The sequence below is a fragment of the Savagea serpentis genome, assembly GCF_015351395.1.
Taxonomy (GTDB): domain Bacteria; phylum Bacillota; class Bacilli; order Bacillales_A; family Planococcaceae; genus Savagea; species Savagea serpentis.
Genome location: NZ_JADKPV010000002.1, coordinates 1 through 230,686, shown reverse-complemented (window position 1 = coordinate 230,686; position 230,686 = coordinate 1). Strand labels below are relative to the sequence as shown.

Annotated in this window: 244 protein-coding genes, 5 tRNA genes, 1 riboswitch and 2 other annotated features (1 of these 252 cut by a window edge); of the genes, 39 read left to right on the top strand and 210 right to left on the bottom strand. The window is 40.5% G+C overall.

Annotation, left to right across the window (positions count from 1 at the left end; translation table 11 throughout):
- Nucleotides 1–828, top strand: partial view of a response regulator gene (locus IRY55_RS07265; protein WP_194562635.1) — the 3' portion only. It extends 303 nt beyond the left edge of the window; the window shows 828 of its 1,131 coding nt (coding positions 304–1,131); its start codon lies off the left edge, out of view; it ends in the stop codon at nucleotides 826–828.
- Between the two features lie 109 nt (nucleotides 829–937).
- Here IRY55_RS07265 and IRY55_RS07260 read toward each other — a convergent pair whose 3' ends face one another.
- From IRY55_RS07260 to IRY55_RS07235, 6 genes are all read right to left on the bottom strand, one after another.
- Complete coding sequence (locus IRY55_RS07260; protein WP_194562634.1) at nucleotides 938–3,772, bottom strand: hypothetical protein; 2,835 nt, start codon at nucleotides 3,770–3,772, stop codon at nucleotides 938–940.
- 30 nt (nucleotides 3,773–3,802) lie between these two features.
- A complete protein-coding gene (locus IRY55_RS07255) occupies nucleotides 3,803–4,729 on the bottom strand; it encodes a hypothetical protein (RefSeq protein WP_194562633.1) in 927 nt (308 codons plus the stop codon).
- 167 nt (nucleotides 4,730–4,896) lie between these two features.
- Nucleotides 4,897–6,378, bottom strand: coding sequence for a DEAD/DEAH box helicase (locus IRY55_RS07250; RefSeq protein ID WP_194562632.1), 1,482 nt, complete (start codon nucleotides 6,376–6,378; stop codon nucleotides 4,897–4,899).
- 440 nt (nucleotides 6,379–6,818) lie between these two features.
- Nucleotides 6,819–7,532, bottom strand: a complete 714-nt coding sequence (locus IRY55_RS07245) for an alpha/beta hydrolase (protein WP_194562631.1) — start codon at nucleotides 7,530–7,532, stop codon at nucleotides 6,819–6,821.
- Entirely contained in the window at nucleotides 7,529–8,875 is a 1,347-nt protein-coding gene (locus tag IRY55_RS07240) for a UDP-N-acetylmuramoyl-tripeptide--D-alanyl-D-alanine ligase (RefSeq protein WP_194562630.1), read from the bottom strand. The genes IRY55_RS07245 and IRY55_RS07240 overlap by 4 nt, the downstream gene beginning before the upstream one ends.
- A 10-nt stretch (nucleotides 8,876–8,885) precedes the next feature.
- The gene (locus IRY55_RS07235; protein WP_194562629.1) at nucleotides 8,886–9,947 is read right to left on the bottom strand and encodes a D-alanine--D-alanine ligase; all 1,062 of its coding nucleotides are present in this window, start codon (nucleotides 9,945–9,947) and stop codon (nucleotides 8,886–8,888) included.
- 189 nt (nucleotides 9,948–10,136) lie between these two features.
- On the opposite strand from IRY55_RS07235, the gene IRY55_RS07230 reads away from it, so the two are divergent.
- Complete coding sequence (locus IRY55_RS07230) at nucleotides 10,137–11,330, top strand: FtsW/RodA/SpoVE family cell cycle protein (RefSeq protein WP_194562628.1); 1,194 nt, start codon at nucleotides 10,137–10,139, stop codon at nucleotides 11,328–11,330.
- 68 nt (nucleotides 11,331–11,398) lie between these two features.
- On the opposite strand, the gene IRY55_RS07225 is transcribed toward IRY55_RS07230, so the two are convergent.
- Nucleotides 11,399–11,560, bottom strand: a complete 162-nt coding sequence (locus IRY55_RS07225; RefSeq protein ID WP_194562627.1) for an Lmo0850 family protein — start codon at nucleotides 11,558–11,560, stop codon at nucleotides 11,399–11,401.
- A 214-nt stretch (nucleotides 11,561–11,774) separates the two neighbouring features.
- On the opposite strand from IRY55_RS07225, the gene IRY55_RS07220 reads away from it, so the two are divergent.
- The 6 genes from IRY55_RS07220 (at nucleotide 11,775) to cls (ending at nucleotide 19,140) form a co-directional block, all read left to right on the top strand.
- Nucleotides 11,775–12,074, top strand: a complete 300-nt coding sequence (locus tag IRY55_RS07220; RefSeq protein WP_194562626.1) for a metal-sensitive transcriptional regulator — start codon at nucleotides 11,775–11,777, stop codon at nucleotides 12,072–12,074.
- Between the two features lie 8 nt (nucleotides 12,075–12,082).
- Nucleotides 12,083–12,292: a copper ion binding protein gene (locus IRY55_RS07215; RefSeq protein ID WP_194562625.1), complete on the top strand. Its 210-nt coding sequence runs from the start codon at nucleotides 12,083–12,085 to the stop codon at nucleotides 12,290–12,292.
- A 73-nt stretch (nucleotides 12,293–12,365) separates the two neighbouring features.
- A complete protein-coding gene (locus IRY55_RS07210; protein ID WP_194562624.1) occupies nucleotides 12,366–14,735 on the top strand; it encodes a heavy metal translocating P-type ATPase in 2,370 nt (789 codons plus the stop codon).
- Nucleotides 14,736–14,904: 169 nt separating this feature from the next.
- Nucleotides 14,905–16,233 carry a sodium-dependent transporter gene (locus IRY55_RS07205; protein WP_194562623.1) on the top strand — a complete coding sequence of 443 codons (1,329 nt, stop codon included), beginning with the start codon at nucleotides 14,905–14,907 and terminating at the stop codon, nucleotides 16,231–16,233.
- Nucleotides 16,234–16,388: 155 nt separating this feature from the next.
- A complete protein-coding gene (locus IRY55_RS07200; protein ID WP_194562622.1) occupies nucleotides 16,389–17,555 on the top strand; it encodes an MFS transporter in 1,167 nt (388 codons plus the stop codon).
- Nucleotides 17,556–17,688: 133 nt separating this feature from the next.
- Nucleotides 17,689–19,140, top strand: coding sequence for a cardiolipin synthase (gene cls / locus IRY55_RS07195; RefSeq protein WP_194562621.1), 1,452 nt, complete (start codon nucleotides 17,689–17,691; stop codon nucleotides 19,138–19,140).
- A 50-nt stretch (nucleotides 19,141–19,190) separates the two neighbouring features.
- Here the strand turns inward: cls and IRY55_RS07190 are convergent, their stop codons facing one another.
- Nucleotides 19,191–19,991, bottom strand: coding sequence for a M15 family metallopeptidase (locus IRY55_RS07190; RefSeq protein ID WP_235961078.1), 801 nt, complete (start codon nucleotides 19,989–19,991; stop codon nucleotides 19,191–19,193).
- 147 nt (nucleotides 19,992–20,138) lie between these two features.
- On the opposite strand from IRY55_RS07190, the gene IRY55_RS07185 reads away from it, so the two are divergent.
- On the top strand, nucleotides 20,139–21,296 hold the full coding sequence (locus tag IRY55_RS07185; protein ID WP_328799635.1) for an MFS transporter: 1,158 nt from the start codon (nucleotides 20,139–20,141) through the stop codon (nucleotides 21,294–21,296).
- 43 nt (nucleotides 21,297–21,339) lie between these two features.
- On the opposite strand, the gene IRY55_RS07180 is transcribed toward IRY55_RS07185, so the two are convergent.
- The 21 genes from IRY55_RS07180 to murB all read right to left on the bottom strand — a co-directional run bounded on the left by IRY55_RS07180 (nucleotide 21,340) and on the right by murB (nucleotide 42,112).
- A complete protein-coding gene (locus IRY55_RS07180; protein WP_194562619.1) occupies nucleotides 21,340–21,927 on the bottom strand; it encodes a TetR/AcrR family transcriptional regulator in 588 nt (195 codons plus the stop codon).
- A gap of 191 nt (nucleotides 21,928–22,118) precedes the next feature.
- Nucleotides 22,119–22,955, bottom strand: coding sequence for a 3-hydroxyacyl-CoA dehydrogenase family protein (locus IRY55_RS07175; protein ID WP_194562618.1), 837 nt, complete (start codon nucleotides 22,953–22,955; stop codon nucleotides 22,119–22,121).
- 12 nt (nucleotides 22,956–22,967) lie between these two features.
- Nucleotides 22,968–24,149, bottom strand: coding sequence for an acetyl-CoA C-acetyltransferase (locus tag IRY55_RS07170; protein WP_194562617.1), 1,182 nt, complete (start codon nucleotides 24,147–24,149; stop codon nucleotides 22,968–22,970).
- Nucleotides 24,146–24,649, bottom strand: coding sequence for a TRAP transporter small permease (locus tag IRY55_RS07165; RefSeq protein WP_194562616.1), 504 nt, complete (start codon nucleotides 24,647–24,649; stop codon nucleotides 24,146–24,148). Before IRY55_RS07165 ends, IRY55_RS07170 begins: the two co-directional genes overlap by 4 nt.
- Nucleotides 24,650–24,660: 11 nt before the next feature.
- On the bottom strand, nucleotides 24,661–25,968 hold the full coding sequence (locus IRY55_RS07160; RefSeq protein WP_194562615.1) for a TRAP transporter large permease: 1,308 nt from the start codon (nucleotides 25,966–25,968) through the stop codon (nucleotides 24,661–24,663).
- 60 nt (nucleotides 25,969–26,028) lie between these two features.
- Nucleotides 26,029–27,156, bottom strand: a complete 1,128-nt coding sequence (dctP, locus tag IRY55_RS07155; protein WP_194562614.1) for a TRAP transporter substrate-binding protein DctP — start codon at nucleotides 27,154–27,156, stop codon at nucleotides 26,029–26,031.
- 48 nt (nucleotides 27,157–27,204) lie between these two features.
- Complete coding sequence (locus tag IRY55_RS07150; protein ID WP_408015143.1) at nucleotides 27,205–28,689, bottom strand: class I adenylate-forming enzyme family protein; 1,485 nt, start codon at nucleotides 28,687–28,689, stop codon at nucleotides 27,205–27,207.
- Between the two features lie 32 nt (nucleotides 28,690–28,721).
- Nucleotides 28,722–29,870, bottom strand: coding sequence for an acyl-CoA dehydrogenase family protein (locus tag IRY55_RS07145; protein ID WP_194562612.1), 1,149 nt, complete (start codon nucleotides 29,868–29,870; stop codon nucleotides 28,722–28,724).
- Between the two features lie 275 nt (nucleotides 29,871–30,145).
- A complete protein-coding gene (gene yidC, locus IRY55_RS07140; RefSeq protein ID WP_235961077.1) occupies nucleotides 30,146–30,934 on the bottom strand; it encodes a membrane protein insertase YidC in 789 nt (262 codons plus the stop codon).
- A gap of 185 nt (nucleotides 30,935–31,119) precedes the next feature.
- On the bottom strand, nucleotides 31,120–31,902 hold the full coding sequence (locus IRY55_RS07135; RefSeq protein WP_194562610.1) for a helix-turn-helix domain-containing protein: 783 nt from the start codon (nucleotides 31,900–31,902) through the stop codon (nucleotides 31,120–31,122).
- A gap of 38 nt (nucleotides 31,903–31,940) precedes the next feature.
- On the bottom strand, nucleotides 31,941–32,300 hold the full coding sequence (locus tag IRY55_RS07130; RefSeq protein ID WP_194562609.1) for a YtxH domain-containing protein: 360 nt from the start codon (nucleotides 32,298–32,300) through the stop codon (nucleotides 31,941–31,943).
- Nucleotides 32,301–32,527: 227 nt separating this feature from the next.
- On the bottom strand, nucleotides 32,528–33,013 hold the full coding sequence (locus IRY55_RS07125; RefSeq protein WP_194562608.1) for a DUF4064 domain-containing protein: 486 nt from the start codon (nucleotides 33,011–33,013) through the stop codon (nucleotides 32,528–32,530).
- A 65-nt stretch (nucleotides 33,014–33,078) separates the two neighbouring features.
- A complete protein-coding gene (locus IRY55_RS07120) occupies nucleotides 33,079–33,363 on the bottom strand; it encodes a GNAT family N-acetyltransferase (protein ID WP_194562607.1) in 285 nt (94 codons plus the stop codon).
- An 18-nt stretch (nucleotides 33,364–33,381) separates the two neighbouring features.
- The gene (locus tag IRY55_RS07115; protein WP_194562606.1) at nucleotides 33,382–34,275 is read right to left on the bottom strand and encodes a DUF1002 domain-containing protein; all 894 of its coding nucleotides are present in this window, start codon (nucleotides 34,273–34,275) and stop codon (nucleotides 33,382–33,384) included.
- Between the two features lie 60 nt (nucleotides 34,276–34,335).
- Nucleotides 34,336–35,193, bottom strand: a complete 858-nt coding sequence (locus IRY55_RS07110; protein WP_194562605.1) for a CvfB family protein — start codon at nucleotides 35,191–35,193, stop codon at nucleotides 34,336–34,338.
- 5 nt (nucleotides 35,194–35,198) lie between these two features.
- Nucleotides 35,199–35,615, bottom strand: a complete 417-nt coding sequence (mntR, locus tag IRY55_RS07105) for a transcriptional regulator MntR (RefSeq protein ID WP_194562604.1) — start codon at nucleotides 35,613–35,615, stop codon at nucleotides 35,199–35,201.
- A 134-nt stretch (nucleotides 35,616–35,749) separates the two neighbouring features.
- Nucleotides 35,750–36,856, bottom strand: a complete 1,107-nt coding sequence (locus IRY55_RS07100; RefSeq protein ID WP_194562603.1) for a GNAT family N-acetyltransferase — start codon at nucleotides 36,854–36,856, stop codon at nucleotides 35,750–35,752.
- A 24-nt stretch (nucleotides 36,857–36,880) separates the two neighbouring features.
- A complete protein-coding gene (locus IRY55_RS07095) occupies nucleotides 36,881–39,004 on the bottom strand; it encodes a heavy metal translocating P-type ATPase (protein WP_194562602.1) in 2,124 nt (707 codons plus the stop codon).
- Nucleotide 39,005: 1 nt separating this feature from the next.
- Nucleotides 39,006–39,356, bottom strand: coding sequence for an ArsR/SmtB family transcription factor (locus IRY55_RS07090; protein WP_194562601.1), 351 nt, complete (start codon nucleotides 39,354–39,356; stop codon nucleotides 39,006–39,008).
- A 167-nt stretch (nucleotides 39,357–39,523) separates the two neighbouring features.
- The gene (locus IRY55_RS07085; RefSeq protein ID WP_194562600.1) at nucleotides 39,524–40,996 is read right to left on the bottom strand and encodes a potassium/proton antiporter; all 1,473 of its coding nucleotides are present in this window, start codon (nucleotides 40,994–40,996) and stop codon (nucleotides 39,524–39,526) included.
- A gap of 207 nt (nucleotides 40,997–41,203) precedes the next feature.
- Complete coding sequence (murB, locus tag IRY55_RS07080; protein WP_194562599.1) at nucleotides 41,204–42,112, bottom strand: UDP-N-acetylmuramate dehydrogenase; 909 nt, start codon at nucleotides 42,110–42,112, stop codon at nucleotides 41,204–41,206.
- A gap of 256 nt (nucleotides 42,113–42,368) precedes the next feature.
- Between murB and IRY55_RS07075 the strand changes: the two genes are divergently transcribed.
- Nucleotides 42,369–42,890 carry a YceI family protein gene (locus IRY55_RS07075; RefSeq protein ID WP_213086677.1) on the top strand — a complete coding sequence of 174 codons (522 nt, stop codon included), beginning with the start codon at nucleotides 42,369–42,371 and terminating at the stop codon, nucleotides 42,888–42,890.
- A gap of 205 nt (nucleotides 42,891–43,095) precedes the next feature.
- On the opposite strand, the gene IRY55_RS07070 is transcribed toward IRY55_RS07075, so the two are convergent.
- The 17 genes from IRY55_RS07070 to IRY55_RS06990 form a co-directional block, all read right to left on the bottom strand.
- Entirely contained in the window at nucleotides 43,096–43,806 is a 711-nt protein-coding gene (locus IRY55_RS07070) for a DsbA family oxidoreductase (RefSeq protein WP_194562598.1), read from the bottom strand.
- Between the two features lie 66 nt (nucleotides 43,807–43,872).
- Nucleotides 43,873–45,009: a bifunctional cystathionine gamma-lyase/homocysteine desulfhydrase gene (locus IRY55_RS07065; protein ID WP_194562597.1), complete on the bottom strand. Its 1,137-nt coding sequence runs from the start codon at nucleotides 45,007–45,009 to the stop codon at nucleotides 43,873–43,875.
- A 5-nt stretch (nucleotides 45,010–45,014) separates the two neighbouring features.
- Nucleotides 45,015–45,911 carry a PLP-dependent cysteine synthase family protein gene (locus IRY55_RS07060; protein WP_194562596.1) on the bottom strand — a complete coding sequence of 299 codons (897 nt, stop codon included), beginning with the start codon at nucleotides 45,909–45,911 and terminating at the stop codon, nucleotides 45,015–45,017.
- Between the two features lie 16 nt (nucleotides 45,912–45,927).
- Nucleotides 45,928–46,395, bottom strand: coding sequence for an S-ribosylhomocysteine lyase (locus IRY55_RS07055; protein ID WP_194562595.1), 468 nt, complete (start codon nucleotides 46,393–46,395; stop codon nucleotides 45,928–45,930).
- Nucleotides 46,392–47,030, bottom strand: coding sequence for a class I SAM-dependent methyltransferase (locus IRY55_RS07050; protein WP_194562594.1), 639 nt, complete (start codon nucleotides 47,028–47,030; stop codon nucleotides 46,392–46,394). Before IRY55_RS07050 ends, IRY55_RS07055 begins: the two co-directional genes overlap by 4 nt.
- Nucleotides 47,031–47,151: 121 nt before the next feature.
- The gene (locus IRY55_RS07045; RefSeq protein ID WP_194562593.1) at nucleotides 47,152–48,081 is read right to left on the bottom strand and encodes a manganese-dependent inorganic pyrophosphatase; all 930 of its coding nucleotides are present in this window, start codon (nucleotides 48,079–48,081) and stop codon (nucleotides 47,152–47,154) included.
- A 52-nt stretch (nucleotides 48,082–48,133) separates the two neighbouring features.
- The gene (locus IRY55_RS07040; RefSeq protein ID WP_194562592.1) at nucleotides 48,134–48,934 is read right to left on the bottom strand and encodes an alpha/beta fold hydrolase; all 801 of its coding nucleotides are present in this window, start codon (nucleotides 48,932–48,934) and stop codon (nucleotides 48,134–48,136) included.
- A gap of 148 nt (nucleotides 48,935–49,082) precedes the next feature.
- Nucleotides 49,083–50,141 (bottom strand): YkvI family membrane protein, encoded by a 1,059-nt coding sequence (locus tag IRY55_RS07035; protein ID WP_194562591.1) that lies wholly within the window; start codon nucleotides 50,139–50,141, stop codon nucleotides 49,083–49,085.
- 354 nt (nucleotides 50,142–50,495) lie between these two features.
- Nucleotides 50,496–51,698, bottom strand: coding sequence for an MFS transporter (locus IRY55_RS07030; RefSeq protein WP_194562590.1), 1,203 nt, complete (start codon nucleotides 51,696–51,698; stop codon nucleotides 50,496–50,498).
- 72 nt (nucleotides 51,699–51,770) lie between these two features.
- Nucleotides 51,771–52,568: a hypothetical protein gene (locus IRY55_RS07025; protein ID WP_194562589.1), complete on the bottom strand. Its 798-nt coding sequence runs from the start codon at nucleotides 52,566–52,568 to the stop codon at nucleotides 51,771–51,773.
- An 82-nt stretch (nucleotides 52,569–52,650) separates the two neighbouring features.
- A complete protein-coding gene (locus tag IRY55_RS07020; RefSeq protein ID WP_194562588.1) occupies nucleotides 52,651–53,619 on the bottom strand; it encodes a siderophore ABC transporter substrate-binding protein in 969 nt (322 codons plus the stop codon).
- A gap of 20 nt (nucleotides 53,620–53,639) precedes the next feature.
- The gene (locus tag IRY55_RS07015; RefSeq protein ID WP_194562587.1) at nucleotides 53,640–54,401 is read right to left on the bottom strand and encodes an iron ABC transporter ATP-binding protein; all 762 of its coding nucleotides are present in this window, start codon (nucleotides 54,399–54,401) and stop codon (nucleotides 53,640–53,642) included.
- Nucleotides 54,398–55,351, bottom strand: coding sequence for an iron chelate uptake ABC transporter family permease subunit (locus IRY55_RS07010; protein ID WP_194562586.1), 954 nt, complete (start codon nucleotides 55,349–55,351; stop codon nucleotides 54,398–54,400). The genes IRY55_RS07015 and IRY55_RS07010 overlap by 4 nt, the downstream gene beginning before the upstream one ends.
- A complete protein-coding gene (locus tag IRY55_RS07005; RefSeq protein WP_194562585.1) occupies nucleotides 55,344–56,294 on the bottom strand; it encodes an ABC transporter permease in 951 nt (316 codons plus the stop codon). Before IRY55_RS07005 ends, IRY55_RS07010 begins: the two co-directional genes overlap by 8 nt.
- A 320-nt stretch (nucleotides 56,295–56,614) precedes the next feature.
- Complete coding sequence (locus tag IRY55_RS07000; protein WP_194562584.1) at nucleotides 56,615–57,427, bottom strand: DUF6612 family protein; 813 nt, start codon at nucleotides 57,425–57,427, stop codon at nucleotides 56,615–56,617.
- A 147-nt stretch (nucleotides 57,428–57,574) separates the two neighbouring features.
- The gene (gene hflX / locus IRY55_RS06995; protein WP_408015142.1) at nucleotides 57,575–58,840 is read right to left on the bottom strand and encodes a GTPase HflX; all 1,266 of its coding nucleotides are present in this window, start codon (nucleotides 58,838–58,840) and stop codon (nucleotides 57,575–57,577) included.
- 164 nt (nucleotides 58,841–59,004) lie between these two features.
- Nucleotides 59,005–60,564 carry an FMN-binding glutamate synthase family protein gene (locus tag IRY55_RS06990; protein WP_194562583.1) on the bottom strand — a complete coding sequence of 520 codons (1,560 nt, stop codon included), beginning with the start codon at nucleotides 60,562–60,564 and terminating at the stop codon, nucleotides 59,005–59,007.
- 121 nt (nucleotides 60,565–60,685) lie between these two features.
- Between IRY55_RS06990 and nfsA the strand changes: the two genes are divergently transcribed.
- A complete protein-coding gene (gene nfsA, locus IRY55_RS06985) occupies nucleotides 60,686–61,414 on the top strand; it encodes an oxygen-insensitive NADPH nitroreductase (RefSeq protein WP_194562582.1) in 729 nt (242 codons plus the stop codon).
- A 167-nt stretch (nucleotides 61,415–61,581) separates the two neighbouring features.
- On the opposite strand, the gene IRY55_RS06980 is transcribed toward nfsA, so the two are convergent.
- Nucleotides 61,582–62,178, bottom strand: coding sequence for an SAM-dependent methyltransferase (locus IRY55_RS06980; RefSeq protein WP_194562581.1), 597 nt, complete (start codon nucleotides 62,176–62,178; stop codon nucleotides 61,582–61,584).
- A 209-nt stretch (nucleotides 62,179–62,387) separates the two neighbouring features.
- Between IRY55_RS06980 and IRY55_RS06975 the strand changes: the two genes are divergently transcribed.
- The gene (locus IRY55_RS06975; RefSeq protein WP_194562580.1) at nucleotides 62,388–62,891 is read left to right on the top strand and encodes a ferritin; all 504 of its coding nucleotides are present in this window, start codon (nucleotides 62,388–62,390) and stop codon (nucleotides 62,889–62,891) included.
- A gap of 155 nt (nucleotides 62,892–63,046) precedes the next feature.
- Here IRY55_RS06975 and IRY55_RS06970 read toward each other — a convergent pair whose 3' ends face one another.
- Nucleotides 63,047–64,696 carry an N-acetylmuramoyl-L-alanine amidase gene (locus IRY55_RS06970; RefSeq protein ID WP_194562579.1) on the bottom strand — a complete coding sequence of 550 codons (1,650 nt, stop codon included), beginning with the start codon at nucleotides 64,694–64,696 and terminating at the stop codon, nucleotides 63,047–63,049.
- 154 nt (nucleotides 64,697–64,850) lie between these two features.
- Nucleotides 64,851–65,195, bottom strand: coding sequence for a phage holin family protein (locus IRY55_RS06965; protein WP_194562578.1), 345 nt, complete (start codon nucleotides 65,193–65,195; stop codon nucleotides 64,851–64,853).
- A 138-nt stretch (nucleotides 65,196–65,333) separates the two neighbouring features.
- Here IRY55_RS06965 and IRY55_RS06960 point away from each other — a divergent pair, with 138 nt between their 5' ends.
- Nucleotides 65,334–66,497, top strand: a complete 1,164-nt coding sequence (locus IRY55_RS06960; RefSeq protein WP_194562577.1) for a class I SAM-dependent methyltransferase — start codon at nucleotides 65,334–65,336, stop codon at nucleotides 66,495–66,497.
- A gap of 11 nt (nucleotides 66,498–66,508) precedes the next feature.
- A complete protein-coding gene (locus IRY55_RS06955) occupies nucleotides 66,509–66,967 on the top strand; it encodes a YwpF family protein (protein ID WP_194562576.1) in 459 nt (152 codons plus the stop codon).
- A 64-nt stretch (nucleotides 66,968–67,031) separates the two neighbouring features.
- On the opposite strand, the gene IRY55_RS06950 is transcribed toward IRY55_RS06955, so the two are convergent.
- The 26 genes from IRY55_RS06950 to IRY55_RS06825 all read right to left on the bottom strand — a co-directional run bounded on the left by IRY55_RS06950 (nucleotide 67,032) and on the right by IRY55_RS06825 (nucleotide 89,057).
- A complete protein-coding gene (locus tag IRY55_RS06950; RefSeq protein WP_194562575.1) occupies nucleotides 67,032–67,418 on the bottom strand; it encodes a hypothetical protein in 387 nt (128 codons plus the stop codon).
- A gap of 49 nt (nucleotides 67,419–67,467) precedes the next feature.
- Entirely contained in the window at nucleotides 67,468–67,908 is a 441-nt protein-coding gene (gene fabZ / locus IRY55_RS06945; protein WP_194562574.1) for a 3-hydroxyacyl-ACP dehydratase FabZ, read from the bottom strand.
- A 23-nt stretch (nucleotides 67,909–67,931) separates the two neighbouring features.
- Nucleotides 67,932–68,219, bottom strand: coding sequence for a DNA-directed RNA polymerase subunit beta (locus IRY55_RS06940; protein ID WP_194562573.1), 288 nt, complete (start codon nucleotides 68,217–68,219; stop codon nucleotides 67,932–67,934).
- Nucleotides 68,220–68,237: 18 nt separating this feature from the next.
- The gene (locus IRY55_RS06935; RefSeq protein WP_194562572.1) at nucleotides 68,238–69,095 is read right to left on the bottom strand and encodes a flagellar hook-basal body protein; all 858 of its coding nucleotides are present in this window, start codon (nucleotides 69,093–69,095) and stop codon (nucleotides 68,238–68,240) included.
- A 15-nt stretch (nucleotides 69,096–69,110) separates the two neighbouring features.
- Nucleotides 69,111–69,941, bottom strand: a complete 831-nt coding sequence (locus IRY55_RS06930; RefSeq protein ID WP_194562571.1) for a flagellar hook-basal body protein — start codon at nucleotides 69,939–69,941, stop codon at nucleotides 69,111–69,113.
- A 16-nt stretch (nucleotides 69,942–69,957) separates the two neighbouring features.
- Nucleotides 69,958–70,935, bottom strand: coding sequence for a rod shape-determining protein (gene mreB / locus IRY55_RS06925; RefSeq protein WP_194562570.1), 978 nt, complete (start codon nucleotides 70,933–70,935; stop codon nucleotides 69,958–69,960).
- 194 nt (nucleotides 70,936–71,129) lie between these two features.
- Nucleotides 71,130–72,428, bottom strand: a complete 1,299-nt coding sequence (gene murA / locus IRY55_RS06920) for a UDP-N-acetylglucosamine 1-carboxyvinyltransferase (protein ID WP_194562569.1) — start codon at nucleotides 72,426–72,428, stop codon at nucleotides 71,130–71,132.
- Nucleotides 72,429–72,624: 196 nt separating this feature from the next.
- Nucleotides 72,625–72,846: a DUF1146 family protein gene (locus tag IRY55_RS06915; protein ID WP_194562568.1), complete on the bottom strand. Its 222-nt coding sequence runs from the start codon at nucleotides 72,844–72,846 to the stop codon at nucleotides 72,625–72,627.
- Nucleotides 72,847–73,026: 180 nt separating this feature from the next.
- Nucleotides 73,027–73,434 carry a F0F1 ATP synthase subunit epsilon gene (locus tag IRY55_RS06910; protein ID WP_194562567.1) on the bottom strand — a complete coding sequence of 136 codons (408 nt, stop codon included), beginning with the start codon at nucleotides 73,432–73,434 and terminating at the stop codon, nucleotides 73,027–73,029.
- Nucleotides 73,435–73,459: 25 nt separating this feature from the next.
- On the bottom strand, nucleotides 73,460–74,875 hold the full coding sequence (atpD, locus tag IRY55_RS06905) for a F0F1 ATP synthase subunit beta (RefSeq protein WP_194562566.1): 1,416 nt from the start codon (nucleotides 74,873–74,875) through the stop codon (nucleotides 73,460–73,462).
- Nucleotides 74,876–74,908: 33 nt separating this feature from the next.
- Nucleotides 74,909–75,766: an ATP synthase F1 subunit gamma gene (atpG, locus tag IRY55_RS06900; protein ID WP_194562565.1), complete on the bottom strand. Its 858-nt coding sequence runs from the start codon at nucleotides 75,764–75,766 to the stop codon at nucleotides 74,909–74,911.
- Between the two features lie 65 nt (nucleotides 75,767–75,831).
- Nucleotides 75,832–77,349: a F0F1 ATP synthase subunit alpha gene (gene atpA, locus IRY55_RS06895; protein WP_194562564.1), complete on the bottom strand. Its 1,518-nt coding sequence runs from the start codon at nucleotides 77,347–77,349 to the stop codon at nucleotides 75,832–75,834.
- A 26-nt stretch (nucleotides 77,350–77,375) separates the two neighbouring features.
- Nucleotides 77,376–77,912, bottom strand: coding sequence for a F0F1 ATP synthase subunit delta (locus tag IRY55_RS06890; RefSeq protein ID WP_194562563.1), 537 nt, complete (start codon nucleotides 77,910–77,912; stop codon nucleotides 77,376–77,378).
- Complete coding sequence (gene atpF / locus IRY55_RS06885; RefSeq protein ID WP_408015141.1) at nucleotides 77,909–78,460, bottom strand: F0F1 ATP synthase subunit B; 552 nt, start codon at nucleotides 78,458–78,460, stop codon at nucleotides 77,909–77,911. The genes IRY55_RS06890 and atpF overlap by 4 nt, the downstream gene beginning before the upstream one ends.
- 150 nt (nucleotides 78,461–78,610) lie before the next feature.
- On the bottom strand, nucleotides 78,611–78,835 hold the full coding sequence (atpE, locus tag IRY55_RS06880) for a F0F1 ATP synthase subunit C (protein ID WP_194562561.1): 225 nt from the start codon (nucleotides 78,833–78,835) through the stop codon (nucleotides 78,611–78,613).
- Nucleotides 78,836–78,903: 68 nt separating this feature from the next.
- Complete coding sequence (atpB, locus tag IRY55_RS06875) at nucleotides 78,904–79,629, bottom strand: F0F1 ATP synthase subunit A (protein WP_194562560.1); 726 nt, start codon at nucleotides 79,627–79,629, stop codon at nucleotides 78,904–78,906.
- A 29-nt stretch (nucleotides 79,630–79,658) separates the two neighbouring features.
- On the bottom strand, nucleotides 79,659–80,036 hold the full coding sequence (locus tag IRY55_RS06870; RefSeq protein WP_235961076.1) for an ATP synthase subunit I: 378 nt from the start codon (nucleotides 80,034–80,036) through the stop codon (nucleotides 79,659–79,661).
- A 512-nt stretch (nucleotides 80,037–80,548) separates the two neighbouring features.
- Nucleotides 80,549–81,664: a non-hydrolyzing UDP-N-acetylglucosamine 2-epimerase gene (gene wecB, locus IRY55_RS06865; RefSeq protein ID WP_328799634.1), complete on the bottom strand. Its 1,116-nt coding sequence runs from the start codon at nucleotides 81,662–81,664 to the stop codon at nucleotides 80,549–80,551.
- Nucleotides 81,665–81,682: 18 nt separating this feature from the next.
- The gene (gene upp / locus IRY55_RS06860; RefSeq protein ID WP_194562559.1) at nucleotides 81,683–82,312 is read right to left on the bottom strand and encodes a uracil phosphoribosyltransferase; all 630 of its coding nucleotides are present in this window, start codon (nucleotides 82,310–82,312) and stop codon (nucleotides 81,683–81,685) included.
- Between the two features lie 160 nt (nucleotides 82,313–82,472).
- Nucleotides 82,473–83,402: a bile acid:sodium symporter family protein gene (locus IRY55_RS06855; protein WP_194562558.1), complete on the bottom strand. Its 930-nt coding sequence runs from the start codon at nucleotides 83,400–83,402 to the stop codon at nucleotides 82,473–82,475.
- 4 nt (nucleotides 83,403–83,406) lie between these two features.
- Nucleotides 83,407–84,777 (bottom strand): FAD-binding oxidoreductase, encoded by a 1,371-nt coding sequence (locus IRY55_RS06850; protein WP_194562557.1) that lies wholly within the window; start codon nucleotides 84,775–84,777, stop codon nucleotides 83,407–83,409.
- 145 nt (nucleotides 84,778–84,922) lie between these two features.
- Nucleotides 84,923–86,164, bottom strand: a complete 1,242-nt coding sequence (gene glyA / locus IRY55_RS06845; protein ID WP_194562556.1) for a serine hydroxymethyltransferase — start codon at nucleotides 86,162–86,164, stop codon at nucleotides 84,923–84,925.
- 109 nt (nucleotides 86,165–86,273) lie between these two features.
- Nucleotides 86,274–86,822, bottom strand: coding sequence for a TIGR01440 family protein (locus IRY55_RS06840; RefSeq protein WP_194562555.1), 549 nt, complete (start codon nucleotides 86,820–86,822; stop codon nucleotides 86,274–86,276).
- An 11-nt stretch (nucleotides 86,823–86,833) separates the two neighbouring features.
- Complete coding sequence (gene rpiB, locus IRY55_RS06835; protein WP_194562554.1) at nucleotides 86,834–87,274, bottom strand: ribose 5-phosphate isomerase B; 441 nt, start codon at nucleotides 87,272–87,274, stop codon at nucleotides 86,834–86,836.
- 65 nt (nucleotides 87,275–87,339) lie between these two features.
- Complete coding sequence (locus IRY55_RS06830; protein ID WP_194562553.1) at nucleotides 87,340–88,617, bottom strand: methyl-accepting chemotaxis protein; 1,278 nt, start codon at nucleotides 88,615–88,617, stop codon at nucleotides 87,340–87,342.
- 2 nt (nucleotides 88,618–88,619) lie between these two features.
- The gene (locus tag IRY55_RS06825) at nucleotides 88,620–89,057 is read right to left on the bottom strand and encodes a low molecular weight protein arginine phosphatase (RefSeq protein ID WP_194562552.1); all 438 of its coding nucleotides are present in this window, start codon (nucleotides 89,055–89,057) and stop codon (nucleotides 88,620–88,622) included.
- Nucleotides 89,058–89,186: 129 nt separating this feature from the next.
- Between IRY55_RS06825 and IRY55_RS06820 the strand changes: the two genes are divergently transcribed.
- The 4 genes from IRY55_RS06820 (at nucleotide 89,187) to IRY55_RS06805 (ending at nucleotide 93,473) form a co-directional block, all read left to right on the top strand.
- Nucleotides 89,187–89,513, top strand: a complete 327-nt coding sequence (locus tag IRY55_RS06820) for a nucleoside triphosphate pyrophosphohydrolase (protein WP_194562551.1) — start codon at nucleotides 89,187–89,189, stop codon at nucleotides 89,511–89,513.
- Entirely contained in the window at nucleotides 89,506–91,902 is a 2,397-nt protein-coding gene (locus IRY55_RS06815) for a DEAD/DEAH box helicase family protein (RefSeq protein WP_194562550.1), read from the top strand. Before IRY55_RS06820 ends, IRY55_RS06815 begins: the two co-directional genes overlap by 8 nt.
- Nucleotides 91,903–92,123: 221 nt before the next feature.
- Entirely contained in the window at nucleotides 92,124–92,618 is a 495-nt protein-coding gene (locus tag IRY55_RS06810) for an RNA polymerase sigma factor (protein WP_194562667.1), read from the top strand.
- A 3-nt stretch (nucleotides 92,619–92,621) separates the two neighbouring features.
- On the top strand, nucleotides 92,622–93,473 hold the full coding sequence (locus tag IRY55_RS06805) for an RsiV family protein (RefSeq protein ID WP_194562549.1): 852 nt from the start codon (nucleotides 92,622–92,624) through the stop codon (nucleotides 93,471–93,473).
- Nucleotides 93,474–93,531: 58 nt separating this feature from the next.
- Here IRY55_RS06805 and nadX read toward each other — a convergent pair whose 3' ends face one another.
- The 5 genes from nadX to IRY55_RS06780 all read right to left on the bottom strand — a co-directional run bounded on the left by nadX (nucleotide 93,532) and on the right by IRY55_RS06780 (nucleotide 99,227).
- Nucleotides 93,532–94,308, bottom strand: coding sequence for an aspartate dehydrogenase (gene nadX, locus IRY55_RS06800; RefSeq protein ID WP_194562548.1), 777 nt, complete (start codon nucleotides 94,306–94,308; stop codon nucleotides 93,532–93,534).
- 101 nt (nucleotides 94,309–94,409) lie between these two features.
- Nucleotides 94,410–95,798: a class II fumarate hydratase gene (gene fumC, locus IRY55_RS06795; RefSeq protein ID WP_194562547.1), complete on the bottom strand. Its 1,389-nt coding sequence runs from the start codon at nucleotides 95,796–95,798 to the stop codon at nucleotides 94,410–94,412.
- A 152-nt stretch (nucleotides 95,799–95,950) separates the two neighbouring features.
- Entirely contained in the window at nucleotides 95,951–97,165 is a 1,215-nt protein-coding gene (locus IRY55_RS06790; protein WP_194562546.1) for a multidrug effflux MFS transporter, read from the bottom strand.
- A 128-nt stretch (nucleotides 97,166–97,293) separates the two neighbouring features.
- Nucleotides 97,294–98,541, bottom strand: coding sequence for an ABC transporter permease (locus IRY55_RS06785; RefSeq protein ID WP_194562545.1), 1,248 nt, complete (start codon nucleotides 98,539–98,541; stop codon nucleotides 97,294–97,296).
- Nucleotides 98,538–99,227 (bottom strand): ABC transporter ATP-binding protein, encoded by a 690-nt coding sequence (locus tag IRY55_RS06780; protein WP_194562666.1) that lies wholly within the window; start codon nucleotides 99,225–99,227, stop codon nucleotides 98,538–98,540. The genes IRY55_RS06785 and IRY55_RS06780 overlap by 4 nt, the downstream gene beginning before the upstream one ends.
- A 510-nt stretch (nucleotides 99,228–99,737) precedes the next feature.
- Here IRY55_RS06780 and IRY55_RS06775 point away from each other — a divergent pair.
- Nucleotides 99,738–99,938: a cold-shock protein gene (locus tag IRY55_RS06775; protein WP_194562544.1), complete on the top strand. Its 201-nt coding sequence runs from the start codon at nucleotides 99,738–99,740 to the stop codon at nucleotides 99,936–99,938.
- A 93-nt stretch (nucleotides 99,939–100,031) separates the two neighbouring features.
- A complete protein-coding gene (locus tag IRY55_RS06770; protein ID WP_213086675.1) occupies nucleotides 100,032–101,093 on the top strand; it encodes a YdcF family protein in 1,062 nt (353 codons plus the stop codon).
- A gap of 40 nt (nucleotides 101,094–101,133) precedes the next feature.
- On the opposite strand, the gene IRY55_RS06765 is transcribed toward IRY55_RS06770, so the two are convergent.
- Together IRY55_RS06765 and IRY55_RS06760 are read right to left on the bottom strand one after the other, a co-directional pair.
- On the bottom strand, nucleotides 101,134–101,313 hold the full coding sequence (locus IRY55_RS06765) for a hypothetical protein (protein WP_194562543.1): 180 nt from the start codon (nucleotides 101,311–101,313) through the stop codon (nucleotides 101,134–101,136).
- A 7-nt stretch (nucleotides 101,314–101,320) separates the two neighbouring features.
- Nucleotides 101,321–101,770, bottom strand: a complete 450-nt coding sequence (locus tag IRY55_RS06760; RefSeq protein WP_194562664.1) for a hypothetical protein — start codon at nucleotides 101,768–101,770, stop codon at nucleotides 101,321–101,323.
- Nucleotides 101,771–101,955: 185 nt separating this feature from the next.
- Here IRY55_RS06760 and IRY55_RS06755 point away from each other — a divergent pair, with 185 nt between their 5' ends.
- A complete protein-coding gene (locus tag IRY55_RS06755; protein ID WP_194562542.1) occupies nucleotides 101,956–103,092 on the top strand; it encodes a CAP domain-containing protein in 1,137 nt (378 codons plus the stop codon).
- Nucleotides 103,093–103,160: 68 nt separating this feature from the next.
- On the opposite strand, the gene IRY55_RS06750 is transcribed toward IRY55_RS06755, so the two are convergent.
- Nucleotides 103,161–103,841: a phosphoribosylaminoimidazolesuccinocarboxamide synthase gene (locus IRY55_RS06750; RefSeq protein ID WP_194562541.1), complete on the bottom strand. Its 681-nt coding sequence runs from the start codon at nucleotides 103,839–103,841 to the stop codon at nucleotides 103,161–103,163.
- A gap of 197 nt (nucleotides 103,842–104,038) precedes the next feature.
- A riboswitch (TPP riboswitch) is annotated at nucleotides 104,039–104,148 on the top strand.
- Between the two features lie 74 nt (nucleotides 104,149–104,222).
- Here IRY55_RS06750 and thiS point away from each other — a divergent pair.
- Genes thiS through IRY55_RS06735 form a run of 3 tightly spaced genes read left to right on the top strand, consistent with a single transcriptional unit; the run spans nucleotide 104,223 to nucleotide 106,808 of the window.
- On the top strand, nucleotides 104,223–105,029 hold the full coding sequence (gene thiS, locus IRY55_RS06745; protein WP_194562540.1) for a sulfur carrier protein ThiS: 807 nt from the start codon (nucleotides 104,223–104,225) through the stop codon (nucleotides 105,027–105,029).
- A gap of 1 nt (nucleotide 105,030) precedes the next feature.
- Nucleotides 105,031–105,798, top strand: coding sequence for a thiazole synthase (locus tag IRY55_RS06740; RefSeq protein WP_194562539.1), 768 nt, complete (start codon nucleotides 105,031–105,033; stop codon nucleotides 105,796–105,798).
- A complete protein-coding gene (locus tag IRY55_RS06735; protein ID WP_194562538.1) occupies nucleotides 105,795–106,808 on the top strand; it encodes a ThiF family adenylyltransferase in 1,014 nt (337 codons plus the stop codon). The genes IRY55_RS06740 and IRY55_RS06735 overlap by 4 nt, the downstream gene beginning before the upstream one ends.
- Before the next feature lie 41 nt (nucleotides 106,809–106,849).
- Here IRY55_RS06735 and IRY55_RS06730 read toward each other — a convergent pair whose 3' ends face one another.
- From IRY55_RS06730 to IRY55_RS06720, 3 genes are all read right to left on the bottom strand, one after another.
- A complete protein-coding gene (locus tag IRY55_RS06730) occupies nucleotides 106,850–108,040 on the bottom strand; it encodes a class I SAM-dependent rRNA methyltransferase (protein ID WP_194562537.1) in 1,191 nt (396 codons plus the stop codon).
- Nucleotides 108,041–108,053: 13 nt separating this feature from the next.
- Nucleotides 108,054–108,614: a C40 family peptidase gene (locus IRY55_RS06725; RefSeq protein ID WP_213086674.1), complete on the bottom strand. Its 561-nt coding sequence runs from the start codon at nucleotides 108,612–108,614 to the stop codon at nucleotides 108,054–108,056.
- Nucleotides 108,615–108,721: 107 nt separating this feature from the next.
- Nucleotides 108,722–108,919 carry a hypothetical protein gene (locus IRY55_RS06720; RefSeq protein ID WP_194562536.1) on the bottom strand — a complete coding sequence of 66 codons (198 nt, stop codon included), beginning with the start codon at nucleotides 108,917–108,919 and terminating at the stop codon, nucleotides 108,722–108,724.
- 147 nt (nucleotides 108,920–109,066) lie between these two features.
- On the opposite strand from IRY55_RS06720, the gene IRY55_RS06715 reads away from it, so the two are divergent.
- Nucleotides 109,067–109,615 carry a hypothetical protein gene (locus tag IRY55_RS06715; protein ID WP_194562535.1) on the top strand — a complete coding sequence of 183 codons (549 nt, stop codon included), beginning with the start codon at nucleotides 109,067–109,069 and terminating at the stop codon, nucleotides 109,613–109,615.
- 58 nt (nucleotides 109,616–109,673) lie between these two features.
- Here the strand turns inward: IRY55_RS06715 and IRY55_RS06710 are convergent, their stop codons facing one another.
- From IRY55_RS06710 to IRY55_RS06685, 6 genes are all read right to left on the bottom strand, one after another.
- Nucleotides 109,674–110,648: a proline dehydrogenase family protein gene (locus IRY55_RS06710; RefSeq protein WP_194562534.1), complete on the bottom strand. Its 975-nt coding sequence runs from the start codon at nucleotides 110,646–110,648 to the stop codon at nucleotides 109,674–109,676.
- A 154-nt stretch (nucleotides 110,649–110,802) separates the two neighbouring features.
- Nucleotides 110,803–111,138 (bottom strand): antibiotic biosynthesis monooxygenase, encoded by a 336-nt coding sequence (locus tag IRY55_RS06705; protein ID WP_194562533.1) that lies wholly within the window; start codon nucleotides 111,136–111,138, stop codon nucleotides 110,803–110,805.
- A 64-nt stretch (nucleotides 111,139–111,202) separates the two neighbouring features.
- Nucleotides 111,203–111,991 (bottom strand): ABC transporter ATP-binding protein, encoded by a 789-nt coding sequence (locus tag IRY55_RS06700; protein ID WP_213086673.1) that lies wholly within the window; start codon nucleotides 111,989–111,991, stop codon nucleotides 111,203–111,205.
- Nucleotides 111,975–113,021, bottom strand: coding sequence for a FecCD family ABC transporter permease (locus IRY55_RS06695; protein WP_194562532.1), 1,047 nt, complete (start codon nucleotides 113,019–113,021; stop codon nucleotides 111,975–111,977). The genes IRY55_RS06700 and IRY55_RS06695 overlap by 17 nt, the downstream gene beginning before the upstream one ends.
- A 1-nt stretch (nucleotide 113,022) precedes the next feature.
- Nucleotides 113,023–113,976, bottom strand: coding sequence for an ABC transporter substrate-binding protein (locus tag IRY55_RS06690; protein ID WP_194562531.1), 954 nt, complete (start codon nucleotides 113,974–113,976; stop codon nucleotides 113,023–113,025).
- 150 nt (nucleotides 113,977–114,126) lie between these two features.
- Nucleotides 114,127–114,837, bottom strand: a complete 711-nt coding sequence (locus IRY55_RS06685; protein WP_194562530.1) for a MerR family transcriptional regulator — start codon at nucleotides 114,835–114,837, stop codon at nucleotides 114,127–114,129.
- A 196-nt stretch (nucleotides 114,838–115,033) separates the two neighbouring features.
- Here IRY55_RS06685 and IRY55_RS06680 point away from each other — a divergent pair, with 196 nt between their 5' ends.
- The 3 genes from IRY55_RS06680 to IRY55_RS06670 all read left to right on the top strand — a co-directional run bounded on the left by IRY55_RS06680 (nucleotide 115,034) and on the right by IRY55_RS06670 (nucleotide 117,264).
- Nucleotides 115,034–115,633: an IS607 family transposase gene (locus IRY55_RS06680; RefSeq protein ID WP_194562529.1), complete on the top strand. Its 600-nt coding sequence runs from the start codon at nucleotides 115,034–115,036 to the stop codon at nucleotides 115,631–115,633.
- Nucleotides 115,630–116,784 (top strand): RNA-guided endonuclease InsQ/TnpB family protein, encoded by a 1,155-nt coding sequence (locus tag IRY55_RS06675; protein ID WP_194562528.1) that lies wholly within the window; start codon nucleotides 115,630–115,632, stop codon nucleotides 116,782–116,784. Before IRY55_RS06680 ends, IRY55_RS06675 begins: the two co-directional genes overlap by 4 nt.
- A 165-nt stretch (nucleotides 116,785–116,949) precedes the next feature.
- Complete coding sequence (locus IRY55_RS06670) at nucleotides 116,950–117,264, top strand: YbjQ family protein (protein ID WP_194562527.1); 315 nt, start codon at nucleotides 116,950–116,952, stop codon at nucleotides 117,262–117,264.
- Between the two features lie 55 nt (nucleotides 117,265–117,319).
- On the opposite strand, the gene IRY55_RS06665 is transcribed toward IRY55_RS06670, so the two are convergent.
- From IRY55_RS06665 to IRY55_RS06570, 20 genes are all read right to left on the bottom strand, one after another.
- Nucleotides 117,320–118,780, bottom strand: coding sequence for a carbon starvation CstA family protein (locus IRY55_RS06665; protein ID WP_194562526.1), 1,461 nt, complete (start codon nucleotides 118,778–118,780; stop codon nucleotides 117,320–117,322).
- A gap of 120 nt (nucleotides 118,781–118,900) precedes the next feature.
- Nucleotides 118,901–119,626 (bottom strand): LytR/AlgR family response regulator transcription factor, encoded by a 726-nt coding sequence (locus tag IRY55_RS06660; RefSeq protein WP_194562525.1) that lies wholly within the window; start codon nucleotides 119,624–119,626, stop codon nucleotides 118,901–118,903.
- A gap of 10 nt (nucleotides 119,627–119,636) precedes the next feature.
- Nucleotides 119,637–121,361 (bottom strand): sensor histidine kinase, encoded by a 1,725-nt coding sequence (locus tag IRY55_RS06655; protein WP_194562524.1) that lies wholly within the window; start codon nucleotides 121,359–121,361, stop codon nucleotides 119,637–119,639.
- A gap of 70 nt (nucleotides 121,362–121,431) precedes the next feature.
- Nucleotides 121,432–122,265: a phosphate ABC transporter permease PstA gene (pstA, locus tag IRY55_RS06650; protein ID WP_408015144.1), complete on the bottom strand. Its 834-nt coding sequence runs from the start codon at nucleotides 122,263–122,265 to the stop codon at nucleotides 121,432–121,434.
- Between the two features lie 55 nt (nucleotides 122,266–122,320).
- A complete protein-coding gene (gene pstC / locus IRY55_RS06645) occupies nucleotides 122,321–123,259 on the bottom strand; it encodes a phosphate ABC transporter permease subunit PstC (protein ID WP_235961075.1) in 939 nt (312 codons plus the stop codon).
- A gap of 68 nt (nucleotides 123,260–123,327) precedes the next feature.
- Complete coding sequence (locus IRY55_RS06640) at nucleotides 123,328–124,311, bottom strand: PstS family phosphate ABC transporter substrate-binding protein (protein ID WP_194562522.1); 984 nt, start codon at nucleotides 124,309–124,311, stop codon at nucleotides 123,328–123,330.
- A 178-nt stretch (nucleotides 124,312–124,489) separates the two neighbouring features.
- Entirely contained in the window at nucleotides 124,490–125,263 is a 774-nt protein-coding gene (gene pstB / locus IRY55_RS06635) for a phosphate ABC transporter ATP-binding protein PstB (protein WP_235961083.1), read from the bottom strand.
- Nucleotides 125,264–125,445: 182 nt separating this feature from the next.
- Nucleotides 125,446–126,795, bottom strand: a complete 1,350-nt coding sequence (glmM, locus tag IRY55_RS06630) for a phosphoglucosamine mutase (RefSeq protein WP_194562520.1) — start codon at nucleotides 126,793–126,795, stop codon at nucleotides 125,446–125,448.
- 34 nt (nucleotides 126,796–126,829) lie between these two features.
- Complete coding sequence (locus tag IRY55_RS06625) at nucleotides 126,830–128,143, bottom strand: CdaR family protein (RefSeq protein ID WP_194562519.1); 1,314 nt, start codon at nucleotides 128,141–128,143, stop codon at nucleotides 126,830–126,832.
- Nucleotides 128,136–128,975 (bottom strand): diadenylate cyclase CdaA, encoded by an 840-nt coding sequence (gene cdaA, locus IRY55_RS06620; protein WP_194562518.1) that lies wholly within the window; start codon nucleotides 128,973–128,975, stop codon nucleotides 128,136–128,138. The genes IRY55_RS06625 and cdaA overlap by 8 nt, the downstream gene beginning before the upstream one ends.
- 195 nt (nucleotides 128,976–129,170) lie before the next feature.
- Entirely contained in the window at nucleotides 129,171–129,788 is a 618-nt protein-coding gene (locus tag IRY55_RS06615) for an anti-sigma factor family protein (RefSeq protein ID WP_194562517.1), read from the bottom strand.
- A gap of 13 nt (nucleotides 129,789–129,801) precedes the next feature.
- Entirely contained in the window at nucleotides 129,802–130,368 is a 567-nt protein-coding gene (gene sigW, locus IRY55_RS06610) for an RNA polymerase sigma factor SigW (protein ID WP_194562516.1), read from the bottom strand.
- A 139-nt stretch (nucleotides 130,369–130,507) separates the two neighbouring features.
- Complete coding sequence (rocF, locus tag IRY55_RS06605; RefSeq protein WP_194562515.1) at nucleotides 130,508–131,413, bottom strand: arginase; 906 nt, start codon at nucleotides 131,411–131,413, stop codon at nucleotides 130,508–130,510.
- 97 nt (nucleotides 131,414–131,510) lie between these two features.
- Nucleotides 131,511–133,619, bottom strand: coding sequence for a sensor domain-containing protein (locus tag IRY55_RS06600; protein ID WP_194562514.1), 2,109 nt, complete (start codon nucleotides 133,617–133,619; stop codon nucleotides 131,511–131,513).
- A 418-nt stretch (nucleotides 133,620–134,037) separates the two neighbouring features.
- On the bottom strand, nucleotides 134,038–135,516 hold the full coding sequence (locus IRY55_RS06595) for an aldehyde dehydrogenase family protein (RefSeq protein WP_194562513.1): 1,479 nt from the start codon (nucleotides 135,514–135,516) through the stop codon (nucleotides 134,038–134,040).
- A 24-nt stretch (nucleotides 135,517–135,540) separates the two neighbouring features.
- Complete coding sequence (gene dapA, locus IRY55_RS06590; protein ID WP_194562512.1) at nucleotides 135,541–136,431, bottom strand: 4-hydroxy-tetrahydrodipicolinate synthase; 891 nt, start codon at nucleotides 136,429–136,431, stop codon at nucleotides 135,541–135,543.
- Entirely contained in the window at nucleotides 136,432–137,853 is a 1,422-nt protein-coding gene (nhaC, locus tag IRY55_RS06585; RefSeq protein ID WP_194562511.1) for a Na+/H+ antiporter NhaC, read from the bottom strand.
- Between the two features lie 40 nt (nucleotides 137,854–137,893).
- Entirely contained in the window at nucleotides 137,894–138,742 is an 849-nt protein-coding gene (locus IRY55_RS06580) for a proline racemase family protein (protein WP_194562510.1), read from the bottom strand.
- 12 nt (nucleotides 138,743–138,754) lie between these two features.
- Complete coding sequence (locus IRY55_RS06575; protein WP_194562509.1) at nucleotides 138,755–139,774, bottom strand: proline racemase family protein; 1,020 nt, start codon at nucleotides 139,772–139,774, stop codon at nucleotides 138,755–138,757.
- Entirely contained in the window at nucleotides 139,775–140,947 is a 1,173-nt protein-coding gene (locus tag IRY55_RS06570; protein ID WP_194562508.1) for an NAD(P)/FAD-dependent oxidoreductase, read from the bottom strand.
- Between the two features lie 183 nt (nucleotides 140,948–141,130).
- Here IRY55_RS06570 and IRY55_RS06565 point away from each other — a divergent pair, with 183 nt between their 5' ends.
- The 5 genes from IRY55_RS06565 (at nucleotide 141,131) to IRY55_RS06545 (ending at nucleotide 145,616) form a co-directional block, all read left to right on the top strand.
- Entirely contained in the window at nucleotides 141,131–142,786 is a 1,656-nt protein-coding gene (locus tag IRY55_RS06565) for a sigma-54 interaction domain-containing protein (protein ID WP_235961074.1), read from the top strand.
- 66 nt (nucleotides 142,787–142,852) lie between these two features.
- Nucleotides 142,853–143,128 carry a (2Fe-2S)-binding protein gene (locus IRY55_RS06560; protein WP_194562506.1) on the top strand — a complete coding sequence of 92 codons (276 nt, stop codon included), beginning with the start codon at nucleotides 142,853–142,855 and terminating at the stop codon, nucleotides 143,126–143,128.
- Entirely contained in the window at nucleotides 143,125–143,463 is a 339-nt protein-coding gene (locus IRY55_RS06555) for a (2Fe-2S)-binding protein (protein WP_194562505.1), read from the top strand. The genes IRY55_RS06560 and IRY55_RS06555 overlap by 4 nt, the downstream gene beginning before the upstream one ends.
- Nucleotides 143,447–144,664 carry an NAD(P)/FAD-dependent oxidoreductase gene (locus tag IRY55_RS06550; protein WP_194562504.1) on the top strand — a complete coding sequence of 406 codons (1,218 nt, stop codon included), beginning with the start codon at nucleotides 143,447–143,449 and terminating at the stop codon, nucleotides 144,662–144,664. The genes IRY55_RS06555 and IRY55_RS06550 overlap by 17 nt, the downstream gene beginning before the upstream one ends.
- 262 nt (nucleotides 144,665–144,926) lie before the next feature.
- Entirely contained in the window at nucleotides 144,927–145,616 is a 690-nt protein-coding gene (locus tag IRY55_RS06545; protein WP_194562503.1) for a FadR/GntR family transcriptional regulator, read from the top strand.
- A gap of 159 nt (nucleotides 145,617–145,775) precedes the next feature.
- On the opposite strand, the gene IRY55_RS06540 is transcribed toward IRY55_RS06545, so the two are convergent.
- From IRY55_RS06540 to IRY55_RS06445, 20 genes are all read right to left on the bottom strand, one after another.
- Nucleotides 145,776–145,847: transfer RNA gene (locus IRY55_RS06540), tRNA-Gln, on the bottom strand.
- Between the two features lie 3 nt (nucleotides 145,848–145,850).
- A tRNA-Tyr gene (locus tag IRY55_RS06535) sits at nucleotides 145,851–145,935 on the bottom strand.
- 31 nt (nucleotides 145,936–145,966) lie between these two features.
- Nucleotides 145,967–146,041 (bottom strand) — tRNA-Glu (locus IRY55_RS06530).
- Between the two features lie 82 nt (nucleotides 146,042–146,123).
- Nucleotides 146,124–146,196, bottom strand: a tRNA-Thr gene (locus IRY55_RS06525).
- Nucleotides 146,197–146,212: 16 nt separating this feature from the next.
- Nucleotides 146,213–146,287, bottom strand: a tRNA-Asn gene (locus tag IRY55_RS06520).
- Between the two features lie 144 nt (nucleotides 146,288–146,431).
- On the bottom strand, nucleotides 146,432–147,121 hold the full coding sequence (locus IRY55_RS06515) for a KinB-signaling pathway activation protein (protein WP_194562502.1): 690 nt from the start codon (nucleotides 147,119–147,121) through the stop codon (nucleotides 146,432–146,434).
- Nucleotides 147,122–147,289: 168 nt separating this feature from the next.
- Nucleotides 147,290–148,348, bottom strand: coding sequence for a P-loop NTPase (locus IRY55_RS06510; RefSeq protein ID WP_194562501.1), 1,059 nt, complete (start codon nucleotides 148,346–148,348; stop codon nucleotides 147,290–147,292).
- 128 nt (nucleotides 148,349–148,476) lie between these two features.
- Nucleotides 148,477–148,803 carry a rhodanese-like domain-containing protein gene (locus IRY55_RS06505; protein ID WP_194562500.1) on the bottom strand — a complete coding sequence of 109 codons (327 nt, stop codon included), beginning with the start codon at nucleotides 148,801–148,803 and terminating at the stop codon, nucleotides 148,477–148,479.
- Nucleotides 148,804–148,929: 126 nt separating this feature from the next.
- Nucleotides 148,930–149,502 carry a hypothetical protein gene (locus tag IRY55_RS06500; protein WP_194562499.1) on the bottom strand — a complete coding sequence of 191 codons (573 nt, stop codon included), beginning with the start codon at nucleotides 149,500–149,502 and terminating at the stop codon, nucleotides 148,930–148,932.
- Between the two features lie 11 nt (nucleotides 149,503–149,513).
- Nucleotides 149,514–150,695, bottom strand: a complete 1,182-nt coding sequence (locus IRY55_RS06495) for an ABC transporter permease (protein WP_194562498.1) — start codon at nucleotides 150,693–150,695, stop codon at nucleotides 149,514–149,516.
- Complete coding sequence (locus tag IRY55_RS06490) at nucleotides 150,696–151,343, bottom strand: ABC transporter ATP-binding protein (protein WP_194562497.1); 648 nt, start codon at nucleotides 151,341–151,343, stop codon at nucleotides 150,696–150,698.
- 11 nt (nucleotides 151,344–151,354) lie between these two features.
- The gene (locus tag IRY55_RS06485) at nucleotides 151,355–153,079 is read right to left on the bottom strand and encodes an alkaline phosphatase (protein WP_194562496.1); all 1,725 of its coding nucleotides are present in this window, start codon (nucleotides 153,077–153,079) and stop codon (nucleotides 151,355–151,357) included.
- A gap of 132 nt (nucleotides 153,080–153,211) precedes the next feature.
- Nucleotides 153,212–154,063: a 3-hydroxybutyryl-CoA dehydrogenase gene (locus tag IRY55_RS06480; RefSeq protein ID WP_194562495.1), complete on the bottom strand. Its 852-nt coding sequence runs from the start codon at nucleotides 154,061–154,063 to the stop codon at nucleotides 153,212–153,214.
- A 163-nt stretch (nucleotides 154,064–154,226) separates the two neighbouring features.
- Nucleotides 154,227–154,964, bottom strand: a complete 738-nt coding sequence (locus IRY55_RS06475) for a cyclase family protein (protein WP_194562494.1) — start codon at nucleotides 154,962–154,964, stop codon at nucleotides 154,227–154,229.
- A gap of 56 nt (nucleotides 154,965–155,020) precedes the next feature.
- On the bottom strand, nucleotides 155,021–156,220 hold the full coding sequence (locus tag IRY55_RS06470; protein WP_194562493.1) for an acetyl-CoA C-acyltransferase: 1,200 nt from the start codon (nucleotides 156,218–156,220) through the stop codon (nucleotides 155,021–155,023).
- Nucleotides 156,221–156,225: 5 nt separating this feature from the next.
- The gene (locus IRY55_RS06465; protein ID WP_194562492.1) at nucleotides 156,226–156,864 is read right to left on the bottom strand and encodes a 3-oxoacid CoA-transferase subunit B; all 639 of its coding nucleotides are present in this window, start codon (nucleotides 156,862–156,864) and stop codon (nucleotides 156,226–156,228) included.
- Nucleotides 156,854–157,546 carry a CoA transferase subunit A gene (locus IRY55_RS06460; RefSeq protein ID WP_194562491.1) on the bottom strand — a complete coding sequence of 231 codons (693 nt, stop codon included), beginning with the start codon at nucleotides 157,544–157,546 and terminating at the stop codon, nucleotides 156,854–156,856. Before IRY55_RS06460 ends, IRY55_RS06465 begins: the two co-directional genes overlap by 11 nt.
- Entirely contained in the window at nucleotides 157,546–158,379 is an 834-nt protein-coding gene (locus IRY55_RS06455; protein WP_194562490.1) for an alpha/beta hydrolase, read from the bottom strand. The genes IRY55_RS06460 and IRY55_RS06455 overlap by 1 nt, the downstream gene beginning before the upstream one ends.
- Nucleotides 158,380–158,391: 12 nt before the next feature.
- Nucleotides 158,392–158,865 (bottom strand): DUF3237 domain-containing protein, encoded by a 474-nt coding sequence (locus IRY55_RS06450; RefSeq protein ID WP_194562489.1) that lies wholly within the window; start codon nucleotides 158,863–158,865, stop codon nucleotides 158,392–158,394.
- A gap of 134 nt (nucleotides 158,866–158,999) precedes the next feature.
- The gene (locus IRY55_RS06445; protein WP_235961073.1) at nucleotides 159,000–159,329 is read right to left on the bottom strand and encodes a DUF3870 domain-containing protein; all 330 of its coding nucleotides are present in this window, start codon (nucleotides 159,327–159,329) and stop codon (nucleotides 159,000–159,002) included.
- Between the two features lie 373 nt (nucleotides 159,330–159,702).
- Here IRY55_RS06445 and IRY55_RS06440 point away from each other — a divergent pair, with 373 nt between their 5' ends.
- Together IRY55_RS06440 and IRY55_RS06435 are read left to right on the top strand one after the other, a co-directional pair.
- Nucleotides 159,703–161,304 (top strand): SLC13 family permease, encoded by a 1,602-nt coding sequence (locus IRY55_RS06440; protein WP_194562488.1) that lies wholly within the window; start codon nucleotides 159,703–159,705, stop codon nucleotides 161,302–161,304.
- A 20-nt stretch (nucleotides 161,305–161,324) separates the two neighbouring features.
- The gene (locus IRY55_RS06435; RefSeq protein ID WP_194562487.1) at nucleotides 161,325–162,434 is read left to right on the top strand and encodes a muconate cycloisomerase family protein; all 1,110 of its coding nucleotides are present in this window, start codon (nucleotides 161,325–161,327) and stop codon (nucleotides 162,432–162,434) included.
- A gap of 142 nt (nucleotides 162,435–162,576) precedes the next feature.
- Here the strand turns inward: IRY55_RS06435 and IRY55_RS06430 are convergent, their stop codons facing one another.
- The 72 genes from IRY55_RS06430 to IRY55_RS06075 form a co-directional block, all read right to left on the bottom strand.
- Nucleotides 162,577–163,041 carry a flavin reductase family protein gene (locus IRY55_RS06430; protein ID WP_194562486.1) on the bottom strand — a complete coding sequence of 155 codons (465 nt, stop codon included), beginning with the start codon at nucleotides 163,039–163,041 and terminating at the stop codon, nucleotides 162,577–162,579.
- A gap of 1 nt (nucleotide 163,042) precedes the next feature.
- Nucleotides 163,043–163,594: an adenylyltransferase/cytidyltransferase family protein gene (locus tag IRY55_RS06425; RefSeq protein WP_194562485.1), complete on the bottom strand. Its 552-nt coding sequence runs from the start codon at nucleotides 163,592–163,594 to the stop codon at nucleotides 163,043–163,045.
- 69 nt (nucleotides 163,595–163,663) lie between these two features.
- The gene (locus IRY55_RS06420) at nucleotides 163,664–164,434 is read right to left on the bottom strand and encodes a dioxygenase family protein (protein ID WP_194562484.1); all 771 of its coding nucleotides are present in this window, start codon (nucleotides 164,432–164,434) and stop codon (nucleotides 163,664–163,666) included.
- Nucleotides 164,435–164,458: 24 nt separating this feature from the next.
- Entirely contained in the window at nucleotides 164,459–166,006 is a 1,548-nt protein-coding gene (locus IRY55_RS06415) for a 4-hydroxyphenylacetate 3-hydroxylase family protein (protein ID WP_194562483.1), read from the bottom strand.
- Between the two features lie 148 nt (nucleotides 166,007–166,154).
- The gene (locus IRY55_RS06410; RefSeq protein WP_194562482.1) at nucleotides 166,155–167,888 is read right to left on the bottom strand and encodes a XylR N-terminal domain-containing protein; all 1,734 of its coding nucleotides are present in this window, start codon (nucleotides 167,886–167,888) and stop codon (nucleotides 166,155–166,157) included.
- 498 nt (nucleotides 167,889–168,386) lie between these two features.
- Nucleotides 168,387–168,779 (bottom strand): 30S ribosomal protein S9, encoded by a 393-nt coding sequence (rpsI, locus tag IRY55_RS06405; protein WP_194562481.1) that lies wholly within the window; start codon nucleotides 168,777–168,779, stop codon nucleotides 168,387–168,389.
- Nucleotides 168,780–168,798: 19 nt separating this feature from the next.
- Entirely contained in the window at nucleotides 168,799–169,236 is a 438-nt protein-coding gene (rplM, locus tag IRY55_RS06400; protein ID WP_194562480.1) for a 50S ribosomal protein L13, read from the bottom strand.
- Between the two features lie 165 nt (nucleotides 169,237–169,401).
- Nucleotides 169,402–170,148, bottom strand: a complete 747-nt coding sequence (truA, locus tag IRY55_RS06395; RefSeq protein ID WP_194562479.1) for a tRNA pseudouridine(38-40) synthase TruA — start codon at nucleotides 170,146–170,148, stop codon at nucleotides 169,402–169,404.
- A 6-nt stretch (nucleotides 170,149–170,154) separates the two neighbouring features.
- Complete coding sequence (locus IRY55_RS06390) at nucleotides 170,155–170,958, bottom strand: energy-coupling factor transporter transmembrane component T family protein (RefSeq protein WP_194562478.1); 804 nt, start codon at nucleotides 170,956–170,958, stop codon at nucleotides 170,155–170,157.
- A complete protein-coding gene (locus tag IRY55_RS06385; RefSeq protein ID WP_194562477.1) occupies nucleotides 170,951–171,820 on the bottom strand; it encodes an energy-coupling factor ABC transporter ATP-binding protein in 870 nt (289 codons plus the stop codon). Before IRY55_RS06385 ends, IRY55_RS06390 begins: the two co-directional genes overlap by 8 nt.
- Complete coding sequence (locus IRY55_RS06380) at nucleotides 171,796–172,626, bottom strand: energy-coupling factor ABC transporter ATP-binding protein (RefSeq protein WP_194562476.1); 831 nt, start codon at nucleotides 172,624–172,626, stop codon at nucleotides 171,796–171,798. Before IRY55_RS06380 ends, IRY55_RS06385 begins: the two co-directional genes overlap by 25 nt.
- Before the next feature lie 279 nt (nucleotides 172,627–172,905).
- The gene (gene rplQ / locus IRY55_RS06375; protein ID WP_194562475.1) at nucleotides 172,906–173,286 is read right to left on the bottom strand and encodes a 50S ribosomal protein L17; all 381 of its coding nucleotides are present in this window, start codon (nucleotides 173,284–173,286) and stop codon (nucleotides 172,906–172,908) included.
- A gap of 33 nt (nucleotides 173,287–173,319) precedes the next feature.
- Complete coding sequence (locus IRY55_RS06370; RefSeq protein WP_194562474.1) at nucleotides 173,320–174,264, bottom strand: DNA-directed RNA polymerase subunit alpha; 945 nt, start codon at nucleotides 174,262–174,264, stop codon at nucleotides 173,320–173,322.
- A gap of 93 nt (nucleotides 174,265–174,357) precedes the next feature.
- Complete coding sequence (gene rpsK / locus IRY55_RS06365) at nucleotides 174,358–174,747, bottom strand: 30S ribosomal protein S11 (RefSeq protein ID WP_194562473.1); 390 nt, start codon at nucleotides 174,745–174,747, stop codon at nucleotides 174,358–174,360.
- Nucleotides 174,748–174,777: 30 nt separating this feature from the next.
- Nucleotides 174,778–175,143, bottom strand: coding sequence for a 30S ribosomal protein S13 (gene rpsM / locus IRY55_RS06360; protein WP_194562472.1), 366 nt, complete (start codon nucleotides 175,141–175,143; stop codon nucleotides 174,778–174,780).
- Between the two features lie 23 nt (nucleotides 175,144–175,166).
- Nucleotides 175,167–175,280, bottom strand: coding sequence for a 50S ribosomal protein L36 (gene rpmJ, locus IRY55_RS06355; RefSeq protein ID WP_084212378.1), 114 nt, complete (start codon nucleotides 175,278–175,280; stop codon nucleotides 175,167–175,169).
- Nucleotides 175,281–175,319: 39 nt separating this feature from the next.
- Entirely contained in the window at nucleotides 175,320–175,538 is a 219-nt protein-coding gene (gene infA, locus IRY55_RS06350) for a translation initiation factor IF-1 (protein WP_194562471.1), read from the bottom strand.
- A gap of 349 nt (nucleotides 175,539–175,887) precedes the next feature.
- Entirely contained in the window at nucleotides 175,888–176,538 is a 651-nt protein-coding gene (locus IRY55_RS06345; protein WP_194562470.1) for an adenylate kinase, read from the bottom strand.
- 50 nt (nucleotides 176,539–176,588) lie between these two features.
- A complete protein-coding gene (gene secY, locus IRY55_RS06340; protein ID WP_194562469.1) occupies nucleotides 176,589–177,881 on the bottom strand; it encodes a preprotein translocase subunit SecY in 1,293 nt (430 codons plus the stop codon).
- Nucleotides 177,881–178,321: a 50S ribosomal protein L15 gene (rplO, locus tag IRY55_RS06335; RefSeq protein ID WP_194562468.1), complete on the bottom strand. Its 441-nt coding sequence runs from the start codon at nucleotides 178,319–178,321 to the stop codon at nucleotides 177,881–177,883. The genes secY and rplO overlap by 1 nt, the downstream gene beginning before the upstream one ends.
- 29 nt (nucleotides 178,322–178,350) lie before the next feature.
- Complete coding sequence (gene rpmD, locus IRY55_RS06330) at nucleotides 178,351–178,533, bottom strand: 50S ribosomal protein L30 (protein WP_194562467.1); 183 nt, start codon at nucleotides 178,531–178,533, stop codon at nucleotides 178,351–178,353.
- 15 nt (nucleotides 178,534–178,548) lie between these two features.
- Nucleotides 178,549–179,049, bottom strand: a complete 501-nt coding sequence (gene rpsE / locus IRY55_RS06325; protein WP_194562466.1) for a 30S ribosomal protein S5 — start codon at nucleotides 179,047–179,049, stop codon at nucleotides 178,549–178,551.
- A gap of 20 nt (nucleotides 179,050–179,069) precedes the next feature.
- Nucleotides 179,070–179,432, bottom strand: coding sequence for a 50S ribosomal protein L18 (rplR, locus tag IRY55_RS06320; RefSeq protein ID WP_194562465.1), 363 nt, complete (start codon nucleotides 179,430–179,432; stop codon nucleotides 179,070–179,072).
- Between the two features lie 34 nt (nucleotides 179,433–179,466).
- Complete coding sequence (rplF, locus tag IRY55_RS06315; RefSeq protein WP_194562464.1) at nucleotides 179,467–180,006, bottom strand: 50S ribosomal protein L6; 540 nt, start codon at nucleotides 180,004–180,006, stop codon at nucleotides 179,467–179,469.
- Nucleotides 180,007–180,036: 30 nt separating this feature from the next.
- On the bottom strand, nucleotides 180,037–180,435 hold the full coding sequence (gene rpsH / locus IRY55_RS06310) for a 30S ribosomal protein S8 (RefSeq protein ID WP_194562463.1): 399 nt from the start codon (nucleotides 180,433–180,435) through the stop codon (nucleotides 180,037–180,039).
- A 31-nt stretch (nucleotides 180,436–180,466) separates the two neighbouring features.
- Nucleotides 180,467–180,652 (bottom strand): type Z 30S ribosomal protein S14, encoded by a 186-nt coding sequence (locus IRY55_RS06305; protein ID WP_194562462.1) that lies wholly within the window; start codon nucleotides 180,650–180,652, stop codon nucleotides 180,467–180,469.
- Nucleotides 180,653–180,672: 20 nt separating this feature from the next.
- Nucleotides 180,673–181,212, bottom strand: coding sequence for a 50S ribosomal protein L5 (gene rplE / locus IRY55_RS06300; protein WP_194562461.1), 540 nt, complete (start codon nucleotides 181,210–181,212; stop codon nucleotides 180,673–180,675).
- Between the two features lie 29 nt (nucleotides 181,213–181,241).
- The gene (gene rplX, locus IRY55_RS06295; RefSeq protein ID WP_194562460.1) at nucleotides 181,242–181,553 is read right to left on the bottom strand and encodes a 50S ribosomal protein L24; all 312 of its coding nucleotides are present in this window, start codon (nucleotides 181,551–181,553) and stop codon (nucleotides 181,242–181,244) included.
- A 35-nt stretch (nucleotides 181,554–181,588) separates the two neighbouring features.
- Nucleotides 181,589–181,957, bottom strand: coding sequence for a 50S ribosomal protein L14 (gene rplN, locus IRY55_RS06290; protein WP_194562459.1), 369 nt, complete (start codon nucleotides 181,955–181,957; stop codon nucleotides 181,589–181,591).
- A gap of 41 nt (nucleotides 181,958–181,998) precedes the next feature.
- Entirely contained in the window at nucleotides 181,999–182,262 is a 264-nt protein-coding gene (gene rpsQ, locus IRY55_RS06285; protein ID WP_194562458.1) for a 30S ribosomal protein S17, read from the bottom strand.
- Between the two features lie 17 nt (nucleotides 182,263–182,279).
- Nucleotides 182,280–182,480 (bottom strand): 50S ribosomal protein L29, encoded by a 201-nt coding sequence (gene rpmC, locus IRY55_RS06280; RefSeq protein WP_194562457.1) that lies wholly within the window; start codon nucleotides 182,478–182,480, stop codon nucleotides 182,280–182,282.
- A complete protein-coding gene (gene rplP, locus IRY55_RS06275) occupies nucleotides 182,470–182,904 on the bottom strand; it encodes a 50S ribosomal protein L16 (protein WP_194562456.1) in 435 nt (144 codons plus the stop codon). Before rplP ends, rpmC begins: the two co-directional genes overlap by 11 nt.
- A gap of 1 nt (nucleotide 182,905) precedes the next feature.
- Nucleotides 182,906–183,562: a 30S ribosomal protein S3 gene (gene rpsC / locus IRY55_RS06270; protein ID WP_194562455.1), complete on the bottom strand. Its 657-nt coding sequence runs from the start codon at nucleotides 183,560–183,562 to the stop codon at nucleotides 182,906–182,908.
- A 3-nt stretch (nucleotides 183,563–183,565) separates the two neighbouring features.
- Nucleotides 183,566–183,910, bottom strand: a complete 345-nt coding sequence (gene rplV, locus IRY55_RS06265; RefSeq protein WP_194562454.1) for a 50S ribosomal protein L22 — start codon at nucleotides 183,908–183,910, stop codon at nucleotides 183,566–183,568.
- A gap of 19 nt (nucleotides 183,911–183,929) precedes the next feature.
- The gene (gene rpsS, locus IRY55_RS06260) at nucleotides 183,930–184,205 is read right to left on the bottom strand and encodes a 30S ribosomal protein S19 (RefSeq protein WP_194562453.1); all 276 of its coding nucleotides are present in this window, start codon (nucleotides 184,203–184,205) and stop codon (nucleotides 183,930–183,932) included.
- Nucleotides 184,206–184,265: 60 nt separating this feature from the next.
- On the bottom strand, nucleotides 184,266–185,096 hold the full coding sequence (rplB, locus tag IRY55_RS06255; RefSeq protein ID WP_194562452.1) for a 50S ribosomal protein L2: 831 nt from the start codon (nucleotides 185,094–185,096) through the stop codon (nucleotides 184,266–184,268).
- Nucleotides 185,097–185,135: 39 nt separating this feature from the next.
- Nucleotides 185,136–185,414, bottom strand: coding sequence for a 50S ribosomal protein L23 (gene rplW, locus IRY55_RS06250; protein WP_194562451.1), 279 nt, complete (start codon nucleotides 185,412–185,414; stop codon nucleotides 185,136–185,138).
- The gene (rplD, locus tag IRY55_RS06245; RefSeq protein ID WP_194562450.1) at nucleotides 185,414–186,037 is read right to left on the bottom strand and encodes a 50S ribosomal protein L4; all 624 of its coding nucleotides are present in this window, start codon (nucleotides 186,035–186,037) and stop codon (nucleotides 185,414–185,416) included. Before rplD ends, rplW begins: the two co-directional genes overlap by 1 nt.
- Nucleotides 186,038–186,060: 23 nt before the next feature.
- Nucleotides 186,061–186,690, bottom strand: coding sequence for a 50S ribosomal protein L3 (rplC, locus tag IRY55_RS06240; RefSeq protein WP_194562449.1), 630 nt, complete (start codon nucleotides 186,688–186,690; stop codon nucleotides 186,061–186,063).
- 34 nt (nucleotides 186,691–186,724) lie between these two features.
- Nucleotides 186,725–187,033 carry a 30S ribosomal protein S10 gene (gene rpsJ / locus IRY55_RS06235; RefSeq protein WP_194562448.1) on the bottom strand — a complete coding sequence of 103 codons (309 nt, stop codon included), beginning with the start codon at nucleotides 187,031–187,033 and terminating at the stop codon, nucleotides 186,725–186,727.
- Between the two features lie 460 nt (nucleotides 187,034–187,493).
- Nucleotides 187,494–188,681, bottom strand: coding sequence for an elongation factor Tu (tuf, locus tag IRY55_RS06230; protein ID WP_194562447.1), 1,188 nt, complete (start codon nucleotides 188,679–188,681; stop codon nucleotides 187,494–187,496).
- 139 nt (nucleotides 188,682–188,820) lie between these two features.
- Nucleotides 188,821–190,917 carry an elongation factor G gene (gene fusA / locus IRY55_RS06225; protein ID WP_194562446.1) on the bottom strand — a complete coding sequence of 699 codons (2,097 nt, stop codon included), beginning with the start codon at nucleotides 190,915–190,917 and terminating at the stop codon, nucleotides 188,821–188,823.
- A 54-nt stretch (nucleotides 190,918–190,971) separates the two neighbouring features.
- Nucleotides 190,972–191,442, bottom strand: coding sequence for a 30S ribosomal protein S7 (rpsG, locus tag IRY55_RS06220; protein ID WP_194562445.1), 471 nt, complete (start codon nucleotides 191,440–191,442; stop codon nucleotides 190,972–190,974).
- Nucleotides 191,443–191,499: 57 nt separating this feature from the next.
- Nucleotides 191,500–191,913 carry a 30S ribosomal protein S12 gene (gene rpsL, locus IRY55_RS06215; RefSeq protein WP_194562444.1) on the bottom strand — a complete coding sequence of 138 codons (414 nt, stop codon included), beginning with the start codon at nucleotides 191,911–191,913 and terminating at the stop codon, nucleotides 191,500–191,502.
- Between the two features lie 94 nt (nucleotides 191,914–192,007).
- The gene (locus tag IRY55_RS06210; RefSeq protein WP_194562443.1) at nucleotides 192,008–192,256 is read right to left on the bottom strand and encodes a ribosomal L7Ae/L30e/S12e/Gadd45 family protein; all 249 of its coding nucleotides are present in this window, start codon (nucleotides 192,254–192,256) and stop codon (nucleotides 192,008–192,010) included.
- 117 nt (nucleotides 192,257–192,373) lie between these two features.
- Nucleotides 192,374–195,991 carry a DNA-directed RNA polymerase subunit beta' gene (gene rpoC / locus IRY55_RS06205; RefSeq protein ID WP_194562442.1) on the bottom strand — a complete coding sequence of 1,206 codons (3,618 nt, stop codon included), beginning with the start codon at nucleotides 195,989–195,991 and terminating at the stop codon, nucleotides 192,374–192,376.
- Between the two features lie 99 nt (nucleotides 195,992–196,090).
- Nucleotides 196,091–199,621, bottom strand: coding sequence for a DNA-directed RNA polymerase subunit beta (rpoB, locus tag IRY55_RS06200; RefSeq protein WP_213086671.1), 3,531 nt, complete (start codon nucleotides 199,619–199,621; stop codon nucleotides 196,091–196,093).
- A 280-nt stretch (nucleotides 199,622–199,901) separates the two neighbouring features.
- A complete protein-coding gene (rplL, locus tag IRY55_RS06195) occupies nucleotides 199,902–200,264 on the bottom strand; it encodes a 50S ribosomal protein L7/L12 (protein WP_194562440.1) in 363 nt (120 codons plus the stop codon).
- A 67-nt stretch (nucleotides 200,265–200,331) separates the two neighbouring features.
- A complete protein-coding gene (gene rplJ, locus IRY55_RS06190) occupies nucleotides 200,332–200,835 on the bottom strand; it encodes a 50S ribosomal protein L10 (RefSeq protein ID WP_194562439.1) in 504 nt (167 codons plus the stop codon).
- Nucleotides 200,836–200,872: 37 nt separating this feature from the next.
- Nucleotides 200,873–201,009 (bottom strand) — a sequence feature (ribosomal protein L10 leader region).
- A 44-nt stretch (nucleotides 201,010–201,053) separates the two neighbouring features.
- Nucleotides 201,054–201,758, bottom strand: a complete 705-nt coding sequence (gene rplA / locus IRY55_RS06185; protein ID WP_194562438.1) for a 50S ribosomal protein L1 — start codon at nucleotides 201,756–201,758, stop codon at nucleotides 201,054–201,056.
- A 108-nt stretch (nucleotides 201,759–201,866) separates the two neighbouring features.
- Complete coding sequence (gene rplK, locus IRY55_RS06180) at nucleotides 201,867–202,292, bottom strand: 50S ribosomal protein L11 (RefSeq protein WP_194562437.1); 426 nt, start codon at nucleotides 202,290–202,292, stop codon at nucleotides 201,867–201,869.
- A gap of 133 nt (nucleotides 202,293–202,425) precedes the next feature.
- Nucleotides 202,426–202,962: a transcription termination/antitermination protein NusG gene (nusG, locus tag IRY55_RS06175; protein WP_194562659.1), complete on the bottom strand. Its 537-nt coding sequence runs from the start codon at nucleotides 202,960–202,962 to the stop codon at nucleotides 202,426–202,428.
- A 125-nt stretch (nucleotides 202,963–203,087) separates the two neighbouring features.
- Nucleotides 203,088–203,276, bottom strand: a complete 189-nt coding sequence (gene secE / locus IRY55_RS06170; RefSeq protein WP_194562436.1) for a preprotein translocase subunit SecE — start codon at nucleotides 203,274–203,276, stop codon at nucleotides 203,088–203,090.
- 35 nt (nucleotides 203,277–203,311) lie between these two features.
- Nucleotides 203,312–203,464, bottom strand: coding sequence for a 50S ribosomal protein L33 (rpmG, locus tag IRY55_RS06165; RefSeq protein WP_194562435.1), 153 nt, complete (start codon nucleotides 203,462–203,464; stop codon nucleotides 203,312–203,314).
- Between the two features lie 87 nt (nucleotides 203,465–203,551).
- On the bottom strand, nucleotides 203,552–204,148 hold the full coding sequence (gene sigH / locus IRY55_RS06160) for an RNA polymerase sporulation sigma factor SigH (RefSeq protein WP_194562434.1): 597 nt from the start codon (nucleotides 204,146–204,148) through the stop codon (nucleotides 203,552–203,554).
- Nucleotides 204,149–204,167: 19 nt separating this feature from the next.
- Complete coding sequence (locus tag IRY55_RS06155; protein WP_194562433.1) at nucleotides 204,168–204,704, bottom strand: NYN domain-containing protein; 537 nt, start codon at nucleotides 204,702–204,704, stop codon at nucleotides 204,168–204,170.
- On the bottom strand, nucleotides 204,701–205,453 hold the full coding sequence (rlmB, locus tag IRY55_RS06150; protein WP_194562432.1) for a 23S rRNA (guanosine(2251)-2'-O)-methyltransferase RlmB: 753 nt from the start codon (nucleotides 205,451–205,453) through the stop codon (nucleotides 204,701–204,703). Before rlmB ends, IRY55_RS06155 begins: the two co-directional genes overlap by 4 nt.
- Complete coding sequence (locus IRY55_RS06145; protein ID WP_328799632.1) at nucleotides 205,453–205,866, bottom strand: Mini-ribonuclease 3; 414 nt, start codon at nucleotides 205,864–205,866, stop codon at nucleotides 205,453–205,455. The genes rlmB and IRY55_RS06145 overlap by 1 nt, the downstream gene beginning before the upstream one ends.
- Nucleotides 205,867–205,874: 8 nt before the next feature.
- Nucleotides 205,875–207,275 (bottom strand): cysteine--tRNA ligase, encoded by a 1,401-nt coding sequence (gene cysS / locus IRY55_RS06140; protein ID WP_194562431.1) that lies wholly within the window; start codon nucleotides 207,273–207,275, stop codon nucleotides 205,875–205,877.
- Nucleotides 207,276–207,995 (bottom strand): serine O-acetyltransferase EpsC, encoded by a 720-nt coding sequence (gene epsC / locus IRY55_RS06135; protein WP_194562430.1) that lies wholly within the window; start codon nucleotides 207,993–207,995, stop codon nucleotides 207,276–207,278.
- Between the two features lie 57 nt (nucleotides 207,996–208,052).
- Nucleotides 208,053–208,277 (bottom strand) — a binding site (T-box leader).
- Nucleotides 208,273–209,733 carry a glutamate--tRNA ligase gene (gene gltX, locus IRY55_RS06130; protein WP_194562429.1) on the bottom strand — a complete coding sequence of 487 codons (1,461 nt, stop codon included), beginning with the start codon at nucleotides 209,731–209,733 and terminating at the stop codon, nucleotides 208,273–208,275. It overlaps the preceding feature by 5 nt.
- Nucleotides 209,734–209,807: 74 nt before the next feature.
- Entirely contained in the window at nucleotides 209,808–210,284 is a 477-nt protein-coding gene (ispF, locus tag IRY55_RS06125) for a 2-C-methyl-D-erythritol 2,4-cyclodiphosphate synthase (RefSeq protein ID WP_194562428.1), read from the bottom strand.
- Nucleotides 210,281–210,976, bottom strand: a complete 696-nt coding sequence (gene ispD / locus IRY55_RS06120; protein WP_194562427.1) for a 2-C-methyl-D-erythritol 4-phosphate cytidylyltransferase — start codon at nucleotides 210,974–210,976, stop codon at nucleotides 210,281–210,283. Before ispD ends, ispF begins: the two co-directional genes overlap by 4 nt.
- Before the next feature lie 18 nt (nucleotides 210,977–210,994).
- Nucleotides 210,995–212,089, bottom strand: coding sequence for a PIN/TRAM domain-containing protein (locus IRY55_RS06115; RefSeq protein WP_194562657.1), 1,095 nt, complete (start codon nucleotides 212,087–212,089; stop codon nucleotides 210,995–210,997).
- A 158-nt stretch (nucleotides 212,090–212,247) separates the two neighbouring features.
- Nucleotides 212,248–213,615 (bottom strand): DNA repair protein RadA, encoded by a 1,368-nt coding sequence (gene radA / locus IRY55_RS06110; protein WP_194562426.1) that lies wholly within the window; start codon nucleotides 213,613–213,615, stop codon nucleotides 212,248–212,250.
- A gap of 123 nt (nucleotides 213,616–213,738) precedes the next feature.
- Nucleotides 213,739–216,186, bottom strand: a complete 2,448-nt coding sequence (locus tag IRY55_RS06105; RefSeq protein WP_194562425.1) for an ATP-dependent Clp protease ATP-binding subunit — start codon at nucleotides 216,184–216,186, stop codon at nucleotides 213,739–213,741.
- Nucleotides 216,187–216,270: 84 nt separating this feature from the next.
- Nucleotides 216,271–217,317 (bottom strand): protein arginine kinase, encoded by a 1,047-nt coding sequence (locus tag IRY55_RS06100; protein ID WP_194562424.1) that lies wholly within the window; start codon nucleotides 217,315–217,317, stop codon nucleotides 216,271–216,273.
- Nucleotides 217,307–217,849, bottom strand: a complete 543-nt coding sequence (locus IRY55_RS06095; RefSeq protein WP_194562423.1) for a UvrB/UvrC motif-containing protein — start codon at nucleotides 217,847–217,849, stop codon at nucleotides 217,307–217,309. The genes IRY55_RS06100 and IRY55_RS06095 overlap by 11 nt, the downstream gene beginning before the upstream one ends.
- A gap of 100 nt (nucleotides 217,850–217,949) precedes the next feature.
- Entirely contained in the window at nucleotides 217,950–218,408 is a 459-nt protein-coding gene (locus IRY55_RS06090) for a CtsR family transcriptional regulator (RefSeq protein ID WP_194562422.1), read from the bottom strand.
- A gap of 131 nt (nucleotides 218,409–218,539) precedes the next feature.
- Nucleotides 218,540–220,243 (bottom strand): hypothetical protein, encoded by a 1,704-nt coding sequence (locus IRY55_RS06085; RefSeq protein ID WP_194562421.1) that lies wholly within the window; start codon nucleotides 220,241–220,243, stop codon nucleotides 218,540–218,542.
- A 143-nt stretch (nucleotides 220,244–220,386) separates the two neighbouring features.
- Nucleotides 220,387–221,379 (bottom strand): biotin synthase BioB, encoded by a 993-nt coding sequence (gene bioB / locus IRY55_RS06080; RefSeq protein WP_194562420.1) that lies wholly within the window; start codon nucleotides 221,377–221,379, stop codon nucleotides 220,387–220,389.
- 5 nt (nucleotides 221,380–221,384) lie between these two features.
- Nucleotides 221,385–221,990 carry a biotin transporter BioY gene (locus IRY55_RS06075; protein WP_408015136.1) on the bottom strand — a complete coding sequence of 202 codons (606 nt, stop codon included), beginning with the start codon at nucleotides 221,988–221,990 and terminating at the stop codon, nucleotides 221,385–221,387.
- A 157-nt stretch (nucleotides 221,991–222,147) separates the two neighbouring features.
- Between IRY55_RS06075 and IRY55_RS06070 the strand changes: the two genes are divergently transcribed.
- Both IRY55_RS06070 and IRY55_RS06065 read left to right on the top strand, forming a co-directional pair.
- Nucleotides 222,148–222,681, top strand: coding sequence for a sigma-70 family RNA polymerase sigma factor (locus tag IRY55_RS06070; RefSeq protein WP_194562419.1), 534 nt, complete (start codon nucleotides 222,148–222,150; stop codon nucleotides 222,679–222,681).
- Nucleotides 222,674–223,672, top strand: coding sequence for a DUF4179 domain-containing protein (locus IRY55_RS06065; protein ID WP_194562418.1), 999 nt, complete (start codon nucleotides 222,674–222,676; stop codon nucleotides 223,670–223,672). The genes IRY55_RS06070 and IRY55_RS06065 overlap by 8 nt, the downstream gene beginning before the upstream one ends.
- Nucleotides 223,673–223,712: 40 nt before the next feature.
- Here the strand turns inward: IRY55_RS06065 and IRY55_RS06060 are convergent, their stop codons facing one another.
- Nucleotides 223,713–223,901 carry a histidine kinase gene (locus tag IRY55_RS06060; protein ID WP_194562417.1) on the bottom strand — a complete coding sequence of 63 codons (189 nt, stop codon included), beginning with the start codon at nucleotides 223,899–223,901 and terminating at the stop codon, nucleotides 223,713–223,715.
- A gap of 114 nt (nucleotides 223,902–224,015) precedes the next feature.
- On the opposite strand from IRY55_RS06060, the gene IRY55_RS06055 reads away from it, so the two are divergent.
- Nucleotides 224,016–224,429, top strand: coding sequence for a thiol-disulfide oxidoreductase DCC family protein (locus IRY55_RS06055; protein WP_194562416.1), 414 nt, complete (start codon nucleotides 224,016–224,018; stop codon nucleotides 224,427–224,429).
- On the opposite strand, the gene IRY55_RS06050 is transcribed toward IRY55_RS06055, so the two are convergent.
- The 5 genes from IRY55_RS06050 to IRY55_RS06030 form a co-directional block, all read right to left on the bottom strand.
- Nucleotides 224,426–225,040: an NAD(P)-dependent oxidoreductase gene (locus tag IRY55_RS06050; protein ID WP_194562415.1), complete on the bottom strand. Its 615-nt coding sequence runs from the start codon at nucleotides 225,038–225,040 to the stop codon at nucleotides 224,426–224,428. The two genes, IRY55_RS06055 and IRY55_RS06050, sit on opposite strands and share 4 nt — an antisense overlap.
- Before the next feature lie 98 nt (nucleotides 225,041–225,138).
- Nucleotides 225,139–225,315 carry a hypothetical protein gene (locus tag IRY55_RS06045; RefSeq protein WP_194562414.1) on the bottom strand — a complete coding sequence of 59 codons (177 nt, stop codon included), beginning with the start codon at nucleotides 225,313–225,315 and terminating at the stop codon, nucleotides 225,139–225,141.
- 106 nt (nucleotides 225,316–225,421) lie between these two features.
- The gene (locus IRY55_RS06040; RefSeq protein WP_194562413.1) at nucleotides 225,422–225,787 is read right to left on the bottom strand and encodes a DUF779 domain-containing protein; all 366 of its coding nucleotides are present in this window, start codon (nucleotides 225,785–225,787) and stop codon (nucleotides 225,422–225,424) included.
- 15 nt (nucleotides 225,788–225,802) lie between these two features.
- Entirely contained in the window at nucleotides 225,803–227,335 is a 1,533-nt protein-coding gene (adh, locus tag IRY55_RS06035) for an aldehyde dehydrogenase (RefSeq protein WP_194562412.1), read from the bottom strand.
- Nucleotides 227,336–227,512: 177 nt separating this feature from the next.
- A complete protein-coding gene (locus IRY55_RS06030) occupies nucleotides 227,513–229,180 on the bottom strand; it encodes an SLC13 family permease (protein WP_194562411.1) in 1,668 nt (555 codons plus the stop codon).
- Between the two features lie 286 nt (nucleotides 229,181–229,466).
- Between IRY55_RS06030 and IRY55_RS06025 the strand changes: the two genes are divergently transcribed.
- Nucleotides 229,467–230,686, top strand: a 1,220-nt coding sequence (locus IRY55_RS06025; RefSeq protein WP_194562410.1) for a M20 family metallo-hydrolase, incomplete at its 3' end; no start/stop codon positions are given.

Here is a 230,686-nt window from a genome sequence, read left to right as displayed (position 1 = left end):
CTAAAGCCCGTCACCGCGGCTCGTCTTACTAAAACGATATCGAGACTCATTCCTAAAAATAATGACACCTTGCCGATTGTGAATCCGCCGATGGATACTCCAGAAAAACAATTAGAAGGCGTTCATTTAAAAGTATTCGGGCATGCGCAATTTCTTGATTCTACTTTACAACCTATTAAAGTCCGCACGAAAAAAGTGGAAGAATTATTTTATTTTTTATGGCATACAAAAGAAGAGCCTCCTACGCGGGACGCTATCTTATTCGCGCTATGGGGAGATTTGCCTGAAGAGAAGGCTGCTGCGTTAATGCATTCTACTTTTTATCAGCTTAGAAAGACTTTACATCAATTACATTTCGAAAATCCGATTCTTTTACAAAATAAAGTGTATCACTTAAATCTTGACGTCTATACGGATTTTGAAGAATGGCAAACTATCGTAGAAAATAATCACACCGATGAAGCTTCTATTCTTCGCGCGCTCGATTTGTACCGGGGAGACTATTTTGCAGTTCAAGCTTTTGAATGGGCTCAGACGAAGCGTGAAAAAATGAGGACGCTTTGGACGCACTATTTATTGAGAGTTATGCAGGCTCGTCTCGTCTCTCCTTCTACTCTCGAAATGGTTTTAATCCATGTGGAAAATTTAGATATTTTACAAGAAGATTGGATTGTGGAAACGATACAGTTTCTCGGGGAGAGTAATCAATTCCATAATTTATCTCGTTATTATAGTAAAGTGCAAAATCGCTGGAAAGATGAATTAGGAATCCCTTTACCGCGAACGATTTCCGATTTGTATTCTCATTATTTAATGCAAAATAAATAACAATATTTTATAATTCCAACTCTATGATAGCTGCTTAAAATTTCAAGCGGTTCATTCCAAAGCAAAAAGCACACGAAAGGTCAACTTTTCATGTGCTTTTGCTTTTATGCTATTCTTGCTCTATAGGGACTACTCGAAATATCGCTTGTTTATGATGATTCGGCGGAAATTCCAAACCTTCAAATGCTGCTTCTATAAAGCGATCGCGCATCACAACGCCTGAATACGCAGGTACTTGAAAACGATAAGTCATCGTCTTCTTTTCCCCAGGTCGCAATGGTTGGTCAACATCATATTTCCAACGGACAGCAGCTCCTCGAGATACTTCATACGGTCTCCAATTATACTCGGCAAAATTGTAAGTTGGGTAACGGCGCAAATTAGCATTTAAATATTCTTCATTAGAAACGTGAAATGCTTCTAAAATTACAGCATACGTATTTTGATAGAACCCATCAATCCATCGAAGTTGATCAATTGGGGTTACACCATTATTTTGCAACGTCACTTGATATTCCACGAACTGTTTCGGTTGGAATGTCGTATGTTCGCCGAGCTCTTGCCACTGGTCTTCACCGACTACGCGAATTTTTTCGTCCCATTTTAAAGACGTATCCGCCATATATTTCATCGTGTGTAGGGTTGTGACATGAGGACGCAATTCTTTCGTCTCTCGGTTTTGTAAGAGTGAGTGTCGAGACGATTGAAGTTCCGCTTGCATATGTGCAACACCGCCAAGTAACTCTTCTTGTGTTTTCACTTTAAATGTGATGACGAATGATTCCCCTACTTCTAAATAAAGAGGTGCATTTTCATCCCAATGCCAAGATAATCGTTTCGTTCGCTCTTCAGGAAGCCCTTGAACCTCATAATGCGGTTGAATGATGCGGTCTTTTCCGTCGATTTTCCAAGACCATTCTACTGGCTCTACTTCAGCAGGGAGTGTAACTGCTAAATGAGGGTTTTCAAAAGTTTTTCCGCTTTCCGCATCATTTTTTACTTCAATGAAATATTGATAATACCCATCCGTCGTGACGACAGGTTGACTACTCGCTAATTCCATTTCAATGATCGGATGAGGATGTACAAGCTCAACCGTTTCTGAAGCTGTATAAGCCCATGCTTCTTCATGTAAATAAGCGACAAGTGAAGACTCATTTTGAATTCGTTGCGGTTGACTTCCTTGTACCGTATACGTCATCTGCAAAGGTTCGCGCATTTCAAATACAGGGAGCACTTCTTTCCAAACTGCTTTCACTTTAGTGATTTTATCTTTTTTGTCTAGAGAGGCAGGATTGGAATCCATTGCCCAAGGACGCCAATTTTGCTCGTTATTCAATTGAACATAAAGTTGTTCAAATGTCGCGCCTTCTATTTTAGGTAATTGAATCGATTCCACTTGAAAGGCTTCTGGTACTTCTTCGACCCATTCCATTCGATCTAATATCATATTCGAACCATTATTCCAATAAGAGTTCATCGTTAACTGTTGACCTTTAAAACGATGGGTGTTTTGCTCGTCGTTTTGTTTATGGAATGTAATACTTTCCGGGAGTCCTACAATCTCTTCTGTAAAAGAATGTGTTAAATTGGCATGCTTTTGAACTTCCTCTTCTCCTTTAGGTGTGTAAGTTAACATCGTTTCGATATTCGCTTCAGATAATGAAGGGTCATTGTATTCTACGTAAATATCAAATTGGTAATCACGTTCTGGTGATACGTGACGTTCTAATGTTTGCGTATCTTTTTGTTCGAGTAATGTCCACTCTTGATTTTCTGCGTCTCGCACTTTCACAATCTTCGCTCCTTCAGGAACGACAAACGACCATAGTAAATCGTCTGTTTGTAGCCGACCGACTTCTTCTCGTTTTTGGTCTTTTAATTGCACGCGATAAATCGCTTTCGTTTCATGTCGGGGTGTTGATTGGGGTTTGAAACGTACAACTTCTACCTCCCAATTCGCTTCTGCTTGAGCGATGACTGTTGACGTAGCCATTGATTGTTTCCCTCGCTCTTTTGATTCATAAAAAAATTGAATCGTCGCTTCTTCCCCATTCTCCGTCACTTCTTTTAAAAAAGATAAATTATTAATTTTTAATGTTCCTTTTACCTCATTCACATTGGCATGAAAATAAAAAATAAAAGCATGCGATTTTTCATCATAACGATATGTACGGAAATCTCCTGTTAACTGAACGTGCTTATCAAATTGAATATTTTCTGGTAACGATACGATTAATTTTGCATCGGTCTCTGCTTCAGGAAGATTCAATGAATAATGGACATCGTATGTAAATGCCTCTCCTGTCGCAATCGTGTTTTCACCTCCGTCCGCTCGTTCTCCGTTAAAAAAAATCCCAGAAGGAACCTCTTCAACAGGATTTTCAAATGAGTGATTTAACGTCGTTGGACGTGTGCGTTGTTGCTCTCCTTCTTTAGCTGTATATGTCGCATATGAAGTAATGCTTGCTTGTTCTGTCGACTCTGGATAACGCACAATTAAGTTCACGCGTCTCGGTGTCTCTGGATTGAAGTTGGCATGAGTCGTTGGAATACCTCCCGGGTTTTGCCAAATGACGCGGTGCTGCTCTTCATCATAAACACCTCCGAATGTAGCAGATACAAACTCTACATCCTCGGCTAATTCCGTATAAAATGTCGCTTGTTCTAAATCAACTGGCTCTTGACCATCAATCGGATCGTGGCGGAATGCCATTTCATATTCCACATGTCCATCTGTTTGCGCTTTTAATAATTGTTGTTCATATGTCCAACGGGATTTAAAATATATTTCCGTTGATGAATCTTCTTCAACGATGTTCGATTCAATCACTTTGCGCGCTTGATTTGTTAATTCGGTCGTTTGGTTAGCGCTCGCTACAGTCGGAAATAAAATTTGGCCCGCTAGTAAGGCAGATAATAAAGATGCTTTATATTTTTTCATTCTTGCTCTTCCTTTCAAATTAAAAGACATTTAATGTTTTTCGCTATTATTCATATACTTTTCAATGAAGTGCTTTGCCTCCGTTGATACTATTTCATCTCTGAACATTTTTTCATTTTTAAGACCGAGTTGGATATACTGAATGACTTGTTCATGTATGTTTTGACGGAATTCTTCCGCCCATATGTAATCTTCTCGCTCCAAATATCGCCCCTTATAATAGTTCATCACTTGTTTTATATTTTGGGGAGACGGTTGTTCTTTCAAACATTGTTGTACGATGTCTACATCTGTTTTAAACGGAATGCGTAATTCATATTTACCATGCTTATATCGGATGGAATAATTATAATTGAATAACTTTAACAATTTTCGGAGATGATAAATTGACGTATGCAATAAATTTTTCGCATTCTTTTCAGGTAACCCCGGCCAAAGTGCTTCTAATATATAGCTAGTCTCTAAATACTTCGTATCTTTAAAGTGAATTAAATACGCAAATAACTCTTTTACTTTACGTGTTCTCCATTTAACGTCCACCGGTTCCATCGTATCAATCATTATGTCAGAGAACATTTTTATACGTAATTCTGCATGAACTTTCAATTGTTCAGTTTGTTCAGATTCAGATAAAATTTTGCGTAATGCCCTTTCTGTTTTAGATAATGTCACTGGTTTTTCTATGTATGCTTCAGTATCTTTCACGATATCTGCTTCTGTTTTTTCAACTAGAGGGATTACTTTTATATGAGTTTGTTCTTTTAATTCTTCTAATGTTTGTTGAAAGTGTTGGTCGTTTTCTACAGAAATAAAAAGCACATCAATTTGATTCAGCATATAATGGGAGCCCGATAACGTTTCACCAAAGTACACATGTTTAAACAATTTGAAATACTTTACGATTTCAACATTTACCGATCTTCTTAAAAAATCTCGTTCAATAATCAATGCTCTCATTTCGTTCCACCTTCATTCTATTTATACTCATTATTATAAAGTAGTCGCTCTAAACATATTCCAAACATTTAACGACTAAGTCGCCATATTAGAGTCCCTTCGATATTCATTATTTACAAAAAATACACCATCATCCATTTTCATGAACGATGGTGTATCGATTTTATTTATTGTTGTTTTGTTGAACGGTTACCGCGACTACCTTCGCGACGACGTGATCCGCCACCGCCGCCTGAACGACGGTTACGGTCTCCACCGCGGAAGTTATTGCTGCGACGGCGTCCGCCACCTCCACGGTTGCGATCGCCTCCACGGCTGCCTCCACGTGATGGTAATGGACGTTCTTCTGTAATTTTAACAGGTGTCTCATTCGGCTCACGCGTCAAGTTTTTCAATGCAGCAGCGATTAAGTCGACTGCTTCGTGTGTTTCCATTAATTTTTCAGCCATTTCACGGTAGTCGTTTAATTCGTTTTTCGCAACGATTTCAACGAGTTGCTCTACTGCTAATTTTTGCTGACCGAGTAATGCTTCGTTTTCAGTAGGTGGACGAAGTGGTGTCATACGTTTTTTCGTCGTTTCTTCTACGACACGTAAATAACCCATTTCACGTGGTGTTACAAATGTTACAGCGACCCCACTTTTACCAGCACGGCCTGTACGTCCGATACGGTGTACGTAGCTTTCTGGATCTTGTGGAATGTCAAAGTTATATACATGTGTAACGCCTGAAATATCAAGTCCACGTGCTGCAACGTCTGTTGCAACGAGAACGTCGATTTTATTTTCTTTAAATTGACGTAAGACAGACATACGTTTTGATTGTGTTAAGTCACCGTGAATACCTTCTGCAAGATATCCGCGTAAGCTCAATGCTTCTGCTAATTCGTCAACACGGCGTTTCGTACGTCCAAATACGATTGCGAGCTCTGGTTGGTGCACGTTTAATAAACGAGATAACACTTCAAATTTTTCACGCTCTTGCGCTTTTACGAAAAATTGTTCAATGTTTTCAACTGTCATCTCTTTTGATTTAATTTTAACCATTTGTGGGTCTTTCATGAATGTTTCTGCAATTTTGCGAATTGGTCCGGGCATCGTCGCCGAGAACAACAATGTCTGACGCGTATCTGGAACATTTGATAAAATCGCATTAATGTCTTCGATGAAGCCCATGTTTAACATTTCATCCGCTTCGTCAAGAACTAATGTCTCCACTCCGTCTAATTTCAATGTTTTACGTTTAATATGGTCTAAAATTCTTCCTGGTGTTCCAACAACAATTTGTGGATTGTTGCGTAATGCGCGAATTTGACGACCAATGTCTTGACCGCCAAATACAGAAAGGACGCGAGCGCGTTTTCCGTGACCGATACGATAAATCTCTTCCGAAACTTGAATCGCAAGTTCACGCGTTGGCGCGATGATTAATGCTTGAACTGCTTTGTTTGAAGTGTCCACTTTCTCAATAATCGGGATACCAAACGCTGCTGTTTTTCCTGTTCCTGTTTGTGCTTGTCCAATGACATCTTCACCTGCAAGACCGTACTTTACTGTACCTTCTTGAATTGGTGTCGCTTCTTCAAAACCCATTCTTTTTAATGAGTCTTGTGTTGATTCGCTAATATTCAGTTCTGAAAATTTCGTCAAACTTCTCAATCTCCTTTTGTTTCTTTCATTTGATCATTGGTTACATTTCAAATGAAAACGCGGCAAAATTCGAGCCTTTTACTCATTTTAGAATTCTAAAATGCTTCGAATCGGGATGGTGAATGAGTGAGTGAACGAAATCATCAGTTCCTTAAATTCGTTCACATTTTAATTCCGATTTGTAGTTCTCTGACGTGGGGAGTTATGTTGCTTCCAAGCATTGCAGAGGCTGTTAGAAAAGCTCGGGTTTTACCGAGCGAGACGATAAACATCTCGTTTTATTCAAAAAAAAGTACTCTTCATCAAATAGGCTGAAGAGTCTCTCGTGTAAATGTATCCAATCCTAGTTGTCAGTGTACCACGGGAATTCGCAGTATGCAATCATTGTGAATTAATCATAATTATCTGTTAACAAATAACGCTCTCTAAACAACGAATACCTAGAGAAGATGGTGTTTCATAAATCGTAATAACGCTTCAAACCATCCTTCCGCGTCCGCACTATAACAAATGTGATGCTTCCCTCGATCAGAAATAATTAACTGCTTATGTTTACTGCGCACACGGCGATACAAATATAAACTCGATGAAAAAGGGACGATACCATCTCTTTTTCCATGTACGAAGCAGACAGGGGTATGTACAAATTTAGCACAATGCTTTCCGTATCGTAACACGTCTAGAAAATGAAGTGCCGCCCGAATGGGTGTGTTGCGTAATTTGTAATCATACAGGTGATAAAATGTTTGACTTGGTAAAGGACGCTTCAATAAATCCGCACCGAGTTTTGTCCAAATATCCCCTAGTAGATAACGCCATTCTCCGTATTTCGCCGCGGGACTGAGGAGAATGAGCACATCTACTTTCCGCTGAGCGGCGAGTTGAAGCGCTAGCAAGCCCCCCATCGAAAATCCGATGACAATCACTTTATCCACTTGCTTTGCTAAAGCATCGTATGCTTGATTCACTTCGAAAATCCAAGTCGATGCATTCGCATAAGGATGAGACAATTGAAGCGGAATACCATGCCCTGTTAATGTAGGAGAATGTAGCACCCAATTCGTGCGTGCACTTAAATAATTATAGAGGGGCCGCGTTTCAATCGGCCCTCCGGTAAAACCGTGCAAAAAAAGAACGCCTACTTCTTTTTTCATGGAAGTAATGTCTCCAGCGCCATGCCACGTGACCCTTTTAATAAAATGACATGTTCTCGTGTACTCTCTGAAAATAGCCCCTTCAAAGAATCCTTTTCTAGTGTATGCACGATTTCGGCATCACACATTTTAAGTAACGCTTCTGCTAAAGCTTTCATGCGTTCTCCGACTAAATACACTCGCTCTGGCTTCACCATTTTCACCGCTTCTTGTAAATCCGCATGATAGGTGAGTTCCTCTTCTCCAAGCTCTAACATATCTCCGAGAATGAGCCATTTCTTTTCACGATGATGATAATTCGCAAAAAAATTCAATGCCGCTTTCATTGATGTTGGAGCCGCATTATACGCATCGTTAAGCACGAGTGCCCCCGTCTCTAAATAAACGGGTTCCATGCGCATCGCTGTTAATTTTGCTGTTTTTAATGCGCTTTGCATTTGCTCGATAGATAAACCTAAGGCATGCCCAATCGCTAAAGCAGGGAGCGCATTTTTCGCTTGATATTCCCCGTAAATATTCATTTCAAAATCCCCATGAATCGTTCCTTCTACGCGAAAAGCAGTACCACCTTCAAGCTGTTCCACAGCGACGAGATGATGGCGGTTGCGCTCTCGATAACCGAATGACTCCGCACGAACATCCGTCTGGTCTACGAGCGGTTGCAACAAAGGTTCATCCCCATCATAGAAGAGGACCCCATCTTGTAAACCATCAATAATTTCAAATTTTGCTCGCGCGATCCCTTCGCGTGAACCGAGCGCTTCCATATGTGCTTCTCCGATATTCGTAATGACCGTAAATCGTGGCTTTGCCATTTTCGATAAAAACGAAATCTCACCGAAACCGCTCATCCCCATTTCGAGTACAGCCACTTCTACATCTTCATCCAAGTTTAAAATCGTTAAAGGTAAACCTAGCTCGTTGTTGAAATTGCCTTCTGTTTTTTGCACTTTAAAGTATGGTTGAAGCGTGGCAGTAATAAGGTCTTTCGTCGACGTCTTCCCATTCGACCCCGTCACACCGATGACGACAGGATTAATTTCTTCTCGGTAAGCACGCGCTAACTGCTGTAAGGCAAGTTCGCTGTCTTCCACAAAAATTAAAGGTAAGTCAGTTGGCGGATTCGGTTCATCCTTCAACCATAAAGACGCAACCGCTCCGTCTTCAATCGCTTGACGGACGTATTGATGCCCATTCGAATGCTCACCGCGAAATGGGATGAATAAATCGCCTTCTTGGACGATGCGTGAGTCAATTACGACACGCTTCGCTATTTGTTCATCATGCAAATATTGTGAATCTGCTTGTAACCATTGTTGTAATTGTGTCGTTGTACGTTTCATCTATTATCACTCAATCCATCGTATATTGAATTTTTTGTTTTGCATCATGACGCTCGATTGCTAGTTCAATCAAGCGCTCGATAATTTCAGGGTACGTCATCCCTGTATTTTGCCATAGTAATGGGAACATCGATGTTTTCGTAAAACCTGGCATCGTATTCACTTCGTTAATGTACACTTCGTCATTTGCTGTGACGAAAAAGTCAGCGCGCACGAGTCCGGCACAATCGAGCACACGGTAAGCTCCGCGAGCCATTTCTGTCATTTTCGCTTTTACTTCTTCTGTAATTTGCGCTGGAATGACGAGCTCTGTCGAATCGTCTTGATACTTTGCTTCATAGTCATAAAATGCAGCGATCGGCTTAATTTCTCCAGGTACCGAAAATTCAGGATAGTCATTTCCGAGCACACCCATTTCGATTTCACGAGCAGTTACCCCTTGTTCGATGACAATTTTACGATCGAAGCGAAGCGCAAGTTCAATAGCTTCTTCTAATTGTGCACGGTCATCTGCTTTACTAATTCCTACACTAGACCCTAAGTTAGCTGGTTTTACAAACATCGGATATGGCAGTACTTTCTCTGCTTGTTCAATCACTTCTGTACGGTTTTTTTCCCAATCAGGACGAACGAAATGGACGTATGGAACTTGAGCTAATCCTGCAATTTCAAACAATTGTTTCATCGATACTTTATCCATTCCAGCCGATGAAGCGAGAACGCCATTACCGACATATGGAATGTTCAATACTTCAAACAATCCTTGTACCGTCCCATCTTCTCCATTCGTCCCATGAAGGACAGGGAATGCAAGATCAAACGCTACGCCATTTGCGATAATTTGTTGAATCGAATCCGCTTTTCCTTCGCTATTAAAACGGAGCGACTCTTTATCCCGAAAAGGAGCTGTGCGCTTTTCTCCTTGGCACCATTCTCCTTGAATCGTAATATAAATCGGTAACACGTCAAATTTTGCATAGTCAATCGCTTGCATCACTTCATAAGCTGTCGATAATGACACCTCATGCTCTGCAGATTTTCCTCCATATATTAAACCGATGATTGTTTTCATATCGTTCCCTCACATTCTATTAAAATCATTCTTTTTAGTTTACCATGAATATGAATAGAACGAAAAGCGAATTACGTGAAGCAACTTTAATTATATGAAGAACGTCATTGAAAAGTATGCACATTTAAAACATATCCGTTATAATTTAGGAATGGATATCGAATTTACGAAAAAGAAAAGGTGGATGTTGTGAGCCTACAAGATAAAAAAGATACATTTTTTAACCGGTTTGACTGGAAATTAGCCCTCATCATTATCGCTCTCGCTATTGTCAGTGTCATTGCAATCTCATCTGCCCAAACGTCTGGTCAATATTTAACGAACTTCGCTTTAAAACAAGTCGTTTGGTTCGTCGTCGGCTTTATTTTAATCGGGATGACCCTCGTCTTGGAGCCAGAACAATATAAAAAAATCGCTTGGTTCACATTACTGTTCGGACTTGTTTTATTAGCGCTCGTCAAATGGGGCCCAGGTGGACCAGGTACGGGACTCGCTCCGATTTACAATGGTGCGAAACGATGGTTAAACTTACCCGTAATCGGACGCATTCAACCATCCGAATTTGTGAAGATTTTTTACATTTTGGTCATCGCTCGAGTCGTCAGTAAACATCATGAAAATACAAGTATCAAGACGATCCAAACAGACTTTATTTTACTCTTAAAAATTTTAGGAATACTTGCGTTGCCTTTATTTTTCATCATCAATCAAGACTTAGGGACATCGCTCGTCTTCCTTGCCATCACTTTAGGAGTCATTGTTGTTTCAGGAATCTCTTGGAAATTGCTCGCCCCTCTCTTCGTTGGAGGTGCCGCTCTCGGTGCAACCGTTCTTTGGATGAGCGTTTATGCACAAGATTTTTTACGAGAAAAAGTAGGGCTGGATGAATTCCGAATGAAACGAGTATATTCCTGGTTAGATCCATACTCTTATCCGAGTAATGAAGGATTCAACTTAATTCAAACGATGACGGGCATCGGTTCTGGAGAATTGTTCGGAAAAGGATATAAAGGACGGGAAGTATATGTACCTGAAAACCATACTGACTTCATCTTCAGTATTATCGGTGAAGAATACGGTTTTATCGGTTCAAGCCTCGTCATTATTTTATTTTTCATTTTAATTTATCATCTAACAAAAATTTCACTTAGTTTAAATGATCCATTCAGTATTTATATTACGACAGGTGTTATTTCAATGATTGCCTTCCATGTCATCGAAAATATCGGGATGAACATTCAACTTTTACCGATTACCGGTATCCCGCTTCCATTCATTAGCTTTGGAGGAAGTTCTATTTTCAGTATGTCTATTGCTGTCGGGCTCGTTTTCAGTATTCGTTATCATCAACGAACTTACATGTTCTCAGACGAAGACCATTAAAATAAAAAAGCACATCACCTTTGCGTACCTTCTGTTCAAGGTAGAGCAAATGGCGATGTGCTTTTTTATTAATTGCAACTATTCGGTTCAACTGTAGTTGCATTCGATGATTCTTGTGCAGGAGGGGCAATTGCTTTCAACATTTCTAATCGAGATTTCGTTAATGATGCAGATACGCCTAAATTGGCTAATTGTAACAAAATCGTTTTTAAGTTATTTTTTTCTTTCATTTCTTTGCCACGACCTTCCTTCTGTTTGCAAATGAGAAATTTTTCACATTCACTCCGTACATTTTAGTAGCACTCTTATCATACCACGATTTCAGTCGTTCAAACGTTTCATTTCTGTTACAATATTGTTTTTCTGTAAAAAATACTTCTTCTTTGACATACCCTAACGGGGTACATTACAATAAATATAAATCATGAAAGGGGCGCTTGCTCTATGGCTGAAGTTGAAACGTGTCGAAAAAGTCACCACCCTGAACATGTAAAGACGAACTTAACACATCGACTGAACCGCATCGAAGGACAAATTCGAGGCATTAAGCGCATGGTTGATGAAGACGTCTATTGCGATGATATTATTACGCAATTATCGGCGACACAATCCGCTTTAAATAGTGTTGCTGCGATTTTACTCGATGGTCATTTAAAAGGCTGTGTGAAAAATCGACTCGCAGAAGGTGATGAAACAATTTTAGATGAACTCGTCACGACAATGACGAAATTAATGAGAAAGTAGGGATACAAATGGAACATATTCAATTTCAAGTAGAAGGAATGTCTTGCGGACACTGTGTGAACGCAATTGAAACAGCACTCTCAAAAGAGGTCGGTGTACAGTCTGTACAAGTGAATCTAGACGCTGGCACTGTCATGATTGATTACAATGCCGATCAAGTTTCCGAGTCAACACTCTCGCTAACGATTGAAAATCAAGGGTTCGACGTCGTCGAATAATGTTACTGCGGTATTACCCGCAGTTTCTTTCTCACAAAAATATACCCCTATAGGGTACTTAGGAAGTGATACAATGATTCAACAATTTCAAGTGAAAGGGATGACGTGCGCTGCATGTTCTAATCGTGTTGAAAAAGGATTAAATGACTTAACCGATGTGAAAGCAACCGTCAATTTTGCGACAGAAAAAGCGCATGTCGAGTACGACCCGAAAAAAATATCGTTCGCACAAATTGAACAAAAAATTCAATCGCTCGGCTATGACATCATTTTAGATGAAGCACAATTAGATATTATCGGCATGACGTGTGCCGCTTGTTCTGGACGGATTGAACGTGTATTAAACCGAGATCCCCGTATCGAATCGGCGACAGTAAACTTAGCGCTCGAAACAGGAACGATCCGCTACAACCCAGAAGAGATTTCAATTGAAGAAATTACAGAAAAAATTCGCAATATCGGATTTGACGCCGTACCGAAAGAAACGAATGCTCCTCGTGAAAAAGATGATGAAACAGAGAAGAAGAAACGACAACTCTTATTGTCTATCATGTTAACCTTCCCTTTATTGTGGACGATGTTTAGTCATTTCTCTTTTACTTCATTCATCTACGTACCCCCTATTTTATTAAACCCGTATGTTCAATGGGCAATTGCGACACCCGTTCAATTTATTATCGGAGCGAATTTTTATAAAGGCGCCTATTACTCACTAAAAAATAAAAGTGCCAATATGGATGTGCTCGTCGCGCTCGGTACGTCTGCTGCTTATTTTTATTCGGTTTATCTCGTATTTCAAGATCCAAGTCACGGACTCTACTTCGAAACGAGCGCCATGTTAATTACACTCATTTTACTCGGGAAATATTTTGAAGCGAAAGCGAAAGGTCGTTCGTCGGATGCGATTCGTTCGCTCATTCAAATGCAACCGACAACTGCGACACTCATTCGGAACGGCAAACATATCGAAGTGCCGATTCAAGAGGTCGTACTCGATGATATTTTGCTTATTCGTGCAGGAGAAGCGATTCCTGTCGATGGAGTCATCGTCGAAGGAGAAACGACGATTGATGAATCGATGTTGACAGGAGAAAGCATGCCTGTGCATAAGTCTAGAGGTGCGGAAACATTCACCGCAACGATTAATACAGGAAATCCGATTCGCATTCGAACGAACAAAATCGGCAAGGATACGATGCTCTCTCAAATTATTAAAATCGTCGAAGAAGCACAAGGCTCGAAAGCGCCGATTCAACGTTTAGCGGACCAAATTTCCAATGTTTTTGTACCGATTGTTGTCGGAATTGCATTGCTTACCTTCGTTATTTGGTATATCATAGTCAGTCCTGGCGATTTTGCCACAGCTTTAAAAAGTACGATTGCCGTTCTCGTCATCGCTTGCCCTTGTGCGCTCGGACTTGCGACCCCAACATCGATTATGGCGGGGTCTGGACGCGCCGCAGAGTACGGCATTTTGTTTAAAACAGCGGAAGCGATGGAACGTGCGAAAGACGTTGATACGATCGTTTTTGATAAAACGGGAACGATTACAGAAGGTCGCCCAACAGTCACTCATTTTGAAACGACTCGCGATCAAGCGAAACTTCTTTCTGCTATCGTCTCCATTGAACGAGAATCTGAGCATCCTTTAGCGACAGCAATCGTTCGTTACGGAGAAGAACAAAACATTCCATTCGTTCCAATCGAACAATTTCAAACGATTATGGGGAAAGGTGTTTCTGCAACTGTCAATCAAGAAACAATCCATATCGGAAATAAAACATTAATGGATGAATACCATATCGCATTGCCTAACGACTTATCCACAGTGGATAAGTATCGGACACAAGGTGAAACCGTCATGTATATCGCAGCAGACGGGAAATATTGTGGGTTCTTGACAGTCGCCGATCCAATTAAAGAGGGAGCTGTTGAAGCGATTCAACAATTGCATGAAGCTGGTTATTCAACGATGATGCTCACAGGAGATAATGAAAAGACCGCTGAAGCTATTGCAAAGAAAGTCGGGATTAAAGAAGTCATTGCCGATGTTCTCCCAACAAATAAAGCAGAAACGATCGACTTATTAGAATCGAGCGGATTGCGTGTTGCGATGATCGGAGATGGTATTAACGATGCTCCAGCGCTCGCCCGTGCTTCTATCGGGATCGCGATGGGAACAGGGACAGACATCGCCATTGAAGCGGCTGACATTACGTTAATGCAAGGGAATATTTCACTCGTTCCGAAAACATTCCGTATGAGTGCGGCTAGTGTGCGCAATATTAAGCAAAACTTGTTTTGGGCACTCGCCTATAACTCACTCGGTATCCCGATTGCAGCAATGGGATTACTTGCTCCGTGGGTAGCGGGTGCAGCGATGGCATTCAGTTCCGTATCCGTTGTGTTAAACGCCTTACGATTACAAAAAATAAAATTATAAACATGTGTACAACTTAATAAAACATACAAAATAGCATGTGTGAAACACTCACATGCTATTTTGTATGTTTATACACTTTCACTCTTTACGAAATTTTCATACTTTTCCGTTTCAATTTTGTTATAATATTCAACGCGTCAAAATTTATTCAATTGAAAGGAGAATTCTTTTGGCACAACGTGAACACTTTTCCAATAAGCTCGGATTTATGCTCGCTGCTGCAGGTAGCGCAGTCGGACTCGGTGCTATTTGGAAGTTTCCTTATATGGCCGGTAGCAATGGTGGCAGTGCTTTTATTATTTTATTTATTCTTTGTATGATCCTCATTAGCTTACCCGTTTTAATCGCAGAATTTATGATCGGCCGCCGTGGACAAGCCGATGCGATTACTTCATTTAAACAACAGGCACCTGGAACTCCTTGGTACCTCGTCGGTTATTTAGGAACGATTACATCCGCTCTCATCTTATCTTTTTACAGTGTGGTCGGTGGGTGGATTTTAAGCTATTTAGTACGTGCTTTATTATTCCAACTAAAATCAACGGAATCTACTTCTTACGACACATTGTTTCAATCGATCATTCAAAATCCTTGGGAGATGATCATCGCACAAGGAGCTTTTTTCCTCATTACGATTTTCATCGTACAAGCGGGAATTAAAAGTGGCATTGAAAAAGCGAGTAAAATCATTATGCCTGCCCTTTTCATTTTCTTCGTTATCTTGGCAATTCGCTCTTTAACATTGCCTGGCGCAATGGAAGGGGTACGCTTCATGTTCGTTCCCGATTTTTCGAAAATTACGGGAGAAACGGTATTACTTGCACTCGGACAAGCCTTCTTTACTTTAAGTGTCGGAATTTCAATCATGATTACGTACGCTTCTTACTTAGGGAAAAATGAAAATATTGCAGGAACTGGCGTGAACGTCGCTTTAATGAACGTCTTCATTTCAATTTTAGCGGGACTCGTCATCTTCCCAGCAGTATTCGCCTTAGGATTTAAAACAGATGAAGGACCTGGACTCGTCTTCGTCATTTTACCGGCCGTTTTTGAGCAGATTCCACTCGGAAATTTCTTCTTAATTATTTTCTTTATTTTATTATTGTTCGCAACATTAACATCCGCCATGTCATTACTCGAAATGGTCGTTTCTGTCGTTGTGAAAGATCGACCGAAACGTCGCGTGCGCGTCACATGGTTACTCGGATTGTTCATCTTTATGATCGGAATTCCGAGCGCCTTGTCAGAAGGGGTACTTTCTCATATTCGAATCGGTTCTCAATCGATTTTCGGATTTATGGAATTTTTAACGAACAATATTGGAATGCCGATCGGCGCTTTACTCATTTCTTTATTCGTTGGGTATTACTATACGACGAACGAATCGAAAACAGAGCTACAGACAAAGCCATTTTTCTACACGATGTGGATTGTTTCTATCCGCTTTTTAGCACCGATCGCAATCCTCATTATTTTTATCGCCGGAATTTTCTTTTAATACTAGAAAGTTTTGATAAAATGACATACAGTATGGAATTTTTTCCGTCTGTATGTCATTTTTTGTTATTTTCACTTCATGTAGTGAGCGTATGTTTATAAGAAATAGGGTATTCATCTTATATTGATTTATTTTGAGAGAAAGTAGGAGATTATATGAAAAAATCGATTTTACTTCTGATGTCTGTTCAATTTTTCGTTTATCTCGGATTCGGCATTATCATTCCTATTTTGCCTGAAGTCGTTGTAGCGGAAAATTATTCTGAAGTACATGTTGGAGGCTTGTTGACAATTTACGCACTCGCTTCCTTCTTCACGGCTCCATTATGGGGAAAGTTATCGGATAATACGGGACGAAAAAAGCTTATTTTAACTGGACTCGTCGGCTTTAGTGCAAGCTTCTTTTTATTCGCACTCTTCATGGACAATTTAACTTTACTTTACGTATCGCGCATCGTCGGCGGAGTATTCTCGGGAGCGCTCTACACAGCTGTCACAGGCTTCGTTGCGGATTTAACGGATGAAGAGAACCGCAATAAATATATGGGCTTACTCGGAATGTCCATCGGATTAGGATTTATTTTTGGCCCAGCAATCGGCGGAGTACTCGGCGATTATAGTTTCAAACTTCCCTTTATCGCGTCAGGAATTTTAACACTCGTCTTATTCGTTTACGCTTCTATCGTGCTAAAAGAACCGACGCGACGCGGAGATGCCACAAAACGTGCCATCGTTCCAGAAGGTGCAAGCAAGCTTTGGAAATATCGCATTCGCTATTTATTTTTACTCTCTTTCTTCATCACATTTTTACTCGCTGGAATCGAAGCAACATTCCAACTGTTCCAAATGTCTAAAATCGACATTACGCCAAAACAGGTCGGCTACTTGTTTATGGCGAGTGGGTTCGTCGATGCATTCATTCAAGGTGGCGTCGTGCGTCGTGTAAAAAACGGAACCGAAACGAAGTGGATCTTCGGTGCCCAAATTATTACCGCAATTGGACTATTGCTCATTCCGTTTACGAACAGCCTCTTCTTCGCTGGATTTGCATTAAGTGTCTTCACTGCTGGAAATGCGCTCGGGCGTACTGTTCTCGTTTCACTCACTTCCAAAGAGTCAGGAGGACGTTACGGCACGGCTGCAGGGATGTCCTATTCAATGGACAATATGGGACGAATTTTTGGTCCCCTCTTATTTGTTTTCTTATTTACGAAATTAAATGGCCAAATTTATTATATTTCAGCAACAATCGCTATACTTTCGCTCGTGTTACTTCTATTATTCAATCGCTCTTCTCAATCTTTAAAAGAAATAGCAAAATAATGATTTGATATCCATTGAAACCGTCCTTTTTGGATGGTTTCTTTCGGTTCATTAAGTAAAAACTACTTTTTCCTATAAATTTCGCTATACTAAAGAGAAGGAAGTGAAGTTTTAAAGGAGGAATGGCATTTAAATGACTAGCTTAATTAGTTTAACCGTCGCAAGCGTACTCATCATCAACATTTTCCTAGCGATTGCGCTCATTTTTTTAGAGCGACGGGACCCGGCTGCTACATGGGCATGGTTGCTCGTGTTATTTTTTATTCCGATTTTAGGTTTTATTATTTATTTATTGCTCGGTCGACGTTTACGCAAAAAGCATTTATTTCGCTGGGAAGGTCAAAGTAAAATTGGGATTGAAAAGCTCATCGATTATCAAATGGCAGCGATTGAAAAAGGTTCTTTCGAATTTCGCAATCCCGAAACGAAATATTATGATGATATGATTTTTATGCATTTACGCAATAATCATGCTGTACTCACACAAGATAATGCCATCGAAATTTTTGATGATGGAAAAGAGAAATTCGAAAAGCTTTTGAAAGATATGGAACAAGCAAAAGACCATATTCATGTTCAATATTATATTTTCCGTCTCGATGACCTCGGTCAACGAATTGTCGATGTTTTAATTCGCAAGGCGAAACAAGGGGTAAAAGTACGTGTCTTATACGATGACATCGGTTCAAGAGGTGTTCGCAAAAAAGATTTTAATGAACTATTAGCGCATGGTGGAGAAGTTGGAGTCTTCTTCCCTTCGATTCTCCCTTTAATTAATCCGCGACTCAACTATCGAAATCACCGGAAAATTGTCATTGTTGATGGACGCATCGGATATATCGGAGGCTTTAACGTAGGGGATGAATATTTAGGTCTCTCTCAAAAATTTGGTTATTGGCGAGATACGCATCTTCGCATTGAAGGAAGTGCAGTACATCCGCTCCAAACTCGTTTTATTTTAGATTGGACTCAAGCATCGGAAGCGCATGAGATTCAATATGCTGACCGTTACTTCCCAGTCATACCTCAAAAAGGCGATGTTGCCGTTCAAATTGTATCGAGCGGACCAGATTCAGAATGGGAACAAATTAAAGATGGCTACTTAAAAATGATTTATCAAGCGCGAGATTATATTTATATTCAAACGCCTTACTTTATTCCAGATGCTAGCTTTATCGACGCGGTACGCATCGCTTGTCTCTCTGGTGTCGACGTACGCATTATGATTCCGAACAAGCCAGACCATATGTTTGTCTATTGGGCAACGTATTCCAATGTCGGAAAGTTATTAAAAGCAGGCGCACGTGTATATATCTATGAGAAAGGTTTCTTACACACGAAACAAATTGTAGTCGATGATCGTGTATCCACTGTTGGGACAGCGAATATTGATATGCGTAGTTTTAAACTAAACTTTGAAGTGAATGCTTTTATTTATGACAAATCAGACTCTCACCGTCTCGCTGAACTATTTGAGAAAGATATGCTAGACAGTTCTGAATTAACATATGAGATGTACTTACAACGGACGAATATGATTAAAATTAAAGAATCGATTTCGCGACTCATTTCACCAATTTTATAAAAAAGCTGCGTCTACAAGAAAGTCTTTTCACTTTGTGTAGACACAGCTTTCTATTCGCTTAAACCTAAATATTGTTCTAACGTAATGCCTCGCTTATAAATCTCTGTTGCAATCCCTTCTCCTACATAACGGAAATGCCAAGATTCATACATATATCCTGTAATGTGTTCCTTTCCTTCAGGATAACGCATAATAAATCCGTAGTGATGCGCATTGTCTCGCACCCACACACCTGCTTTCGTCGTAGCAAAACTGTTGCGCGCATAATGTCCTTCTTCGCCAACTGCCCCGATATCAAAAGCGAGTCCCGTTTGGTGTTCCGAGTATCCTGGACGTGCGCTATACGTATCAGCTGCTTCTTGTCCGTCTCTTTTCACGTAACGATCGTATAAATCTACTTGATAGTCGTACGAGCGAAATGTACTGAATGCATGTAAAGAAATCCCTTCTTTTTTCGCATCCGTCGCCATCTGTTCAAACGCAGCGCGCGCTTCTTTACTTTCTCCCGGATTGTATGTTTTAGGCAAAGGGAATACTTTACTTGCAATAAGCACCCCATCAATGACAGTCGGTTCTTCTGGAAGTCCTTTATCCACAAGTGGATAACCGTTCGAATCCACTTCAACTGTATCTAAAAAATATGGCTCTTCATCAGCCTCGACTACTTCTTTCTCTTCGTTTACTTTCTTTTCATCCTGTTTCACATTATTCACTACTTCGCCATTTGAATGCTCTTCTGACGTTTCGTCTTCTTTTAAAGAACATGCATAAAAAGTCAATCCAATTGTAAGAAGTGTCAGTAAAAGCAATAGTAGTTTCTTTGTAACATTCGATTTCATTCTTCTCGCCATTGTGTCGACTCACTTTCTCTAAATTATTTTCGTTCATTGAGATTCTTTTTATTTTAACATGCTTTTTTCCTATTTGTGCTATTTAGCCGAACTATTGTATCTAAATACGCTCTTTTCCGTTATACTAAAATTAATTTTTATGAAAGGGTGACGCTTTTGAATAGCCAGCGTTGGTTATCATTTGGATTCTTTTTCTTCTTTATTACGTGGGGGATTTTCCTTCCTTTTTGGACGGGCTGGTTAACGACTGACAAAGGCTTAACCGTAACCGCTGCGAGTATTGTCATGGGCGTTGGAATGATTTTACGTTCGTTCTCTACTTTTTTATTTTTCCCAATGATGACGCGAAAGGCACCTCTTGTTTCCGTGATTCGATGGATGGGAATTGCATCAATTATCGCACTCATTTTATACATTCCCGCCTCCTCTTTCACAGCTTTACTCATCATTACAGCTTTATTTAGCATGTTTTACCCAACTTTATTACCTGCGATTGAAAGCAGTGCGACCGTGTTGATGCAACGCGAACACATTCATTACGGAAAAAGTCGCTCGTACGGATCAATCGGTTATACGGTATCTGTTTTCATCATCGGCGCATTCATTGGATTTTGGGGAGAAGGAGTCATTCTATACGGAATGATTGCAGGACTCGGCATTTTAGTTTTCTATTTCTTTCAACGAGCGCCTATCGCCCTTACCTCTTTCGATACGTCTCAACCACATAAAAGGACTTCTTTAAAACAGTTGTTCCAATCGAAAACATTTATCGTCATTGCCATTTTAGCTGTCTTATTGCAAGGCGCACATACCGCTTACTACAACTACGGTTTCATTTATTTAAATGATTTACAAGTGAATGGGGTCTACATCGGACTCATCTTAAATATTGCGGTCTTATTTGAAATTATTTTCTTTACACAAGCCGATCGCTATTTTGCGAACGTTAAAATTTCAACTTTGTATATTATCGCGAGTGCGGGGTCATCTTTACGTTGGTTGCTTATTTTTCTTTTCCCAACAGCACCTATCTTTATCCTCTCACAAGGACTCCACGCCCTCTCTTTTGGATTTGCGCATTACGCATTCATTCAATATATTTCGAAACACTTAGACGCTTCGTTAATTGCGCCTGCTCAAGGTTTTTATGCAGCCTTTGCGATGAGTTTAAGCATCGCCATTTTAACGTTCCCAGCCGGATTTTTATATGATCTTCAACCGTCTTATGCATTTGCGAGTATGATGATTTGTTCTGTTCCTGCATTCATTCTCGTTCTGATGACTCGAAAAAAACTTCAATTTTAAAAAACGAAGCCTCCTCCTTTACTTTATGGAGATGGCTTCGTTTTTATTTTTTCAATAATTTTAAAACATAATCTGCATATTCTTCGATTAATTGTTCTTGATTGAAGCGTCCTTCCTCATTGAACCATTGCTGTACCCAGTTCATCGCACCTAATATGAACATGCGCACGAGCACGACTTCACTACGCTCAAATTGTTGAGAAGCAATCCCTCGACGAATGACTTCATCAAAGAGGGCTGCATATTTTTTTCGAAGCAGTAAAACCGACTCTAACTGTCCGTCATCAAAAGTGCGTTTTGGGTCAATCATCATGCTGAAAATCTCACGTTCATTAATCGCAAAACTAATATGGGTACTGACCATTTTCCGCAACAATTGTTCTGGTGATAAGTTTTCAAGTAAGTGATCTTCATGCTCAGCAATCGCTCGTGAAAGGACGAGATGATGGCATTGGTAAAGTAAATCATTTTTATTTTTAAAATAATAATAGAGCGAGCCTTTTGTCATTTGAAGCTCCGCTGCGATTTCTTCCATCGTCGCACCTTCATGGCCACGTTCATTGACGATTTTAATCGCTGACATTAAAATTTGATCTTTTTTACGTCGAACTTTTTGATTCGTTACGGTCACATGAACTCCTCTCCTTCTGTTGTTTATCTCATGCATTATAGCATAATTTATAGACGACTCGATGAGAAAAAGACCGAAGTGCGGTTAGGTTACCCGCGCCTCAGCCTATTCGTATAGATTGGGGTAATTCTTATAAAATCGTCATTTGGGGAAAGCAGATTTTAAATAAGAATGCGTATATGACAAACGATTTAATATTGATAAAACCCACGGCCTGTTTTACGTCCATAGTGGCCTGCTCGGACGAGTTTTTTTAAGATAAAAGGAATGCGGTATTTCGAGTCGCCCGTTTCGTCTAATAATGATTGTTGAACCGCTAATAGCGTGTCCAAACCAATCATATCGGCCAAGCGAAGCGGTCCAATCGGTTGATTCGTTCCGAGCTTCATCCCTTGATCGATATCTTCCGCAGAAGCGATTCCTTCTTCATACACGAACATCGCTTCGCTCAACATCGGAATTAAAATACGATTGACGACGAACAGTGGCGCGTCATTAACGAGTATGCTTTGCTTATTCATCGCTTCCGTTAAACGTTGTAGAACGGCCATTGTCTCATCCGACGTGTCAGCACCTTTCACTAATTCAACGAGCTCCATGACAGGAACAGGGTTGAAGAAATGCATGCCCGCTACTTTATCTGGACGTTTCGTCGCTGCGCCCATTTCTGTCACTGATAAACTTGACGTGTTCGATGCGAAAATGGTTTTCGGTTCGCACACTTCATCTAATTGTTGCAGCAGTGCTTTTTTGGCTTCCATCTTTTCTACAATCGCTTCCACAACGACTTCTGCGTTCGAAACATGTTGAATGTCTGTCGTCAATTGCACACGTTGCATCACCTCTTCTACAGTCGTCTCCAGTCCTTGCTTATCAACAACACGACCGATATTTTTTTCCATCGTCGTTTTAGCGCGATCGAGCGCTTCTTGTTGGACGTCGACGAGCACTGTTTCATATCCTGACATCGCCATCACTTGTGCGATTCCATTGCCCATAATACCTGAGCCGATAACAGCTACTTTCATTTTCGTTCCTCCTTACACTTTCTCGATGACGACCGCGATGCCTTGTCCGCCACCGATACATAAACTTGCGACAGCATATTGTAAATTTTCACGTTGTAATTCCATCGCAGCACTCAATAAAATACGGGCTCCACTCGCGCCAACCGGGTGACCAAGCGCGATCGCTCCACCGTGAACATTCGTTTTTTCTCGGTCTAATCCGAGCTCTTTTTCTACCGCTAAATATTGAGAAGCGAACGCTTCGTTAATTTCAACGCGATCCATATCTTCAATCGTCAACTGTGCACGCTCTAACGCTTGACGAATTGCAGGTACGGGACCGATTCCCATAATTGTTGGATCGACTCCAACGGTACCGGATGAAACGATGCGAGCGATCGGTTTTAAACCGTATTTCTGTACCGCTTCTTCGCTTGCGATAATGAGTGAAGCTGCCCCGTCATTGATTCCTGATGCGTTGCCCGCTGTGACAGAACCGTCTTTTTTGAAAGCTGGACGCAATTTCGCCAGCCCTTCTACTGTCGCTTCTGGTTTAATATGTTCGTCTTCTGAAACGACGACTGTATCGCGACGTTTTTTCACTTCGACTGGCACGATTTCTTCCGCGTAAATGCCAGCTTCACGCGCTTTCGCTGCACGTTCATTCGACAAGACTGCAAATTCATCTTGTTCTGCACGCGAAATATCGTACTGATCGGCTAACTTCTCCGCTGTCATGCCCATGCCGCTTCCTGTATATTGATCCGTCAATGTCGCCTGGAGCATATCTTCAAATTGCAAGTTGCCCATTTTCGAACCGCCAAAGCGTTGTTCAAAATTCGAGTACGGCGCTTGCGACATATTTTCTGCTCCTCCTGCTAATACGATGTCCGCTTCACCGAGCATAATCATATGAGCTCCTGATACGACCGACTGCATGCCTGAACCGCAAAGACGATTCACTGTCAATGCGGGTACTTCGACAGGAACTCCAGCGTGTAAAGCGATATGACGCGCTAAATAAGATGCGTTCACTCCCGTGTGGATGACACCACCATAAATAACGTGATCAATTTGCTCTGGTTGAACGTTCGCACGCTTCATCGCTTCTACCGCAGTGGCTGTTCCTAGAGCGTCCGCTGACACATTCGCAAACGATCCACCGAAATTCGTAAATGCAGTACGAGCACCTGCGACAATATATACATTTTTCATACATTAACCTCTCCTTTTGCACTTGATTGTTTCATCAATCTAAAAATCACTTCAACTAATACGAAGAAAAATCCAATCGGTACTAAAAAATATACGGGCCAAACGAGGAGTAATTTTCCTCCTACAGGAATCGCCATACTTTCTTGTAAACCGGATAAAGCAAATAAAAATCCATAATAGGTCATTAACGTAAAAACTAATAGTTCGACTAGTAAAATGAGCCAGCGATGAAAACGTTGAACGCCTTCTGGCAATTTGGAAATCAATTCCGATAATCTCGGCAAGACTCCCGACCAATAAGCGAAAGCGAGCGCCGGGAAAATCGCTAAAGGCATTAAATAATATTGAACAATTTCATACGTGCCGACAAGCGGCTTATTAAATATATTTCTCATCAATACATCGATCACGATAATCCACATCATCGCAAAAATCGCTAGCCCACTAATGTAAACGCCAAATGTTCGAAAAAAGTCATTCACTTTTATAATCGTTTTCATCATATTCACCTCTACTTCATTTGATTAGGAAGCCACGTTACAAGTTCGGGATAAATAATCAATAGCCCGATCACAACAACCGAAGCACCGAGTGCAAAGACGGTTGAAGTACGGAACAATGATTCAATTGAAATATTCGATACACTTCCTACTGCATAGACACTAATACCGACCGGTGGTGTAATCATGCCAATCGTACAAACGACGGTCAACATAATCCCAAACCATAACGGATCTGCATGAATCGTATCGAGAATAGGTGTAATGATTGGCACTGTCATTAAAATAACCGCTACTCCTTCGATGAACATAAATAAGAAGAAATAGAAAATCATAATAATTAAAATAACGAGTGTCGGTGTATCGAGTAATGGTCCTAGTAAATCAATAATTTTTCGAGGAACGAGTGACAATGAAATAAAGCGTCCAAAAAGTGAAGCACCAATGACGATGAACATTGCCATCACTGTAATTTTCGTCGTTTCGACTAATGATGATTTAATAAATTCCAAATTCACTTTTTTCAGCAATAATGCAATTAACAATGCGATAAATGCGCCGACGGCTCCAGCTTCTGTCGGTGAGAATACACCTGTGTAAATTCCACCGAAAATCGAAATCCCCATCGCTGAACCTAAAATCGTCACGATTAAATAACGAGAAACAGGCACATGATCTGGCACAAATTCTTTTGATACTTCTTTCATTTCATGACGATTTAAATGTAAGTAAATCAACGTCATAATAGAGAAACTTACCATTAATAAAATCCCTGGAATTAAAGCTGCAGTGAATAACTTTCCGATTGAAATTTGCGCGACGACACCGTATAAGATTAAAACGACACTCGGCGGAATAATTGCAGATAGAGAGCCTGCTGAGGCCGCAATTGTTCCTGCTAAGTGATCCGGATATCCACGCTTTTTTAATTCAGGTACTGCGATTTGACCGAGTGCGGCAGATGTAGCAGTTCCTGAACCAGAAACACCACCAAGTAAGCCTCCTAATAAAATCGTCATAATCCCAAGAGCACCCGGCTTCCCCCTTGAAAGCGTATACATTAAACTATACAAGTCTTTTACGATTCCTGCTTGCATAATGAATTGCGCCATTAAAATATAGAGTGGGATCGTCGTTAAAGAATAACTCGCAGTTCTTGTGAAAGCTTCACTGCGTAAGAAGCCATTTAATAAATCTATACCGCCGAGCCAAAAAATACCGATAATGCCAACGAACAACATCGCAGAACTAATGTATTGACCCATGACGAGAAAGTACAAGAAAATAATTAAAGAGACGATAATAATCACATTTTCCATCTGTCCCACACCCCTATTATAGAAACTTTTTTAGAAAAAATGGAGCGTAAACGCTCCATTTTACTTTAACTCTAAAATTTCTGTCGGCAATTGCGCCCCCGCTTCAACGAGTAAATCTCTCCACAATAGAGCGATTTCTTTTCCAGCATGACCTTGTGATTCTAAATCATCAATCCACACTTTCCACACGTTGACAATTGCTGTTTCTAAATGTTTTTGTACTTCTGGGTTCAGTTGGTCGAATGGTAACATTTCGCCACCTTTTGCCTCATTCGCTGCAATATTTTCTTCTGTTTCACTATTTGTCAATTGTGATCCTGTCATTAAATATTCATCTGCTTTTTCTGTGAATATGTTTTGTTGTTCTTCTGTCATCTTATTCCACGTCGATTCTTTCATCGCTGTTGCTCCAGCAAAATGCCCGAAGTTTACACCTGTAATCGAATATTTGATTAACTCATCCAAACCGAAGGCAATCCAATCAGGCGAGTTGTAAATGATGCCATCCAAGGCATTTCGACTTAAAGCATCATAAGCATCGGTAATCGGCATCGATTGTCCTGTAATCCCTAACTCTTTTGCAAGCATTTCGTGCACACGTGATGCGGTACGTACTCGAATTGCTTTATTAAATTCTCCGACATTATCGAATTTATGTTTCGTTGTTGAAAATAAATATGGTTCTGTAACAGGCGTCGAAAAAGCGACGAGCCCTTTATCCGTGTATTCTAATTCGTAATACGTCTTCCCATCTTTAATTTCTTGATCACTTTTCATTAACTTTCCCATCGCTTCCGCTGCAATAATTGCATCAGATTCAAGAAGTGGTAACATCACGACTTCTGAATATGGGAAGCGCTGTGGATCATATGGTGGCATTAATGTTAATGCGACATCAATCGATCCAGAAGTTAATGCATCCATCTCATTGCCCAAGCCGACGAGCTCTCCTGCTGTAAATACTTCAAATTGAACTTGTCCATCTGTCTCTTCTGAAACAGTTGTCGTTAACGGTTCAAACATACCACGATGCCAGAAATGCTTGTCTGGCACACCAGAAGAAGCCCGAAGTTTTAAAGCTTTGCCACCATTACCGCTTGTAGAACCCTCCGATTCACTTTTTCCTCCACAAGCTACTAACATGAGCAAACTAGCGAGCAATAACGTAATCCAACGAAAACCTTTCATCACATGTCCCCCTTTATAATGTCCCTTTGTATTTGAATATTGCACACGTTAGCTTCTCAATGTATGTTTCAACACTTTACCTGAAGCATTACGTGGTAATTCCTCCATAAATTCGACTTCTGCTGGAATTTTATATTTGGCGAGTTGTTCACCGCAATAATTTAAAATTGCTTCTTCTGTCGATTGTTTGCCTTCTTTCAATACGACGAACGCTTTCGGCACTTCTCCGTATACGGGATGTGGCACGCCCACTACTGCCGCTTCCAACACTTCTGGAATTTGATAGAGCACTTCTTCTACTTCAATCGGATAGACATTTTCGCCCCCACGAATTAACATGTCTTTTTTCCGATCGACGATATAAAGGAAGCCCTCTTCATCAAATCGCCCTAAATCCCCCGAATAGAGCCACCCGTCTCGAATTGCCATATGTGTCTCACGCTCATTGCGCAAATACCCTTTCATAATTTGCGGGCCTCGTACGACAATTTCTCCGACGAGTCCTGGCGGTAATGACTCACCATGTTCACCGACGACACGCACCTCTGTCTGTGGTAAAGCTTGTCCAACGGAACCGATTTTATCGAGCGCGTACTCGTCTTTTAACGTTGTGGCAGCGGGTGAGTTTTCCGTCTGGCCGTACATATTTTGAACGCGTACGTTCGGGAAAGCTTTTTTCAATTGCTTTAACACTTCATACGGCATCGGTGCTGCACCATATGCGAAAAGACGCAATGTCGATAAATCGAGTTTTTCGATATTTGGCATATTTAAAATAATCGTATACATCGCCGGCACACCGAAGAAGATGGTCGGTTCCGTACGTTGTAATAAATCGATTGTCGACGTTTTTGAAAAACCTTCTTCTACAATCGTCGTTCCCCCTTTATAAATGACAGGTGCGACGAATACGTGACTCGCTGCACAGTGGAAGAGTGGCGTTGAAATTAATAAACGGTCTTCTTTTACGATATCCATCGCTTCTGCCCAAATTTCAGAGACGGATAAAATGTTTTGATTCGTCAACATGACGCCTTTCGGTTTCCCTGTCGTTCCTGACGTATACATGACGACTGCTACATCGTCTCCTTGTAGTTCAACAGGTTCGAGCTTCAACGACTCATCTTCCATCACGCGACCGAGCTCATCGCTTCCACCGATGTACAACGTATCGCGAAATTCGTTCGGTAATGAGGCAATTGTCTCTTTAATTTTGTCATCACAAATGAGTGCAACTGCTTCTGAATGGTCAAAAATGTACTGTACTTCTGGAGCAGCTAACTTCGTATTAATCGGCATAACTGTAAATCCTGCGAGCTGTAAACCGTAATATGTCGCTAAGAAAAAGTCTGAATTTAACGCATATAAAGCGATAATGTCCCCTTTTTTATATCCCTTTTGTTGAAAATAAGCGCCGACTCTTTCCATTCTTGTATAAAATGAAGCGTAATCCCACTCTCTTTCATCGCACCAAGTTGCTGGATATGTCGGTTGTTCTTTCGCATGTTTTCCAATTAACTGTGGCATGTACATACTCATTTCCCCCTTATTTTTCATTCCCTTTTTTAAGCGAGTACTTCTTTGGCGATAATCATTTTCATCACTTCTGTTGTTCCAGCATAAATCGCAGGTACAGGAATGTCTCGGTAACGTCGTGCAATCTCATATTCCTCCATATAACCGTAACCTCCGTGAAGTTGGAGGCAGTCTCCTGCGACACGCTTCGCCATCTCACTAATCCACCATTTCGCCATCGATACTTCTTTTACAATCGCTTCCCCATTTAAATGACGCTCAATGACACGGTCTAAATAAACGCGCCCCATATCGATTTCTGTCGCCATTTCCGCTAATTTGAATTGTGTATTTTGGAAGTCCGCAATACGGCTACCGAATGCTTTGCGTTCTTTCACATAATTAATCGTCAACTCAAGCATTACTTCTGCTTCTACTTGTACTTCTAATGCGACGACGAGTCGCTCTTGTTGAAGTTTTTCCATCAAGTAGTAAAAGCCTCTCCCTTCTTCCCCGAGCAAGTTCTCCACAGGTACTTTCACATCTTCGAAAATGAGTTCCGCTGTATCCGCAGAATGCATGCCGATTTTATTTAGCTTTTTACCGCGTTTAAATCCTGGCATTCCGTCTTCCACAACGAGCAAACTAATTCCACGATAAGCGGGCTCTACTTGTGAATCTGTTTTACAAACGACAACGACGTAGTCTGCGTGCATTCCATTTGTAATAAAGGTCTTTTCGCCATTTAGAATGTAGTGATCTCCTTCACGACGTGCTGTCGTACGAACGGCAGCAAGGTCAGATCCTGTTCCTGGCTCCGTCATCGCGACTGCTGAAATAAGTTCTCCCGTAACACTTTTCGGCAACCAACGCTGTTTTTGTTCTTCCGTTCCGTACGTCGAGATGTAAGGGCTTACAATATCGGAGTGCAAACTAATTCCACTCGCAAGCCCTGCTCCGACGCGCTCAAGTTCTTCTGTTAAAATGACCGAATAAGAAAAATCAAGACCTAAACCCCCGTACTGTTCTTCCACCCAAGGGAGTAAAAAACCATTTTCCCCTAATTTCAACCAAAATTCTCTCGGAATATCACGATTCGCTTCCCATTGTTCAAAATAAGGATAGGCTTCTTTTTCTAACATTTTGCGCAACGATTCTCGAAACATTTCATGTTCATCTGTTAAATAACTTGCTCTCATTTATTCCAACCCCTTTTCATCACTTGTTCAAAATTGAATTGTTCTCATTTTAGCAAACGCTTACATAGAAATCAACATAATTTGAACGTTGTTTAAATTATGTTTAATCATATATTATATCTATAACTTAATTTATCTTCCCTAAAGCATTAAAAATCATAGTTTTACAGTCATTTCTTAAAAATTGTTTATTGGCTACCATAATTTTTTGACCATTGTTTAAAAAATACAATAAAAAAACTTGCATAAAAACATATGCAAGTTCCTTCGATTATTTATTTTTGAACGTTTGTTACATCCGCATTTTCTTCTACTACTTCTTTGTAATAAAATTTGCGACCTAAATACGTTTGGAAGATGAGGATAATACCACCAATCGTCCAGTATAACGGTAGTGCCGCCATCACTTGACTCGAGATGACCATAATCATGATCGGCGACATGTATACCATAAACTTCATCTGTTGCTTCTGTTGTTCGGGCATCGTCCATAACGAAACGCGAGCTTGGACGAAATAGACAATTCCCGCAAGTGCCATCATAATGTAGTCGACATCACCGAGAGTAAACCATAAAAACTCATGTGCTTGAACGTCTTTTGAATACAAAATCGCAAAGTAAAGCCCCATAATGATTGGCATTTGAATGAGTAATGGTAAACATCCCATATTGAGTGGGTTGACACCATGCTTCGAATATAAGCCCATCATTTCTTGTTGAAGCTTCATCATCTCTTCTTGATTACCTTCTGCTTTCGCTTCCTTCAATTTCTTTTGAATCTCTTCCATTTCAGGACGAAGCTTATCCATCTTCACTTTCATCTCTTGTTGTGATTTATAGTTTTTCAACATGAGTGGCATGAGGAGGAAACGAATGATCAATGTAATAACGATGATTGCTAATCCGTAATCATTAAACTGTGTACCGAAAAATGTAAGCAAACCTTCCATTGGTTTAACAAACACTTTATAGAAAAATCCGGTCTTCTGCTCGACACTTTGACATCCTGCGAGTACAAATGTCAGCATGGACAACATAAATAATAAATTAAATTTTTTCTTCAATCTATTCACCTTCATCATTTTGAACTACTGAAAAGTATACCTTATGTTCAACACCAATTACAAACGTTCTCTCCATTTCTTCTACTTTTCTTTCGACATCTTCAATATTTTTAACAACTTTTATTGTGCGCTTTCAAATGATCACATAAAAAAACTGAAAATCCGAAGACTTTCAGCTCGTTTGTTTATAAAAGTTGTGGTTTAATTTCATATTTAAAGAAATTGCGATTTAAACTATTTCTAAAACGACGTGGCGTTTCGCCTGTATACTTTTTGAAAATACGTGTGAAATAACTTTGGTTACAGAAATGAAATTCATCTGAAATTTCTGAAATGCGTTTCGTTGAAAATCGTAAATAGTATTGAGCTTCCTCCACTTTGCGAATATTAATATATTCCACGAGTGTTACGCCAGTATGTTCGCGGAAAATGCGTGATAGGTGACTCGTGCTCACTTTAAAGCGGTCGGCAATACCTTCCACTGTTAAAAATTCCAATAAATTGCTATCAATATAATTAATAACTGCATTTACAGTCTCATGTAATAGCTGAGCAGGCTCACGTTCACGTAAGACATACATATAAAATTCAATCAATTCACCAGCGACATCATAGGCATTATCCTCAACTAACTTTTGTTCAATGATAGAATCACATACTACATTGAATGAAAATGCTTCAGAAGGTTCTAAGCGCTTATGTACTAATTGACGCGTGACAAGACCCGATATAGAAATCAAATAGTTTTTAACGCAGAGATTTCCTTCCTGATGATTTTGAATGAAATTAATCAATTGTCCTAATTGATCATGCGCTACATGCTCATTAAAACGTTCTAAGTTAGAAATAAATGATTCTTCCACACGGTAAAATTGTTGCCAATTCATAAATGTATTCATTTTTTCATAGGATGGTGTTGGCGGTAATAATTCCATCCACTTCACATCTCTCTCTACACGTTCATTCATGTTACTCACCCCTCAACCTCTTAACTCTACCCACTTCATTAACGCTCTTCTTCTAAGTGCTTATGGTATAAGCCGTCTTCCTTTTTATTGGAATCATCTTCCACTTCTTGACCGTAATATTGAACACTCGTTTGAGCGCCTTCACTTACCATCTCATTATCTGGTGTATCATATGGATCTGGATTTCCAGCCTTTTCTTCTAAGTCTTCTGTTGATGTTTGACTTGTTTCTGTCGCTTCTGTATATTCTTCTTTCTTCTGTTCGATGAACGATTCTACTTTCTCTTTCGTTTCTTGAACAAATTGCTGTGCTTTTTCACGATTTGCTGGATCTTTGAAATATGCGTACGCTCCTGCTGCAATTGCTGTCACTGCTAAACCTTTTAACTTCTTACCCATATATATCGACCTCCGTTGAATTTTGTACAGTATGTATTACCTTTTTTTTCGTTTTTAAACCTTTTTTGATGAATTTCTTTTATTTTTTTCAATATTTTGTTATATTGTGCATTATATCAATGAAGTATAATTCAATCTTAACAATTATTCAGTCTTCAATTATTGTATATTCCTTTCTTGAAACATAAAAACCACCTTCCTCATTTGTAGGAAAAGTGGTTTTTAAATTAGTCATTATTCATTTTGTTTAAATCATCCGACATAGCGTTCAATGGTCGAAATGGTTGATCGGGAAGAGGCGGTTTTCGAATGAAAGCCATCCCTGCTGCAATGTAAAGCAAAATTGAAGGAAGTGTGACAACTCCAGCCATAATTCCACTTAAAATAAACATTACTCCTGCCGCTTTCACTTTCATCGGATTACCGACTTGAACCGCTCCGACAATCGCTAATATAAGTGCAATCATACCGATAATGAAGAAAACCCATCCGAATGCTGTGAAGCTTTCAAACAATTGTAAAACAGCTATAATTTCTTCTCGATTTAAATTCAAATTCGGATCTTGCATTAAATCATTGACAAGTTCAGTTTTAAATTCGTCAATTTTAAATAAAGCACCCATGCTGATTGTAATAAATGCAATAAAAAGAAGTCCAAGACCAATTAAAATAGAACTAACGATTGCCAGTACTCTTTCTCCTGTACGTTTCATTATTTCACCTCTCATAGAAAAAGCTACAAGCTAAAAAAATAGGCTTGTAGCTTTTAAATTTCAAGTTATGATGTTTTCACATCATCATACTCTGTATAACGTTCAAACGCCGTCACGACATAAGAACAAACAGGTTCCATTTTATACTCTTGTTCACGTGCATACTCCGCTGCACGATCTAACAATTGTTTCGCAACCCCTTGACCACGAAGTTTTTCTGACACGAATGTGTGGTCCATTACCATCACATCGCCCAACATCGTCCACGTAATTTTTGCAAGTTCTTCGCCATCTTGTTTATTTACAAAAGCGTAAGATTCCCCACCTAAATCAACAAATTCAAATTCCATTTCTGCCACCCTCTTTCGTTAAGATTTAAACCATGATTTTATTTTATCAAAAATATCAGCAAAAAACTGTTTTACGCTCTCCCAAAAGCCAGGATCGATGCTACCGATTTTATCTTTTAACTTATTCGCAAGGTCTGTCATTTGATCAGAAAGCTTTGAAAAGTCGATATCGAGACCACGAATACGGTCCATTAAATCAATTAACAATTGACGATCTTCTTCGCTCAATTCAATTTTAAATTTACTTAATTGTTCATTGACGATTCGTTCCACATCTTCTTTCGACGCAGGTGCTTGTTCAGCAATTTGTTTTTTTATTTCTGTTAACAATTGCGCTACTTCGTCTTTATCGACATTCGATTGCTCGGCAAGCTTTGTCGCTACAGATAGTTCATCATTGGCAACATTTGTGCGTTCTGTATCAAGTGTACCCCCTGCATCTTCATACGCTTTGTAAATACCGACGAGCGCTGAATGACCTGTCACAGCCTTTGGTGCAGCAACTTCAACTCTCGCATCTTCCACCCCTGCTGTTAAAATAGCTGTCGCATACATGTCACGCGTCACTTGTGTAATATTTTCAGGCGTCACAATTTCAACCGTCAAACCTTTTCCTTCATCGAGACGCGTAATTTTCGCTGATGAAAACATACGCGCATTGCCATTACCGTTTGGAATATATTTAATTAAATCTTGACCCGTCACAGAAACTTGTTCATAGTCGTCGCCTGCTGACACATTGAGCTTGTTTAAAACATTTGCCTTCTCATCTTCCGACAAATTCGCTCCGAGCGCGACGATTGGCACTCCTAATTTTTCATCAATTACTTCAACCGCTTGTGCTGTTTGCGGTAACCAGACAGATACTAATAAAACAGATATAAAGCTAAGTAACACGAATTTTTTATGCATTGTTTTCTTCCTCCTCATTATCGTTAAAACGTTTGTCCGATAAGAAAAGTTGCAAATTCGTTATTTTTTCTTCGTCCAGCCATCGGATTGTTCAACTAATCCTTTTTTCATAAGACGACCGAGCGCACGTTTAAAAGCACCTTTACTCATATCAAATCGCTCTTGAATTTCTTCAGGTGTTGAGCGATCCGTAAAAGGCATTTCGCCACCTACGCTCGTCAAATACGTATAAATTTGATCGGCATCATCGTCTAAGCGCTCTTCTTTACGTGGAAGTAATGAACCGTTCATCGTGCCATCTTCTTTTACTTTAATGATGCGCACATCAACAAGTTCTCCAAGACGCGGTTCTTTTTCACGCTCTGTTTCGTGTACGAAAATACGATACATCGGATCTTCTGTAAGAAGGAATGTTCCGACAGGTAATAAGCGATAAGGACGCGCTTTTAAATCCGCATTAAACAGTTCCTCTGGCGCTAAGTCAATTTGTTCTTGGACGCGATCTTCCGTCGCTAAACGTCCATAAATTGTACCGCCTTTATCCGTTCGTAAAGTCATGTACAACTCGTCACCTTTTTTTGGCCATAACGCTTCAAACTTCGGTAAATCTGTACGGTCGATGAGCACTTCAATCGTTGAGCCGATATCGACAAATACACCTTCTGAACGTTCAGAGCGTAATACTGTCGCATACCCGTACGTATCGATGGACATATTCGGTAAAATGGTCGTCGCAATCAATTGTTCTCGACGGTTTAAATAAACGAATACGTCTACTTCCTGACCTACTTCAACAGGCTCTAAAGCATCCGATTCGTTCATTAAAATCTCTTCATTATTCACTTCGATGACCCATCGTGATCCTTCTTGGGCACTGACTGTTCCTTTAACGATTGTCCCTGCTTGTACTGTTGTCATACTTCTCATCCTTCTTCTTCTCGAATTTGTTCGAGTTTATCTGTAAAGCTTGGTGTCTCTTCAATTGCACGTACTAAGTCTGTAATACGATCAATCGCATTCCAACTTAAATGATGTTCAATTCCTTCCACATCATTATAAATATACTCTTCATTGACACCGATAATTCTTAAAAATTGTTCAAGTAATTCGTGACGTTTCACTAGCTTCTTTCCGAACACTTTGCCTTTTTCGGTTAATTCCAAACCACGGTATCGTTCATAAATGACATAACCTTCTTTATCTAATCGTTGTGCCATCTTCGTTACAGAAGAGGGGAGTACGTCTAAAGCATCTGCTACGTCCGAGACTCGAGCTTCTCCGCGCATTTCCAATTGTAAATAAATTTGTTCAAGGTAATCTTCCATACCTGGTGTTGCCATCTGCCATCCACCTCCAGTATGCCTAACGTTCGACATTCTATTATTATTATGCCAACTATCTAGCCAATTGACAACTTGCAATTACCAAATAGAAAACGCTCACGGGAGTAGAAGACTCACATGAGCGTTTCAAATCATTCAACTTTTGCGTAAATGCACGTATTTCTTAAATGCGTACCGTCCGCTGTTAAATCATCCTGTTTTAAAACACCTTCTAATTCAAAACCAAGACGTTCTGCAATTTTTCGACTTGGGCTATTGTTTTCATCACAACGAATTTCCACACGTCGTGCATACAATTTCTCGAAAGCGAAACGAGTGATTCGTTCAACTGCCTCCGTCATATAACCGAAACCTTGAAAACGTTGATCCAGCCAATAACCAATTTCAAAACTTGGAATCTCCCAACGAATGCGATGTAACCCTGAGCTTCCGATAAACTCTCCCGTTTCTTTCAAGAAAATGTGAAGGCGTAAATCTTCACGTGTCGTAAATTTCGCGATCGCTTGACGTATGCTATCTTCTGTACTTTCACGCGTTGGACGTGTTTGCGCCCATGGCATCCATTGTTTCAAATCATCATAAGAGGAAAAGGTCGATTCAAATACTGCATCGATATCTTCTAAACGAGGCGCACGAATCACTAATCGTTCCGATTCAAATTGTTCTGGAATACAGAGGGGGATGCCTGTTTTTCCAGTCTTTTGATTGTCCGCCCCCCAAATGACAGCGGGTGTTTGATTCGATTTATAATCTTCACGCGTCATCCCATACGTAACTGCATCATAATAACGATTTTCTTTCGGAGAAAACCATGAATTACGCAAATGAGCTTCTTTTACAAACCCTGCTCGTTCGAATGTTTTTCGCATCGCTAAGTTATCTTGTCGCGTGTGGCCTTCTAGTCTAATTTTTTTAGTCGGTAATTCAAACACATATTTCGTCAAGAGACGCAATGCTTCGGGACCGTAGCCTTTGCGACGATGTTCGTCAGCAATACGTAAATCGAAAAACGGCATGTCATCTAACAAGTCGTAAAGTTTCACGATGCCGACCTTTTGTTCATCATCATTGACGACCCAAAATGTTTTCACATCATCTGATTCGTAACCGCCTTCTTGTACCGTCTTTTCAATCAACTTACGTTCAGGGGCACTTTCCGCATGATATGGCCATGTATTCGTCGTCATAAAATGTATAAGTTGTTCTACTTCTTCTATTGTCCATTCGTCTAAACGCATACGAACACTCCTTTTGCGCTTCTGTTAATCTTGCACTTTTAACAATCGTAACGAATTTAGAACGACAAGTAAAGTAGCACCCATGTCTGCAAAAATGGCGATCCATAATGTTAACCAACCTGGAATGACAAGCAATAAAGCGATGACTTTCAAACCGAGCGCGAAGCCGATATTTTCTTTAATAATACGCAATGTTTTGCGACTTAATTTAATTGTATACGGTAATTTCTCAAGATCATCTGCCATGAGTGCAACATCTGCTGTTTCAAGAGCTGTATCTGTTCCTGCTCCACCCATCGCAATGCCAACATCTGCTGTCGCAAGTGCTGGTGCATCGTTAATGCCGTCACCAATCATTGCGACTTTTCCATACTTTTGTTGCAATTCTTTAATCGCTGTCAATTTATCTTCTGGCATTAAGCTCGCACGCACATCCGTCATTCCGATATTCGCTGCAATCGCTTGGGCTGTCACTTGGTGATCACCTGTTAACATCACTGTGTGAGCGATACCGATATCTTTCAATTTGTGCATGACTTCCGCACTTTCTTCTCGTACGGGATCCGCTACTGCAATCAATCCTTTAAATACGTCATCGATGATGATTGCCATTACGGACTTTCCTTCTGCCTGAAGCGTTGTGGCACGTTCTAAATAGTCAACTGGAACATGTGTTAATTCCGTCGCCCATTGAATGCTTCCAATAGCAACTGATTGATTTTTATACGTCGCATAAGCGCCTTTACCTGTAACCGATTGGAACTGTTGGGCTTCTTCACGATGCACGTCTCGCTCTCCGCCGTAAGTGACGATTGCACGAGCTAATGGATGCTGTGACATCCCTTCTACTGCAACGACCGCTTCTAAAACAGGTAATGCTTCATCTTCTTCCACAACGACGAAATCCGTCACTTCTGGGTACCCTTTCGTGAGCGTCCCTGTTTTATCAAATGCGATCGCTTGAATATGTCCTGTCTCTTCTAAATGTACGCCACCTTTAATTAAAACGCCTTGACGTGCTGCGTTACCAATTGCTGTCACAATCGCCACAGGAGTTGAAATGACGAGAGCACAAGGACAACCGACGACGAGAACTGCTAATCCAAGATAAATCCATTCCACCCATGGTGCACCTGTCACTAATGGTGGTACAACCATCACAAGTAAAGCGATAATAATAATGGCTGGTGTATAATATTTTGCAAAACGATCCACAAATTTTTGACTTGGCGCTTTTTCAGCCTGCGCTTCTTCTACGAGGTGGACAATTTTAGCGATTGTCGTATCATTGACGAGTTTCGTTACCGTCACTTCCAGTGCGCCTTCTTCGTTCAACGTTCCTGCGAATACTTCAGAACCTTGTCCTTTCATCGCTGGAACTGATTCTCCTGTAATTGCCGCTTCATTCACAGTCGACCCCCCTTTTAAGACGACACCATCCATCGCTATCTTTTGACCTGGTTTCACAATCAATATATCACCGACAACGATATCTTCTGTATTTAGTTCAACGAATTCAGTACCGCGACGCACGACTGCTGTAGCAGGTGCGATATCCATTAACTGTTGAATTGATTGGCGAGATTTATTCATCGAATAAGCTTCGAGCGCCTCACTAATTGCGAACAGTACGACGACGACCGCTGCCTCTTTCCACTCTTGAATAATCGCAGCACCGATTACTGCAATCGTCATCAATGTTTTAATATCAAATTCAAAACGGGTTAGATTTTTAAATCCGACTTTAAAAATCTTCCAACCACCGATCACAATGGCCGCTGCAAATAAACCGACTGCAGCAGGTGCTGTTTGTGATTGTTGACTCGCTACCATCCACCCTGCTGCGACGAGTACAGCAGAAATAATGGTCACGATATTTTCTTTTCGCTTATACCAAGGGGTTGGTGGGGTAAATACTCGCTTTTCCGACGCTTTGCGAACCTTAATTCCATCGAAAGCGCCTGCTTCTTCTAACTCTTCGATCGTCACATCGCCCTCGATAGACAATTTAGAAGCTCCGAAGTTCACTTGTACATCTTTAGCATTTGGCAAGTTTTTTACATTTTCTTCGAATTGAATCGCACAACTCGCACAATTTAAGTTTTCGAGTCGAAACTCTTCTTTTTTTCCTTCTTTTGCGACGACCATGTTAGTCCTCCTCTATTGAATGTTCATATGCTATTTTCACTAAGTCATGAATGTGATCATCCGCTAATGTGTAATACACCATTTTTCCTTTTTTCTCGGACTTGGCAAGAGATTTATCTCGCAAGTAGCGTAAATGATGAGATGCTGTCGCATTCGATGCCCCGATTACTGCCGCTAAATCACATACACACATCTCTTCTGTAATCGTTAACGCATAGGCAATTTTCAAACGCGTTTCATCTGCGAGTGCTTTAAAAATCTCGACCATCCCGAACATATTGTCTGGTAATTGTTGTTGAACTTCACGAACTGCTTCTTCGTGAACAATCGTAATATCACAAGTATCTTTCATCTATATTCTCCCCCTTCATTCAAACATTCATTTGATTGTATTGTATCGATTTTTTATAGAAATAGCAATACATTCAAACATACATTTGAATAAGAGTTCTTTCCTCCTAATATTTCACATTTTCCACACAAAAAAATCGATTACTCCGAAAAGTAATCGATTTTTCATTATACATATACTTCTTCGCCCATCGCTTCTTTCAATGCTTTCACTTGCTTTTTATCCGTTAAAATATAAAGGACATCTCGCTCTAATAATTCGGTTTGTCCCGTCGGCATGACGAGTTCTCCTTGACGGATAATCGCTGAGATTACCGTATCATCAGGTAGATCCATGTCTTGTACGAGACTATTTAAATACGGTGAATCGTTTGAAATTTCAACTTCCAACATTTCTGCATTCGCTTTATCCATGGAAACGAGTTCAAGTTGATGAATCCGTTTCGGTGATGGTGGTGCCTCAAGTCCGAGCCAACGGGCAACGTTCGAAATCGTTGAGCCTTGTAATAAAGCGGATGTAATGACGATGAAGAAGACCATGTTGAAGTAAAGATATGCATTTTCTACCCCTGCAAGTAATGGGAATGTGGCGAGTACGATCGGTACTGCTCCGCGTAAACCTGCCCAGGATAGGAAGAGCTTCTCTTTAAATGTGTAATCGAAGAAAATAGTACCGACGAAAACAGCAATCGGTCTTGCGACAAACATTAAAATAAATGATAAAATTAAACCTTTTGAAATTAAGTCCCAATTCGCTAATTCGCTCGGGAAGACGAGCAAACCTAAAATGACGAACATGACGAGCTGCATAAGCCATGCGAACCCTTCGTGGAAACGTAAAATGGAGTGGCTATGATTCAGTTCACGATTACCAATCATAATTCCTGCAACATATACCGCTAAAATTCCACTCCCACCAACGAGAGCTGTCAAACTAAATATTGCCATCGCAAATCCGATTGACAATACCGCATATAGACCACTCGCATCGAGTTTTATTTTGTTCATCCATTGAGACGTGAGCCAGCCGAAGAGAAGTCCAAGTAATAAGCCGAGGCCCATTTGTAAGAAGAAACTAATAATTAAATTACCGAATGCAAAATCATCTAATGTTAACCATTGAATGAAAGCGACAGTTAAAAACATCGCCATCGGGTCGTTGGATCCTGATTCCATTTCAAGTGTCGCTGACATTTTCGGTTTAATATTTTGACCGCTCATGACAGAAAATACTGCCGCTGCATCGGTTGATCCGACAATAGAACCGAGTAAAAATGATTCAATCCAACCAAGACCTAAAACGTAATGAATCGCTACTGCCAAAACAGCGGTCGTTAAGACGACCCCTAATGTCGCTAAAACGGCCGCTCCTTTAATGACAGGTCTGACATTTCGCCACTCGGTTTGAAGTCCCCCTTCAAACAAAATAACGACGAGAGCAAACATCCCGATCGTCTGAGCTAATCCAGCGTCCGAGAAATAAATTAACCCCGATATGTCACTCCCGAGCACCATCCCTAAAATCATAAAAAGTACGAGGGCAGGAACACCTGCCTTCGATGTGAGCTTCGTCATTAAGACACCACTTAATAAGAAAAAACCAATTAATAAAACTACTACTTCTACCGTAAATTCATTCATCTTGTTTCGCAATGACATTCGTTGATTTAGAGCTGATAGACACGATCTGCAAATTGTAAAACATCAGTAAATCAAACAAATTCATCACTCCCTCCTTCGTCTAGTTTTTTTGAGAAAACAGTTTGTCTTCTCCACCTATTCGTGAGGTTACACTCGTGATGAAATCGCGGGTCACACCGCGCAATTTATCTCTTCGTCCATCAGAGCCTACTCTTCACCAACAATTCGTACTTCCAATTCTAATTCAATACCGTAGCGACGCTTCACCTCTTCGCGCACCATGCGAATCGTATTGACATAATCTGTCGCGGTCGCATTGTTTTTGTTGACGATGAACCCAGCGTGTTTCGTTGATACTTCCGCACCACCGAATCCTTTTCCTTGTAAACCACTGTCTTGAATTAACTTCCCTGCGAAGTGGCCCGGAGGACGCTTAAACACACTTCCTGCTGACGGATATTCTAAAGGTTGTTTAGATTCACGTTGATATGTTAAATCCGCTATTTTCTCATCGATTTCTGCTTGGACGCCTACTTCTAATGAAAACAGTGCCGACATAACGTAGTACCCTTCCGTTTGAATGATGCTCGTACGGTAGCCAAGTTGTAGCTCATCTTTCGTCAAAGTGAGCAGTTCTCCTGATTTCGTCAATACTTGTACAGACACGACGATATCTTTCATTTCGCCACCATATGCCCCAGCGTTCATCATCATGCCACCACCAATAGATCCCGGAATACCACAAGCAAATTCAAATCCTGTTAAACTATGAGTCGCTGCCGTTTTAGAAACATCAATCAAATGCGCTCCAGCCTCTGCATAAATGTCTGTCCCTTTCACCTCAATCGCATTGAGCTTTGCAAGATGTAAAACGATGCCTCGCACGCCTCCATCGCGAACGACCATATTCGAACCATTTCCTAGTAGCAATAAAGGAATGTCATTTTCAAAAGCATATTTGACAACCGCTTGACATTCTTCAATCGTTTGGGGCATGACAAATAAATCCGCCGCTCCTCCGAGGGCAGTTTTCGTATATTTATGTAAGTGCTCATCTTGCAAAACAATCCCTTCGGAAACGAGCTCTCTCAATTCTTCTACTTTACTTTGATACATAGTTAGCCAAATCCTTTCACCTTCAATAACTTTTGTTTATGCGCGCGCAAAAAAAGAAACAGTAATCATAGAAAAAAGCATGCTGTTTCTTCAAAAGGCGTAAGTGCAATATGATTCATCCTATTCTTAATTATGGATTGTCGTCAAACTTTTTACAAGAAATATTCATCGGAATTCGAGAGATATTTTTGTTTAATGCTTTATGAAAAGGGTAATAATTATATAGAAAGAAATTTTCAAAACGGGAGGAATCACAATGACAAAATGGGTAATCGATCCAGCGCATACGTCTGTAGACTTTTCAGTACGCCATTTAATGATTTCGAAAGTGAGAGGTCAGTTCAACGAGTTCCAAGGGGAAATTGATGGTGACGTTGAAGATTTCGAAAATGCAACGATTCATTTTACAATCGAAACGGATTCAATTAATACGAACCAAGAACAACGAGATGGTCACTTAAAGAGCGCCGATTTCTTCGATGTTGAAAAATATCCACAAATTACGTTCAAATCAACAACAATCGAGCAAACAAAATCGAATCACTTTAACATTATCGGAGAAATGACGATAAAAGATGTGACAGGGAAAGTTACCTTCCACGCTGTGCGAGAAGGTGTTGCACAAGGAGAAAATGGCCGAATTGCAGGTTTCCATGCTTCCACTGAAATCAATCGGCAAGATTACGGTTTAACATGGCAACAAGCACTCGAAACAGGGGGCGTCATGGTCGGCAATACCGTTTCCATCTCCGTTGACTTCGAAGCACAAGAACAATAATGCAAACGCCGAATCATCGTAAACTTTGAATGACTAAACGCTCTTGTGAATAGACATTCTACAATTCGATTCATTCTAGCGAATGCAAACGTAAGCTTACGTCATAAAATTTCCAAAATAGAAAACGCATGAAATCAAAGAGCTAACTTTTGATTTCATGCGTTTTTTGAGGTAATCCGAGGTTTTATCCTAGTCTCTTTTCGTTTTAAATTTCACATTTCCCATCCGCACACATACCACCAGCGTCTTCATCTCCTAGAACTTGGAGTGCTGGTTGAAGACCTGCTTCTTGCGCTACTTTTTCAATTGCTTGTACAAATACTTCCGCTGGCTGTCCACCTGACATCGCGTATTTACGATCCATGACGAAGAATGGAACACCGCGCACACCGACTTGCGAAGCCTCTGCGATATCCGTACGCACTTCTTCTTCGAATGCGTTTGAGCTTAACACTTCTTTCACTTCCGCTTCGTCGAGACCGACTTCTGTCGCAAGTGGAATGAGCACTTCATCCAGTCCAATTTTTTGACCTTCGATGAAATACGCACGAAGTACACGCTCTGTAAATTCGATATCGAGCCCTTTCGTTTTCGCGAATTTCGCTAAACGATGTGCTTTAAATGTATTCGCTGGTGTTAAAGCATCTAAGTTGTAGTCAAGACCAACTGTTTTCGCTTGCGCTGCCATATTTTCCATCATGCCGAGTGCTTCTTCTTCACTTTTACCGTATTTACGCGCTAAACTTTCATGATATTTCTCATCTGTGCTCGCTGGCGCTGTCGGGTCAAGCTCATACGCTTTATATTCGACCGTTACTTGATCTCCATAAGGTGACATTTTTAATGCTTCTTCAAGACGTCGCTTTCCGATATAGCAAAATGGACATACGAAATCTGACCATACTTCAATTTTCATAAAAAAACACTTCCTCTCTATTGTCCATCATAAAGAGGAAGTGTTTAAGAAACAACTTTTCTGCTTTTAGGCAAATTGCAATGCATGTGCTAAGTCTTCAAGCAAATCTTCCACATCTTCTAGACCGACAGATAGACGCACTAAACCATCTGCAATTCCGATTTCATGACGGCGCTCTTTCGGAATTGAAGCGTGAGTCATTTTTGCGGGTACTGAAATTAAACTTTCAACCGCTCCTAAACTTTCCGCTAATGTAAAATAACGAACGTTTTCCACAACTGCTTTCGCTTCTTCTTCTCCTTTAACAACGAAAGAAATCATTCCCCCGTATCCGGAAGCTTGCGCTTGATGAGTTAAATGCCCAGGGTGTGTCGAAAATCCAGGATAGTACACTTTTTCCACTCGCTCGTGATGATGCAAGTATTGCGCAATTTTTTGAGCGGAACGTTCAATCTCTTCCATACGCACGCCGAGTGTTTTCATACCGCGGATGAGCAACCAACTATCATGAGGAGCGAGAACGCCGCCTGTCGCGTTTTGAATGTAATGCAATCTTTCCCCTAGTGCACGCCCTTTCGTGACGACTAAACCTGCTACGACGTCGCTATGTCCCCCTAAATATTTCGTCGCACTATGCACGACAATGTCCGCACCATGCTCGATCGGGTTTTGGAAGTAAGGTGTGCTAAATGTGTTATCGACAATCAGTAATAAATTCGCCTTTTTCGCAATCTCTGCAATCGTCGGTAACGAGGTAATTTTCAATAAAGGATTCGTCGGCGTTTCAATGAAAATCGCTTTCGTGCTCTCTTGAATGGCGCTTTCCACTTCTTCTTTATTCGTCGTATCGACGAAGCTTACACCGATTTGATGGCGGCTTAAAATTTGAGTCATCAGACGATACGTCCCACCATAAACGTCTTCAGAAAGTAATAGATGATCTCCCGCTTCAAATAAATCCATCACTGCTGTAATAGCAGCCATTCCTGAAGCGAAAGCAAACCCTCTATCCCCTTGCTCAAGTTCGGCGATTAATAATTCCACTCCCTCACGCGTCGGATTCCCTGTACGCGCATATTCATATTCAAAATCACCGATGGAACGTTGGCGAAATGTACTCGCTTGAACGATCGGTAATGATAAGGCACCTGTCGCTTCATCGAAGGCACGTCCCCCGTGAATTAAAGCTGTCTTTTTTCTCATGTTGTTCACTCCAATACATTTGATTGTAAATAACGTTCGATTCGGTCTGGAAAAATCGTTACGATATTCAAATTACCCTCTGCTTGCTCGGCTTCTCTTTGCATCGCTACATAGGCAGCTCCCGATGAACTTCCAAGCAATAAACTATGATGACGCGCAAGATGACGAGTCGCTTGAAAAGCTTCTTCATCACTTACCCAACTAATCCTATTAATTTCATCAGGATTAATAAATGTAGAATAGCGAGACATGCCAATCCCCTCAATGGCGTAAGGAGCTTCCGGATGTCCCTCCAATGTCGCTCCTACTGGTTGCACGAGCACCGTTTCAAGATGAGGATTATATTCTCTCAAGCGACGAGCTACTCCGACGAGTGTACCGCCTGAACCGCCCCCCGCAATGAGGACATCAATATTGCCATTAATATCACGCATAAGTTCATCCGCTAATCCAACGTAAGCTTCTGGATTCCATTCATTATCAAATTGATTCGGCATATATTGTGCGATTCCTTTTGAGACGAGTTTCTTTGCTCTTGTAATCGCCCCGTCCATTCCTTCATCTTCGCTCGTTTCAATTACTTTAGCACCGAGCGCGCGCACGAGCTGTTGTTTTTCAATGCTGAATTTCGCTGGCACTGTCACGATTAATTCCACTCCGAAATGCTGCGCTGCGATCGCAAGCCCAATCCCTGTATTTCCTGCAGTTGGCTCTACAACCGTATCTCCTTGTTGAATAAGGCCTTCTTGTAAAGCACGTTCAATTAAGTGATACCCGAGGCGATCTTTCACGCTTCCTCCGATGTTTTGATTTTCTAACTTCGCATAAAGTTGAACATTCGGATGCTTAAATTGATAGAGTGGCGTATCGCCGATCAATTGTATCGCTGATTGATAAATCATACACTCATCCCTCTACTTAAAATATTTCATGCCACTCGTTGCGATGTGCTAACATATCTTCCGCTAACTCTTTCGCTCCTTCTAAACTATGGCTCGCTGCCCATCCGCACTGCACTTCATTACAAGCAGGCACTGCTGTCGCTTTCAATACATCTTGCAATACATTTTCGACAAGTTGAAACACAGCTTCTTCATCCGATTCATTCAAAACGGATAAATAATAACCCGTTTGACAACCCATCGGACTTAAGTCAACGATTTGCTCGCTATAATTACGACTCAATTCCGCCATTAAATGCTCGAGTGAATGGACGGCAGGCATGTCCATATGTTCTTTATTCGGCTGTTTAAAGCGCAAATCATATTTATAAATGACGTCACCATGTGTCCCGTCAATAACACTCGCTAATCGAATGTACGGAGCTTTCACTTTCGTATGATCCAAATTAAAACTTTCGACATTCATTTTTTTCGTCATATTCATTCTCCTTTTGTCGCTTCTACTACCCAAACATAATGATTCATTTGTGTAAATCTCGTCGTAAATCCACCTTTTTCAAATAATACTTGAAGGACGGGAATCGTTGGATAAAACTCGCTTTTTAAATCTGCTGAAAGACGGTCATAGCCACGTTGTTCTGCGCGTTCAATCGTTTTCGCGAATGCCTCATCCGCTACGAACATCGTATCTGCAAAAATAACTTTCCCACCTGGACGTAAGTTGCGGGCAAATTTATAAATTGCGCGTTCTTTTTCTTCATCTGTTAAATGATGGAATGCGTATGTGCTCACAATTGAATCAACTTGTTCAGACAATTCATAGTTTAAAAAATGACCATCTTGTATCGTTAAACTAGGCATTTTTCGTTCGGCGATTGCTCTCATTTCTTGAGATGGCTCGATTCCTACTAATAATTGACCGGATTGTTGTAAGCGAACGGATAAATTACCCGTTCCAACACCAAACTCCACGATTTTTCCAAAGGCGCGCTCCGCTACAAAATCTAAAATCTCTTCATATCGTTCAAATACTTCTCGATATTGTTCGTCTTCTCCAAAAACAGTTGCATCATAATTTGCCGACCACTCATCGAAAAGTGTTGTAAAATCAACTTCCATTCTTTATCCCTCTATTCCTACTTGTTTAATATGAATTAAACTATAACATGGCTTTTTCAAAAAGACAATGAAAAGAAAAAACCTACCATCCTTGATAGGACAGTAGGTTCGATTTTAAATTTTATGCTTTCATCGCATCTGTTAATTGTGGGATGATTTGTTTTTTACGTGATACGACACCTTCTAAGAGAGCGCGATTGTTTTCAAGTGTGACATTGAAAGCACGCTCTATAGCTGAAGCTTGTTCTCCGACTGCAATTGCCACTGAATTACTATTTAAAATGTCTGTCGTTACGAAAACGAATAAGTCGAGTTGTTTATTTTCTAAAACAGCGCGCATCGCTTCTTCAATTTCAGCTTGACGCTCTAAAATATCATTTAAATCCACTGCATTCACTTGCGCCACTTCTACTTGATAGTCACCCATCCCGAATTCTTTCGAGTCGAGCCCTACGAGTTGAGTCGCTGTTTTATCGCTTAAGTTCGCTCCTGCTTTCAACATTTCTAAGCCGTATTCTTCGATATCAATCCCTGCAATTTCTGCAAGTTCCATCGCTGCTGTACGATCTTCCTCTGTAAATGTCGGTGATTTAAATAGTAAAGAATCTGAAATGATTGCAGAAACCATTAACCCTGCAATATTTTGTGGAATCTCCACATTATTTTCAGCGTATATTTTTTTAATAATTGTCGCTGAACAGCCAACAGGTTCTGCGCGGTAGTAGAGTGGACCAGCTGTTTCGAAGTTTGCAATTCGGTGATGGTCAATCACTTCAATAATTTGAACATCGTCAATATCATCGACGGATTGTTGGCGTTCGTTATGGTCTACTAAAATGACTTTCTCTACTTCTGGCTTCGCTTTTTCAATGAGACGTGGCGCCTCTACTTTGAAATAATCTAAACCGTATTGTGTTTCTTTCGACACTTCACCTAAGCGAACTGCTTCTGCATTCATGCCAAGTTCACGCTTTAAATGTGCATAAGCAAGCGCTGACATAATTGAATCTGTATCCGGGTTTTTATGCCCGATGACGAGTACTTTCTCCATTCTGTATTTCCTCCTTGTTATTCATGCCATCATTTTAGCACAAATTTGAGATTTATATCGCTTCTTTTTCTTTATATTGTTGTTCAATTTTTGCAATGTAATTAATTGAGTGCTCATTGAATTGTTCCGGTTGGTCGATATTGCAGACGTGACCAGACTTTTCAATCGGAATAAATTCAAATGTGTCATATCGACGCACGACTTCTTCAACTGGCGGAATGAATAAATAGTCTTCGTCACCCATCAAAAACAGTGTTGGTATATGAGTTGTGGATGCTTGTAAATTAGATAAATATGGATTGATAACTCGCGTTAAAGAGAGCCATTTCACAAATTCTTTTTGACACATTTTTTTCGCCTCATTGACGAAAACGAGACGGGAATGTTCATGTTCTTTTTTCGGCATAATGATATAGGCGAATAACTTATACAAGGTCATATAAGGAATAATTCGTTTCGACGCTCGACCGATCCATAATAACACTTTCGTCCGTATATCGAGTCGGATAATTGCGCCTCCTAAAATGAGAGATTTTATTCGTTCAGGATGGTGATCGGCCATCGTTTGCGCAATGATTGTTCCGAGTGACATACCGATAATATGTGTCGACTCGATATTTAATTCATCCAAAACTTCCACTACTTCGTTGGATACGTCTAAAAAAGTATCCCCTTTCTGCCATTGGCCTTGCTCGGACTTGCCATGGCCTCGTAAGTCTACGAGTAAGACATTATGTTCTTTTCGAAATTCACGTATTTGTTTATGCCATATTGAGGAACTGCCCCCTGCTCCGTGGACAAATGTTACCCATGGCGCGTCTGGACCCGCTTCATATGTACGATAGTGTAGCAAAACGTTCACCCTTCCTTTTTGTTTCCTATACCCATTTTTGTAACGTGCTACGCTTTTTTAATATAGTAAAAAAATAAAAAGAGGTATGCATGTCATTTTACGATGCACCTCTTTTTATTATACTAAAAAATAACAGATAGTTTCAACTTTATTCTCTTTCCACTTTTTCTGGCATACGAAACGACGTGAAAATTAACACGACGACGAGTAAGAGTCCCATATTTCCGATGAGCGGGTAGAAATGTGCCACGAGGTCTTTAAACCCGACAAAACTTAAGCCAAACCCGACGAATAAAGTACCGATTAAAAAGTATACGAACTTTTTCGTTCCGATATCGAAGAAACGTGCACCGAATGCGTAAAACATTCCGAGACCAGTATTGAAGATCATCGCGAATAAAATAATTGACATGAAAATACCGAGAATTGGCGAAATGTTGTTCACAATTAACAACATCGGCATATCCGATTCTCCAACATATTCAATTTGAGAGAAAATCGCAAGGTGACTTAAAATGATCAACACACCTAGTCCGATTCCTCCGACGATACCGCCCCACGCTGCTGCGCGTTCATCTTCTTCTACACCGCCCATTACGATAGACATGGACGCACCGACGGCAATGTTGAACGATACGTAGTTAATTCCTGAATAAAGCCAGTTCGGCAACGTCGTTGGAATCGCTTTCGCAATTGGGTCTAATTGAGCAAATGTAGAATCCATCGACAAGAGTGAATAAATCGATGCCCCGATGACGGTTAATAATAAAAACGGTGTCATAAATCCGATAACGTGAATGACGCGATCTACGTTCATTAATGATGCGCCTAAAATTAATAAAACGATTAACGTATTTCCAACTGCTGGATGTAACCCGAACTGTTGCTGTAAATTCGATCCCGCTCCGGCAATCATGACCGTTCCGACACCGAATAATGTCAAAATAATGACCCAGTCAATCGCTAACCCTAACCAACGGCCACTAATTTTGTAAATGACTTCTTTATGGTTTTTCGCATTGAGACGACTTCCGAGTCGTGTCAACATCATCCCTAAATACATGAACAATGCTGTCGATACGAGTCCTCCGAATATTCCCCACATACCGAAACTCGTAAAATATTGTACAATTTCTCGTCCTGAAGCTGCACCGGCCCCAATAATTATTCCGATGAAAGCGCTTCCTATTTTAAAAATTTTTGACATAAGCATCCTCCCAACTAATGCAAATCTATCTTATTTCGTACTTAACACTATACTACACTGTATATTTTAAACAATATGATTTAATGGGGATTGAATATTTTTTCCTAGTTATTCAAAATATTCCGTTAATTTAAATAGGAGTACGCGGAGTTTTATTGTTACTTTATGACTTCATTTATTTTTCTTATTTCTCCACTTATTATTGCACTATAAATATTCTAGAAAGAGGGATCTTTCCATAATATTCTTTCCTGATGATAGGTATCACGACTTGCGATGGCTCCACTATCTACAGTCAATCACTGAATCGCACATATAAAAAAGAGTTCACCATGTGTGAACTCTTTCGCTCCTTTATTGTAACGGGAGTTGCTTCGTCTCGGTCCCGAGGACGAGAACGACAAACACTCCGATGAAAATAGCCCCACAAAAAATACCGAAAATGATTGGAAAACCGACTCCTTTTGCAACGAGTGATCCGACGAGAAGCGGGCCGAATATACCACCGATGCGTCCAATCGAAGCCGCCATTCCTGATCCTGTTGCACGAATCGCTGTCGGATATTGCTCTGGCGAATACGCATAAAGCGCTCCCCATGCCCCTAAGTTAAAGAATGAAAGAAGTGCACCAAATGTCAGTAACATCGGGCCGCTCACTGCCATTCCAAAAGCGAGCGCACTTAAAGCTGTTCCGATTAAATAAGTAGATAACACAAACTTCCGTCCCGCTCGTTCAATGAGCCAAGCAGCTGTGAAGTACCCTGGAAGTTGTGCAAGTGTCATAAGCAATACGTAACCGAAGCTTTGGATCATGTCGAATCCTTTCAACATCATAACGCTCGGCAACCAAAGAAACATGCCATAATAAGAAAAGACGACTGTAAACCAGACGATCCATAACATCGTTGTCCGTTTCGCATATTGCTTCGACCAAACAAGCTTAATCTTTTCTCCGATCGACTGCTTCGGTTCGCCTGACTGTACGTAAACGGGTGAGTCTGGTAAATTGCGACGTAAGTAAATTGCATAAAAAGCAGGAAGGGCCGTTACAATTAAAGCGATGCGCCAACCATAATCTGGAATGATAAAATAAGCAATTAGTGCAGCGACTAACCATCCCGCTGCCCAAAAGCTCTCTAATAAGACGACCATCTTCCCACGTTCATGTGCTTCTACACTTTCAGATACGAGAGTTGAAGCGACAGGCAACTCTCCACCGAGGCCCGCTCCTACTAAAAAGCGCAGCACTAAAAAAGCACCTAATCCTGTCGTGAAAGCAGATAATCCACTTGCGACTGAAAATAATACTAATGTGATCATAAAAACATTTTTGCGTCCGATACGATCAGCGAGTACACCGAAACCAAATGCACCGACCGCCATCCCAATTGAATTCATACTTCCAATCCAACCAGACTGCTCGGGGGTTAACCCCCAATCTATCGCCACTGCTGCAATGACGAATGATAAAATTCCAACATCCATCGCATCAAACATCCAAGCTGTTCCTGCAATTCCAAGCAATTTTTTATTTGAAACTTTCTCCGTTTGTCCCATTTCATTTCTCCATTCTTTTTAGTGTCTTGACATCTGACTACTCAATAATACTATAAAGAAATAGAGAACGCATTATTTTTTTAAATTTAACGTATGAATTTCCCATCCCCGATGCGAGGCTAGCTTTTGAAAAATATGAAGCGTATAAGCCCCCATTTGTAATGTTAAAAGGGATGTCGTTTCATCATAGTCGACATGGCTAATGATTTCATTTTGTAACGCACGCTTCACTTCTCCGAAGCGATATTCTCCGCTACCTGCCATCACTTCTGAACCTTGTCGTAAATGCCAAGCTCCTGAAATTATGAGACGAAACGGAGTACCTACGATGGTGAATGTCGGATTATTCTCGACTCGTTCAACAACTTCACCCATTAACACTTGGAGAGAAGGGGATAAAAACAACTTCGCATGTAAAGTTGCCAATTGCTCATACAAATACGTAGTAATCTCCCCTTCCGTCCACTCTTCCACATTATCTCCATATACCGCTTCTTCAACTCGTTCTTCAATCGGATATAACTCGTTTTCTAATAGTAAGCATTCATCTCTCGCAATAATAATCATACGTTTCAGAAGATCAAAATCCTCTTTCCACTGTCCAGTCCTTTGTTGAAATAAATAGCGGACATAAGCATATGCTGCTTCTTCTTCAGTTGGAATTTCATACACTTCTGCATCCAAAAGATACGTGAAAGCCTCCAATACTTCGAAATGATTGAGTGGTTGAATAAAATCTAGGCAAGCTAATGCAACGACATTCTCATCGTCAATCCCGCTCTCCATTTCACGAATCGCCCACTCGACATATTGTTCCGATGAAGCTCTATGTCGCTTATGTAAATAATATAAACTCTTCCAATCCAACAACGCACGCCCCTCCCTTTTCTTATTTTCTTACCATATAACAAAAACACTCAGAAAGCCAAATGCTCTCTGAGTGTTTACTCTCTTATTTAAATGCCGCCGCAACTTCATCAATCATAATATTCATTGACTCAAGTCCGCCACCTGCTAAATACCAAACTTCACCATCTAAATAAATCATTTTATCATTTTGGAATGCATTCGTTTTTTGAACGATTTCGTTTTCGAGTGATTCCTTCACTGATGAATCTTGACCAATCGCTGTATCACGGTCAATGATGAACATCATATCTGGATTCGTTTCTAAAATGTATTCAAATGTAATGCTTTGTCCGTGACGTGAATCTTCAATTTTATCATCTGCTGGGTCTACGCCTAACACATCATGAATTAAACCGAAGCGTGAACCTGGACCGTATGCACTCACTTTACCTTCTGTACCGAGTACGATTAATCCTTTATCTTCTGTTTTTGCTGTCGCTTCTTGAACTGATGCTACTTTTTCTTCAATTTCTTTTAATGCTGTTTTTACTTCTTCTTCTTTGTTAAAGATTTTACCGATCGTTTCAACATTCGCTTCGAAAGAATTTAAATAATCTTTGTCATTAATCGCTAAGTAAATTGTCGGTGCAATTTCTTTAAACTGATCATATAGTTCTGCTTGACGTGTCGAAATAATAATTAAATCTGGTTTTGAAGCATGTACTTTTTCAAAGTCTGGCTCTTTTAATGATCCTAAGTTTTCGTAGTCCGCTGATTTATACTGCTCTAAGTAAGTTGGAACTGTCGCTTGTGGAAGACCGACAATTTTGTCTCCTAATCCTAATTCATCCATCGTATCTAAAGCACCTAAATCAAATACGATTACTTTTTCAGGGTTTGCTGGAACTTGAACTGCTTGATCATCAAGTTCATGTTTAACATCGATTACTTGGTCTGTTTTGGAATCTCCTGCTGCATCTGAATCTTTCGTTTGTTCTTCTTTATCGCCACCACATGCTGCTAAAATGAACATGAGTGACATCGTTAAAAATAATGTTAAAAACTTTTTCATAAGTGTATACCATCCTTTTATTATGAATTAAAGTAAACGCAAATATTGCAATTGTTCATCCGTTTAATCGGGATGTCCATATCGTAAATTTCTTTTAATGCTTCCGAGTTAATAATTTCATCTGTCGTACCGTCTCGTACTACTTTACCGTCTTTTAATGCGACAATTCGATCTGAATACACCGACGCAAAGTTAATATCATGCAAAACAATGACGACTGTTTTGCCGAGATCGTCGACGAGGCGACGCAAAATTTTCATAATTTGTACAGAGTGCTTCATATCTAAATTGTTCAGTGGCTCATCAAGCAAAATATAATCTGTATCTTGCGCGATAACCATCGCGATGAATGCCCGTTGACGTTGACCGCCTGATAGCTCATCTAAGTAACGATCTTCCATATCGAGCAAATCCATATATTCCATCGCTTGGTCAACATGCTTCTCGTCTTCCTCTGTCAAATGACCACGTGAATGCGGGAAACGTCCAAATGAAACGAGTTCGCGAATCGTTAGTCGAACATTCATAAAGTTCGACTGTTTTAAAATCGATACACGCTTCGCAAATTCATTCGACTTCATCCCACGCACATCATCTTGATCCAACATTACCTCTCCTGTATCTGCATCGATTAAACGACTAACCATCGAAAGCAATGTCGATTTACCTGCCCCGTTCGGACCGATAAATGATGTAATTTTTTGCGGATGAATATCGACACTCACCTTTTCGACGACCGCTTTTTTCCCATAAAACTTTGACAAATTACGGACTTGAATCATGCCGATCTACTCTCCTTTAATAATAAGTAAATGAAGTAAATTCCACCGACGAAGTTAATGATGACACTCAATGTCGTCGAGAATGAGAAGACACGCTCGACAATCCATTGACCACCGACAAGTGCGATAATGCTCATAAAAGCAGCACCTGTAATTAAAATTTTATGTTTGTACGTATTGAAATATTGATATGACAAGTTCGCTACGATGAGTCCGAAAAATGTAATCGGACCGACGAGCGCTGTCGATACCGCAATTAATACAGAAGATAGAATGAGCATGCGCTTCACAATCGCATCATACGGGACTCCTAAGTTAATTGCGACGTCACGTCCGAGTGACAAAACATCTAACTCTTCCATGTAACGCCATCCGATGATGAGAGCGATAGCGATAATGCCGAACGCCCACCAAACGAGATCGCCGTTAATATTATTGAAACTTGCGAACATTTTATCTTGCACTCTTAAAAATTCATTTGGATCAATGAGTACTTGCAAAAATGTCGTAATGCTTGAGAAAAAGGTTCCGACGATAATCCCGACGAGTAATAAAAAGTAAATCGGACGCTTCCCTGCTTGAAATAGAAATTTATACAGTAAAAGCGCAAATACAATCATCGAAATGACAGAAAGTACAAAGTTGACATGTTGATTGACGACCGTCACATGCATCGAACCTAAAAAGAAGACAAATAATGTTTGAAGCAATATGTAGAGCGAATCTAGCCCCATTATGCTCGGTGTTAAAATTCGATTATGCGTAATCGTTTGGAAAATGACGGTTGAATAAGCAATCGCAATTCCAGTTAAGGCCATTGCAGCGACTTTCACTGCACGACGTGGCAATGCATAATCATAGCTTCCGTTCAATTCGTAAAACAAATACAGTGCACAAGAGACAATCGCTAGTACGATGAGCACAATGAGTCTCGTACGATTTTTACGCATATGCTCGCCCCCTAAACAACAAGAAGAGGAATATACCACTTCCGATAACACCAACCATTAAACTGATCGATATTTCATACGGATAAATGAGCACCCTTCCCAATATGTCTGCGACGAGTAAAAAAATCGCTCCGAGCAATGCCGTATGTGGCAATGTCTTTTGTAAATGGTCTCCATGGAAAATGGAAACGATGTTTGGGATGATCAATCCGAGAAACGGAATCATTCCGACAGTTAACACGACAGTTGTCGTAATTAAAGCAACTAAAATTAATCCGATATTGACGATTCGTTTATACGCGAGTCCTAAATTTTTAGAGAAATCTTCTCCCATTCCGGCTACTGTAAAGCGATTCGCATACATATATGCGATGATGAGCACAGGAATACTAATATAAAGTAACTCGTAACGTCCCTTCATAATCATCGAGAAATCTCCTTGCAACCAAGCGGACATATTTTGAATAACATTCGCACGATAAGCAAAAAATGTCGTAATCGATGATAATATATTCCCGAACATTAATCCTACGAGTGGAATAAAAATCGCATCTTTAAATTTAATGCGGTCTAAAATCTGCATAAACAACAGCGTGCCAGCAAGCGCGAATGCAAAGGCAACGAGCATTTTTTCAATCGTAGAGGCGTTCGCAAACAATAACATCGATACTAAAATACCGAGACGTGTCGCATCGAGTGTTCCTGCAGTCGTTGGAGAGACGAATTTATTTCGGCTCAATTGCTGCATGATTAAACCAGCGATACTCATACCTGCTCCCGCAAGTAAAATCGCAATTAATCGAGGAACTCTACTCAATAAAAATATTTCAGTTTGCTCAGACTTAAAATCTAATAAGTCTAACAGCGAGATCCGACTGACTCCCACGAATAGCGAGAGGAATGAAAGTAAGATGACTGCGATCACTAAGTAACGTTTCTTCAATTTCAAATCTCCGATACCGAATATTTTGCTTCGTGAAGTGATTGTTAATGATAATCGTTATCACTATCACTGCAATTTAATTATAGCAATATTCACCAATTAGTCAACATCTAATTGAAAATGATTATCAATATATATGTAAAAAAAAGAAACTATCTTCTGTTTTCATGAACTATTCTACTAAAAAATAAGGAGAAATGTAAGGGGATTCTTTGTTTTTTCTATTTTATTAAAAAATCTTTTATCATTTTCTCGATTATTCATTTGGATTTTTTTAATAAAAAAACGCCCTTTCTAAAAAAGAGCGTTTCTTTAACCATTTACTTTTGCATTTCTTGTTCAAAGTCAACCGCGTTGTCCAATACTTCTTGCGGAGTTTGAATCGGATGAATTTGATTCATTTCTGTTATTTCTGTTTCTGTATGTTGCACCATATTTAACACGGTATCTTCAAATGTTAAATCGAATTCTAAGTCCAAATTGTACGTATTTAAATCATATGTTTCTTTATCGATGTACAATTCTAAACGAAGTCGATCGACTGTCAATGCATCAAATGCCATCGCTTCTTCCATTTGAAATTGTCCGGCTACACTCGATGCCGCGATGAGTCGCATTAAATTATCATGCTTTTTTTGATCTGTCGTTGAAAAACGTAAAATATATTGTTGTCCGGTCTCTTCTATCTTCATTTCTTTTAACACATCTTTGAACACTTCAAGGTCTATAATTGTATGAAACTCATTTCCATTCCCGATCATCATCTCATGCATTTCAGGTGGAAATTGAATCCATTCTTCTTCACTTTGAACAAACATTCCTTGTTCTGTAATGTAAATTTCTTCATTGCTTACCGCTTCTTCACCTTTTCCAGCATCAACATTAATCGTTTGATGCATGGTGAATGGTTCTCGTGTTAGTGCGATATTCGACAATGTACGTAGTTGACGTTCTTCCAACTCTTCATTTTCTTTCATGTATTGATCCAAATAAATCTTCGTATGCATGCTTTCGTACGTATCAATTTTTTGAAGCATTTTTTCAAATACTTCTTCTTGATTTCCGGTTGACGAACAGGCTGCGAGAAGCAATAGTATACTGCTTAAGATGAGAAAGTGAAACTTTCTTTTCATATTATAAATCTCCTATCTTATTCGTAAATAAAAAACGTTTACTTTATCAAAAACGTGGGTATAGATTAATCCCCTAACCCCTTAACAATATTAAGAGGTCCTTTGAATCGCACGGTGCCACATTCACCGTGCGACTTTTTTTGCATTTTAGAGCGCTTGATAAAACTGTTCTTTTAAACGGCTGGACCATTCAATTGTTAATTGAGTACCTTCTTCTTCATATTCGGTTTCTATCACATGTGCTTCTTCATTTAATAACGAAACGAGATCTCCTCGCTCATATGGTACAGTCACCGTTTCAATTTCATAATCTGCAAAAATATAACGATTCATTAATTGGAGTAGTTGTTCTAGCCCTTTTCCTTCTTTCGCTGACATCCAAATTTCGTTATCTTGGACGTAAGGGTATGGCATCGATGTCGCATCTGCTTTATTGTAAACGAGAATGGTAGGGATATCTTCCACGCCAACGTCTAATAACGTTTCATTCGTCACATCGATCATATAGCGATATTCTTCATGCGAAACGTCAACGACATGAAGCAATAAATCCGCTTCTCGCGCTTCTTCTAAGGTAGAGCGGAATGCTTTTACTAAATGGTGGGGGAGTTTAGATACGAAACCGACCGTATCTGTCAAAATAAACTTGCGATTATTCGGTAGCTCTACTTTCCGCACCGATGTATCTAGTGTCGCAAAAAGCATGTCTTTTTCAAATACTTCTTTCGCTGCTTCTCCATATATATTCGTCAGCAATTGATTCATTAATGTCGATTTACCCGCATTCGTATAGCCGACGATTGATACGACAGGCATACCGCTTCGGTTACGACGTTTGCGCTGCGTTTGACGCTGTTCTTCAGCATGTCTCAAGTTACGGTTTAATTTTGCGATTTGATCTTCAATAACACGGCGATCCAATTCGAGCTTCGTTTCCCCTGCCCCTTTGTTTTGGAAACCTCCCCCGGTTCCTCCACCTTGACGACTTAATGACGAACGTAAGCCGACGAGTCTCGGGAGAAAGTATTGAAGTTGTGCAAGTTCGACTTGCATGCGCGCTTCGTGCGTTTTTGCACGACGAGCGAATATATCTAAAATTAGCATCGTGCGATCGATAATTTTACATTGTAACTCTTCCTCTAAATTACGAATTTGAGAAGGGGATAGCTCATCATTCGTAATGATTAAATTTGCATTAATCGCTTCATACATACGCTTAATTTCATCTAATTTTCCTTTTCCTACATAAGTCGTTGGATGAATTCTCGGCAAATTTTGAGTCACTTCTCCCACGACTTCTACTTGTAAGGCTTCTGTTAAATTGCGCAATTCTTCCATCTCATAATCAAAATGCGAATTGTCGTCCTCATTGACAGCGACGAGAAGAGCAAACTCTTCAATATATTGTTCCATTGTATTCATTCCTTTATCGCTTTTCTCTATCATAACGAATTTCCTAATACATTGCGAAAATGATGATGACTTCTTCACTTTAAACCTCCCTTCATCAACATTTACTGCACAATGATCGTGACAAAAAAACTACGGAAAGCGATAGGCTTCCGTAGTTTCGGGTTTTATTCAATTGGGAAGACACGACCACGTTCGTCTTTGAAGACGACATGCTCTCGTTTTAATTCTTTCGGTGATTTTAAACCTGCTGCTGCTGCGACACGATACAATCCTTCGCGCATCGTTAAAATATAGTTCGTCACACGGTATTGCTTCTCATCGACGACCAGTCCTTGTTGTAGCTTCGCATCTGTCGTCGCAACTCCTGCTGGACAATCATTCGTATGACAGCTTCCCGCCATAATACATCCAACCGAAATCATGAATGAACGTGCTCCTTGTACGAGGTCTGCTCCGAGTGCCATCGCTATCGCTGCTGAGTCAGGTGTCGTAATTTTTCCTGAAGCGATGATTTTCACTTTATGACGAACTCCATATTCTGTTAAAGAATTATCTAAAATCGGTAATGCAGAACGCAATGGAAGTCCTAACGTATCAGCTAAATCTTGATATGTCGCTCCTGATCCACCTTCACCACCATCGAGTGAGATGAAATCAGGATGGCGTCCCGTTTCAGCCATATATTTACTTAATTCATCAGCATCTTGTTTACTACCAATTACGATTTTAATACCGACCGGCTTGCCACCTTCGTTACGAATCAATTCAATGAAGTCAAACATTGAATCGAAGTCATCGAACTGACGGAAGCGGTTCGGACTATTAATTGTCGTGTGAGGTACGACGTTACGAATCGCTGCAATTTCTTCTGTTACTTTACTTCCTTCAACGTGCCCACCACGCATTTTTGAACCTTGTGCGATTTTAATTTCAAATGCTTTAATTTGTTCCATCGCTGCTTTTTCTTTCAACATCTCGACGCTGAATTCGCCTTCTTTTGTGCGGTATCCGTAAAGACCTGAACCGATTTGAGCGATTAGATCCGCGCCACCTTTAATATGATAAGGGGATACTCCACCTTCTCCTGTATTCATCCATGAACCTGGAACGTGTGATATCCCGCTCGATAATGCGAGAATTGCATTTTGTCCAAGTCCACCATAGCTCATCGCTGCTTGTCCAATAAATCCACGAACACGAAACGGTGTTTTACATTCCGGTCCAATGACAATTGCTTCTTCTTCTGGAAGCAACCATGGTAAGGCTTCTACTTCTTCACGGTGCTCTTTTCGTGAAAATAAATTGTCTTCATCAATGACGTATTTCATCGTTTGAACGATATCAGTATTATCGACATGCAATTCCTCTACTTGTGTTGTAAACATCGCGTTACGCAAATAATATCCAGGCTGTGTAAAATCTTTTTTCGAACCGAAGCCGATGACATTACTTAAATATTTTCCTGGCATGACCATATGCAAATATTGTTGACGGCTAAATGGACGCCCTTCATTATCTCCATCAAATAAATATTGTCTAAATTCTGGTCCTGTTTTTTCTAAAATGTAACGTGCCCGTCCAAGTAACGGATAGTTTCTCAAAATCGCATGTTGTTTTTGCTTCCGATCAAAGAAATATAAATAAACAATTGTGACGATCGGAATGATGATGAGAAACAAAATAAGTAAAGCTGTCGTAATTGATATACCTTCCAACCAAGCCATTTCTGCACCTTCTTTAATTATTTTTTATTGGGTAATTCCATTGTATCTCATGTAGTTTATCATGTATTGTAGAGTCATAGTATAGTAATTTTAAATTAAAATTTTTAGGAGGTTTTCGTCGATGATTGACTTACTTACATCCCATACGAGCGTACGAAAATACACAGAGGAAGCGATTCCTTTAGAGACAGTTTATGAACTCGTACGCGCTGGCCAACATGCCGCTAGTTCTCACTTTGTTCAATCGTACTCTATTATTCATGTCACAGATGAAGAACGTAAACAGCAACTAGGTGAACTTTCTAAAAATGCTTTCCAAATTAACGGAGCTGCCGTCGTCTTATTGTTCTGTTCAGACTTTCATCGATTAGAAAAAGCAGCTGCTTTACACGGTGAAACAATCGATTATAGCTATGCTGAAAATACGATTGTCGGTGCAGTTGATGTTGCGCTTTGTGCTCAAAATATCGCCATCGCTGCCGAATCGAAAGGGTATGGCATTTGCTATATCGGCGGTGTACGCAATAATCCAGATGCCATTAGTGATTTATTTGAGCTCCCACAAGGTGTCATGCCTTTATTTGCCATGACGATTGGAGTTCCTACCAAACGGAATGAAGTGAAACCACGTTTACCTTTGCAAGCAATCCTTCATACTAACGTTTATAATGATGAGAAGTATGATGAGCTTTTACTTCAATATGACGAAACGATGAAACAATATTATGCTGAACGTAGCTCTAATAATAAAGTGAGTACTTGGACAGAACAAATGACTGAATTTTTAAAAGAACCGAAGCGTACCTATATGAAACAATCTTTAGAACAGCAAGGTTTCAAACACCGTTAATCGCCCGAAAGACTCATCGCTTGAGCGATGAGTCTTTTTTATATTCAAAATCATTTACTATGATCATGCACTTTTTAAAGTGGTCTTCAATCTTAAAACTAATTACTTCTCGTGATAAGTGTAAAGATTTAATATATATTCTATCTACTTTTCTTACTTTCATAACTTCAATTTGTATAAATAACAAATTTTTCATAAGGATCTGTTACAGATAGCTCAATTTCTTGAATGGGTACGAGCGTCGTGTAACGTTCAAGCCAATCCCGATATTCAACCGTTTCATAAAATAGAATAATATAGATCGGCCTCGTATTTTCATGTACAGAATGTAAAATATTAGCTACGACTTGTGCGAATATTTGTACAGAAAAAGGGTTAAAGAAATAAAATACTGTATCCAATGGCTTAACAACGTAACGCTCTGCCTGCATGCGAACCCAATCGATTTGTTTACCTTTCACATGATGGTGAAGTCGGTATTTTTCCTCGTTCGCTTCCGCTTGTTCAAGCAATTGAAAACTCCGTTCAATTCCACAGACTGGATTCCGAAAATAATGATGAATATAAATCGGAACACGTCCTTTTCCTGAACCAAAATCGATAAAGCGTCCCGCAGATGGCATGTCAAAAAATTGGAATAAAATATCTAATGCTTCATAAGGTGTCGCTTCGTAGCGATTATAATGAGCTGAAGATGCATCCCAATCTTGAATGCCGACAGTTTGAATTGAAAAATAAGCATCTCGTTTTAAATCTGCCGTCATAGATTCCCCCATATTCTACTTTTTTGAACATATTGTTGTTCGTCCCCTCTATTTTAACGCATTCGATTTTCTTTTCAATAGGCTACTTGAAGTCACAATACATTAAATTTTAAGATTATGAGAGAGTGATATAAATTGCATGTACATTCCTCAGTATTAGCTTATACTTAAAGTATAAGGACACTATCAACATAAGGGAGAGGTTTTCCATGTTATCAGAAAAGTTAGCTCATGCATTAAATGAACAAATGAACAATGAATTCGATGCTGCACAATTTTACATGTCCGTCGCTGCTTATTGTGAATACACAAATTACACAGGTTTTGCAAATTTTTATTTAGAACAAGCGCAAGAAGAACGTTTTCATGGTATGAAAATTTATAACTATTTAAACGACCGTGGAGTGCGCACGACATTCCGTGGTATCGCAGCACCGAAAACAGATTTTGATTCATTACTCGACACGTTCGAAACTTCACTCCGCCAAGAAAAAGAAGTGACGAAACAATATTACGAACTCGCAGATCTCGCGATGGAAGAAAGAGAACATGCTACAATCTCATTTTTAAATTGGTTCCTCGATGAGCAGGTAGAAGAAGAATCTTCATTCGATACTCATATCGAATATTTAAAAAGAATCGGCGGCGATCGAAATGCGCTCTTTATTTATGAAAAAGAACTAGGTTCACGCGAATTTTCCGCTACTAAATAAGGTCGGAAAAGTTTCTATGTAAATTTACATCTCTTAAAAAAGGAAACTTGCGTAACGTAATCACTTAATTTTTGAGTAAACTTACTATTTTCCACTTTGCTTTATTACTTAATAATAAAAACGTCGTACGATGAAAATCATCGCACGACGTTTTTTTATTTACCACTATAATATTGAACAATACCTTCATAAATCGCTTGAGCAAACAATTCGGTGTACTCTTCACTCGTCATTTTGTGACGGTCTGAACTGTTTGTAATAAAGCCTAATTCAATTAAAATCGCTGGTATATTATTTTGTCGCAATACTTGGAACGCACTGTCTTTAACACCACGATCTTTCATATTCACCTTTTGTACAATTTTATTTTGCACATATTGAGCGAGCAGACGACTTTCAGCACCATTGGCATTGAACTTCGTATCAATCCATACTTCTGTTCCTGATGCGCTTGCTGATGCAGAGTTTGCATGAATTGAAATAAATGATTCAGCAAATTTACTCTTTGCAAACTGAGTCCGTTGTGTCAATGTTGGATAGGTATCTCCCGTCCGAGTCATATGGACATTCGCACCTGCACGTCTTAACTTATCGGCAACTTTTTTACTCACATTTAATGTGATAGACTTTTCATTAGCTCCACCGCTAATAGCTCCTGGGTCACTTCCTCCATGACCTGGATCGATTACAATAATACGATTTTGAACAGCATTTCCTTTTTTATTCACTAATTTAATATAATATTTATGCACAAAACCTTTGTGCCCTGTTGGTGTTGTCACTTCTGCCCAAAATCCGTTGATTGATGTCACTGCAAGTTCTGTGCCCTTTGTTACTTTTGTAACGATGGCAGAACTATCATTCGCTTGTGAGCGCACATTTAAAGTAGCACTCGTTACATAGCCTACAGTTGCAGCGTTTGTTGTAATAGGTGGTACAGGTGTCGGTTCAACAGGTGCAGGATTAGGTTTTGGTGGTGTAGGTTTTGGGTAAGTGGTACTCAAATAATCCTCTGCCACATAGCCTTCCTTATTCCCATCATATTGGATTTTTGTCCAACCATTCACTGGATAAGCAGCTTTTACTTTTGTTTGGAAAGATAATTGTCCAACTACCGCATAGTTCATGCCACGACCACTTCTAACATTTAAAGGTGACTGCTCTGATGTCACATATACTGTTCTTGTAAATGGGTTAACAGGCTCAGTAGGTGGCTTTACAACGTTCGGACGAAATGAAGGCTCAACTGAACGTGCAATAAATACAGCAAAATCAATACGTAAAATTTTATCCATTCGTCCAAACGTACCATCTGCTTTTCCTTCTGAAATTCCTAAACTCATTAATCTTTTTTCAGCTTCAGCAATGCTGACATTAGGATTGCTTAAAAATGCCCGATTAATAATGATAGCCATTTGACCACGCGTTAATTGGTCATTAGGACGGAATGTGCCATCCGCATATCCCGTAATAATGTTTCGCTTTGAAAGTTCTTGTATATATCCCGAAAAACGATACCCTTTTGGAACATCTTTGAAAGATGTTTCTTGATTCGTTGCTGAAATATTCAATGCTCGACCAATTGTAGCCGCTGCTTCAGCTCTCGTCACATTTTCATTGACGCCAAAGCGCTCCGTCGTTTTTCCGCTCATATACTGACGATCTGCTAGATATTTCACTTCCTTGTAAGCACGCGAGTTTTCCGTAACATCTTTAAAATTCAATCCATTGGCTAAAGCGTCCGATGGCCAAACTATTACCACAGCGAGTAAAGTCAGCAATAATGTCTTTGCTACTTTTAACAAATTTTAAACCTCCATTATTTTAATCTCGTTTAAATCACATCTATTTCTTTATCTTACCATGAATTAGAAGCCTGTGAATATGGAAGTTCAATTTTTTTTAAGTTAACTGTTCTGACTCATGCATTTCGACCTTATTGATAGAGATTTTTACCAATTAATCTTTTAATAATGTTTTGTTTAAAATGACGTTAAAGACGGACATTAAAATTGCAATCGCTAACGCTTGGCCGAAGCCGTCAATGACAAACCCTGTGCCTGTAATTTTATTCACTAAAAGTAACATGAGTGCATTCACTACAAACGAAAAGAGTCCCAGTGTCAAAATTGTCACGGGTAATGTCAAAATGTATAAAAACGGTCTGACTAATATGTTGACGAGCGCTAATACAAAACTTGCAACAAGTGCTGCTCCTAAATCTTCCACATGAAATGTCGGAAGAATACTTGATAAAACTATGAAAAATAAGCCATTTAAAAAAATACCGCCTAACCATCTCATACGATCTCTTCCTTTCCTATTTATTATATTAATATACTACCCATTCCCAGGGAAATCAAACCGCTTCAGCATAGTTTTTCGAAGGTATTTTTGGTATGCTGAACACACAAGTACCGTATCGACAAAGGAGTTTTCACTATGGAATTTTCACAGTTCATTGAAGTTTTAAAAAAACAATTAATGGATGAGTCCTTTTTAACTGGGACCATTAGTCAGCCTCGCCTGCGTTCGAATGACATTCAACGCATTAAACTTAAAAAATTAGAAATTCAAAACGAACTCGCGATTCAATTTGAGTATCAACTTGAACATACAATGTATCATAAAAACTTATCTTTTGAAGAAGCAAAAGACGAGCTTTCGCAACAACTCGAACATTTTAGGCAAGTCCACTTTGATCACACGACGCATGCATCACAAGCTCAAATATCGAAAAAGTTTAAAGTACTTTATAAAACGACACAACACGCTACTCCGAAAGAAGCGAATTTTTCACACAATCGAAAAAAGCAATATATTTTAAGCGAGGAAGTGATTCATCCTTTCCTCGTCGAACTCGGCGTACAAACGAAAGAAGGTAAAATTCGCGCTGCTAAACATGCAAAATTTAAACAAATTAATCGATTTATTGAAATGGTAGAAGATACATTTCCTCACCTCCCAACAGATCGTCCGATTCGTATTATCGACTTTGGCTCGGGGAAATCTTACTTAACTTTTGCTCTTTACTATTACTTAGTTGAAATTAAAAAACGCGATGTCCAAATTACCGGACTCGACTTAAAAAAAGAAGTCATCGAACATTGTGAAATGATCGCTCGCAAATTAAACTATGAGCAGTTACACTTCCAAATTGGGGATATTAGCGATTATGAAGAAGAGACGGTCGATATGGTCATTACTTTACATGCCTGTGATGTGGCGACAGACCTTGCGCTCGCCCGAGCTGTCCATTGGGGCGCAAAAGTGATTATGAGCGTTCCATGTTGTCAGCATGAACTTTTTAATCAACTTCATGCGCCATCCCTCGATGTTTTAACGAAACACGGTATTTTAAAAGAACGTTTCAGCGCATTAGCTACCGATGCCATCCGCGCTCAATTACTTCAACTTGTCGGATACGATGCTCAATTACTGGAATTTGTTGATTTAGAACATACGCCAAAAAACATTTTAATTCGTGCTTACGCAACAAATGCAAAAATAGCGGATCAAGATTATGAAGACTATCAACAATTTAAACAGTTACTTCAAGCTGAACCATTTTTAGAAAAAGAACTGAAAAAATTCGGAAGATTATAAGGAGAGTTATTATGAAAACATTTAAAATGTTATCGATTCAAATTGTAGAAAATGACGAATTTATCAACTTTCCCCTCATCGATGGTATTATCATTAATCAAGAAAATAGCAGAGGCTCTTGGGTACTCGAATTATTTTTAGAACGTCAATACCGTCTGCTCTTTGAAAAGTGGAGTTCAGAAGAAACTTTATTAGAAGCTCGCGTCGTCATTTCTTATCCCGACAATGAGCCTGCTGGATTTATCGTGACCGTTGAAGATATGAAAAATATTGGCGACAATCAAGTATCGATTTTGTTGAAAGGGAAATTAAAGCGAGTACGAGCCAAATATGCAGAACAACTTTTAGAACAACTATTAAATGATGGATTCGACGGGATTGAATTACTCGAACAATTCGAAAAAGATATGAAAGAACGCCCACGTTTAACCATCGATAAACAACTATACCGAGAACAGAAAAAAAACTAAAATAAAAACGCTTAAATCATATCTTTTCTTTAGAATGATTTAAGCGTTTTTCACTTGTGGAATTTTATTTATTTTTCATGCGCATTAATTTATTTTCAACATATGTCGCTTCTGCTTTACACGTATAGTCATAATGCGTACCCAACTCTTCTTGCAACACTTCAATCGTAGCAATTTGTTCTTCCGACGGTGGGTCTGTTAGCATTTTCAAGATAACTTCATTAATTCGCACAGCCATATCCTCATGAAACTGGGGATCTTCTTTTTGTTCAGCAGATAATGTTTCATACCAAAGCGCGCGTTCATTAATATATTCTTTCCACAACATTAAATAATCTTCAATGTCGTAAGCTTCTTCATCCCAATCAATTCGTTCCATATACTGTTCATATGTTTGCGAAATTGATCGTGTAATACTGCTTTTAATATTCGGTGATAATTCTTTAAACATTTAATCGTTTACCTCCCAAAGGTGATTCGAACAAATAGCTCGAATATTATTACATCTCACTTTGTACAGGTCCTAAAGCGAATGTAATTTCGGCTTCACATGCAACTTCTCCATCGACTGTGGCAATTGCCTTCCCTTTTCCAATCGTTCCGCGCAAGCGGGTAATTTCCACTTGCAAATCTAAACGATCTCCAGGAATCACTTGACGCTTAAAGCGACAATTATCGATGCCAGCGAAAAATGCGAGGCGACCTCGATTTTCCTCTTTTTTCAACAAAGCAATAGCTCCCACTTGCGCTAGCGCTTCTACGATAAGAACTCCTGGCATTACAGGGTATTTTGGGAAGTGTCCATTGAAAAACTCTTCATTTACAGATACATTTTTATAACCAACTGCTCGTTTTCCTTCTTCCAATTCTGTTACACGATCGACGAGAAGAAAAGGATAACGATGTGGAATAATTTCTTGAATCTCTGTTGCATTTAGCATACTTTAACACCTGCGCTTTTTCATTATTTAACTCCACGATAAATATCAAAAATATGTTGCCATGTATCCTTTTTGAATACATCGAGAGCTGCTCCGTCACCTAAAACACTATAACCTATCATTGTGCCAACTACTATCGCTAGGAGTGCCAAAATGAGAACGACGCCAACACGAGCTAAAATCGGTATTTTTCGTACTGCTTTCCACTGCTCTCGAATATTTTCGCGTCCATTAGATGAGACTTCATCATATTCTTGTTTGACCGGATGATTTTTTTGACGCACTCGGCGCTCTTTTCTCGTTTCTGTCATCGTTATTCCTCACTTCGTTTAGCGAACATTGTTAATGATGCCTAACATTTGATCTGCTAATGTTACCGTACGTGCATTCATTTGATATGAGCGCTGTGTATTAATGAGCTCTGTCAACTCTTTCTCCAACTGCACGTTAGACATCTCTAAAGCTCCTTGCTGTATTCCAATGGCTCCACGTTCTCCTGGAGTTACTAAATCAGTCAATACCTCGCCTATCGGAAAGTTTAGTGAATCAAAATTATCAGGAACCGTTAAATTACCTGCTGGTAGACGTTTCATTAAATCTGGACGATCAACACGCGTAATTTGTAATTGATGTGTTTCGATTCTACCGTTCCCGAATTGGATTTGCAACTCCCCACCATCTTTAATCGACAGGCTTTGGAAGTCTTCTCCGAAACGAATCAGTTGATCGCCTAATGCGAGAACAGGATGCCCTTCTTCATTTACTAAAAGCATCGTACCATCATTTTCTGGTTGTGCATAGAAATTTCCTTTACGTGTTAAAACAATGTCTTGAACATTTCGACCACCTGCTTGTTCATTCATCGTCCGTATATTAAAATATTGTTTCGGCTCTGTTAAAACAAAATCAAGTGGACGATCTGTCGTTTGAGTTGTTCCTTGTTTCCAATTCACTTTGGAATGTCCAATCATCGCACCAACTCCATATCGAATACCTAAAGCGGATTGCCTCGGAGCCTCGGTATCCCCTTTATCGTTGCGGAATTGTTGATAAAGCATTTCTTGGAATGACGCTTGTTCTGCTTTATATCCATGCGTATTTACATTCGCTACGTTATGCCCGATGATATCAAGTTCTTGCTGAATTTGTCCCATAGTATTAGCAGCGGTCACCATCGTTCTAATCATCGTCATCGCTCCTCATCAATTAATTCTTCCTAATTCGACTGCTTTTTCCATACTGCGATCGTATGCTTGTAATACTTTAGAGTTCGCTTCAAATGTCCGATACGCTGTCATCATATCTGTCATCGTTCGACCTGCATCGACATTCGACCCTTCTACATACCCTTGTTGAATATTGTAATACATATTCACTTCTTCTTGTGAAATGTCTAGTAATCGTTCCCCATCAGGATGAATAAAAATTCCGTTCTCTTGCTTCACTAATCTCGATGGATTTTGGCTAAATGCTATTCCTAACACTTGTCCCGTTTCAGAAATTCGACCGTCTTGATCAATGCTAAAGTCATCGCTTGTCAACTGAATTCGATCCCCATTTGAATCCAATACGTAAGCTCCGTAAGAAGTCATTAATTCACGATTTGGACCGAGTGCAAAGCTACCATTTCGCGTGTATTGTTCTTCTCCATTTGGACCTTCAATGCGAAAGAAAAAAGTCCCTTTTTCTCCTGTCTCTGCATCTGTCGTAGCAAAAATGTCCACAAGTGCAACATCTGTTGGCAATTCTGTTGCTAATAATGAGCCTGGAATAAAGTTTGGTAATGTCTCTTGCATATAAACCCCAGTAGATAATTTTCCTACAGGCGCCAACCCTTTGCGATGTAAAGGATGTTGTGTAGGTAGACTATGCTCATCCATTCGCGCTAAAAACATTTCAGGAAATGAACGAATCGTCGCACGGTCTTCTTTAAATCCCGGTGTTCGCGCATTGGATAAATTATTCGCTAAAAGTTCTGTACGACGTTGCTGTGCAATCATGCCAGATCCCGCTGTATAAAATCCTTTAAACATTGACTTTCACCTTCTTTTACTTCATATTTTCGAGTAAAATTCCTGTGCCTGTCGCAACACAATTCAATGGATTCTCTGAAACAAATACCGGGACGAGAAGTTTTTCTGAAAGAAGCGTATCTAGTCCATCTAACATCGCTCCGCCTCCTGTTAAGAAAATACCCCGATCAATAATATCTGCTGATAATTCTGGTGGTGTTTTTTCCAATACAGATTTTGCTGCTTGAATAATTAATTGGATAGATTCCTCTAAAGCTTCACTCACTTCATCGCTCGACACTTCAATTGTTCGCGGTAAACCTGTTACCATATCACGTCCACGTATTTCCATTGTAGCTTGACGACTTCCTTGCAACACAGTACCAATCTCTAGCTTAATATTTTCAGCTGTACGCTCTCCGATTAATAACTTATATTTATTTTTTATGTAATTTGTAATTTCGCGATCGAATAAATCACCTGCTACTTTAATCGATTCCGATGTGACAATATCGCCCATGGACATCACGGCAACGTCTGTCGTTCCTCCACCAATGTCGATAATCATATTACCGCTCGGCTGAAATATGTCCATACCTGCTCCGATCGCAGCCACTTTCGGCTCTTCTTCTAAATGTATCTTTTTCCCCCCTGATCTCTCTGCAGCTTGGCGAATCGCTTTTTGTTCTACTGTCGTAACATTTGTTGGACAACAAATTAAAATGCGTGGTTTTGAAAAGAATCCTTTTACATTTAACTTATCTAAAAAATGGCTAAGTAAAGCTTCAGTCATATCAAAATCAGCAATAACACCGTCGCGCATCGGACGAATCGCTACAATATTCCCGGGAGTTCGACCTACCATTTGATGTGCTTCTTCTCCAACTGCTAATACTTTATTCGTTGTTTTATCAATCGCTACAACGGCCGGTTCATTTAAAACGACTCCTTGCCCTTTCATATGAATGAGCACGTTTGCTGTTCCGAGGTCAATCCCGATATCTTTGGCAAACATTTTGTTAATTACCCCTTCCACTCATCTTATTCTCTCGTATGTATATTTAGACTTCCTAACTATTAATTGTACCATATTTCACCTCATTTGACAGATGATTCTCGATGTTTTCACGCAATCGATTCAATGATGAAAAAGCTGTTTTGACAAATTACTTTGTTCAAAACAGCTTTAAGTTCACTCTACAGTCTTTATTAGCGTGCGAAATGTACAATTTTTTCATCTTGCGCATCCGTAGTTCTACTAATATTAGCTCCTAAAGCACGTAATTTTTTATGGAAATCTACATAACCTCGATCTAAATGTTCGAGCTCTGTTACGCGTGTAATTCCTTCCGCAACAAGTCCTGCTAAAATGAGGGATGCTGCTGCACGTAAATCAGTTGCAGCTACTTCTGCACCTTGAAGTTTATTCGGGCCTGTCACGATGACAGAACGCCCTTCAATTTTCGCATTGGCATTCATCCGACGAAACTCTTCAACATGCATGAAACGATTTTCAAAAACGGTTTCTGTTAAAATTGCTGTTCCTTCTGCTACGAGCATTAAAGCCATCATTTGTGACTGCATATCTGTCGGGAATCCAGGGTGTGGCATCGTTTTAATATCGACTGCTTTTAATGGATGTATCGCTTTTACACGAACTCCTTCGCCTTCTTCTGTAATTTCAACACCCATTTCACGCAATTTTGATACAAGTGCCGTACTATGTTCAATTAGCGTATTTTCAATTAAAATATTGCCACCTGTAATCGCAGCGGCAACCATAAAAGTACCTGCTTCAATACGGTCTGGAATAATATAATGTGTCGTTCCGTGAAGTGTCTCAACTCCCTCGATACGAATTGTATCTGTTCCTGCGCCGACCACACGGCCCCCCATCTCATTGATGAAGTTTGCTAAATCAACAATTTCAGGTTCTTTTGCAGCGTTTTCGATTGTCGTCGTACCGTCAGCAAGCGCGGCTGCTGTCATAATATTTTCAGTTGCCCCAACACTTGGAAAATCTAAATAAATACGCGCTCCTTTTAAACGTCCTTGTGAGCGTGCTTCTACATAACCATTTCCAAATGTAATCTCAGCTCCCATCGCTTCGAATCCTTTTAAATGTTGATCAATTGGACGTGAACCGATAGCGCAACCTCCCGGCATCGCTACACGAGCAAAGCCAGTGCGTGATAAAATTGGACCCATCACTAAAATAGAGGCTCGCATCTTTCGAACAAATTCAAATTGTGCTTCATTTGCCAGGTTACTTGATGCATCAATATGTAATTCATTTTTCTCAGGATAATGTGTCACTTCCGCACGCAAACTTTTTAAAACTTGGCTAATAGTATGGACGTCAGATAAATTCGGTACATCTTTAATAATTTGCTTGCCTTTTGAAGCGAGTAAAGCGGCTGCTAAAATCGGTAGTACCGCATTTTTAGCACCTTCAACACGTACTGTGCCTTCTAAACGCTGTCCACCTTGAATAATAATTTTGTCCAACAGTAGTCCCTCCGACTCGTTTATTTATCGATATATTTCATTTATTAATCATTTTCAATTTTTCAAAACACATTCTATTTTACAAGGTTCAAAAATGCTTTACAAGTGATGTCTGACCTGTTTTCCTTAATTTGTGAGAATAACCACATATTTAATACTAAGGGTCAAGATTGTTTCAATTTTGCTAAACATCTCATTATGAAACGAAACGATTCGTCCAAGCGGATAAGTCTAAAAACAAATTCGAAACGGTAGCTCCAATGGCTATGCTTAGCAAAATAAACAACAACTGAGCTTGAAACACTTTATTTTTCTGAATAAATACGTCAAATCTTAGTGCTTGCAGTGCATAGAAGCTAATCGAAATAAAAAATAAATGTGAAGCTAACACTAAAAAAGGATTATGTAAAAATAACATACGATCATTCTCCCCTTACTCTACCCTATTTTTAGACATATACACTTCTTTTTATCTATTAAACTATTCATTTTCTCTCTGCAAGTAGAAGGCCCATTTTATATAATGATCGACCGAACTAGAACGGTTGATTCTACAAAAATAGCGAACAGATACATCTGTTCGCCATCTTTTGTCAAATTAACGTCTCATTTCATACACATTAATACGATTAATGGCACGTTTAAGAGCTAATTCAAAAGCTTTGTGATCAACATCTGCTTGCTTCGCTTTGAGCGCTTCTTCCGCACGTTTTGCGGCTTGTTTCGCTCGTGCAATGTCAATCGATTCAGCTTTCTCAGCACTTTCAGCAAGGATTGTTACAACGTCTGGACGCACTTCTATGAAGCCGCCGTGCACTGCAATAACCTCTTCTGAATTTTGATCATGCATAATACGAAGTGGACCGATTTGAAGCGGAGCTACCATTGAGATGTGACCCGGGAGAATCCCGATTTCACCAGACTCAGCAGTTGCGATAATCATCGTTGCATCCGTTTCAACAACTGGGCCATCGGGAGTAACAACATTGACTTTTACTGTCTTCATTTAAATTCCCTCCTGGTCCCTTTTATTAAACTTCTACGCCCATATCTTTCGCCTTTTGAACTACTTCTTCAATACGTCCTACTAAACGGAACGCATCTTCTGGTAAGTGGTCATAACGACCTTCTAAGATTTCTTTAAATCCTGAAATCGTTTCAGCTACTGGAACGTACGATCCTGGCTGTCCAGTGAACTGTTCAGCAACGTGGAAGTTTTGTGATAAGAAGAACTGAATACGACGCGCACGTCCTACTACTAATTTATCTTCTTCACTTAACTCGTCCATACCGAGGATCGCGATAATATCTTGTAATTCACGGTAACGTTGTAAAGTAGATTGTACTTCACGCGCTACGTTGTAGTGCTCTTCTCCAACAATTTCAGGAGAAAGTGCACGTGATGTAGATGCAAGTGGGTCAACCGCTGGGTAAATACCCATCTCTGAAAGTTTACGCTCTAAGTTTGTCGTTGCGTCTAAGTGAGCAAACGTTGTTGCTGGAGCAGGGTCAGTATAGTCATCGGCAGGTACGTAAATCGCTTGAATCGATGTTACAGAACCAACGTTTGTTGATGTAATACGCTCTTGTAATTGACCCATCTCTGTCGCAAGTGTCGGTTGGTAACCAACCGCTGATGGCATACGGCCAAGAAGTGCCGAAACCTCAGAACCTGCTTGAGTGAAACGGAAAATATTATCGATGAAGAGAAGAACGTCTTGTCCTTGCTCATCACGGAAGTATTCCGCCATTGTAAGACCTGTTAATGCTACACGCATACGAGCACCTGGTGGTTCGTTCATTTGACCGAATACCATTGCTGTCTTTTCGATAACACCTGAATCTGTCATCTCAAAGTACAAGTCGTTTCCTTCACGTGTACGCTCACCTACACCAGCGAATACCGAAATACCACCGTGTTCTTGAGCAATGTTGTTAATTAGTTCTTGAATTAAAACTGTTTTACCAACTCCGGCACCACCGAAGAGACCGATTTTACCACCTTTAATGTACGGTGCAAGTAAGTCAACAACTTTAATACCTGTTTCTAAAATTTCAACTTCTGTTGATAAGTTCTCAAATACTGGTGCGCTACGGTGAATTGGGTCACGACGCTCAGATTCAGGGATCGCTTCGCCTAAGTCGATGTGATCTCCTAATACGTTAAATACGCGTCCGAGTGTATTATCTCCAACTGGAACCGAAATTGGCGCTCCCATGTCCTCAACTGGGACACCACGTTTTAAGCCGTCCGTAGATGACATCGCAATCGTACGAACTGTGTCATCACCTAAGTGTAACGCTACTTCTAACGTAAGTGTTTCTGCTTCAGCGTTTGGACGTTCGATTTGGACCTTCAATGCGTTATAGATCTTTGGCAAATTACCGTCTTCAAATTTAACGTCAACTACCGGACCCATAACTTGAAGAATATGTCCTTTACTCATTGTGAGTTCCCCTCCTGTCTTACTATTTCAACGTTATTCTAGTGCAGCTACCCCGCCGACAATCTCTGTAATTTCTTGAGTGATTGCTGCTTGACGTGCACGGTTAAAGAGTAATGTTAAGTCATCAATTAATTCTGTTGCATTATCTGTTGCTGTTTGCATCGCTGTCATACTTGAAGCATGTTCGCTCGCTTTTCCATCTAACACTGCACCGTAAATGAGTGTCTCTGCATATTGTGGTAATAATGTTTCCAAAATTACATCTGCAGATGGCTCAAATTCATAAGCTGAAGCGGCTGAAGCAGTTGAAAGATCTGTAAGCGGAAGCAATTGACGTTCAGTTGCTTCGTTTGAGATGGCAGAAATAAAGTGGTTGTAATACAAATACACTTCATCTACATTGCCGTCCGTGAACATGCCAACAGCTCTTTTTGCGAGATCCTTCACTTCTGAGAACTGAGGATGGTCACTTACTCCGATTACTGAATCGACGACATTGTACTCCAGACGATTGAAGAATTCATATCCTTTACGTCCAATCGCAATAATTTCGACTTCATCTTTTGATGCATGTCTTTCAGCAATCTTTTTAGTTACAGCACGCAAAATGTTACTGTTATAACCACCAACGAGTCCACGGTCTGAAGTTACGACGATGTACGCTGTTTTCTTTACCGGACGTGATGTTAACATCGGATGTCCAGAATCTTTCGTTGCCGAAGCAATCGCTTCTACAACTTCTTCGATTTTTTCCATGTATGGAACGAACGCTTTCGCATTTTGTTCTGCACGCGTTAATTTCGAAGCAGAAACCATCTGCATCGCTTTCGTAATCTGACTCGTTTTCTTCGTAGATCCAATTCGGGTTTCGATATCTCGTAATGATGCCACTGGCTATTCACCACCTTTATTATATCGTCATTCGTTCCGTTCAAATGGAACGGAACGACATGTCATTAATCTTCTTGTTTCGTTGGGACGAAAGTCTTTTTAAATGCTTTCACTGCTGCTTCCATAATGTCTTCAGCAGGAAGGTCTTTCGTAGAACGGATGTGTTCATACACTTCCGTGTGATTAGACTCTAACCAATTTGTGATTTCAGCTTCAAAACGAAGCACATCTTGAACTGGAATATCATCTAAATGACCTTTCGTTAATGCATATAAAATTACGACTTGGTACTCGACGCGGAGTGGTTTGTTAAGATCTTGTTTGAGAACTTCAACAGTACGCTCACCACGAGCAAGTTTTCCTTTTGTCACAGGATCTAAGTCAGAACCGAATTGAGCAAACGCTTCTAATTCACGGTATGCTGCAAGGTCAAGACGTAATGTACCTGCTACTTTTTTCATCGCTTTAATTTGTGCAGAACCACCTACACGTGAAACAGATAACCCTGCGTTAATCGCTGGACGTACACCCGAGAAGAATAAGTCAGATTGTAAGAAAATCTGTCCGTCTGTAATCGAGATAACGTTCGTTGGGATATATGCTGAAATGTCACCAGCTTGAGTTTCAACGAATGGTAATGCAGTGATTGAACCTTCACCAAGTTCTTCGTTCAACTTCGCTGCACGTTCTAATAAACGTGAGTGTAAGTAGAAGACGTCCCCTGGGTAAGCTTCACGGCCTGGTGGGCGTTTCAATAAGAGTGAAAGCTCACGGTAAGCTGCTGCTTGTTTTGATAAGTCATCATAGACAACTAATACGTGTTTCCCTTGGAACATGAACTCTTCACCCATCGTTACTCCCGCATATGGCGCTAAGAATAATAATGGAGCTGGTTGTGATGCAGATGCAGTCACTACGATTGTATAGTCAAGTGCACCGTGCTTACGTAATGTTTCAACAACACCACGAACTGTTGATTCTTTTTGACCAATTGCAACGTAAATACAAATCATATCTTCGTCTTTTTGGTTCAAAATTGTATCGATCGCTACAGATGTTTTACCTGTTTGGCGGTCACCGATAATTAACTCACGCTGTCCACGTCCGATTGGAACGAGTGCGTCAATCGCTTTAATTCCTGTTTGTAATGGTTCATAAACTGATTTACGAGCCATAACACCTTGTGCTGGACTTTCAATTGGGCGTGTTTTCGTTGTATTGATTGGACCTAAACCATCAACTGGTTGTCCTAATGAGTTTACAACGCGTCCAATTAATTCTTCTCCAACTGGTACTTCCATAATACGGCCTGTTCGACGTACTTCATCGCCTTCTTCAATGTCTGTGTATGGGCCGAGGATAACGATACCTACGTTGTTCGCTTCCAAGTTTTGTGCCATACCCATAACACCGTTAGAGAACTCTAATAATTCTCCTGCCATGACGTTGTCGAGGCCATGAGCACGAGCGATACCGTCACCAATTTGGATAACCGTACCAACTTCGCTAACTTCCATCTCTGACTGATAATTCTCAATCTGCTGTTTTATCAGTGCGCTGATCTCTTCAGCTTTGATGCTCATGTATGTCACCCCTGTGCTTTCAATTATTAACCGAGCATTTCGCGCTCTAAACGTTTAAGCTTTGCTTGCACGCTTGAGTCGTAAATGTGGTTGCCGATTTGGAGACGAATGCCTCCAATTAATTTTGGTTCAATTACGTTTTCAATAATTAATGATTGTTTGCCTACTTTTGATGCGAATGCATTCGAAATGCTTATGCGCTCTTCTTCTGTCAATTCGCGTGTCGAGTAGACTGTCGCTTCTGCAACGCCTTGTGCGTCATTCGCTAAAGCATTGAAAGCCTCGACGACATTAGCAAATTCATTCATACGATTGTTATCGAGTAAAACTCCGATTGAATCGATTACTGTTTTATTTGCTCCTTGAAGGATACTGCCGACGATTTCTTTTTTCTTGTCATTTGAAAGCGCTGGGCTTTCGAGTAAATTACGCAAACCTTTGTCTGCATAGAAAGCTTTTTTAACTTCTTTCAACTGTTGTTGAACGAGTTCCGCTTCATTTTTTTGCTGTGCAAGTTGGAACATTGCATTAGCATAACGCTCAGCTACGACAGATTTTGTCATTTAGCTTCGCCTGCCTTCACAATCGTTTCTTCAATTAATGCGCGGTTATCCTCTTCAGAAATTTCTTTCTCAAGAACTTTGCTCGCAGCAAGAACTGAAAGTGAAACGAATTCTTCACGCACTGCAGCGATTGCTTTTTCTTTTGCTGTTGCAATTTCAAGCTCAGCAGAAGATTTCATGCGGTTCACTTCTTCACGTGCACTTTCGATAATTTCTGTCGCTTGTGCTTCGCTTTGTTTACGTGCATTTTCAACAATCGATTGTGCGTTTGCGCCTGCTTCTTGTAAAGCTGCTTTTTGTTCAGCGAGTAACTTCTCTGATTCGAGACGGTTTTTCTCTGCTGTTTCAATTTCATTCGCAATTAACTCAGCACGTTGATCCATAACTCCCATGAGCGGTCCCCATGCAAACTTCTTGAGCAACAAGAGTAAGAGGATGAAGAACGTCACAGTAGCGATGATATCACCAGTGTTAATTTTATTGTTTAAAGCTGCTAAAAATTTAGCGTCTGTGTTAGTCGTTAATAGGATGAAGCTATCCAAAATCACGATTGTTTCACTCCCTTCAAGAGCCATTGTTTAATTGTTGTATTTACATGTTGTTTCATTACATTTAAAAATGGGTATGCCTATAACGGCATAAAGGAATGGCGAAGGACATCGACTTGTGTTGCGTTCTTCGCCATTTGTTTCCAATTATTATTTGTTCATTACCATGAACGCTACAACTGTTGCGAAGATTGGAACAACCTCAACTAATGCAACACCGATGAACATTGTTGTTTGTAAGATACCGCGTGCTTCTGGTTGACGTGCGATCCCTTCAACTGTACGTGATACTACTAAACCTGCACCTAAACCTGCACCAAGTGCACCTAAACCGATAGCAATTGCTGCTGCTAAAAGACCAACTGAACCTACCATAGTATTTTTTCCTCCTAGAGAATTTAAGTTTTTTTGTTTATTTGCCCAACTGAACGGGCATTATATGTTTAATGGTCGTCTGCCACTTTATGCGACATATACACCATCGACAACATAACGAAAATAAATGACTGGATACCCCCGATAAAGATCGAGAATCCTTGCCACGCCATCCCTGGCAAAATCGCTCCGATAAATCCGAGCGGGCCTGAAACCGCAAGTCCTGCGAGTAAGCCGATTAATACTTCCCCTGCGTAAATGTTACCGTAAAGACGAAGACCGAGCGTCAAAGTTGAGGCAAACTCTTCGATAATCTTAAATGGGAACAACAGTGAAATCGGTTTAAAGAAACCTTTTCCGTATCCAAGGAATCCTTTCGTCTTAATACCGTAGTATTGAGTAAGGACGATAATCATAGTAGCTAATGTTAATGTGATGACAGGATCTGCTGTCGGTGATTTCCACCAAAGATCTCCATCGACATACACAGCCATTGGAAGTCCGAGCACGTTCGCTACGAATAAGAACATGATGAGTGTAATTCCGAGTACGTGAAATTTCCCACCTGTCTTCCAGTCCATGTTGCTTTTGATGATTCCTTTTACGAAGTCCATGATCCACTCGAAGAAGTTTTGCATACCTGTAGGTTTCAAAGCTAATTTGCGAGTAGAGGCCACAGCGATGACAAATACGATTAAACAAGTAATAAATAACATTAAAATATTGGATAAGTTAAATGTCATCTCGAACATCGTACCTTGAAACGCCGTGAAATTTGGTTCTCCATGTTCCATCTTTTAGTTCACCTCCCTTTACAAAACGATTATCCTTCATGTTTTGCGTGGTATACGATGCGCTCTATAATGAGAAGCACATACGGTAATGCAAAGCCAATGACCGTACTTATGAGGTCGAATTGATTTGGAAATGCCATTGCGAGTGATACTGCCGCAATCGCAGAAATAAACCGTAAAAGTGTTCCGAGTGGAGCACCCCGCCTTCCTTCTGCCATCGCTTGATCGAACTTCTTATATCTGCGCACTAAAGTCCACAAATTATAAAGCCCGAACAACATCCCTAAGATTAAACCTGCAAAAATCGTCTCCCAAGAGGTGAGCGTATATCCGACTGCAAACAATCCAATGACGGTGAGTCCGATCATAAATTGTTTTTTGACAATTTGACCTAGCTCTTGTTGCATCTTAACAATCCCCTCCACTAAAGAATAGGAAACGTCTTGTCATGGTGAGTATAGAGACTTGCTCCTCTCACAAACTGGCGCAACGCTTGTACTTTTGTACAACACCCGGAACCGTTGTTCTTTCTCAACATAATAAAACAGCTGTTTTGCGAACAATTAGACACGCTTCACAGTTGTTTAATAAGCAAGTAACGATACCTTTATATGTATGTAACGCCATTTTTCCATATCCTTTGTAAGTGTACAATACGAAAAAAATGCTGTCAATTGATTCCCGTGAATTTATTCACAAGCAAATGAATCTGTCAAACATATGACAAATTTAAGAAGTTTGAATGAAGTTTATTTTTATTTTTATCCATTATATGGGCTTCATATAGGATAAAAGGACATTTCATATTTCGAAAAAATTATATTTCTTATACTATCCGTTCTTTCTATTCATTGTAGGCGAATTAAAAAATATCGAAAAAGACGTAAATTACATGTCTTTTTCGATATTTCATTCGTTATTACTTGTCTAAATATTGAATTAACGCTTTCACAATTCTTTCTGAAGCATGCCCATCTCCATATGGATTCGAAGCATGCGCCATCTCATTATAAGCGTCTTGATTGCTCAATAGCTCATCAGTCAATTGATAAATCGTTTCTTCATCTGTACCTGCAAGCTTTAAAGTACCTGCTTCAATTCCTTCCGGGCGCTCTGTCGTATCGCGTAACACGATAACCGGTTTTGCTAAGCTCGGCGCTTCTTCTTGAATGCCGCCTGAATCTGTTAAAATAATATGCGCACGTGCCGCGAAGTTATGGAAATCAAGCACTTCTAATGGTTCGATTAAATGTACGCGTTCGTTATTTCCGAGCAACTCATCTGCCACTTCACGTACAGCAGGGTTCATATGAAGCGGATAGACGATTTGAATATCCTCGTATTTCTCAAGCAAACGATTGATAGCACGGAACATATTACGCATCGGATCTCCGAGGTTTTCACGACGGTGAGCCGTCAATAAAATCATTTTATCATCACCAATTTTTTCTAAAATCGGATGCGTATATTCTTCACGTACCGTCGTTTGCAACGCATCGATTGCTGTATTTCCTGTAACGAAAATACGGCTTGCGTCCTTTCCTTCATTGATCAAGTTTTGCGCTGATTTCTCAGTTGGTGAGAAATGAAGGTCGGCGAGAACTCCTGTCATTTGACGGTTCATCTCTTCTGGATATGGTGAATATTTATCCCACGTACGAAGACCCGCTTCCACATGGCCAATTGCAATTTGATTGTAAAAAGCAGCAAGGCTTCCGATAAATGTTGTCGCTGTATCTCCATGAACGAGAACGATATCTGGTTGCGCTTCTTTCATAATACCGTCCAACCCCTCTAGCCCACGCGTTGCTACGTCAATTAATGTTTGACGGCTTTTCATAATGTTTAAGTCAAAGTCTGGTTCAATTTTAAATGTTTGCAGCACTTGGTCTAACATTTCACGGTGTTGCGCTGTAACGGTAACAATCGATTCAATTCGGTCTGAGTTTCTCTCTAACTCTAGCACGAGCGGTGCCATCTTAATCGCTTCAGGACGCGTTCCAAAAATCGTCATCACTTTCCATTTTTTAACCAATGATTTCACCCTTATACATTATTTAGTACCGAATAAACGGTCTCCTGCATCTCCTAAACCTGGTACGATATAACCTTCTTCATTTAACTTTTCATCCATCGCCGCAATATATACATCGACATCAGGATGAGCCTCTGTCAATACTTCTACCCCTTCAGGAGCTGCGACGAGGCACATGAATGTAATATTTTTCGCCCCGCGCTTTTTAATAGAGTTAATCGCCTCTACTGCAGATCCACCTGTTGCTAACATTGGGTCTACCACAATTAAACGACGCTCTGCTACATCATTCGGGAGCTTCACATAATATTCTACCGGCTTCAATGTTTCCGGGTCACGGTATAAACCGACATGTCCAACACGTGCAGCGGGAATCAATTCTAAAATCCCTTCTACCATACCTAGACCTGCGCGTAAAATCGGAATAATGCCTAGTTTTTTCCCTGCAATCACGTTTGATTTTGCAGGTCCAATCGGTGTTTCAATTTCAATTTCTTGTAATTGTAAATCTCGTGTAATCTCATACGCCATCAATGTCGCTACTTCATCGACGAGTTCACGAAACTCTTTCGTTCCTGTGTTGACGTCTCGAATATACGTTAATTTGTGTTGAATGAGCGGGTGGTCAAATACGTGCACATTACTCATAAATCATCGCTCCTTTAATTTTAAAAATGTTTATCTTAGCCATTATAACAGAACGCACTCTGAACTCATATGAAAATTACGTGGCAAGTTATGCTCAGAATAGAAAAAACGCTCACACTTTTCAGTTAGTTTACTAAAAGTGATGAGCGCTTATATTTATTTAATCTACTTTTCTTTTTGACCAAACTGAAGCGATAATCGGTCCTGAAATATTGTGCCATACCGCTCCGAACGTACTTGGCAATGCAGCGAGTGGTCCGAGGTGAGCTGTAGCGAGTGCAACACCGAGCCCAGAATTTTGCATACCAACCTCAATCGATAATGCACGTTGATCACTTAATGAGAGCCCGAATATCTTCCCGACATAATAGCCTAAAACTAAACCGACACCATTGTGTAAAAAGACGGCGAAGAAAATGAGCAATCCTGCCGTTGCAATCGTCTCTTTATTCCCTGAAACGACCGCCCCTACGATGACGATAATAGCGACCACTGAAATGAGTGGTACGACTGGCAAGCTTTTATGCACAGTTTTCGGGGCTAATTTTCGCACGGTAATCCCTAAAATAATCGGGACGATGATGACTTGAATGATCATTAAAAACATCGACTTCGCATCGACCGGCATCCATTGTCCTGCCAACCATAATAGCAAAAGTGGTGTCATAATCGGCGCTAACAATGTCGAAACAGAGGTCATCGTAATCGATAGTGGCACGTTTCCTTTCGCTAAGTAAACCATGACGTTCGATGCCGTACCACCCGGAACAGAACCTAGTAAGACAAGACCTGCCGCAAGTTCAGGGGGTAATCTTAATAAATAAGCGATTCCTAATGCTGCGAGCGGCATGACTAAAAACTGCGCTGCAACACCTAATAACACAGCGAGTGGACGAGTTAAAACGAGTTTGAAATCCATCGCACTCAATGTGAGCCCCATACCGAACATGACAATTCCTAATAAAATCGAAATGTACGCCCCTAATGGTAAAAATAAAGAAGGGACTAAATAAGCGACCAATGCCATTACAATGACGAGCACCGCAAAATATTTTCCCGCAAACTGACTAATTCTCCCCAATGTGTTCATTCCCTCAGTCCACCTTTACAATTTTCCCTGGATTTAAAATATTGTTTGGATCGAGCGCTTTTTTAATTAATTTCATCGCATGATACGCTTCACCATGCTCCGCTTCTTGATATTTTTGCTTGCCGATTCCAACGCCGTGCTCCCCTGTACATGTACCATTTTTCGATAAAGCATAATGAACGATGCTCTCATTAAATTGATTTGACAATTCCACTTCTTTTGCATCGTTCATATCGACCATGACGAGCGCATGGAAGTTTCCATCTCCTACGTGTCCGAGAATTCCTCCAACGAGACCGACCGCCTCTAATTGTTCACGTGCGTGATGAATCGCGCCTGACAATTCAGAAATCGGCACACAGACGTCTGTCACCATCATTTTCTTTCCAGGATTTGAATGAATGTACGAGTACGCCAGATTATGGCGCGCTTCCCATAAATGGTTACGTGCTGCTGTTTCCGTTTCGAATTGAATGCTTTGACACCCTGCGTCAGTCATCAATTCTGTCGTAAATTCAACGTCTTGTTTCAATCCTGCTTCATTGCCATGGAATTCTAAAAATAATGTTGGCTTCTCTTCGAAATCCATTTCGTCATGACGATTCACTTGACGAATTGATTCTTCATCTACTAACTCCACACGAGCGATTGGAATCCCGACTTGAAGAACTGTCGTCACAGCTTGAACTGCTTCTTCTATCGTATTAAATGTCGCACGAGCCGCCATTACATGTTCTGGAATTCCATAAACACGCAATGTTAACTTCGTAAAACAACCGAGCGTTCCTTCTGAACCTGCAAATAATCCGTTTAAATGATAACCTGATGCAGATTTCGCTGCGAGACTTCCCGTATTCATTACCGTTCCGTCTGCCAAAACGACTTCTAAATCACGTACTTGATCACGCATAACGCCGTAACGAACAGTCGTCGTACCGCTTGCGTTCGTCGCTACCATTCCACCTAATGTCGCGTCCGCTCCTGGGTCAACCGAGAAAAATAATCCGTGCTTCGCCAATGCTTCATTCAATTCTAAACGTGAAACGCCTGGTTCAACAACGACGAGTAAATCTTCTGGACGAATGGATAAAATGCGATTCATCAATGCAAAATCAATCGTGATTCCACCACTATACGGAATGACATGCGCTTCTAAGCTTGACCCTCTCCCATATGGGGTGACTGGAATACAATGTTCATTTGCATAACGAAGGATGGCACTTACTTCTTCTGTACTTTTCGGGAAGACGACCACTTCTGGTTCTGCTACCTCATGATAAGATTCATCCTGCCCGTGTTGATGCAAGACCGTTTCATTCGTACTTACTTGTTCGCTCGATAAGAGCTCTGTTAAATCCTTTACTAATGTCGACATAGAAAATGTCCTCCCTATTTAGATATTTCAGAAAACTATAATAATACAGTATATTGTACATAGTATTTACTTATCGTGCAATGTGAGAATGGACATACAAAAAGCTCCGTTTATTCATGATTGAATAAGCGGAGCTTTTTTTCAATTAAGCGTAAAGTGGGAAACGGTCTGTTAAAGCTTTCACACGCGCACGCGCTTCGTCTTTTACCTTTTCATCATTTACATTTTTAAGAACCATCGCGATAATTTCACCGATTTCTTTCATATCGTCTTCTTTCATGCCACGGCTCGTTACTGCTGGAGTACCGATACGTACACCTGATGTGACGAATGGGCTTTCTGTATCGTATGGAATTGTGTTTTTATTCGTTGTAATGCCTACTTCATCAAGCGCAGCTTCTCCATCTTTACCTGTTACGCCGAGTGAACGTAAGTTGAGGAGAAGTAAATGATTATCCGTACCGCCTGATACGAGATCGATTCCTTCTGCTGTTAATGTTTCGCCTAAAACTTTTGCGTTTTTACGAATTTGTTGAATGTACGTTTTGAATTCTGGTTGCAATGCTTCACCGAAAGCAACTGCTTTTGCTGCGATGACGTGCATTAATGGACCACCTTGAATTCCAGGGAAAATAGACTTGTCAATTTTACGCGCGTTTTCTTCACGGCATAAAATGAGACCGCCACGTGGACCACGTAATGTTTTATGCGTCGTTGAAGTGACGAAATCTGCATACGGAACTGGATTCATATGTTCACCAGCAGCGACTAAACCTGCGATGTGCGCCATGTCTACCATGAAGAGCGCACCTACTTCGTCCGCAATCTCACGGAATTTTACGAAGTCAATTTCCCGCGGGTATGCTGAAGCACCCGCTACGATTAATTTTGGCTTGTGCTCTAATGCTTTTGCACGAACGTCTTCATAATCGATCATTTCAGTTTCTTTATCAACACCGTATTCTACGAAGTTGTACAATTCTCCTGAGAAGTTCACTGGGCTACCGTGTGTTAAGTGACCACCGTGTGATAAATTCATACCGAGCACTGTATCACCTGGCTCGAGAACTGCAAAGTATACAGCCATATTCGCTTGTGCACCTGAGTGTGGTTGAACGTTCGCATGTTCCGCTCCGAAAATTTCTTTCAAACGGTCGCGTGCAATATCTTCTGCTACGTCTACATGCTCACAGCCACCGTAGTAACGTTTTCCAGGGTAACCTTCAGCATATTTATTCGTTAAATATGAACCTTGTGCTTCCATTACCGCTTCTGATACGAAGTTTTCTGATGCGATTAATTCAATGTTTGATTGTTGACGATTTTTCTCCGCCATAATCGCTTCATAAATCGCTGCATCCGTGCGCTTTACATTACTTAAATCCATTCCGTCATTCTCCTTTTTGTTTACATTCTTTTTTTAAAAATGATGAACTTTCGGTTTCTGAGTTGATTGTACCATAATTAAATGAAAAATGTATCTCTTTTTTGTGAATTCACGAACGATACTTCGCTCGAACGCCTCCGATTAATTTAGGTCGTGTCGTTGCCGCTGTCGTCATCGCTTCTCCTACTTGGCGAATCGATGTGCGAATCGGTACCGCAACCGCTTTTAAATGCATGCCGATTAATGTTTGTCCAATATCAATTCCTGCGTGCGCGACAAGTTGTTCTACGACGACTGCATCTTCTAATTGTTCGTAAGCGTAAGCAGACATCGAGCCACCTGCTTTCCTCGTCGGATAAACAGAAAGTGACTCAAGTCCGAAATGTTCCGCCGCGCGACGTTCGACCGTCAAAGCTCGGTTAATATGTTCGCATCCTTGAAAAGCGAGAAAAATTTCATGCTTTTTGGCGAATTGTTGAAGTGGACGGAATAGAGATTCGCCTACTTCTATTACTCCCGCTGTTCCAATTTGTTCTCCGATTACTTCCGATGTTGAACAGCCGACGACGAAAAACGTATTTTTTTGTAACGGTGCTTGCTCAGCGAATTCCGCTAACAATTGTTCCAGTTGTGAAGAATATAATTGTAATGCGTCCACACAATCCCTCCTTACTGTTGTTCAATTGCTGTGATCTTTTCGATGCGACGTTCGTGACGTCCTCCTTCAAACTCTGTCGTCAGCCATGTTTTCACAATATCACGTGCTAACGCGCCACCGATTACACGGCCGCCCATTGCGATAATATTTGAATCGTTATGTTCACGTGTCGCATGCGCTGTATATACGTCATGGACGAGCGCACAACGAATGCCTTCTACCTTGTTCGCTGCGATCGACATTCCGATTCCTGTACCACACACTAAAATACCGCGATCATAAGTACCATTCGCAACGCCTTCCGCTACTGGCTTCGCATAATCTGGGTAATCGACTGAATCATCCGTTTCTGGGCCTAAATCGACATAATCTAATTTCATCTCTTTTAATAATTCGATAAGTTCCTTGCGTAATGCGTTACCACCGTGATCTGATGCGATTGCTACTTTCATGTAAACTGCCTTCTTTCTATAATAGTATTAAATTAATTTTACCATATCTATAACAGCCTTAACAGTTATCTCTCATCCATTTTAAATTGATGAATGAGTGCATCTAATTCCTTCGATTCAGCTTCTAAACGTTCTGCTACATCGCGAATCGCATTCGCATTTTCCTGTTGGTAACGTGTTGAATCTGTAACATGTGCTGTATTTGCCGCGGTCTGTTCAGCGATTGCAACGACCGTTTGAATTTCTGCAGTACTCGATTCGATATGTTCCGTTTGTTCATCGACAATCGATGTGATGGACATCACTCGTTCTGCCATCTCACGCACGTTGTAAGACATCTGTTGCATCGCTTTCTCTGCCTCTTGCGCTCTCTTCGTCTCAACTGTTGCTAAGTTACTTTGTTCACTCATTCGTTGTACAATTTCATTTACCGTCCCTTGCACTTCATTTACAAGTTGAACAATACTCGTTACAGAACGTTGACTTTCATCAGCTAGTTTTCGCACTTCTTCAGCGACGACCGCAAACCCCGCCCCATGCTCTCCAGCTCGAGCTGCTTCAATGGAAGCATTTAAAGCGAGTAAGTTCGTCTGCTCGGCAATTGTACCAACAAGATCGACGATATCGACAATGCGATGCATTTGTTCATCGAGCCGATGTGTCACTTGTTGTGAGGCCTCACTGCTTTTTCCAATGTACGAAATACTTTGAACTAAATGTTCCACAACTTCTCCTGTTTCATTTAATGAACGCAATACTGATTGCACTTCTGAAGCTGTTTCTCTCGCTTCTTCATTCACTGAATTAGCACTCGTGCGAACTTGTTCCAATTGTTCACTCGCTTCTTGAATGGCATGAGCTGTTGCTTCTGCTCCTTTTGCAATTTCTTCTACCATGCGTTCCACTTCATCCGCTTGGCGTAACGATTCATTCGTACCTTCTGTCAAATAACGTGATGTACTAATTGTCGCTTCAGATACTTTCGTAATGCGTTCAATCATCGAGCGTAAATTGATAACGACGCGTTCAAAAGCTCGCGCCACTTGGACAATTTCATCTTCTCCTTTCGGCACCGGAATCCTCGTACCAATTTCATGATTCGCTACACGTTCTGCAGCTTCTGATAAATCAATTAAAGGCTTTGTTAATACTCGACTAAATAATGCCGCTAAAATTGCTGACCAAATCACCCCTAATGAAAAGGTGATACTTTGGAAAACACCGAATGAAACATTAGGAAAATAGTGTGGTCGTAGCCAACTCATACAAATTGCACTCGATGTGTACGTGACAATTGCCAATACTGTTACAAATACAACAAGCTTCATACGTAAACCTTTCATCTTCATTGTCCTCCTATCTTTTGATGTAATCGTTCGATATAAGAAGTCAGTTGCTGAAATGTTGTCTCATATGTATCGTATGTGCCTCCATAAGGATCTTGAATATCTTGTTCTTCACCCCCGACAAAAGCTGCTAATGTTTCAATACGTTCTCTTGCCTCTGGATACAATTGACGTAATTGATTTCGATGGCTTTGCGTCATCGTCAATATGTGATCCGCCCATTGAATAAGCTCTGGACGCACCATTTGAGAATGTTTTGTATACGGATAGTGATGCGCTGTTACAAGTTTATACGCATGTTCTGACATCGGCATTCCATCTTGTGTGAAAATCCCTGCGGACTGTACATTTACTCCTGGCAAATTTTTTGCACGTAAAATCGCTTCTGCCATCGGGCTACGACAAGTATTTCCTGTACAAACGAATAAAATATTCAAATCGCTCACTCCTTTACTACTTGTAAGTATACGTCACTCTCCTCGAAAAGAAAAAGAACAGATTGTTAAAGTTTTTTGAATGTTTTTACATTAAATGCTATTGTATGTACTAAAAAGGATGTGTCTGACATGCCTACTTATAAAAAATTAGTACGTGATCGTATTCCTGAAATTATCGAAGCGACAGGAAAATCGTTCACTATTGAAACGTTAACGAATGAACAATATATTATCGAATTGAAACGAAAACTCCATGAAGAACTGAAGGAATTTGAAGAAGCTGAAACGAATCTAGATGCGTTAGAAGAACTCGCTGATTTGCTAGAGCTTTTACACGCAGCATCTCGAGTTCTCGGCTTCACTCCTGACCATCTCGAAAAAATAAGACAAGAAAAAGAAATAGAGCGCGGGGCTTTTCATCAAAAATTATTTTTAATCGAGGTAGAGGATGACTAAACTTTCCCTCATTACGACACAACTTCAATCACATTTAATTAAAGCGATGAAGGAAGCGGACACCATTTATTTCGTCGTCTCCTTCATTCAAAAAAGCGGCGCACAAATGATTACCTCTCATTTGAAACGAGCGAGTGAACGAGGCGCTGAAATTAAAATTCTCGTTGGAGATTATTTATACATTACGAATCCCGAAGCGCTACGTCAATTACTCAACGAACTTCCAGAAGCTGAGATTCGTCTATTTGAAAGCAAAGGACGGTCTTTCCATCCGAAAGCGTATTTATTTCGGTACGAAACGGCATGCCAAACATTTATCGGTTCTTCCAATTTATCAAAAAGCGCTTTAACGACGGGCATTGAATGGAATGTACATACCGAATTGCGTGTTGATGCACCCTTTTTTGAACATGTAGTCGACCAATTTTTACACTTGTTTTTTCATGAACAGACGGTGCCTTTAAACACCCTGACATTAGAACAATACAAAAGAAAATACGTAGTGGCGAATGCGATATATAATTTAAGCTCAGCAGTGGAAGCTGATGATTTTTCTACTGATATGCCTACAATTATTTCCGAGGAAATGATAACGGATTATCATTTGTCACCGAGACCCGCCCAACAATTAGCACTCGATGCGCTACAAGCGATGCGTGAAGAACAATATGATAAAGCGCTCGTCATTATGGCGACCGGTTTAGGCAAGACATATTTAGCCGCTTTTTTCGCTCGTTCGTTTAAGCGTGTTTTATTTATCGCACATCGTGAACAATTGCTTCACCAAGCGAAACAATCTTTTACAAATGTCTTTCCAAATGATGAAATGAGCATTTTTGATGGCAATCATAAAGAAAAAAATGGACGGTTCGTGTTTGCTTCTATTTTCACTTTATCCGCTCATTATCATTTACAACAATTCGACAAAGATGCTTTCGATTTAATCGTGATCGACGAATTCCATCACGCGACTGCAACGAGCTATGAACGCGTTTTACAATACTTTCAACCAGATTTTTTGCTCGGCATTACCGCAACACCCGATAGACTTGATAATCAAGATGTATATGCCTTATGTGACGGGAATGTTGCCATTTCAATTCACTTTATCGATGCGATTCGACAAGGTTGGCTTTCTCCTTTTCACTATATCGGAGTGCGTGACCCCATTGATTACACGACGATTGAATGGCGCGCGAACCGTTATGACGAAAGCCAATTACTTGCTGCTCAATTGCAGGAAGATTACGCAATGACCGCTTTACATGAATGGGAACACCATAAGCAAAAAAGAACAATCGCTTTCTGTTCTTCCGTCGCCCAAGCGCTCACTATGAGTCAATATTTTAACGAGTCAGGCTACCGGACTGTCGCATTGCATGGCGATTCTACTATTGCGGAACGTAGACAAATGATTGAACGACTCCATCTAGGAAAACTAGATGCCATCTTTACCGTAAATTTATTTAACGAAGGGGTCGATATTCCGCTCGTAGATACATTGCTATTTTTACGACCGACGGAATCTCTCGCCGTATTTACTCAACAAATCGGACGTGGGTTACGCCTCGCCGAAGGTAAAAGTCACTGTGTCATCATTGATTTAATCGGAAATTATCGTAAAGCCGATTTAAAGCTCGCCGTATTTTCTCAAGACGAAACGATTCCGACTTCGTTCGTTGCGAGTGATTTCCATTTACCATCAGACTGTCATATCGAATTCGATACGGAAGTGATTGACTTACTTCAAATGTTGCGGACGAAACGTTCTCCGCGGAAACAACGTGCGCTCGATGCGTTACAACAACTCCGACTCGAACTTGGAGAAACACCAACATATTTACAATTTCATTTAAAAGCAGATGTCGACTCTAAAATTGTGCGAGAACAGTTTAAAACGTATCCGCAATTTTTAGGCTATGCGCAATTGTTAAATGAAATAGAACGACAAACGTTAACAAAATTTGAACAATGGTTTCATACGCTAACGACGACGAAGATGACAAAAAGTTACAAGCTCATCGTTGTACTCGCCATGTTACAAAGAGGAGAAAATAATTGGTACAAGCGGATTACATTGCAAGAAATCGCACCATTTTTCCATCGTTATTTAATGGCAAAAAATTATCGATGGCAAACAGATCTATCCGACAAGCAAGGAAAAGCCCTTCAACATTACAACGAGCAAAAAATAGTCCAACTATTAAAGCAAATGCCAATTCGTGCCTGGACCAACTCTTATCAAAATGCAAAATTAGAAGGGGCATTTTTCTCGTTTTCTCTTCAACCGACTGAAGAAGAAATGAGCATTTTATTTGATTGGACCTACCAAATATGCGAATATCGTCTGCACACATATTTTGAAAGAAAAAGTAAAATATCGTTTTAAACTCCAAAAGATTTAGTTGAATAAACCATTCAGCTAAATCTTTTTTGTATAATGAAAAACCTTTTACTTTCCAATTTCGTTCCATTACAATAGAGTATTGTTACAAGTTTATTGCAAAATGATTTCAATTACATTTCAAACAAACTTTACTTTTTCAATAGACGTCAAATATACGATAGTACCATCGCGTACTATTTTTAGAAGAAGGTGAACCTTTTGTGATGACGAAAGAAGAGAAGTTCGCATTTGTGGAACAATTCGTCATGGATTATCGACACGTGCATTATCGCATCGCGTATAGCTATGTTAAAAACGAACAAAATGCACTCGATATCGTACAAGAAGCTACTTTAAAAGCATTGCGCTCTATTCAAAAATTAGATGAAATCCAATATTTAAAAACTTGGTTTTATCGTATTTTAGTCAATACAGCGCTCGATTTTTTACGAAAACATCAACGGGTTACTGTGATGGAAGAGGATACACTCCACTTTCTTCTTCCTGCTCAAGAAAACGAAGTGACAAATTTCGATTTATTGGCAGCAATTGATCGTCTATCGCCCATCCATCGAACTGTCATTGTCTTACGCTTTCTCGAAGACTTGAAATTAGAAGAAATCGCCGCTATTACAGATACCAATGTGAATACTGTAAAAACTCGCCTCTATGCCGCTTTAAAAAAGCTTCGACTCGATATAGGAGAGGAGTATTTATAAATTATGAATCGGATGAATGATTATCGTCAATCGTATGATGACATCCCTATTCCGCCCGAACTCGACCGACGTTTACGTGAAACGATTGCGCAAGCCGGACGGGAACAACGACGCAATAAGCGAATGAAAAGTTGGCTCTTTTCAATAGTCGCTTTGTTCGTCATTTGGATTAGCTCTTTAAATGTAAGTCCTCAATTTGCTCAAGCAATGGCAAATGTACCTGGATTTCAATCACTCGTTTCTGCTTTAACGATTCATGAAATCGTCGTAGAACAAGAGATGTATGAAGCACATATTGAAACACCAACTATTGCTAACGTAACAAATCCTGAACTCGAACAAGTACTGAACGCTAAATACATTGCGGAAAGTGAAGCACTCTACGAGTCATTCGAACAGAAGTTAGTTGAAATGGACGATGCTGGTGGTGGACATTTAGCTATTGATTCTAAAGTAGAAGTTATTACCGATACCGATATTTTATTTGTTTTATCTCGAAGCTATTCTGAAATTCAAGGTTCCTCGTCATATGAAATAGAATACGATAATGTGGATAAGCAATTGGGCGTCGTTTTAACATTGCCTAGTTTATTCATCAATGACGAGTACATTGATCGAATAAATGAATATATCGTGCACTATTTAGAAGATGAACAAGCCGTTTCCATCAACCCAGAGAAAAAACCTTTGCCACTCATTGATGCAGACCAACCATTTTTTATTTCAAATAAAAAAACATTGCATATTTCATTCGATAAGTACGAAATTACTGCAGGAGCTTATGGGCCGATTACGATTGAAATCCCCACTTCCCTCATCGATGATTTACTAGTAAGCCATCGTTATATTGAATAACGGAAAAAGCGTGAGCGCAAGAAACTTTTCTAGAACGTTTCTTTAATGCTCACGCTTTTTAGGCGATGCGAATCGTATTTTGTTGGTTCATAATAGCGTGCAATACACTGAGTGCCGCTAAATAACTCGTCTTCGGATTCTCAGGCATCGGATTATTTTCAATCATTGTCGTCATTACACCGAATGAACCTTTTACTTCGATTGTATGCGTATTTTTTTCCGCGTGTGGATCTGCCAATACTCTTACTTTCGTACGCTTCGGTCCAATTCCAGCAAGAGATAATGCAATAGCGACATTCATATTGCGTGGAAATTGCGCGATCGCTGCTTCAGCTGATCCTTCAAAAATAACTTCGACTTCCGCAAGCGGCTGTTTACGATTCGGTAAAGCACTCGGTGGTTTACGCGTCGTTAATTGCACTTCTTCTAACTCATCTAATGCTTGTGCCGATTGAATCGCATCTAGTCCTCCGATTGCACCCGATGGAATAAATAACGCGGTGCCATGTCGCCTAGCCAATGTTTCAAACTTATCGCGCACTTCTTTTTTTCCTAAAACGCCAATACTGCTTAAAATTAAAGGTTTTCCAGCACGAATGACCGCTTCTCCATATTTCTCAATCGTTTCAATTGTGCTCGTTTCTACTACATAATCAAAACTTTGTTGGACGAACTGTTCAATGTCATGAACGACTTTGATACCGCCTTGAGCTAATATGTCAATCTGATCTGTTCGACTCGTTAAAACATGTGTAATCGTTATATCTTCTCGCTCTTGAAGGGCTTCTACGAGAAAAGAGCCGATATTCCCGTATCCGATTAAACCTATTTTCATATTGACCACCCTCTCTTCTCTATCGTAACGCATTCACTCGATTTTCACGAATGAAAAAGTGCCACCGACAAAATTGTCGAATGGCACTCGATGAAAACTACTTATTTAATTGTTCCAACCATATCTTTCGCTACTACATACTTATCGAACTCTTCTTCTGTAAGGAGTCCTGTCGCAAGTGCAGCTTCTTTTAAAGTTGAACCATTTTTATGTGCTGTTTTTGCGATTTTTGCTGCGTTTTCATAACCGATGTATGGGTTTAACGCTGTAACGAGCATGAGTGAGTTTTCTACTTTGCTTTCGATTTCTTCGAGGTTTGGCTCGATTCCGACCGCACAGTTGTCGTTAAAGCTCATCATTCCATCTGCTAACAGTTTTACAGACTGTAGGAAATTGTAAATGATCACTGGCTTGTAAACGTTCAACTCAAAGTTACCTTGGCTCGCTGCGAATCCGATCGCTGCGTCATTCCCCATCACTTGAGCAACGACCATCGTCAATGCTTCTGATTGTGTCGGGTTCACTTTACCTGGCATAATTGATGAACCTGGCTCGTTTTCTGGAATTGTAATTTCGCCAATTCCTGAACGCGGACCGCTCGCTAACCAACGAACGTCGTTTGCGATTTTCATTAAGTCACCTGCAAGTGCTTTTAATGCGCCATGAACGTATACTACTTCATCATAGCTCGTTAATGAGTGGAATTTGTTTGGAGCTGAAGCGAACTCAACGCCTGTTGATTTCGAAATTTCTTCCGCTACTTTTTCGCCGAATCCTTCTGGTGCGTTTAAACCAGTTCCGACTGCTGTTCCACCGATTGCGAGGTCTTTTAACATTTCAACCGATTGTGTAATCATTTCTTCTGAACGCTCAACCATACGGCGCCATCCACTAATCTCTTGTCCGAGTGTAAGTGGTGTCGCATCTTGTAAATGTGTACGACCAATTTTTACGATCTCTTTAAAGTCTTCTTCTTTTTGTAACAATGTTTTCTTGAATACTTCAAGCGCTGGGATTAAATCTTCTTGAACAGCAAGCACTGCTGAAACGTGAAGTGCTGTTGGGAATGTATCGTTCGAGCTTTGTGATTTGTTCACATCGTCGTTCGGGTGGAGACGCTCTTCTTCGCCCCACTCTTCTAACAATTGGTTACCGCGATTTGCGAGTACTTCGTTCATGTTCATGTTCGACTGCGTACCGCTACCTGTTTGCCAAACGACAAGTGGGAAATGCTCGTCCCATTTACCTGCAATGACTTCTTCCGCTGCCGTTACAATCGCTTTCGTTTTCGCATCTGATAAATTGCCAAATGCGTTGCTCGCGAGTGCTGCTGATTTTTTCAAATGAGCAAATGCACGGATTACTCCTAACGGAATGCGCTCTCCACCAATTTTGAAGTTTTGTTTACTTCGTTGTGTTTGAGCACCCCATAATTTGTCTGCAGGTACCTTCACTTCTCCAAATGTGTCATGTTCAATACGATATTCCATTTTTTCGTCACCTCTTTATTATAATAAAAAAGACTTATACTACCATCATAAGCTCCATTCCTCTTTTTTGAAATGAAAAGACTTATGCAAATAGTAGATGGCTAGACATTTGCATTATAACATTTATATGATGTCGAGTCGCTCTTTATCTTTTAGAGGACAAGTTTTCGAATACCTGCCATATAAAATGTGATCAATGCAAAAACAGTACAAGCGAGCATAATAATCGCCATTGGAATAGCGCTCATCTCTCCCATAATTCCGACGAGTGGAGAAACAATCGCTCCACCGATATGGGGCAATAATCCGAGAAAAGCGGAAGCGCTCCCGACATCTCGCTCTTGTAAATTCATCGCGATTGAGAATCCCGTCGTCGACACGGAACCGACGCAAGAAATAATGAGAAATAAAGAAAGAGCAAGCAATGCGAGCGAACCTTCCGTCCATACAGTGTAACTGAGTAAAAGTGCGCCTATGAATGCAACATATAAAGACAATTGCAATATTTTAGACTCTGCCATACGAGAAGATAAATACCCCGCTACTTGCGCTGCCAATATAATTCCGACACCATTCAACGCGAAAAATAATGAAAATTGCAATTCCGTTACACCATATATTTTTTGTAAGACAAAAGGCGATCCAGCAATGTAAGCAAACATCGCAGTCATAATGAATCCTTGCGTTAATGAAATACTTAAAAATGTACGATCGCGCATCAACTTGCCAAATGTTTTCACTACACCAAAGATACCACCTGTTGAACGTTTCTCATGATGCAATGTTTCTGGAAGGCCAAAAAAGACACCGACGAGCATGAGTAAACCGATCAATCCTAATACGTGGAAAATCCCTTGCCACGGGATAAACTGCAAAATAAACCCACCGAAAATAGGAGCTAATATCGGAGCAGCTCCATTGACGAGCGATAATAATGCGACAAACTTCGTCAACTCTTTCCCACTATACATATCACGTGCAGAAGCTCGGGCGATGACAATCCCGGCAGCCCCCGTAAACCCTTGAATGAAACGTAAAATAATAAAGACATAAATATTCGGACTAAAAGCGCTTAAAAAAGAAGCGAGTGCGTATCCGATTAACGTAAATAGTAACGGCTTGCGACGGCCATGAACATCACTATACGGACCGAACACAATTTGTCCGAGTCCTAAACCGAGCAAACAAGCAGTTAAACTCATTTGAACGAGTGAGGTAGATGTTCCAAGAGCCGACCTGATTTCAGGAAGAGCTGGTAAATACATATCCATCGATAATGGGCCGAATGCGGTGAGTGACCCTAAAATTAAGATGAGCCATACACGCATCATAGTATTTTTCTCTTCGGGCTTATAAATTTTCTCCATGCCAATCCTCCCTTAATTGAAAATCGTTCTCAAATATAAAATCGATTATACCACGAACTGTTCAATTCACGTATTATGTGCTCACAATATAAAAAACGCCACAGTTTTTCCACTGTGACGTCCGCCTTTTACATATTTGTACGCATCGCTTCAATAATGTCAATCTTCGTCGCTTTTTTTGCTGGACGGAATCCAGAAATAATCGCAACTGCTATACTAATCGTTGATGCGATCAAAATGAGTGGTAAAGTAATCGTTGAAAATGTAATGCCGGCATCTACAACTCCTTCATCTTTCATTGCAAATTCTAAAATAAGTGGAAGCAATTGATTTGCTAAGAAACTCACTCCGTACGAAATGACGATTGCAATCGCTGTACCGAGCACTCCAATCCAAGCACTTTCCATAATGAATAAACGTTGAATTAATTTCGGACTCATTCCGAGTGCTTTCATCACACCAATTTCACGCGTTCGCTCCGTCACGGCCATCGTCATCGTATTAAAAATACCGATCGACGCAATTAAGACTGCGATTGTACCCACAAAGACGAGCCCCATTTTAAACGCTGTAAAAAATAAATCAAATTGTTCAATCTCATCTAATACCGAATACGTATTGTAACCGAGCGCTTCAATTTCTGCTTTTAAATCTTTCACCACTTCTGCACTTTTCGCGTGGATCGCATAGTCATTGTAAAACAGTGAATCTATCATTTCTTCAGCTGGCTCGAATTGTTTATATACGTCCATAATTTGAGGTTGATACGTTCGACTAACGAAAATTGTTGAATCAGAATTCCATTCACGCGCTGGCGCTTCTTTAATCCCGACAATTGTAAACGTATCTTCAAACTGTTCTCCGTCTTCCTCTTCTCCATCTTTCGGAATGACATATTGAATTGCTTTTCCTAATACATCCTTCTTTTCGCCATCTATAAACGACTCTCCGAAATGATACCCGACGACGACTTCACGGTCAGTTTCAGGGAATCGTCCTTCTTTCAATTTAAAATCGAGTTGGCGCTCAATATCGTAATCTATTAACTCTAATTCTCCGTTACTTTCAATCTCGTTAAAATAAACAGAATCTGGAATCGTCACTCGTGACCGTTGTGCAAAAATATGAACACCTGGTAATTGACTTATTGTTCGTATGTCTTTTTCTTCCATCTGGTCTGCCCAAACTTTTACTTCTGTAATATTTGCATTTGATAAAATTTCTCGCTCTGCTGTTTCATGTAAGCCAAAACCAATTGATGCTAAAACGATCAAAAAAGCTGTTCCCATCGTCGTCGCTAAAATCGTCATAAATACACGGAGTCGGTTTTTCTTCATATGGCGACGTATGTACAATACTTGTTCTTTAAATGTCACAGTCTCTCTCCTCCAATCAATTGGCCATCATGCATCGTATACGTGCGATCCGCTGCTTGTGCGACCGCTTCATCGTGAGTAATGATGATGAATGTAATGCCTTCTTTTTGATTTAATGATTGAATGAGCATTAAAATATCTTTCTCCGTTTCGGAATCTAAACTTCCTGTCGGTTCATCCGCCAAAATAATGGCAGGGCGATTAATTAAAGCACGTGCAATTCCGACACGTTGTTGTTGTCCGCCCGATAACTCATTCGGATAATGAGGACCGACAGATGTTAAACCGACCCTTTCCATAATTTCATCCACTCTCACTTTGCGCTCTTGTTCCTCTATACCCATCAAAACTAGTGGGAACTCGACATTTTCATAAGCGGTTAAACCAGGGAGCAATTGAAAGTTTTGAAAAATAAATCCGAGTGATTGGAGACGAAATTGCGCCCTCTGTTCTTCATTCATCGCAGTCAATTCTGTTTTATTCAATAAAATTCTTCCTTCTATAGGTTGCATAAAACCCGCTAACAAATGGAGCAATGTCGATTTTCCAGAACCACTTCGTCCGACAATGGAAACGACTTCTCCTTCTTCTACTTGAAAATTTACATGTTGAACAACAGGTATTTCTTTATACGTATCTTTTTTACCTATCGTAAAGTGATGGCTTAATTCGCTCACTTGAATCATTTCATTCATTCCTTCCGTTTCATTCATTATTTCTATCTTAAATCGTAACAATGAAGAAATATTCATCCTAATTCTTAATTTTCTTTGAAGATGCGAAAATATTTCCTATGCTGCCAGTCTCAGTGATATTTGAATTATTACGGACAACGAGTGAATGCTACATCGCAAGAACTATCTATCATTTCATGAAATAGCAATGGCAGTTTAACTATTAATTGAAACGGCAAAAGAGCTTGAATTTTTAACAAGCATAGTTAAAGCGCGACAGCATGCGAAAAAATGAGATATTTCAGAAAATTTTCTATGTCTATTTCGTTATACTTGAAAGTTATTTTGTCTATTGTCATCATAACTGTTGCTTTATGTAAATTACTTTGATATGATAAAGAAGAATTATTTTTGTTCGAAGCACGACTTTGTCACGTTATACGTTTGACGACTTCTAGGGTAGAGCAAGGATAGTAACATATGTACGATTTGCAAGGTGCAACGTACGAGGAGGAAACAAAGATGGAACAAGGTAAAGTAAAATGGTTTAACGCAGAAAAAGGATTCGGATTTATTGAGCGCGAAGAAGGAGACGACGTATTCGTTCACTTCACTGCTATCCAAGGCGAAGGTTTCAAAACACTCGAAGAAGGTCAAGACGTTAACTTCGAAATCGAAGAAGGCCAACGTGGACTTCAAGCAACTAACGTTAACAAAGCGTAATTAACTTTACACATTCAACCCTCTCGCATTTGCGAGAGGGTTTTTTCGTGTTAAAATAACGATACGATTGAAAAATGGAAGGGGTCTCATTCTTTGGAATTTATTGATTATGCAATATATGGTCCTACCGTTCTCGCTTTTCTTATTTTTCTATTTTCGTATTTACACGATCGGCGCAAAGTGAGTAATGGTTTTCTTTTTTTAATTTTTCTTTTTTTCTCCCTCGTTTCATTAACATATGCAGCGTTCACTTATAACAATGTTATTTTAATGGTCATCGTCGGAATCGTTTTTTTAATCTTTATATTTTTCGCTATTTTTGGAGGCTTTATTATCGCGGGTGCTTCTATATGGAATGCACGCATTTTAATTCGACGTGAAGGATTAAAAAAATCAAATATTTTAACTTTATTACTTGGGATTGGAACACTCTCTTTATTTTTCATACCACTTTTTGATTGGAATCAATTATTATTTCCCGGTGCCCAGCACTTCGTAAACTTTGGACTTTTCATCTGTTTTTATTTCGCCTTCCACTTTGTCATTTATGTGATGTCGTCTTTCCTCTATCATTGGTATCGTCCGCGCTACAATAAAGACTATGTCATCGTACTCGGAAGTGGATTAATTAACGGACATATCGTTTCTCCACTATTGCAAAGTAGAATTTTTAAAGCGATTGAATTTTACGAGAAACAAACAGCCGCGACTGGACAACCTCCTATTTTAGTCTTTTCAGGAGGTCAAGGACCAGATGAAGCATTGTCAGAAGCAGAAGCAATGCGCGATTTTGCAGTCGATCAAGGAATTCCTATTGAACATACTCGAATGGAAGCTCAGTCGACGACTACGTTTGAAAATATGAAGTTTTCAAAAGCTTTAATCGAAGAAGAAGCAGAAGGTAAAACATATCGCGCATTATTTTCAACAAACAACTACCACGTATTTCGCGCAGGAATTTATGCGAAATTAGCGGATTTAAATGCCCAAGGTATCGGTGGGAAAACGGCTCTTTATTATTGGCCAAATGCGATGTTGCGAGAGTTTATCGCTGTCGTGGTCATGTATAAAAGAAATCACTTCATTTTTATTGCGACGACTGCTTTGCTTTATGTAAGCTTTTTATTACTCAGTTATGTGCTACTACAAATTTAAAACGAGAGGCATGTAGTAATGCATATAAAACAACAGCTAGTCAAACGATCGTTTGACTAGCTGTTGTTACTTGAATAGACTCGATAGGAAGATGACTTTGCTCATCTTTTTGTTGCTCTTTTTTCATTCCGTTAATCGTCAACATCATCGCTAAAGTAACCGCTCCGACGATGATGATGACACCGATGATAAGCCCGATGACAAATGGTTTTCCCTTCATAGAAGTCTCACTCCTTTTTCTTACACTGTTGCCCTTTTAAATAATTTGTCGCCTCTTCACGATCACCAAAACTATCTTCTAACTGATCATCAAAATAAACATTCCAAGCGCCTTGTTCTTCTAACAATACGAGTTCATTATCCCGATCATCGACCCACACTTCTTCAACCGGTTCATATGGTGTTGTTAAGAGACGAATCGAGTCAGCAATGACTTGTGTCAGCTCTTCTTCAGAAGCCATACGAATATTGTACAATCCTCGGCTATCCGCTTCATATTGCGGTAAATCACCAACGTATACGAAGCCATTACCATTCGGATGTAAATGTTGTACGACCACTGTTTTATCATATATACTTTCATCTAAATGATAATTTAATCGCTTCAAGGATACTTCTTTCTTCGTAAGATTCGGAAATTCTTCAATCACTTTTTGTTTCTGTTCAAATGTTAACATCATCTACCAACTTTCATTATCGGGTTACCCACTTTATAATAACGATGAGGGCTAAAATTACAGCGATGGCTATGGCAAAAAACCAATCAGGCGTACTGCCTGAACCAAATTCAAACATACGCATCCCCCTTTCTTTACAATTCAGTATACCATGAGACTTGTCATAGTTTCGAGAGGTGAACAATATGTGGAAAACAATTTTTCGAATAACTGTACTCTTATTCATTTTATACTTTACGCGACCTTTGTGGGAAAAGTATACGACAGATTATGTCAATTTAGATTTCTTACACCCTGTCGACGTTAAAGTGGAACAATGGACAGAGCGTGCCAAAACAAGTGAATGGCCTTCTCAAATGTGGGAATCTATTAAACGTAATGCCGGTGATGTGTATGATCGCGTGCGCGGTGTAGTTAAAAAACCTGTATTAGAAGAAGTCGCCACGCCACCAGCAGAGACCCTTCCTGCAAGTATTAATGAAGAAGGAACTTTGTCACTAGGACTCTCTCACGAGACAATCCTAGACGCTTTAGGCGAACCGAAACGTACTTTGCTCAATGAATATCAAACCGTCTGGCACGTATATCATGAAAACTATCATCGTTTTATGCTCATCTCCTACGACCAACAAAATCAAATTGCAGGATTATATACGAACAGCCCAGAGACTCTTTTAAGTGAACCTGTCCATTATGGTGATGCGAGAGAGTCCGTTCGGAAAACATACGGAAAACCATTACATGAAATGACAAAAGGTCGCACTATTTTCGTCTTACAAGAAAATGAGGGATTAGATGTTTTCCAATTAGAAGATCGATACGTCTATGCTTTTTATGATGAGCACCGAAATTATACATTAACCTCCTTGCTTGTCGTAGCGAAAGCTTTAGAAAAACAAAGAGAATCGATGTACGTTTCAAGCAGTCAATCTTTACGCAACAGCTATGAGCAACTATTATTCGAATTAACAAATGCTGTGCGGGTGCGCGAAGGTAAAAGCATTTTACGTTTTCATGACCCTTTAGCTTCTACTGCGAGAAAACATAGTATAGATATGGCGAAAAATAACTACTTTAGCCATACAAATTTACAAGGTGAATCACCGTTTGAAAGAATGCGAAAAGATCGTATTCATTACACACAAGCAGGAGAAAATTTAGCTTATGGACAATTCAGTCCGATTTTCGCTCATGAAGGGTTGATGAATTCTTATGAGCATCGCATGAATACATTAACTCCGAAATATACGACTGCTGGAATCGGTGTTGCCTTTAACGAAGATGAAATCCCCTATTTTACGCAACTATTTTTAAAAGAATGAAAAGACGAGAATTCTTTCTATTCGCTGCTCTGAAAACAGCCTAGAAAGAATTCTCATCTTTTTTATGATTAAGCTAACATTAACTTTTCTAATTCAAGTGGCTCTACGTAACCGTCTTTACCGTAGGCACGCATATTTCCACCAGAAATTTCATCGATGAGCATGAGCGCTCCTGCTGAATCACGACCGAATTCAAGTTTAATATCGTACAACTCGAGTTCACGCTTCGCTAATTCCTCTTTGACGATTCCTGAAATTTGTTTCGTCATTTGTTCTAATTCATCATATTCTTCCGCTGTTAAAAGTCCGAGCATGACGAGTCCGTCTTTTGAAATTGGTGGGTCATTGCGCTCGTCATCTTTTAATGTCACTTCTACGAAAGCATCGAGTGTTTGACCTTCTTCACAATATTGGCCGTAGCGGCGGTAAAAGCTTCCGACTGCACGATAACGACAAATTACTTCGAGTCCATTGCCGAACATCGTCGCTTTTTTTACTGTCATCGTCGACTCTTCAATATTCGAAGATACGAAATGTGTCGCTACTCCGTGTTCCGCCATTTTCTCGAAGAAAAATGTCGTCATACGTAATCCTGATTGACCCATTCCATCGATTGTTAAACCGACTGTGTTCGCTCCCGGATCAAATACACCGTCTGTCCCTGTCACATCATCTTTAAATTTTAAAATGACTGTGTCTCCTTCTCCTTCATACACATCTTTCGTCTTCCCTGCATATAATAAGTTCATCTTCACTCGCGCTCCTTTTTCGACTTTTCTTCAGTATAAGCTATATTTGAAGTGATAAAAAGAGATATCGTTCGGTTTTTATGAACATTTTATAAATTTTAATATGAAATGTGCGTTTTTTCAAAATTAGAAAATTGTCCTCTTTTCAATTTCTCGTAACATGTGCTATGCTGAAATAAGCAAATTGTATAGATTCACACAACCATTAGGGGAATCCTTTATGAAGGACTGAGAGAAAAGTGTAACTTTGATACCCTTATCACCTGAACAAGTTCGAACTTGCGGAGGGAAGTGGCTTATTTTCTGCATGCTTTTTTGAAAATAGACCGTACCTCGATTTTCGAGGTACGGTTTTTTTACGATGAAGTAAAGGAAGGAATTATGATGAAATTAATTGCTGTAACGACAGACACATATAATATTAGTCAATTAGGTGAGACGATTGTCGCCCTTGCACCTTTCGTAGATGAATTTGTCATTCGTGAAAAATCGAAAACTGCCGCCGAGCTTTGTGAGCTGTTTGATTTTATTTTAGAAAATGGAGTAACCTCTGAGCAACTCGTCGTTCATGAACGTGTCGACTTAGCGCATGCTTATCATATTCCGACGGTTCAATTGCCGTATTACAGTATGCCATTACACTATGCGACAACTGCGTTTCCAAACATTCATTTTCGCAAGTCTGTCCATAGTTTAGAAGAAGCGCTCGAAGCGGAACGAGCAGGTGCACATTCCGTCACATTTGGACATCTGTTTGCGACACAAAGTAAACATACACCCCCACGAGGACTAGAAGCGGTAAAAAAAATAAAAAAACAGTTAACGATTCCACTCTATGTCATTGGAGGCATTCAAATACAACATATCGACACATTACGTGACATACAAGTGGACGGCATCGCTGTTATGTCTTCGATCTTCCATGCACCTTCGCCTGTCGACTGTGCAATACAATTTGCGACTACGATTAAAGGAGAGACGAATATGAAATCGATTCAATTAAACGGTCAATTATATGAACTTCCTAAAGCGGTGACAACGATCGAACAACTTATTCAACATTTGCAACTGGAAGAACGTATTTTCGTCGTTGAACATAATGAAGGAATTGTCGATCCAGAAGCTTTTAATACACCTATTTTAGATCGCGACAAAATTGAAATTATTCATTTCGTCGGAGGAGGATAATATGTTAAAAGTCGGAAATCACACATTCCAATCTCGTCTATTTTTAGGTACAGGTAAATATCCATCATTTGAAGTTCAAAAAGAAGCGGTCGCAGTTTCAGAAGCGGAAGTTCTAACATTCGCTGTGCGTCGTATGAATATTTTTGAAGCGAGTCAGCCGAACTTTTTGGAACAACTGGATTTAAAAAAATATACATTACTACCAAACACAGCTGGTGCTAAGACAGCAGAAGAAGCGGTGCGCATTGCAAAACTAGCGAAAGCTTCAGGGCTCTGTGACATGATTAAAGTTGAAATTATCGGGTGCGACCGTTCTCTTTTACCTGACCCAGTAGAGACATTACGCGCAACAGAAATGTTGTTAGCGGAAGGTTTTACTGTTCTTCCTTATACGTCTGACGATGTCGTCTTAGCACGTCGACTAGAAGAACTCGGAGCACATGCCATCATGCCTGGTGCTTCTCCAATTGGCTCAGGTCGGGGCATTTTAAATGAATTGAATTTAAAGTTTATCATCGAACAGTCCCAAGTACCCGTCATTATCGATGCGGGCATCGGTTCACCTGCAGATGCGGCACTCGCAATGGAACTTGGAGCGGACGGTGTTCTTTTAAATACAGCCGTTTCGGGCGCAAAAGATCCTGTAAAAATGGCCGAAGCGATGAAGCTCGCAATCGAAGCAGGACGACTCGGATTTGAAGCAGGACGTATCGAGAAAAAAGATTATGCGGTCGCAAGTAGCCCGATGGAAGGGTTGTTCGTCGAGTGATTCATCGCTATGACCGTCAACAACGATTCGAACCATTCGGTATAATTGGACAAGAAAAATTACGCCGAGCTCGTATTTTCATATTAGGTGCAGGTGCACTCGGATCTGCTTCTAGCGATTTACTCGTACGAGCAGGTGTCGGACACATAACAATTGTCGACCGCGATGTGATCGAGTGGACGAATTTACACCGGCAAACATTGTATACAGAAGACGATGTCATCCAACAAATGCCGAAAGCAATTGCGGCGAAACAACATTTAGAAAAAGTGAATCGCGACGTGACAATCCATGCACATGTTGTGGATATTACGAAACATAATATCGAAGCACTCATCGAAGGACACGACGCTGTCCTCGATGCGACCGATAATTTAGAGACGCGTTTACTTGCGAATGATTGCTGTCATAAGCTCGGTATTCCTTTCTTTATGGGGGCTTGTGTCGGTAGTTATGGACTCACTTTCCCAATCGGTGTGCAAGAAGGAGAACCTTGCCTTCATTGCTTGCTTGAAACACTACCTCCTGAGTCCGCGACTTGTGACACAGTAGGCGTTATCAGTCCGATTGTCACAACTGTCGCTGCAAGGCAGACAGCGCAATTGTTAAAATGGCTGCGAGAAGGAATATTAACACCGAAATTACAATCGACGAACTTATGGACGGATGAACATGCATCGATTCGAGCGACTGCGCTCCGAAAACAAAATTGTCCATGCTGTGGCACACGATCTTATCCATACTTGCATGCAGGACGTGAAACAGACGGTGCGGTATTATGTGGCCGTGAAACGGTACAATTGTTCATGCCTAAACAACGGACGTTAGAACTCAAACAATTACAAACGCTCGGTGAACGACTACAAGCACCAACTGTCGTCAATCCATTTCTCGTTTCGATTGAATGGGAAGAGTATCGAGTCGTCTTTTTTAAAGACCGGCGTATTTTTGTCCACGGGACGAATGATATAGCGAAAGCACGTGCTGTCGTTGCGAATATGATCGGCTAATTTAAAAAACAGCTTGAGCTTATGCTCGAGCTGTTTTTCGTTTAGTTTTTCAATTGTAAAATTAACACTTTTAAATAATCGAATTCACGGAATGAACGAGGCGTTCTAAAATCACTCGGTAAATGAAACTCTTCTACAATTTTATAATTGCGTCCTGCTTTTCGCATACCTTCTTCTACCATCTTTTTAAACTTTTTCATATCTAAGCTCGCCGTGTTTGTTGACGCGATTATTGTCCCTTTACGCGCTGTCACATTCGCTGCGCGTTCGATTAACATGTCATAATCTTTCGACGTGCTGAAACTCATTTTTTTAGAGCGTGCAAAACTCGGTGGATCTAATACGACGACGTCCCATTTCAATTGGTGACGTTCCGCATAATTAAAGTAATTGAACACATCCATGACACGGATTTCTTGCGCTTCAAAATCAATTCCATTAATGCTCATCTGTTCGATTGTTTTCGCTTCACTACGTTTTGCTAAATCGACGCTTGTCGTACTTTTCGCGCCCCCTAACATCGCAGCTACTGAAAATGCTCCAGTGTATGAGAACGTGTTTAAAACGGTTTGCCCTTCCGCAAGCTCGTCGCGTAAATAACGGCGTACTTCTCGTTGATCTAAGAAAACGCCCGTCATCGGTCCGTCATTTAAATCAATCGCATATTGAATGCCATCTTGCTTCACCATTTGAGGGAATGTTGTCGTTTCACCCATGACGAAATCGTCTTGTTCAATATATTCGCCTCCGCGGTCAAAGCGTTTCTTTTCATAAACTGAACGCGGTTGAACGACTTTCATTAACACATCATAGATGACGCGACGGAATGAATAAGCCCCTTCGCTATACCATTGCAACAATAACTGATCGTTATATAAGTCTATCGTTAATCCGCCGAAATGATCGCCTTCGCCATTCATAATGCGATAAGCATTCGTATTCGGATCATCGTGTAAGTCTTGGCGCAACTGATACGATTTTTTTAATAATTTCATAAAATAAGCACGGTCTAATTGAGTGACTGGATCTTTTGATACGATCCAACCAATTCCTTTATTTTGTACTCCATAATAAGCGGTTCCGTAATAAGTGCCTTGCGCACCTACTAAATCGAAGAGTTCCCCTTCTTGTAATTCAGGTAATCTCTCAATATAATCTTGAAGTATGAGCGGATATCCTTTTTGGAATCGCTTCTCTTCTGACATGCGGAGACGTACTTGTTGATTCGTCATCTAACTCTCTCCTTCACGCAATACATTGCGTTTTCTTCACTGCTCGTAATCCTTTTAAGTAAGCTTCTATTGTACCACAATATTCACGTTTAAACGAAGGGACGTGACAAAAGTGTTGCGGTTGTACGAAGAGTGGTTTCACTTCGAATAATCGAGAGCCCCCTTCTTCAAATACTGTGGCGACAAATTGTGAACAAAAATAAGCATTTTTTCGTTCAATCTCAATATTGAATGCAACACCGAACAAGCCGATGAAATTGTAGCGATAATGCGGAGCGTTTTGTTCAAAATAACGAATTTTCTCACGCATTGTATAATATTGTTCTTCAGATACTTCAACAGAATAAATTAAACATTGTGCTCTTTGTAATAGTTTATGTGTTGTATCTTCTTTTACGAAACCACCGATAAAAGGATTATACATTTGCTTACGCCCGAAACTGTACATCTCTTGTAGTTCGGAATCGAAAGCAATCGAAATATGATTGTATGTAGAGCGAGTGTAATAACGAATTGCGCGCGATAACATCGTATTCGTATTCGTGAGCACAATATAAATCGTTCGACTATTCATCCTAATCACTCCTTTATGTTCATGAAAAAAGACATTCTACGAGATTCATAGAATGTCTTCGCTCTTTTCTCGTCTAACTGTATACGTTCCTACGAGAAAAAAGTTTCTTATTTTATTGAAGTTGGTGACAATTTCGCGCGACGATTCCCTTGACTAGCGTAAATGAGTGCATAAGGAAGGACAATTGTCGCAATCGCTGCTAAACCTAATCCGAAGCCTTCTGCTGTTAAATGTCCTGTTGCCCACCCTAAACTCGTGCCGAACAAAATTCCAGTGACAATTGCTAAACTAATTAAACGAATCATGTTGACCACTCCTTATCCGATTTGTTTCCTTACACTCATCTTAATTGATAAGGATTATCAATGTCAACTGTTATTGTAAAAGAAATGTTTGAAACTTTCAATTAATGGATACGTATACAACATATATTCGTTTAAGGAGGAAAAGAGATGACATATTATTCAATTCCGAATGTCATCGTTTTTTCAAACACGAAGGTTGTACCGATAACGAAAGGATCCGATGAAATCGTCGGGCATCTCACTCGCCCAAAACAAACTCCTTTCGAAAGGCATGCTTCTTTTCGCTTCGAACGTTTCGATCAAACGGTGGCTCGAACAATTGGTATTTTGGAGAACGGTTGGAAACGTTTATGGATCACGGAATATGGCATTCAAACTGCGAAACAACAAGTCTATTTAAAAGAAAAAGCAGGTCATCATTTACTTTATTTCTGTATAGAAGGACGACTAGGAAGCGACACGATCCAAATCTCTGAAAATTGGTCTGGACAATTAGATGTCACGTTTAATCAAACGAAAATCGCTTATATTGAACTAAGCCATAATAAACAACATATTATTTTTCATTTTCATCAACTAATTAATGAAAATCATCCATTCTTTGCATTTATTTTATGCGCCCCTTATTTTTATCGCATTTATAAAAAAGAACATGACTTTATGGAAGAATGGGTAGAGGAAATTACTTCCTCTTGATTACTATACAAATAAAACACGTTCACAGTCTCGTAGACGATGAACGTGTTTTATTTAATTATTTTTTCTTTCTTCTTCCGATGAGATTTCCAAGAACAAATGCTCCTGCAACTGTAGCGAGAATCGTATTCGTTTTTTTATTAAATACTTTTTTCGTAATATTTTGTGGACGTTCTGCTAAACGATTCATAAAATAGCTATACCACTCTTCACCATATGGAACATAAACTGAACAAGGATATCCTTCTCCTACAAGCTGCTCTTGAAGTTCTTCATCAAATCCATAAAGAAGTTGGAATTCAAAAGCATCGAAAGGAATCTCTTGTTCCTGTACAAATCGCTTTACCTCTTCAATAATATCCCGATCATGCGTCGCAATTGAAGTGAAGATACCATTTTGTAACTGTTCTAACAATAATTTTTTATAATTATCATGAATTTCTTCTTTCGTTTGATAAGCGACCGAAATCGGTTCATCATATGCCCCTTTAACAAGTCGTATCGGAACATCTTTATACTTTTTAATATCTTCTTCCGCACGATAAAAATATGCTTGAATGACTGTTCCTACATTATCATACGCTTCTTTTAACTGTTCTAACATGCGAAAGGACGGTTGGACATGCCCGTAATCTTCCATTTCAATCGTCACTTGAACATCATAAGCATACGCTTCCGCAACAATTTCTTTTACATTTTCATAACAAAATTCAAAATCGATATCGAGACCGAGCTGTGTTAATTGTAATGTAATCGTGGCATCAAGCGCTTTTTCTTGAATAAGGTGGATGAGCTGAATATATTGTTCTTTCACTTCAAGCGCTCCAGCCTTCTCATACAATCCATCGCCTAAATAAACAATCGATGTACGTACTCCTGCGTAATTTAATTTTTGGATAACTGGTATTAATTCTGTCAGCGTTGTGCCTGCCGTAATAGCACGCGCTCCAATTTTAGTGCCCCAACGTTTCGCATTTTCATTCAGCCATTCATTTTCAGCTAAGTATGTTACAACATCTTTTCCTACACTCATGCATTACTCCTCCATTATTTTTCTTATCGTTCATTCTTATCTCTATTCATAATAACCGATATTCAAAAACTTGTATATGTACGATATTTTAATAAAAAAATAAAAGAGCTAGTTCCAACTCCATTTTTCATGAGCTGAAACTAGCTTTTCCATTCTACTCTTTTGTCGCTGGAGCGTGACGGTGAACGACTTCGAATTTTGTTAACTTCGCACCAAGCATTGGGCTGTCTTCCTCTTGCTTTTTTGCGGTTGGACTTTCATCATGCATTTTGCGTGTCGCACGGCTATTCGCCCAATTTTGAAAAGCGTCCTCACTTTCCCATGTCGTACATACTTTAATTTCGTCATACTCTTCTTCATTTAAACTTTTTAATACTTCCATCCAGACGAACCCTTCATACGTATGAACGGCTTTCGGTTGTGCGAAGCGCGCAAGCACCTCATCTGCACGTCCTTTTTTTATTTTAATTGTGTTTACTGCCATAATCATCATAAATCTCCTCCTTTCTTGTCATTATGCCACAAAATTTCAAACAATCGTTACATTCTGTTTGTTACGTGAACGCACATCGTGCCGTCATTTTAGATGGCGTAAAAAATGTCGTTCCCGCTTCTTCATAAATCGAAGCGTCAATTTCAAAAATGTTTTGGAACATTTCTCGACATAGGACGCATTGAGGCGTACCATCGTATTGAATTTTTCCTTTTTTCATGACGATGAGACGATCGCTGTAACGCGCCGCTTGGTTAATGTCATGCAACACCATCACGATGGTCATGCCGAATTGTTCATTCAATTCTTTCACAAGTTCCATGACTTCTAACTGATGTGAAATATCAAGATACGTCGTCGGTTCATCTAAAAATAACACTTTCGGACGCTGAGCAACCGCCATCGCTATCCAAGCACGTTGACGTTCACCGCCTGATAATGAAGGAAGTACACGATCTCGGTAATGAGTTAAATTCGTCACTTCCAATGCCCATTCAATGATATCGTAATCTTCTTCTCCCATACGCCCATAACTTTTCACGTGAGGACTACGCCCAAACTCAATTAATTCACCGACCGTTAAATCAAGTTGATGGTCATTCATTTGCGGAAGCATCGCTAATTGTTGGGCGAGTTTTTTTCGTTCCATAGAGTGGATCGACTGCCCTTCTAATAAAACTGTCCCTGCATCTGGCTTTAATAGACGAGCTATTAAACGCAATAATGTTGACTTTCCAGAACCATTTGGACCGATTAAACTAATAATTTCACCTTTTTCAATCGTTAAATCAATCGCATCAATTTCAAAACTAGAAGAATGTTGAAATTGTAAATTAGTTGTTTTGAGCAATAGGACCTCTTCCTTTCTGAATGATATATAAGAAAAATGGGCCGCCTAAAAAGGCGAGTAAAATACCGACGGGTAATTCAAGCGGTGCAAATGCTGTTCTTGCGACCATGTCGGCAATGACGACGAGCACTCCCCCACCGAGTGCAGAAGCAGGTAATAAATATCGATAGTCTCCTCCGATCATCATTCGTAAAATATGCGGGGCAACGAGTCCGACAAAACCGATTAAACCTGCCACACTGACTGCTATTCCAGCGAGTAATGTACTTAAGACGATGAGTAAAAAACGGCTTCGTTCGACATTGTGGCCAAGCAATTGAGCCATTTCATCACCAAGGCGTAAAATTCGAATATGTCGAATAAAAAATAGAGATAAAATAAGGGCAATTGTGGCATACGGGGCTATCATTTTAAATTGCACCCAGCCGACGCCTGCGATTCCTCCGCTTAACCATGGAAGTGCCGCTTGAACACGATCGCTATACAACAACATAAGTGCACTTAAAAAAGCACCTAAAATCGCATTAATGGCAACACCGACCAAAATAATACGTACGGGCGATGTTCCTGATTTCCATGACATTGCATAAATAATCATCGCTGTAATAAAGGCTCCCATGAAAGCTGCAAATGGTAATAAAGCGATATAAGCCGGCATCACAATCATAATGAATGTAGCAGCAAGCCCCGCTCCAGATGTAACACCGATAATGCCAGGATCCGCGAGAGGATTACGCATAACTCCTTGTAAAATGGCACCTGCAACAGCTAAACACATCCCGACAATCGCACCGATGAGCATACGTGGCACTCGCAATTCCCATACGATACGACGAGCAAGAGTATCTTCTTCCGAAATTAAACTTTGCCACACTTCTGAAATTGAAAACGAAACAGGACCAATCATTAAACTCATAATTCCACCTGCGATCAGGATGGTGACTAAACTGATTATCGTCCATTTTCTTTTAGTAGCATAAGGATGTTCATGCCTTTTATGCTTCGTTGCAACTGGTACTGAAAGGTCCATCTCACTGAACCTCTTGCAGTTGATTTTTCATTTCTTCTAAAGCGTCGACAATTTTCGTACCTGGATTCGTTCCGAATAAATGAGAAGGTAATACCGTAACATTTCCTGCTTTTACAGCATCTAAGTTTTTCCACGCAGGATTTTTCATCATTTCATTTTCAAAAGCATCACGAACAGCTTCTGGATCTCCATGTGTAATAAGCATAACCGCTTCTGGATTGCGCTCGATAATTTTTTCAACGCTTAAACTTGCATACTGTGGATATTGATCTTCTTTCGTAAAATCAGCAGCGATATTTTCCCCACCTACTTTTTCTAAAATATCTCCAGAAAGGGAGGTTGGCAATGCCGCTAAATACGTACCTGGCGCACCATATACGAGCAAAGTACGAATCGGCTTTGCCTTCTCTATCGCTGCGATATCCGCATCAATTTGATCGATGATTTTTTGTGCCTCTTCCACTTTATTCAACATAACCCCGTAATTTTTTAATGTTGTTTGAATGTCTGCTACACTATTCGCTTCCGTATAGATGACTTTCATCCCTTGATTTTGCAAATTGTTCGCATATTGTTGAAAACTTGGTGGAACGATTAAAACATCTGGATTTGCTTCCGCAATTTTTTCGAAGTTCGGATTGTGTGGATTTCCTAATTCATGTGCTTCTTCCGTACCTGGAATAGCAGGTCCATGAGTTGTCGGCCTTCCGACAACATTCGCTCCTAATGCAATGAGCATTTCGATTTCTCCTGGATTTAAAGCTGCGAATGATTCCGGTGTTTTTTCAAACGTGATTTCGTTTCCTAACGCATCTATTATCGCATTCGTTTGCTCGATTTCTACTGTTGCATCTTCTTTCTCTTGCTTCGATACATCTGAACTTTCAGCACTGCACCCTACGATGATGAATACAGTCAATAAAGCGAACGTTAGCATTAAACGATTCCATTTCATAATTCCCTCTCCTTTGCGAGCTCTTTTCTTTATTGTCCATATTAATTGATAATCGTTATCACTGTACATTACATTTTCCACTGTAATTTTTCTAACATTCGGGAGGAAATACATTTTAAGAATGAAAAAAGACGCCCTACTGGACGCCTTTTACCCTTTATACTGCTGCATTGCATCACGCATAAATTGCGCTACTCCATCTCCTAATTGATCGAGATTCGCTTTAAATCGCTCATCTTGTACATACATCTCTCCGAGTGCATGAAATGTCGAGAGTGGATAATCACCGAGCGTGTTTAATAATTCATACCACTCCTTCGTCACCGCTTGCGCTTCTTCTCCTTGTGGCTCCGTTCCAACGAGGGACGCATAACGTTTAAAAATCGTTTGCATCTGTTCTTTCACTTCTTGTTCGCGTCCTGCCACAGACTGGCGGGCCCAATCGACTGCGCTTTTCCCCCATTTTTGTTCTGCTTCTTCTCGGTACGGGTCGTCATTAAAATTCATTCCTTCAAAACGTTCTTCATTTGTCATCGTATTCTCTCCTTCATATGTTCGAATCGTTTTTTCAATCGTCGCAATTAACTCATCATACGCATCGCGTTGCTTGATTAATTTCTCGCGCTGTTTTTGTAACGTTTCTAACTCATTTTGTTCTTCATTTAACAATCGTTGAATTTGTTCGAGTGGCATGTGAAGCGCTCGGTAAAATAAAATTCTTTGCAGACGTTCGATATGTTTATCATCATAATGGCGATATCCATTCGCTAAACGATTCGGACGAAGCAAACCGATCTCGTCGTAATGATGCAATGTGCGCACGCTCACATTCGCTAATGCCGCTACTTGTTGAATATACATCATGTTCTCCTTTCTATTATACTGTAAAGGATGACGTAGCGTGAACGTCAACCGTTTTGTTCAAAAGTTTTCACGTGAAACATATGCGATGAATCTTTTATCATCGTTCAAACGTATAGAAGATAACGAAGAAAAGGAGGTTGAAACTGCAATCGAAAATGTTATCAAATGTAATCATATATTGTAACATGTATTCATGGAAAAGATTTATAAGCCACAAGAATTTGCTTCTATGCTCGGTGTGGCAGTTGTTACACTTCTGAGATGGGACAGGGAAGGAAAATTAATTGCTTATCGAAACCCTAAAGGAAGGAGATATTATACACATACTCAATATGAAGAGTATATGGGAATTCGTGAAAATAAAGTAGGTAAGACAATTATTTATGCCAGAGTCTCAAATAGAGGGAAAAAAGATGATTTAGAGAATCAAATTGAATTTTTGAAAACATTTGCAAATGCAAGAGGTATGATTGTAGACGAAGTAATGACTGATATTGGCAGTGGTTTGAATTATAACCGAAAAAAATGGAATGAATTGATTGAATTAGCACAACAAAAAGAGGTTCATCAGATTATTATTTCTCATAAAGATCGCTTTGTTCGTTTTGGTTACGAGTGGTTTGAGCAGTTTTTAAAGAAAAATGGTGTGAAAGTCATTGTGGTGAATAACGAAAAACTTTCTCCACAAGAAGAACTTGTTCAAGACTTGATTTCAATTATTCACGTGTTTTCTTCCCGAATTGATGGATTAAGAAAATACAAGAAGAAAATCAAGGACGATGATGAGCTATGAAAAGAGCATTTAAAACAGAAATCATGCTCACAGATACGCAACGTCAAAAACTCAATCAAACAATCGGCACGTGTCGATACGTTTATAATCTATACGTTGCGACAGCACAAAACCACTATAAAGAAACAGGTAGCCACTTATCAGGCTATGATTTTTCAAAATGGTTAAACAATGTGTACGTAAAAGAGAAAGACATTTGGATTAAAGACGTATCGAGTAAAGCGGTAAAGCAAGCGATTATGAATGGTGACCGTGCATTTAAAAACTTTTTCAAAGGCTTGGCGAAATTCCCGCGCTTTAAGAAGAAAAAGGACCAGCACGTCAAAGCGTATTTTCCGAAAAACAACAAAACGGATTTACTGGTCGAGCGCCATCGTATCAAGGTTCCGACGCTCGGCTGGGTGCGTTTAAAAGAATATGGTTATATTCCATATGACGCGGTTGTAAAAAGCTGTACGATTTCACAAAAAGCAGATCGTTACTACATCTCGGTGCTTTGTGAAATGGCATCACGACAAGCTGAACACTTGCCCGAAATGAACGGCATCGGTGTAGATGTTGGATTGAAGCAGTTTGCGGTATGCAGTCATCATAGAGACTATGAAAACATTAATAAAACGTCAAAAATTAAAAAGCTTGAAAAGCGTATGAAACGACAGCAGCGCAAGCTTAGTCGTAGCTATGAACAAAATAAAAATCGAAAGAGAGGTGAATTCTGCGCTAAAAACAGGCAGAAGCAAATCCTACGTTTGCAGAAACTGCATGCTAGATTGACGAATATTCGAAAAGAATACGTTCGCTTCGTTGTGAATCAACTGGTGAAAGCCAAACCAGCGTATATAACAATTGAAGATTTAAACGTCAAAGGCATGATGAAAAATCGCCATTTAGCAAAAGCCATCACACAGCAAAACTTCTTTTATTTTAAAGAATATTTGCTTGTAAAGTGTATCGAATATGGGATCGAGCTGAGACAAGTAAGCCGCTTTTACCCATCCTCGAAATTATGTTCGTGCTGTGGGGCTAAAAAGTCGAATCTCAGCTTATCAGAGCGTACATTTGTATGTGATGAGTGTGGCATCGAAATCGACCGCGACTTTAACGCCAGTTTAAATCTAAAATATGCAACAGAATACAAAGTATTAACATAACTAATCTTTGTATATGTACGGTGGGCTACATCGGAATTGACGCTTGTGGAGTGTTAGACAAACCGTAGTAGCGAGCAAGTGGCGAGGCGGAACACGTAGAAGCAAGAAATAATCTAGCATTATCAGATGAATATATTTGATAATGTTTTTAGTAGCAGTGATTGTATGTTAGTAACAACAACACCAACGATTCAAGGACGCGAAATTACCGATTATCTCGGCGTCGTCTCGGGTGAAACGATTATGGGAGCCAATATCGTACGTGACATTTTCGCGAGCTTTACAGATGTCGTCGGAGGTCGCAGCGGTGCGTATGAAGAAAAATTGACTGAAGCTCGAGAAACAGCGCTCGCTGAAATGGAAGCTCACGCTAAGGCGCTCGGTGCAAATGCGGTCGTCGGAGTCGATCTCGACTTTGAAACATTGCGTGAAGGCATGCTCATGTGTGTCGCAACAGGCACAGCAGTTATTTACCGTTAATTTACACAAAAAGCTATGACTCCTCACAAATGTGAATTGTCATAGCTTTTCATTTTTAAACTTCTGGCACAGGATGTGCTTTTTCGTATTGTGAAATATCCTCTTCTAACGGAATTTCTTTTTGACGCGCTTGTTTCGCTCCGACGAAAAATACTGCCGTTAATGTGATTGTCGTAATAACCGCTCCGATATACGAAATGTTCATCGGTAAGTTAAAGCCGATTTTCGCATTTAAAATATACGTCGTCGTTGCCATTAACATAAATATTCCTGGTATGAGCGCAATCCAGTAGTTTTTCCTACTAATGAATAAATACATCGCGCCGACATACAGTGCAATGACCGCTGTCGATTGGTTCGCCCATGAGAAGTAACGCCATAAAATATTGAAGTCAATTTGTGTTAAAGCGATTGAAATGACGAACATCGGTAAAGCGATCATTAAACGTTTGCTAATTTTCGCTTGTCCAATTTTGAAATAGTCTGCGATGATCATACGCGCACTACGGAATGCTGTATCTCCTGAAGTGATTGGTAAAATGATCACTCCTAAAATCGCAATCGTTCCTCCAACTGCCCCTAACATCGTTGTCGCTACTTCACTAACGACGACAGCTGGTCCACCTGCTGCTAACAATTCATTTAACTTATCTCCTGAGAATAAGCTCATGCCTGCTGCTGCCCAAATCATTGCGATAATCCCTTCTGCAATCATCATGCCGTAGAAAATTTTACGACCTTGTCCTTCTTTTTCAGTCGTACGTGAAATGATCGGTGACTGCGTTGCGTGGAATCCAGAAAGCGCTCCACATGAAATCGTTAAAAATAATAATGGGAAAATCGGAATATTGTCCGGGTGTAAATTTTGAAGCGTTAACTCTGGAATTGGTGCTCCTTTTAAAATGAGTCCGCCTCCAATTCCGATCGCACTAATGACGAGTAACATTCCGAAAACCGGATAAAAACGCCCGATAATTTTATCAATCGGTAACAATGTCGCTAAAATATAATAAGCGAAAATAAGAACTAAAATAAATGTTAAAGCAACTTTACCGTCCATTAAATTGTAAAGTAAATCTGCTGGTGCTGAAACGAATACCGTTCCAACTAATACTAATAATAAAAGTGAAAATACGTTGACGACGTGTTTCATTACATTCCCTAAAAATTTCCCTGCTAATTCTGGTAAGTGAGCACCGCGGTTGCGGATGGAAATCATCCCTGTTAAATAGTCGTGCACACCCCCTGCAAATATAGCCCCCAGTACAATCCAAATGAATGCGACCGGTCCGTAAAGCGCTCCCATAATCGGACCGAAAATAGGACCGACCCCTGCGATATTTAATAATTGAATTAATGAGTTCTTTTTCGTATCCATCGGCACGTAATCGACACCATCGCTACTCGTATAAGCAGGCGTTGGACGATCTTTTGGACCGAAGACACGCTCGACATATTTACCATATGTTAAATAACCTATCACTAATAAAATAATACTCACGATAAATGTAATCATTGTCTCTCTCCCCTTCGAACATGTTTATTTTCCTTATTATAAGAAAAATAAGACCAAAAGAGAGCGTTTTCATTCATCATGTCGTTTCTCCATATTAACATGTCGTTTTAAAGCGTTTACTTACAACGCTAGTCGTTCTTTGAGCTGTTTTACGTAGTTGCGACTGACAGGTAACTGTTCACTGCGCCCGTTTACTTCTAACTGAAACGCTCCGTTAAACCAAGGAGTCAATTTTGTCACTTCATTTAAATTGACGAGGTAGCTTTTATGAATGCGAAAAAAAGGATACGCTTCTAAACGCTCTTCTAATTGCTTCAATGACATTTTCACTTCGTATGTCGCCTGTGATGTTACAATCATTGTCGCTTGCTCTTCTCGAAAGGCATATAAAATGGTCGAAATTGAAATGTATTTAATTTCGCCTTCATTTTCAATCGCTAATTTATGAAGTGCACGTTTCGATTCGGCAGGTGTCATTTTACTTTTCACTTTTGAAATCGCTCGCGTTAATTCTTCAATGTTGTATGGTTTTAATAAATAATCTGTTGCTTGAACCCGAAAAGCGTCGACAGCATATTGCGCGTATGCTGTCGCAAACACAATTTGAGGTGGATTTTTCAATGCTTGAATCGCTTCAGCCGTTTCAATTCCACCCATCTTCCCCATAGAAACATCCAAAAATAAAACATCTGGTTCATGTTGGACAGCTTGCACAATCGCCTCTTCGCCACTGCTCGCTTCAGCGACGACATCGACATGTAATTGTTCCGTTAATAAATAAACTAACTCTTCTCGAGCATATCGTTCATCATCGACGACGATCGCTCGTACTTTCTCTGTTAACATGTTGTTCCCCCTATGCATCAATCACAAATTGTACTTTTGTTCCGATATCAAGTTCACTTTGAAACTGCAATGCAGCAGTCGGACCATACGTCATCATTAAGCGACGATTAACATTGTACAAACCAACGCCTGTACTTTCTGTCTCTTTATCTTTTTGTTGTCCGACTTTTTGTAATTTCTCTTCCGTCATTCCTAAACCATTATCAGACACTGCCACTTTTACTTTGTCATTTATTCGATCAATCCCAATTGTGACGTAGCAATGACCTTCACATCCTTGCATCCCATAGCGAATCGCATTTTCAACGAGCGGTTGAATCGATAGTGGCGGTATTTTCGTTTCCAGCGCCGCTTCGTCAATTTGTTGAATGACGGTCAATTGATCGACGAAACGCGCTTCTTCAATCGCAACATATGCTTGTACGTGGGCAAGTTCTTCTCGTATCGTAATGAATGGCGCTTTCGTTCGCTCGACATTTTGCCTTAAAAAATAAGAGAGCGACGTTAATAAAGACCGCGCTTCATCTGGTCTCGTCCGAATGAGTGAGATGATGACGTTCATCGAGTTAAATAAAAAGTGAGGACTAATTTGAGCTTGCAACGCTTGAATTTCCGCTTCCTTCGCTAACTGATGAAGCCGTTCTGCATCGGCCAGTTCCAATTGATCATTTAATAAGCTCGCAAGTCCACGAATCATTTGAATCGTCACTTCATTAATCTCTTTTTTAGACGGGTAATACAATTTCAACGTTCCTACCGCTTCACCGCGAAGTTTTAACGGCGTGATGACTGCGGCTTGGAGTGGACAGTCAGGACGTTGACAATGAATCCGTGGCCCATCTGCGACAACTAATTCACCTTGCTGCAACACTTCTCGCGTTAAATGCGTTTGAATTTCACTAAGTGGCTGATGGTGATCGCTCGCGATGCCGACATGGGCTAAAATTCGCGACTCATCTGTAATCGCAACAGCGACCGGATTTAATTCTTTATATAAAATGTGACACACTTGCTCTGCCGTATGGGGTGTCATCCCTTGGCGCATGTACCCGATCGTTTGATTGGCAATGCGCAACGTCTTCTCCGCTTGCACCGCACTTGCCTTCTCTTCTTCGTCAAATACACTATAAATGATTAACATGAATAAAGCAGTACCAATTCCATTCGCGATAATCATCGGCAATCCGATAACAGAAACGAGCGCCCACGCTTGATCGAACGGTTTCGAAATGAGTAAGATGAGCGACATTTGAAACGCTTCCGCGAGCGCTCCTACTAAAAAAGCAATAGGTGTTGAAATGCGTTTATTTTTACGGTGTAAACGGCTAGCTACTCCTCCGGAAATAACAGTGGATACACTGCAAGCGACAGCAGTGAACCCGCCGAGCATTAACCGATGCACCCCTGCGATTAACCCTGCCCCAATTCCGAGACGAGAACCTCCCAGCAAACCTGCTACGACTATACCAATCACTCGGGAATTGGCAATCGCTTCTTCTTGCGCTAAGTTATTAGACACACTTTCAAAGTGAGTGGTCGATGTATTAAACGATACCCCGAAATACGTGCCGATAATGCCAAATAATCCGAATAAAATAATCGCTGATACATTTTGTTTACGGCTCAATTTATGATGTTGGGTCATCATTTTAAAAAATCGAAAACGCGTTAAAACGAAAGCCATCGCAACAATAATACTGACACGTTCTAGCATAATAATCAGTAAATCGACCATGCGCTCACCTCTTTCATTGCATTTAAAAAACGTGCTAGTCTCTATTAAGACTAACACGTTTTACGAATGACTAAAATCGTTTTGTAAATTTATTACGGATGATAATCGCGGATGAATTTAACACGAGTAAAGCGACGAGTAAGACGATAATTGTCGCCGCTGCTAAGTTCGCATATTCTGCTACGAGGGATGAATCGAGCGTCCAGTAATAAATTTGCATCGGCAAGACAGTAAACTTATCGAAAATACTTCCTGGGAATGGAATGAGCAATGCTGGAATTCCGATGACGACGAGTGGCGCTGTCTCTCCAATTGCACGAGATAACGCCAAAATAGCCCCTGTTAAAATTCCTGGTAATGCAACAGGTAAAACGACAGCACGAATCGTTTGCCATTTTGTTGCTCCCATACCGAGTGAGCCTTCTTCTAAAAATTTAGGGACCGCTCTCAATGCTTCCTGACTCGCGACGATAACGATTGGTAAAATGAGCAATGACATCGTCAGTCCCCCAGCGAGAACGATATTACCTAAATCCATCGCTCGGACGAACACTGTCAAGCCTAAAATCCCGTAAACGATGGAAGGAACTCCTGCTAAGTTTGCAATATTCGTCTGAATAAATTCAGTGAATTTATTTTTCTTCGCATACATTTCTAAATAAATTGCGGTTGCGACACCGAGAAACATCGTCACAGGCGCTACGACAATCATGAGCCAAAACGTTCCGAGAATGGCTCCCATAATACCTGCACGTTCTGGATTTGTAGACAATTTACCCGTCAAAAAGTTCCAGTTAATGTAGGCGATCCCTTCAGATAAAACACGATAAAGTAAAACAGCCAATACGACAAGTCCGAATAAAGTAGAAAGAAAGAAAATGCCTTTTGACACTTTATTCATCATTAAACGCCCATTTAATTTACGTTCAAATTGCTGAGCTTCTTGAACATGTTCCATCTTAATACACCTCTCTAAACTTGCGTGATACGTAACGCGCTAACACGTTCATCAACAATGTGAAAATGAACAAGGTCATCGCAACAGCGTACAAACTGTAATAAACCGTTGAACCTGCTGGTGCATCTCCACCTGTTACTTCTACAATATACGCTGTCATCGTCTGCATCGATTGGGTCACATCGACTGTGAAGTTTTTCGTACTACCGCTCGCAATTGTCACAATCATCGTTTCTCCAATCGCACGTGAAATCCCGAGTACGAATGAAGCGATAATTCCAGAGAGTGCTGCCGGTATGACGACTTTACGTGTCACTTCCAATTTCGTCGCTCCTAATCCGAGCGCTCCCTCACGCATCGATTGTGGCACAGAGCTCATCGCATCTTCTGATAAAGAAGCGATCATCGGGATAATCATCACTCCCATCACGAGACCCGGACTTAAAATATTCGTCGCTTCTAATCCCGGAATTAAATTTTTTAAAATCGGTGTGACGAATGTGAAAGCGAAAAACCCATAAACGATTGTCGGAATCCCCGCAAGTAGTTCCAACATCGGTTTTAAACGTTTACGCAATTTTTCCGATGCGTATTCACTTAAATAAATCGCCGTCATTAAACCGATTGGCACGGCAACAAACATCGCAATAAGAGAGGATAACATCGTACCCATGACGAGTGGTAGCACACCGAACTCCGGGTTTTGACTCAGTGGTTTCAACACTGTACCTGTTACGAATTCTACAATAGGGACCCGTTTAAAAAATTCTACGGTTTCCGTAAGTAATGTAATCACAATTCCAATTGTCGTTAAAACAGAAATACTTGCAATAACAAAAAGTAAAGACGGAATTGATTTTTCGAAATAATCTCGAAATGATTTTTTCTGCTTACGTTCTTCAATCAATTGCCGTATATTTTTTTCTCGTTGATCTTCCATATGTTCCCCACTCCTCATGGACAAAATGAGATGAGCATAAAGGGCGCTCATCTCACTTTATATCATTCTTATTTTAAGCCTTCTAAAAATGTAATATTTTCTTTCGCTTCAGCTTCTGGAATTGGAGCAAATCCAGTTTCACCAGCAAATGTATTAACATTGTTCATCGCGTAAATTGCGAAGTCTAACACTTGTGGTTTTGCTTTCGCATTGTCGACGTTTAAGTATGTGAATACAGGACGTGTAAAGTCTGCATAGTCACCATCTTCTGCGATAGTTTCTAATTTCGGCTCTACTGGACCGTTACCAAAATCAACATGCACTGCTTGTAATTGATCTGTGTTGTTTACGTAGTAACCGAAACCGAAAAATGCGATACCGTTTTTATCTTCTGATACTAATTTTACTAATGTTGAATATTCTTGTTGTAAGTTCACATTGTCTGCTAAGTCTTGTTTATCGAGAATTTTTTCATAGAAGAACTCGTACGTTCCGTGGTTTTCGTTCGGTCCCATCGGTGCGATATCTTCTGCTGGCCAATCTGGATTAATGTCTGACCATTGTTTTACCTCGCCTTTAAAAATAGAGATTAATTGTTCTGGTGTCATTTCACTTGCCCAATCGTTTTCTTTATTAATCACGAATGTTAAACCGTCTAATGCGACTTTTAATTCTTTTACTTCGATGCCTAATTTATCTGCTTCTTCTTTTTCCTCATCTTTCATTTCACGTGATGCGTCGTTAAAGTCTGTCCCATTTTCTACGAGGAACTTTTTAAATCCAGCACTCGTTCCTGCACGGCTCACTTCAACTGAAACGCCTTCTTGTTCATTTAACATATATTCTTCTGCAACGCGTGACATTAATGGGAATACCGTTCCTGAGCCATCGATGACAACACTACCTTCTAATTCTTCTGCTGAAGGTTTTTCTCCTTCATCTCTACCTGTTGCCTCTTTGTTATCTTTTTCCTTATCATCGCCACCACAAGCAACGAGTACGACTGCTAATGCTGCCATGACAACTGTAAGTAACCATTTCTTAAAATTCATTCAAATTGTCCTCCCTTGAACATTTATCTTCTTTTTGAAGTAAGTATGTATCAACTTCACTTATGAGTATACGAGTGAATTATTAATCCGATTTATGATATTTGTAAATGATAAGTAAATTTGGTTTATTATAGAAATGAAAAAGTTACATCCTATAAAAAGATGTAACTTTTCACCATTAACCGAAACGGCCGTTAATATAGTCATATGTCAGTTGATCTGCTGGTTCATTGAAAATAGTCGATGTACGATCATATTCAATCACTTCTCCATTTAAGAAAAATGCTGTGCGATCTGAAATTCGTGCCGCTTGTTGCATATTATGTGTCACGATAACAATCGTCACATCATTTTTAATTTCTTTAATTAATTCCTCAACTTTATTCGTCGATACAGGGTCTAGCGCCGATGTCGGTTCGTCCATTAAAATGACTTCGGGTTCAACTGCAAGTGCGCGAGCGATACAGAGACGTTGTTGCTGCCCGCCTGATAAACCGTACGCATTTTCGTGAAGACGGTCTTTCACTTCATCCCATAATGCTGCTTTTTTCAAACTGTTTTCAACCACTTGGTCTAAAATCGCCCGGTTTTTAATCCCATGTATTTTCGGACCGAACGCCACATTTTCATAAATCGATTTTGGAAATGGGTTCGGCTTTTGGAATACCATTCCGACTTTCGAGCGCAACATTTCAACAGGCATAGAACGATCTAAAATATTATCTCCTTGGAAAGTCACATTCCCTGAAATCGAAACATTTCCCGCAAGTTCTACCATGCGATTCAACGTTTTTAAATACGTTGACTTCCCACATCCAGATGGTCCGATAATCGCCGTCACTTCTTTTTCGTGAATCGTTAAATCAATATTTTTTAACGCATGTGACGTCCCGTACCATAAATTTAACCCGTTCGTTTCATATACCGGCTTGTTCCATTGAGCATTTTCCATGACGCGCAACTTCACTGCTTCTGTTCTTTCAATGACTTGTGTCATTTGTAAGTCCCCTCTCATCGATTCATCAACCGTTACATTTTGCTTACGGTAAGCGTACCAAATGAATATTGAGGAATTATCAAACTTATGTAAAGAAAACGTAAAAAAGCAGAGCGCTTATAACGCTCCACTTTATATTAGTCTATTCCCATTTCAGCACGGACAACTTCTGCGATGCGTTCGACTTGACGATTGCATTCGTCCTCACTCGGCGCTTCTACCATCACACGGACAAGCGGTTCTGTTCCAGAAGGGCGGACGAGAACACGTCCATTTTTACCGAGCTCTTCCTCCACTGTGCTAATCATAGAAGCTACTGCTGCATTATCTGTCACATGATGTTTATCAGCCACGCGAATATTGATCAGACGTTGTGGATACACCGTCATTTCTGAAGCGAGTTCTGACAATGGTAAACCAGTTTCTTTCATAATATTCACAAGTTGGACAGCGGTAAGTAAGCCGTCTCCTGTCGTATTGTAATCGAGGAATACGATGTGACCTGACTGTTCTCCACCGAAGTTTAACGTTTGTTCACGCATCGCTTCCACGACGTAACGGTCACCTACCGCCGTTTGGACACTTTCAATGCCATGTTGTTCCAACGCTTTGTAGAAACCGATATTACTCATCACTGTTGATACGACAGTCGATTTCGCCAATTTTCCTTTTTCATTCAAGTACTTGGCGATGATGAACATAATTTGGTCACCATCTACAATTTTGCCGTTCTCGTCTACTGCGATTAAACGGTCACCATCTCCATCAAATGCTAACCCGAGAGCCGCTTCTTTTTCAATGACGAATTTTGCAAGTGCTTCCGGATGCGTTGATCCAACACCTTCGTTAATATTTAATCCATCTGGTGACGCACCCATCGTCGATAAATCAGCTTCCAAATCGGCGAATACATGAGTCGCAAGAGATGATGTCGCTCCGTGTGCACAGTCAATCGCAACGTGAATATCCATGAAATCTGAGTCTACCGTTTGTTTCAAATATTGAATATATTTTTGTCCGCCTTCGAAATACTCTGTAATCGTGCCTACATTTCCACCAATAGGGCGTGGTAATTCATCCCGTTCTGCATTCAATAAACGTTCAATTTCCTCTTCTTGTGCATCTGTTAATTTGAAGCCATCGCCAGCGAAAAACTTAATGCCATTGTCTTGAACAGGGTTATGTGATGCCGAAATCATGACACCTGCCTGGGCATTCATCGCACGTGTTAAGTAAGATACTCCTGGTGTGCTAATAACACCTAACGTCATCACTTCGACGCCCACTGATAATAAACCTGCAATGAGGGCACTTTCTAACATCGGCCCTGAAATACGCGTATCGCGACCTACTAGTACTTGTGGTTTGGTCGTCGCATCTTTCGTCAACACATAACCACCTACACGCCCTAGTTGAAATGCTAATTCTGGCGTTAACTCTTTGTTCGCTACACCGCGAACTCCATCGGTTCCGAAATATTTCGTCATATCATTTTCTCCCTTTCAAACTTTTCATCTCGTTTTAAGATACATGTGTTTCTTCTACCGTGATCATAAGCTCTTGCACATCAAGTGCCCACTTCACATCGTTTGGTCCTTGTACTTGGACAGGTAATCGAGATTGTCCAGCTTTTTGGATACTTGACGCATCCACATACAATTTGAAATTTGAATTGTTCAGACGGTCGAGTTTTGATTTCTGACCTGTAATTGTTAAATTTGCAGTAGGCGGAGACACTCCATTCACTTCATATTGATCAGCAAGTCCTTCAATTTGCACAGGTAATTGCGCTAATTTTTTAGACGTTTCTGGATCTACTTCTACTGCTGCCTGTCCTTCTTCTTCTACATCCGGTTCAACTTCCTCATCTACTTCTGGTTCGATGATGACTGTCTCGTCTACATCCACTTGAACATTCACTGGCACTGTTTGAGGATCTACGCGCGATGCTCCTTCAGGTACGATAATCGGCATTTTTACAGAGCCTGATTTTTTCACTTTACCTACATCAACTTCCACTATCAACTCTTTTAAACGGTCCAGTTCATGTTTAGACCCGTAAACGACAGCTGATGTTGCGTCCATTGTCATTGTGCGAATCGTTACACCAGGAACAGCTTCTCCGACTTGCTTTATTTTTAAAGGTAAGCTTTTGCTGAACTGCTCAATTTCGACTTGTACCGATACTTCTTGCGGTTCAATGGATACATCTAACTTATTTAAATCTTTATCTAACACACGAACTCTCGCTTTTTGTTCAAATGACTGCGTGACACCTTTTTCCGCATCGATGCTCACTTTTACATATTCAATCGACTCAATAATACTCTTAGCACCCGTGACTTCCACTTGTTTCGGATTGACATCAATCATCGATACATAATGTTCTTCACCAATCGATTGCTCATTCAACTCCGCTTCTACGGAGAAAGTTTCTGTAATCATCTCTTCAATCTTCACTTTAATACGACTTGGATCTGAACGAACAGATAATTTATCAGAAATATTTTCATATTGAATCATGACATAATGTTCGCCAAGTGGCAAATTCGTCAAATCGACAAGCGCAGTAAAATCTTTTGACAAACGTGTTGATTGAACGATATTTTGCGGTCCTTCAATCTCTACATCGATTGTCTCTGGTACGCCTGTTACAACTAGATTTTGTTGGTCATAAAATACTTCAACAGGAACGTCACGTATAACATCCATCATCTCTCCACTTGCTGAGCGCATCTTTTTCTCTTGCTCTGATTGAACGGAGAAAAATAAAATGAGCGCAAGAATGAGCGCCGTGAGACGAAGAAACCATGGACTATCCATAAACTTATCCATCTTTCTTCTTCCCCCATTTCCATACATTTGACTCAACGAGAGCAGTGTCATCCGCTCCGAACCATAATTCAGTCAAACGCTCTTCAAATTCGTCAATCGTTAAATTACGTAAAATATCTCCCGCTACTGTTAAACTAATTGCGCCTGTCTCTTCTGACACTATAATCGTTACAGCATCTGTTTCTTCGCTAATTCCGAGTGCTGCACGATGTCGTGTACCTAAATCTTTTGAAATAAATGGGCTTTCAGACAAAGGTAAGTAACAACTTGCCGCCGCAATTTTGTTTTTTTGAACGATGACCGCGCCATCGTGTAGTGGGGTGTTTGGGATAAAAATATTGATGAGTAATTCAGAAGTAATCGTCGCATCAAGCGGTGTTCCTGTCTCAATGTACTCGCTTAACCCAGTTTCTTTTTCAATTGAGATGAGCGCCCCGATTCGACGTTTTGCCATATAGCTAACTGACTTCTTCATCGCCTCAATTAAACGCTTTTGCTCCTCATCTTCTTGAAGTGAGGATCGAGCAAAAATCTTTCCACGACCTAGTTGTTCGAGTGCTCGGCGTAATTCTGGTTGGAAAATAATGATGACCGCTAAAAATCCAAAGGTCAACACTTGCTCCATCATCCAGCCAAGCGTACTCAAACCAAAAACTTCCGTTAAGAAACGCACGATTAAAATGACAAAAATCCCTTTTAACAATTGGACAGCTTTTGTTCCCTTAATAATCGTAATTAATTTGTAAAATACGAACCATACGAGCAAGATGTCGACGATGCTTCGAATCCATTCACTCGCCTTCATCGTCATGAAAAAATCTAAATTACTCATGCGCTTCACCTCAATTCCATTCCGAAATAGTATCTATTTATTATAGCATACACTCTAACAGATTCCTTCTCTTTTCAGACGCCTTACCGCTCGAGATGTTTCCAGTTCCAGTAAAAAAATATACGTGATATTTATAAAAAATGAACGCCAACATAAAATGTCGCTACGCAGTTCATTCATGCGTAGCGACATTTTTTATTCTTCAGATGAAGTGAATATATTTTGAACGCTCGTTTTAATTTTATACCAAAGCCAATCAAAAGCACGATCAATCTCTTCCACTTCGCCCGTAATTACAGCTGTCGAAGCCATATACTTCGTTCCTTTAATGACGGTCACATCGCCTTGTACTTCGCCTTCAATTCGGAGATCACCATTTTTCACGACGAGGTTGCCATCAATCACTGTTCCGGCTGGTACAATCACTGTATTACCATCGACGACTAAGTTTGGTTGTTTCGTATAGGACAATTGCTGATCATTTCCATATGATGAAAATAATGTCACACTCATCAATACTAAAAACATCGCTGCAGCTGTTAACATCGGGTATTTTCTTAAAATTCTTCCAACATTCCACTTACGTTTTTGCTTTGGCAATTGTGCCATCACATTTGCTGTAAAGTTCATAGACGGAGCAACCGGTTCTAATTGTGAAAAGAGAAAGACCGTTTCTTTTAACTCGTTCATATGTTCTCGACACTCTTCGCATGATGACAAATGTTCACGTAAATTTGCTTCTTCTTCAATACTAATATCGCCATCTAAGTAGTTATGCATTTGCTCTACGATATGTTCTGGACAACGTTTCATTTGCTTCACCCTCCTACCAATTTCCCATCATTTGTTGTCGAAGAGCTTCTCTTCCTCTATGTAACCTCGTCTTGACAGTTCCGAGAGGTAAGTCTAAAATTTCCGCAATATCTTTCAACGATAATTCTTCGATATATCGTAAAACAATGACTGGTCGATACGTTTCAGATAGTCGGCTAATTTCATATTGAACGCGCTCTTGCGTCTCCATTTTTTCCAATTCTGCTTCCGGTAAATCTTCCGCTGACTCCAACTGTGAATACATATCTAAACCTTCAGTACCTGGTACTTCCGCATCTAATGAGTAGTCAGGTTTTTTCTTTCGTAAACGGTCGATACATAAATTTGTCGCGATTCGAAAAATCCATGTGGAAAACTTTCGTTTTTGATCAAATTTATGTAAATTCGTATAAGCCCGAACGAACGCTTCTTGAGCGATATCCTCAGACTCTTCTCTGCTACCTAATATACGATAACATACGTAGTACACTCGGTTTTGGTACAGCATAACAATTTCTTCAAACGCTTCTTGTTGCCCATCCAGCACTTCATTAATTCGCTTATTTACTAATTCATCCACGTGCGCCTCACCCTCCGCTCTGTGCGGCTGTCTCTACTTTACGTTCGACAATGTGTTAAGTTTCATTTTTAAATAAACTTTTGTCGATTTGTTTAAAATCGCAGTTGTGAATGGAAGCTACGATTTCTCGTTTAGAACATTAAATGAGTGTTTCTCCTAGCAAAGAACCCATTAATGTGACAGCGACATCGGCTGTTTTATTTTTTTCGTCTAAAATCGGATTGACTTCTACAAACTCTGCTGACGTAATGCATTGCGATTGCTGCAACATCTCTAAAGCTAAATGACTTTCTCGATAAGTCATACCGCCATCAACAGGGGTGCCGACACCTGGAGTATAGAGGGGATCTAACCCATCTAAATCCAATGAAAGGTGTACACCGTCGACATCACGCTCTTTCAAATGTGCTATCGTTTGTTCCATTACGACTGCCATCCCATACTTATCAATCTCATGCATGGTGAATACTTTAATTCCTAACTTCTGAATGAAATGACGTTCTCCTGGATCTATAGAACGCGCTCCGATAATGATTAAATTTTCAGGCTTAATAAAGTTTCGTTGCTGAAATAACGCCGTCAAATGTTCATGTCCATACCCCATACTAACAGCGAGTGGCATACCATGAATGTTTCCAGAAGGCGAAGTTTCAGCAGTATTCATATCTGCATGCGCATCAAACCAAATGACACCTAAGTTTTGATACGTTTCAGTTAAACCAGCCAATGTCCCAATTGCGATACTATGATCGCCTCCTAAAACAAGTGGAAATCGCCCTTCTTTTACAATCTCATCCACTTTTTTGGCGAGGGCTTTATTCGCTTTCACGACTTCTTCTAGATTTTTTAAACGCTCTTCTAGATTTGGTTTATTTTCGACGGCACTGACATGAATATCCCCTTCGTCACGTACATGATGGCCGAGTGCTTGCAAACGTTCTACCGCCCCTGCATACCGGATTGCACTTGGCCCCATATCGACCCCACGACGACTTTGTCCATAATCTAATGGAACCCCCACAATTGAAATTTTTAATTCTCCCATCGAACATTTCCCCTTTTCTCTTCATTGTAGCTTGAATGTCGAAACTTTTTCAATATGAAAAGCCGAACTGCCTCATTACAGTTCGACTGGCGTTCATCTATTGAATCCCGACAATGCGATTTTCTAAAAAGAAAATACATTCCGTCGGCTCAATTGGACGACTGTAGTAATACCCTTGCCCTTCATGACAACCGAGCGATGTTAAGATTTCTCCATGTTGTTTCGTCTCTACCCCTTCAGCGACGATATTCAAACCAACTGTATTCGCTAATGTCACAATCGCACTGACAATCGCTTTACTATCTTCATTTTCATCTAAATCACGAATAAAGGCACGATCAATTTTCACCGTATCTACTGGCAGTTCTTTAATGTAGCTAAATGAGCTATAACCTGTTCCAAAATCGTCGATTGCGACAGTCGCACCTAAATCTCGAATTTGTTGGATTTTTTCACTCATCTCATCTTTGTTAACAAATGTACTTTCAGTCAATTCCACTTCTAATTGAGTTGGGGAGATGTGGTGATTTTGCAAAGCTTGGGCAATGGTCTCTACAATATTATCCTCTTCAATTTGAATCGTCGAGAAGTTCACTGCCATACGTAAATTAGTATGTCCCATCTCTTCCCACTCATGCAATTGTGCGAGCGCTTCGTTCAAAATCCATTCCCCTAGAGGAACGATCACTTTTGTCTCTTCTGCCAATGGAATGAACCGGTCTGGTGGAATGCGCCCGAGATCGGGATGATTCCATCGAACGAGTGCTTCAAAACCTGTAAGTTCTAAAGTTTTCAAATCCACTTTCGGTTGATATTCCAATTGGAAATATTCTTGCTCCACACTGCGTTTTAATTCATTTTCCAATAAGATACGTTCTAATGTTTTAGATACCGTTCCTGGTTCATATAGCGCTAACGAACCGCCACCTTCTACTTTTACTTTCTGTAGTGCTTTTTCAGCGCGTGTTACGAGTTCCGCTGCTTTCGTAGCATGCTCTGGGAATAGAGACATTCCGCTACTGATGGAGAGCTCGTATTCCTCGTCGTCAATTCTGATTGGTTCCTGTAAATATAACCGAATTCCTTCCGCTATTTGCAGGGCCTCATCTTCATTTTGAACATGACTTAAAGTGAAAGCAAATTCATCTCCAGAAATTCGTCCAATTATATCTTCTTCTCCAAGCACTTCTTTTAAACGGCTCGCTACCACAGATAATAAATAGTCTCCTGCTTGATGTCCTAAAGAATCATTAACATAACGGAAACGATCAATATTTAAATGAACGAGCGCTAAGCATCGTTCTTTTTCTATCATATGCTCTAACTTTTTATATAATTGGCGACGAAAAGCCGTCCGATTTAATAAAGTCGTTAATTGATCATTTGAAGCCAAGTCTAAAATGCGTTGTTCTGATATTTTCTGTTCAGTAATATCATGCATCACGATAATGTGATCCCCAAAATATTTTCCCTCATCCTGAATTTGATACATATTGGCCCGCATATAAGCTACCGTATGATCACTTTTTAATACACGAAATTGAAGAACGCGCTGAGATTTAGAATAGCGAACAACATTGCGCAACGTATTCGTCCGGTCGCTTTCATAAATTATATCACTGAAATCTGTATGTTCTAAACGTTCCGAAGGGTAACCGAGCAGTTTTCTAAACGAAGGGGAGGCATATTTAAACTTCGATTCATAATCAATTACTGCTATAAATTCTGAAGCGTTTTCTGTAATTAAACGGTATAGTTCTGCATTGTCACGAATTGATTCCTCCATTTGTTTCTTTTCCGTAATATCCCATCGAATCGAAATATATTGAATGGGCTTTCCTTTTGAATTCATAAACGGAACTATGACAGTATCTACCCAGTAATAAGTCCCATCTTTTGCTTTATTTTTAATTTCACCACGCCATATATTTCCACTACCTATCGATTTCCACATATTTTTAAAGAACTCTTTTGAGTGGTGACCCGAGTTAACAACATTATGATTTTTTCCAATCAATTCATGCGCTTCATATTTTGACATACTTAAAAATTGTTCGTTTGCATACATCACTTTCCCCGTAGGGTCAGTGATTGCCAAAATCGCTGATTGATTGACAGCAGAAGCTACATCTTGCGCCATTTTCTCTGGATCTCGATCGCTACTCTTACTTATCATTTCTGTAATCTTCTCTACCAAACTTTTCACGAGACGATCCCTTCCTCTCAACAATCATTCGGAATTTAAGTCATTTGACCTAAATCGAAAATTAAACATCCCTTTATATTGCGTTCCAATTTCCTATTCTAAATGTTAGACTTTACATTTCTTCTTTTATTTTATCATTTTTTTAACATTGTATAAATAGCTTTACTTCATTTATCTTCGGAGAACGCTGTATTTATTCACTATTTCACATGGCTTTCTCGATTATTGCGACATTTAACATTTCCAATCTTCAAATATTATTTAACAACTTAAAAACAAGTAAACTTCTAAAAAAGTTTACTTGTTTTTAAATTACTTTATTTACTTATGGCAATAAACAAAAGAAACTCTCATATACTAATGAAAATATACTCATGTGTATTTGTACTTAAAAATAAATATTTTATTGTCCTAACATTTATACTTCTTTCATGTTAACAAATACACTTTTTATTTCAGTGTAATTCGCTAAACCATATTCACCACCCATTTCACGGCCTATACCAGATTGTTTATAACCACCAAATGGCATCGTTTCCCACTCTAAACCAAAATCATTAATCCATACAGTACCCGCTTCTAATTGGCGCGTGATACGATGCGCTTTTTTCACATTTGTTGTCCAAACACTTGCTGCTAATCCATAGATACTATCGTTAGCACGTCGAACTACTTCTTCTTCTGAATCAAATGGCAGGATAGCCATGACAGGTCCGAATATTTCCTCTTTAACTATCGTCATTTCATCTGTACAATCTGCAAAAATTGTTGGTTCAACAAAATAACCTTTATCATATTTTCTATGACCTCCTGCAACGAGACGTGCACCTTCCGCTTTTCCTTTTTCAATATAGCCTAACACAGTATTCATTTGCTTTTCGGAGACAAGCGGTCCCATATCTGTCTCCGCAAACAAACCATCTCCTACCTTTATTGCTTTTGCCTTTTCAGCTAAACGCTTTACTACTTCATCATAGAGTGAACGGTGAACAAAAATACGAGTGGTCGCACTACAATTTTGTCCGTGATTGTACATTGTTCCCGCTAATGCTCCATCAATCGCCTCATCCAAATCGGCATCTGCTAAAAGAATGGCAGGAGATTTACCTCCTAATTCAAGCGTTACACTCTTCATCTGTTCAGCAGCTTGTTTCATAACTGTTTTCCCGACTGCTGTTGAACCTGTAAATGCTACTTTTCGAACATCAGGATGTTCAATTAGCGCTCCTCCCGCAACCGACCCTTGCCCTGGCACTACATTTACTACACCGTCAGGGAACCCTGCCTCTTTAAAGAGACGTGCTGCATATAATAAAGATAATGGTGTTTCAGAAGCCGGTTTAATAACTACAGTACAACCTACTGCTAGAGCAGATCCTAACTTCCACGCTGCCATGGCCAATGGGAAGTTCCACGGAATAATTTGACCAACGACACCTACTGGTTCATGTGTAATATAATTCAAATAGTCAGGTGAAACATTCACCGTTTGTCCTGTTATTTTTGTCGCCCACCCTGCATAGTAACGGAAATGCTGAATCGTTCCATCGACATCATCTTCTAGAGCTTGTTGATAAGGCTTGCCATTATCTAAGCATTCCAATTGAGCTAATTCTTCCCGATGATCTTCTAATAAATCAGCAAAAGTGTAAATCAGATGTGAACGAGTGGCTGCTTCCATCTTCGTCCATTCTCCTTCATAAAAAGCTGCCGTTGCTGCTTGAACAGCCTTATCGATATCTTGTTCATTCGCTTCAGCAACTGTTGCAATCACTTCTTCTGTAGCAGGATTTAATACGTCAAATGTTGCTCCATTTTGTGCTGAAACTGATTCACCATTAATCCATAAACCTTGTACTTCTTCTAAAAACTTTACAACACGTGGTTTTAATTGCATTTTTAACACCCCTTATTCCCTATTTTATAACACGCCAATAGATTTCATAATCTCCTGTAATGTTGCGTCTTCTTCATCTGTCAAACCGTATCGTGGTTTGCGTGCCGGACCACCTGCTAGTCCTTGTAAATCCATTGCCCGTTTGACAATTTGTACGTACTTTCCATCTGCCTCTAAAAAATTACAAAGAGGTAATAATTGATCATATAGTGCCCATGCTTTTTCTAAATCCCCATTTGCTTGCGCATCAAACATATTTTTCGCTAACTTCGGTGCGATGTTCCCCGCTACTGAAATCCAACCAACAGACCCTACTAAAAATGATTCTAGTACCATGTCATCTGCTCCACAAAATGTTTGAATAAAACCTTTTCCTTTTCGAGAAATATCTCGTACATTACGAATTTCACCGCTTGATTCTTTTATATGTGTGATATTCTCTACATCGCGCCCTGTTCTTAAAATAGTTTCTACGCTAATATCTACCCCCGAAGTGCCTGGATTATTGTAAATCATTACCGGGAAATTAACAGCTTCTGCTGTCGCTTTGAAATGTTGATAAATCTCTTCTTCATTTGGATGCGCATAATAAGAGTTAATAAGTAAAGAAGCATCCGCGCCTGCATCCTCAGCTTGTTTCGTAAATTCAATAGCATCTTTCGTTGTCTCAGCTGCTGTTCCTACAATTAATGGTAAGCGTCCAGCTACAGTTTCAACTGCGATTTCAACGGCTTTAAAACGTTCTTCTTTTGTTAAGCTTACAAATTCTCCAGTACTCCCGTTAATTGCAATTCCATCGACTCCTTGATTAATAAAATGTTCAATGTTTTTCTTGAACCCTTCCCAGTTGATTGACTCATCCTCAAACATTGGTGTTACTAATACAGGAAAAACTCCTCGTAATTTTTTTGACATTTATAATTCCTCCTCTTGAATAGGTGTTAATTTTTTTAATTGTTTTTTTGATTGAAAGGTAAAACGGTTTGTATAAGCATAAAAAAGCGCTATAGCGATTGCTAAAAAATGAAACCATAAGAAAGGTAAATAAGACATCGTCGATACTCCAAGCGCGGTAGCCATAAATACTCCGCCATCTGACCATGGAACCATTGGTGTCGTCAAAGTTCCTCCTACCTCTGTATTCCGCGAAAGAAGACGACGATCTAAATTCATCTTGTCATAATTCGCTTCTGTAATTTTACTAGCAGTAATCAACGAAACATATGCTGCTCCCCCAAATAAGTTACCGAAGAAGCCAGACACCATTGTCGAAGCAGATACACGTCCGACCGTGTTTGCCCATTTTGCCAAAGCGTCACCCAAAGCTTCTAAAATTCCAATTCGTTCCATCAAACCACCGACACCTAAGGCAAAAATGATTAACACGATAACATCTAGCATAAAGACGATACCACCTCGGTTTAATAAATTGTCAATGAAATCCACACCTGAATCAATGGAATTTCCAGCATACAAAATATTAATTGAATCTAAAAATGTATGTCCTTGAAAAAAGAAAGACCAAAGTGACCCGAGTAAAGCTCCAAATAAAATGACTGGAATCGACGGCTTTTTCATAGCAAGTAAACAGATTACTAAAATTGCTGGAATTAACATATACCAACCAATCGTGAAATGTTCTTCTAATGAAGCCATTGTATTGTAAGCAACAGATAGATCTCCATCTTCTGGCGTATATAGAAAACCTGCTCCTGTGAATAGTAATGCCGCAATTATCCAAGCTGGAATTGTGACGGGCAACATCCCCTTAATATGTTCGATTAGTTCTACTTGTGATAAAGACGCTGTCATAACTGTTGTATCCGACAGAGGAGAAACTTTATCACCAACATAAGCTCCAGAAATAACAGCTCCAGCAACGAGCGGTAGCGGAAAGCCGAAGCTCGCACCAATTCCCATCATTGCAATGCCTGCAGTCCCTACTGAACCAAAAGATGTACCAGTCGCAATACTCGTAATCGTTGTAATAACAAACGCTGCAAGTAAGAATACGACCGGATTAATAACCGACAATCCATAATAAATAATAGAGGGAACAATTCCTCCTGCAATCCACGTTCCAATTAGAGCCCCCACTGAAATTAAAACGAGCACTGCTTCGAGCCCATCATTGACTCCCTTTAATAAACCCGTTTGCATTTGTTGATAGCTGTAGCCAATCTTTAAACCGACTAACATAATTAAAAACCAAGCTACCAATAACGCGAGTTGAATGGGAAGCTCAAAAAGCACGATGAATGAAAACATCACAATGATAAAGCTGACTAAGACAAATAAGATTTCTCCAATCGTTGGTAAACGGTACTGCTCTGTCATACATGTTCCTCCTTAATGTTTGCACGCGTCCTCCCATTCCTTAAATGATAAAGCCATTCTTCAACGGATCTTCATCGTCAAATAAGAACTCATGGGTTCCTGTAACGAATCCTTTTAAAGGGATGCGCACATAATCTCCCTCGAAATAAGCCGTCATGCTCGAATTGAAAACGGTTTCATTTTTCACCGTACAACATAATTTTTTAGCTAGTAATGCTGTAACATCTACATTAGGGGAACGGGTAATCGTTCCATCTCGTTCAATATTCACAGTACGATATTTACAATCCCCTATTTTTTCATATAAAACGGTCCCATCAAATGCGACAAATCTTTGTTGCTTATATTGTTCATATGCCCATTTGGTAATTTTGGACAAATGCGCAAGTTTTAAATTCGGAATATTTTCTGGTAATTCCATAAATTGATATGTTCGACCTCCAATTTCTTCGGCGGCAAATTGTTCGTGTAGTAATTTAATAGTTACAAAGGTTAGTGTCTCCGCTTCAAATGTAAGATGAAGGGTGAATATTCCAACCGCCGTTTCAACATTAACAGTTTCTTTCGCTTCAATTAATCCAAAATTATATAAATAAGTAATACTTGCTACTAAAACCTCATATTTAAAAGCGGGCACTCCTTCATGTGGTAAAGTGATCAATTGATAATCAGCTATTTTACTCGATTCGATAAAAGCGGCATAGATATTCCGATGCCCACGTGGTTCATTCAATAAAAGCAATTTCGCTTGTGAAGTCGTAGTATTTATGAGTGCCTGTTTTTCTTTCACATCTTGCGTTTGAAAACGAAAAGGATGGTCCGTCAAAAAACGAAATATTTCTCCCTCCACATGTGTATCTACTGTTCGATACACTTTCGAAACAATCATTATTATCCCTCCCTATTCATCCATTGGCGGTATCATTAAAAAGCCATGGCATAATGGATCATCTTCATTGTAATAAAAGGTATGCATTCCCATAACCCAAGCTGTACCAGATACTTCTGTAAGTACTGCAGGCACTCCTGTTTCTTCTGTTTCTTCTAACACTCTTGCATGAAACAACGTACCGACAATACTTTCATGCACAAATGTTTCATTTTTCTTAATGTCACAATTGCGATAGAGCGTAGCTAGTTTTGCACTCGTGCCTGTGCCACAAGGGGAACGATCAATTCCACCTGGGGGGACAATGACTGTATTTTTGACATCTGCACGTGCATCGACCGGATCTGTATAAAATTCAATATGTGTTAATCCTTTAATAAACGGATACGTCGGGTGAACTACCTCAAAATGCTCGTTGATATGATTACGAATTAAAATTGCTTGGTTAATAATTTCTGTTGCATTACTTTCAACCAGCGGTATATTTAATCGACGTGCATCGACTATACCGTAAAAATTACCGCCATAAGCAATTTCAACAGTTACTTCCCCTACACCTTCAACAGTGACATCTACCGTATCTAGTAAAAAGGCAGGCACGTTTGCGAAGGTTACTTGTTTCGCCCGTCCGCCTTCGACATCTATTTTTACACGAACGAGACCAGCAGGGGTATCTAGCGTCAAATGCATGACAGGTTCTGTCACCGGAACAAGGCCCGCTTCTACTAAAGCGGTACAAACACCGATAGTATCGTGACCACACATGGGTAAATATCCCCCTGTTTCAATGTAAATGACGCCAATATCTGCCTCAGGATGGGTAGGACTTGTCAATAATACTCCTGACATAACACTATGACCCCTTGGCTCATTCATTAAAAATTGTCTGATCCAATCATAATGCTTTTTCACATATAACATTTTTTCACTCATCGTCTCTCCTTCCAGATGTGGAAGTCCACTAATGAGCGTGCGTGTAGGATTACCTCCTGTATGCGTATCGATAGTTTTGAACACACGACTCGCTTTCACTTAATTCACTCCCTCCCTAAAACGTTCAATGCTGACAGGTTCGATTGGGATCGTCGTTTCAATCCCCTCTAATAATTCAGCTACTACTTTTCCTGTAATTGCTGCTAAACTAATTCCATCTCCCTCATGCCCTGCTGCGATATAAAAACCAGGAATTTCCTTTACTTCTGAAATGATTGGCAAATGATCTGCTGTCCACGGTCTTAACCCAGCATATGTGCGAATAACCGTCATATCTTTCATCTTTGGATAAAATCGAAGTGCACGATTAGCGATAGTTTGAGTCACTATTGGATTGACTTTCGTATCAAAACCAACAAACTCTCGGCTACTGCCAATCAAAAAATTTTGACTCTCTGTCGGTTCAAAGACTAAGGCGACTCCATATTTTTCAGTTATTGCATCCACGCGTCGTTCTCCTCCAAATTTTGAAATCAAATAACCGAATTCCATCACTTTTCGTAACCCGACTAACTCTTGACGACTCGCCACAATAATTTGCCCTTTCCTTGGTTCAATCGGAATGTCTACGCCTAGCATTTTTCCAATTTTCGGAGCCCAAATGCCAGCCGCATTCACAACACGGTCTGCAGTCATCTCACCTTTTGTTGTTTCTAAATAGAAGGTACCTTCTATATTTTTTAAGTTCGTCACTTCACAATGTTTAATAATGGTAGCTCCCAGTTTCTCCGCTTGATGAAACATTGAAAAAGTAAGCATATAGGGATTAACCGTTGAGTCTGTTTCGCATTCTAATCCGCCGTACAAATCGTCTGCGAAATAGCGTGATTCATTTTTCAAATCTGCACGATCTAACATATTAAACTTTAAACCTGCCGCTTTCTGTTGCCCGACCCACTTTTGTGCAGCAATCATTTCTTCATCGCTTTCACATACAAGAATGCTCCCTGGATTACGATATTCAAAAGAAACACTTAATTCTCTGCTTAACTCTTCTACTAAACGCTGACTTTGCAAAGACATTTGACTATCAAATCCAGGATCTTTATCGATTGCTAAAATATTTCCATCACATCGTGAACTCGTACCACTCGCTAATTCATTTTTTTCTAGAACAGTAATGTCTATCCCTGCTTTTGCGCTGTAATAGGCAATAGCCGCTCCTATAATACCTCCTCCGATAACAATTACATCTGCATGTCGCTTCTTCAATAGATAACCTCCTTTCCTGACGGACTCACCTGAATTAAATAATGCAATTTTTATGCCAATTTTCAAATGATGCTTCTAGGACAATAATTGATATCTCTACACTTTTTCATGTACAATATTTTATACACTTAATGGATTAATCTAATTTTTTAGACACATTCATTAAAAGAAAGGATGAGTTTGTTGTTATTAAATTACTCTGAAGCTTTATTAACTAATTTTTTAATTTATAAAAAGTCACCAACACATTTATTACCTAACTATCAATCTTTTATTGAAGATAACCAAAAATGGAAGCGGTTACAAAAAAGAGGTGAAAAGATTATCGTTACTGAAATCCCTTGTCTCTTTTGTCCATTAACTGATCAAAATATTGGACAAGCTTTTGAGCAAACAAATTATGTACTCATTTGTAAAGACGAACAAGTCATTGGCTACTTAGAAAAAGAACATTATTTAAAAGTATTTTATCAACAAGCACGTAAGGCACTCGCGTTTTATCAAACACTGCTCGATACGACGCAAGAATCTTGGACAATGATTGATGAACATGCCCATGTCGTTGGGTGGACAAAAGGGGCAGAGAAGATTTTCTCGATTTCTAAAGATGATATTTTAGGGAAACCTATTTCTCAATTTTTCAATCAAAATGAACTTGAAATCTTAAATGCGTTGCAACAAGGCGAATCGGTCACTGAGAAATTACATCGAGCACGTAGAGACAGAACCGTTCTAATTAGCTCTAGTCCTGTACGTTTAGATGAGAAAATTATTGGCGGGGTTGTCACAGAAACTGATATTTCGAATGAGGTCCGATTAAATGAAGAACTTTTTTCAACACATGAAAAACTCTTTCACCTCGAAAATAAAATTGAATCTAGAAATCATAGAGATAGGGCCTTCCTTCCATTAAGAGGGAATAGCCAACTTCTAAAAGATACGATTGAAATGACCAAAAAAGCTTCTCAAACAGCCGCTAACATCTTAATTTACGGAGAGAGTGGAGTTGGAAAAGAGTTATTTGCAAAAGCCATTCACTATTTAAGAGAAGAAGAAGGTGCCCCTTTTATTCCAATTAACTGCGGAGCCATCGCTCATAATTTATTTGAAAGTGAAATTTTTGGATATGAACGAGGAGCTTTTTCTGGCGCTGATAGTCGTGGGAAAGCAGGGAAAGCAGAACTTGCACAAGACGGGACATTGTTTTTAGATGAAGTCGGAGAACTACCACTCGACTTACAAGTAAAGCTTTTACGTGTCTTACAAGAAAAGAAGTTTTTTCGCGTAGGAGGAACAAAAGAAATAAAAGTTAATTTCAGGCTGGTCGCTGCCACCAACAAAGATTTAAAGCAACTAGTTGAAGATGGAACATTTCGCGAAGATTTATACTACAGACTCAATGTGTTTCAAATTGAAGTCCCCCCGCTCCGCGATAGACCTGATGACATTTTGGAATTAGCACATTATTTTGTGTACGAATATTCTTCTAAATATAACAAGCATATTCAGTCAATCCCTCATGAAATTATCCAATGTTTGATTTCGCATGATTGGAAAGGGAATGTACGTGAATTAAAAAATAGCATTGAACGTTTAGTTGTACTATCGGAAGAAGGAACGCTTTCTTTCAATGACCTTCCACCTGAAGTAAAGCGTTCAAACATCAGCAAACCTTCTGTAAATGGACAATCATTAGCTGATCAACTCGAAGTTTATGAAAAAGAAATTATTTTAAATACATTAGAAAAAGTCAATCATCAAAAATCCGAATGTGCTAAACGACTAGGTATATCTCGAGCAACTTTATATAATCGCATGAATAGATTAGGTATTCATTAATTTCGGCACAAATCTTGCATACCCTTATCTAGTGAAAGATTAATCAGAGTAGAAAGGGGTACAAAAATGAATAATCAGTCATCAATCATTTGTCGATGCGAAGAAGTATCGTCTAAAAAATTACACCAAGTCGCAAACGAACAACGTTGTTCCGCACGCGAATTAAAATTACGCACACGGGCAGGTATGGGTTATTGCGGGGGGCGTACTTGTAGAATAGCTATTAATAAAATTGCGACTCATTACCAAGCAACTCAAACTACCAACCTCCCTCTTAAATATCAAGCACCCATTCGACCAGTTTCATTCGAGCAAGTGGGTACTGGAGGTGAACTAAAATGAGAATCCATCACCACCCTGTTCTCCGCCCCCTTCAACGGAAGGAAATCAACTTTACTTTTAACGGTCAAACTTATAAAGGATTAGAAGGAGAGCCTATCGCTGCAGCTTTACTTGCAAATAATATACGAACTTTACGAGTTCATGAAGAATCTGGAACACCGCGAGGAATTTACTGCAATATCGGGCACTGTTATGAATGTCGTGTCACTGTAAACGGTATACAAGGTAAACGAGCTTGCTTAACGCCTCTCACCCATCATATGGATATTAACAGCGGGGAAATCCTTTCAACAGCTGTGAGAGATTGGAGGAAACAACATGACCACTCATTATGATGTACTCATTATCGGTGCTGGTCCTGCTGGTCTCAGTGCGGCCATTGAAATGAAAAGTTTGGCTCCTCATTTAAACATCGGGATAATAGATGAATATTTGTTAGCAGGAGGAAGATTACTCGGGCAACTGTATGAAGAATCTAAAGGTCAGTGGTGGAACGGATTTAGAAAAAGCGAAGAACTACGTCAACAAATTCAACAACTCAATATCGATCTTTTTTTAGAAGTGTCCGTATATGACCTTATAATCAAAGATGAAAGCGTAACTTTCTTCACAGAACGTGGGAGAATGACGAGCAAATACGCTTTAATTGCCACAGGTGCCTCAGAAGTTCCAACTCCCATTGAAGGTTGGACTTTACCTGGGGTAATGTCTGTTGGAGCCGCTCAAGTTATGACGAACGTACATCGCGTGAAGCCTGGAAAACAGGGTGTTATTATTGGGGTAAATATGCTATCGTCTGCAATTGCTATGGAACTAGCACTAGCTGAAGTAAATGTAAAAGCAATGGCTTTGCCACTTTACAGCATCGAAAATGAACAACATGCTATTCCTAAAGTGATTTTCAAACAAGTTATGGCCGCTGCCCATATGGCCCCCTCTTTACTTGCAAAACTTGGAAGCAAAATACTATTCACTGATCATTTAAAAGATTTTGCAATCCAATTTTATCCTAAAAAAGGAATTAAAATGTGGGGAATCCCTATTTATATGCGCTCTGCTATAAAACGAATTGAAGGAGAAGGTAAAGTCGAGCGAGTTATTATGGTCGACATTACAACCGATGGTAAAGAAATTCCTTCCACTGAACGTGCAATTCCTGCTGATTTCGTTTGCTTATCAGGTGGGCTAACTCCTCTTGCAGAACTTGTTTCTTTAGCTGGAGTTCCATTCTATGCTATTGAAGCATTAGGTGGACACGTCCCTTTACACAATGAACAGATGGAAACGCCGATACCTCAAATATTTGTAGCAGGAAATGTGACAGGAATTGAGGGAGCCAAAGTAGCGATGGCACAAGGAAGAGTTGCAGCACAATCTATTTTATTACGATTTAATCAGTCATCCAAAAAACAGCTACAACAAAGAATTGCTCAAGTTCACGAAGAACGGCGACACGCAGCAATTCAATTTCATCCCTTATTGGAACAAGGCAGGGAAGAACTATATGAAAAGTGGAAATTAGAGCAAAGCCAATAAAATAATACTCCAGAAAATCAATAACCCTTATTTTTCTGGAGTTTCTCTCTATCAGCTACATTAAAATTCATTAGAAATGTTTCTAGTTTTTTAACATTTAATATAATTAGTAAAATGGATACTTATTACTACCCATTTTTTATTCAATCGGGACATCATTAAAAAGTGATCAATCAATTATATTTATTCTTAATATAAAAATTGCGGTGTATTTATTTTCAATAAAGAAAGGATTTTATTTAATGAAAGGATTGCATGAGAATTGTCGATTAAAAGACCTGAACGCTTGTCTTTAGTACAACAAGTAACAGTAGAAATTGAACGTCTCATTAAAGAAGGTCATTGGACAGTTGGAGAACGCATCCCTTCTGAAACTACACTTGCTGCTAAATTTGGGGTTAGCCGTAATACAATTCGAGAAGCGGTTCGAGCACTTATTCATACAGGCGTTCTAGAAGCAATACAAGGCAGTGGCACTGTCATTAAAACCACTTCAATTTTTCAAGCAATGATGCAAAAAGAAATTGACCGTAATGCTTTTACGGACACAGTCAATGTACGCTTTGCTTTGGAAATGGAAGCCGCACGACTCGCTAGTTTATATCGGACAAATGAGCAACTGGAACAATTACAGCACCAACTCAACATCTGTCATGCAGCAAGTCAATCCAATAATTATACCTCTTTTTTGGAGGCTGATTTTACTTTTCATCAACTAGTTGTTGAATCATCTAACAATGAATTGCTCATTGCACTTTATGAACAATTGGCTCGCCGTATTAAACAATCCATTGTCCATTTTTTCTTGGAAGATCAGCCATTTCCCTACAAAAAGCACACGCATGAAGAACTAGTAAAAGCAATTAGACTACAACAACCCGAACACGCCGTGCAAGATATTATCAACTACCGTTCCATGAATTTTTCATTCTACCAAATGACGAAAGATTGAGTATAGATTAGAATATTACTAAACACGAACAAGGCTTTCGATGCTTTTTCTACAATGATTTGTAGAAGATTATAATAGAAATCATTTCATTTTAATTAACCACATAAAAAAAGTTGCAGAACATACTTGTTCTGCAACTTTTTTATCGTTTATATCGTACTGGGGTAGCTGGATTCGAACCAACGAATGACGGAGTCAAAGTCCGTTGCCTTACCGCTTGGCTATACCCCAAAATGGTGGTGGGGGACGGATTCGAACCGCCGAACCCTGAGGGAGCGGATTTACAGTCCGCCGCGTTTAGCCACTTCGCTACCCCACCTAATCGGTTATTATTATTTTAAACATAAAAATGGTGACCCCTACGGGACTCGAACCCGTGTTACCGCCGTGAAAGGGCGGTGTCTTAACCGCTTGACCAAGGGGCCACATAAACTATTATTTGACATCCATTTAGTATATTAACAAATCATTTACATCATTGCAAGTTTTTATTAAATATACAAGTAAAGCTTCCAGCCGGGATCGAACCGACGACCTCATCCTTACCATGGATGCACTCTACCTACTGAGCTATGGAAGCAAAGTAGACATAAAAATGGCTCCGCAGGCAAGGCTCGAACTTGCGACCGATCGGTTAACAGCCGATTGCTCTACCACTGAGCTACTGCGGATTCATCCTAATTGTCTTCCTCAAGACAAAATTAATTATAGCATAAGTAAAATAGTTGTCAACGTTATTTATAAAAAATCTTTTAAAAGGGATAAAAGACGCTGAATTCCTAATATATACTAGGTTTTCTAACGTCTTTCTGTAACTAGGCCTTTGATTTTTTAGCTTGTTTTTTTTGTTGTTTTTTCGACTTTCGTTCTTCACGTCTTGCCTCTAACTTTGCTTGATCTTCATCTGATTGACGATTATATTTCGGCAAAATTAATAATTGATAACTGTTCACTGCGACGAGTGGAAAGAGTAAAATCGTTGACCATTGTTCAATATTCCCTGTCTTAACCATTAAAGCAGGTAGCCATTCTAATGTCGTGACAGCAATCATGAAAAAGAGCGCTGGAATAAACGTATGTTTTTTCGTCCATTGTGCTTTTAAATAAGCTGTGACAAATGCTGTACCTAGCAAAACGAGCATCCAGAAAATGTATAGACTAACGTAATCCGAATTGCCTTTCATGAAACGGAAATAAATTAAATCAAAAATAACGAATCCGATAATGACAACTTGCACCCAATTCCACAATGTGAGGGAACGGAACATATTCACACCGAACTGATGAATTGTTAAATAAGCGAAGAAGCCCATCTGTGCGACGACACTCATCGTAAAACCTAAAAAGACCATCCATAAAAACGCGCCTAAAAATTGAAAATATTCGCCGTCTGACCATAGACTCGAGAAAAATTCCCAACGTACGACGAGACCGACGACTGCTGTAATCGCTCCACCGATCAACAGCGCATTAAAGAAAAACTTCACCCAATTTCGTATTGTCACAATGTATTCCTCCATTGTTTATCATTAGTATTAGTCTAACAATTGACCTTCTAAAAATCTATTCATTTTCTCACTGTTCACTGATTGTTCTTGTTTAAACATAGTGAAAATCACAAGCAAACTTGCATATTTATGTGCGAAGTTCACTTGTGATTCAATTAAACTTACTTATGCTTCTGTTTTTTCAATAACTTTTTGAGCAACTTCATGATAAATTTCACCGATTGGATGATTTTTTGCATACACAGAAGGTGCGAAGTCTTCTTCATTCCAGTCTGGTTGTCCGAGTGGAATTTGACCGAGCAATTCAGTGCGTAATTCTTCTGCTAAGCGTGGTCCTCCACCGCTACCGAATACATACTCTTTCTGATTCGATACTTCTGATTGGAACCATGCCATATTTTCAATAACGCCTAAAATTTCATGGTCCGTTTGCAATGCCATCGCTCCTGCACGCGCTGCGACGAATGCCGCTGTCGGGTGCGGTGTTGTAACGACGATTTCTTTCGACGCTGGCAACATTTGATGAATATCTAATGCAACGTCCCCTGTGCCTGGTGGTAAGTCTAGAATTAAGTAATCTAAGTCCCCCCATGCAACGTCTCGGAAAAATTGATCGAGTACTTTTCCGAGCATCGGACCACGCCACACGACAGGCGCATTATCTTCAACAAAGAAGCCCATTGAGATCACTTTTACTCCAAAGCGATCGACTGGTTGAATAATGCCGTCTTCCACTTTCGGTAAATCACGAATGCCCATCATATCTGGAATACTAAATCCGTAAATGTCCGCATCGATTAAACCGACTTTCTTACCCGCACGTGCAAGTGCCACAGCTAAGTTGACCGAAACAGTTGATTTTCCTACGCCACCTTTACCAGATGCAATGGAAATAAATTGCACTTTACTAAGCGGAGATAAAATATCTTGCGCTTCTGATGCTGTCGCAGCTCCGCGGAATTTTTCAAGTGTTTCTTTCGGCAATTCTTGAAATCGAATCCCGACAGTAGACGCTCCTGCTTCTTTTAATACTTCCACAACTTTCATTTGGAAAGCCATTTGTTCTGGCGTATTTAACACAGCTAATGCAACTTTTACACTGACATGTTGTTTTTCTTCCTTAATAGACACTTCAACGAGACCTTCTGTTTCCGCTAAAGTTTTATGTAAGAACGGATCTTCTAAAGCTCCGACAACTTCTCGAACTGTTTGTTCAGTTAACACGATGAAACACTCCCTGTTCGTATATATTTATCAGATTTTAGTATATCATATTCAACTCTTTGTAAACGATGAAAGCGACTCATGAAAAGTAGAGTGAATCGTAAAACTCGATTCTCTCTACTTTTCAATTATTCGTCTAATCCTGTTGGGATAATGACCTCTCCACGCCATTCAAGCATGCCCCCTGTCATATGAGCCACTTTAAATCCTCGCGCTGCCATGAAATCACCTAATGTTCGGGTACGATTTGCTGCACGACAAATGAGTACATATTCTGTTTCAGGATCAAATTCGTCCAAACGGGCAGGAACTGTATTCATTGGGATATGAACAGCACCTGGAATCATCCCCATCGCTACTTCAAAATCTTCTCGAATATCGATTAAATGAAATTGCTCTCCTTCGTCCATACGACGTAATAATTCGTCAGTTGAAATTTCTTGTAAAGTGTTCATTGGCAAAGCTCCTATCTGTAAACATGTTTTGTTCTCAGTATAACGATGAAAGAGCCAATTGACGATGAATTTGTTTCAATTGATTACATTAGAAAATGCGCTAACTATTTTAAGCTAGCGTATTTTTTATGGAATGCTTTCGAAAGTCGCATCGTATAAACGAAACATCGTTTTATAATTCGATTCGTCCACTTTGATTCCGACATCAAGTGTCCCCGTTACACGTAAATGTTCACGTGTATAGCGCAATGTCGAAGCATCTTCCACAAAGACAATCATAATTTTGTTCCAAAATTGACCATCTTCACTACAGAATGGACAATCAGCACCTGGAGCTGGTATGAGTAAAAACCATCCTTGCCCTAAACTTAACACTTCACCCATCCAACCAGTAATTTCAACGCGTTCTCCACGCAATGCTTTAAACAGCTCTGAAGGTTTCGTCACATCTTCTCCGTCAAAAAAAGAATCCCATCCGATTGGTAGCGAATCTCTTTCATTTTTTTCAGGCAATGTCACTTGTTCAGGAAGTATCTCTTCTAACACTTCTACTTGTTCAGCCTCGGCTTGTTGTTGAACGGGCTTATTTAATAGTTGGTTGTGCTTTGCTTCCTCTACTTGTTGCTGAATCGGTGTCCCTTCTTCCACACTGCAAGCTACTAATAACAAAAGGGCAATAATTAGTGATCCATAACGCATAATAACTCCTCCTATCCTTGATGAAATAATGTGAGTGGGTCTGTTCGATATGCGCGAATGGCTGGCCATATCGATGCAAATAATCCTATGACAACACAGATGAGAACTATCCACCCTTCGCCTGAAACGAATTGAAATGCGTCTAATTGAACACTAAATTTTTCATACATAATAGGAGAAAATATTCCCGTCACGATATGTCCGAGAATCAAACCGAATATACTTCCGAGTAGTGTAATCCACATTCCTTCTAAAACAATCGTACTGACGATATAATTTTGGGATTTTCCGATTAAACGTAAAAGTGCGATATCTTTTTGTCTTTGTAAACTGACCGCAAGCAACACAAGCATGACAGCCATCAATGCGATAATGAAGGCGACCATTGAAATGAGATAGACGAATGTGCGACTCGTATCTACGAAAGATAAAATAGACGACACAATTTTTCCGCTGTAAATCGCTTGAACGTCATCGAATTCATTTAATTGATCGGCTAATTGTTGAAGTTCCATTAATCCTTTCGGTTGAATCACGATAGAAGTAATAGGACCGCGCTCACGATTCATTCCTTCTCCATCATGTAAAAGCCATGCGTAATTTAACGTTGTAAAAATCGCTTGATCATCTGGTGTCCCTAGCGGCGATAATATTCCGACGACTTCAAATATATCCTCATGTTGTTCATGACTACTATGCACTTCTCCATGACTAGCAAAAAAGGTATCTCCGATTTGAAGTTGCAACGATTTAGCTACATGAGCCCCGACGACCACTTCCCCCACTTGACTGTAAATGGCCCCCTTCACCTTTGCTCCAGGATAACGAGTGCTTAAATAGTTAGAATCGACGCCAATTAAAGGATAGCCTTCATAAGAATCTCCCCGTGTCATCGCAAATGCAGCTTGTTGCCAAGGACTTTTCTCTACATATTCATACACGGCATAATCAATATTCCCAACGGGCTCTCCGATGTGATAAAACGTATGGAGCATAAGTTGCGTGTCGCTCCCCGCTTTCCCAACAACGAGTTCATAAGGCCCGTATCCCTCTTTTGCGGTCTGTTCGATTTTATCATTTAACAGTTGGACAAAGACGATAAATGCAGTCGCAATCGCCACGGTACTCATCGCTAAAATGACAAGCGCTTTACGATGCCACATATTTTTCCATGTTAGTTTTAAAAGTTCCATTTATATCTCCTCTGCTAAACACTGATTTAACTCGTACATCGTCCAACGCTTCGGAAATTTTTCGGCTAGTTGTTCATCGTGCGTTACTGCTAACAAGGTTAATTTTTCTTCTTCACAAATTTGCACAAGTAACTCCATCATCGTATTGGCTGTTTTCACATCTAAACTACCCGTCGGTTCATCTGCGAGAACGATGGCAGGACGATGAATGAGCGCTCGAATGAAAGCGACACGCTGTTGTTGTCCTCGCGATAATTCATGCGGATACGCATGCTCTTTCTGTTGCAAACCGACTCGTTCAAACCATTCTGAAATCGGTGCATCCTTCCCATTCAGTACGAGTTGGACATTTTCACGTGCCGTTAAACTTGGTAAAAGGTGAAAATCTTGAAAAATGTAACCGATATTCTCCATTCGAAAAGCATCACGTGCTGTCATCGACTGATTATATACTGCGATATCATTGACGATTACTTCTCCTTCTGTAGGTTCTACAAGTCCTCCAATCATATGGAGAAGCGTACTTTTCCCACTCCCACTCGGACCCGTTAAAGCGATGCGTTCGCCAGCATTCACATGGATAGAAGAAACGGAAAGAACGACGTCGTTCTTCCCGTAACTTTTTTTCATATTTTTAATTTGTATCATGAAATATCACCTCAAGGTTGTAAAACGATGCGCTCAGATAATGAATCCCACTCAAGCTCTTGTTTTGTCAAAGCTTGAACGACTTCAAATGGTACGTATAATTGCTCTTGACTCGTAATCGTTGGCACACTCTCTCCATTCCATTGCGCTTCATTATTTTGGAATGCGATTTCAACCCCATTATTTTTCGCTATTTTTCCATCGTATGTCCAATCGAAAAACTGAGCGAGTGGTTCCATTGGGAAAAGTGGCACTCCTTCATCGTTTTCCATAAATTTCGGATAAGCATAGCGCTCTTGTAATTGCTTTGTCGCTTCTTCCAAATTTAAACCGAGCGCTTCTGCTCCTGCTTTTGCGAAATCTGTATTATCATTAAATCCTCTCAATAATTCAGCGGCTGGACCGTATCCGTACACACCGACGTCAACTCCTGTATGACCGTGTCCTGTCCATCCGAAAATACCGCGCTTTGCAATGATGGCATTAAACGCTCCTTCACGTCCGTAACTCGAAACAGAGCGATCCCATAATAAACCGTCACGTAAAATTTCCATCTCATCTGTTTCTAAGTCATCGATAGATGTGTATTTTTTAACGATGGCGCGCAGTTGTTCATCCGTTTCAGCTTCTTCTAGCTCAGGACCTATCGTTTCAGATGATGCTGTCACTTTTTCAAACACATCTAAATATGCGTCATAAATGTTTTGGCTACCAATTGTTAATCCGCCCGTCTCATGGTCAGCCGTTGCGATAACTGAAGTATCTCCTTGCTTTTTGGCATATTCGATCGCCGCCTGGAATACTTCGTCGAACTCCAGCATTTCTTGTACGACACTGTGTAAGTCGTTCGCGTGACCTGCGTGGTCAATTCGTCCACCTTCAATCATAATGACAAAACCTTCATCATTTTTTTCTAACACTTTCACCGCTGCTTCAAATTGTTCTTTCAAAGTTGGAACTGCTTCATCGCGGTCCAAGTTATAAGGTATATGTGTATTTGAGAAAAATCCGATTAATTTTTCGCCATCTGCCTTCATTAAATCATCTTTCGTCCGTACAACGTCGTATCCTTCTTTTTCAAAAGTCTCCATTAAATTAACACCGTCTTCGCGATTTGTCTTACCGTACATCGCTTCTTCTTCCGTCGCTACGAAATGACGTTCGCCACCGCCGAGTAAAACATCGATGCCTGATGTTGCGTATTGTGAAGCGATTGCGTTTTCATTATTTCGACTGCGTACATGACTCATATAAACAGCGGGCGTTGCGTGTGTAATACGCGCTGTTGAAATGAGACCTGTCGCCTTGTTCGCATGTTGTGCCGCTTCTAAAATCGATGCGACAGGACGCGCCACTTCTTCGTTCGTTACAGCAATCGCTCCGTTGTACGTTTTATTGCCTGTTGCGAAAGCTGTACCGGAGGCCGCAGAGTCTGTTACAATTCCTGACTCTCCTGTTTCCGTATTTCGATCCGCATTCGTACTGTTCGTACCGACTAAATAATCATCAATAAATAGACGATCTTTATTTAAATATTGCTGCGCATAAATACGAGATAATGTCACTTGCGGAATTCCCATACCGTCTCCGATTAAAACGATTAAATTTTTAGATTTCTCTTTTTGTTCTGTCGCTTCTTCTTGTGCTTCTGATTTCCCTGCATCTTTTAACATAAAAAAGCCGACTATCGCCACGAGTACGATTGCACTAATGACGCCAAGCCATTTTTTCTGCATAATGCACCTCCAAGTAGTTTGTTCAATTGTTATACTACTCAAACATTGTTGATGCTTTATTCGAAAAATGTTAACTCGTTGTAAAATTTAAGCGACAAAAAAGAACCACCCACTATAGGGTGGTTCTTTTCTTTATTCGTATTGATAAAAGCCGCGACCCGATTTACGTCCGAGCCAACCTGCGCTCACGTACTTGCGCAATAATGGGCAGGGACGATACTTGCTATCTCCTAACCCTTCGTGTAACACTTCCATAATAGATAAGCATGTATCGAGTCCAATAAAGTCAGCAAGTGTTAACGGTCCCATCGGATGGTTCATTCCGAGTTTCATAACAGCGTCGACATCTTCTACCGATGCAACGCCTTCATATACCGTGTATACCGCTTCGTTAATCATCGGCATTAAAATACGGTTCGCTACGAAACCAGGGAAGTCATTTACTTCTACCGATGTTTTATTTAATTTTACGCACATGTCTGCAATTTGTTGATACACGTCATCGCTCGTTTGTAACCCGCGAATCACTTCTACTAATTGCATGACGGGTACTGGATTCATAAAGTGCATGCCGATCACTTGGTCAGGACGATTTGTCGCTGCACAAATGTCTGTAATCGGTAATGATGATGTATTCGATGCTAAAATCGCATGTTTCGGTGCAATCTCATCGAGCTGTTTAAAGACCGATGTTTTCACGTCCATATTTTCTACAACTGCTTCGATGACGAGGTCACAATCTTTCGCATCATTTAAAGTAGATGAAGCTGTCAGACGCCCCGTCGTCGCTTGCTTCTCTTCTTCCGTCATTCGTTCTTTTTCAACCGCACGTGCGAGCAATCCTTCAATGCGACTCATCCCTTTACTGAGTGCATCTTCATTCATATCGTTTAACAATACGTCATATCCTGCTTGCGCACATACTTGAGCGATGCCAGAACCCATCTGTCCCGCTCCTACAACCATTACTTTTTGAATAGCCATTCCATTCCCTCCCGTTTTAGAAACCGCTTACAAAAGCGTAAACGTTTATGTAAAAATACTACCTCTTTTAGTTTAAACATTATTTAGGAGGTTTGCAAGAGAGGAAAATAACGTTTCGCCAGAAGAAAAAATCAGCCACTTCAAAATGAGTGACTGATTTCTTTTACGGTAATATCGCGACTGAACGCACTGGGAATCCGGAAGCATTTTCAGGTTTCGCTACAAAGTTGAAAATGTATGCACCTTTTGCAGGTAATTGATCTAAGTTTTTCATCAATTCGACTTGATACGTATCTTGCTCTAAAACGTAATATTCTCCTGCTAAAGTGCCATACTTCGCGTATTCAACAGAGGAGTCTGTATCATATGTTTCGTGCCCGATCGCGCTAATGTGACGAGTTTCAAATAAAAACTGTAAAGCTTCCATACCCCAACCAGGCAGCTGATTTTGGCCCGCTTCATTTTGATTGTTAAATCGTTCTTTATCTGGCCAACGTTTGCTCCAATCCGTACGCAATGCGACAAATGTGTCACGTTCAATCTCTCCGTATTGTTGTTCAAATTGCAAAATGCGATCGACTGTCAATGTATAAGTCGGTTCTCGTTTCACTTCTTCTGAAACGTCAATGACGACGAGTGGTAAGACGAGCTCTTTTAATTCTAATTCATGAAGATAGCGACTATCTCGCACGAAATGAATCGGTGCGTCGATATGTGTTCCATATTGTCCAACCATCGAAAAGCGTTGCGCTAAAAAACCGTCATCGAGTGTAAATAATGTTTCAAATTGTGCGTCGGGAAAAGCTGAAAAATGGGGACTATCCGGACCAAATGTATGTGTTAAATCGACCCATTTCCGACTTTTCAAATAATTCATCGCTTCTGCTAACCGTTCTGCCATAAAACACTCCCCCTTTGTATTACTAAGTATTATACAAAAAAGGATTCATCTTCGCATCAATCTCTTTCGACTAATGTCGCAATCCCTTGCCCGACTCCGATACACATCGTTGCAAGGCCGAGCTTCGCGTCACGACGCTTCATCTCATGAAGCAATGTCGTTAAAATGCGTGCGCCACTTGCGCCAAGCGGGTGACCGAGAGCGATTGCTCCACCGTTCACATTCACTTTATCTACTGGAAGTTGTAAGCCATCGATACAAGCGAGTGCTTGCGCTGCAAATGCTTCATTCAACTCGATTAAATCGAGTTCTTCCACTGTTCGATTGGCACGTCGCAACAATTTTTCTGTCGCTGCGATCGGTCCAATGCCCATCACACGCGGCTCCACTCCTGCTGTCGCAGACATCGTATAATAGCCGAGCACGTCGAGGCCGAGCTCTTTCGCTCGCTCTTCACTCATTAATAATAAGGCGCTCGCTCCATCGTTCACACCTGAAGCATTTCCCGCTGTAATCGTTCCGTTCGGGAAAAGCGCACGCAATTTTTGAAGTCCTTCAATTGTCGAATCGGGACGTGGATGTTCATCGACAGAAACGACTACTTCTTCCCCTTTTCGTGTCTTATACGATACAGGAACAATTTCATCCGCAAAGCGGTCTGACTGTTGCGCTTCTTTCGTTTTTAATTGCGATTGAAGCGAAAATTCATCTTGTCGTTCACGTGAAATATTATAATCTGTCGCGACATTTTCAGCCGTTTGAGGCATCGTGTCAACACCGTACATTTCTTCCATTTTCGGATTGACGAAACGCCAACCGATCGTCGTGTCTTGTAGTTGCATTTCTCCTCGCGGGAATGCTCTGCCTGGTTTCGCCATGACAAAAGGTGCGCGAGACATACTCTCCGTACCGCCGGCAATCATCACATCCGCTTCTCCTGCTAAAATCGTACGCGTCGCAAAGTTCACCGCATCTAACCCTGAGCCACATAAACGATTCAACGTCGTGCCACCAACTTCAATCGGCAATCCTGCCAGCAAAGCGGACATTCGCGCCACGTTGCGATTTTCTTCCCCTGCACCGTTTGCATTTCCGAAAATGACATCGTCAATCGTACTCGGGTCAAGCGCTTCATTTCTTTGTAACAACGCTTGAATAACGATCGCTCCTAAATCATCTGGTCGAATCGAACTTAATTCTCCTGCGTATCTTCCAATCGGTGTACGTACTGCATCTACAATCGCTACTCTTGTCATCGTCGTCACTCCTTTATTAATGGTGAAATCGTATATTGTAAAGAGGTAGATTGTTCAATATGTTGTAATGTATAACCTTCTGACACTTCAATGAGTTCATAATGATCCTCTTGCCACTTGAACGTTGCGCGTTCTGTAATAATTAAATCCGCTACTCGTTCTGACGTAATGGGGAATGTACATTCATCCAATAACTTTTGATCGCCTTCTTTTGACGTATGCAACATCGTAACGATCACTTGTTTCGCTCCTTCTAGTAAGTCCATCGCTCCTCCGACACCGACGATATCTTTTCCAGGAATCGCCCAGTTTGCAATGTGTCCTTTCGAATCGACTTGCAAAGCACCGAGTATCGCTACATCGATATGTCCGCCTCGAATCATGGCAAACGAGTCGGCACTATGGAAATACGAAGCACCGATATCTTCACCGACAGGGAGTTTACCTGCATTGACGAGTTGTGGATCGACATTTGCTTCGTCTAACTCTGCCACCCCAAGCAAACCGTTCTCCGTATGGAAGTAATAGTCACCCTCTTCCAAATAATTCGGCACGAGTGTCGGGATACCGATTCCGAGGTTAATGACCGCATATGGTTCAATATGAGACGCTACTTTTTGCGCAATAATTTGTTTAGGATTCATAACGTACTTGCCCCCCTTCTAATAATGTCGCTTTGCTCAAAACGAGGTAATCGACATATAAGTGCGGTGTTACGATCGCTTCTGGATCTAATTCGCCGACTGGTACAATTTCATCGACTTCCACAATTACTTTTTGACCTGCTGTCGCCATCATCGGATTAAAGTTACGTGCTGTTTTGTAATACGTTAAATTTCCTAGTTCATCCGCTTGATGCGCTTTAATAAGTGCGACATCCGCATGTAAAGCTTCCTGTAACACATATGTCTTCCCACCGAACTGTTTCACTTCTTTTCCTTCTGCGAGTTTCGTTCCAGCACTCGTGCTCGTATAAAACGCTGGGATTCCGGCTCCTCCTGCGCGAAGTGCTTCTGCCAACGTTCCTTGTGGGATGAGTTGCAGCTGCAATTTTCCTTCGTTATACATCCGAACCGCCTCACGATTACTCGTAAAATACGAACCGATCGCTTTTGAAATTTTGCCTTGTTGTAAAATGCGACCGAGTCCTCTGCCTTCTTCCCCTACGTTATTACTAATAACGGTTAGTCCATCCACTGCGCGACTTTCCAATGCTTTTAAAATCGTCAGCGGGCTTCCAATTAATCCGAAACCGCCGACCATCATCGTTTGACCCGATTGAATCATATCGGCCGCTTCTTCAGGCGTAATCACTTTATTTCGCATCACAATTCCCCCTTTAAAAAATTCGTAAGTCGTTCTATGATTTCTTGTTGTCTATTAAATGCTAATTCATAATGATTTTGATCCGTTTCAAACACTGTCACATTCGACTGCCCTTGAAAAATACGATAATTGTCTTTCGTAAAAAGTGGTCGTTCTCCGAGAGGACCTTCCCCTGTAATGAGGTACGTCGGTTTATCGTTCGCTTCTACATAATGCGCTACATCGTAGTCGTAAAAACTATCAAAATCTTGTTTTATTTTTTCAGGGTTGGCGACGTTTCCGAATGCTCCTTCTTTCGGTCGGCATTCGTAACGGACCGCTTCTAATACATCTTCATCGATTGTGACTTTTAAATTTTTATAAATCGTCGTCGTTTCTTCCACATACGGCTCACACGTGTCGTACTGATTGTTCATGCGACCGAGCGACGGGTAAACGAGTGCTTTTCCTTCTTCATCGACATGTCCACCACCATCTAATAAAATGACGTGTTGAACACGATCTGTTTTCGTTGCGACTGCTTGAGAAATGTAAGCTCCCATCGAATAGCCAAACAACGTCACATTCGTTAACTGAAGCTGGTCCAGCAATTCTAAAACATCGTCTACATGCGTCGGAATGCCACTATCTTCTGTTTGCGCTGAACTGTCGCCACGCCCTCGTAAATCGATTGCAATCACTTCATACTGCGTTTGAAATGCTTTGCGATATTTCGCTAGTTGATGACGGTTACCTGTAAGACCGTGAATCATAACGATTGTGCCATTTGTTTCATGCTCTTCTCCGTACACCGCGTAATGAAGATGACCGCCGTCTCGTAATAATATATTCATATTGGTTCCTCCTTATTTCACTGTGAAAATCGCATATTGTACGCCGCTCGGTAAACGTTCACCAGTCGCGACGAATAAATGTTTATTCATCCAGTCGTATTTGGGACTGTCCGTTTCAAAAATCGGCGCATGGCGGAAATAATAATCTTCTTTCGGCACATGTTCGCCTCGCCCAAGTCGCTCTAACACTTCTTTCGGACCTGTCCGAATGCCGCGATACGTCATTAAGATCGTTGCGCCATCATTTGTTTCAAGCACAATTTTCACATCTTGAATGATCGTGCCGTCTTCACGAACGACGATCCAGTCTGAGCCTCCTGGACGCACAGTTGCTTTAAAGTCCGGCCCTTCTAACACGCCTCCTGTTACGCCAATAATGCGACGAGCTGCTCCGTTGTATGTCTTACCTGTCGTCGGAAATTCAGTTTCTACTTCTAATGTCATATTACATAAAAATTGTAAAGTCGGTGCTTCATATAATTGCATGGAACTCTCTCCTTTAAGTATGATAAAAAACAAAAAACGGCATTAATCAAAGGCCTACAAAGACCTGAGATTAATGCCGTTATTTACTAAGGTATAGAGGTAGGGTCATACCTCCTGTTAGCAAAAAGGCGCTCTTATTTTTTTATCACTTCATCAACGAATCGTTGATGAGCGTTTTTTAATGCGACGATAATCGATTGTTGCGAAGGTGCGAGAAAATGTTGTTGGATGCGTTCGATTAAAAACTCAAGATCCGTATGGAAATTCGCTCCTACTACTAATTGCTCCAAGTACTGTTGCGCAAGCTTCGTCACAAATGTAAATTCGACATTGCGAATGAGATGCGTTTCTTTCTCAATCTCTAACACGAGACCTGAATGTTTAAAGCGTTCATACATTGCAGAACCTTGAGGGGCTTTAGAATAAGCCGTCACTAATACTGTATCGATTGTTCTCCACCTCAATCATTATTAAAAAAGTTATAACATCTATTCTCAATTTATCAACTTCTAAATTTTTTGTCAACATAAAGTGAACGCTTTCAAAGTGCATTGACTTTATTTTTTCACTCTGCTAAAATTCATATATGTTTCTGTTTTTTAATTTTCTGACTAATTTAACATATTGATGCGCACAATATATTAAGTCGTTCCGTCATTATTTTCCCTCTTTGTGAGCCGATAGTGAACAACGACGAGCCTTATTTTAAAAAGAAAACATCCCCCTGTTTTCTAGATTTTAAAATGACACGGCATTCTTTTAGATGATTTTCACTCTAAAAAGAATGCCGTGTTTTTATTTTCAGAAACAAATCAATAAATATAAAGGAGTTTTTATATGGAAAATATTAAAAAATTAAATGGATGGCTTTGGGAGAGACATCATCGGACTATTTCTTTATTAACAATGAAAGATATGAGAAATGCTATACCAGAAAATAACACATCTACTCCTGGACATGCTGAAAAACAAACTCCCCCTCCCTTCAAAACGTATAATAAAAAACAATTAATTGGGTTATTTTTAGGTCCTATTTTATTTTTCATCGTTATGTTTGGCTTACCTCTTGAAGGATTAAGTAATGATGGCCGAGGGGTGTTCGCTACAATCACTTTGGTCGCTACTTGGTGGATTTTAGAAGTGATGCCACTCGGAATTACTTCCTTACTCCCGATTGTTTTATTACCTTTACTCTCAAACGTCACAGGGAAAGAAGCCGCTTCTAGTTATGGAGATCCGTTAAACTTTCTCTTCCTAGGAGGATTCGCTATTGCCCTCGCACTCGAAAGATGGAGACTCCATGAACGGATTGCGATTACGGTGATCGGGTTAATTGGAACGAGCATGTCTGGTCTAGTCATCGGTTTCATGTTAGCTACTGGATTTATTTCAATGTGGGTTTCAAATACGGCAACCGCTTTATTAATGATTCCTATCGGAACAGCTATTGCCGCTAAAGTAGTACAACTGATGAAAGAAGAAAATGTTTATTCTTACGAAGAAGAAGTTAAGTTTACTAAATCGATTATTTTTGCGATTGGGTTCGGTGCAACGATTGGAGGTAGTGCAACCTTAATCGGAACGCCTTCTAACTTAATATTAGCTGGACTCACAAAAGAAATTTTCGAAATCGATATTTCTTTTGCAAAATGGTTCCTTTTCGCTTTTCCGATGATTGTTATTTTAATGATTATCGCTGCGATTTATTTAACAAAATTCGCCTATCCTATGAAAACAAAAAAATTAGAACGTGGACATATTTTTGTACGGGATACGAAAGCAGAACTTGGAAAGATGAGTTATGAAGAAAAAATGGTATTCCTTATTTTCTCTCTCACTGCATTTTTCTGGTTAACTCGCACATTTATTTGGGTGAAATATGTCCCGAGTATGACGGATACAACGATTGCTTTAGTGGGAGCAGTCATCTTATATATGATTCCTACAAAACGCGGAGATAATGGAAGACTACTCGATGGTAGTTCAATTAAGAAAATGCCTTGGGATGTTCTCCTACTCGTAGGCGGAGGTCTCGCGATTGCTACTGGATTCAATAAAACAGATTTAGCGACATGGGCAGGTGACCAATTATTAGCTTTAGAAGGTACTTCATATTTTATTATTTTAGCGGTCACAACATTGATTGGAATATTAATGACTCAAGTGACACCTAATACTGCAACCGCTACAATTTTAATCCCTATCGCTGCAACATTAGCGATTGCTATTTCAGTGGATCCTTTACCGATTATGGCAGCGACAGCTTTAGGAACAGGATTTGCTTATATGATGCCAATCAGTACACCTTCCAATGCCATTATCTTTGCCACTGGAAAAATTACTTTTAACGATATGCTCTTCAAAGGAGCATGGTTAACCATCTTTACTTTTATTTTAATTATCGGATTCGTTTACTTATGGTTCCCTATTATTTTTTAATATAGAAAGGATGATTTTTTATGAACATTCAATCTGTTCAAATTGAGATCGTCGATTTGCCGACGATTCGTCCGCATCAATTATCGATGCATACGATTACGATGCAAACGATCGTTGTTGCACAAGTACGTGACAAAGAAGGGCTTGTCGGTTGGTCAGAAGTCGCAACGATTGGAGGGGCTTCTTATGGTGAATCGACACCAGAAGCGATTAAAGCGAATGCCGAAGTATATATCGTCCCTCATTTAATCGGAAAAGACCCGAAACAGTTCAACCGCATTATGCATGATGTTTCAAAGTTCGTATCAGGCAACACGTTCGCCAAAGCACTCATTGAAGGCGCTTTAATCGATTTAGCCGCGAAACAACGACAGTTACCTGCCTATGATTTACTCGGTGGGAAAATTCATGACGCTTTGCCAATCGCTTGGACTTTAGCGAGTGGAGATACAGGACGAGACATCGAAGAAGCGAAAGAACTGCTTCATCAAAAACGCCACAATATTTTCAAGTTAAAAATCGGTGTTGGAGATGCGATGAAAAACGTCGAACATGTATTAAAGATTAAAGAAGCGGTTGGAGATCAAGCACGTCTCACTGTCGATGTTAATCAAGCATGGGATGAACGTACAGCCTATTATGCGATTGAAGCGCTACAAGAGGGCGGTGTTTCCATGATTGAACAGCCGTTACCAAAATGGGATTTCGAAGGAATGCAACGATTGACGGAGCGTTTCCACGTTTCCATTATGGCGGATGAAGGAGCGAATGATGCTCATGAAATTTTCCAAATCGCGAAACATCGCGCCGGAAGCAGTATCGCCCTTAAAATTTGTAAGGCAGGTGGCTTACTCGCAACGAAAGAAGTCGCAAGCATCGCACGAGCAGCAGGCATTGAACTTTACGGCGGAACGATGATCGAATCCTCTCTCGGATCAGCGATTGGATTACACGTATATGCGACATTGCCAGATCTACAATTCGGGACAGAGCTATTCGGTCCATTATTATTCCAAGATACACTTACAACGAATGATATCGAATACCGCGACTTCCAAGTACACATTCCAGAAGGCATTGGATTTGGTATGACAATCGATGAAGAAAAATTAAATCACTACAAACGTTAATAAAATGTATAAAAGAGCGAGTTCATTTCAAAGACTCGCTCTATTTTTTTGCGTAAAAAAATCCTCCAACTGTTTGAGAGCGGAACAGTTGAAGGATTAAAAGGTCGTTTCGTTTCCATGTTTGTTTCAAGCGAGTGTTCGTTTATTCAGCATGTTCTAACTTTGAAAATTGTCCTGCATAATACGTCAATGCTGGCGCAGTCGTATAGGTGAAATCTTGTACTTCTCCTAAAAAGAGCACGTGATCCCCACCGTCATATTCTGCCCATGGTGTACATTCGATATGGGCCAATGCCCGGTCTAGCTTTACCGTATGCAAACTTTCATGCCAATCGAATAATTGATCTTCGTTCGGGCGACCTGCGAAATGCATCGCTACCGCATGTTGATCTTCCTGCAAAATATTGACCGCAAAGGAGTTATTACGCAAATATTCAGCGGCCTTCGTTTTTTTATCGACTGACACTAAAATTAAAGGTGGATTTAATGACACCGATGTGAAAGAGTTCGCTGTGAATCCGTGATACCCGTCTTCCTTTTTACACGTTACGACCGTTACTCCTGTCGCAAAGCGTCCCATACAATTTCTAAATTCTCGTACGTCCATATTATTTCCCCCTTATCATCGCTACCGCTTCCCGATTTAATAAATCGTTCGCTAAAGCTTGTTGGTTTTTTTCTAACAATTCTCGAATGCGTGAAGAAGAGATACGTAAACCAGCACGACATGTAATCTCTTCAAATTCATGCGTACAAAAATGTTCTCGAAGCATGTGAGCTGTTCCTCGTTGATCTTTTCCGAACTTGAAATCATCGCCGACCCAAACTTCCATCGGGCGAAGTCTTTGCAGTTCTTCAATGAATTTCTCGGCTGAACGCGCTGCGTATTTTTCATCAAAACGCGCGAAAATGGTATAGTCTACTTGCATATTTCTCAAAAACTGACACTTTTCCTCAAGTGGCGTCAACAATTGTTTATTTTGAAAGAATACTTTAGGTGGTGGATCGAATGTGTATACGACTAACGGAACTCCCCAAAGTTCAGCTCGCTGTTGCGCTTTTTGAATGAGTTGTTGGTGGCCACGATGTAAACCATCGAAAGCACCGATCGTCACAATCGCACCGTCTAAATCGAGTTCATTTTCTCCGTATACTTTCATCTTTCGCACCTCCTTGCATTCAAATAGGAAAAGAAGAGGCATTCTCGCAAATGCCTCCTTTTCTATTATTTATTGTTCACGCATGACGAAATCAAGCTTCGCTTCCTTACGTCCATTATTTTCTTCAAGTTTCGTCATTAAATCTAAACGTACGCCGTCCGCAACGTCTGTTTCTAACCATTCATCACCTTCAAAGAATACTTGCGTAATAAGTGTTTCATGTCCATCCGCTTCAAACATGAAGTGTAAGTGAGCTGGACGCATCGGATGTTGATCCGTATATTCTAAAAATTCTCCAGTCGGTCCGTCTGTCGGAATCGAGTATGGTAAAGGTACGATATGACGCACTTCGAAATTACCGTTCTCATCCGTGTAGAAATGTCCACGGAAGTTGTAACGTGGCGCATCTGAATCGAATGCTGAGTACTTCCCTGACGCATCGTTTTGCCACATTTCAACACGGCAATTTGCGATTGGTTGACCGTTAACGCTGCTGACATTCCCTTTAAAGTACATTTTTTCTCCCGCTTCATCTGGACGCTGCGTTAAGATGAGTGCATCTCCATCCTTCTCTGTTAATTCCGGTGATCCTTCGATGAAGTACGGTCCTAAAAGTGAAGGCTGTGTACCTGGCTTGTCCGTGTACATTGCACGCAATACATGTGTTTCTAAAAAGACGTCTGCGAAAAGTGGCAATTCGCCTTTACGGCCGAGACGATCTGCCCAATCTACGAAGTTCGTGTACTCTTCATGATTTAATTTTGCTTCTTTTAAAAACTCCTGAATGTGTTTAATGAATAAACCGAATACCTCTACTACACGTTCATTTTTTTGACTCATTGTAATTCCCCCTAAAATTTTATTTTATTTTTCTTCAATGTTGAATGTTACGTTCATATCATCTGGGTTAATCCACGTATCGTTCACCCATCCGTTCATGTCGTAATCATCCATACATTGCTGTGCGAAATCTTCAAAATACTGCGCCTGGCCGCGTTCTTGTGCCATAAATAAGTTTTCCATACGGATGTTTTCGTTATTTCCTGAATAGTTTCGTTCGTACAATTCATGTCGACCGCCGTACTCAGTACCGATGACATCCCATAACAATTTAATGACTTTAATTTTTTCTTCTGCTTCAATGCCATTCGATCCACGATATAACTGATCGATGTACGGACGAAGCTCTTCATTTTGGAAATCTTTCACGCTAGATGGCTGTACAATTAAGCTACCAGCGACGACTGTTTCAATAATATCTTTAATGCGTGGCCAGCCGTCCGACATAAACACACGGTACGCTAAACCGTAATCGATATTTGGAATGACCGTTCCATTCGCGCTCGGCTGTGGATTTAATGCCATCGCATCACTTAGTGCCCAGAACATGTTACGATAAGCGATCACTTCTCCGATTTGCGCTTGTACGCCACGGAACTTATCCGTTCCATTGCCACGTAACGCTTTCATTAATAAACCGGATACGAAGTCGAGCTTCACTGCTAAACGTGTAACTCCGTGGAATGTGAAACGGTTTAAGAAACCACTTTCTGCGAAGAAGCTATTCGCTTTGTCGACATCGCCATTGACAAGAACGTTTTGCCACGGGATGAGTACTTTATCAAAGATGATGACCGTGTCGTTTTCATCGAAGCGGCTACTTAATGGGAAATCAAATGGACTTCCTGTCACCGCTGCGTTCAACTCATAAGATGGGCGACTAATTAATTTAATCCCTGGTGATGCCATATCTGCGACGAATACGAGCGCAAATTCTGGACTCGGAATCGCAAGTGCACCGTAATGGGCGATAAAGTTATAATTCGTTAATGCCGAACCTGTCGCAACCATTTTGGCACCGCTTACAATAATTCCTTCATCTGTCTCGCCTACTTTATGAATGAAAATATCTTTCACTTCGTCGATTGGCTTGTCGCGATCGACTGGCGGGTTAATAATCGCATGGTTGAAGAACCAGTTTTTCTCTTGTGCTTCTTTATACCAGTATCGGGCGTTATCCGCATATTCCCCATAATATTCAGGATTCGCTCCGAGTGTCGCTAAGAAAGAAGCTTTATAATCAGGTGAACGACCCATTTGGCCATATGTGAGACGTGACCATGCAGCAATCGCATCACGCGTTTTAAACAAATCTTCCGGAGAAGTATCCGGTTGGAAGAAACGTTGCGTATATCCTCCATTCCCTGTGTCTGTCGGACGTGTTAAAATATCTTTCGTTTCTGGGTCATGCAGTGCATCGTACAGTCTTGCAATCGAGCGAGCACTATTTCGGAAAGCAGGATGCGTTGTAACATCCTTTACTTTCTTCCCATGCAACCAAATCTCTCGACCGTCCTTCAAACTTTCTAAATACTCAGCTCCCGTAAGTGGTAACCTTGAATCTTGACTCATACAAAAACCCCCTTCGAATGATTTGTAATCGCTTACTTGTCTATTATGTTACATTTCACTGACAATTCTGTGAACTGTAAAAAAGTATAGACTGTTCGTAAGAAACTACATCTTTTTAAAGGGGGTAGCGTGAATTCCTCTATTTTTACTAAATTATTTGCAATAAGAAGTGAATTTGAATAGCAAATTGATATTGGAACCGATCATGTCCTGATTTTAAATCCATTTTACTCAATTTTTCAATGCGCTCGAGACGATAACGTAATCCAGCAATCGATAAATGGAGCTCATCGGCTGTCTGTTGTAAATTGCCGTTGTAATCGAGAAAAATCTTCAACGTAATGAGCAATTCTGTTTCATTATCACGGTCATACTCGATAATCTCTCCGATGACCGACTCATAAAATTCAATCAATTCATCATGGTTCGTATTGTTAATGAACATCATAACCGATTGAACCGAACTGTAATTCGTCATATGGTTTTGATGTGGATAGACGAGTGACAAAAAATCACATAATCGTTTCGCATCTACGTAGCTTTTGCTAATGTCACGCAATTGCTCTACTTCCCGCCCGACCCCGATATAAATACGACTGCGCGGAAATTGATCGGTCATCTCTTGCAAAATCGTCGTCGCAAATAAACGATAACGCTCCTCCATCTGTTCGGAAATGAGCATCGTCACATATCCTTCTCGCATAAATGTTTGAAACTCTTCGTAATGATGGGATAAATAAGCGACTGCTTCTTCACTATCTTCTTTACGTGATAATTTAAAACTGACGACCATATACGACGCATCCGCATCGAGCTCAAACAGTGCCGCTTGATGACGCAATGTTGAATCGCTCGTAAAGCGACCGTTGACGATATCATCAATAAAATTCGAACGCTTCGTCCAAATCGACTCCATCATTTTCAGCTCGTGATACATTTGAATTTTCAACACAACGAGCGCTTGTTGGACGAGTAACTCTTCTCGCTGCGTCAACGGCTCTTCCACATCGATTAATAAAGACCCGAGCAATTCATCTTTCGATACGATCGGATAGCGAATCTCTTCTCGCTGTTCAAGTGGTGGCTCGACTGTTGAAGAGGCAATAATGGCCCCGTACTTTTCAACCCGTACTGTTTTTTGTAAACAATCACGCAGTAAAGATAAAGTCGTTTCAATATTTTCATCCGATAAAAAGTGCTCCGTTAATAAATCACGAAACTGTTTCGCTTCATCGATATGTTGATGCAACAATTCCATTTGACGATACGTATCTTCTAAAATGTCATTCATCGATTCTTCTTTATAATATTTCAAATCTTTTTGGTGACATGCATCTAAATGCTCCACCGTACGCGCTTCAAAATAACAAGCTTCGTCCCCTTTCGCACGACAAGTGAGCTCGTACGCTAACACTTTATGACCGAAACTAGCAGACAAATAACCGCTCGCATAACCGAGTAAAGACCAACACGAAAACTCTTCACGCACGCCATGCTTTAATAAATGAAGATCCGCTTCATACGAATTGCGCCAATATCCAGAGAAAAACAAGGCATCGTCTGTTATTTCGATTTGATCCGGTTCTACAGTGACGACACCCGCAATCGTATGCATGACAGGCCCTGCTAACAACAATTCTTTGAGCGACGTCCAATCATATTTCGCTTGTAACGTCTCCGCATCTCGATATCCCCACGACCAACCGAAACGCATTAAAAAACCTTTCGCTCGCTCAATGCCGAGTGTATGAATGAGATCCGAACTTAAAATACCGAGCGCCTCATTCGAAAACAACACGACGCGCTCTTCATGCAATCGAATGACCCCAGTACGTCGATTCACGTCGAGCATCTCTTCTAAAAACAACTGATTCGCTTTCATCCAAACTCCCCCTTTACTCCCCAAATTTAGAATTATTTCTATCGTAAATGATTTTGTAACATTTTGTTTACTTTTTGCATTAAGAGAACGATAAAAAACCTTCCTCGCATAAGGAAGGTTAGAAAGATGTATAGTGCAAAGTCGTAATACATAAGATGCAATTACAAATACCCATATGTTTCTTATAACGATCGTAGTTACTTGAAGTGGAAGGTGGCGACTCCTACGGGAACAGCACGAGCGGAAGACTCTGGACTGAGCGCCGCGAGGCAGTCTAAATGCGCAACATCCTGTTACAACGACTGCATGACCTACATCCTGTAGGCCCGAAGCGGCTGAAGCCGTGCCCGTGGAAAGCGTCCGCCTGAAACGGAAAGGTACGACTTTTACGCGATAAATATGGATCTACTGTTATTCTTCACCCATATTATTCGACAAAGAATCATAAAAAAATCCTCCCCCACTGATGTGAGAAAGGATTGAACGTGTAATGTGAAATTAACGTTTTGAGAATTGTGGTTTACGACGTGCGCCGCGAAGACCTGGTTTTTTACGCTCTTTCATACGTGGGTCACGTGTTAAGAAGCCTTCCGCTTTTAATACTTTGCGGTATTCAGGATCTACGTTTAAAAGTGCACGAGCGATTCCGTGACGGATTGCTCCTGCTTGTCCTGTGAATCCACCACCGTTAACGTTAACGTGAACGTCATAGCTACCTAATGTTTCTGTAACTGCGAGTGGTTGTTTCATTAATTCACGAAGTGTTTCAAATGCGAAGTAGTCATCTGCGCTACGTTTGTTCACGATGATTTGTCCATCACCAGGAACTAAACGTACACGAGCTACTGAACTTTTACGACGGCCAGTGCCGATATATTGTACTTGTGCCAAAGGTTTTCCTCCTCTTTAATTAACCGCGAAGTGTGTATACTTCTGGTTGTTGTGCTGCGTGTGGGTGATTCTCGCCAGCGTAAACGTGAAGTTTACGGTAGTTTGCACTTCCGAGTGGACCGCGTGGAAGCATACCTTTTACTGCGAGTTCGATTACGCGTTCTGGGTGACGATTGATCATCTCTTCTGCAGAACGTTCTTTAATGCTACCTGTGTAACCTGAGTGACGGTAGTATTTTTTGTCTTTCATTTTGTTACCTGTTAAATGAATTTTTTCAGCGTTGATGACGATTACGTTATCGCCTGTATCAACATGTGGTGTAAACGTTGGTTTATGTTTTCCACGTAAGAGTGCAGCGACTTCTGTTGCTAAACGACCTAAAGTTTGACCTTCAGCGTCTACAACAAGCCATTTACGCTCTACTTCGTTAGCTTTTGCCATGAATGTTGTACGCATTTTCGTTCCTCCTAAATATAAACTACGAATCTCGTTTTCTCTATCCCTAAACACAAATGAGCTTTCCGGGGCTGCTTGTGGGGTTATTGAAATACCATTTAATATCATATCTTTTATTGTTAGTAAAGTCAAGCGTTTTTATTGAAAACACACGGGAAAGTTGTATTATTCATCATAGTGAACTTCCACTAAGTATAAACCTTGTGATGGCGCTGTTTCCGCTGCCTTTTTACGATTTTTCGCAGCGAGTATTTCGATAATCGAATCAGGATCATATTGTCCTCTTCCGACTGCTAAAAGCATGCCCGCAATCGTTCGCACCATATTGTATAAAAATCCGTCGCCTTCAATCGTCATATGCAATTCGTCACCAAACTCCTCAATCGATAGCTTTCGAATCGTACGCACACGATTTGTCGTCGCTGTTTTCGTCGAACAAAAACTCGTAAAATCATGGGTGCCAACAAAATGCTTTGCAGCTTGGCGCATTTTGTCAACATCGGGATAGTGATAGCCAATATGCACCGCATAATTCCGATGAAACGGACTTTGAATGGGCGTTCGTTCCCATTTGTAAAGATACGTTTTACCCGTTGCGTCATAACGCGCATGAAAATCACTTGCGACTTCTTCTACCGAAATAATTCGAACATCATTCGGCAACAACGTATTCATCGCGATACACCAACGTTCATCTGGAATAGTGAGCGGTGTATCGAAGTGAATCACTTGTCCAAGCGCATGAACACCTGTATCCGTACGTCCACTCGCTACAGAAATAATCGAGTCGTCTTTATGAATTTTGCGCAAAGCGCGATCAATTTGTTGTTGAACAGTTCGTCCTTCATCTTGAATTTGATACCCGTTAAAGTGAGTACCGTCATATTGTACAATCGCTTTTAAACGTCGCATGCATCGCTATCCTTTCATCCGCAAATATAAAAGTACCCCTGAAAAAGCAAAAAGTACGAGTAATACGAGCGTATCGCGTCCTTGCCAAGCGAGTTGGCGATATCTCGTACGTCCTTCTCCGCCACGGTAGCCTCTCACTTCCATCGCTACCGCTAAATCGGTTGCCCGTTTAAATGAGTTAATAAAGAGCGGAATTAAAAGAGGGACGACCGCTTGGAAACGTTCTTTTAACGTTCCGGTATTTAAATCAGAGCCTCTCGCTACTTGCGCTTTCACAATTTTATCTGTCTCGTCCATCAATGTCGGGATGAAGCGTAAAGCAATCGACATCATTAACGCTAATTCATGGACAGGAAATTTCAACGCATTTAAAGGGTTTAACAATCTCTCAACACCATCTGTCACAGAAATCGGTGACGTCGTTAATGTCAATAAAGTCGTCATGAAAATTAACGTAAAAAATCGAATCGAAATGAAAAATCCTTGTTTCAATCCTTCTTCATAAATATGAAAGCGACCAATTGAAAACAATACTTCTCCACCTTTTGTAAAGGCAACATGCATTAAAAACGTAAATAAAATTAAATAAAAAACGATTTTCAAACCATTAAATAAAAAGCGAAACGGAATTTGCGTCAGCCAAACAGCAAAGAAAGTAAAAGCTAATAATAAGCTGTATGATAAAAGATCATTCGCTAAAAATACAGTAAAAATAAAGAAGAAAATAAATAATAGTTTCGAACGTGGATCAAGGCGATGGACAAAACTTGTGCCTGGAACATACCTGCCGATAATCATTTTCTCAAGCATGAGATATCCCTTCTTTCAACAAACGACTGTACGCTCTTACAAATTGCTCTTCCGTTAAACAGACTTCTCCAAGAGAGCGTCCTAACTTTTCTTCTAACTGACGTTGGAATTGATACGCTTGTGGCAATTCTAATCCGTTATCGAGTGCGATATTCGTACTAAACACTTCTTCCGGACTCGCTTGAGCGACCGTTGTTCCTGCATTCATAACGACAATATCATCCGCATAACGCGCCGCATCTTCCATACTATGTGTCACTAAAATCGTCGTGAGATTTTGTTCTTTATGCAAGCGTAAAAATAAATTCATAATTTCTTTTTGACCACGAGGATCGAGTCCTGCTGTCGGTTCGTCTAAAATGAGCACTTCCGGTTCAAAAGCTAAGACGCCCGCAATTGCAACGCGACGCATTTGACCTCCAGATAAATCAAAGGGTGACTTTTGTAAAACGTCTTCAGGCAATCCTAAAAGAGCGACGAGTTCATGAGCTTTTTGGCGCGCTCGTTCTTCATCCATACCGAAGTTCATCGGGCCAAACATAATATCCTTTTCAACCGTCTCCTCAAATAGCTGATGCTCAGGAAACTGAAAGACGATCCCTACTTTTGAACGCAACTCTCGTAATACTTTCCCTTTCGTATGTCTCTCGACTTTCGTATCACCAATAAGCACGCTACCTGTCGTTGGTTTTAATAAGCCATTCATATGCAATAAGATAGTAGACTTACCAGAGCCTGTATGACCGACGAGTGCCGTGAAAGAGCCACTTTGAATATGAATGTTGACATCTTCTAACGCTTTCGTTTCAAATGGTGTATCCGCAGCGTAGCGATACCCTACTTGTTGAAATACAATGTCCATAACTGTTCCACCAACTTTTCTTCTGTCAATTCATGCGCGACATTAATCTCTTCTCGTTCCAGTAAATTCGCTAAACGAAGAGTAAATGGTAAATCAAGTCCGATCTCTTCTAATTTTTTTCCGTGACGAAACATCTCTTCAGGCGTCGTTTGAAAAAGTAGTTTTCCTTCATTCATGACGAGTACTTCATCTGCAAGCAATACTTCTTCTAAATCATGTGTGATTGAAATAACTGTCACATCGGTTGTTTCTTTTAACTCGGTTACCGTGCGCATGACGTCTTCCCTTCCTTGGGGATCGAGCATCGACGTCGCTTCGTCTAAAATGAGAAGTTCGGGGTGCAATGCAATGGCACCTGCAATGGCAACACGTTGCTTTTGACCACCTGATAAATGATGGGGCTCTGCATCGAGAAACTGTTCCATACTCACTTGGCGTAACACTTCCATTACGCGTTCACGCATTTCTTCATAAGGAACACCACGATTTTCTAAAGAGAAGGCGACATCATCTTGTACTGTCGTCCCGACGAACTGATTGTCTGGATTTTGAAAGACGACACCGATGCGCTCTCGTATATTCCAAACATTTTGTTCTGTGTAATCTTCTCCGAACATTTTCAAGCTTCCTTCTGTCGGCAAATAAAGACCGATCATTAGTTTAGCGAGCGTCGACTTTCCAGAACCATTATGCCCGACGATCGCAATCCACTTGCCACGATCAATCGTAAATGAAACATCATGAAGTACACGAGGCCCCTCTTCGTCATAGGAAAAGTTCACTCGTTCTCCTTGTACAATTGCCATTCCATTCCACCTCAACTTCCTATTGTTAACTAAATTATATATTAAGTTTACTAAACAGTAAATATCAAAAAATTCAAATAAAAAAGCGCGCACCTCATCCTGAGAAATGCGCACATATCTATTCATTGCCAGGGCTCAATCCGGCAAAGCGGATGAGGTACGTAGAGCTAGACCAGTTATCCTGTAACCAATCGTGACACTCTGCTTTTCATTGTCGTATAAATGAATTAATGTAAAAAAATAGTGTGACTGTGCGTACGACAGACACACCATTTTATATTAAACGAGTTCGATGATAACCATCGGTGCAGCGTCTCCGCGACGTGGACCAACTTTCATGATACGTGTGTATCCACCTTGACGTTCTGCATAGCGTGGTGCGATATCGTCGAATAATTTTTGAAGTGCGTACACTTCCTCTTCGTTACCCTCTTCGTCCGTTACGATTGCAACTTCACGACGGATAAACTCTGCAGCTTGACGGCGTGCGTGTAAATCACCGCGTTTACCAAGTGTGATCATTTTTTCAACTACTGAGCGTAATTCTTTTGCACGTGTTTCAGTCGTTTGGATGCGCTCATTGATAATGAGGTCCGTTGACAAATCACGAAGTAACGCTTTACGTTGTGAACTTGTACGTCCAAGTTTTCTGTATGACATTACAGTTTCCCTCCTTACAATACCGGTTGTAAATTAATCTTCTGTACGTAATTCTAAGCTGAGTTCGTCTAATTTAGCCTTCACTTCTTCTAAAGATTTACGTCCTAAGTTACGTACTTTCATCATCTCTTCTTCAGTTTTATTTGTTAACTCAAGAACAGTATTGATTCCTGCACGTTTCAAGCAGTTATATGAACGAACAGAAAGGTCTAATTCTTCAATAGTCATTTCAAGAACTTTTTCTTTCTGATCTTCTTCTTTTTCGACCATAATTTCAGCAGCCTGTGCCTCGTCAGTTAAGTTGACGAAAATATTAAGGTGCTCTGTCAAAATTTTAGCTCCGAGAGATACAGCCTCTTTTGAACCGATGCTTCCATCTGTCCAAACGTCAAATGTCAATTTATCAAAGTTTGTACTTTGACCGACACGTGTATTTTCCACTTGGAAGTTAACGCGTGAAACCGGAGTGTAAATTGAATCGACTGGGATGACACCAATCGCTAAATCTTCACGTTTATTTTGCTCAGATGGTGCATAGCCACGACCACGCATTGCGTACATACGCATACGTAAATGACCATTTTTTGCAATCGTTGCGATTTGAAGATCTGGGTTTAAGATTTCGACATCACTGTCATGCATAATATCTGCAGCAGTTACGACACCTTCACCTTTCACATCAATCTCGATTACTTTTTCATCGTCTGAGTAAATTTTAAGCGCAAGCTTTTTAATATTTAAAATGATCGTCGCTACATCTTCAACGACACCTTCGATAGTTGAAAATTCATGGAGTACTCCATCGATTTGAATCGATGTTACTGCAGCTCCAGGTAATGAAGATAATAAGACACGGCGTAATGAATTCCCTAAAGTATTCCCATAACCACGTTCTAAAGGTTCGATAACAAACTTACCGAATGTTCCATCTTCACTTAATTCAATCGTTTCAATCTTCGGCTTTTCAATTTCGATCATTTCGATTTACCCTCCTAAACGTCTTAGTTGATTTGTTCCATATGAAATTGCGTTCCATAGACGGCAATAATGTATCAAATGGAAAAAATCCCATTATACACGACGACGTTTTGGTGGACGGCAACCGTTATGTGGAACTGGAGTTACGTCACGGATTGCAGTTACTTCTAATCCTGCAGCTTGAAGTGAACGAATTGCAGCTTCACGACCTGCTCCTGGACCTTTAACTGTTACTTCTAAAGTTTTTAAACCATGTTCCATTGCTGTTTTAGCAGCTGTTTCAGCAGCCATTTGCGCAGCGAACGGAGTTGATTTACGTGAACCTCTAAAGCCTAATGCACCTGCACTTGACCAAGAAATTGCGTTTCCGTGTACATCTGTAATTGTTACAATCGTGTTGTTAAATGTTGAGCGAATGTGTGCAATACCTGATTCGATAACCTTTTTCACACGACGTTTACGAGTTTGTTGTTTGCGTGCCATTGTATTAATAGACCTCCTTTACTTGAAAGATTATTTCTTTTTACCTGCGATTGTACGTTTTGGACCCTTACGAGTACGTGCGTTGTTTTTCGTGTTTTGTCCACGAACTGGTAAACCACGACGGTGACGGATACCACGAAGGCTTCCAATCTCCATTAAACGCTTAATGTTAAGTGATGTTTCACGGCGAAGGTCTCCCTCTACTTTTAAGCCGTCGATTACTTCACGAATTTTATCGAGTTCTGCATCAGTTAAATCACGAACACGTGTGTCCTCAGAAACACCTGCTTCTGCTAAGATTTTTTGAGCAGTCGTTTTACCGATACCGAAAATGTATGTTAAAGAAATTACTACGCGTTTTTCACGCGGAATATCTACTCCTGCAATACGTGCCATACGTTAGTGCACCTCCTTCATTATTAGCCTTGACGTTGTTTATGTTTTGGATTTTCACAAATTACCATTACTCGACCGCGTCTGCGAATGATCTTGCATTTTTCACAGATCGGCTTTACGGATGGTCTTACTTTCATCTAACCCAACCTCCTTCAATTATTCCGGAGTGCAAAAGTTTACTTGAAACGGTACGTGATTCGACCACGTGTTAAATCATAAGGTGAAAGTTCAACAGTCACTTTATCTCCCGGTAAAATACGAATAAAGTGCATACGAATTTTGCCTGAAACGTGCGCAAGCACCTCATGGCCGTTCTCGAGTTCCACTTTAAAGTTCGCGTTCGGTAAAGCTTCTAATACTGTACCTTCAACTTCAATTACATCCTCTTTCGCCATCAATCTCGTCTCCCCTCTATATATTTTAAGGTATTAACTTAGAGCGGCAATGTCGCTTACGAAGCTCCTTCAACATATGTCTGGACTACAATTGAATGATGTTCGAAAGACGTAGTCACATAGTAAAACCGCGATGACCGCGAATTTTGTGGACTAGTTAGATCTCGTCGTAATCGATTACCGATACCCATTATAGAAGTTTCCCTCATAAATTGCATCGTTTTCGATTCAGAACGATCATCTATCCTAATACCGGGCACCATATGCTTTTGCAGCTCGTCATTCAAACATACTTCCCGTGCAATACAAATGGACATTTTGCCACTGTACAATGCGTGCCCGGAAAGGATTACTGTTCGCCTTGCAATACAGCGTCTAAATCTACAAATACTTCATCGATATGTTTAGCGCCATCGATAGTTGTTAGCACACCTTGTTTTTCATAAAAGTCCAACAAAGGTGCCGTTTGGTTCATATTTACTTCCAGACGATTTGCAACAGTTTCTGGATTGTCGTCAGCACGTTGATAAAGTTCTCCACCATCTTTATCACATTTTCCTGCCTCTTTTGGTGGGTTAAATGTTAAATGGTAAGATGAACCACACACTTTACAAATACGACGACCTGTTAAGCGTGAAATAAGTTCTTCTTTATCAGCTGCAATGTTGATGACATGATCGATTTTTTTGCCTAAGTCTTGAAGCAACTCATTGAGTGCTTCTGCTTGTGGCACAGTTCTCGGAAAACCATCTAACAAGAACCCACGATCACAATCTGACTGACTTAAGCGCTCACGAACAATACCAATTGTTACCTCATCTGGAACAAGTGCTCCTTTGTCCATGAACGACTTTGCTTTGACTCCAAGTTCCGTGCCTTCACTAATTGCAGCACGGAACATATCGCCTGTAGAAATATGGGGGATTTCGTATTTCTCGACAATTTTGTCTGCTTGCGTGCCTTTACCAGCACCTGGCAAACCCATTAATACGATGTTCATACGTTGTGCCCTCCATTTCTTTGTTGATCGACAATGTCAATCTAAACGTATTATTGTTTCATAAAGCCTTTATAATGACGTTTCACGAGTTGTGATTCGAGTTGCTTCATCGTTTCTAATGCAACACCTACTACGATGAGTAAGCTCGTTCCACCAATTTGGGCAGACTCTGGCAAGTTCCCGAATTTAATGAAAACGATTGGCATAATCGCGACTGTCGCTAAAAAGATCGAACCGACAAATGTTAAGCGATATAAAGTGCTTGTTAAGTAGTCTTGTGTGTTCTGTCCTGGACGAATTCCTGGAATGTACGCTCCTTGCTTCTTCAAGTTCTCTGCCATGTTTTCAGGATTAACCTGAACGAAAGCGTAGAAGTATGTGAAAGCAATAATGAGTGCGACATAAATTGTTAATCCGAGTAAGTTCGTATAGTCAAAGACATACAAGATTTTTTCAGTCCAACTGTTCGGTTGCATGAAAGCGAATAGTTGTTGCGGAACCATAAAGAATGCTACCGCAAAGATGACTGGAATAACTCCTGCTGCGTTAAGTTTTAACGGCAAGTGAGTTTGTTGGCTAGCAAGTTGCGCTTGTCCTGTATTACGTTTCGCATATTGAATTGGGATCTTTCGCAATGCTTCTTGTACGTAAATGACAAGAACTGTTACAGCAATGATGACAAGTACGAGAACTGCTAGCAATGCGATATTGATAAATAAAGCATCCCCTGCATCTTCAATCGTCGTTGTGTACAATTGCATCGTTGCTCCTGGAATACCAGAAACGATACCAGCGAAGATAATGATTGAAATACCATTACCAACACCTTTAGCTGTAATTTGCTCACCTAACCAAAGTAAGAATGCAGTTCCTGCAGTTAAAATAACTGCAATCACAACATATGTTGCAATACCTGTATCCTTTAATATAACGCCGCCAAACATTTGGTTAAAACCGAATGACATGACGATCGCTTGAATGAATGCAAGTACGATTGTGAAGTAACGTGTGAATTGAGCTAACTTCCGGCGACCAACGTCCCCTTGCTTAGACCACTCTGTAAACTTCGGTACGACATCCATTTGTAATAATTGAGTAATGATTGACGCAGTAATGTACGGCATAATCCCTAATGCAAAGATGGAGAACTTCGCTAATGCGCCCCCACCAAACATATTGATTAAACCGAGCACTTGGTTATCACTTGCTTGCAATGCTGAAGCATCGACATACGGTACCGTTATAAACGTTCCGAGTCTAAATACGATGAGCATAAGCAGAGTGAAAATGATTTTAGACCGAATCTCTTTCACTTTAAAGAAGCTAGAGAGTGTCTGAAACATTATACCACCTCAGTTTGTCCGCCTGCATTTTCGATTGCTTCTTTAGCTGAAGCTGAGAATTTATGAGCTTTAACAGTTAACTTTTTAGTAAGTTCGCCGTTACCAAGAATTTTAATTCCTGATTTTGCATTGCTCACAACTCCTGTTTCGATAAGCAGTTCAGGGGTTACTTCCGTGCCTTCGTCGAATTTGTTTAAAGTATCTAAGTTAACAATCGCAAATTCTTTACGGTTGATGTTCGTGAATCCACGTTTTGGTAAACGTTGGAATAATGGAGTTTGTCCACCTTCGAATCCTAAACGAGTCCCGCCGCCAGAACGAGCGTTTTGTCCTTTATGACCTTTACCTGAAGTTTTTCCCCAGCCCGAACCATGTCCACGTCCAAGACGTTTACGTGATTTGCGTGAGCCTTCAGCAGGTTTTAATTCATGTAATTTCATTTCGGCACCTCCTTATTTCAAATTATAAATTAGTTTTCAGTCACTACTACTAAGTGACTTACTTTGTTGATCATGCCGCGTACTGCTGCATTATCTTGATGTTCAACTGTCTGATTTAACTTGCGGAGTCCGAGTGCTTCAACAGTTTTACGTTGAGTCGGGTTTGAACCGATAACGCTTTTCTTAAGGGTAACTTGAACCGTGTTAGCCATTACCTATTCCCTCCCTTAACCTAAAAGCTCTTCTACAGATTTGCCGCGTAAACGAGCAACGTCCTCTGCACGCTTTAAGTTCTTTAATCCTTCAATTGTTGCACGAACCATATTAATTGGAGTGCTTGAACCGAGTGATTTTGAAAGAATGTCAGTAACTCCTGCTAATTCGAGTACCGCACGGACTGGTCCACCTGCGATAACTCCAGTACCTGATCCAGCTGGTTTAATTAATACTTGGCCAGCTCCGAAGCGTCCAATAATTTCGTGTGGAGTAGTTCCATCAACTAATGGTACTTCGATTAAGTTCTTCTTAGCATCTTCAATCGCTTTACGAATTGCATCAGGAACTTCTTGTGCTTTTCCTGTACCAAATCCTACACGACCGTTTTTATCACCAACTACTACGAGCGCTGTAAAACGGAAACGACGTCCACCTTTTACAACTTTAGCAACGCGGTTAATCGTTACTACTCGCTCTTCAAACTCAGTTCTGTTCTGATCATTTTGACGCATGAATAGTGTCCCTCCCTCTTTTAAAATTGTAAACCATTTTCACGAGCTGCGTCAGCGAGAGCTTTAACGCGACCGTGGAATAAGTATCCACCGCGGTCAAAGACAACTTTAGAAACGTCCTTTTCTTTAGCACGTTCTGCGATAAGTTGTCCAACTTTTGCTGCAGCTTCTTTATTCGTTGTGTTTCCAGCATCGAATGCTTTATCTAAAGTAGATGCACTTGCAATCGTTACACCGTTAAGGTCATCGATTAGTTGTGCATAGATGTTTTTGTTTGAGCGGAATACGTTAAGACGTGGACACTCAGGTGTTCCACTAATTTTTGTACGTACACGTGCATGACGTTTTTTACGCACAGCATTTTTGTCTAACTTCGTAATCATCGTGGTCACTCCTTCCAGATACCTTTATGCGGCATTATTTACCTGTTTTACCTTCTTTACGACGTACATATTCACCAACATAGCGAATCCCTTTACCTTTGTATGGCTCAGGTGGGCGTACTTGTCGAATGTTTGAAGCGAGAGCACCAACGCGTTCTTTATTGTTACCGCGTACGATCACTTTCGTATTTTCAGGTACTTCGATTTCGATTCCATCTTCTGGTGTGAATTCAACTGGGTGTGAATATCCAACGTTTAGAACTAATTTTTTGCCTTGTAACTGAGCACGGTAACCAACACCGATTAATTCTAATGATTTTTCGAACCCTTTTGAAACTCCAACTACCATGTTATCTAATACAGAACGTGTTGTTCCGTGAATTGAACGATGTTCTTTTGATTCAGAAGGACGTACAACTGTGATTGTGTTACCTTCTTGTTCAAACTTCATCTCTTCATTAAATTGGTTTTCTAATTCACCTTTAGGGCCTTTAACTGTTACGAAGTTATTGTCTCCGAACGTTACTGTTACGCCTTCAGGTACTTCGATTGGACGATTTCCAATACGTGACATATCACTGCACCTCCATTCAATTGTTACTCATTACCAAACGTAAGCGACGACTTCTCCGCCGACTTGTTTAGCACGTGCTTCTTTATCAGTCAACATTCCTTGTGGAGTTGACACAAGTGCGATTCCTAAACCGTTAAGTACTTTAGGTACCTCATTTGATTTCGCATATACGCGAAGTCCTGGTTTTGAAATACGTTTAAGGCCTGTAATAACGCGTTCGTTTTCTTGACCGTATTTTAAGAAGATACGGATGATGCCTTGTTTATCATCTTCGATAAATTCTACATCGCGGACGAAACCTTCACGCTTTAAAATTTCAGCAATTTCTCTTTTCATGTTTGAAGCAGGTACTTCAAGCTTCTCGTGACGAACCGTGTTCGCATTACGGATGCGTGTAAGCATATCTGCAATCGGATCACTCATAGTCATTCTATATTAACCTCCTTCCAAAATTAGGGGATTACCAGCTAGCTTTTTTAACGCCTGGAATTTGTCCTTTGTAAGCAAGCTCACGGAAACAAATACGGCAAAGTTTAAATTTGCGATAAACTGAATGTGGACGTCCGCAACGCTCACAACGTGTGTACTCTTGTACTTGGAATTTCGCTTTACGTTTTTGCTTTGCGATCATTGACTTTTTAGCCACGTTTTCGCCTCCCTTTTATTTTACTTTTGGAATGGCATACCCATTTGCGCTAACAACTCACGAGCTTCTTCGTCAGTGTTCGCTGTCGTTACGATAACGATATCCATTCCTCGTACTTTTGATACTTTATCATAGTCAATCTCAGGGAAAATAAGTTGTTCTTTCACACCTAATGTGTAGTTTCCACGACCATCGAATGCTTTGCTAGAAACACCACGGAAGTCACGAACACGTGGGAGTGATACAGATACGAGCTTATCTAAAAACTCATACATGCGCTCACCGCGGAGTGTAACTTTCGTTCCGATCGGCATACCTTCACGGAGACGGAATCCTGCGATTGATTTTTTCGCTTTTGTAATAACTGGTTTTTGACCAGCGATTAACGTTAATTCTTCTACAGCTGAATCAAGTACTTTTGCGTTTTGAACTGCGTCACCAACACCCATGTTGATTACGATTTTGTCAACTTTCGGTACTTGCATAACTGAGCTATATTCAAACTTGCTCATGAGAGCAGGCGTAATTTCTTTTTGAAACTTCTCTTTTAAACGGCTCATTTTTCGATGGACCTCCTTTCAATCGTTACTTATTTGTCCAAAATTTCGCCGGACTTTTTGGCAATACGTACTTTCTTGCCATTTTCAGTAGTGTAGCCTACGCGTGTAGGTTCACCTGTTTTAGGGTCAATTACCATAACGTTAGAAACATGAATTGCAGCTTCTTGGCTCAAGATTCCACCTTGTGGGTTTTCTTGATTCGGCTTCGTATGTTTTTTAACGATGTTAACACCCTCAACGATTACGCGATCTTTTTTAGGAAAAGCAGCGAGGATCACTCCCGTTTTACCTTTATCTTTTCCTGTGATGACCATTACTTTATCACCTTTTTTAACGTGCATTATATCGCACCTCCTTGACTCGCACTGTCTGTGAATTAAAGAACTTCCGGAGCTAATGAAATAATTTTCATGAAGTTGTTGTCGCGAAGTTCACGAGCAACCGGTCCGAAAATACGTGTTCCACGTGGGCTTTTGTCGTCACGGATGATGACACATGCATTTTCGTCAAATGTGATGTATGAACCGTCTTTACGACGTACACCGCTTTTCGAACGAACGATGACCGCCTTCACTACGTCACCCTTCTTAACAACGCCACCTGGTGTTGCTTTTTTCACCGTACATACGACGATGTCTCCGATGTTTGCAACTTTACGACCTGTTCCTCCGAGCACTTTGATTGTTAAAACCTCACGTGCCCCAGAGTTGTCAGCTACTTTCATACGACTCTCTTGTTGAATCATTGAGGCTACCTCCTCTCGGTTCTAAATTCCGAATGTGTTTATTAAATGATGACCGCTTTTTCTACGATATCTACGAGGCGGAAACGTTTTGTCGCTGAAAGTGGACGAGTTTCCATGATGCGAACGATGTCGCCTTCTTTTGCCGCGTTAAGTTCATCGTGGGCCTTATATTTCTTAGAATACTTTACACGTTTTCCGTAGAGTCCGTGTTTCTTTTGTGTTTCTACAATCACAGTAATTGTCTTATCCATTTTGTCAGATACGACACGGCCTGTGTAAACTTTGCGCTGGTTACGCTCAGTCATGGCTGCAACCTCCTTCATCAGTTATTTGCACTGATTTCTCTTTGACGTATTACAGTTTTCATGCGCGCGATCGATTTGCGTACTTGCTTGATGCGTGCAGTGTTTTCTAATTGTCCTGTCGCTAATTGGAAGCGAAGGTTAAAAAGCTCTTCTTTCAGTGATTTTACGTTTTGCTCGATTTCTGCAGTTGTTAAGTCACGGATTTCACTAGCTTTCATTAGACTCACCACCAATTTCTTCTCGTTTTACGAACTTGCTCTTGATTGGCAATTTGTGAGATGCGAGGCGTAAAGCTTCACGAGCTGTCTCTTCAGGAACACCTGCGATTTCAAACATCACACGGCCTGGTTTAACGACTGCTACCCATCCTTCAACTGCACCTTTACCTGATCCCATACGGACTTCAAGAGGCTTTTTAGTATATGGTTTATGTGGGAAAATGTTGATCCACACTTTACCACCACGCTTCATATAACGTGTCATTGCAATACGTGCCGATTCAATTTGACGGCTCGTAATCCAAGCTGGTTCTAATGCTTGAAGACCATATTCACCGAATTCAACAGTAGCGCCGCCTTTTGTTTTACCGCGCATTTTACCACGGAAAACACGACGATATTTAACGCGTTTTGGCATTAACATATTATTTGCCTCCTTCCTCAGAGTTCTTCTTCACTGGAAGGACTTCTCCACGGTAGATCCATACTTTAACGCCGAGCTTACCGTAAGTTGTGTCAGCTTCAGCATGTGCATAATCGATGTCAGCACGTAAAGTATGAAGTGGAACAGTTCCTTCGCTGTATGATTCTGCACGTGCGATATCAGCACCGCCAAGACGTCCAGAAACTTGTGTTTTAATACCGAGTGCTCCAGCACGCATAGTGCGTTGGATTGCTTGTTTCTGTGCACGACGGAATGATACACGGTTTTCTAATTGACGTGCGATTGATTCAGCTACTAATTTCGCATCCATATCAGCACGTTTCACTTCGATAATGTTGATGTGTACACGCTTGCCAGTGATTTCGTTTAAGTTTTTACGTAGCGCTTCAACTTCAGAACCGCCCTTACCGATCACCATACCTGGTTTCGCAGTGTGTACTGTAATATTAATACGTTTTGCAGCACGTTCGATTTCAACTTTTGAAAGTGAAGCATCTGCAAGACGTGTTTCGATGTATTCACGGATTTTTAAGTCTTCGTGTAAAAGTGTTGCGTAGTCTTTTTCAGCATACCATTTTGACTCCCAGTCACGAATGATACCAACTCGCAATCCGTTTGGATTAATTTTCTGACCCACGAATTACCCCTCCTTTTTCTCAGATACCACTAAAGTGATGTGGCTCGTACGTTTATTAATACCGCTCGCACGACCTTGTGCGCGTGGACGGAAACGCTTCATAGTTGGACCTTCGTCAACGAATACTTCGCTAACGATTAAGTCTTCAGCGTTCATTTCATAGTTATGTTCAGCGTTTGCAATCGCTGACTTTAATAATTTTTCTACAACTGGTGATGCCGCGCGCGGCGTCAATTGTAAAATTGCAATAGCTTCTCCGACTTTTTTACCTCGGATAAGATCGACTACAAGGCGAACTTTACGAGGAGCGATTCGGACTGTTTGTGCAGTAGCTTTTGCTTGTTGCATCAGGATGACCTCCTCTCAATTAGCGTGTTTTCTTATCATCGGCACCATGGCCTTTGAATGTGCGTGTTGGTACGAACTCACCAAGTTTGTGTCCTACCATATCTTCAGTGATGTACACCGGAACGTGTTTACGTCCGTCATAGACAGCGATTGTTTGCTCGATGAACACTGGGAAGATTGTTGAACGACGTGACCAAGTTTTGATCACTTGTTTCTTTTGTGAGTCTGCTTGTGCTTCGACCTTTTTCATGAGATGTTCATCAACGAAAGGTCCTTTTTTCAAACTGCGGCCCATTCTGAAACCTCCCTCCGTGATAGCATTACGGTTCGTTCATTGAACCGCATTGCAATCACATTATTTTTTACGACGACGAACGATGAATTTGTTCGATTTGTTTGAACGTTTACGAGTTTTGTAACCAAGAGTTGGTTTACCCCATGGAGTTAATGGAGACGGCATACCGATTGGAGTACGTCCTTCACCACCACCGTGTGGGTGATCGTTCGGGTTCATAACAGATCCACGTACTGTTGGGCGCTTGCCTAACCAACGTGAACGACCTGCTTTACCGATGTTGATTAATTCGTGTTGCTCGTTACCAACTTGTCCGATTGTAGCACGGCAAGTAGAGAGGATCATGCGAACTTCTCCTGATTGTAAACGAACGATAGAGTATTTCTCTTCACGACCTAATAATTGTGCACTCGTACCAGCTGAACGGACGAGTTGTCCACCTTTACCAGGCTTTAATTCGATATTATGGATTGTAGAACCCATTGGAATGTTTTCAAGTGGTAATGTGTTACCGACACGAATGTCAGCTTCTGGTCCACTCATAACCTCCATACCAACTTTTAAGCCTTTTGGTGCGAGAATATAACGTTTCTCACCATCTGCGTAGTTGATTAATGCAATGTTTGCTGAACGGTTTGGATCGTATTCGATCGTTGCAACGCGTCCTGGAATGCCATCTTTGCGACGTTGGAAGTCGATGACACGGTATTGGCGCTTATGGCCTCCACCTTGGTGACGAACAGTAGTCCTACCTTGGTTATTACGTCCGCCTTTGCGGTTTTTTGATTCGAGTAATGATTTTTCTGGTTTATTCGTTGTGATTTCAGCGAAGTCAGAAACTGTCATATTACGTCGACCGTTTGTAGTAGGTTTGTATTTTTTGATCACCATGTTTGTTCCCACCTTTCATAATTTTTTATATTGTTCAAATTAGAAAATTTCGATGTCGTTTGAATCTTCTGTGAGAGTTACGATCGCTTTACGACGCTTGTTCGTATAGCCAGCGTAACGACCCATACGCTTTAACTTTCCTTTGTAGTTCATAATGTTAACTTTCGCTACTTTAACGTCGAAGATTTCTTCGATCGCTTGTTTCACTAAAGTTTTGTTAGCATTTACGTCTACTTCGAAAGTGTACTTTTTGTCTTCCATGAGTTCGGCAGAGCGCTCAGTAATGACTGGACGCTTAATTACGTTACGTGCTTCCATTAACCAAGCACCTCCTCTACTTTTTCGACAGCTGATTTCGTCATCACGAGGTAGTCGTGGCTAACGATATCAAGGACATTAATGCCTGTTGCTGTAACAACTGAAACACCTGGGATGTTTCGCGCTGATAACGCAACTGTTTCATCTAAGTCTGCTGTAACGATTAAAGCTTTTTTATTTACTGATAATGCTTCTAATACTTTAACGAATTCTTTCGTTTTTGGTGCGTCGAAAGCGAATTGGTCTACTACAACTAATTCTTCTGCTTGTACTTTCGATGAAAGTGCAGATAATAATGCTAAACGACGAACTTTTTTAGGGAATTGGTAGCTATAGCTGCGTTTCGTTGGACCGAATACAACTCCACCGCCAACCCATTGTGGTGAACGGATCGAACCTTGACGTGCACGACCTGTTCCTTTTTGACGCCATGGTTTGCGGCCACCGCCTGATACTTCCCCACGACCTTTTACTTTATGGTTACCTTGACGTAAGCTAGCACGTTGTTGAATGATAGCATCGTAAAGGACAGCTTCATTCGGCTCAATACCGAATACTGCTTCGTTTAATTCTAACTCTCCAACAGCTGATCCTGTTTGGCTGAGTACAGATACTTTTGGCATTTTACTTCCTCCTTTCTGTTAAATTAGTTTCCTTTAATTGCACTGCGCACTTCGATAAGTGACTTGCGTGCTCCAGGAACGTTTCCTTTAATAAGGAGTAAATTGCGTTCTGTATCAACACGGACGATTTCGAGGTTTTGAACTGTTACAGTGTCTCCACCCATACGTCCTGGCATTGTTTGACCTTTAAATACACGTTGAGCATCTACTGAACCGATTGAACCTGGTGCACGGTGGAAACGTGAACCGTGGCTCATTGGCCCGATTGCGTGTCCGTAGCGTTTAATAACACCTTGGAAACCTTTACCTTTCGATACTCCTGTTACGTCGACGATATCTCCTTCTGTGAATACGTCAACTTTGACTTCCTGACCAACTTCGTAAGCAGCGACATCCAATCCGCGTACTTCGCGAATGAAGCGCTTAGGTGCCGTTTCAGCTTTTGCTACATGTCCTTTAGCAGGTTTGTTAGCATACTGTTCACGCACATCGTCAAATCCTAATTGGATTGCTTCGTAGCCGTCCGTTTCAGCTGTTTTCTTTTGAAGAACAACGTTTGGAGCAGCTTCGATTACTGTTACTGGAATGAGGTCACCGTTTTCAGCGAAAACTTGTGTCATCCCTACTTTTTTACCTAAGATTCCTTTGGCCATTTGTCACACCTCCTGATAATTTTGTTTTCTATTATTATAATTTGATTTCAATGTCTACACCTGATGGTAAATCGAGCTTCATGAGCGCGTCTACTGTTTTCGGTGTTGGGTTAACGATATCGATTAAGCGTTTATGTGTACGCATTTCGAATTGTTCACGTGAATCTTTATATACGTGAACTGAACGTAAGATCGTATATACTGAACGTTCTGTCGGTAACGGAATTGGACCTGAAACTCCTGCACCTGAACGTTTTGCTGTCTCAACAATCTTCTCAGCTGACTGATCTAAAATTCTGTGATCGTAAGCTTTTAAACGGATACGAATTTTTTGTTTTGCCATTATTTTCCCTCCTTTTCGCCTATTTACTAGACATTCTCCACGAGAATTTCCTTCACATTAGCCATGGCAAAGCGGCCGGGTGTGTCAGCAACCTCTCGCTTCATCGCAGTCAACATTCAACATTATACATGAACAAAAAGAATTCCGCAAGCTCTTTTACGAAATTCATTTCAACTGTTTGATTGACCTTTATTATTATATACACCTTATGTATAAAACACAAGTAAAGTCTGTATTTTCTATGTGAAAGTTATAGCAAATTTTTTAGATTTTTATAAAAAGATCAATAGACTTATTTCATTATAAAAGCATTTTCCGTTCTGAGTAAGTTCCTATTACAGTCGCTTACACTTCTAATTTTAGATGTTTATTTTCAAACGTATTACCGTCTAAAAGTATACTCTTTTTAAAAAAAGAAAAAGCCTCGTACGTCTACGAGGCTTTTAAGAAAGAATCAAGATTACTCTTGAATTTTAGCTACAACGCCAGCTCCAACTGTACGTCCACCTTCACGGATTGAGAATTTAGTACCTTCTTCAATCGCGATTGGTGAAATAAGTTCAACTGTCATTTCGATGTTGTCGCCAGGCATTACCATTTCTACGCCTTCTGGTAAGTGGATGATTCCAGTTACGTCAGTTGTACGGAAGTAGAACTGTGGGCGGTAGTTAGAGAAGAATGGAGTATGACGTCCACCTTCGTCTTTTGATAATACGTAAACTTCTGAAGTGAATTTCGTGTGTGGTGTAATCGTACCTGGTTTAGCAAGTACTTGTCCACGCTCGATGTCTTCACGGCCTACACCACGAAGTAAAGCACCGATATTGTCTCCAGCTTCAGCATAGTCTAATAATTTACGGAACATTTCAACACCTGTTACAGTAGTTGATTTTGGTGCGTCTGAAAGACCGATGATCTCTACAGTGTCACCAACTTCAACGCGTCCACGCTCAACGCGTCCTGTTGCAACTGTACCACGACCAGTGATTGAGAATACGTCCTCAACTGGCATCATGAATGGTTTGTCAGTGTCACGTTCTGGTGTTGGGATATACTCGTCTACTGCATCCATAAGTTCAACGATTTTTTCTTCCCATTCTTCTTCACCTTCAAGTGCTTTAAGAGCTGAACCTTTGATTACTGGAATATCGTCGCCAGGGAAATCGTATTCTGATAAAAGTTCACGAATTTCCATTTCAACTAATTCTAATAATTCTTCGTCGTCTACCATGTCACATTTGTTCATGAATACGACTAAGTAAGGAACACCTACTTGACGTGATAAAAGGATGTGCTCACGTGTTTGTGGCATTGGACCATCAGCAGCAGATACTACTAAGATTCCTCCGTCCATTTGTGCAGCACCTGTGATCATGTTTTTAACGTAGTCAGCGTGACCTGGGCAGTCAACGTGTGCATAGTGACGTTTCTCAGTTTCATACTCGATGTGTGAAGTTGAGATTGTGATTCCACGTTCTTTTTCTTCTGGAGCGTTATCTACGTCTGCGTATGATTTAGCGTCTCCACCCATTTTCTTTGAAAGTACTGTTGCGATTGCAGCAGTTAATGTTGTTTTACCATGGTCAACGTGTCCGATTGTACCAACGTTAGCGTGCTCCTTCGAGCGGTCAAATTTCTCTTTAGCCATTTGGAAAATCCTCCCTATTTGTGTATAAAGTTTTTTTATATTTTATAAGATATGGAAGGTTAAGAGCCTCTAGAAAACTCCCAACTAACCATATCTTACAAGTTATTCATTTTAGAAACAAGTGAAGAACTATTAAAAATTATTCACCTTTATTTTTCTTAATTACTTCGTCTGCAATTGACTTTGGAACTTCTTCATAATGGTCGAATACCATTGAGAATACTCCACGTCCTTGTGTGTTAGAACGAAGTGATGTTGCGTATCCGAACATTTCAGCAAGTGGTACCATTGCACGAACTACTTGTGCATTACCACGTGCTTCCATACCTTCTACGCGACCACGACGGCTTGTTACGTCGCCCATAATGTCACCCATGTATTCTTCTGGAATGATGATCTCAACTTTCATGATCGGCTCAAGAAGTACTGGTGAACATTTTGATGCAGCGTTTTTAAGTGCCATAGATGCAGCGATTTTGAACGCCATTTCGTTCGAGTCAACATCATGGTATGATCCGTCGTATAATTTAGCGCGGATATTAATTAATGGATACCCAGCGATAATACCGTTATCGAGTGCATCACGAAGACCTGCTTCTACAGCTGGGATATATTCACGTGGAACAACCCCACCAACGATAGCGTCTTCAAACACGAAGTTTTCGCGCTCTTCTCCTTCAGCTGGCTCTTCTTGTGGACCGAATTCGATCCAAACGTGTCCGTATTGTCCACGTCCACCCGATTGACGTACGAACTTACCTTCAACTTCCGCTGTTTGACGGAATGTTTCACGGTAAGATACTTGTGGTGCACCAACGTTAGCTTCTACTCGGAACTCACGTTTCAAGCGGTCAACGATGATGTCAAGGTGAAGTTCACCCATACCAGCGATGATAACTTCTCCAGTTTCCTGGTCAGTATGCGCACGGAATGTTGGGTCTTCTTCTTGTAATTTAGCGAGAGCTTGACCCATTTTATCTTGGTCAGCTTTCGTTTTTGGTTCGATTGCAACAGAGATAACTGGCTCTGGGAACTCCATAGATTCTAAGATGATTGGTGCTTTCTCGTCACATAAAGTGTCGCCAGTACCAGTATCTTTTAAACCTACAGCAGCAGCAATTTCACCTGCGTGTACTTCAGAAATCTCTTCACGAGAGTTCGCGTGCATTTGAAGGATACGTCCTACACGTTCACGCTTACCTTTAGAAGAGTTAAGTACGTATGATCCAGACTCAAGAACACCTGAGTAAATACGGAAGAATGTTAACTTACCTACGAATGGGTCAGTCATAACTTTGAACGCAAGTGCTGAGAATGGAGCTTCGTCAGACGCTTCACGAACTTCTTCTTCTTCTGTATCTGGGTTGATTCCTGACATTGCAGCAATGTCAAGTGGTGATGGTAAGTAGTCAACTACTGCGTTAAGCACTAATTGAACACCTTTGTTTTTGAATGCTGTACCACAAACAACTGGGTAGAATTCTACAGCGAGTGTCGCACGACGGATAGCCGCTTTGATCTCTTCTACTGATAATTCTTCACCGCCGAGGTATTTTTCCATAAGTTCTTCATCGACGTCTGCAAGACCTTCGAGTAATTTCTCACGGTATTCCTCTGCTTGTTCTTTGTATTCTTCCGGAATTTCAACAACTTCGATATCAGTACCTAAGTCATTTCCGTACATTGTAGCTTTCATTTCGACTAAGTCGATGATTCCTGTGAAGTCATCTTCTGCACCGATTGGTAATTGAATTGGGTGAGCGTTCGCTTGTAAACGATCGTGTAAAGTACCGACTGCATAAAGGAAATCTGCACCTGTTTTATCCATTTTGTTAACGAAAACTAAACGTGGTACACCGTATGTTGTCGCTTGACGCCATACAGTTTCAGTTTGTGGTTCAACACCTGACTGAGCGTCAAGTACTGTAACCGCACCATCAAGTACGCGGAGTGAACGTTCAACTTCAACAGTGAAGTCTACGTGACCTGGAGTATCGATGATGTTAACACGGTGTCCGTTCCATTGCGCTGTTGTAGCAGCAGAAGTGATTGTGATACCGCGCTCTTGCTCTTGTTCCATCCAGTCCATTTGTGAAGCACCTTCGTGCGTTTCACCTAATTTATGGATACGACCTGTGTAAAAAAGGATACGCTCAGTTGTCGTTGTTTTACCAGCGTCAATGTGAGCCATGATACCAATGTTACGAGTTTTCTCGAGTGAGAATTCTCTAGCCATATTGTATTTCTCCTTCCATTTCCTTGTAAGGTTAAATGAATGTGATGCTTTAAATTACCAACGGTAGTGAGCGAATGCTTTGTTCGCTTCTGCCATTTTGTGTAACTCTTCACGACGCTTTACAGAAGCACCTGTGTTGTTTGATGCATCAAGAATTTCATTTGCAAGTCGTTCTTCCATCGTCTTTTCACCGCGTGTACGTGAATAGTTTACGAGGTAACGTAATCCTAATGTTGTACGGCGATCTGGACGAACTTCAACTGGTACTTGGTAGTTAGCTCCACCAACACGGCGCGCGCGAACTTCAAGTACAGGCATAACGTTGTTTAACGCTTCTTCGAATACTTCTAATGGATCTTTACCTGAACGCTCTTGAACGAGTTCGAAAGCTGAATAAAGAATATTTTGCGAAGTACCTTTTTTACCGTCTACCATCATTTTATTGATGAGGCGAGTAACGAGTTTTGAATTGTAAATTGGATCTGGTAATACGTCGCGTTTTGCGACAGGACCTTTACGTGGCATGTTTGTTCCTCCCTTCAAACTTTTTATTCGAATCTATATTCAAATAATTGATTTCAATTATTTTTTAGGTTTTTTAACACCGTATTGTGAACGGCTTTGTTTACGATCCGTAACACCCGCAGTATCGAGCGCTCCACGAACTACGTGGTAACGAACCCCCGGTAAGTCTTTAACACGTCCTCCACGGATAAGAACAACGCTGTGTTCTTGAAGGTTGTGGCCTTCTCCAGGAATGTACGCATTCACCTCTAAAGTATTCGTTAAACGAACACGTGCATATTTACGTAAAGCCGAGTTCGGTTTTTTAGGCTTCATCGTTCCGACACGTGTACACACTCCACGTTTTTGTGGTGAGTTTACAGTAGTCATCGATTTTTTGAAGCTGTTATACATTTTACCGAGAGCTGGTGATTTAGAACCTGCTTTTTTCGATTTACGTGGTTTGCGAACTAGTTGGTTAATCGTTGGCATTTTTCGTCCTCCTCTCAAAATTTCTTAATACCACACATCCAGGTGGTTCATTTTTAGGTAAAAACAAAAGCTTTTGTGATTTTTCACAAAAACATTATTCAATCAAAGTAACTATCGATGCCGCAACTTGTATACCAGCAGCTTCACCGAGAGCTTTTTTCGATTCAACGTACGTTACAGGAAGCTGTCTTTTGTTGGCCTCCTCGAGGATTGGCAACAAGAGATTCGCATCCGCATCATGAGCGATGACGATCTCGACGGCTTTGCCTGCTCGAATCGTTTTGAGTGTTTGTTTTATACCGATGATTGTTTGATTTGCCTTAGCTACCTTTTCATAAGACATGATGCTTCCTCCAAAGTAGAGACATTAACTATCAACCTTTTGTATATTATCATTTTGATTCTATACTGTCAACACTTATCATGAAATAATTAGGGAGAAAAACTCTCCCTAATTTAATTATTGCTGTTCAGTCGTTACAAGTGCCGCTTCCGCTTTCGATAAAGCTTCTTCATCACACTGCATCTCTAATTGACGGTAGCGTTGCATACCTGTTCCAGCTGGAACGAGTTTTCCGAGAATAACGTTCTCTTTTAAGCCGAGAAGTTCGTCTGTCTTTCCTTTGATTGCTGCATCTGTAAGAACACGTGTCGTTTCTTGGAAAGATGCTGCTGAAAGGAATGATTCTGTCTCGAGTGACGCTTTCGTAATTCCGAGAATAACTGGACGACTTGTCGCCGGAACTTTTCCACCCATAATCGCATCCGCATTCGCTTCTGAGAATTGGTGAATATCCAAGAGTGATCCTGGCAATAATTCAGTGTCTCCTGCCTCGATGACACGCACTTTACGAAGCATTTGGCGAACCATTACTTCAACGTGTTTATCACCGATTTCAACACCTTGCATACGATAAACTTTTTGCACTTCTTTCAAGAGATACTCTTGAACTGTCGCGACGTCGCGTACGACGATTAATTCTTTCGGGTCAATCGAACCTTCAGTGAGTAGGTCTCCACGGTCTATTTGATCTCCAACGTCTACTTTTAAGCGAGCGTTATAAGGAGCCAAGTATTTGCGTGTTTCCACTTCCCCTTGAATCGTTACTTCTTTCTGACCTTCACGAATCTCATCAATTTCAACAATCTCACCTTTAATTTCGGAGATGACTGCTTTACCTTTCGGATTACGCGCTTCGAAGATTTCTTGAATACGTGGAAGACCTTGTGTAATATCGTCTCCCGCAACTCCACCTGTATGGAATGTACGCATCGTTAACTGTGTACCTGGTTCACCGATTGATTGAGCTGCAATAATACCTACTGCTTCTCCTACTTCAACCTCTTCCCCTGTCGCTAAGTTGATGCCGTAACATTTTTTACATACGCCGTGTTTCGTATTACATGTAAATGCAGAGCGAATCGTCACTTCTTCGAGACCAGCTTGCACGATTTCTTGTGCGAGATCCGCTGTGATTAATCCATCTTTCTCTACGATAACTTTATTTGAATCCGGGTAGTAAATTGTTTTCTTCGCATGACGTCCTTCGATACGTTCTTCTAAAGTTTCGATGATTTCCGAACCTTCACGAAGCGCACGAATTTCAAGGCCACGGTCTGTTCCACAATCATCTTCACGAACGATAACATCTTGCGCGACATCAACGAGTCGACGTGTTAAGTATCCTGAGTCAGCTGTTTTAAGCGCCGTATCCGCAAGTCCTTTACGCGCACCGTGAGTAGAAATGAAGTACTCAAGTACAGTTAAACCTTCACGGAAAGAAGATTTGATTGGAAGTTCGATAATACGTCCAGCCGGGTTGGCCATAAGACCACGCATACCTGCGAGCTGCGTAAAGTTAGAAGCGTTACCACGCGCTCCGGAGTCAGCCATCATAAAGATTGGGTTCGTATCTTCAAGTGACTCCATCAATTTATCTTGAATGATATCTTTCGCTTCACTCCAGTAAGAAATGACTCGGTCATAACGTTCCTCTTCCGTAATCAAACCACGGCGGAACTGTTTCATGACACGATCTACTTTCAACTGTGCTTCGTCCAAAATTTCACCTTTGTTCGGAAGAACGACGATATCTGAAATACCGATTGTAATTCCAGCACGCGTTGAATACTTGAATCCGAGGTCTTTCAAACGGTCAAGCATTTTAGATGTTTCCGTAATGTGGAAACGTTTGAACACTTCTGCGATGATACTACCTAAAATACCTTTTTTGAATGGTGCGACGAGCTCCGCTTGCTCTAAATGTTCTTTCACATTCTCTGTGCCATCAATAAAGTATTTGTCTGGTGTTTCAACTTGTAAGTTGTTCAATGTTGGCTCGTTAATATATGGGAATGACTCTGGTAAAATTTCGTTAAAAATTATTTTGCCTACTGTCGTTAACAATAGTTTTTTATTTTCTTCCTCTGTAAATGTAGGATTGTTTAAAGACCCTGCATGAACAGCTACACGTGAGTGTAAGTGCACATGACCATTTTGATAGGCGATTAATGCTTCGTTCGGATTTGCGAATACGAAACCTTCACCTGCTGCACCTTTACGCTCAAGTGTTAAGTAATAGTTTCCTAAAACCATATCTTGAGACGGCGTTACAACTGGCTTACCATCTTTCGGGTTCAAAATGTTTTGTGCAGCTAACATGAGCAAACGTGCTTCAGCTTGTGCTTCTGCTGATAAAGGTACGTGAACAGCCATTTGGTCACCGTCGAAGTCAGCGTTATAAGCTGTACATACGAGTGGGTGAAGCGTGATTGCACGACCTTCTACTAGAACAGGTTCGAAAGCTTGAATACCTAAACGGTGAAGTGTAGGTGCACGGTTTAAAAGTACTGGGTGTTCTTGAATAACATCTTCAAGTACGTCCCATACTTCAGCATGTTGGCGTTCGATTTTACGCTTTGCACTCTTAATATTATGTGCAAGTTTACGCTCAACTAATTCTTTCATAACGAAAGGTTTGAACAATTCAATTGCCATTTCTTTCGGAAGACCACATTGGTACATTTTTAAGTTAGGTCCAACGACGATAACAGAACGTCCTGAGTAGTCCACACGTTTTCCAAGCAAGTTTTGACGGAAGCGCCCTTGTTTACCTTTCAGCATATGTGAAAGTGATTTTAACGGACGATTTCCTGGTCCAGTGACTGGTCGACCACGACGACCGTTGTCGACCAGTGCATCAACTGCTTCTTGTAACATACGTTTTTCGTTTTGGACGATGATGCCTGGTGCGCCAAGGTCGAGTAAACGTTTCAAACGATTGTTACGGTTGATGACTCGACGGTAAAGATCGTTTAAGTCACTCGTCGCAAAACGCCCACCATCTAATTGAACCATCGGACGCAATTCAGGTGGTATGACTGGTAATACTTCCAGAACCATCCACTCTGGACGGTTGCCTGAGTTACGGAATGACTCGACAACTTCCAAACGACGAATCGCACGTGTACGGCGTTGTCCTTGTACTGTTTTTAACTCTTCTTTTAACATTTCCGTCTCTTTATCGAGATCGATGCTTGCTAAAAGTTGTTCAATTGCTTCTGCACCCATGAGCGCGACAAATTTCGAACCGTATTTCTCACGATACATACGATATTCTTTTTCTGAAAGCAATTGTTTTTTCTCAAGTGGCGTATCTGCTGGTTCAATTACCACGTAAGATGCGAAGTAAATGACCTCTTCTAAAGCACGCGGTGTCATATCTAAGATAAGACCCATACGGCTAGGAATTCCTTTGAAATACCAAATATGTGTCACTGGAGCTGCAAGTTCGATATGTCCCATGCGCTCACGACGCACTTTTTGGCGTGTTACTTCAACACCACAGCGGTCACAAACGACGCCTTTATAACGAACGCGTTTATACTTTCCACAATGACATTCCCAGTCTTTTGTAGGTCCGAAAATACGCTCACAGAATAAACCATCTTTTTCTGGTTTTAATGTTCTGTAGTTAATCGTTTCTGGCTTTTTTACTTCACCGTAAGACCATGAACGAATCTTATCTGGAGAAGCGAGACCAATTTTCATATACTCAAAGTTGTTTACATCAATCAAGGAGCCTACCTCCCTATATGTTTTAATATTTTGCGTGGCTGTTCACAAAACATCTTGTCAATTGTATAGTGATCGGGAAGCGAATGCTTCCCGATTTTTTTATGATACAGGTTGATCTTCACCGACTACATTCAATTCATCTTGATGCATGTCATCTTCTTCGGAATCACGCATCTCAATCTCTTCAAAGTCTTCTGTTAACATCTTAACGTCAAGACCTAAACTTTGAAGTTCCTTAATGAGAACTTTAAATGATTCTGGAACTCCTGGTTGTGGCACACTTTCTCCTTTAACAATCGCTTCATAAGTTTTCACACGCCCAACGACGTCATCTGATTTAACTGTTAGGATTTCTTGTAATGTATATGCCGCACCATAAGCTTCAAGCGCCCAAACTTCCATCTCTCCGAAACGCTGTCCACCGAACTGCGCTTTTCCTCCGAGTGGTTGTTGTGTGACAAGTGAGTATGGTCCAGTTGAACGAGCGTGAAGCTTATCGTCAACCATGTGCGCAAGTTTAATCAAATACATAACCCCTACGGATACACGGCTATCGAATGGTTGGCCCGTACGACCATCATAAAGAACAGTTTTTCCGTCGCGGTCCATCCCAGCTTCTTCCATCGTCTCCCAAACATCTTGTTCGTTCGCACCATCAAATACTGGCGTCGCTGTATGAATACCTAGATTGCGCGCTGCCATACCTAAGTGCATTTCAAGAACTTGTCCAATATTCATACGTGATGGAACACCGAGTGGATTTAACATGACATCGATTGGCGTACCGTCTGGCATAAATGGCATATCCTCTTCAGGTAAAATACGAGAGATAACCCCTTTGTTACCGTGACGTCCAGCCATCTTGTCACCGACTGAAATTTTACGCTTTTGAACGATGTAAACACGTACGAGTTGGTTTACACCTGGTGGCAATTCGTCGCCATCTTCACGATTGAACACTTTCACGTCTAAAATAATACCGCCTGCTCCATGTGGTACACGCAATGAAGTATCGCGTACTTCACGTGCTTTCTCACCGAAGATTGCGTGTAATAGACGCTCTTCTGCCGTCAACTCCGTAACCCCTTTTGGCGTTACTTTACCGACTAAAATATCACCGTCTCGAACTTCGGCTCCGATTCGGATAATTCCGCGGTCGTCTAAGTTGCGAAGTGCATCTTCTCCGACGTTCGGAATATCGCGTGTAATCTCTTCTGGTCCGAGCTTCGTATCACGAGCTTCCGATTCATACTCTTCAATATGAATCGATGTAAATACGTCATCTTTGACGAGACGCTCACTCATGATGATCGCATCTTCATAGTTGTATCCATCCCAAGTCATAAACGCTGTTAAAACGTTACGACCGAGCGCAAGTTCACCTTGTTCCATCGATGGACCATCCGCTAAAATGTCAAGTGGCTTCACACGATCGCCGACTGAGACGATTGGGCGTTGGTTATAACAGGTCCCTTGGTTAGAACGGATAAAATTATCTAATTTATAAGATGTTAAGTCACCTTGTACTTCTTTACCGTCTACTTCTTCAATACGACGAACGCGAATTTCACGCGCTTCCACATGCTCTACAATTCCGTCATATTTCGCAAGCACTGCTGCTCCTGAGTCGCGTGCTGATACGTGCTCCATTCCTGTACCAACCAATGGTGATTCAGGGTTTAACAAAGGAACTGCTTGACGTTGCATGTTCGCTCCCATAAGAGCACGGTTCGAGTCATCATTCTCAAGGAATGGAATACATGCAGTCGCTGCCGAAACAACTTGTTTTGGCGAAACATCCATGTAGTCAATTTGTTCACGTTTGAATACCGTGTTATCTCCTTGGAAACGTCCAACGACTTCTTCATTTACAAATGAACCGTCTTCCGCTAAAGGTGCATTCGCTTGTGCGACGACATAGTTATCTTCTAAATCCGCCGTTAAATAATCAATTTGTCCTGTGACGCGACCTGTTTCTGGATCAACTTTACGATATGGTGTTTCGATAAAGCCAAATTTATTCACTTTCGCAAAAGTTGAAAGTGAGTTGATAAGCCCGATATTCGGACCCTCAGGTGTTTCAATCGGACACATACGTCCATAGTGAGAGTAGTGAACGTCACGCACTTCCATACCAGCACGCTCACGCGTTAAACCACCAGGCCCAAGCGCAGATAAACGACGCTTATGCGTGAGTTCCGCAAGTGGGTTCGTCTGGTCCATGAACTGTGATAATTGAGAGCTTCCGAAGAACTCTTTAATTGACGCGATAACGGGACGGATGTTGATTAATTGCTGTGGTACGATCGATTGTGTGTCATTGATTGACATACGCTCTTTTACAACACGCTCCATACGTGAAAGCCCGATACGGAATTGGTTTTGTAACAATTCACCAACCGAACGTAAACGTCGGTTTCCTAAATGGTCAATATCGTCTGTGTTCCCTACACCGTGTAATAAGTTAAAGAAATAACTAATAGATGAAATGATGTCAGCTGGTGTAATGCACTTTACTTCTTCATCTACATTTGCGTTAGAAATAACATTGATAATTTGTCCTTCTTCGCCTTTAGGTGCATAAATTTTCACAGATTGAATCACGATTGGTTCATCAAGTGCACCACCGACTTGGGTGATCTCTTCTGTACAAAGACCAGCTTCAAAGTGAGGTAGTAAACGATCAAGCGTACGACGATCCATCATTTCGCCTTTTTCAATTAAAATTTCTCCTGTTTCAGGATCCACTAATGTTTCAGCGATTTTTTGATTGAAAAGACGATTTTGTAAGTGGAGCTTTTTATTCATTTTATAACGACCGACATTCGCTAAGTCATAGCGTTTCGGATCGAAGAAACGTGAGTAAATTAAATTTTTCGCACTGTCTAATGTTGGTGGTTCACCAGGGCGAAGACGCTCATAAATTTCAAGCAATGCCTTTTCAGAGCTCTCTGTGTTATCCTTCTCTAAAGTGTTGCGTAAAAATTCATTGTCGCCAATAAGTTCGATGATTTCTGGATCCGCAGAAAATCCGAGTGCACGTAAAAGGACGGTAATCGGTAACTTACGTGTACGATCGATGCGCACATGGATAATATCTTTAGCATCTGTCTCGTATTCTAACCAAGCGCCACGATTTGGGATAACTGTCGCTCCGAATCCACGTTTACCGTTTTTATCTGTCTTATCATTGAAATAAACACTCGGTGAACGCACAAGCTGAGACACGATAACGCGCTCTGCTCCGTTAATAATGAATGTTCCATTTTCAGTCATAAGCGGGAAATCACCCATGAATACTTCTTGCTCTTTCACTTCTTCTGTTTCTTTGTTGTGCAAACGCACTTTCACACGAAGTGGAGCTGCAAAAGTAACATCTCGCTCTTTCGATTCATCGACTGGATACTTTGGTTCTCCTAATGTGTAATCGACAAACTCTAACGAAAGATTGCCAGTGAAGTCTTCGATTGGAGAAATATCGCGAAACATTTCACGCAATCCTTCCTCTAAGAACCATTCGTATGAAGCTGTTTGAATTTCAATTAAGTTCGGTAAATCTAAAACCTCTTGAATTCGAGCATAACTTCTACGCTGACGGTGTTGACCGTACTGTACTAAATGACCTGTCAACTCTTTCACCCCTCAAAACAATATTAGTTCTTCCGTTTATCAAGAAAATGGTGTATGATAACGAAAAAACAAAAAGAAAACGAGTTCTTGCAAGAGCTCATTTTCGATTTAACTACGTATACATTCAGTGACTATAAGTAAAATAGGCATAATCGTGCAATATAATTTATTTTGCATTTATTAATGTTATCATAACACTTGACATTCGTCAATTATATGCAACAACTATGCTTAGATTAAAAAAAGCCCGTCATGGACGGGCTTTTTGAGTTCTGAAGAATTATTTAAGTTCGATTACTGCGCCAACTTCTTCAAGTTTAGCTTTCATTTCTTCAGCTTCTTCTTTAGCAACGCCTTCTTTAACTGCTTTCGGTGCGTTGTCAACTACTTCTTTCGCTTCTTTCAAGCCGAGGCCTGTGATTTCACGAACTGCTTTGATAACTTTGATTTTTTGAGCTCCTGCTTCTGCAAGGATAACGTCGAATTCTGATTGCTCAGCTCCGCCTGCTTCTCCACCTGCTGCTGCAACTGCAACTGGTGCTGCTGCTGTTACTCCAAATTCTTCTTCGATTGCTTTAACGAGATCGTTTAACTCGAGAACTGTCATTTCTTTAATAGCGTCTAAAATTTGCTCGATAGTCATTATAATTTCCTCCTATATTTTAAGGTTTCTTTTTTACGTTTTTAAGCTACGTTAAGCCACTCGGGAATTAAGCTCCCTCTTCTTCGCCTTTTTGGTCTGCAACTGCTTTCGTAGCGAGTGCAAAGTTGCGCATTGGCGCTTGAAGTACAGATAAAAGCATAGAAAGGAGTCCTTCGCGTGATGGAAGTTCTGCCAACGCTTTGATTTCATCAACTGAAACTAAGTTTCCTTCGATGATACCTGCTTTAATTTCCAATTGTTCGTTTTCTTTTGCGAAGTTGTTTAACACTTTTGCAGGTGCGATAACATCTTCAGTTGAGAAAGCGATCGCGTTCGGTCCTGTTAAGAACTCGTTTAACGCTTCGTAGCCTAAAGATTCTGCTGCACGACGTGACATTGTGTTTTTGTAAACTGTCATGTCAACTCCTGCTTCACGTAATTGCTTACGTAATTCAGTAGCTTGTGCAACTGAAAGACCACGGTAGTCAACAACGATAAACGCTGCTGATTCTTTCATTTTGTCAGTAATCTCTTGAACTACTGCTTGTTTAGCTTGTAAAATTTTGCTCATTCGTGACACCTCCTACGTTGAAAGTTCAGTCACTCATACCGATATAGAAAAGCCCTCGATATCTATCGGAAGACACGAGGGCATTAAAGTCGTTTTATGAAAACGTCTTTGTCCTCGGTAGGATTTTTATGTGTTGGACACCCCTACTGTCTTCGGTACAAATGTTTATTCAATTAACCATGGGAAATCATACCACGTACAATTCTCCATGTCAATAATTATTTCGCTTTAGAAACAGCCGATAATGGATCAATTTTAACTGCAGGACCCATCGTAGTTGTTACGTAAACACTCTTCATGAAAGTACCTTTCGCTGAAGCTGGTTTAGCTTTTAAGATCACATCGAAAATTGTTTCGAAGTTTTCAGCTAATTTGTCAGCGTCGAATGATGCTTTCCCGATTGGCGCGTGAACGATACCTGCTTTGTCAGCACGATATTCAACTTTACCCGCTTTAATTTCTTCAACAGCTTTCGCTACATCAAATGTAACTGTTCCTGTTTTAGGGTTTGGCATTAAACCTTTTGGTCCGAGTACACGACCGATTTTACCAACTTCACCCATCATGTCTGGTGTCGCAACGATAACATCGAAGTCGAACCATCCTTGTTGGATTTTTGTAATATATTCTGCATCGCCTACGTAATCTGCTCCAGCAGCTTCTGCTTCTTTGAGCTTTTCACCTTTAGCGAATACTAATACTTTTTGTGTTTTACCAGTTCCGTTTGGAAGCACTACTGCTCCACGGATTTGCTGATCGTTTTTACGAGTGTCGATTCCTAAACGGAACGCAACTTCAACTGTAGCGTCAAAGTTTGTTGTGCTCGTTTTTTTAGCGAGTTCAATCGCTTCTTTATATTCGTAAGTTTGTGCTTTATCTACTAACTTTTGCGCTTCTACGAATTTTTTACCTCTTTTAGCCATTTTATATCCTCCTCTATTGTGGTTTTAACGGAATTTGACCTCCCACGAATAAAGGTTGCGCGTTCATAGGAACAGCCGCAACCTCCAACAACGAAACGAGAGTCGTGATTAATCTTCGACAGTGATTCCCATACTGCGAGCAGTACCTTCAACCATTGCCATTGCTGCTTCAACTGATGCAGCGTTCAAGTCTTCCATCTTAGACTCTGCGATTTCACGTACTTGATCACGTTTAACTGTAGCAACTTTTTTCTTGTTAGGTTCACCTGAACCTTTATCAATTTTAGCTGCTTTTTTTAACAACACCGCTGCTGGTGGAGTTTTTGTAATGAACGTAAATGAACGGTCTTCAAATACAGTAATTTCTACAGGGATGATTAATCCTGCTTGTTCTGCTGTACGAGCGTTGAACTCCTTACAGAATCCCATGATGTTAACACCTGCTTGACCTAAAGCTGGTCCTACCGGTGGAGCTGGGTTTGCTTTCGCTGCAGGAATTTGTAATTTTACAATTTTGCTTACTTTTTTAGCCACGAGACACACCTCCTTAAAGTCCGTGATGTGGTAAATTGGGTTGCCCCTCCCACTCATCTTGTCGCTATCCTCATTCGAGAACAGTGTGACCTTTGAAATGATACCATCAATCCGGAATTAATTCAAGTTCTTTTTATAAAACTTTTTCGATTTGTTCATAGTCGAGTTCCATATTTGTCTCTCGACCGAACATATCGACACTTACTTTTAGTTTATCTTTCTCTAAATCGATTTCTTCAATTTTACCTTGGAAACCTGCAAATGGGCCTTCGATTACTTCAACTAATTCGCCTACTTCGTAATCGATATCGATACGACGTTCGTTTACTCCCATCTTCTTCAAGATGAAATCTACTTCTTCTGGTAATAACGGCGTCGGTTTTGCTCCGCCCCCTGAAGATCCGATAAATCCAGTAACTCCCGGCGTATTACGAACAACATACCATGAGTCGTCTGTCATAATGATTTCCACGAGCACATACCCTGGAAATGTTTTGCGCATCACCGTTTTTTTCTTACCGTCTTTAATATCTACTTCTTCCTCTTCCGGTACGATGACACGGAAAATCTTATCTTGCATACCCATCGTTTCTACACGTTTCTCGAGGTTTGCTTTCACTTTATTTTCGTAACCTGAGTAAGTGTGCACGACATACCATTGCTTTTCAATATCCATATTGTTGAGGACTGTTCGTCCCGCCCCTCCTTCTCGTATTGCTCATACGATTGAATTAAACCGAAAAAACCCGTTCCTTGCTCGTGACGGGATTTTTCTCTCAGTTATATTTTACATTTTTATAAGCTAATATACCAATCCATTAATTTCTTAATACCAAAATCAACTGCTGCAAAAAATAAAGCCATAAAGACTACAGTTGTAATAACGACAATTGTATAGCGGACGAGTTCTTTACGTTTCGGCCAGCTAACTTTACGCATTTCAGTACCAACACTTCTTAAAAAGCCTTCTTTATTATTGCTCATCTTCATGCTACCTCCGAGTTTTTATCCTAAACCTATTAGCGATTCGTCTGTTTGTGAACCGTATGGGCATTGCACTGTTTACAATGTTTTTTCAATGTGAGGCGCTCTTCTTTTCCATTGTTGCGTGCAGGTACAGAATAGTTGCGAGAGCCACATTCCTCACAGCATAAAACTATCTTCTTCGTCATGTCTTCACCTTACTTTAGATGAGTTAACTTACTCGCACAAGAATAACATTTGTAATTTTTCATGTCAATGTAACATATGTAAAAGTTTCACAATATCGGTGGATTCAATTTCTTCTTAATTCTTTGTAAGGCATTATCGATTGACTTTACAGGTTTTTTTAAAGTCGTCGCAATTTCGTCATAAGAGTTTCCTTGAATATACTGAAAATAGACATCGCGCTCAAAAGGGCTGAGCTTTGTTTTGATTTGTTTTTCAAATAATTTATATTGTTCTCGGTAAATAATCGTCCATTCCGGGTTATATACATCCGTCGTGCTTACTTGTTGTAGTAAAGGTTCTGATTCGTCCATTTCATAATCGAGTGATAAAGATGAATTGAGAGGCTGATGCTTTTGACGCGAAGCTGTCTTTATAGCGGTTAAAATCTGTCGCGTGACACAAAGTTCCGCATAATTCCGAAAAGGTACTTCGCGCGTTGTATCATATGTTTGAATCGCGCGGTAAAGCCCGATCATTCCCTCTTGAGCCAAATCTTCACGCTCGCCCCCAATCAGGAAATAAGAACGAGCTTTCATTTTGACGAAATCTTCATATTTCTCAATAAGCATCCCTACTGCACACTCTTTTCCACTTCGCCATTCATTCACTAATTTCAAATCGGATTGTTGTTGTTCAGAATTCATCAAAACATTCCCCTCCGCTTCACTTCAATCCTCGTCTTATTTTCTCTAATTCCGCCATCACTTCTGGTGGGTAGCGATCATTCTCGAAGGCTTTTTCTCGCTTTTGAGGGCGATGTAGCACGCCACTGATTTCTTCTTTTGATTGGCCTAATTCTAACTGTAGTTCTCGCGCTGACTTTCGTAAAGCTCCTTGCCCAAAAATAACCCATTGTTCAACAGAATCGCTCGTCGCGACATAAATAGTCGTTTGACGTCGCTTTAATTCTTGGACGAGTTTTTCGATTCGTTCATCTGCCGTTTCATTCTCTCGAGTGTAGACCGTTTGAATATTCGCTCCTTTTTGTACGGTTTCTTGTCCTTTTTGCAAATGAGCATCGAAAACAAGAATGATACGCCACTTCATGTAAGCTGCGTACTCTTCTAATCGCTCTTCCAATTCCCGGCGCGCTAAGTCTAGACTCATTAATTTTAATTTTTGGAGTTCTGGCCAATCGCCGATGATATTATATCCATCGACGATCAACACCGTATCTCTTTTCTTTTTTCTTCTCGTCATTTTGTCGTGAGCGGATGTCGCTTACGATACACTTCGTACATTAAAATTGCCGCTGCTACGGATGCATTCAAAGATGTCACTTGCCCAACCATCGGCATTTGATATAAAAAATCGCAACGTTCCTTTAAAATGCGTGACATTCCTTTGCCTTCGCTACCAATAATGACAGCGAGTGGCAATGTGGCATCCATATGTCGATAGTCCGTCTTATTTCCAGCATCTGTTCCCGCAATCCATACGCCACGTTCTTTTAGTTCATCAATTGTTTGCGATAAGTTATTAACACGAACGACAGGAATATACTCAATCGCTCCTGTAGATGCTTTCGCCACAGTAGATGTCAAAGCGACCGAACGACGCTTTGGAATGATAATCCCATGCGCTCCGACAGCGTCGGCCGTTCTCATGATCGAACCTAGATTATGTGGGTCTTCCAACTCATCTAAAATAATGAAAAACGGATCTTGTTGTCGCTCTTCGGCAACCGCAAATAAATCTTCCAATTCGGCATACTCATAAGCCGCAACAGATGCAACAATCCCTTGATGATTCGAAGATGTTAGTTGATCGAGCTTTCGTTTCGGGACAGTTTGAACAACAATTTTAGTAGGGCGTACAAGTCTCATCAATTCATCATATGTCTTTTTTTGCATACCTTCTGCTACCCATATTTTATTCAATTCTCGTCCAGCTCGTAATGCTTCGAATACCGGATTTTTTCCACCGATGATTTCTTCTTCGTTGCTCATCACGCTCTTCCTCCTTTTTCTATTGTAGTAATGGCATAGTCATACCATTCGGTTAATCGTTCTTCTCGTTTTAATAAGTATAAATAACCAATTACTGCTTCAAATGCTGTGCTTAAATTATACGTTTGAATCGACGTATGTTTCGGTACACTATGCGACTTTGCATTGCGCCCTCTACGAAAGACCGCTTCTTCTTCCTCCGTCATAAACCGCTCTTCTTTCATCTTTTGAATGATCGATGCTTGCGCCTTTGCCGACACATAACTCGTCGCGTAATGATGGAGTTTATTCGGTTTTGTCATCCCTTTATGAATGAGTCTTTCACGGATTACTCGTTCATAAACGGCATCTCCCATATACGCTAATGTGAGAGCGTTTAACTGTTTCACTTCTCCTGCTGTTAACTCTTTCACTGGATGTATTAGCCTCTTTTCCATCTCGTGCCTTGCGCTGTATCTTCTAACACGATACCTTCTGCTTGTAATAAATCACGAATTTCATCAGCTCGGGCAAAGTCTCGGTTTTTACGTGCTTCTAATCGCTCTTCAATCAATTGATCGATGCGCTCATCTAAGCTCGCTTCTTCTTGTTGACCGAGTTCAATGCCGAGAATATTCATCAATTGTTGTAATTCTTTTTCAAAACGTTCTAATACCTCGAGGTCCGTCTGCTCTTCTAGTAAGTAAACATTCGCTACTTTCGCTAATTCAAAAATCGCAGCAATTCCGTTTGCTGTATTAAAGTCATCGTCCATCGCACGTGTAAAGGCATCGACTTGCTCTTGAATTTTGTCCATCCAAGGTGTCGCATCGCCTGCTAAGTTCGTGCTATGCGCCATACGATACTTCACGTTTGCATACGCTGTTTCGATACGCTCTAACCCGTTCGCTGCACTTTCTACTAATTCTTGTGAGAAGTTGATCGGGTGACGGTAGTGAACCGATAACATGAAGAAACGTAACACTTTCGGGTCGATTTGTTTTCGAATATCCGTCACTGTGATGAAGTTTCCGAGTGACTTACTCATCTTTTCATTTTCTACATTAATATAACCATTATGCATCCAATAGTTTGCGAATGTCTTGCCAGTCATCGCTTCAGATTGGGCAATTTCGTTCTCATGATGAGGGAATGTTAAATCTTGACCCCCTGCGTGGATATCGATCGTATCTCCGAGATGTTCACGAGCCATGACAGAACATTCGATATGCCATCCTGGACGACCTTTCCCCCATGGGCTATCCCAAGCAACTTCGCCATCTTTCGCTTTTTTCCAAAGCGCAAAGTCGAGAGCATTATCTTTTTGTTCATTCTTTTCAATGCGAGCTCCTACACGTAATTCATCGATTGATTGATGAGATAACTTACCGTATCCATCGAACTTTGTCGTTCTGAAATAAACATCGCCATTGCTTTCATAAGCATAATCTTTTTCGACTAATACTTCGATAAACTTCACGATATCTTCGATGTGATCCGTAACACGTGGATGAGCATCCGCTCGCGCACAACCGAGCGCTTCTACATCTTCAAAGTACGCATCGATGAAACGATCCGTCAATTCACGAACATCTTCTCCTAGTTCATTCGCCGCGCGAATAATTTTATCGTCTACGTCTGTGAAGTTTGAAATGTACCTCACTTCATATCCACGGTACTGTAAATAGCGACGCACTGTATCGAAAGCGATGACAGGTCGGGCATTTCCAATGTGGATGTAGTTGTAGACAGTCGGTCCACAAACATACATCGATACTTTTCCTTCTTCAATCGGTATGAACTCTTCTTTTTTACGTGTCAATGTATTATAAATTTGAATCATTTAACGTCCCTCCATTTGTTCGATTCGTTCTGTCAGTTCATTCATTTGTTGTTGTAATTGAGCAATATCTTTTCGTAGCGACTCATTGAACATACGCTCACTACTCTGCTTTATTTCGTTAATTTGTTGTTGTAATTGTTTCACCGCATCGGATATAGGATCTGGCATATTCCCATGATTAAAATGCTCTTCCTTCACACGTTTGCCATCTTGCATGACGACTTTTCCAGGGATGCCTACTACTGTGGCATTCGGTGGTACTTCTTTCAAAACGACCGAACCAGCCCCAATTTTACTATTTGCTCCGATCGTGATTGAACCGAGTACTTTCGCTCCCGCTGCAACTAAAACTCCATCTTCTAATGTTGGATGACGCTTCCCTTGTTCCTTACCCGTTCCTCCTAATGTCACTCCTTGATAAATCGTTACATCGTCTCCTATTTCGCAAGTTTCACCGATGACGACACCCATTCCGTGATCGATAAATAGACGACGCCCTATTGTAGCACCAGGATGAATTTCAATACCTGACACCCAACGACTAAATTGAGAAGTGGCACGCGCGAAAAAATAAAGACGATGGCTGAAAAACCAATGGGCAATTCGGTGGAACCAAACGGCATGTAAGCCTGAATACGTAATAATTACTTCAAAAATACTTCTTGCTGCAGGATCTTGTTCCATGATACAACGAATATCTTCTTTCATACGAGCAAACATCGTATAAAACCTCCTCAACTAATCTCCAAGGAACGACAAAAACGCCTCTATCCTTACGATAGAGACGCTTTTGCGCGGTTCCACTCCACTTAAAGACGCATACTCAAATAAGCATCTTCCACTTAAACTTCGTAACGGAAGTTAACCGTTCGTCTCTACTTGCGTTTCGAAACGACGCTCAAAGGGGCATTCAATGATGAATCCATCGAACTTCTTTCACCAATACGAAGTTCTCTCTGAAGATTGATTCTATCATTTACTCTTCCTTCTCTACACTTTACTGTGCATATTTTGCAACACGGTCAATCGCTACTTCTTTACCGATTAACGCAATTGCATTCGGTAATTCTGGTCCACGCATTTCACCTGTCGTTACGACACGGATTGGCATGAATAAGTTTTTACCTTTATGACCTGTTTCTTTTTGGACTGCTTTAATAGCTGCCTTAATGTTTTCTGCCGTGAACTGTTCCATCGCTTCAAATTGCGCTTTTAACGCAGTCATCACTTCTGGTACTTGTTCGCCTGCTAACACTTCTTGCGCTGCTTCATCGTAGTCAATCTCTTTTGTGAAGAATTGAGTCGTTAATTCTACAATTTCTGCACCGAAGCTTAATTGTTCATGGTAAAGAGCGATTAAATCGCGCACCCAGGCTTCTTCTTCTTTTGTCATCGTCTCGCTGACTCGCCCTGCTCTTTGAAGATGGGGTAATGTGAGTGCAACAACTTCATCTAATTCTAATTGTTTAATATATTGATTGTTCATCCATGTCAACTTGTCTTTATCAAACATCGATGGCGATTTTGCTAAACGCTTTTCATCGAACATTTCAATCAATTGTTCTTTCGTGAAAATCTCTTCTTCTCCGCCTGGTGACCATCCGAGTAATGCGAAGAAATTAAACATCGCTTCAGGCAAGTAACCTAAATCTTTATATTGTGAAACGAATTGAATAATCGATTCATCACGTTTTGATAGCTTTTTACGATCTTCGTTGACGATTAATGTCATATGACCGAATGTTGGCGATTCCCATCCAAGTGCCTCAAACACCATAATTTGACGTGGTGTATTTGTTAAATGCTCTTCTCCGCGGAAAATATGTGTCATTTCCATCAAATGATCATCAATGACAACAGCGAAGTTATATGTCGGAATACCATTCGCTTTCACAATGACCCAGTCTCCGATATCTTTCGATTCAAAAGCTACATCTCCGCGAACGAGATCTGTAAATTTGTAAGTGACACCTTCAGGTACAGCGAAACGCAATGTATACGGCTTGCCTGCATCTTCTTGCGCTTGAATATCTTCTGCTGATAAATGACGACATTTTCCAGAATACATTGGCGCCGCAATTCCTGAAGCTTTTTGCGCCTCACGTTCAGCTTCTAATTCTTCTGTTGTACAGAAACATTTATATGCCTTACCTTCTTCTAATAACTGGTTCGCATATTTCGTATACGTATCGAGACGATCTGTTTGACGGTACGGTGCATACGGTCCACCGATATCAACAGACTCATCATATTCTAAACCTAACCATTTTAAATTATCGAGTTGTGAACGCTCTCCACCTTCGATATTACGTTCTGTATCTGTATCTTCAATACGAACGATAAATTTCCCACCGTGGTGACGTGCGTATAAATAGTTGAATAATGCTGTACGTGCTCCTCCGATATGTAAATGTCCAGTCGGACTTGGGGCATAGCGTACTCGAACTTCTTTTGTCATTGTTGTTGTCTCTCCCAACATTTAGTTGTCTACTTCATCATTTTAGCACGTTTCGACTCGCTTTGAAAAGAAGGTCACTTTTTTATAAGTAAAATGACCGCGAGTGAAGCGATTCCTTCTTCGCGCCCGACAAAACCTAATTTTTCAGTCGTTGATGCTTTAATATTCACTTGCGATTCGTCTGCATGTAGCAATTGCGCAATTCGGTTACGCATCTTCGGAATATGTGGCCCCATTTTTGGACGTTGTGCCAAAATCGTGCAATCAACATTTCCTAAGTGATAGCCTTCCGCTTCAACCATCTTCCACACTTCTTCTAATAACAGAGCGGAGTCTGCATCTTTAAACGCCATATCAGTGTCAGGGAAATGCGTACCGATATCTACTTTCCCAATCGCTCCTAACGCAGCGTCTGTAATCGTGTGCAGAACGACATCTGCATCAGAATGACCGACGAGGCCTCTTTCGTGTGGCACTTCAATTCCACCAATCATGAGGGGGCGTCCCTCTTCAAATGCGTGTACGTCAAACCCTTGTCCAATTCGTATCATCGTAATTCTCCTCGCTCTTTCAATAAATAATGTCCATAAGATAGATCAGCTGTGGTCGTCATTTTAATGTTGTCATATGTACTTTCAACGACATGTACAGGAGCACCATAGCGTTCAACAACCATCGATTCATCTGTCGCCTCAAACTGTTCTGCTAATGCTTCTTTTGAAGCGTTATATAATAATTCATAACGGAAAGCTTGAGGAGTTTGAATTGCCCATAGTTGTTCACGAGGTAATGTTTGTTGGACGATACCACTTGCGACTACTTTCGTCGTATCTTGTACTTTGACTGCTGCGATCGCCGCACCTGTTTCCTGCGCTTTCATCACTAATTCATGAATCGTCGATTGGTGAATGAAAGGTCGAGCAGCATCATGGACGAGAATGATGCCGTCAATAGACCCATCATAGGCCTCTAAACAAGCATGAACACTATGTTGACGCTCGGCTCCTCCTACCACGAACTGTGTAATTTTCGACAAATTAAACTTTTTTGCAATAGCTTCCATCAATAAACGTTCTTCTTCTTTGATCGCGATAATAATCGACTCACACCATTCATCTTCTTGAAAACGTTGAAGTGTATGAGCTAATATCGGACGATCTCCCAATTGTAAAAATAACTTGTTTTGGGAAGCACGCATACGCTTCCCACTTCCTGCAGCTGGAATCATTACTGTGTATCGCACTTCTCATTCCCAACTTTCCTATGCTAATTTCGGCTTTGCGAAAATCATGCGACCTGCCGACGTTTGTAGAACGCTTGTCACAACGACATCGATTGGCGAACCGATATATTTGCGTCCTTCTTCCACAACAATCATCGTACCGTCGTCTAAATATGCAACACCTTGATCGTGTTCTTTCCCTTCTTTAATGACAACAACATGCATTTCTTCTCCAGGTATGACAACAGGTTTAACTGCATTGGATAAATCATTAATATTCAATACATCTACTCCATGCAAATCTGCCACTTTATTCAAATTGAAATCATTTGTAACAACACTACCATTCATTTGTTTTGCTAAATGGACTAATTTTAAATCTACTTCTCCTACATCTTCAAAATCAGTATTTGTTATTTCAACAATCGAATGTTCATCGCTTTGTAATTTCTTCAAAATATCCAAACCTCTTCTACCTTTTGTCCGCTTTAAAGAATCGGATGAGTCTGCGATATGTTGTAATTCCGTTAACACAAACTGAGGGACGACAAGCACCCCTTCTAAAAAACCAGTTTGTGCAATATCCGCGATACGTCCGTCAATAATAACACTTGTATCGAGTATTTTGCGCAAAGTGAAGTTTGAAGGTTCAGAAGCTTGAATTTCTTTCTTTTTCTTTGCGTCTGATGACTTTGCAGAAAAAAGCGCACTCATAAACTCCTCACGCTTTTGGAAACCAACTTGAAACCCGAGATACCCGAGTAAAACTGATAAAATAATTGGTAATACCGATGTGATTAATGTAATGAGTGGTAAATCGATGCTCGATAAGCCGTAACTAAATAAAAATGCGACACTCAAGCCGACGACCAATCCAATTGTACCAAATATTAAATCTAAAATCGGGGCGTTTAATAGGCGTTCCTCACACCATTTAATAAAATTAAAAATCGGGTCCGTTAAAAATAAACTTAAAAATAAAAAGACAGCAGCTCCAATCGTTGCGGCAATGTAGGCATTGTTAATAATAGGACGCGAAGTAAAAATAAATAAATCAAATAAATACGGTAAAAAAATAACACCTACTGCACCACCAACGATGAAGAAAATAAAACGTATGACCTTTTTCAACATCATTTCCACCTCCTTAGTAAGATTGTTTGCCAATATTATACTATTGACATACACTTTCTCCAAACTTCTTCTGTCTATTTAAACGAGTTTCTCCATATATAGTTGCATCGCTCTGGTATTCTCTTCAATAGACGAAATAAAAGAGCGATTACAACTTTTTAAAATGCTTGTCTTAATGCATCTTGAACCGTTTCGACACCAATTAATTGAACATTTTTCGGCGCTTCCCATCCATCGATATTCGATGCTGGTAAAAAAATGCGCGTGAAGCCAAGTTTCGCCGCTTCGTTTACCCGCTGTTCAATGCGAGATACACGTCTCACTTCTCCGGTCAAACCAACTTCTCCGATAAAACAATCGGTTAAGCCGACCGCTTCTTCTTTATAGCTAGAGACGATGCTTGCAATAATGGCTAAATCAATGGCTGGCTCATCCAATTTCACACCGCCCGTCACTTTAATATATGCATCTTGTGCTTGCAACATGAGTCCCATACGCTTTTCTAACACAGCCATAAGAAGTGAGATTCTGTTTTGATCGACGCCAGTCGCCATACGTTTCGGATAATTGAAGCTCGACGGCGTAACGAGTGCTTGCACTTCTACTAAAATTGGACGCGTTCCTTCCATCGAAGCGACGACAGTAGAACCAGCACCACTTTTTGATCGTTCACTTAAAAATAACTCCGAAGGATTTAATACTTCTCGTAAACCTGCTTGCGCCATTTCAAAAATAGCTAACTCATGGGTTGATCCGAAGCGGTTTTTCACACTTCGCAAAATACGATACGAATGATGACGATCTCCTTCAAAATACAAAACGGTATCTACCATATGTTCCAATAATCGGGGCCCTGCAATTTGACCATCTTTCGTCACATGCCCGACGATAAAGATTCCGATATTTTCAGTTTTGGCAATTCGCATCAACTCTGCCGTACATTCACGCACTTGAGAGACGCTTCCTGGTGCGCTTGTCACTTCTGGATGATAAATCGTCTGAATCGAATCGACGACGATAAATTTCGGCTTCACTTGATGAACGGTCTCGTGTATTTGAGAAAGATTCGTCTCTGAATAAATATATAATTCATTCGATTGAACAGCGAGACGTTCTGCTCTTAATTTCGTTTGGCGTACAGATTCCTCTCCAGAAATATAAAGGACACGCTCTTGTTTATTCGCTAACAATGAAGCGACTTGTAATAATAATGTCGACTTTCCAATACCAGGGTCTCCCCCAATTAAAATGAGCGATCCTGGTACAATCCCACCACCGAGTACACGGTTTAGCTCATCTAAATCCGTCGATACTCTTGGCTCTTCTACAATCGCTACTTTGTTGATAGGAACTGCTTTTTGAGATTGGACGGTCGTATGTTGAAAAGCTCCCCTCGGACCCTTTGTTTTCACTTCTACTTCCTCATCCATCGTATTCCAAGCACCACATCCTGGACAGCGCCCCATCCATTTTGGCGATTCATATCCACAGTCTTTACACATAAACTTTACTTTTCTCTTTGCCACCTTATCATCCTCCTCGCCATTTCTTTTAATGTAGCATGTCTACGTTACATGAATATGAAGAAATAGCTTTTTCATGAAAAAAAGCTACCGAACTCGAACTCGGCAGCTTTTCATCGATGCTTCTTAAACGTTTACAGTTTCATTCGTTTTGATGTAAAACTCTCCGTCTTTCACATCGATCGTTACTTCTCCACCATCTTGAATTGTACCTTTTAATAATTCTTCCGATAAGAGATCTTCAATATGCTTTTGGATTGCGCGACGTAAAGGACGTGCTCCGTAGTCTGGATCATAGCCGATTTCAGCTACTTTATCTTTCGCATCGTCTGTAATAACGAGCGAAATATTTTGTTCCGCTAAACGTTTCGTCAATTCGTCAGACATGAGAGAAACAATTTCACGCAATTGTTCTTTATCCAATGAGTGGAATACAATCATCTCATCCACACGGTTTAAAAACTCTGGTCGGAATGCACGTTTCAATGCTTCTAACATACTTTCTTTCATTTTTTTATGGTCGTCTTCAGCTGAATCTTGCAAATTAAATCCGACATATCGATTGTCTTTTAATGCTGTCGCTCCGACGTTTGACGTCATAATGACAACTGTGTTACGGAAGTCGACTGTACGACCTTTTGAATCTGTGAGACGACCGTCTTCTAACACTTGCAATAAAATATTGAAAACATCTGGATGCGCTTTTTCAATTTCATCTAACAAGACTACTGAATACGGTTTACGACGCACCGCTTCTGTCAATTGTCCACCGTCATCATGACCGACATAACCTGGAGGTGAACCGACGAGACGGCTCGTCGCGTGTTTCTCCATATATTCACTCATATCGATACGTATCATCGCTTCTTCGTCACCAAACATTGATTCAGCGAGCGCTCGAGCCAATTCTGTTTTACCGACACCTGTCGGACCGAGGAAAATGAATGAACCGATTGGGCGCTTCGGATCTTTTAATCCAGCGCGCGCACGACGAATCGCTTTTGAAATGGCGACGACCGCTTCATCTTGACCGATGACACGCTCGTGAAGCAATTCTTCCATATTTAACAGTTTTACCGTTTCGGTTTCAGCAATTTTCGAAACAGGGACACCTGTCCACATCGCGACAACCTCTGCGATATCTTCTACTGTCACTTCCGATTCCGTCTTACCTTGTTGTTCTTTCCATTCTTCTTTTGTCGTATTTAATTTTTGCATTAATTTTTGTTCTTCATCGCGATATGAAGCCGCTTTTTCAAACTCTTGACTTTGTACCGCTGCATTTTTCTCTTGACGAACACGCTCTAAATCTTCTTCTAATTGTTTGAGGCTCGGTGGCGTTGTATATGAGCGAAGTCGCACTTTAGAGCCCGCTTCATCGATTAAGTCAATCGCTTTATCTGGTAAAAAACGATCTGAAATGTAACGGTCACTCATCGTCGCTGCTGCTTCTATCGCTTCATCCGTAATTTTTACACGGTGATGTGCTTCGTAACGATCACGCAAACCGCGAATAATTTGAATAGTTTCTTCGACAGTTGGTTCATCTACTTGAATTGGTTGGAAACGGCGCTCTAGCGCTGCATCTTTCTCAATATATTTGCGATACTCGTCGATTGTTGTCGCACCAATACATTGTAATTCTCCGCGAGATAATGCCGGTTTTAAAATATTCGACGCATCGATTGCACCTTCTGCACCGCCCGCACCGATTAATGTATGCAATTCGTCGATGAATAAAATGACATTGCCGACTTGGCGAATCTCTTCCATTACTTTTTTCATGCGATCTTCAAATTCACCACGATATTTTGTCCCTGCAACGACCGTTCCCATATCGAGTACCATGACGCGTTTATCGCGTAATATTTCCGGTACTTCATTCGCAACAATTTGTTGAGCGAGACCTTCTGCAATCGCTGTTTTACCGACGCCAGGCTCTCCGATTAATACCGGGTTGTTTTTCATACGACGTGCTAAAATTTCAATAACACGTGTAATTTCTTTACTGCGTCCGATGACTGGATCTAGCGTCCCTTCACGTGCAATTTCTGTTAAATCACGCGCTAAACTATCTAAAGTAGGTGTCGTTTTCGCATTGCTCGCATTATTGTTTTGTTTATTGTTACTCGCATCTGCACTGCCGAGTAAAGCGAGCACTTGTTGGCGAGCTCTCGTTAAACTTACTCCCGCATTATTCAATACTCGAGCCGCCACGCCCTCTCCTTCACGGATTAACGCAAGTAAAATATGCTCGGTTCCTACATAAGAATGACCGAGTTTTCTCGATTCATCGACTGACAACTCAATCACTTTTTTTGCTCTCGGTGTGTAATGAACGATTGGACCAACTTCTTTTTCCCCTTGGCCAACTAATTGTTCTACCCCTTGTTCTATTGTATTTAAATCGACATCAATCGCTTCAAGCGCTTTTGCCGCAATACCTTCTCCTTCACGAATGAGACCGAGTAAAATGTGTTCTGTCCCGATCGCTTCATGTTTTAAGCGAATAGCCTCTTCTTGTGCTAATTGGAGTACACGTTGTGCTCTTTGCGTAAATCGGTTAAACATCATATGGATCTCTCCTTTTCAAATTCTTTGACCTTTTTTGACTAATTTAATTATATGCAAAATGAACATGTTTGACAAAAAATACGCTCATTTTTTCATATGGAGACGTTCCCGAAATAATTTCGCACGGAACACATCTCGTTCGTCAGCATTCAATTCTGCATTTGCATACTGTTGTAAAAATGCCGGTTGCATAAAAATCATAAGCTCATTTAAAATCGACATGTCAACGTCTTGAATCAATCCTAAGTCAATCCCTAAACGAACATCCGATAAGCATTTTGCCGCTTCACTCGATGGTAAGAGTCTCGCATAAGTGATGGTACCTAATGAACGAAATAACTTATTTTCTAAAGCGATCCGTGATTGTTGTAGCAACATATCACGCGAGCGTCGTTCATGAGAAATTAAACGCATCACAATGTGCTTTAACTCTTGTAAAATTTCATGCTCTGTTTTGCCAAGTGTGATTTGATTCGAAATTTGATAAATATTACCTGGCGCTTCGCTACCTTCTCCGTAACTACCACGCACGACAATTCCTAAACGCGAAATCGCCGGAATTACGCGTTCCATTTGACGCGTAATTGTTAAAGCAGGCAAATGCATCATGACCGATGCACGCATTCCTGTCCCTGTATTCGAAGGACAACTCGTCAAATAGCCGAACTCTCCATCAAACGCAAATTTCAGAGGGCTCTCCAAATAATGATCGACGAGTTCTGCCTGCTCATACGCTCTTTCCAATTGCAATCCTGGATAGATACATTGAATACGTAAATGATCCTCCTCATTGATTAAAATACTTTGTTTTTGATCTTCACTTAATGCGACAGAACCGATATCTTTTTTATTCGCTAAATCTGGACTAATAATATGTTTTTCGACAAGCACTTGACGTTCTAAAGCTGAAATTTCATTCATATCAATCCATTCATGCACTTCTTCTTGTAGAGCTTCTTTTACCCGCTTGCGCACTTCCATCGCATCATCTTTCGTAAACATCGTCGGAAATTTAATACCTTGTATATTGCGGGCGAGGCGAATTCTCGTTGACATGACGATATCCGACTGCTCTCCGCCACCTTGCATCCACCCAGTAGAGGCATTATCGATAAATCGTTCAATTGTCATTTGAATCCCCTCCGCTACTTAATTGAGTTTCAAGCCGAATCGCTTCATCACGTAACATCGCCGCATCTTCAAAACGCTCCTCTTTCACCGCTTCATTCATCTGTTCTCGCACTTCTTTAATTTTTCGTTCTAACGCAAATGCTTCTGGATAATATGCTGGAACTTTTCCGATGTGGCGTTCGTGACCATTGTGTAATTTATTAAATACATTCGGTAATTGCTCACTAAATGTTTCATAACATTGTTCACATCCAAATCGTCCTTTTTTCAAAAATTGTTCGTATGACATTTGACAGTTCGTACAAAGTATCGAGGCTTCCTGATATGGGCGAACTTTACTTACTGTTTCCGGTTGTCCGAACCAATTGCCTAAAAACTGTTGCATCGTCATCGGTTGTGGTTGCATCGAATACTTTCCTTCATTGGATTCAAATGCGCATTTCTCGCATAGTTGATATTCTTTTCGTCCATCCATCGTCTCTTTCGTTACAAAAACAGTCGCTTCTCTCGCTTGACAGCTATCACATAACATAAGGAAAATCACCTCTCTATTTGAATTATCTCCATATTTTGAAAACGTATACATTCAGTATAAAGAACTGCTCGTTAAAAATTAAGCAATATATGAAAAATCAACGATAATATAATGTTTCGATCATCGAATGAACAATTTTTGCACGCCAATAATCCGCTTCTGGCAAGGTAGAATCTAATACCGCCCGGGAAACTCCCGCTAATAACATTCGCGCCTCACGTTCTGTCACAATCTCTTCTTTTAGTAACATGTACATTACATCTTCCACTACTCCGTAAGAAGCGCTTTGCCCAAGCATTTGTAAAGCATGGTCTAACACATCTTTTTTAGAGTGGAGTTGGATTTGGTAAATGCGGATATACCCGCCTCCGCCACGCTTTGATTCCACTGCATAGCCACGCTCCATCGTAAAGCGAGTATTGATGACATAGTTAATTTGTGACGGAACACATTGAAATCGTTCAGCAACTTCATTACGTTTAATTTCAATTGCCCCATCGTCCTTTTCCAATATCGCTTTTAAATATTGTTCGATGATGTCGGTAATATTTTTCATGCAATCACCTTCTCTCCATTGACTTTGACTATCTTTGACTTAATTATATTCTTTTTTTAAAAGTGTCGCAACTCATTCGAATCAAGAAATTTAAAAACGTGGTCACTCGCTAAGAGAGACCACGTTTTTATTTAACCTTCTTCCGCAGGAGTAATTGTCGTGTTTTCAAATGTTTGGACAGGTAAGAAAAAGTCTCCTGTATCCGCATATTGCACACGCAATACATCTCCTTTTTCAACGTAAACCCCAAGGGGTGCCGATTCTGTTGAAATGAGATAGTTTTGACCATTCGTTGCTAAAATACTAATGATTGTCGCTTCGTTTACTCGCTCTTTAAAAACTCGTTCGACCGTGATTGTCGCTTCTTTCACTTCTGCGTTAGAAGTTCCTTCTACTCTACTACCTCCACGTTGTAAAGCCGTTTTATAAAGCTTTAATGCTTCATTTGGTGAGTTGGCATAAACAGAGATTTCAGGATTCGCTGCAGATACGATGAAATAGTTTTGTAAAAAGCCATTGGAGTCAAGTACAGGCACGAGCCAGCTCGCTTCGCCATAAAAATTGTACAAGACAGGCATTTCGCCAAGCCATTTCTTTTCAATAAATTTCTTCTCGACAATTTGAAGGGCCCCTTCAGAATCCATGTAAGACTCTTCCAAGTTCCCTGTATAGTAAGTCGCTTCTCCTGTACGCGCATCTGTTAACGCGTATCCGAGCATCGAATCGACTTCTTCTTTCGGGCTTGTAAAATCAGTGAAGTAATACATGTGACCCGTTTCATCAAAGACGGGGTTCACACTCGCTTCTACTCCTTCATCAGAAGGAATTTTCACATCTTTTTTACCGAATAAAGAGTTAAAAAATCCGTGTACGTATTTTCCGTAATAACTATTTTGCAAGCTGACCGCTTCCGGTGCCACTGCACCATCGATAAATTCGGGGATTTCAGAAAGTGCATATTTCATCGTTTTCCCCGTTTCCGTATCGACCATGACGATTCCTTGAACGTCAAATCCATCACGCGCTGTAATGAATTTTCCGTATGAGGCAATGTAGAATGGTTTTCCTTCATCATCAACTTCCAATTGTGCTTTTCCGTAATAAATGAGCTCTGGGTGATCCATTCGCATATGACGTTCCACTTGTTTGCCGAAATACGCAGACGGTGTGTACGTCATTTCCGCTTTTACAAAGCGTGGATTGTCTGCCGAATCTGTCGCACTCATCGTAAAGTAGCCCGGTACTGTTTTACCGTTCCACCATTTAAAGAGTCCTGAAAATTCGACAGGTGCAATATATACAAATTCCCCGTTCACTTTTTGAATTTGTAAATTTCCGAGTTCATAATAACTCGTATTCGGTACTTGACCGAATGCTTTTTTCATTTTGTTGCGGACGAATTGAGGTGGAACGCTCGCTGGTTTTTTCGTTTCGTCAAATGGCGTAATTTCAATTTGTTCTTCCATTTCAACAGCAGCATATTTCTCGTCTGCATTCCAAACGGGCGCACTTAATATATAAACACCGAATCCGAGTGCGAGAAGAGCAATCACGCCTTTCGCTTTTTTCTCGACTCCTTGTGCGACTGTCGCGCCAAGAATCGCAAAAATTAAGACGATTAACCAAAGCGATGATAAATTACGATCTAAATTGGTCGCATAGTAAAAAATAAATATAGCGATTGAATAAATCATCGCATAGCCGATGAACCATTTCACTGGTTGATGGCGTCGCACAATTTCCTCTTCATTCTTTCTTTTTTTCGGAAGAAACGGTGTCATTAAAACAGCTAATAGAAGGCCGACAATAATTGAAAATAGAATGAGTTGTGTCATGAAAAATCCCCTCTTTCTTCTAGTATCTCTTTTACGTATGAAATACCCGATAGTTTCATTTTCAACACAAAAAAATGACCTTGGGCAAAAGGTCATTTTTAGGTAAGGGGTGTATCTCTATCAAAAAGTAGCAAAGTAACTACTTATTGAGCAACTGTTAATGGTGTTCGATCAATTTCGAACCCTAAGTCTTCAAGCATTTGGAAATCAGAATTGTTTTCTTGTCCTTCCGTCGTTAAATAATCGCCGACAAAAATAGAGTTCGCCACGTATAAACTCATCGGTTGCAAACTGCGTAAATTCACTTCGCGACCGCCTGATACACGAATCTCTTTCGTCGGATTCATATAACGGAAAAGTGCGAGCACTTTTAAATTGTAGCGTGGATTCAATTCATCTAAAGCTTCTAAAGGTGTTCCAGGAATCGCATGCAAGAAGTTGACAGGAATCGAGTCCGCATCTAAATTATACAAGCTGCGCCCCATATTAATAATATCTTCTTTCGTTTCTCCCATTCCGACGATGACGCCTGAACAAGGTGAAATTCCCGCTTCTTTTGCATAGTTAACCGTACGTACACGATCGTCATAATTGTGCGACGTCGTAATGCTTTTATGATGTTCTTCCGACGTATTAATATTGTGATTGTAACGGTCAACGCCCGCTTCTTTCAATTTCGTCGCTTGATCTTGTTTTAGTAAGCCAAGACAAGCGCACACTGTCATATCTGGGAACTTATCTTTAATACGCTTGACGGATTCTGTGACAATCTCCAGTTCTTGATCGCGCGGACCACGACCACTCGCGACGATACAAAACGTGCCTGCATTCGATGCCGCTGCACGCTCCGCTCCTTCAACGATTTCATCCGATTTCATCATCGCGTACTTTTCGACAGGTGCCTTTGAAACGATCGACTGTGCACAGTAGCCACAGTTTTCAGGACATAAACCTGATTTCGTATTCATGATCATATTTAACTTTACTTTATTCCCATAATAATGGTGACGAATCGTGTACGCCCCATCTAAAAGACTTAATAAATCACGGTCGGGACTATTTAAAATCGCGAGCGCTTCCTCATCTGTAATGACACGTCCGTTCAAAACTTCTTCTGCTAATGTTGCGTAATTCATTCCATTCATCTCCTTTTAATATGAGCAGTGCGGTAACCGAGCAATCCACAAACGACCATCAACACAGCATCTTTCGGCATCGGTGGTACGAGAGCGAGCCATGCGATTTTGTAACTGAATACTTCTGGCGCCTCCGCCCAAAACTTCCACGCATAATACATCCACGTCGTTCCGAATACGTAATTGATCACCGTTCCGACTGTCGCTGCAATGACGAAACCGACCTTTGTCGGATACGTTTCTGAAATCTTCCCTACGACATAAGCTACGATAATGAAAGATACGACAAACCCGAAAAATGGACTAAACAATTGTGCTGGTCCACCTTTAAATCCAGCAAGTACAGGAGCACCGATCAATCCGAGTGCCATATACAATGTCGTTGCAAGCACGCCGCCACGACTACCGAGCAAAAGCCCTGCTAATATTGCGAAAAATGTTTGCAACGTAATCGGAACACCTGCTACGACGAGAAAAGGTAAAAATGTCGTAATGTTCGCGCCGATCGCCATCAATGCCGCAAACATCGCTGCGTACACCATCATGACGAGTTTTTGTTGTCCTGTATTTAAACGATTCGTTTCATTTGCTGTTATATTCAATACGTTCACCTTCTAATTATTTTAGTTAACTCAATTACTATCATAAAACGCTTACATCTTTTATGTCAATACTTATTTTTAAAAAGTTAACTTAAATATTTTTATTTTCTTGAGAGATATTCGATATGTCGTCCGTTATAGTTAGTGAAAAGATAGGAGGGTTTCGATGATTACAAAACGAGAGCTGAAACAATTTCAAAAACAGAAAGAAACGAGCCTTCCGATTGTCGTTCAAACATATGGTGGTTTTGTCAAAGCAGTATGTCATTCCATCATCGCACCGATTGCAGGATCTGTTGCAGTCGATGAATGTGTCAATGATAGTTTTTTAAAAGCATGGAATAACGCCCGTACTTATAAGGGAGAGGTCGAACAATTTAAATATTGGCTCGGCACGATTGCGCGTCACGTCGCGATCGATCATTACCGACAATATAAGCGAAGGTTAGAAGAGGAAATTCCACTCGCCCATTTACCAGAACGAGCGACAACGGAGGAAGAAAGCGGCATTTTCCGCTATTTGAACGTTCTCGATGAGTTAGACCGACAAATTTTTTATTTAAAATATTATGAACTTTATTCCCAACGCGAACTCGCTGAACATTTTAATTTATCAGTCTCAAGTATCGACAACAGGCTATATCGAGGACGGAAAACGATCGAACGAGCTATTCAGAAAGGAGAGATTGACGATGACTGATCGAGAACGTAAACAATTGGACCAATTAGAGCCCTTACCATTTTCAGAAGAAGAACAACGACGAGTCATCGCACATATTCAACAACAAAAACAAACGAAAAAAACATCCTCTCTTGTAAAAGGATTACTCGCAATCGCATTATTATTTATGACTATCGTAAGTGCAAGCATCTTATCACCGACGATCGCTTCAACGATTCCACTTATGGAAGATATCGTGGCACTGTTCATAAAAGAAGAACCGACAGAAAAAGAAGTACACGAACGAAATAAGGAACTTTCCACTCCTTTACATTTAAAACAGCAATACGGTGAAGTGACGATTGATGTCGAACGTGCTGTCTACGACGGGGCATTTCTCGTAACCTATCTTTCCGTAGAAACAGAAAAACCATCCGACAAACCGTATGTCAATCTCCACGGAAATCCTTTGCAATGGAATGGGCAAGCTTTCACTGGAACGAGCAGACAAACATCATATCGAGTGTCTCCTCATAAAATGATCGTCGAGTTGCGCACACAAGCAGACTTTGTAGAAGCTCCGCCCGAAACGCTTCATATTTTTTGGAATGTTAGTGGCATCACATTTTATGAACATGATTTAGGAGATCATGAAACGACGTTTGAAGGCGATTGGGCTTTCCAATTCGAAGTCGAAAAGCAACCGACGACACGGATTGAAATTGAACAAACAGTCGAGCAAAAAGACTATACGTTCACCCTGCACTCCATCGAACAATCGCCTATTACAACGACGCTTCATTACGAAATCAAAGGGTTCAATGAAGAGGTGCTCGAAGGCTTTATTCTTTCCGTAAGAGATGAAAATGATTGGAACCATTACGCTTCTTACACGACAGGCGAAAAAGAGAACAACCGCTACAAAGCACGCGCTTACTATGAAGGAATTCCGCTAGACACTAGAGAATTAACGATTGAAATTCTACTCCCTAATCAACAAGAAGCAGACACTTTCACTTTTACGTATTAAAAAAAGCCATCATTTATCTGCGTGATAAATGATGACTTTTTCATTTTTTCGGTGGCATTTCATTTTTAGGGAATAAGAAAAAGGCTAAAATTCCACTTAAAAACATCGCCGCAATCGACAACCACATTCTCGTCGTCGGTGGCACTTCTTGATGGTCTTTATTTAAAATGTACCAACTGAACGATCCGACGATAAACATAATTGGCAAAATAAACATAAATACGCGCACGAGCCTCACCTGCTCCTTCACTATTTCTTCATCATATGTAGTTTACCATATGAATATGTCGACATTCTAAACTTTCCTGTTACACTGAAAGAAAATAGGAAAGAAGGGATAACCATGACACGACCGATTGTTTTATTCGATGGTGTTTGTAATTTATGCAATGGTGCCGTTCAGTTTATTTTAGCTCACAATGAAGCAGAAACAATTCAATTCGCTTCTTTACAAAGCGATATTGGTCAACAGCTTCTCGCTCATTACGGAGTGTCACCAGAAGTAGATAGCCTCGTTTTACTTAAAGATGGCGAAGCCTTTTTATATAGCGATGCTGCTTTAAAGATTGCTCAGCAATTAACATTCCTGTATCGTTTCCTCGGTACGATCGGACTTCTCGTACCGCGACCGATTCGCAATATCGTTTATCGGATCATTGCGAAATATCGTTACCGATTATTTGGTAAACGTGATGCTTGTCGTCTCGGTACTCCTGAAGAAATGGCGCGATTGATAACATCAAAACAGAACGATTAATAGGCGATACCGACACGGCTCTGATTGAACTTTTGATTCATTAATTCATCGTACACAAATTGAGCAGTATCCCCGACTGAAATCATCTTCCCATCGACTGGTAAATAATCTCTTTCGACACGGTACTTTCCTGTCGCCTCTCCGTCTGGCAAGTACGTTGGACAAACGATCGTCCAATCGAGGCTTGTCGCTTTTAATTGATTGTATACACGATGATGTTCTTCCGCGGCGAATGTAAGCTTGCGATTCGAGTCTCCCGCTTCGTAACGAACTTTCGACGGATCTGTACGGCTTTGCAAAATTCCTGCTGTCCCGACCGTCACGATACGCTTCACTCCAAATTGTTTCATCGCTTCAATAATGGATGGAATCGCCTCTGTCAACGTCGTCGTTTTATCCGTCCCGAGGGCACTAACGACGAGATCAGCTCCTTCGATCGCTTGAAAAACATCCTCTTTCACACGGACGTCTCCAATCATTTGTTTTGTCGGTTGTTGCTTTAGACGCGAAGCATCTCTTACAAAAGCAGTAACAGCATGCCCTTCATCTAATGCGCGTTGCATGACGAGGCTACCGACACGCCCAGTCGCTCCAAAAATAATAATATTCATCTTTCTCCTCCTATCTTCTTTCTATCTATGTTACGGGTTGACGAGACATTACACAAAAAAAGTGTACAGAGTGAATTCACCCTATACACTTTCCTACTCTATTGAGATACTTTAATATCTTCTAATTTTTCTTCACCGTCATCGCACACTTCTTTTTTCTCAACGTAAACCGGTCCACCTTCACCGATCATGTTGAAAATTTTATCTTTTTCCTCTGGCAATTTATCTTTTACATTTTCAAATTTCGGTTCATATTGAATTTCACATTTTCTCATCTCAATCACTCCTCTTTCTTTTCTAAAGGCTCCGTGACTTGTTTACCATTAACTGTCTATTACCCTTATGAGTTAGGATTGAAACATATTATCAAGACTTGAAAATTTAAATATTTTGTTGTAATTGTGCATTTTCTTCCGGTGTAAAAATGCGCGAGCGTGTTAAAAATCGCTTTCCTTCCACACCTTCTAAAGAAAACATCCCCCCTCTTCCATCTACGACATCGATAATTAATTGCGTATGTTGCCAATACTCAAACTGACTTTTATGCATGTAGAACGGAGTCTCTCCGATATGACCGAGCAAAATGTCTTGACTGCCAATATAAAATTCTCCTGCTGGATAGCACATCGGACTCGATCCATCACAGCACCCACCCGATTGGTGAAACATGAGAGGTCCGTGTTTTTCACGCAAAAAATCGATGAGCTTCAACGCTGCTTCTGTCGCCACGACACGTTGTACGTCCATTGTTACCACCTCTTTTTAGAAAAAGCCTTGTGGTCCATCTGCATAACTAACGAGTAAGTTTTTCGTCTGTTGATAGTGACTTAACATCATTAAATGATTTTCTCTTCCGATTCCCGATAATTTATATCCGCCGAACGCTGCGTGTGCTGGATATTGATGATACGTATTCGTCCAAACACGTCCTGCCTGAATACCACGTCCCATACGATACGCTGTCGTCATATCGCGCGTCCAAACGCCTGCACCTAATCCGTAAAGTGTGTCATTCGCAATGTCGAGTGCTTCTTCTTTCGTTTTGAATGTCGTTACCGAAAGAACCGGGCCGAAAATTTCTTCTTGGAAAATACGCATTTTATTATCGCCTTTAAAAATTGTCGGCTTCACGTAATAACCATCTTTTAAATCTCCGTCCATCTGGTTTTGTTCGCCACCGATTAAACATTCCGCGCCTTCTTGCTTTCCGATATCGATATACGATAAAATTTTCTCCAGCTGCTCTGTCGAAGCTTGAGCGCCCATCATGACAGTCGGATCGAGTGGATTTCCTACTTTAATTTGTTTGACACGTTCTAATGCCCGCTCCATAAATTGATCGTAAATCGATTCATGGATGAGTGCACGCGACGGACACGTACATACTTCTCCTTGGTTTAAAGCGAACATGACGAGTCCTTCGACCGCTTTATCTAAAAAGCCGTCATCTTGCGCCATCACATCTTCAAAGAAAATATTCGGCGACTTACCGCCAAGTTCGAGTGTGACCGGTATAATGTTTTCCGTCGCATATTGCATGATGAGGCGACCTGTCGTCGTCTCTCCTGTGAAAGCAATTTTGCCGATACGCGGATTCGTCGCGAGCGGTTTACCTGCTTCTAAACCGAATCCGTTCACGATGTTGACGACTCCTGCTGGTAGCAAGTCCTCGATTAACTCCATCATGACCATAATCGAAGCAGGCGTCTGTTCTGCTGGTTTTAAAACGACACAGTTTCCTGCAGCGAGCGCCGGTGCTAATTTCCACACACCCATTAAAATTGGGAAGTTCCACGGAATAATTTGACCGACGACTCCGATTGGCTCATGGAAGTGATAGGCGACCGTATCGTTATTAATTTGACTAATGCCACCTTCTTGCGCACGTATCGCACTCGCAAAGTAGCGGAAATGATCGACCGCGAGCGGAATATCCGCATTCAACGTTTCGCGTATAGCTTTCCCGTTATCCCAAGTTTCAGCAACAGCTAACAATTCTAAGTTATCTTCCAGTCGATCTGCGATTTTCAGCAAAATGTTCGCACGTTCTTGTACCGATGTCGTTCCCCAAGCATCTTTCGCAGCATGTGCAGCATCGAGAGCGAGTTCGATATCTTCTGACGTAGAGCGAGCGACTTTCGTAAATACTTGTCCTGTAATTGGTGTGACATTTTCGAAATATTGTCCTTTGACCGGTGCAACCCATTTTCCTCCGATGAAGTTGTCGTATTTCTCTTTGAATTGGACGAGCGATCCTTCTTCATTCGGATTCACATATACCTTTGTTTCAGCCATTGTTCATTCCTCCTTGAGTTTACTATTCTATACACGAATTTTTGTAAACGCTTACATTTATTCGTTATCTTTATAATAACAAATAATAGCAAGGAGAGACAAATTATTTGTTTGAGGGTTTGTATTTAAAATTAAAAAAGAGAACTGCAATAATTAGTCGCAGTTCTCTTCTCTTTATTATTCGTCTAAAAATACTTTCATCTCTTCTGGTAATGTATGAAGATCGATTCCCCAAACGAGTGGCAATAAAATATAAATACTCGCTGTGATGAGGAAAATACAGAAAATATTGATCCAAAATCCTGCTTTCACCATGTCGTTAATTTTCAACAAGCCTGAACCGAAAACAATTGCGTTCGGAGGCGTAGCAACCGGTAACATGAACGCACATGAAGCGGCAATTCCTGCTGCAATCATTAAAGCATACGGATGCACTTCCAACGCTACTGCTAGAGCAGCCATAATTGGAAACATCATCGTCGCGGTTGCTGTATTCGACGTCACTTCTGTTAAGAACAGGACGAGTGTTGCGACGATCGCAATGACGATAATTAAGTTCACATCTTGTAAAATTGTTAACTGTTCACCGATCCACTGAGCAAGACCTGAGTCTTTAAATCCTGTAGCGATCGCTAAACCACCACCGAATAATAGTAAAATTCCCCAAGGAACTTTCACCGCATCTTCCCAAGTGACTAGACCACCTGTACGCGTCTTTTTAGACGGTAAAATAAAGAGCAATAAAGCCGCAATGATCGCGATTGTCGTATCATTCACACGGAGAGCGAAAAATTCTCCGATATTCGCAAATTCTACTTTTGCGATAAATGTACGTGTAATCCAGAAAAATGCAGCGAATGCGAAAACGAATAAGACGAGACGTTCTTCTTTCGACATTTTCCCTAATGAATCACGTTCTTTTACAATAACCTCTTTCCCACCAGGAATTTCTTTTAATTTTAACGGGAAAGCCATTTTCGTTAAATAAATCCAAACTAAAAACATTAAAACGACTGAAATTGGAACCCCGAATAACATCCATTTCGCGAATGAAATATCGATGCCATACATTTTATCGACAACACCTGCGAAAATCGTATTCGGCGGTGTACCGATTAATGTACCGAGTCCACCGATCGATGCTGAATATCCGATTCCGAGCATCAAGCCTTTACCGAAGTTCGTTTCTGCCGCATTCTCTTTAATCGCCGTATCGACGTGTGCGATGATCGCCATTCCAATCGGCATCATCATCATCGCTGTCGCTGTGTTTGAAATCCACATCGAGAGAAATCCTGTTGCGACCATAAATCCTAAAATGAGACGTTGCGTACTCGTACCGACGAATAAAATAATATTGAGGGCGATACGACGGTGCAAATTCCATTTTTCCATCGCAAGCGCAATAATAAATCCACCTAAAAATAAAAAGATTGTATTGTCCGCATACGAACTCGCAACCGAGCCTTCTACCGCTCCTGAAAGCGGAAACAAAATGAGGGGTAATAAAGATGTCGCTGGAATCGGAATCGCTTCCGTCACCCACCATGTCGCAATCCAAAGCGTACTCGCTAAAACAGCTAATGCTTCTTGGGACATCCCTTCTGGCGATAAAAATAATAATGTCAGTAAAAATAAAGCAGGCCCTAACAACAACCCAATATTTTGTGTGCTTGTCCGTCCTCTTGGGGGTTTAGAGTGGTCATTTTTGTGATCGTTTTCATTTGTCTGTTGAGCCATTTCCTTTTGCGCTTCTAAAGCGTTTTCTTTTTTCAAAGAAAACATGGAAAAGATACGTTTCGTTTGATCATGCCAGTCCCACATTTTTGCCCACATTGTGTTCATTTCCATCTTCTCCTTCTCGTATAATTCCCTTGTCATATAACAGGGATGAAAAATAATTTGTGTATGAATGTTTACCATATTAATATAGAAATGAAAGCTTTTCAACAAACTTTTTGTTAAATTTTTTCTTATTTTCTTATTTTCTGAATCTTTCTTTACTTCACTAAAGCGTGAGTGTCTTTAAGTCGCTTTTTTGCTCGTTCAGCACTTTGTGACAAAACTTTTCATTTTTAAAATTTCATGCTAACTTTGAAGGAGTAAGATATTTATAAGAGGAGGGCTCATTGTGCAAAGTAACCGTACGCGGGTTCAACAATGGATTCAAACATTTCAACAATTTTCAGCTACTCCGTCTGAAGGTGTGACTCGTCTCACATATTCAAACGAACATGTACAAGCACGTAACGAAATCATTCAAATTATGAAAGAAGCTCATTTAGACATAAAAGAAGATGGCTTCGGAAATATTTACGGAAAGTTAGTCGGGACAGATTCGTCTCTTCCTTCTATATTAGTAGGCTCTCATTTTGATTCTGTTCCGAATGGCGGAGCTTTTGATGGTACAGCTGGGGTTATCGCCGCCTTAGAAGTGGCAACATTACTTGCTGAACAAGGGCTCCAACCGAAACAGACAATTGAATTTATCGCACTTGTCGAAGAAGAAGGTGCTCGTTTTCCTGGAGGGCTAATCGGCTCTCGCAGTATGTTAGGTGAATTGCCCGTAGAAAAATTTGAACAACTCGTCGGATTCGACGGTTTAACGACAGTTGAAGCGATTGAGCAAAGCGGATTAACTCTCCCTCAAAGAAAAGCACGACCTATCGATACAATCGCTCGATATATTGAACTTCATATTGAACAAGGACCACTTTTAGAAAATAACGATACGGATATTGGGATCGTAGAAAGTATCGTCGGATTACGTCACCTCGTAATTACTGTAAAAGGTGAAGCAGGGCATGCAGGAACTACTCCGATGGACTTGCGAGCAGATGCACTCGTTGCTGCAAGTAAAATTATCGCGAATTTACCAACGCTCATTCACGATCAAACAGAAGCAGGCACGGTCATTACAGTCGGACACTTAAATGTTTTCCCTAACGGATCGAATGTCATCCCTCATACTGTCGAATTTACGATTGACTTGCGATCAAGTACAAGGGAATCACTGCAAATTGCAACCGAGCGACTGTACGATTATTTAAAACTTCATGAAACGGAACAAATTCAAGTAGAATTAACTGAAAAACTTCAGGTTGAACCGATAAAAATGGATAAAATCATGAATGATTATTTAAAACAAAGTTGCAAACAAAGAAATTATACATTTTTGGATATGCATAGCGGAGCTGGACACGACGCGATGGTATTCGCAAAATATGTTCCTTCTACTATTTTCTTCGTTCCAAGTCATAAAGGAATTAGCCATTCTCCGAAAGAATGGACGGAAATTGAAGATTTATGTAAAGGTATTGATATTTTATTCGATCTCGTCATTCAAGAAAG

What these genes read in the sequence shown, in the direction of transcription:
- IRY55_RS07260 (WP_194562634.1), bottom strand. Translation starts at nt 3,772, where the DNA reads ATGAAAAAATATAAAGCATCTTTATTATCTGCCTTACTAGCGGGCCAA.
- IRY55_RS07255 (WP_194562633.1), bottom strand. Translation starts at nt 4,729, where the DNA reads ATGAGAGCATTGATTATTGAACGAGATTTTTTAAGAAGATCGGTAAAT.
- IRY55_RS07245 (WP_194562631.1), bottom strand. Translation starts at nt 7,532, where the DNA reads ATGAAAAAAGAAGTAGGCGTTCTTTTTTTGCACGGTTTTACCGGAGGG.
- IRY55_RS07240 (WP_194562630.1), bottom strand. Translation starts at nt 8,875, where the DNA reads ATGAAACGTACAACGACACAATTACAACAATGGTTACAAGCAGATTCA.
- IRY55_RS07235 (WP_194562629.1), bottom strand. Translation starts at nt 9,947, where the DNA reads ATGAAAACAATCATCGGTTTAATATATGGAGGAAAATCTGCAGAGCAT.
- IRY55_RS07225 (WP_194562627.1), bottom strand. Translation starts at nt 11,560, where the DNA reads ATGAAAGAAAAAAATAACTTAAAAACGATTTTGTTACAATTAGCCAAT.
- IRY55_RS07220 (WP_194562626.1), top strand. Translation starts at nt 11,775, where the DNA reads ATGGCTGAAGTTGAAACGTGTCGAAAAAGTCACCACCCTGAACATGTA.
- IRY55_RS07215 (WP_194562625.1), top strand. Translation starts at nt 12,083, where the DNA reads ATGGAACATATTCAATTTCAAGTAGAAGGAATGTCTTGCGGACACTGT.
- IRY55_RS07210 (WP_194562624.1), top strand. Translation starts at nt 12,366, where the DNA reads ATGATTCAACAATTTCAAGTGAAAGGGATGACGTGCGCTGCATGTTCT.
- IRY55_RS07200 (WP_194562622.1), top strand. Translation starts at nt 16,389, where the DNA reads ATGAAAAAATCGATTTTACTTCTGATGTCTGTTCAATTTTTCGTTTAT.
- cls (WP_194562621.1), top strand. Translation starts at nt 17,689, where the DNA reads ATGACTAGCTTAATTAGTTTAACCGTCGCAAGCGTACTCATCATCAAC.
- IRY55_RS07190 (WP_235961078.1), bottom strand. Translation starts at nt 19,991, where the DNA reads ATGGCGAGAAGAATGAAATCGAATGTTACAAAGAAACTACTATTGCTT.
- IRY55_RS07175 (WP_194562618.1), bottom strand. Translation starts at nt 22,955, where the DNA reads ATGAAAGTAGCTGTTATCGGCTCAGGTATTATGGGCAATGGAATCGCA.
- IRY55_RS07170 (WP_194562617.1), bottom strand. Translation starts at nt 24,149, where the DNA reads ATGAAAAATGTATATATTGTCGCAGGTGCTCGTACTGCATTTACGAAT.
- IRY55_RS07165 (WP_194562616.1), bottom strand. Translation starts at nt 24,649, where the DNA reads ATGAAAACGATTATAAAAGTGAATGACTTTTTTCGAACATTTGGCGTT.
- IRY55_RS07160 (WP_194562615.1), bottom strand. Translation starts at nt 25,968, where the DNA reads ATGGAAAATGTGATTATTATCGTCTCTTTAATTATTTTCTTGTACTTT.
- dctP (WP_194562614.1), bottom strand. Translation starts at nt 27,156, where the DNA reads ATGAAAGGTTTTCGTTGGATTACGTTATTGCTCGCTAGTTTGCTCATG.
- IRY55_RS07150 (WP_408015143.1), bottom strand. Translation starts at nt 28,689, where the DNA reads ATGTACATGCCACAGTTAATTGGAAAACATGCGAAAGAACAACCGACA.
- IRY55_RS07145 (WP_194562612.1), bottom strand. Translation starts at nt 29,870, where the DNA reads ATGAGAGCAAGTTATTTAACAGATGAACATGAAATGTTTCGAGAATCG.
- IRY55_RS07135 (WP_194562610.1), bottom strand. Translation starts at nt 31,902, where the DNA reads ATGAATGAACGTGTAGAGAGAGATGTGAAGTGGATGGAATTATTACCG.
- IRY55_RS07130 (WP_194562609.1), bottom strand. Translation starts at nt 32,300, where the DNA reads ATGGGTAAGAAGTTAAAAGGTTTAGCAGTGACAGCAATTGCAGCAGGA.
- IRY55_RS07125 (WP_194562608.1), bottom strand. Translation starts at nt 33,013, where the DNA reads ATGAAACGTACAGGAGAAAGAGTACTGGCAATCGTTAGTTCTATTTTA.
- IRY55_RS07120 (WP_194562607.1), bottom strand. Translation starts at nt 33,363, where the DNA reads ATGGAATTTGAATTTGTTGATTTAGGTGGGGAATCTTACGCTTTTGTA.
- IRY55_RS07115 (WP_194562606.1), bottom strand. Translation starts at nt 34,275, where the DNA reads ATGCATAAAAAATTCGTGTTACTTAGCTTTATATCTGTTTTATTAGTA.
- IRY55_RS07110 (WP_194562605.1), bottom strand. Translation starts at nt 35,193, where the DNA reads ATGACAACAGTACAAGCAGGGACAATCGTTAAAGGAACAGTCAGTGCC.
- mntR (WP_194562604.1), bottom strand. Translation starts at nt 35,615, where the DNA reads ATGGCAACACCAGGTATGGAAGATTACCTTGAACAAATTTATTTACAA.
- IRY55_RS07100 (WP_194562603.1), bottom strand. Translation starts at nt 36,856, where the DNA reads ATGCGTTTAGACGAATGGACAATAGAAGAAGTAGAACAACTTATACAT.
- IRY55_RS07095 (WP_194562602.1), bottom strand. Translation starts at nt 39,004, where the DNA reads ATGGTCGTCGCAAAAGAAGGAAAAAAAGAAGAGTTTCGACTCGAAAAC.
- IRY55_RS07090 (WP_194562601.1), bottom strand. Translation starts at nt 39,356, where the DNA reads ATGAAAGATACTTGTGATATTACGATTGTTCACGAAGAAGCAGTTCGT.
- IRY55_RS07085 (WP_194562600.1), bottom strand. Translation starts at nt 40,996, where the DNA reads ATGAATGAATTTACGGTAGAAGTAGTAGTTTTATTAATTGGTTTTTTC.
- murB (WP_194562599.1), bottom strand. Translation starts at nt 42,112, where the DNA reads ATGTATCAAAGTAAAGTAGAAGAATTGAGAGAGCTCGTTTCCGAAGGG.
- IRY55_RS07075 (WP_213086677.1), top strand. Translation starts at nt 42,369, where the DNA reads ATGACAAAATGGGTAATCGATCCAGCGCATACGTCTGTAGACTTTTCA.
- IRY55_RS07070 (WP_194562598.1), bottom strand. Translation starts at nt 43,806, where the DNA reads ATGAAAATTGAAGTATGGTCAGATTTCGTATGTCCATTTTGCTATATC.
- IRY55_RS07065 (WP_194562597.1), bottom strand. Translation starts at nt 45,009, where the DNA reads ATGAGAAAAAAGACAGCTTTAATTCACGGGGGACGTGCCTTCGATGAA.
- IRY55_RS07060 (WP_194562596.1), bottom strand. Translation starts at nt 45,911, where the DNA reads ATGATTTATCAATCAGCGATACAATTGATCGGCGATACGCCACTCTAT.
- IRY55_RS07055 (WP_194562595.1), bottom strand. Translation starts at nt 46,395, where the DNA reads ATGAATATGACGAAAAAAATGAATGTCGAAAGTTTTAATTTGGATCAT.
- IRY55_RS07050 (WP_194562594.1), bottom strand. Translation starts at nt 47,030, where the DNA reads ATGGAAGTTGATTTTACAACACTTTTCGATGAGTGGTCGGCAAATTAT.
- IRY55_RS07045 (WP_194562593.1), bottom strand. Translation starts at nt 48,081, where the DNA reads ATGGAGAAAGTACTCGTCATCGGGCATAAAAACCCGGATACAGATTCA.
- IRY55_RS07035 (WP_194562591.1), bottom strand. Translation starts at nt 50,141, where the DNA reads ATGTCAAAAATTTTTAAAATAGGAAGCGCTTTCATCGGAATAATTATT.
- IRY55_RS07030 (WP_194562590.1), bottom strand. Translation starts at nt 51,698, where the DNA reads ATGGGACAAACGGAGAAAGTTTCAAATAAAAAATTGCTTGGAATTGCA.
- IRY55_RS07020 (WP_194562588.1), bottom strand. Translation starts at nt 53,619, where the DNA reads ATGAAAAAGTTTTTAACATTATTTTTAACGATGTCACTCATGTTCATT.
- IRY55_RS07015 (WP_194562587.1), bottom strand. Translation starts at nt 54,401, where the DNA reads ATGATTCAAGTCCGTAATTTGTCAAAGTTTTATGGGAAAAAAGCGGTC.
- IRY55_RS07010 (WP_194562586.1), bottom strand. Translation starts at nt 55,351, where the DNA reads ATGCGTAAAAATCGTACGAGACTCATTGTGCTCATCGTACTAGCGATT.
- IRY55_RS07000 (WP_194562584.1), bottom strand. Translation starts at nt 57,427, where the DNA reads ATGAAAAGAAAGTTTCACTTTCTCATCTTAAGCAGTATACTATTGCTT.
- hflX (WP_408015142.1), bottom strand. Translation starts at nt 58,840, where the DNA reads ATGGAACAATATATTGAAGAGTTTGCTCTTCTCGTCGCTGTCAATGAG.
- IRY55_RS06990 (WP_194562583.1), bottom strand. Translation starts at nt 60,564, where the DNA reads ATGGCTTGGTTGGAAGGTATATCAATTACGACAGCTTTACTTATTTTG.
- nfsA (WP_194562582.1), top strand. Translation starts at nt 60,686, where the DNA reads ATGATTGACTTACTTACATCCCATACGAGCGTACGAAAATACACAGAG.
- IRY55_RS06980 (WP_194562581.1), bottom strand. Translation starts at nt 62,178, where the DNA reads ATGACGGCAGATTTAAAACGAGATGCTTATTTTTCAATTCAAACTGTC.
- IRY55_RS06975 (WP_194562580.1), top strand. Translation starts at nt 62,388, where the DNA reads ATGTTATCAGAAAAGTTAGCTCATGCATTAAATGAACAAATGAACAAT.
- IRY55_RS06965 (WP_194562578.1), bottom strand. Translation starts at nt 65,195, where the DNA reads ATGAGATGGTTAGGCGGTATTTTTTTAAATGGCTTATTTTTCATAGTT.
- IRY55_RS06960 (WP_194562577.1), top strand. Translation starts at nt 65,334, where the DNA reads ATGGAATTTTCACAGTTCATTGAAGTTTTAAAAAAACAATTAATGGAT.
- IRY55_RS06955 (WP_194562576.1), top strand. Translation starts at nt 66,509, where the DNA reads ATGAAAACATTTAAAATGTTATCGATTCAAATTGTAGAAAATGACGAA.
- IRY55_RS06950 (WP_194562575.1), bottom strand. Translation starts at nt 67,418, where the DNA reads ATGTTTAAAGAATTATCACCGAATATTAAAAGCAGTATTACACGATCA.
- fabZ (WP_194562574.1), bottom strand. Translation starts at nt 67,908, where the DNA reads ATGCTAAATGCAACAGAGATTCAAGAAATTATTCCACATCGTTATCCT.
- IRY55_RS06940 (WP_194562573.1), bottom strand. Translation starts at nt 68,219, where the DNA reads ATGACAGAAACGAGAAAAGAGCGCCGAGTGCGTCAAAAAAATCATCCG.
- IRY55_RS06935 (WP_194562572.1), bottom strand. Translation starts at nt 69,095, where the DNA reads ATGATTAGAACGATGGTGACCGCTGCTAATACTATGGGACAAATTCAG.
- IRY55_RS06930 (WP_194562571.1), bottom strand. Translation starts at nt 69,941, where the DNA reads ATGTTTAAAGGATTTTATACAGCGGGATCTGGCATGATTGCACAGCAA.
- mreB (WP_194562570.1), bottom strand. Translation starts at nt 70,935, where the DNA reads ATGTTTGCCAAAGATATCGGGATTGACCTCGGAACAGCAAACGTGCTC.
- IRY55_RS06915 (WP_194562568.1), bottom strand. Translation starts at nt 72,846, where the DNA reads ATGTTATTTTTACATAATCCTTTTTTAGTGTTAGCTTCACATTTATTT.
- IRY55_RS06910 (WP_194562567.1), bottom strand. Translation starts at nt 73,434, where the DNA reads ATGAAGACAGTAAAAGTCAATGTTGTTACTCCCGATGGCCCAGTTGTT.
- atpD (WP_194562566.1), bottom strand. Translation starts at nt 74,875, where the DNA reads ATGAGTAAAGGACATATTCTTCAAGTTATGGGTCCGGTAGTTGACGTT.
- atpA (WP_194562564.1), bottom strand. Translation starts at nt 77,349, where the DNA reads ATGAGCATCAAAGCTGAAGAGATCAGCGCACTGATAAAACAGCAGATT.
- IRY55_RS06890 (WP_194562563.1), bottom strand. Translation starts at nt 77,912, where the DNA reads ATGACAAAATCTGTCGTAGCTGAGCGTTATGCTAATGCAATGTTCCAA.
- atpE (WP_194562561.1), bottom strand. Translation starts at nt 78,835, where the DNA reads ATGGTAGGTTCAGTTGGTCTTTTAGCAGCAGCAATTGCTATCGGTTTA.
- atpB (WP_194562560.1), bottom strand. Translation starts at nt 79,629, where the DNA reads ATGGAACATGGAGAACCAAATTTCACGGCGTTTCAAGGTACGATGTTC.
- IRY55_RS06870 (WP_235961076.1), bottom strand. Translation starts at nt 80,036, where the DNA reads ATGCAACAAGAGCTAGGTCAAATTGTCAAAAAACAATTTATGATCGGA.
- upp (WP_194562559.1), bottom strand. Translation starts at nt 82,312, where the DNA reads ATGAGTAATGTGCACGTATTTGACCACCCGCTCATTCAACACAAATTA.
- IRY55_RS06855 (WP_194562558.1), bottom strand. Translation starts at nt 83,402, where the DNA reads ATGAACACATTGGGGAGAATTAGTCAGTTTGCGGGAAAATATTTTGCG.
- IRY55_RS06850 (WP_194562557.1), bottom strand. Translation starts at nt 84,777, where the DNA reads ATGTCGACATTAGTAAAGGATTTAACAGAGCTCTTATCGAGCGAACAA.
- glyA (WP_194562556.1), bottom strand. Translation starts at nt 86,164, where the DNA reads ATGGATTTAAGTAATGTAAAGCGCACGGATGCAGCGATTTATGAAGCG.
- rpiB (WP_194562554.1), bottom strand. Translation starts at nt 87,274, where the DNA reads ATGAAAGTAGCAATCGCATCAGATCACGGTGGTAACGCATTACGCAAG.
- IRY55_RS06830 (WP_194562553.1), bottom strand. Translation starts at nt 88,617, where the DNA reads ATGAAAGGTTTACGTATGAAGCTTGTTGTATTTGTAACAGTATTGGCA.
- IRY55_RS06820 (WP_194562551.1), top strand. Translation starts at nt 89,187, where the DNA reads ATGCCTACTTATAAAAAATTAGTACGTGATCGTATTCCTGAAATTATC.
- IRY55_RS06815 (WP_194562550.1), top strand. Translation starts at nt 89,506, where the DNA reads ATGACTAAACTTTCCCTCATTACGACACAACTTCAATCACATTTAATT.
- IRY55_RS06810 (WP_194562667.1), top strand. Translation starts at nt 92,124, where the DNA reads ATGACGAAAGAAGAGAAGTTCGCATTTGTGGAACAATTCGTCATGGAT.
- IRY55_RS06805 (WP_194562549.1), top strand. Translation starts at nt 92,622, where the DNA reads ATGAATCGGATGAATGATTATCGTCAATCGTATGATGACATCCCTATT.
- nadX (WP_194562548.1), bottom strand. Translation starts at nt 94,308, where the DNA reads ATGAAAATAGGTTTAATCGGATACGGGAATATCGGCTCTTTTCTCGTA.
- fumC (WP_194562547.1), bottom strand. Translation starts at nt 95,798, where the DNA reads ATGGAATATCGTATTGAACATGACACATTTGGAGAAGTGAAGGTACCT.
- IRY55_RS06790 (WP_194562546.1), bottom strand. Translation starts at nt 97,165, where the DNA reads ATGGAGAAAATTTATAAGCCCGAAGAGAAAAATACTATGATGCGTGTA.
- IRY55_RS06780 (WP_194562666.1), bottom strand. Translation starts at nt 99,227, where the DNA reads ATGATTCAAGTGAGCGAATTAAGCCATCACTTTACGATAGGTAAAAAA.
- IRY55_RS06775 (WP_194562544.1), top strand. Translation starts at nt 99,738, where the DNA reads ATGGAACAAGGTAAAGTAAAATGGTTTAACGCAGAAAAAGGATTCGGA.
- IRY55_RS06765 (WP_194562543.1), bottom strand. Translation starts at nt 101,313, where the DNA reads ATGAAGGGAAAACCATTTGTCATCGGGCTTATCATCGGTGTCATCATC.
- IRY55_RS06760 (WP_194562664.1), bottom strand. Translation starts at nt 101,770, where the DNA reads ATGTTAACATTTGAACAGAAACAAAAAGTGATTGAAGAATTTCCGAAT.
- IRY55_RS06755 (WP_194562542.1), top strand. Translation starts at nt 101,956, where the DNA reads ATGTGGAAAACAATTTTTCGAATAACTGTACTCTTATTCATTTTATAC.
- IRY55_RS06750 (WP_194562541.1), bottom strand. Translation starts at nt 103,841, where the DNA reads ATGAACTTATTATATGCAGGGAAGACGAAAGATGTGTATGAAGGAGAA.
- thiS (WP_194562540.1), top strand. Translation starts at nt 104,223, where the DNA reads ATGATGAAATTAATTGCTGTAACGACAGACACATATAATATTAGTCAA.
- IRY55_RS06740 (WP_194562539.1), top strand. Translation starts at nt 105,031, where the DNA reads ATGTTAAAAGTCGGAAATCACACATTCCAATCTCGTCTATTTTTAGGT.
- IRY55_RS06730 (WP_194562537.1), bottom strand. Translation starts at nt 108,040, where the DNA reads ATGACGAATCAACAAGTACGTCTCCGCATGTCAGAAGAGAAGCGATTC.
- IRY55_RS06725 (WP_213086674.1), bottom strand. Translation starts at nt 108,614, where the DNA reads ATGAATAGTCGAACGATTTATATTGTGCTCACGAATACGAATACGATG.
- IRY55_RS06720 (WP_194562536.1), bottom strand. Translation starts at nt 108,919, where the DNA reads ATGATTCGTTTAATTAGTTTAGCAATTGTCACTGGAATTTTGTTCGGC.
- IRY55_RS06715 (WP_194562535.1), top strand. Translation starts at nt 109,067, where the DNA reads ATGACATATTATTCAATTCCGAATGTCATCGTTTTTTCAAACACGAAG.
- IRY55_RS06710 (WP_194562534.1), bottom strand. Translation starts at nt 110,648, where the DNA reads ATGAGTGTAGGAAAAGATGTTGTAACATACTTAGCTGAAAATGAATGG.
- IRY55_RS06705 (WP_194562533.1), bottom strand. Translation starts at nt 111,138, where the DNA reads ATGATTATGGCAGTAAACACAATTAAAATAAAAAAAGGACGTGCAGAT.
- IRY55_RS06695 (WP_194562532.1), bottom strand. Translation starts at nt 113,021, where the DNA reads ATGGACCTTTCAGTACCAGTTGCAACGAAGCATAAAAGGCATGAACAT.
- IRY55_RS06690 (WP_194562531.1), bottom strand. Translation starts at nt 113,976, where the DNA reads ATGAAATGGAATCGTTTAATGCTAACGTTCGCTTTATTGACTGTATTC.
- IRY55_RS06685 (WP_194562530.1), bottom strand. Translation starts at nt 114,837, where the DNA reads ATGTATATTCAACAAGTAGCGGCATTAGCGAATGTGAGCGTGCGCACA.
- IRY55_RS06680 (WP_194562529.1), top strand. Translation starts at nt 115,034, where the DNA reads ATGGAAAAGATTTATAAGCCACAAGAATTTGCTTCTATGCTCGGTGTG.
- IRY55_RS06675 (WP_194562528.1), top strand. Translation starts at nt 115,630, where the DNA reads ATGAAAAGAGCATTTAAAACAGAAATCATGCTCACAGATACGCAACGT.
- IRY55_RS06670 (WP_194562527.1), top strand. Translation starts at nt 116,950, where the DNA reads ATGTTAGTAACAACAACACCAACGATTCAAGGACGCGAAATTACCGAT.
- IRY55_RS06665 (WP_194562526.1), bottom strand. Translation starts at nt 118,780, where the DNA reads ATGATTACATTTATCGTGAGTATTATTTTATTAGTGATAGGTTATTTA.
- IRY55_RS06660 (WP_194562525.1), bottom strand. Translation starts at nt 119,626, where the DNA reads ATGTTAACAGAGAAAGTACGAGCGATCGTCGTCGATGATGAACGATAT.
- IRY55_RS06655 (WP_194562524.1), bottom strand. Translation starts at nt 121,361, where the DNA reads ATGGTCGATTTACTGATTATTATGCTAGAACGTGTCAGTATTATTGTT.
- pstA (WP_408015144.1), bottom strand. Translation starts at nt 122,265, where the DNA reads ATGATGAATAAAGTGTCAAAAGGCATTTTCTTTCTTTCTACTTTATTC.
- pstC (WP_235961075.1), bottom strand. Translation starts at nt 123,259, where the DNA reads ATGGAAGATCAACGAGAAAAAAATATACGGCAATTGATTGAAGAACGT.
- IRY55_RS06640 (WP_194562522.1), bottom strand. Translation starts at nt 124,311, where the DNA reads ATGAATTTTAAGAAATGGTTACTTACAGTTGTCATGGCAGCATTAGCA.
- pstB (WP_235961083.1), bottom strand. Translation starts at nt 125,263, where the DNA reads ATGGAAAATGCTCAATGGAACAAGCCGGTATATGAAACGAACGGGTTA.
- glmM (WP_194562520.1), bottom strand. Translation starts at nt 126,795, where the DNA reads ATGACGAAATATTTCGGAACCGATGGAGTTCGCGGTGTAGCGAACAAA.
- IRY55_RS06625 (WP_194562519.1), bottom strand. Translation starts at nt 128,143, where the DNA reads ATGGATAAGTTTATGGATAGTCCATGGTTTCTTCGTCTCACGGCGCTC.
- cdaA (WP_194562518.1), bottom strand. Translation starts at nt 128,975, where the DNA reads ATGAGTAATTTAGATTTTTTCATGACGATGAAGGCGAGTGAATGGATT.
- IRY55_RS06615 (WP_194562517.1), bottom strand. Translation starts at nt 129,788, where the DNA reads ATGAAACGTTGTCCAGAACATATCGTAGAGCAAATGCATAACTACTTA.
- rocF (WP_194562515.1), bottom strand. Translation starts at nt 131,413, where the DNA reads ATGGGAGAATTAAAAATTTCAATTGTGGGGGTTCCATTAGATTATGGA.
- IRY55_RS06595 (WP_194562513.1), bottom strand. Translation starts at nt 135,516, where the DNA reads ATGCAATTAAAACCACGTGTTGTAAAGTTTTTAGAAGAAGTACAAGGT.
- dapA (WP_194562512.1), bottom strand. Translation starts at nt 136,431, where the DNA reads ATGTCAAAAAAATTACGAGGAGTTTTTCCTGTATTAGTAACACCAATG.
- nhaC (WP_194562511.1), bottom strand. Translation starts at nt 137,853, where the DNA reads ATGACAGAGCAGTACCGTTTACCAACGATTGGAGAAATCTTATTTGTC.
- IRY55_RS06580 (WP_194562510.1), bottom strand. Translation starts at nt 138,742, where the DNA reads ATGATTGTTTCGAAAGTGTATCGAACAGTAGATACACATGTGGAGGGA.
- IRY55_RS06560 (WP_194562506.1), top strand. Translation starts at nt 142,853, where the DNA reads ATGAATAATCAGTCATCAATCATTTGTCGATGCGAAGAAGTATCGTCT.
- IRY55_RS06555 (WP_194562505.1), top strand. Translation starts at nt 143,125, where the DNA reads ATGAGAATCCATCACCACCCTGTTCTCCGCCCCCTTCAACGGAAGGAA.
- IRY55_RS06550 (WP_194562504.1), top strand. Translation starts at nt 143,447, where the DNA reads ATGACCACTCATTATGATGTACTCATTATCGGTGCTGGTCCTGCTGGT.
- IRY55_RS06505 (WP_194562500.1), bottom strand. Translation starts at nt 148,803, where the DNA reads ATGAACACTTTACAAGAAATTTCAACTGACGAATTATTACGTCGTATG.
- IRY55_RS06500 (WP_194562499.1), bottom strand. Translation starts at nt 149,502, where the DNA reads ATGCGTTATGGATCACTAATTATTGCCCTTTTGTTATTAGTAGCTTGC.
- IRY55_RS06495 (WP_194562498.1), bottom strand. Translation starts at nt 150,695, where the DNA reads ATGGAACTTTTAAAACTAACATGGAAAAATATGTGGCATCGTAAAGCG.
- IRY55_RS06490 (WP_194562497.1), bottom strand. Translation starts at nt 151,343, where the DNA reads ATGATACAAATTAAAAATATGAAAAAAAGTTACGGGAAGAACGACGTC.
- IRY55_RS06485 (WP_194562496.1), bottom strand. Translation starts at nt 153,079, where the DNA reads ATGCAGAAAAAATGGCTTGGCGTCATTAGTGCAATCGTACTCGTGGCG.
- IRY55_RS06480 (WP_194562495.1), bottom strand. Translation starts at nt 154,063, where the DNA reads ATGGCTATTCAAAAAGTAATGGTTGTAGGAGCGGGACAGATGGGTTCT.
- IRY55_RS06475 (WP_194562494.1), bottom strand. Translation starts at nt 154,964, where the DNA reads ATGGCAGAACGGTTAGCAGAAGCGATGAATTATTTGAAAAGTCGGAAA.
- IRY55_RS06470 (WP_194562493.1), bottom strand. Translation starts at nt 156,220, where the DNA reads ATGACAAGAGTAGCGATTGTAGATGCAGTACGTACACCGATTGGAAGA.
- IRY55_RS06465 (WP_194562492.1), bottom strand. Translation starts at nt 156,864, where the DNA reads ATGAATCCTAAACAAATTATTGCGCAAAAAGTAGCGTCTCATATTGAA.
- IRY55_RS06460 (WP_194562491.1), bottom strand. Translation starts at nt 157,546, where the DNA reads ATGCGAAATAAAGTGATTACGCCTGAAGAAGCGGCCGATATGATTCAA.
- IRY55_RS06455 (WP_194562490.1), bottom strand. Translation starts at nt 158,379, where the DNA reads ATGAATATATTATTACGAGACGGCGGTCATCTTCATTACGCGGTGTAC.
- IRY55_RS06450 (WP_194562489.1), bottom strand. Translation starts at nt 158,865, where the DNA reads ATGCAATTATATGAAGCACCGACTTTACAATTTTTATGTAATATGACA.
- IRY55_RS06440 (WP_194562488.1), top strand. Translation starts at nt 159,703, where the DNA reads ATGGAAAATATTAAAAAATTAAATGGATGGCTTTGGGAGAGACATCAT.
- IRY55_RS06435 (WP_194562487.1), top strand. Translation starts at nt 161,325, where the DNA reads ATGAACATTCAATCTGTTCAAATTGAGATCGTCGATTTGCCGACGATT.
- IRY55_RS06430 (WP_194562486.1), bottom strand. Translation starts at nt 163,041, where the DNA reads ATGGACGTACGAGAATTTAGAAATTGTATGGGACGCTTTGCGACAGGA.
- IRY55_RS06425 (WP_194562485.1), bottom strand. Translation starts at nt 163,594, where the DNA reads ATGAAAGTATACGGAGAAAATGAACTCGATTTAGACGGTGCGATTGTG.
- IRY55_RS06420 (WP_194562484.1), bottom strand. Translation starts at nt 164,434, where the DNA reads ATGAGTCAAAAAAATGAACGTGTAGTAGAGGTATTCGGTTTATTCATT.
- IRY55_RS06415 (WP_194562483.1), bottom strand. Translation starts at nt 166,006, where the DNA reads ATGAGTCAAGATTCAAGGTTACCACTTACGGGAGCTGAGTATTTAGAA.
- IRY55_RS06410 (WP_194562482.1), bottom strand. Translation starts at nt 167,888, where the DNA reads ATGAAAGCGAATCAGTTGTTTTTAGAAGAGATGCTCGACGTGAATCGA.
- rplM (WP_194562480.1), bottom strand. Translation starts at nt 169,236, where the DNA reads ATGCGTACAACATTCATGGCAAAAGCTAACGAAGTAGAGCGTAAATGG.
- truA (WP_194562479.1), bottom strand. Translation starts at nt 170,148, where the DNA reads ATGCGACGTTTAAAAGCGATTGTACAATATGACGGTACTCACTTTAAC.
- IRY55_RS06390 (WP_194562478.1), bottom strand. Translation starts at nt 170,958, where the DNA reads ATGCTTGAGAAAATGATTATCGGCAGGTATGTTCCAGGCACAAGTTTT.
- IRY55_RS06385 (WP_194562477.1), bottom strand. Translation starts at nt 171,820, where the DNA reads ATGGACATTGTATTTCAACAAGTAGGGTATCGCTACGCTGCGGATACA.
- IRY55_RS06380 (WP_194562476.1), bottom strand. Translation starts at nt 172,626, where the DNA reads ATGGCAATTGTACAAGGAGAACGAGTGAACTTTTCCTATGACGAAGAG.
- rplQ (WP_194562475.1), bottom strand. Translation starts at nt 173,286, where the DNA reads ATGTCATACAGAAAACTTGGACGTACAAGTTCACAACGTAAAGCGTTA.
- IRY55_RS06370 (WP_194562474.1), bottom strand. Translation starts at nt 174,264, where the DNA reads ATGATCGAAATTGAAAAGCCGAAGATTGAAACGATTGAATTAAGTGAA.
- rpsK (WP_194562473.1), bottom strand. Translation starts at nt 174,747, where the DNA reads ATGGCACGCAAACAACAAACTCGTAAACGTCGTGTGAAAAAGGTTATC.
- rpsM (WP_194562472.1), bottom strand. Translation starts at nt 175,143, where the DNA reads ATGGCACGTATTGCAGGAGTAGATATTCCGCGTGAAAAACGCGTAGTA.
- rpmJ (WP_084212378.1), bottom strand. Translation starts at nt 175,280, where the DNA reads ATGAAAGTAAGACCATCCGTAAAGCCGATCTGTGAAAAATGCAAGATC.
- infA (WP_194562471.1), bottom strand. Translation starts at nt 175,538, where the DNA reads ATGGCGAAAGAGGATGTAATTGAAGTTGAAGGTACAGTATTAGAAGCT.
- IRY55_RS06345 (WP_194562470.1), bottom strand. Translation starts at nt 176,538, where the DNA reads ATGAACATCGTATTAATGGGTTTGCCAGGTGCTGGTAAAGGCACGCAA.
- secY (WP_194562469.1), bottom strand. Translation starts at nt 177,881, where the DNA reads ATGTTTCAGACACTCTCTAGCTTCTTTAAAGTGAAAGAGATTCGGTCT.
- rplO (WP_194562468.1), bottom strand. Translation starts at nt 178,321, where the DNA reads ATGAAATTACATGAATTAAAACCTGCTGAAGGCTCACGCAAATCACGT.
- rpmD (WP_194562467.1), bottom strand. Translation starts at nt 178,533, where the DNA reads ATGGCTAACACGGTTCAAGTTACCCTTAAGAAAAGCGTTATCGGTTCA.
- rpsE (WP_194562466.1), bottom strand. Translation starts at nt 179,049, where the DNA reads ATGCGTCAAAATGATCAGAACAGAACTGAGTTTGAAGAGCGAGTAGTA.
- rplR (WP_194562465.1), bottom strand. Translation starts at nt 179,432, where the DNA reads ATGATTACGAAGTTAGACAAAAATGCTGTGCGTAAAAAACGTCATGCA.
- rplF (WP_194562464.1), bottom strand. Translation starts at nt 180,006, where the DNA reads ATGTCACGTATTGGAAATCGTCCAATCGAAGTACCTGAAGGCGTAACA.
- rpsH (WP_194562463.1), bottom strand. Translation starts at nt 180,435, where the DNA reads ATGACTATGAGTGATCCGATTGCAGATATGCTTACACGCATCCGTAAT.
- rplE (WP_194562461.1), bottom strand. Translation starts at nt 181,212, where the DNA reads ATGAGCCGTTTAAAAGAGAAGTTTCAAAAAGAAATTACGCCTGCTCTC.
- rplX (WP_194562460.1), bottom strand. Translation starts at nt 181,553, where the DNA reads ATGCACGTTAAAAAAGGTGATAAAGTAATGGTCATCACAGGAAAAGAT.
- rplN (WP_194562459.1), bottom strand. Translation starts at nt 181,957, where the DNA reads ATGATTCAACAAGAGAGTCGTATGAAAGTAGCTGACAACTCTGGGGCA.
- rpsQ (WP_194562458.1), bottom strand. Translation starts at nt 182,262, where the DNA reads ATGACTGAGCGTAACCAGCGCAAAGTTTACACAGGCCGTGTCGTATCT.
- rpmC (WP_194562457.1), bottom strand. Translation starts at nt 182,480, where the DNA reads ATGAAAGCTAGTGAAATCCGTGACTTAACAACTGCAGAAATCGAGCAA.
- rplP (WP_194562456.1), bottom strand. Translation starts at nt 182,904, where the DNA reads ATGTTAATGCCAAAACGCGTTAAATATCGTCGTGTTTTCCGTGGTAAA.
- rplV (WP_194562454.1), bottom strand. Translation starts at nt 183,910, where the DNA reads ATGCAACAAGCAAAAGCTACTGCACAAACAGTCCGAATCGCTCCTCGT.
- rpsS (WP_194562453.1), bottom strand. Translation starts at nt 184,205, where the DNA reads ATGGGCCGCAGTTTGAAAAAAGGACCTTTCGTTGATGAACATCTCATG.
- rplB (WP_194562452.1), bottom strand. Translation starts at nt 185,096, where the DNA reads ATGGTGATCAAAAAATACAAACCTACTACAAACGGTCGACGTAATATG.
- rplW (WP_194562451.1), bottom strand. Translation starts at nt 185,414, where the DNA reads ATGGAAGCACGTAACGTAATTAAGCGTCCAGTCATTACTGAGCGCTCT.
- rplD (WP_194562450.1), bottom strand. Translation starts at nt 186,037, where the DNA reads ATGCCAAAAGTATCTGTACTCAGCCAAACAGGATCAGCTGTTGGAGAG.
- rplC (WP_194562449.1), bottom strand. Translation starts at nt 186,690, where the DNA reads ATGGCCAAAGGAATCTTAGGTAAAAAAGTAGGGATGACACAAGTTTTC.
- rpsJ (WP_194562448.1), bottom strand. Translation starts at nt 187,033, where the DNA reads ATGGCAAAACAAAAAATTCGTATCCGTTTAAAAGCTTACGATCACAGA.
- tuf (WP_194562447.1), bottom strand. Translation starts at nt 188,681, where the DNA reads ATGGCTAAAGAGAAATTTGACCGCTCGAAGGAGCACGCTAACGTTGGT.
- fusA (WP_194562446.1), bottom strand. Translation starts at nt 190,917, where the DNA reads ATGGCTAGAGAATTCTCACTCGAGAAAACTCGTAACATTGGTATCATG.
- rpsG (WP_194562445.1), bottom strand. Translation starts at nt 191,442, where the DNA reads ATGCCACGTAAAGGTCCTGTCGCAAAACGCGACGTATTACCAGATCCA.
- rpsL (WP_194562444.1), bottom strand. Translation starts at nt 191,913, where the DNA reads ATGCCAACGATTAACCAACTAGTTCGCAAACCACGTAAATCGAAAAAA.
- IRY55_RS06210 (WP_194562443.1), bottom strand. Translation starts at nt 192,256, where the DNA reads ATGTCTTATGAAAAGGTAGCTAAGGCAAATCAAACAATCATCGGTATA.
- rplL (WP_194562440.1), bottom strand. Translation starts at nt 200,264, where the DNA reads ATGACTATCGAGCAAATTTTAGACGCTATTAAAGAAATGACAGTTCTC.
- rplJ (WP_194562439.1), bottom strand. Translation starts at nt 200,835, where the DNA reads ATGAGCAAAATTTTACAAGCTAAACAAGCAGTAGTTCAAGAGATTACT.
- rplA (WP_194562438.1), bottom strand. Translation starts at nt 201,758, where the DNA reads ATGGCTAAAAGAGGTAAAAAATTCGTAGAAGCGCAAAAGTTAGTAGAT.
- secE (WP_194562436.1), bottom strand. Translation starts at nt 203,276, where the DNA reads ATGAGCAATAATAAAGAAGGCTTTTTAAGAAGTGTTGGTACTGAAATG.
- rpmG (WP_194562435.1), bottom strand. Translation starts at nt 203,464, where the DNA reads ATGACGAAGAAGATAGTTTTATGCTGTGAGGAATGTGGCTCTCGCAAC.
- sigH (WP_194562434.1), bottom strand. Translation starts at nt 204,148, where the DNA reads ATGAATTCTGAACAACAACAATCCGATTTGAAATTAGTGAATGAATGG.
- IRY55_RS06155 (WP_194562433.1), bottom strand. Translation starts at nt 204,704, where the DNA reads ATGACGAGAAGAAAAAAGAAAAGAGATACGGTGTTGATCGTCGATGGA.
- rlmB (WP_194562432.1), bottom strand. Translation starts at nt 205,453, where the DNA reads ATGAGCAACGAAGAAGAAATCATCGGTGGAAAAAATCCGGTATTCGAA.
- cysS (WP_194562431.1), bottom strand. Translation starts at nt 207,275, where the DNA reads ATGATTCAAATTTATAATACATTGACACGTAAAAAAGAAGAGTTCATA.
- epsC (WP_194562430.1), bottom strand. Translation starts at nt 207,995, where the DNA reads ATGTTTGCTCGTATGAAAGAAGATATTCGTTGTATCATGGAACAAGAT.
- gltX (WP_194562429.1), bottom strand. Translation starts at nt 209,733, where the DNA reads ATGACAAAAGAAGTTCGAGTACGCTATGCCCCAAGTCCGACTGGACAT.
- ispF (WP_194562428.1), bottom strand. Translation starts at nt 210,284, where the DNA reads ATGATACGAATTGGACAAGGGTTTGACGTACACGCATTTGAAGAGGGA.
- IRY55_RS06115 (WP_194562657.1), bottom strand. Translation starts at nt 212,089, where the DNA reads ATGTTGAAAAAGGTCATACGTTTTATTTTCTTCATCGTTGGTGGTGCA.
- IRY55_RS06105 (WP_194562425.1), bottom strand. Translation starts at nt 216,186, where the DNA reads ATGATGTTTAACCGATTTACGCAAAGAGCACAACGTGTACTCCAATTA.
- IRY55_RS06100 (WP_194562424.1), bottom strand. Translation starts at nt 217,317, where the DNA reads ATGACAATTGAACGATTTATCGATAATGCCTCTACTGGGTGGATGCAA.
- IRY55_RS06095 (WP_194562423.1), bottom strand. Translation starts at nt 217,849, where the DNA reads ATGTTATGTGATAGCTGTCAAGCGAGAGAAGCGACTGTTTTTGTAACG.
- IRY55_RS06090 (WP_194562422.1), bottom strand. Translation starts at nt 218,408, where the DNA reads ATGAAAAATATTACCGACATCATCGAACAATATTTAAAAGCGATATTG.
- IRY55_RS06085 (WP_194562421.1), bottom strand. Translation starts at nt 220,243, where the DNA reads ATGACACAACTCATTCTATTTTCAATTATTGTCGGCCTTCTATTAGCT.
- bioB (WP_194562420.1), bottom strand. Translation starts at nt 221,379, where the DNA reads ATGAATTACGCAACATTAGCAGAAGAAGTTTTGAACGGACGTGTCATT.
- IRY55_RS06070 (WP_194562419.1), top strand. Translation starts at nt 222,148, where the DNA reads ATGATTACAAAACGAGAGCTGAAACAATTTCAAAAACAGAAAGAAACG.
- IRY55_RS06065 (WP_194562418.1), top strand. Translation starts at nt 222,674, where the DNA reads ATGACTGATCGAGAACGTAAACAATTGGACCAATTAGAGCCCTTACCA.
- IRY55_RS06055 (WP_194562416.1), top strand. Translation starts at nt 224,016, where the DNA reads ATGACACGACCGATTGTTTTATTCGATGGTGTTTGTAATTTATGCAAT.
- IRY55_RS06050 (WP_194562415.1), bottom strand. Translation starts at nt 225,040, where the DNA reads ATGAATATTATTATTTTTGGAGCGACTGGGCGTGTCGGTAGCCTCGTC.
- IRY55_RS06045 (WP_194562414.1), bottom strand. Translation starts at nt 225,315, where the DNA reads ATGAGAAAATGTGAAATTCAATATGAACCGAAATTTGAAAATGTAAAA.
- IRY55_RS06040 (WP_194562413.1), bottom strand. Translation starts at nt 225,787, where the DNA reads ATGGACGTACAACGTGTCGTGGCGACAGAAGCAGCGTTGAAGCTCATC.
- adh (WP_194562412.1), bottom strand. Translation starts at nt 227,335, where the DNA reads ATGGCTGAAACAAAGGTATATGTGAATCCGAATGAAGAAGGATCGCTC.
- IRY55_RS06030 (WP_194562411.1), bottom strand. Translation starts at nt 229,180, where the DNA reads ATGAACACAATGTGGGCAAAAATGTGGGACTGGCATGATCAAACGAAA.